This is a genomic window from Actinopolyspora sabaoui (assembly GCF_051225635.1).
In the GTDB taxonomy this organism is placed as follows: domain Bacteria; phylum Actinomycetota; class Actinomycetes; order Mycobacteriales; family Pseudonocardiaceae; genus Actinopolyspora.
In genome coordinates this window covers 1-230,686 of record NZ_JBMIHH010000006.1, presented here as the reverse complement: position 1 = coordinate 230,686, position 230,686 = coordinate 1, and the positions used below count along the sequence as shown (strand labels likewise).

At 67.8% G+C, this 230,686-nt stretch carries 209 protein-coding genes, 5 tRNA genes, 1 other RNA gene and 4 pseudogenes (1 of these 219 cut by a window edge); 144 read left to right on the top strand and 75 right to left on the bottom strand.

The features are described 5' to 3' along the window. From ACOQFL_RS13465 to ACOQFL_RS13455, 3 genes are all read left to right on the top strand, one after another. Window positions 1–1,090, top strand: the 3' portion of a protein-coding gene (locus tag ACOQFL_RS13465) for a sensor histidine kinase (RefSeq protein ID WP_435544480.1). It extends 224 nt beyond the left edge of the window; only the last 1,090 of its 1,314 coding nucleotides appear in the window; the start codon falls outside the window, past its left edge; it ends in the stop codon at window positions 1,088–1,090. A gap of 107 nt (window positions 1,091–1,197) precedes the next feature. Continuing rightward, the gene (locus ACOQFL_RS13460) at window positions 1,198–2,046 is read left to right on the top strand and encodes a (deoxy)nucleoside triphosphate pyrophosphohydrolase (protein WP_435544479.1); all 849 of its coding nucleotides are present in this window, start codon (window positions 1,198–1,200) and stop codon (window positions 2,044–2,046) included. Window positions 2,047–2,166: 120 nt separating this feature from the next. After that, complete coding sequence (locus tag ACOQFL_RS13455) at window positions 2,167–2,472, top strand: YciI family protein (RefSeq protein ID WP_435544478.1); 306 nt, start codon at window positions 2,167–2,169, stop codon at window positions 2,470–2,472. Window positions 2,473–2,669: 197 nt separating this feature from the next. Here ACOQFL_RS13455 and ACOQFL_RS13450 read toward each other — a convergent pair whose 3' ends face one another. Beyond that, window positions 2,670–2,858, bottom strand: coding sequence for a hypothetical protein (locus ACOQFL_RS13450; protein WP_435544477.1), 189 nt, complete (start codon window positions 2,856–2,858; stop codon window positions 2,670–2,672). A 286-nt stretch (window positions 2,859–3,144) separates the two neighbouring features. On the opposite strand from ACOQFL_RS13450, the gene typA reads away from it, so the two are divergent. The 8 genes from typA (at window position 3,145) to dapC (ending at window position 12,317) form a co-directional block, all read left to right on the top strand. Then, window positions 3,145–5,052, top strand: coding sequence for a translational GTPase TypA (gene typA / locus ACOQFL_RS13445; protein ID WP_435544476.1), 1,908 nt, complete (start codon window positions 3,145–3,147; stop codon window positions 5,050–5,052). A gap of 237 nt (window positions 5,053–5,289) precedes the next feature. Continuing rightward, window positions 5,290–7,038 carry an ABC transporter family substrate-binding protein gene (locus tag ACOQFL_RS13440; RefSeq protein ID WP_435544475.1) on the top strand — a complete coding sequence of 583 codons (1,749 nt, stop codon included), beginning with the start codon at window positions 5,290–5,292 and terminating at the stop codon, window positions 7,036–7,038. 153 nt (window positions 7,039–7,191) lie between these two features. Then, the gene (locus ACOQFL_RS13435; RefSeq protein ID WP_435544689.1) at window positions 7,192–8,412 is read left to right on the top strand and encodes a threonine synthase; all 1,221 of its coding nucleotides are present in this window, start codon (window positions 7,192–7,194) and stop codon (window positions 8,410–8,412) included. A 71-nt stretch (window positions 8,413–8,483) separates the two neighbouring features. Continuing rightward, complete coding sequence (gene mshB, locus ACOQFL_RS13430) at window positions 8,484–9,416, top strand: N-acetyl-1-D-myo-inositol-2-amino-2-deoxy-alpha-D-glucopyranoside deacetylase (protein WP_435544474.1); 933 nt, start codon at window positions 8,484–8,486, stop codon at window positions 9,414–9,416. Next, window positions 9,406–9,792 (top strand): hypothetical protein, encoded by a 387-nt coding sequence (locus ACOQFL_RS13425; protein WP_435544473.1) that lies wholly within the window; start codon window positions 9,406–9,408, stop codon window positions 9,790–9,792. The genes mshB and ACOQFL_RS13425 overlap by 11 nt, the downstream gene beginning before the upstream one ends. A 6-nt stretch (window positions 9,793–9,798) precedes the next feature. After that, window positions 9,799–10,674 (top strand): hypothetical protein, encoded by an 876-nt coding sequence (locus tag ACOQFL_RS13420; protein WP_435544472.1) that lies wholly within the window; start codon window positions 9,799–9,801, stop codon window positions 10,672–10,674. Between the two features lie 180 nt (window positions 10,675–10,854). Continuing rightward, the gene (gene fdxA, locus ACOQFL_RS13415; RefSeq protein WP_092625686.1) at window positions 10,855–11,175 is read left to right on the top strand and encodes a ferredoxin; all 321 of its coding nucleotides are present in this window, start codon (window positions 10,855–10,857) and stop codon (window positions 11,173–11,175) included. Then, window positions 11,172–12,317, top strand: a complete 1,146-nt coding sequence (gene dapC, locus ACOQFL_RS13410; RefSeq protein WP_435544471.1) for a succinyldiaminopimelate transaminase — start codon at window positions 11,172–11,174, stop codon at window positions 12,315–12,317. The genes fdxA and dapC overlap by 4 nt, the downstream gene beginning before the upstream one ends. Before the next feature lie 201 nt (window positions 12,318–12,518). Here dapC and ACOQFL_RS13405 read toward each other — a convergent pair whose 3' ends face one another. Then, window positions 12,519–13,505: a CHAD domain-containing protein gene (locus tag ACOQFL_RS13405; RefSeq protein ID WP_435544470.1), complete on the bottom strand. Its 987-nt coding sequence runs from the start codon at window positions 13,503–13,505 to the stop codon at window positions 12,519–12,521. 114 nt (window positions 13,506–13,619) lie between these two features. Next, window positions 13,620–14,609 (bottom strand): 2,3,4,5-tetrahydropyridine-2,6-dicarboxylate N-succinyltransferase, encoded by a 990-nt coding sequence (gene dapD, locus ACOQFL_RS13400; protein WP_435544469.1) that lies wholly within the window; start codon window positions 14,607–14,609, stop codon window positions 13,620–13,622. Between the two features lie 138 nt (window positions 14,610–14,747). Here dapD and dapE point away from each other — a divergent pair, with 138 nt between their 5' ends. Continuing rightward, on the top strand, window positions 14,748–15,839 hold the full coding sequence (gene dapE, locus ACOQFL_RS13395) for a succinyl-diaminopimelate desuccinylase (protein ID WP_435544468.1): 1,092 nt from the start codon (window positions 14,748–14,750) through the stop codon (window positions 15,837–15,839). An 89-nt stretch (window positions 15,840–15,928) separates the two neighbouring features. On the opposite strand, the gene ACOQFL_RS13390 is transcribed toward dapE, so the two are convergent. Next, window positions 15,929–16,933 (bottom strand): slipin family protein, encoded by a 1,005-nt coding sequence (locus tag ACOQFL_RS13390; RefSeq protein WP_435544467.1) that lies wholly within the window; start codon window positions 16,931–16,933, stop codon window positions 15,929–15,931. 254 nt (window positions 16,934–17,187) lie between these two features. Here ACOQFL_RS13390 and ACOQFL_RS13385 point away from each other — a divergent pair, with 254 nt between their 5' ends. Next, complete coding sequence (locus ACOQFL_RS13385; protein WP_435544466.1) at window positions 17,188–18,057, top strand: LOG family protein; 870 nt, start codon at window positions 17,188–17,190, stop codon at window positions 18,055–18,057. 28 nt (window positions 18,058–18,085) lie between these two features. Next, entirely contained in the window at window positions 18,086–18,661 is a 576-nt protein-coding gene (locus ACOQFL_RS13380) for an LOG family protein (RefSeq protein WP_435544465.1), read from the top strand. 128 nt (window positions 18,662–18,789) lie between these two features. Here the strand turns inward: ACOQFL_RS13380 and ACOQFL_RS13375 are convergent, their stop codons facing one another. After that, on the bottom strand, window positions 18,790–19,146 hold the full coding sequence (locus ACOQFL_RS13375; RefSeq protein WP_435544464.1) for a hypothetical protein: 357 nt from the start codon (window positions 19,144–19,146) through the stop codon (window positions 18,790–18,792). A gap of 205 nt (window positions 19,147–19,351) precedes the next feature. After that, window positions 19,352–21,103: an AbeC-like domain-containing protein gene (locus ACOQFL_RS13370; RefSeq protein WP_435544463.1), complete on the bottom strand. Its 1,752-nt coding sequence runs from the start codon at window positions 21,101–21,103 to the stop codon at window positions 19,352–19,354. A gap of 243 nt (window positions 21,104–21,346) precedes the next feature. Between ACOQFL_RS13370 and ACOQFL_RS13365 the strand changes: the two genes are divergently transcribed. From ACOQFL_RS13365 to ACOQFL_RS13350, 4 genes and pseudogenes are all read left to right on the top strand, one after another. Then, entirely contained in the window at window positions 21,347–21,682 is a 336-nt protein-coding gene (locus ACOQFL_RS13365; protein ID WP_435544462.1) for a PadR family transcriptional regulator, read from the top strand. 35 nt (window positions 21,683–21,717) lie between these two features. Beyond that, window positions 21,718–22,005 (top strand): annotated as a pseudogene (locus tag ACOQFL_RS13360) (DivIVA domain-containing protein); the annotation flags it as partial. A 310-nt stretch (window positions 22,006–22,315) separates the two neighbouring features. Continuing rightward, window positions 22,316–22,777, top strand: coding sequence for an SRPBCC family protein (locus tag ACOQFL_RS13355; protein WP_435544461.1), 462 nt, complete (start codon window positions 22,316–22,318; stop codon window positions 22,775–22,777). Then, the gene (locus ACOQFL_RS13350) at window positions 22,774–23,343 is read left to right on the top strand and encodes a DNA-3-methyladenine glycosylase I (protein WP_435544460.1); all 570 of its coding nucleotides are present in this window, start codon (window positions 22,774–22,776) and stop codon (window positions 23,341–23,343) included. The genes ACOQFL_RS13355 and ACOQFL_RS13350 overlap by 4 nt, the downstream gene beginning before the upstream one ends. 87 nt (window positions 23,344–23,430) lie before the next feature. Here ACOQFL_RS13350 and ACOQFL_RS13345 read toward each other — a convergent pair whose 3' ends face one another. Beyond that, a complete protein-coding gene (locus ACOQFL_RS13345; RefSeq protein WP_435544459.1) occupies window positions 23,431–24,219 on the bottom strand; it encodes an enoyl-CoA hydratase-related protein in 789 nt (262 codons plus the stop codon). A 450-nt stretch (window positions 24,220–24,669) separates the two neighbouring features. Between ACOQFL_RS13345 and ACOQFL_RS13340 the strand changes: the two genes are divergently transcribed. Beyond that, window positions 24,670–24,837, top strand: coding sequence for a DUF3117 domain-containing protein (locus ACOQFL_RS13340; RefSeq protein WP_019853228.1), 168 nt, complete (start codon window positions 24,670–24,672; stop codon window positions 24,835–24,837). A gap of 195 nt (window positions 24,838–25,032) precedes the next feature. Next, the gene (locus ACOQFL_RS13335) at window positions 25,033–26,607 is read left to right on the top strand and encodes a leucyl aminopeptidase (protein ID WP_435544458.1); all 1,575 of its coding nucleotides are present in this window, start codon (window positions 25,033–25,035) and stop codon (window positions 26,605–26,607) included. 385 nt (window positions 26,608–26,992) lie between these two features. Here the strand turns inward: ACOQFL_RS13335 and tatB are convergent, their stop codons facing one another. The 4 genes from tatB to sigE form a co-directional block, all read right to left on the bottom strand. After that, entirely contained in the window at window positions 26,993–27,403 is a 411-nt protein-coding gene (gene tatB, locus ACOQFL_RS13330; protein ID WP_435544457.1) for a Sec-independent protein translocase protein TatB, read from the bottom strand. Between the two features lie 90 nt (window positions 27,404–27,493). Next, complete coding sequence (locus ACOQFL_RS13325) at window positions 27,494–28,846, bottom strand: S1C family serine protease (protein ID WP_435544456.1); 1,353 nt, start codon at window positions 28,844–28,846, stop codon at window positions 27,494–27,496. A gap of 462 nt (window positions 28,847–29,308) precedes the next feature. Then, entirely contained in the window at window positions 29,309–30,046 is a 738-nt protein-coding gene (locus ACOQFL_RS13320) for an anti-sigma factor family protein (RefSeq protein ID WP_435544455.1), read from the bottom strand. Further along, a complete protein-coding gene (gene sigE / locus ACOQFL_RS13315) occupies window positions 30,043–30,717 on the bottom strand; it encodes an RNA polymerase sigma factor SigE (RefSeq protein ID WP_435544454.1) in 675 nt (224 codons plus the stop codon). Before sigE ends, ACOQFL_RS13320 begins: the two co-directional genes overlap by 4 nt. Before the next feature lie 600 nt (window positions 30,718–31,317). On the opposite strand from sigE, the gene ACOQFL_RS13310 reads away from it, so the two are divergent. Further along, on the top strand, window positions 31,318–31,863 hold the full coding sequence (locus tag ACOQFL_RS13310) for an O-methyltransferase (protein ID WP_435544453.1): 546 nt from the start codon (window positions 31,318–31,320) through the stop codon (window positions 31,861–31,863). A gap of 368 nt (window positions 31,864–32,231) precedes the next feature. Here the strand turns inward: ACOQFL_RS13310 and ACOQFL_RS13305 are convergent, their stop codons facing one another. The 3 genes from ACOQFL_RS13305 to ACOQFL_RS13295 all read right to left on the bottom strand — a co-directional run bounded on the left by ACOQFL_RS13305 (window position 32,232) and on the right by ACOQFL_RS13295 (window position 35,307). After that, window positions 32,232–33,371 carry an Mrp/NBP35 family ATP-binding protein gene (locus ACOQFL_RS13305; protein ID WP_435544452.1) on the bottom strand — a complete coding sequence of 380 codons (1,140 nt, stop codon included), beginning with the start codon at window positions 33,369–33,371 and terminating at the stop codon, window positions 32,232–32,234. 96 nt (window positions 33,372–33,467) lie between these two features. Further along, window positions 33,468–34,016 (bottom strand): DUF1003 domain-containing protein, encoded by a 549-nt coding sequence (locus tag ACOQFL_RS13300; protein WP_435544451.1) that lies wholly within the window; start codon window positions 34,014–34,016, stop codon window positions 33,468–33,470. Continuing rightward, window positions 34,009–35,307 (bottom strand): magnesium transporter MgtE N-terminal domain-containing protein, encoded by a 1,299-nt coding sequence (locus tag ACOQFL_RS13295; RefSeq protein ID WP_435544450.1) that lies wholly within the window; start codon window positions 35,305–35,307, stop codon window positions 34,009–34,011. Before ACOQFL_RS13295 ends, ACOQFL_RS13300 begins: the two co-directional genes overlap by 8 nt. A gap of 242 nt (window positions 35,308–35,549) precedes the next feature. Here ACOQFL_RS13295 and ACOQFL_RS13290 point away from each other — a divergent pair, with 242 nt between their 5' ends. The 6 genes from ACOQFL_RS13290 to pstB all read left to right on the top strand — a co-directional run bounded on the left by ACOQFL_RS13290 (window position 35,550) and on the right by pstB (window position 41,905). Beyond that, a complete protein-coding gene (locus ACOQFL_RS13290; protein ID WP_435544449.1) occupies window positions 35,550–36,512 on the top strand; it encodes an HpcH/HpaI aldolase/citrate lyase family protein in 963 nt (320 codons plus the stop codon). A gap of 372 nt (window positions 36,513–36,884) precedes the next feature. Then, on the top strand, window positions 36,885–37,364 hold the full coding sequence (locus ACOQFL_RS13285; protein WP_435544448.1) for an HAD family hydrolase: 480 nt from the start codon (window positions 36,885–36,887) through the stop codon (window positions 37,362–37,364). A 425-nt stretch (window positions 37,365–37,789) separates the two neighbouring features. Beyond that, window positions 37,790–38,884 carry a phosphate ABC transporter substrate-binding protein PstS gene (locus ACOQFL_RS13280; protein WP_435544447.1) on the top strand — a complete coding sequence of 365 codons (1,095 nt, stop codon included), beginning with the start codon at window positions 37,790–37,792 and terminating at the stop codon, window positions 38,882–38,884. A gap of 116 nt (window positions 38,885–39,000) precedes the next feature. Then, entirely contained in the window at window positions 39,001–39,948 is a 948-nt protein-coding gene (pstC, locus tag ACOQFL_RS13275; protein ID WP_435544446.1) for a phosphate ABC transporter permease subunit PstC, read from the top strand. After that, window positions 39,948–41,036: a phosphate ABC transporter permease PstA gene (pstA, locus tag ACOQFL_RS13270; protein ID WP_435544445.1), complete on the top strand. Its 1,089-nt coding sequence runs from the start codon at window positions 39,948–39,950 to the stop codon at window positions 41,034–41,036. The genes pstC and pstA overlap by 1 nt, the downstream gene beginning before the upstream one ends. Before the next feature lie 89 nt (window positions 41,037–41,125). Continuing rightward, a complete protein-coding gene (gene pstB, locus ACOQFL_RS13265) occupies window positions 41,126–41,905 on the top strand; it encodes a phosphate ABC transporter ATP-binding protein PstB (RefSeq protein WP_435544444.1) in 780 nt (259 codons plus the stop codon). 224 nt (window positions 41,906–42,129) lie between these two features. Here pstB and ACOQFL_RS13260 read toward each other — a convergent pair whose 3' ends face one another. Continuing rightward, the gene (locus ACOQFL_RS13260; RefSeq protein ID WP_435544443.1) at window positions 42,130–43,605 is read right to left on the bottom strand and encodes an MFS transporter; all 1,476 of its coding nucleotides are present in this window, start codon (window positions 43,603–43,605) and stop codon (window positions 42,130–42,132) included. A 125-nt stretch (window positions 43,606–43,730) separates the two neighbouring features. Here ACOQFL_RS13260 and ACOQFL_RS13255 point away from each other — a divergent pair, with 125 nt between their 5' ends. The 9 genes from ACOQFL_RS13255 to ACOQFL_RS13215 all read left to right on the top strand — a co-directional run bounded on the left by ACOQFL_RS13255 (window position 43,731) and on the right by ACOQFL_RS13215 (window position 54,596). After that, complete coding sequence (locus tag ACOQFL_RS13255) at window positions 43,731–44,951, top strand: cytochrome P450 (RefSeq protein ID WP_435544442.1); 1,221 nt, start codon at window positions 43,731–43,733, stop codon at window positions 44,949–44,951. Window positions 44,952–44,956: 5 nt separating this feature from the next. Beyond that, entirely contained in the window at window positions 44,957–45,604 is a 648-nt protein-coding gene (locus ACOQFL_RS13250) for a TetR/AcrR family transcriptional regulator (RefSeq protein WP_435544441.1), read from the top strand. A gap of 63 nt (window positions 45,605–45,667) precedes the next feature. Beyond that, a complete protein-coding gene (locus ACOQFL_RS13245; protein ID WP_435544440.1) occupies window positions 45,668–45,868 on the top strand; it encodes a ferredoxin in 201 nt (66 codons plus the stop codon). Beyond that, window positions 45,865–47,052, top strand: coding sequence for an NAD(P)/FAD-dependent oxidoreductase (locus tag ACOQFL_RS13240; protein WP_435544439.1), 1,188 nt, complete (start codon window positions 45,865–45,867; stop codon window positions 47,050–47,052). The genes ACOQFL_RS13245 and ACOQFL_RS13240 overlap by 4 nt, the downstream gene beginning before the upstream one ends. 96 nt (window positions 47,053–47,148) lie before the next feature. Next, a complete protein-coding gene (locus ACOQFL_RS13235; RefSeq protein WP_435544438.1) occupies window positions 47,149–48,390 on the top strand; it encodes a cytochrome P450 in 1,242 nt (413 codons plus the stop codon). A 158-nt stretch (window positions 48,391–48,548) separates the two neighbouring features. Beyond that, a complete protein-coding gene (locus tag ACOQFL_RS13230; protein ID WP_435544437.1) occupies window positions 48,549–48,743 on the top strand; it encodes a ferredoxin in 195 nt (64 codons plus the stop codon). 322 nt (window positions 48,744–49,065) lie between these two features. Further along, the gene (locus ACOQFL_RS13225) at window positions 49,066–52,629 is read left to right on the top strand and encodes a patatin-like protein (protein ID WP_435544436.1); all 3,564 of its coding nucleotides are present in this window, start codon (window positions 49,066–49,068) and stop codon (window positions 52,627–52,629) included. Between the two features lie 61 nt (window positions 52,630–52,690). Further along, window positions 52,691–53,734 carry a CPBP family intramembrane glutamic endopeptidase gene (locus ACOQFL_RS13220; protein WP_435544435.1) on the top strand — a complete coding sequence of 348 codons (1,044 nt, stop codon included), beginning with the start codon at window positions 52,691–52,693 and terminating at the stop codon, window positions 53,732–53,734. 337 nt (window positions 53,735–54,071) lie between these two features. After that, entirely contained in the window at window positions 54,072–54,596 is a 525-nt protein-coding gene (locus tag ACOQFL_RS13215; RefSeq protein WP_092625778.1) for a YflT domain-containing protein, read from the top strand. 295 nt (window positions 54,597–54,891) lie between these two features. Here the strand turns inward: ACOQFL_RS13215 and ACOQFL_RS13210 are convergent, their stop codons facing one another. The 3 genes from ACOQFL_RS13210 to ACOQFL_RS13200 form a co-directional block, all read right to left on the bottom strand. Next, entirely contained in the window at window positions 54,892–55,710 is an 819-nt protein-coding gene (locus ACOQFL_RS13210; RefSeq protein WP_435544434.1) for a CAP domain-containing protein, read from the bottom strand. A gap of 916 nt (window positions 55,711–56,626) precedes the next feature. Beyond that, window positions 56,627–57,712 carry a magnesium/cobalt transporter CorA gene (corA, locus tag ACOQFL_RS13205; protein ID WP_435544433.1) on the bottom strand — a complete coding sequence of 362 codons (1,086 nt, stop codon included), beginning with the start codon at window positions 57,710–57,712 and terminating at the stop codon, window positions 56,627–56,629. Between the two features lie 571 nt (window positions 57,713–58,283). Continuing rightward, window positions 58,284–58,712: an NUDIX domain-containing protein gene (locus ACOQFL_RS13200; RefSeq protein WP_435544432.1), complete on the bottom strand. Its 429-nt coding sequence runs from the start codon at window positions 58,710–58,712 to the stop codon at window positions 58,284–58,286. A 145-nt stretch (window positions 58,713–58,857) separates the two neighbouring features. Here ACOQFL_RS13200 and ACOQFL_RS13195 point away from each other — a divergent pair, with 145 nt between their 5' ends. The 5 genes from ACOQFL_RS13195 to ACOQFL_RS13175 all read left to right on the top strand — a co-directional run bounded on the left by ACOQFL_RS13195 (window position 58,858) and on the right by ACOQFL_RS13175 (window position 62,201). Continuing rightward, a complete protein-coding gene (locus tag ACOQFL_RS13195) occupies window positions 58,858–59,019 on the top strand; it encodes a hypothetical protein (protein WP_175530102.1) in 162 nt (53 codons plus the stop codon). Between the two features lie 159 nt (window positions 59,020–59,178). Continuing rightward, window positions 59,179–59,751, top strand: a complete 573-nt coding sequence (locus tag ACOQFL_RS13190) for a PH domain-containing protein (protein ID WP_435544431.1) — start codon at window positions 59,179–59,181, stop codon at window positions 59,749–59,751. A gap of 194 nt (window positions 59,752–59,945) precedes the next feature. Then, a complete protein-coding gene (locus ACOQFL_RS13185; protein ID WP_435544688.1) occupies window positions 59,946–60,824 on the top strand; it encodes a PHP domain-containing protein in 879 nt (292 codons plus the stop codon). 81 nt (window positions 60,825–60,905) lie between these two features. Further along, window positions 60,906–61,739 (top strand): RecB family exonuclease, encoded by an 834-nt coding sequence (locus tag ACOQFL_RS13180; RefSeq protein ID WP_435544430.1) that lies wholly within the window; start codon window positions 60,906–60,908, stop codon window positions 61,737–61,739. Window positions 61,740–61,742: 3 nt separating this feature from the next. Next, window positions 61,743–62,201 (top strand): hypothetical protein, encoded by a 459-nt coding sequence (locus ACOQFL_RS13175; protein WP_435544429.1) that lies wholly within the window; start codon window positions 61,743–61,745, stop codon window positions 62,199–62,201. A 300-nt stretch (window positions 62,202–62,501) separates the two neighbouring features. On the opposite strand, the gene ACOQFL_RS13170 is transcribed toward ACOQFL_RS13175, so the two are convergent. After that, window positions 62,502–63,710, bottom strand: coding sequence for an Rv3212 family protein (locus ACOQFL_RS13170; RefSeq protein ID WP_435544428.1), 1,209 nt, complete (start codon window positions 63,708–63,710; stop codon window positions 62,502–62,504). A gap of 204 nt (window positions 63,711–63,914) precedes the next feature. After that, window positions 63,915–65,543, bottom strand: coding sequence for a DEAD/DEAH box helicase (locus tag ACOQFL_RS13165; RefSeq protein ID WP_435544427.1), 1,629 nt, complete (start codon window positions 65,541–65,543; stop codon window positions 63,915–63,917). Between the two features lie 746 nt (window positions 65,544–66,289). On the opposite strand from ACOQFL_RS13165, the gene ACOQFL_RS13160 reads away from it, so the two are divergent. Both ACOQFL_RS13160 and ACOQFL_RS13155 read left to right on the top strand, forming a co-directional pair. Beyond that, entirely contained in the window at window positions 66,290–67,009 is a 720-nt protein-coding gene (locus ACOQFL_RS13160; protein WP_435544426.1) for a ferritin-like fold-containing protein, read from the top strand. A gap of 246 nt (window positions 67,010–67,255) precedes the next feature. Continuing rightward, the gene (locus ACOQFL_RS13155; RefSeq protein ID WP_092625792.1) at window positions 67,256–67,480 is read left to right on the top strand and encodes a DUF3107 domain-containing protein; all 225 of its coding nucleotides are present in this window, start codon (window positions 67,256–67,258) and stop codon (window positions 67,478–67,480) included. Window positions 67,481–67,626: 146 nt separating this feature from the next. Here ACOQFL_RS13155 and ACOQFL_RS13150 read toward each other — a convergent pair whose 3' ends face one another. Continuing rightward, on the bottom strand, window positions 67,627–67,977 hold the full coding sequence (locus tag ACOQFL_RS13150) for a DUF4873 domain-containing protein (protein WP_435544425.1): 351 nt from the start codon (window positions 67,975–67,977) through the stop codon (window positions 67,627–67,629). A 209-nt stretch (window positions 67,978–68,186) separates the two neighbouring features. Then, window positions 68,187–68,918 carry a TetR/AcrR family transcriptional regulator gene (locus ACOQFL_RS13145; RefSeq protein ID WP_435544424.1) on the bottom strand — a complete coding sequence of 244 codons (732 nt, stop codon included), beginning with the start codon at window positions 68,916–68,918 and terminating at the stop codon, window positions 68,187–68,189. A gap of 76 nt (window positions 68,919–68,994) precedes the next feature. Between ACOQFL_RS13145 and ACOQFL_RS13140 the strand changes: the two genes are divergently transcribed. From ACOQFL_RS13140 to ACOQFL_RS13130, 3 genes are all read left to right on the top strand, one after another. Continuing rightward, a complete protein-coding gene (locus ACOQFL_RS13140; RefSeq protein ID WP_435544423.1) occupies window positions 68,995–69,894 on the top strand; it encodes an AurF N-oxygenase family protein in 900 nt (299 codons plus the stop codon). Further along, window positions 69,891–70,802: an alpha/beta fold hydrolase gene (locus tag ACOQFL_RS13135; RefSeq protein ID WP_435544422.1), complete on the top strand. Its 912-nt coding sequence runs from the start codon at window positions 69,891–69,893 to the stop codon at window positions 70,800–70,802. Before ACOQFL_RS13140 ends, ACOQFL_RS13135 begins: the two co-directional genes overlap by 4 nt. 214 nt (window positions 70,803–71,016) lie before the next feature. Beyond that, on the top strand, window positions 71,017–71,376 hold the full coding sequence (locus ACOQFL_RS13130; RefSeq protein WP_435544421.1) for a hypothetical protein: 360 nt from the start codon (window positions 71,017–71,019) through the stop codon (window positions 71,374–71,376). A gap of 123 nt (window positions 71,377–71,499) precedes the next feature. Here ACOQFL_RS13130 and ACOQFL_RS13125 read toward each other — a convergent pair whose 3' ends face one another. After that, complete coding sequence (locus ACOQFL_RS13125; RefSeq protein ID WP_092625802.1) at window positions 71,500–72,135, bottom strand: TetR/AcrR family transcriptional regulator; 636 nt, start codon at window positions 72,133–72,135, stop codon at window positions 71,500–71,502. A gap of 440 nt (window positions 72,136–72,575) precedes the next feature. Here ACOQFL_RS13125 and ACOQFL_RS13120 point away from each other — a divergent pair, with 440 nt between their 5' ends. The 4 genes from ACOQFL_RS13120 (at window position 72,576) to ACOQFL_RS13105 (ending at window position 77,200) form a co-directional block, all read left to right on the top strand. Then, window positions 72,576–73,556, top strand: coding sequence for a DUF3152 domain-containing protein (locus tag ACOQFL_RS13120; protein WP_435544420.1), 981 nt, complete (start codon window positions 72,576–72,578; stop codon window positions 73,554–73,556). Window positions 73,557–73,848: 292 nt separating this feature from the next. Next, window positions 73,849–75,051, top strand: coding sequence for an adenylyltransferase/sulfurtransferase MoeZ (moeZ, locus tag ACOQFL_RS13115; RefSeq protein ID WP_435544419.1), 1,203 nt, complete (start codon window positions 73,849–73,851; stop codon window positions 75,049–75,051). A gap of 470 nt (window positions 75,052–75,521) precedes the next feature. Then, window positions 75,522–76,328, top strand: a complete 807-nt coding sequence (locus ACOQFL_RS13110; RefSeq protein WP_435544418.1) for a TIGR02569 family protein — start codon at window positions 75,522–75,524, stop codon at window positions 76,326–76,328. Between the two features lie 44 nt (window positions 76,329–76,372). Continuing rightward, the gene (locus ACOQFL_RS13105; RefSeq protein WP_435544417.1) at window positions 76,373–77,200 is read left to right on the top strand and encodes a uroporphyrinogen-III synthase; all 828 of its coding nucleotides are present in this window, start codon (window positions 76,373–76,375) and stop codon (window positions 77,198–77,200) included. Window positions 77,201–77,295: 95 nt separating this feature from the next. Here ACOQFL_RS13105 and ACOQFL_RS13100 read toward each other — a convergent pair whose 3' ends face one another. Beyond that, window positions 77,296–77,595: an MGMT family protein gene (locus ACOQFL_RS13100; protein WP_435544416.1), complete on the bottom strand. Its 300-nt coding sequence runs from the start codon at window positions 77,593–77,595 to the stop codon at window positions 77,296–77,298. 91 nt (window positions 77,596–77,686) lie between these two features. Here ACOQFL_RS13100 and ACOQFL_RS13095 point away from each other — a divergent pair, with 91 nt between their 5' ends. The 3 genes from ACOQFL_RS13095 to ACOQFL_RS13085 all read left to right on the top strand — a co-directional run bounded on the left by ACOQFL_RS13095 (window position 77,687) and on the right by ACOQFL_RS13085 (window position 85,267). Continuing rightward, window positions 77,687–80,947 carry an ATP-dependent helicase gene (locus tag ACOQFL_RS13095; protein ID WP_435544415.1) on the top strand — a complete coding sequence of 1,087 codons (3,261 nt, stop codon included), beginning with the start codon at window positions 77,687–77,689 and terminating at the stop codon, window positions 80,945–80,947. Continuing rightward, the gene (locus ACOQFL_RS13090; protein ID WP_435544414.1) at window positions 80,944–84,432 is read left to right on the top strand and encodes an ATP-dependent helicase; all 3,489 of its coding nucleotides are present in this window, start codon (window positions 80,944–80,946) and stop codon (window positions 84,430–84,432) included. The genes ACOQFL_RS13095 and ACOQFL_RS13090 overlap by 4 nt, the downstream gene beginning before the upstream one ends. Before the next feature lie 220 nt (window positions 84,433–84,652). Then, the gene (locus ACOQFL_RS13085; protein ID WP_435544413.1) at window positions 84,653–85,267 is read left to right on the top strand and encodes a hypothetical protein; all 615 of its coding nucleotides are present in this window, start codon (window positions 84,653–84,655) and stop codon (window positions 85,265–85,267) included. A gap of 16 nt (window positions 85,268–85,283) precedes the next feature. Here the strand turns inward: ACOQFL_RS13085 and ACOQFL_RS13080 are convergent, their stop codons facing one another. From ACOQFL_RS13080 to ACOQFL_RS13070, 3 genes and pseudogenes are all read right to left on the bottom strand, one after another. After that, the gene (locus ACOQFL_RS13080; protein ID WP_435544412.1) at window positions 85,284–85,850 is read right to left on the bottom strand and encodes a hypothetical protein; all 567 of its coding nucleotides are present in this window, start codon (window positions 85,848–85,850) and stop codon (window positions 85,284–85,286) included. A gap of 64 nt (window positions 85,851–85,914) precedes the next feature. Next, window positions 85,915–86,286 carry a DoxX family protein gene (locus ACOQFL_RS13075; RefSeq protein ID WP_435544411.1) on the bottom strand — a complete coding sequence of 124 codons (372 nt, stop codon included), beginning with the start codon at window positions 86,284–86,286 and terminating at the stop codon, window positions 85,915–85,917. Window positions 86,287–86,502: 216 nt separating this feature from the next. Continuing rightward, window positions 86,503–87,507: pseudogene (locus ACOQFL_RS13070) on the bottom strand (glycoside hydrolase family 43 protein); the annotation flags it as partial. A gap of 602 nt (window positions 87,508–88,109) precedes the next feature. On the opposite strand from ACOQFL_RS13070, the gene ACOQFL_RS13065 reads away from it, so the two are divergent. Together ACOQFL_RS13065 and ACOQFL_RS13060 are read left to right on the top strand one after the other, a co-directional pair. Next, window positions 88,110–89,096 (top strand): potassium channel family protein, encoded by a 987-nt coding sequence (locus ACOQFL_RS13065; protein ID WP_435544687.1) that lies wholly within the window; start codon window positions 88,110–88,112, stop codon window positions 89,094–89,096. Window positions 89,097–89,487: 391 nt separating this feature from the next. Continuing rightward, on the top strand, window positions 89,488–89,721 hold the full coding sequence (locus ACOQFL_RS13060) for a hypothetical protein (protein WP_435544409.1): 234 nt from the start codon (window positions 89,488–89,490) through the stop codon (window positions 89,719–89,721). 34 nt (window positions 89,722–89,755) lie between these two features. Here ACOQFL_RS13060 and ACOQFL_RS13055 read toward each other — a convergent pair whose 3' ends face one another. Next, window positions 89,756–90,895: a neutral zinc metallopeptidase gene (locus ACOQFL_RS13055; protein WP_435544408.1), complete on the bottom strand. Its 1,140-nt coding sequence runs from the start codon at window positions 90,893–90,895 to the stop codon at window positions 89,756–89,758. 273 nt (window positions 90,896–91,168) lie between these two features. Between ACOQFL_RS13055 and ACOQFL_RS13050 the strand changes: the two genes are divergently transcribed. The 10 genes from ACOQFL_RS13050 to ACOQFL_RS13005 all read left to right on the top strand — a co-directional run bounded on the left by ACOQFL_RS13050 (window position 91,169) and on the right by ACOQFL_RS13005 (window position 100,931). Further along, complete coding sequence (locus tag ACOQFL_RS13050; protein ID WP_435544407.1) at window positions 91,169–91,426, top strand: type II toxin-antitoxin system Phd/YefM family antitoxin; 258 nt, start codon at window positions 91,169–91,171, stop codon at window positions 91,424–91,426. After that, window positions 91,414–91,818, top strand: a complete 405-nt coding sequence (locus ACOQFL_RS13045; RefSeq protein ID WP_435544406.1) for a PIN domain-containing protein — start codon at window positions 91,414–91,416, stop codon at window positions 91,816–91,818. The genes ACOQFL_RS13050 and ACOQFL_RS13045 overlap by 13 nt, the downstream gene beginning before the upstream one ends. 116 nt (window positions 91,819–91,934) lie before the next feature. Further along, on the top strand, window positions 91,935–92,387 hold the full coding sequence (locus tag ACOQFL_RS13040) for a hypothetical protein (protein ID WP_435544405.1): 453 nt from the start codon (window positions 91,935–91,937) through the stop codon (window positions 92,385–92,387). Window positions 92,388–92,615: 228 nt separating this feature from the next. Further along, window positions 92,616–93,938: a M16 family metallopeptidase gene (locus ACOQFL_RS13035; protein ID WP_435544404.1), complete on the top strand. Its 1,323-nt coding sequence runs from the start codon at window positions 92,616–92,618 to the stop codon at window positions 93,936–93,938. Continuing rightward, window positions 93,935–95,302, top strand: a complete 1,368-nt coding sequence (locus tag ACOQFL_RS13030; RefSeq protein ID WP_435544403.1) for a M16 family metallopeptidase — start codon at window positions 93,935–93,937, stop codon at window positions 95,300–95,302. Before ACOQFL_RS13035 ends, ACOQFL_RS13030 begins: the two co-directional genes overlap by 4 nt. Continuing rightward, window positions 95,299–96,243, top strand: a complete 945-nt coding sequence (gene nudC, locus ACOQFL_RS13025) for an NAD(+) diphosphatase (protein ID WP_435544402.1) — start codon at window positions 95,299–95,301, stop codon at window positions 96,241–96,243. Before ACOQFL_RS13030 ends, nudC begins: the two co-directional genes overlap by 4 nt. Before the next feature lie 108 nt (window positions 96,244–96,351). Beyond that, window positions 96,352–98,487, top strand: a complete 2,136-nt coding sequence (locus tag ACOQFL_RS13020; protein WP_435544401.1) for an ATP-dependent DNA helicase UvrD2 — start codon at window positions 96,352–96,354, stop codon at window positions 98,485–98,487. 341 nt (window positions 98,488–98,828) lie between these two features. Continuing rightward, a complete protein-coding gene (locus tag ACOQFL_RS13015) occupies window positions 98,829–99,008 on the top strand; it encodes a hypothetical protein (protein ID WP_435544400.1) in 180 nt (59 codons plus the stop codon). Window positions 99,009–99,165: 157 nt separating this feature from the next. After that, window positions 99,166–99,537, top strand: a complete 372-nt coding sequence (locus tag ACOQFL_RS13010) for a WhiB family transcriptional regulator (RefSeq protein WP_435544399.1) — start codon at window positions 99,166–99,168, stop codon at window positions 99,535–99,537. Window positions 99,538–100,064: 527 nt separating this feature from the next. Beyond that, window positions 100,065–100,931, top strand: coding sequence for a class I SAM-dependent methyltransferase (locus tag ACOQFL_RS13005; RefSeq protein ID WP_435544398.1), 867 nt, complete (start codon window positions 100,065–100,067; stop codon window positions 100,929–100,931). Window positions 100,932–101,176: 245 nt separating this feature from the next. Here the strand turns inward: ACOQFL_RS13005 and ACOQFL_RS13000 are convergent, their stop codons facing one another. Both ACOQFL_RS13000 and ACOQFL_RS12995 read right to left on the bottom strand, forming a co-directional pair. Then, the gene (locus ACOQFL_RS13000) at window positions 101,177–102,487 is read right to left on the bottom strand and encodes an ABC1 kinase family protein (protein WP_435544397.1); all 1,311 of its coding nucleotides are present in this window, start codon (window positions 102,485–102,487) and stop codon (window positions 101,177–101,179) included. Between the two features lie 255 nt (window positions 102,488–102,742). Next, window positions 102,743–102,907, bottom strand: coding sequence for a DUF5679 domain-containing protein (locus ACOQFL_RS12995; protein WP_170837521.1), 165 nt, complete (start codon window positions 102,905–102,907; stop codon window positions 102,743–102,745). Window positions 102,908–103,202: 295 nt separating this feature from the next. On the opposite strand from ACOQFL_RS12995, the gene ACOQFL_RS12990 reads away from it, so the two are divergent. Continuing rightward, window positions 103,203–103,757, top strand: a complete 555-nt coding sequence (locus ACOQFL_RS12990) for a M48 metallopeptidase family protein (RefSeq protein ID WP_435544396.1) — start codon at window positions 103,203–103,205, stop codon at window positions 103,755–103,757. 289 nt (window positions 103,758–104,046) lie between these two features. On the opposite strand, the gene ACOQFL_RS12985 is transcribed toward ACOQFL_RS12990, so the two are convergent. Further along, on the bottom strand, window positions 104,047–105,504 hold the full coding sequence (locus tag ACOQFL_RS12985; RefSeq protein ID WP_435544395.1) for a zinc-dependent metalloprotease: 1,458 nt from the start codon (window positions 105,502–105,504) through the stop codon (window positions 104,047–104,049). A 184-nt stretch (window positions 105,505–105,688) separates the two neighbouring features. Between ACOQFL_RS12985 and ACOQFL_RS12980 the strand changes: the two genes are divergently transcribed. Continuing rightward, window positions 105,689–106,714 carry a YlbL family protein gene (locus tag ACOQFL_RS12980; RefSeq protein ID WP_435544394.1) on the top strand — a complete coding sequence of 342 codons (1,026 nt, stop codon included), beginning with the start codon at window positions 105,689–105,691 and terminating at the stop codon, window positions 106,712–106,714. Window positions 106,715–106,821: 107 nt separating this feature from the next. On the opposite strand, the gene ACOQFL_RS12975 is transcribed toward ACOQFL_RS12980, so the two are convergent. Beyond that, the gene (locus ACOQFL_RS12975; protein WP_435544393.1) at window positions 106,822–107,385 is read right to left on the bottom strand and encodes a PPA1309 family protein; all 564 of its coding nucleotides are present in this window, start codon (window positions 107,383–107,385) and stop codon (window positions 106,822–106,824) included. A gap of 238 nt (window positions 107,386–107,623) precedes the next feature. On the opposite strand from ACOQFL_RS12975, the gene ACOQFL_RS12970 reads away from it, so the two are divergent. The 3 genes from ACOQFL_RS12970 (at window position 107,624) to ACOQFL_RS12960 (ending at window position 111,296) form a co-directional block, all read left to right on the top strand. Further along, a complete protein-coding gene (locus ACOQFL_RS12970; RefSeq protein ID WP_435544392.1) occupies window positions 107,624–110,689 on the top strand; it encodes a UPF0182 family protein in 3,066 nt (1,021 codons plus the stop codon). Window positions 110,690–110,830: 141 nt separating this feature from the next. Beyond that, window positions 110,831–110,907 (top strand) — tRNA-Met (locus tag ACOQFL_RS12965). A 315-nt stretch (window positions 110,908–111,222) separates the two neighbouring features. After that, a tRNA-Met gene (locus ACOQFL_RS12960) sits at window positions 111,223–111,296 on the top strand. Between the two features lie 280 nt (window positions 111,297–111,576). Here the strand turns inward: ACOQFL_RS12960 and ACOQFL_RS12955 are convergent. After that, window positions 111,577–111,789: a hypothetical protein gene (locus ACOQFL_RS12955; RefSeq protein ID WP_092625856.1), complete on the bottom strand. Its 213-nt coding sequence runs from the start codon at window positions 111,787–111,789 to the stop codon at window positions 111,577–111,579. Window positions 111,790–112,203: 414 nt separating this feature from the next. Here ACOQFL_RS12955 and ACOQFL_RS12950 point away from each other — a divergent pair, with 414 nt between their 5' ends. From ACOQFL_RS12950 to ACOQFL_RS12905, 10 genes are all read left to right on the top strand, one after another. Further along, window positions 112,204–112,644, top strand: coding sequence for a PadR family transcriptional regulator (locus tag ACOQFL_RS12950; RefSeq protein WP_435544686.1), 441 nt, complete (start codon window positions 112,204–112,206; stop codon window positions 112,642–112,644). 81 nt (window positions 112,645–112,725) lie between these two features. Then, complete coding sequence (gene prfB, locus ACOQFL_RS12945) at window positions 112,726–113,844, top strand: peptide chain release factor 2 (protein WP_435544391.1); 1,119 nt, start codon at window positions 112,726–112,728, stop codon at window positions 113,842–113,844. 288 nt (window positions 113,845–114,132) lie between these two features. After that, complete coding sequence (ftsE, locus tag ACOQFL_RS12940; protein WP_043578170.1) at window positions 114,133–114,822, top strand: cell division ATP-binding protein FtsE; 690 nt, start codon at window positions 114,133–114,135, stop codon at window positions 114,820–114,822. Window positions 114,823–114,891: 69 nt separating this feature from the next. Further along, window positions 114,892–115,794: a permease-like cell division protein FtsX gene (ftsX, locus tag ACOQFL_RS12935; RefSeq protein ID WP_435544390.1), complete on the top strand. Its 903-nt coding sequence runs from the start codon at window positions 114,892–114,894 to the stop codon at window positions 115,792–115,794. 111 nt (window positions 115,795–115,905) lie between these two features. Then, window positions 115,906–116,382 (top strand): SsrA-binding protein SmpB, encoded by a 477-nt coding sequence (smpB, locus tag ACOQFL_RS12930; RefSeq protein WP_435544389.1) that lies wholly within the window; start codon window positions 115,906–115,908, stop codon window positions 116,380–116,382. Between the two features lie 79 nt (window positions 116,383–116,461). Beyond that, complete coding sequence (locus ACOQFL_RS12925) at window positions 116,462–117,370, top strand: amidohydrolase family protein (protein ID WP_435544388.1); 909 nt, start codon at window positions 116,462–116,464, stop codon at window positions 117,368–117,370. A 198-nt stretch (window positions 117,371–117,568) separates the two neighbouring features. Beyond that, window positions 117,569–117,941: a transfer-messenger RNA gene (ssrA, locus tag ACOQFL_RS12920) on the top strand. A 779-nt stretch (window positions 117,942–118,720) separates the two neighbouring features. Then, a complete protein-coding gene (locus ACOQFL_RS12915; protein ID WP_435544387.1) occupies window positions 118,721–120,067 on the top strand; it encodes an MFS transporter in 1,347 nt (448 codons plus the stop codon). Between the two features lie 108 nt (window positions 120,068–120,175). Beyond that, window positions 120,176–121,459: an enolase C-terminal domain-like protein gene (locus tag ACOQFL_RS12910; RefSeq protein ID WP_435544685.1), complete on the top strand. Its 1,284-nt coding sequence runs from the start codon at window positions 120,176–120,178 to the stop codon at window positions 121,457–121,459. A gap of 57 nt (window positions 121,460–121,516) precedes the next feature. After that, complete coding sequence (locus ACOQFL_RS12905; protein WP_435544386.1) at window positions 121,517–122,695, top strand: L-talarate/galactarate dehydratase; 1,179 nt, start codon at window positions 121,517–121,519, stop codon at window positions 122,693–122,695. A 138-nt stretch (window positions 122,696–122,833) separates the two neighbouring features. Here ACOQFL_RS12905 and ACOQFL_RS12900 read toward each other — a convergent pair whose 3' ends face one another. Further along, window positions 122,834–123,040, bottom strand: a complete 207-nt coding sequence (locus ACOQFL_RS12900; protein ID WP_435544385.1) for a hypothetical protein — start codon at window positions 123,038–123,040, stop codon at window positions 122,834–122,836. Here ACOQFL_RS12900 and ACOQFL_RS12895 point away from each other — a divergent pair. The 3 genes from ACOQFL_RS12895 to ACOQFL_RS12885 all read left to right on the top strand — a co-directional run bounded on the left by ACOQFL_RS12895 (window position 123,029) and on the right by ACOQFL_RS12885 (window position 126,743). Further along, window positions 123,029–123,955 carry a cation diffusion facilitator family transporter gene (locus tag ACOQFL_RS12895; protein WP_435544384.1) on the top strand — a complete coding sequence of 309 codons (927 nt, stop codon included), beginning with the start codon at window positions 123,029–123,031 and terminating at the stop codon, window positions 123,953–123,955. The genes ACOQFL_RS12900 and ACOQFL_RS12895 overlap by 12 nt on opposite strands. 377 nt (window positions 123,956–124,332) lie before the next feature. Further along, window positions 124,333–125,553 carry a Na+/H+ antiporter NhaA gene (gene nhaA, locus ACOQFL_RS12890; RefSeq protein WP_435544684.1) on the top strand — a complete coding sequence of 407 codons (1,221 nt, stop codon included), beginning with the start codon at window positions 124,333–124,335 and terminating at the stop codon, window positions 125,551–125,553. 89 nt (window positions 125,554–125,642) lie between these two features. Beyond that, a complete protein-coding gene (locus ACOQFL_RS12885; protein WP_435544383.1) occupies window positions 125,643–126,743 on the top strand; it encodes an acyltransferase family protein in 1,101 nt (366 codons plus the stop codon). Here ACOQFL_RS12885 and ACOQFL_RS12880 read toward each other — a convergent pair. Beyond that, window positions 126,695–127,816 carry an ArsO family NAD(P)H-dependent flavin-containing monooxygenase gene (locus ACOQFL_RS12880; RefSeq protein WP_435544382.1) on the bottom strand — a complete coding sequence of 374 codons (1,122 nt, stop codon included), beginning with the start codon at window positions 127,814–127,816 and terminating at the stop codon, window positions 126,695–126,697. The genes ACOQFL_RS12885 and ACOQFL_RS12880 overlap by 49 nt on opposite strands. A 278-nt stretch (window positions 127,817–128,094) precedes the next feature. On the opposite strand from ACOQFL_RS12880, the gene ACOQFL_RS12875 reads away from it, so the two are divergent. The 6 genes from ACOQFL_RS12875 to ACOQFL_RS12850 all read left to right on the top strand — a co-directional run bounded on the left by ACOQFL_RS12875 (window position 128,095) and on the right by ACOQFL_RS12850 (window position 131,838). Next, window positions 128,095–128,379: a Scr1 family TA system antitoxin-like transcriptional regulator gene (locus tag ACOQFL_RS12875; protein ID WP_435544683.1), complete on the top strand. Its 285-nt coding sequence runs from the start codon at window positions 128,095–128,097 to the stop codon at window positions 128,377–128,379. 29 nt (window positions 128,380–128,408) lie between these two features. Beyond that, window positions 128,409–128,570 carry a DUF397 domain-containing protein gene (locus ACOQFL_RS12870; protein ID WP_435544381.1) on the top strand — a complete coding sequence of 54 codons (162 nt, stop codon included), beginning with the start codon at window positions 128,409–128,411 and terminating at the stop codon, window positions 128,568–128,570. A gap of 130 nt (window positions 128,571–128,700) precedes the next feature. Next, the gene (locus tag ACOQFL_RS12865; protein WP_435544380.1) at window positions 128,701–129,546 is read left to right on the top strand and encodes a GNAT family N-acetyltransferase; all 846 of its coding nucleotides are present in this window, start codon (window positions 128,701–128,703) and stop codon (window positions 129,544–129,546) included. Window positions 129,547–129,808: 262 nt separating this feature from the next. Beyond that, window positions 129,809–131,101 carry an MFS transporter gene (locus ACOQFL_RS12860; RefSeq protein ID WP_435544379.1) on the top strand — a complete coding sequence of 431 codons (1,293 nt, stop codon included), beginning with the start codon at window positions 129,809–129,811 and terminating at the stop codon, window positions 131,099–131,101. 146 nt (window positions 131,102–131,247) lie between these two features. Beyond that, complete coding sequence (locus ACOQFL_RS12855) at window positions 131,248–131,475, top strand: DUF6158 family protein (RefSeq protein ID WP_092603058.1); 228 nt, start codon at window positions 131,248–131,250, stop codon at window positions 131,473–131,475. A 290-nt stretch (window positions 131,476–131,765) separates the two neighbouring features. Beyond that, window positions 131,766–131,838 (top strand) — tRNA-Ala (locus tag ACOQFL_RS12850). A gap of 134 nt (window positions 131,839–131,972) precedes the next feature. Here ACOQFL_RS12850 and ACOQFL_RS12845 read toward each other — a convergent pair. After that, complete coding sequence (locus tag ACOQFL_RS12845; protein ID WP_435544378.1) at window positions 131,973–132,863, bottom strand: helix-turn-helix transcriptional regulator; 891 nt, start codon at window positions 132,861–132,863, stop codon at window positions 131,973–131,975. Window positions 132,864–133,017: 154 nt separating this feature from the next. Beyond that, entirely contained in the window at window positions 133,018–133,899 is an 882-nt protein-coding gene (locus ACOQFL_RS12840) for an aldo/keto reductase (protein WP_435544377.1), read from the bottom strand. A 492-nt stretch (window positions 133,900–134,391) separates the two neighbouring features. On the opposite strand from ACOQFL_RS12840, the gene gdhA reads away from it, so the two are divergent. From gdhA to ACOQFL_RS12810, 6 genes are all read left to right on the top strand, one after another. After that, the gene (gdhA, locus tag ACOQFL_RS12835) at window positions 134,392–135,738 is read left to right on the top strand and encodes an NADP-specific glutamate dehydrogenase (protein ID WP_435544376.1); all 1,347 of its coding nucleotides are present in this window, start codon (window positions 134,392–134,394) and stop codon (window positions 135,736–135,738) included. A 718-nt stretch (window positions 135,739–136,456) separates the two neighbouring features. Further along, entirely contained in the window at window positions 136,457–137,518 is a 1,062-nt protein-coding gene (locus ACOQFL_RS12830; RefSeq protein WP_435544375.1) for a glycoside hydrolase family 62 protein, read from the top strand. Between the two features lie 233 nt (window positions 137,519–137,751). Then, window positions 137,752–139,389 (top strand): glycoside hydrolase family 43 protein, encoded by a 1,638-nt coding sequence (locus tag ACOQFL_RS12825; RefSeq protein ID WP_435544374.1) that lies wholly within the window; start codon window positions 137,752–137,754, stop codon window positions 139,387–139,389. Between the two features lie 327 nt (window positions 139,390–139,716). Further along, a complete protein-coding gene (locus ACOQFL_RS12820) occupies window positions 139,717–141,099 on the top strand; it encodes an LVIVD repeat-containing protein (protein ID WP_435544373.1) in 1,383 nt (460 codons plus the stop codon). A gap of 63 nt (window positions 141,100–141,162) precedes the next feature. Next, window positions 141,163–141,729 carry a DUF305 domain-containing protein gene (locus ACOQFL_RS12815; RefSeq protein ID WP_435544372.1) on the top strand — a complete coding sequence of 189 codons (567 nt, stop codon included), beginning with the start codon at window positions 141,163–141,165 and terminating at the stop codon, window positions 141,727–141,729. A gap of 143 nt (window positions 141,730–141,872) precedes the next feature. Next, a tRNA-Ala gene (locus ACOQFL_RS12810) sits at window positions 141,873–141,945 on the top strand. A 68-nt stretch (window positions 141,946–142,013) separates the two neighbouring features. Here the strand turns inward: ACOQFL_RS12810 and ACOQFL_RS12805 are convergent. Both ACOQFL_RS12805 and ACOQFL_RS12800 read right to left on the bottom strand, forming a co-directional pair. After that, window positions 142,014–142,916 (bottom strand): pentapeptide repeat-containing protein, encoded by a 903-nt coding sequence (locus ACOQFL_RS12805; RefSeq protein WP_435544371.1) that lies wholly within the window; start codon window positions 142,914–142,916, stop codon window positions 142,014–142,016. A 161-nt stretch (window positions 142,917–143,077) separates the two neighbouring features. After that, window positions 143,078–143,971, bottom strand: coding sequence for a TolB family protein (locus ACOQFL_RS12800; RefSeq protein ID WP_435544370.1), 894 nt, complete (start codon window positions 143,969–143,971; stop codon window positions 143,078–143,080). 560 nt (window positions 143,972–144,531) lie between these two features. Here ACOQFL_RS12800 and ACOQFL_RS12795 point away from each other — a divergent pair. The 9 genes and pseudogenes from ACOQFL_RS12795 to ACOQFL_RS12755 all read left to right on the top strand — a co-directional run bounded on the left by ACOQFL_RS12795 (window position 144,532) and on the right by ACOQFL_RS12755 (window position 160,751). Continuing rightward, entirely contained in the window at window positions 144,532–155,277 is a 10,746-nt protein-coding gene (locus tag ACOQFL_RS12795) for a LamG-like jellyroll fold domain-containing protein (RefSeq protein ID WP_435544369.1), read from the top strand. Further along, window positions 155,274–155,648 (top strand): hypothetical protein, encoded by a 375-nt coding sequence (locus ACOQFL_RS12790; RefSeq protein ID WP_435544368.1) that lies wholly within the window; start codon window positions 155,274–155,276, stop codon window positions 155,646–155,648. Before ACOQFL_RS12795 ends, ACOQFL_RS12790 begins: the two co-directional genes overlap by 4 nt. A 45-nt stretch (window positions 155,649–155,693) precedes the next feature. Further along, window positions 155,694–156,515, top strand: a pseudogene (locus tag ACOQFL_RS12785) (IS5 family transposase). Between the two features lie 90 nt (window positions 156,516–156,605). After that, entirely contained in the window at window positions 156,606–157,151 is a 546-nt protein-coding gene (locus tag ACOQFL_RS12780) for a hypothetical protein (RefSeq protein WP_435544367.1), read from the top strand. A 101-nt stretch (window positions 157,152–157,252) separates the two neighbouring features. Beyond that, on the top strand, window positions 157,253–157,723 hold the full coding sequence (locus ACOQFL_RS12775; RefSeq protein WP_435544366.1) for an SMI1/KNR4 family protein: 471 nt from the start codon (window positions 157,253–157,255) through the stop codon (window positions 157,721–157,723). A gap of 171 nt (window positions 157,724–157,894) precedes the next feature. Then, window positions 157,895–158,470 carry an SMI1/KNR4 family protein gene (locus tag ACOQFL_RS12770; protein WP_435544365.1) on the top strand — a complete coding sequence of 192 codons (576 nt, stop codon included), beginning with the start codon at window positions 157,895–157,897 and terminating at the stop codon, window positions 158,468–158,470. Window positions 158,471–158,692: 222 nt separating this feature from the next. Beyond that, window positions 158,693–158,911: a hypothetical protein gene (locus ACOQFL_RS12765; protein ID WP_435544364.1), complete on the top strand. Its 219-nt coding sequence runs from the start codon at window positions 158,693–158,695 to the stop codon at window positions 158,909–158,911. A gap of 122 nt (window positions 158,912–159,033) precedes the next feature. Further along, a complete protein-coding gene (locus ACOQFL_RS12760) occupies window positions 159,034–159,522 on the top strand; it encodes a hypothetical protein (RefSeq protein ID WP_435544363.1) in 489 nt (162 codons plus the stop codon). Window positions 159,523–159,830: 308 nt separating this feature from the next. Next, window positions 159,831–160,751: a glycoside hydrolase family 16 protein gene (locus tag ACOQFL_RS12755; RefSeq protein ID WP_435544362.1), complete on the top strand. Its 921-nt coding sequence runs from the start codon at window positions 159,831–159,833 to the stop codon at window positions 160,749–160,751. Window positions 160,752–161,049: 298 nt separating this feature from the next. On the opposite strand, the gene ACOQFL_RS12750 is transcribed toward ACOQFL_RS12755, so the two are convergent. The 4 genes from ACOQFL_RS12750 to ACOQFL_RS12735 all read right to left on the bottom strand — a co-directional run bounded on the left by ACOQFL_RS12750 (window position 161,050) and on the right by ACOQFL_RS12735 (window position 166,714). Next, a complete protein-coding gene (locus ACOQFL_RS12750; RefSeq protein WP_435544361.1) occupies window positions 161,050–162,447 on the bottom strand; it encodes a GntP family permease in 1,398 nt (465 codons plus the stop codon). 147 nt (window positions 162,448–162,594) lie between these two features. Further along, entirely contained in the window at window positions 162,595–164,316 is a 1,722-nt protein-coding gene (locus ACOQFL_RS12745; protein WP_435544360.1) for an IlvD/Edd family dehydratase, read from the bottom strand. After that, window positions 164,313–165,809: an aldehyde dehydrogenase (NADP(+)) gene (locus ACOQFL_RS12740; RefSeq protein ID WP_435544359.1), complete on the bottom strand. Its 1,497-nt coding sequence runs from the start codon at window positions 165,807–165,809 to the stop codon at window positions 164,313–164,315. Before ACOQFL_RS12740 ends, ACOQFL_RS12745 begins: the two co-directional genes overlap by 4 nt. Beyond that, a complete protein-coding gene (locus tag ACOQFL_RS12735) occupies window positions 165,809–166,714 on the bottom strand; it encodes a fumarylacetoacetate hydrolase family protein (protein ID WP_435544358.1) in 906 nt (301 codons plus the stop codon). The genes ACOQFL_RS12740 and ACOQFL_RS12735 overlap by 1 nt, the downstream gene beginning before the upstream one ends. A 160-nt stretch (window positions 166,715–166,874) precedes the next feature. On the opposite strand from ACOQFL_RS12735, the gene ACOQFL_RS12730 reads away from it, so the two are divergent. Further along, complete coding sequence (locus ACOQFL_RS12730; protein ID WP_435544357.1) at window positions 166,875–167,672, top strand: IclR family transcriptional regulator; 798 nt, start codon at window positions 166,875–166,877, stop codon at window positions 167,670–167,672. 233 nt (window positions 167,673–167,905) lie between these two features. Continuing rightward, window positions 167,906–168,958 (top strand): nitronate monooxygenase, encoded by a 1,053-nt coding sequence (locus tag ACOQFL_RS12725; protein ID WP_435544356.1) that lies wholly within the window; start codon window positions 167,906–167,908, stop codon window positions 168,956–168,958. A 189-nt stretch (window positions 168,959–169,147) separates the two neighbouring features. On the opposite strand, the gene ACOQFL_RS12720 is transcribed toward ACOQFL_RS12725, so the two are convergent. From ACOQFL_RS12720 to ACOQFL_RS12700, 5 genes are all read right to left on the bottom strand, one after another. Further along, window positions 169,148–169,690, bottom strand: coding sequence for an Imm1 family immunity protein (locus ACOQFL_RS12720; protein WP_165400674.1), 543 nt, complete (start codon window positions 169,688–169,690; stop codon window positions 169,148–169,150). Next, on the bottom strand, window positions 169,690–170,685 hold the full coding sequence (locus tag ACOQFL_RS12715) for a DddA-like double-stranded DNA deaminase toxin (RefSeq protein ID WP_435544355.1): 996 nt from the start codon (window positions 170,683–170,685) through the stop codon (window positions 169,690–169,692). Before ACOQFL_RS12715 ends, ACOQFL_RS12720 begins: the two co-directional genes overlap by 1 nt. Before the next feature lie 369 nt (window positions 170,686–171,054). Further along, window positions 171,055–171,243, bottom strand: coding sequence for a DUF397 domain-containing protein (locus ACOQFL_RS12710; protein WP_435544354.1), 189 nt, complete (start codon window positions 171,241–171,243; stop codon window positions 171,055–171,057). Window positions 171,244–171,379: 136 nt separating this feature from the next. Beyond that, on the bottom strand, window positions 171,380–171,568 hold the full coding sequence (locus ACOQFL_RS12705; RefSeq protein ID WP_435544353.1) for a DUF397 domain-containing protein: 189 nt from the start codon (window positions 171,566–171,568) through the stop codon (window positions 171,380–171,382). Beyond that, window positions 171,565–172,407 carry a helix-turn-helix domain-containing protein gene (locus tag ACOQFL_RS12700; protein WP_435544352.1) on the bottom strand — a complete coding sequence of 281 codons (843 nt, stop codon included), beginning with the start codon at window positions 172,405–172,407 and terminating at the stop codon, window positions 171,565–171,567. The genes ACOQFL_RS12705 and ACOQFL_RS12700 overlap by 4 nt, the downstream gene beginning before the upstream one ends. A gap of 135 nt (window positions 172,408–172,542) precedes the next feature. On the opposite strand from ACOQFL_RS12700, the gene ACOQFL_RS12695 reads away from it, so the two are divergent. The 3 genes from ACOQFL_RS12695 to ACOQFL_RS12685 all read left to right on the top strand — a co-directional run bounded on the left by ACOQFL_RS12695 (window position 172,543) and on the right by ACOQFL_RS12685 (window position 173,473). Beyond that, window positions 172,543–172,701: a hypothetical protein gene (locus ACOQFL_RS12695; protein WP_435544351.1), complete on the top strand. Its 159-nt coding sequence runs from the start codon at window positions 172,543–172,545 to the stop codon at window positions 172,699–172,701. A 95-nt stretch (window positions 172,702–172,796) separates the two neighbouring features. After that, complete coding sequence (locus tag ACOQFL_RS12690) at window positions 172,797–173,039, top strand: hypothetical protein (RefSeq protein ID WP_435544350.1); 243 nt, start codon at window positions 172,797–172,799, stop codon at window positions 173,037–173,039. Next, a complete protein-coding gene (locus ACOQFL_RS12685; protein ID WP_435544349.1) occupies window positions 173,039–173,473 on the top strand; it encodes a hypothetical protein in 435 nt (144 codons plus the stop codon). Before ACOQFL_RS12690 ends, ACOQFL_RS12685 begins: the two co-directional genes overlap by 1 nt. A gap of 278 nt (window positions 173,474–173,751) precedes the next feature. Here the strand turns inward: ACOQFL_RS12685 and ACOQFL_RS12680 are convergent, their stop codons facing one another. Both ACOQFL_RS12680 and ACOQFL_RS12675 read right to left on the bottom strand, forming a co-directional pair. After that, entirely contained in the window at window positions 173,752–174,387 is a 636-nt protein-coding gene (locus ACOQFL_RS12680) for a class I SAM-dependent DNA methyltransferase (protein ID WP_435544348.1), read from the bottom strand. A gap of 246 nt (window positions 174,388–174,633) precedes the next feature. After that, window positions 174,634–175,920 (bottom strand): MFS transporter, encoded by a 1,287-nt coding sequence (locus tag ACOQFL_RS12675; protein WP_435544347.1) that lies wholly within the window; start codon window positions 175,918–175,920, stop codon window positions 174,634–174,636. A gap of 227 nt (window positions 175,921–176,147) precedes the next feature. On the opposite strand from ACOQFL_RS12675, the gene ACOQFL_RS12670 reads away from it, so the two are divergent. Both ACOQFL_RS12670 and ACOQFL_RS12665 read left to right on the top strand, forming a co-directional pair. After that, on the top strand, window positions 176,148–177,062 hold the full coding sequence (locus tag ACOQFL_RS12670) for a LysR family transcriptional regulator (RefSeq protein ID WP_435544346.1): 915 nt from the start codon (window positions 176,148–176,150) through the stop codon (window positions 177,060–177,062). 203 nt (window positions 177,063–177,265) lie between these two features. Next, window positions 177,266–178,401: pseudogene (locus ACOQFL_RS12665) on the top strand (IS701 family transposase). Between the two features lie 8 nt (window positions 178,402–178,409). On the opposite strand, the gene ACOQFL_RS12660 reads toward ACOQFL_RS12665, so the two are convergent. Further along, window positions 178,410–179,846: an MFS transporter gene (locus ACOQFL_RS12660; protein WP_435544345.1), complete on the bottom strand. Its 1,437-nt coding sequence runs from the start codon at window positions 179,844–179,846 to the stop codon at window positions 178,410–178,412. 300 nt (window positions 179,847–180,146) lie between these two features. On the opposite strand from ACOQFL_RS12660, the gene ACOQFL_RS12655 reads away from it, so the two are divergent. After that, window positions 180,147–180,908: an SDR family NAD(P)-dependent oxidoreductase gene (locus tag ACOQFL_RS12655; RefSeq protein WP_435544344.1), complete on the top strand. Its 762-nt coding sequence runs from the start codon at window positions 180,147–180,149 to the stop codon at window positions 180,906–180,908. 132 nt (window positions 180,909–181,040) lie between these two features. Here the strand turns inward: ACOQFL_RS12655 and ACOQFL_RS12650 are convergent, their stop codons facing one another. After that, window positions 181,041–182,483 (bottom strand): GNAT family N-acetyltransferase, encoded by a 1,443-nt coding sequence (locus ACOQFL_RS12650; protein WP_435544343.1) that lies wholly within the window; start codon window positions 182,481–182,483, stop codon window positions 181,041–181,043. 183 nt (window positions 182,484–182,666) lie between these two features. After that, window positions 182,667–183,041 carry a VOC family protein gene (locus ACOQFL_RS12645; RefSeq protein WP_435544342.1) on the bottom strand — a complete coding sequence of 125 codons (375 nt, stop codon included), beginning with the start codon at window positions 183,039–183,041 and terminating at the stop codon, window positions 182,667–182,669. A gap of 267 nt (window positions 183,042–183,308) precedes the next feature. Here ACOQFL_RS12645 and ACOQFL_RS12640 point away from each other — a divergent pair, with 267 nt between their 5' ends. From ACOQFL_RS12640 to ACOQFL_RS12630, 3 genes are all read left to right on the top strand, one after another. Further along, the gene (locus ACOQFL_RS12640) at window positions 183,309–184,085 is read left to right on the top strand and encodes a LamB/YcsF family protein (protein ID WP_435544341.1); all 777 of its coding nucleotides are present in this window, start codon (window positions 183,309–183,311) and stop codon (window positions 184,083–184,085) included. Between the two features lie 139 nt (window positions 184,086–184,224). Continuing rightward, window positions 184,225–184,896 carry a 5-oxoprolinase subunit B family protein gene (locus ACOQFL_RS12635; RefSeq protein ID WP_435544340.1) on the top strand — a complete coding sequence of 224 codons (672 nt, stop codon included), beginning with the start codon at window positions 184,225–184,227 and terminating at the stop codon, window positions 184,894–184,896. After that, on the top strand, window positions 184,893–185,819 hold the full coding sequence (locus ACOQFL_RS12630) for a 5-oxoprolinase subunit C family protein (RefSeq protein ID WP_435544339.1): 927 nt from the start codon (window positions 184,893–184,895) through the stop codon (window positions 185,817–185,819). The genes ACOQFL_RS12635 and ACOQFL_RS12630 overlap by 4 nt, the downstream gene beginning before the upstream one ends. Before the next feature lie 167 nt (window positions 185,820–185,986). Here ACOQFL_RS12630 and ACOQFL_RS12625 read toward each other — a convergent pair whose 3' ends face one another. Then, on the bottom strand, window positions 185,987–186,196 hold the full coding sequence (locus tag ACOQFL_RS12625) for a DUF2188 domain-containing protein (protein ID WP_435544338.1): 210 nt from the start codon (window positions 186,194–186,196) through the stop codon (window positions 185,987–185,989). A gap of 226 nt (window positions 186,197–186,422) precedes the next feature. Then, window positions 186,423–187,415 (bottom strand): aldo/keto reductase, encoded by a 993-nt coding sequence (locus tag ACOQFL_RS12620; protein ID WP_435544337.1) that lies wholly within the window; start codon window positions 187,413–187,415, stop codon window positions 186,423–186,425. Between the two features lie 310 nt (window positions 187,416–187,725). On the opposite strand from ACOQFL_RS12620, the gene ACOQFL_RS12615 reads away from it, so the two are divergent. The 5 genes from ACOQFL_RS12615 (at window position 187,726) to ACOQFL_RS12595 (ending at window position 192,329) form a co-directional block, all read left to right on the top strand. Then, window positions 187,726–187,881, top strand: a complete 156-nt coding sequence (locus ACOQFL_RS12615) for a hypothetical protein (protein ID WP_435544336.1) — start codon at window positions 187,726–187,728, stop codon at window positions 187,879–187,881. A 134-nt stretch (window positions 187,882–188,015) separates the two neighbouring features. Then, the gene (locus ACOQFL_RS12610) at window positions 188,016–188,363 is read left to right on the top strand and encodes an Rv0250c family protein (protein ID WP_435544335.1); all 348 of its coding nucleotides are present in this window, start codon (window positions 188,016–188,018) and stop codon (window positions 188,361–188,363) included. Window positions 188,364–188,494: 131 nt separating this feature from the next. Beyond that, window positions 188,495–189,289 (top strand): succinate dehydrogenase subunit SdhC, encoded by a 795-nt coding sequence (sdhC, locus tag ACOQFL_RS12605; protein WP_435544334.1) that lies wholly within the window; start codon window positions 188,495–188,497, stop codon window positions 189,287–189,289. Window positions 189,290–189,372: 83 nt separating this feature from the next. Beyond that, the gene (locus tag ACOQFL_RS12600) at window positions 189,373–191,265 is read left to right on the top strand and encodes a fumarate reductase/succinate dehydrogenase flavoprotein subunit (protein ID WP_435544333.1); all 1,893 of its coding nucleotides are present in this window, start codon (window positions 189,373–189,375) and stop codon (window positions 191,263–191,265) included. A 305-nt stretch (window positions 191,266–191,570) separates the two neighbouring features. Further along, window positions 191,571–192,329 (top strand): succinate dehydrogenase/fumarate reductase iron-sulfur subunit, encoded by a 759-nt coding sequence (locus ACOQFL_RS12595; protein WP_435544332.1) that lies wholly within the window; start codon window positions 191,571–191,573, stop codon window positions 192,327–192,329. A 373-nt stretch (window positions 192,330–192,702) separates the two neighbouring features. Here ACOQFL_RS12595 and ACOQFL_RS12590 read toward each other — a convergent pair whose 3' ends face one another. Further along, the gene (locus ACOQFL_RS12590) at window positions 192,703–193,575 is read right to left on the bottom strand and encodes an SDR family oxidoreductase (protein ID WP_435544682.1); all 873 of its coding nucleotides are present in this window, start codon (window positions 193,573–193,575) and stop codon (window positions 192,703–192,705) included. 205 nt (window positions 193,576–193,780) lie between these two features. On the opposite strand from ACOQFL_RS12590, the gene ACOQFL_RS12585 reads away from it, so the two are divergent. Then, window positions 193,781–193,987, top strand: coding sequence for a hypothetical protein (locus ACOQFL_RS12585; RefSeq protein ID WP_435544331.1), 207 nt, complete (start codon window positions 193,781–193,783; stop codon window positions 193,985–193,987). A gap of 20 nt (window positions 193,988–194,007) precedes the next feature. Here the strand turns inward: ACOQFL_RS12585 and ACOQFL_RS12580 are convergent, their stop codons facing one another. Continuing rightward, a complete protein-coding gene (locus tag ACOQFL_RS12580; protein WP_435544330.1) occupies window positions 194,008–194,691 on the bottom strand; it encodes an HAD family hydrolase in 684 nt (227 codons plus the stop codon). A gap of 250 nt (window positions 194,692–194,941) precedes the next feature. Next, window positions 194,942–195,574, bottom strand: coding sequence for a DUF305 domain-containing protein (locus ACOQFL_RS12575; protein WP_435544329.1), 633 nt, complete (start codon window positions 195,572–195,574; stop codon window positions 194,942–194,944). Between the two features lie 354 nt (window positions 195,575–195,928). Between ACOQFL_RS12575 and ACOQFL_RS12570 the strand changes: the two genes are divergently transcribed. The 5 genes from ACOQFL_RS12570 (at window position 195,929) to ACOQFL_RS12550 (ending at window position 200,721) form a co-directional block, all read left to right on the top strand. Further along, a complete protein-coding gene (locus ACOQFL_RS12570; RefSeq protein ID WP_435544328.1) occupies window positions 195,929–196,075 on the top strand; it encodes a hypothetical protein in 147 nt (48 codons plus the stop codon). Beyond that, window positions 196,072–197,838 (top strand): aa3-type cytochrome oxidase subunit I, encoded by a 1,767-nt coding sequence (gene ctaD / locus ACOQFL_RS12565; RefSeq protein WP_435544327.1) that lies wholly within the window; start codon window positions 196,072–196,074, stop codon window positions 197,836–197,838. The genes ACOQFL_RS12570 and ctaD overlap by 4 nt, the downstream gene beginning before the upstream one ends. A gap of 168 nt (window positions 197,839–198,006) precedes the next feature. Then, complete coding sequence (gene serB / locus ACOQFL_RS12560) at window positions 198,007–199,242, top strand: phosphoserine phosphatase SerB (protein ID WP_435544326.1); 1,236 nt, start codon at window positions 198,007–198,009, stop codon at window positions 199,240–199,242. A 1-nt stretch (window position 199,243) separates the two neighbouring features. Further along, window positions 199,244–199,903 carry a Pr6Pr family membrane protein gene (locus ACOQFL_RS12555; RefSeq protein WP_435544325.1) on the top strand — a complete coding sequence of 220 codons (660 nt, stop codon included), beginning with the start codon at window positions 199,244–199,246 and terminating at the stop codon, window positions 199,901–199,903. Further along, complete coding sequence (locus tag ACOQFL_RS12550; RefSeq protein WP_435544324.1) at window positions 199,900–200,721, top strand: aminoacyl-tRNA hydrolase; 822 nt, start codon at window positions 199,900–199,902, stop codon at window positions 200,719–200,721. Before ACOQFL_RS12555 ends, ACOQFL_RS12550 begins: the two co-directional genes overlap by 4 nt. A gap of 90 nt (window positions 200,722–200,811) precedes the next feature. Here the strand turns inward: ACOQFL_RS12550 and ACOQFL_RS12545 are convergent, their stop codons facing one another. Genes ACOQFL_RS12545 through ACOQFL_RS12525 form a run of 5 tightly spaced genes read right to left on the bottom strand, consistent with a single transcriptional unit; the run spans window position 200,812 to window position 205,366 of the window. Continuing rightward, a complete protein-coding gene (locus ACOQFL_RS12545) occupies window positions 200,812–201,528 on the bottom strand; it encodes an energy-coupling factor transporter transmembrane component T family protein (protein ID WP_435544323.1) in 717 nt (238 codons plus the stop codon). Further along, window positions 201,525–202,199 (bottom strand): energy-coupling factor ABC transporter ATP-binding protein, encoded by a 675-nt coding sequence (locus ACOQFL_RS12540; protein WP_435544322.1) that lies wholly within the window; start codon window positions 202,197–202,199, stop codon window positions 201,525–201,527. Before ACOQFL_RS12540 ends, ACOQFL_RS12545 begins: the two co-directional genes overlap by 4 nt. Before the next feature lie 40 nt (window positions 202,200–202,239). After that, complete coding sequence (locus ACOQFL_RS12535; protein ID WP_435544321.1) at window positions 202,240–203,382, bottom strand: thiolase family protein; 1,143 nt, start codon at window positions 203,380–203,382, stop codon at window positions 202,240–202,242. Further along, window positions 203,379–204,830 carry a class I adenylate-forming enzyme family protein gene (locus ACOQFL_RS12530; protein WP_435544320.1) on the bottom strand — a complete coding sequence of 484 codons (1,452 nt, stop codon included), beginning with the start codon at window positions 204,828–204,830 and terminating at the stop codon, window positions 203,379–203,381. The genes ACOQFL_RS12535 and ACOQFL_RS12530 overlap by 4 nt, the downstream gene beginning before the upstream one ends. After that, window positions 204,827–205,366, bottom strand: a complete 540-nt coding sequence (locus tag ACOQFL_RS12525) for a biotin transporter BioY (RefSeq protein WP_503169960.1) — start codon at window positions 205,364–205,366, stop codon at window positions 204,827–204,829. The genes ACOQFL_RS12530 and ACOQFL_RS12525 overlap by 4 nt, the downstream gene beginning before the upstream one ends. Before the next feature lie 431 nt (window positions 205,367–205,797). Here ACOQFL_RS12525 and ACOQFL_RS12520 point away from each other — a divergent pair, with 431 nt between their 5' ends. Beyond that, complete coding sequence (locus ACOQFL_RS12520) at window positions 205,798–206,082, top strand: hypothetical protein (protein ID WP_435544319.1); 285 nt, start codon at window positions 205,798–205,800, stop codon at window positions 206,080–206,082. Window positions 206,083–206,203: 121 nt separating this feature from the next. Here ACOQFL_RS12520 and ACOQFL_RS12515 read toward each other — a convergent pair whose 3' ends face one another. From ACOQFL_RS12515 to ACOQFL_RS12505, 3 genes are all read right to left on the bottom strand, one after another. After that, a complete protein-coding gene (locus ACOQFL_RS12515; RefSeq protein ID WP_435544318.1) occupies window positions 206,204–208,486 on the bottom strand; it encodes an ATP-dependent DNA helicase in 2,283 nt (760 codons plus the stop codon). A 218-nt stretch (window positions 208,487–208,704) separates the two neighbouring features. Continuing rightward, window positions 208,705–209,265, bottom strand: coding sequence for a nicotinamidase (locus ACOQFL_RS12510; RefSeq protein WP_435544317.1), 561 nt, complete (start codon window positions 209,263–209,265; stop codon window positions 208,705–208,707). A gap of 120 nt (window positions 209,266–209,385) precedes the next feature. Next, window positions 209,386–210,687: a nicotinate phosphoribosyltransferase gene (locus ACOQFL_RS12505; RefSeq protein ID WP_435544316.1), complete on the bottom strand. Its 1,302-nt coding sequence runs from the start codon at window positions 210,685–210,687 to the stop codon at window positions 209,386–209,388. A gap of 73 nt (window positions 210,688–210,760) precedes the next feature. Between ACOQFL_RS12505 and clpS the strand changes: the two genes are divergently transcribed. The 13 genes from clpS to ACOQFL_RS12440 all read left to right on the top strand — a co-directional run bounded on the left by clpS (window position 210,761) and on the right by ACOQFL_RS12440 (window position 220,232). Next, entirely contained in the window at window positions 210,761–211,054 is a 294-nt protein-coding gene (clpS, locus tag ACOQFL_RS12500) for an ATP-dependent Clp protease adapter ClpS (RefSeq protein WP_092929481.1), read from the top strand. A gap of 16 nt (window positions 211,055–211,070) precedes the next feature. Continuing rightward, window positions 211,071–211,634, top strand: coding sequence for a DUF2017 domain-containing protein (locus ACOQFL_RS12495; RefSeq protein ID WP_435544315.1), 564 nt, complete (start codon window positions 211,071–211,073; stop codon window positions 211,632–211,634). Between the two features lie 197 nt (window positions 211,635–211,831). Continuing rightward, the gene (locus ACOQFL_RS12490) at window positions 211,832–212,887 is read left to right on the top strand and encodes a P1 family peptidase (protein ID WP_435544314.1); all 1,056 of its coding nucleotides are present in this window, start codon (window positions 211,832–211,834) and stop codon (window positions 212,885–212,887) included. Window positions 212,888–212,978: 91 nt separating this feature from the next. Then, a complete protein-coding gene (locus ACOQFL_RS12485) occupies window positions 212,979–213,434 on the top strand; it encodes a M67 family metallopeptidase (protein WP_092632748.1) in 456 nt (151 codons plus the stop codon). 76 nt (window positions 213,435–213,510) lie between these two features. After that, on the top strand, window positions 213,511–213,789 hold the full coding sequence (locus ACOQFL_RS12480) for a MoaD/ThiS family protein (protein ID WP_435544313.1): 279 nt from the start codon (window positions 213,511–213,513) through the stop codon (window positions 213,787–213,789). A 29-nt stretch (window positions 213,790–213,818) separates the two neighbouring features. Then, window positions 213,819–214,769, top strand: coding sequence for a PLP-dependent cysteine synthase family protein (locus ACOQFL_RS12475; protein WP_435544312.1), 951 nt, complete (start codon window positions 213,819–213,821; stop codon window positions 214,767–214,769). Between the two features lie 178 nt (window positions 214,770–214,947). After that, window positions 214,948–215,589, top strand: a complete 642-nt coding sequence (locus ACOQFL_RS12470; protein ID WP_435544680.1) for a rhomboid family intramembrane serine protease — start codon at window positions 214,948–214,950, stop codon at window positions 215,587–215,589. After that, window positions 215,586–216,410 carry a glutamate racemase gene (gene murI, locus ACOQFL_RS12465; protein WP_435544311.1) on the top strand — a complete coding sequence of 275 codons (825 nt, stop codon included), beginning with the start codon at window positions 215,586–215,588 and terminating at the stop codon, window positions 216,408–216,410. The genes ACOQFL_RS12470 and murI overlap by 4 nt, the downstream gene beginning before the upstream one ends. After that, window positions 216,407–217,177, top strand: a complete 771-nt coding sequence (locus ACOQFL_RS12460) for an MBL fold metallo-hydrolase (RefSeq protein WP_435544310.1) — start codon at window positions 216,407–216,409, stop codon at window positions 217,175–217,177. The genes murI and ACOQFL_RS12460 overlap by 4 nt, the downstream gene beginning before the upstream one ends. Window positions 217,178–217,397: 220 nt before the next feature. Continuing rightward, window positions 217,398–217,817 carry an Imm1 family immunity protein gene (locus tag ACOQFL_RS12455; RefSeq protein WP_435544309.1) on the top strand — a complete coding sequence of 140 codons (420 nt, stop codon included), beginning with the start codon at window positions 217,398–217,400 and terminating at the stop codon, window positions 217,815–217,817. Between the two features lie 116 nt (window positions 217,818–217,933). Continuing rightward, entirely contained in the window at window positions 217,934–218,689 is a 756-nt protein-coding gene (gene rph, locus ACOQFL_RS12450; RefSeq protein ID WP_435544308.1) for a ribonuclease PH, read from the top strand. Further along, window positions 218,686–219,291 carry an RdgB/HAM1 family non-canonical purine NTP pyrophosphatase gene (rdgB, locus tag ACOQFL_RS12445; protein ID WP_435544307.1) on the top strand — a complete coding sequence of 202 codons (606 nt, stop codon included), beginning with the start codon at window positions 218,686–218,688 and terminating at the stop codon, window positions 219,289–219,291. The genes rph and rdgB overlap by 4 nt, the downstream gene beginning before the upstream one ends. 182 nt (window positions 219,292–219,473) lie before the next feature. Then, window positions 219,474–220,232: a sulfite exporter TauE/SafE family protein gene (locus ACOQFL_RS12440; RefSeq protein WP_435544306.1), complete on the top strand. Its 759-nt coding sequence runs from the start codon at window positions 219,474–219,476 to the stop codon at window positions 220,230–220,232. Window positions 220,233–220,545: 313 nt separating this feature from the next. On the opposite strand, the gene bcp is transcribed toward ACOQFL_RS12440, so the two are convergent. Both bcp and ACOQFL_RS12430 read right to left on the bottom strand, forming a co-directional pair. Continuing rightward, window positions 220,546–221,013 (bottom strand): thioredoxin-dependent thiol peroxidase, encoded by a 468-nt coding sequence (gene bcp, locus ACOQFL_RS12435; protein WP_435544305.1) that lies wholly within the window; start codon window positions 221,011–221,013, stop codon window positions 220,546–220,548. A gap of 27 nt (window positions 221,014–221,040) precedes the next feature. Continuing rightward, window positions 221,041–221,208, bottom strand: coding sequence for a hypothetical protein (locus ACOQFL_RS12430; protein ID WP_435544304.1), 168 nt, complete (start codon window positions 221,206–221,208; stop codon window positions 221,041–221,043). A 241-nt stretch (window positions 221,209–221,449) separates the two neighbouring features. On the opposite strand from ACOQFL_RS12430, the gene ACOQFL_RS12425 reads away from it, so the two are divergent. The 3 genes from ACOQFL_RS12425 (at window position 221,450) to ACOQFL_RS12415 (ending at window position 224,361) form a co-directional block, all read left to right on the top strand. After that, window positions 221,450–223,183, top strand: coding sequence for a pyruvate dehydrogenase (locus ACOQFL_RS12425; protein WP_435544303.1), 1,734 nt, complete (start codon window positions 221,450–221,452; stop codon window positions 223,181–223,183). 137 nt (window positions 223,184–223,320) lie between these two features. Continuing rightward, window positions 223,321–224,169, top strand: coding sequence for a helix-turn-helix domain-containing protein (locus ACOQFL_RS12420; protein WP_435544302.1), 849 nt, complete (start codon window positions 223,321–223,323; stop codon window positions 224,167–224,169). Then, window positions 224,170–224,361 (top strand): DUF397 domain-containing protein, encoded by a 192-nt coding sequence (locus ACOQFL_RS12415; protein WP_435544301.1) that lies wholly within the window; start codon window positions 224,170–224,172, stop codon window positions 224,359–224,361. It abuts the gene before it with no gap. A 209-nt stretch (window positions 224,362–224,570) separates the two neighbouring features. On the opposite strand, the gene ACOQFL_RS12410 is transcribed toward ACOQFL_RS12415, so the two are convergent. The 3 genes from ACOQFL_RS12410 to ACOQFL_RS12400 all read right to left on the bottom strand — a co-directional run bounded on the left by ACOQFL_RS12410 (window position 224,571) and on the right by ACOQFL_RS12400 (window position 227,161). After that, a complete protein-coding gene (locus tag ACOQFL_RS12410) occupies window positions 224,571–226,298 on the bottom strand; it encodes a PH domain-containing protein (protein WP_435544300.1) in 1,728 nt (575 codons plus the stop codon). Beyond that, window positions 226,295–226,807 carry a PH domain-containing protein gene (locus tag ACOQFL_RS12405; RefSeq protein WP_435544679.1) on the bottom strand — a complete coding sequence of 171 codons (513 nt, stop codon included), beginning with the start codon at window positions 226,805–226,807 and terminating at the stop codon, window positions 226,295–226,297. The genes ACOQFL_RS12410 and ACOQFL_RS12405 overlap by 4 nt, the downstream gene beginning before the upstream one ends. Before the next feature lie 280 nt (window positions 226,808–227,087). Continuing rightward, window positions 227,088–227,161, bottom strand: a tRNA-Leu gene (locus ACOQFL_RS12400). Between the two features lie 206 nt (window positions 227,162–227,367). On the opposite strand from ACOQFL_RS12400, the gene ACOQFL_RS12395 reads away from it, so the two are divergent. After that, on the top strand, window positions 227,368–227,589 hold the full coding sequence (locus ACOQFL_RS12395) for a DUF3618 domain-containing protein (protein ID WP_435544299.1): 222 nt from the start codon (window positions 227,368–227,370) through the stop codon (window positions 227,587–227,589). Window positions 227,590–227,724: 135 nt separating this feature from the next. Here ACOQFL_RS12395 and ACOQFL_RS12390 read toward each other — a convergent pair whose 3' ends face one another. The 4 genes from ACOQFL_RS12390 to ACOQFL_RS12375 form a co-directional block, all read right to left on the bottom strand. Next, window positions 227,725–228,339 (bottom strand): TetR/AcrR family transcriptional regulator, encoded by a 615-nt coding sequence (locus ACOQFL_RS12390; RefSeq protein WP_435544678.1) that lies wholly within the window; start codon window positions 228,337–228,339, stop codon window positions 227,725–227,727. 151 nt (window positions 228,340–228,490) lie between these two features. Further along, the gene (locus ACOQFL_RS12385) at window positions 228,491–228,811 is read right to left on the bottom strand and encodes a hypothetical protein (RefSeq protein WP_435544298.1); all 321 of its coding nucleotides are present in this window, start codon (window positions 228,809–228,811) and stop codon (window positions 228,491–228,493) included. A 119-nt stretch (window positions 228,812–228,930) separates the two neighbouring features. Further along, window positions 228,931–229,518 carry a nucleotidyltransferase family protein gene (locus ACOQFL_RS12380; protein WP_435544297.1) on the bottom strand — a complete coding sequence of 196 codons (588 nt, stop codon included), beginning with the start codon at window positions 229,516–229,518 and terminating at the stop codon, window positions 228,931–228,933. After that, window positions 229,511–230,623 carry an XdhC family protein gene (locus tag ACOQFL_RS12375; protein ID WP_435544296.1) on the bottom strand — a complete coding sequence of 371 codons (1,113 nt, stop codon included), beginning with the start codon at window positions 230,621–230,623 and terminating at the stop codon, window positions 229,511–229,513. The genes ACOQFL_RS12380 and ACOQFL_RS12375 overlap by 8 nt, the downstream gene beginning before the upstream one ends. Between the last annotated feature and the right edge of the window lie 63 nt (window positions 230,624–230,686).

The window sequence follows — 230,686 nt, the reverse complement described above, 5'->3', positions numbered from 1 at the left end:
GGACGGCGGGGGAGCCACCGCGCTGCGACCGTGGGAGATCAACAGCCTGAAAGCGGGCAGGGGTGTCACCAGATCCGGCGGAACCGGTGATTCCGGTGCGGGAGTGCGCTGGGTGGGTCGCGTGGTGGCGGCTCCGAGCGGCAAACCCCTGCTGGTGCTGGCCCGGACGGACCTGTCCGCCTATCGAGACGTGCGCACCACCGCGAACCGGGTGCTCGGGCTCGGCTCGCTGGTGGTCGCGCTGTTGGTGGGTACGGCTACCTGGTTGGCGGTACGCGGAGCGCTTCGCCCGGTGCGTCGGATGCGGCTGGCCGCCGCGCGGCTGCCTGCGGGGGAGCGGCTACCGCTGCCCGAGGCCGACGACGAGCTGCGCTCGCTCGCGCGGGCGACCAACGACATGCTCGCCCGGCGTGACGCGGAGACCGAGCGAGTGAGCAGGTTCACCGGGGACGCGGCGCACGAACTGCGCAATCCGGTGGGCTCGATTCGGGCCCAGGCGGAGGTCGCGGTGGTTCACCCCGATCCGGAACTGGCTCAGGAGACGCTGCGGCAGATCGAGCAGGAGGCCCGGCGCCTCTCCGAACTGGTGGAGGGGCTGCTGGCGTTGGCGCGCTCGGACACCGCGACACCCCCCGAGGGGGGACCGGTCGAACTCGTGGCCGCGGCGCGCCTGGTGGTTGACCGGTCCAACACGGCGGGTACCGGGACCAGGGTGCGACTGGCCACACCGCTGTCCGCCGTGACCGTGTGGTCCACGCCCACCGAGGTCGCCACCGTGCTGGACAATCTCGTCGCGAACGCGCTGCGTTACGCGCGGGTGGTCGTGCGTGTCTCCGTACTGCCGACCTCGCGGGGCGCGCGGCTGCTCGTGGACGACGACGGGCCGGGCATAGCACCGGAGCACCGCCCTCACGTTTTCGAACGGTTCTACCGTGCCGAACCCGACCGCGCGCGCGACGGCGGTGGTTCGGGACTGGGGTTGGCGCTGGTCGCCGAAGTGGTACGACGGCGCGGCGGTTCGACACTGGTGGGAACTTCCCCGGAAGGGGGAGCGCGGTTCGAGGTTCGCCTGCCCGGGCGAAGGCGGTGACCGGAGACGGGTGCCGACCGGATTCGGATGCGGCGGATTGTCGGTGTTCCGACGGCGTTCTCGCCCCGGAGAGGCCGTCCCGCACCGGGGCGGGCAGGATTCCGGGCGTGCCGGAATCCGCTCTCACCCTCGACGCTCCCGTCCACGTGGTCGCCGCCGCGCTGCGGCACACCCGCACCGTCACCGGCTTTCTCGGCGCGACAGCGGAACGGGCGCCCGAGGCGGTGGGGGAGCTGTTGTTGGCCGGAGATCGGGTTCCCTTCGCCGTCGGCGCGGGTGACGCGGGTGACGCGGGCGGCGAAAGTGACGCGACGGGCACGGTGCTGCGTGCCGACGAGGCAGGTCTGCGGTTACGCCTCGACTCGCCCGAGGTCGGTGGTTCGGCTCTGCTGGAGTTCGCCCCGCAGGAGCGTGCGACGGGTAACCGCTCCCGTTGCGAGGTTCACCTGGCGGGGGAAAGCGTTCCGGAGTGGTTGTACGGGCGAGTGAGCGCCTATCTCGCCGCGGTGCGGGAACTCGTCGCGGAATGGGCGTCCGGACCGGTCGTGGTGGGTACCGCGCTCGTCGAGGACGGGATGCTGCTCGCGCAGCAGCGGCGTTATCCCGCTCACCACGCGGGCAGCTGGGAACTGCCCGGCGGCAGGGTCGAACCGGGTGAGGGCGAGCCGGAGGCGGTGGTGCGGGAGTGCCGCGAGGAGCTCGCCACCGAGGTGGTTCCGCTGGGGAGAGTGGGAACGGACATTCCGTTGTCGGCGGACTCCGGAATGCTGCTGCGGGTTTGGCGGGCACGGCTCGCGGTGGGGGCGCGTTCACCCGTTCCGGTGGAGCACCGGGCGCTGCGCTGGATCGAGCTCTCCCGGTTGGCGGAATTGGAGTGGCTGGAGGCCGATCGGCTACTGCTCGACTCGCTGTGGGCGATCATGGTTGCCGAAGGAGCGAAACATGATCCAAAATAACCCGAAAAGGATTTGCGATCAGAATTCGGATTTGTCTGGAATGTTCTTCCGGTTGGTCGAGAAGTGTGGCGTTTGGTGATGTTGCTCGCCTCGATCGTCGCTCGGCGTTATCGTGAAAGAATGTACGTAGTTCTGGTGCATTACACGGCCCCGTTGTCGGATGTGGACGCGCTGTTGCAGGATCATTCCGAATGGCTGTCCCATCATCAAGACTCCGGAGACTTCGTGGCTTCGGGAAGGCGGCATCCCCGAAGCGGCGGAGTGATCATCGCGCGGTCGATGTCGCGTGGGCAGCTGGACGCCATTCTGGCGACCGATCCGTTCGTCGTGCACAAGGTGGCCAGGCAGGAGGTGATCGAGTTCCAGGCGCTTCGGACCATCCCGGAGCTGGCCGATTACGCCGATCATCTGACTACGGCGGAGTAGTGGACGGGCCCCTCGGTTCGCGGCACCGTCAGCACGGTGTCGGGTTCCGGGGTGGTTACGGGGTGAGCGGCCCCGTTTCGCGTTCCGGACGTGATAAGTCCGCTCGTTGGAATACGGCTACCGGGATGCGGCTACCGGGATGCGGATGACGGAACCCGGGCGGGGTGCTCCGCGTCGGGACCGTCCCGAAGGGGAGATTATTGCTCGGTGGTTTCGATGGCAGCCGTCTTATCCTTCTTTTTCTTCTTCTTTCGGACTTTTTCGGTCTCCGCCGCCTTAGACTCCCGGAGCGCTTCGCGTAGCACCACGATCGGGCAGGTTTTGCACGCCGGTTTCGAGTGACAGCACTTTCGTTTCACCTTGACGGTGTCCTTCTTCTTCCCCACGTGGTCCTCCTGCGAAGGCGGCGGTCAAGGGTGAGGATAGGCGAACCTAACCCTGTTGGGTCAACCGTTGGCCGATGGTGTCGAGCCACACGACCGAATGACCGCTTCGGTGCACTATCCTGGGGGAGAAGAAGCAGGCCGCCGGAGGGGAGCACGCCGCTGGCGTGTGATCACGAATTCGAATCCCCGGTGGCCACACCCGCCGGTTCCGTCGCGGGCGAACCATCCGGGTGGTTTCCGAAACGAAACCGTTACCACGACCCGTACGACAGCCAGGAGTTCCTGCGTGTCCGCCACCAGTGTCGCCAGCCCGAACCAGCGCACCCGTACCGATCTGCGCAACATCGCGCTCGTCGCGCACGTCGACCACGGCAAGACCACCCTGGTGGATGCCATGCTCCGGCAGTCCGGCGCGTTCTCCGAGCGCACCGAGCCCGTTGACCGCGTGATGGACTCCAATGACCTGGAGCGCGAGAAGGGCATCACGATCCTGTCCAAGAACACCGCGATCCGGCGGGTCACCCCGGAGGGGTCGACGACCATCAACGTCATCGACACACCGGGCCACGCCGACTTCGGTGGTGAGGTGGAACGTGGCCTGTCGATGGTCGACGGCGTCATGCTGCTGGTCGACGCCAGCGAGGGGCCGCTGCCGCAGACCAGGTTCGTGCTGCGCAAAACCCTCGCGGCCGAGCTTCCGGTGATCCTGGTCGTCAACAAGGTGGACCGGCCGGACTCCAGGGTCGCCGAGGTGGTCGACGAGACCCACGAACTGCTGCTCGAACTGGCAGCCGAGGTGGGTGCCGACGAGTCGGTGCTGGACATCCCCGTTGTCTACGCCTCCGCGAAGGCGGGGCGCTCCGACATGACCGCCCCGGCGCTGGGTGAGGTCCCCGAGAACGACCTCACACCGCTGTTCAACACCCTGCTCGAGCACGTGCCCGCCCCGAAGGGGGATCCGCAGGCTCCGCTGCGCGCGTTGGTCACCAATCTCGACGCGTCCTCCTTCCTGGGCAGGATCGGCATGTGCCGGATCCACGCGGGCGAGCTGCGCAAGGGACAGACCGTCGGGCTGTGCCGCGAGGACGGCAGCGTGGAGAAGGTACGGCTGACCGAGCTGATGGTCACCGAGAACCTGGATCGGGTCAACGCCGACTACGCCTCGGCCGGAGACCTGGTCGCCATCGCGGGGATTCCCGACATCAACATCGGTGACACCCTCACGGACCCGGAGCAGCCGGATCCGCTGCCGCGCATCACGGTCGACGCCCCCGCCATCTCGTTGACCATCGGCACCAACACCTCGCCCACCGCCGGGCGCAACGGCGGTAGCAAGGTCACCGCCCGCCTGGTCAAGAACCGCCTGGACTCCGAGCTCGTCGGCAACGTCAGCCTGCGTGTCGTGGACACCGAACGCCCGGACACCTGGGAAGTGCAGGGACGTGGCGAGCTGGCCCTCGCCGTGCTGGTGGAGACCATGCGCCGGGAGGGCTTCGAACTCACCGTGGGCAAGCCCGAGGTGGTCACCAAGACCATCGACGGCAAACTGCACGAGCCCTTCGAACGCCTCTCCCTGGACATTCCGGAGGAACACCTGGGTGCGGTCACCCAGTTGCTGGCCAGCCGCAAGGGCAGGATGGAGACCATGGACGGGCACGGCACCGGCCGGATCAAGCTCGACTACGTGGTGCCCGCACGCGGACTGATCGGTTTCCGTACCGAGTTCCTCACCGAGACCAGGGGAGCGGGAATCGCCAACCACGTCTTCGAGGGCTACTACCCGTGGGCGGGTGAACTGCGCACCCGAAACAGCGGCTCGCTCGTGGCCGACCGCACCGGTCCGGTCACCAACTACGCCCTGATGCAGCTGTCGGACCGGGGGACCTTCTTCGTCGAGCCCGGTGACGAGGTCTACGAGGGAATGGTCGTCGGGGAGAACCCCAGGACCGAGGACCTGGACCTCAACGTCACCAAGGAGAAGAAGCTCACCAACATGCGCTCGGCCGGTTCCGAGGAGCTGGAACGGCTCGCCCGCCCGCGCAAGCTGGGCCTGGAGGAGGCGCTGGAGTTCTGCTCCGCCGACGAGTGCGTCGAGGTGGGCCCCAAGGCGCTGCGCATTCGCAAGGTCACCCTGGACGGCACCCAACGCGGCAGGGAACGCTCCCGGGCCAAGTCCAGGGACTCGCAGGGCTGAGACCGAACGCCGTTCCGGGCGCGAGCCCGGCGGTCCGAGGGTGGCCGGCAGGGGGCTCCGCGCCCGTGCCGGCCACGTCGCGGAGTCGCCCGGTGGAACCGGTTCGGAATGTGGCATGGTCGTGTCCGTTCGGAACCACGTGACGGCGGGGCGGCGGGCAGAGCGACGCCGTTCGACGCAGGGGGCGTCCATGAGGGTCGTGGTTCCGGCCGGATCCGCAACGGAGGTTCGTCCAGCGTGTACCGAACTCGGCGTCGTGTGCTTCCCGTCGTTTCACTGCTGTTGGTCTCGTTGACCGTGCTCGCGGGTTGCACGAATGCGCCGCCACCGCCGCTGGTCGAGTCGACCTCGCCCAGTCCCAGCTCCGAACCCCCGACCGAACCGCCCAAGCCCAAGGTCGTGGTGGCGAGCGTCGATGAACTGCGCGGCGGTTTCAACCCGCACGTGCTGGCCGACCAGTCACCGGTCACCGACGCTCTGGCCGAGCTCATGCTCCCCTCGGTTTTCGTTCCCGGCAAGAACGGCGAGCGGGTGCTCAACGAGACGTTGATGAAATCGGCCGAGGTGGTCGAGGACGCCGAGAACTTCACCGTGCGCTACCGGATTCGCACCGCGGCCGGCTGGTCGGACGGTGCGCCGATCGCGGCCGAGGACTTCGTCTACCTCTGGGAACAGCTCCGCAGTCAGCCCGGCGTGATCAACCCGGTGGGCTACCGGCTGATCTCGGACGTGGAGTCCCGCCAGGGCGGAAAAACCGTGCGCGTCACCTTCGACAAGCCTTATCCGGGCTGGAAGTCGCTGTTCGACCATCTGCTGCCCGCGCATCTGCTCAAGGACGCCCCCGGCGGATGGGCGGACACCCTGGACTACGGCTATCCCGCTTCCGGCGGACCGTTCGCCATACGCACGTTCGACCTCGACCGTGGCGAGGTCGTGCTGATGCGCAACGAGCGCTACTGGGGCGAGCCCGCCCAGTCCAACCGCATCGTGCTGCGCAAGGCGGCACGGGCCGAGAACATAACCGCATTGCGCAGTGGGAACGTGCAAGTGGGGATGTTCTCGGCCGACGCCGCCACGATGGAGGCGCTGCGCGGTCTCGGTGAGGACGTCCAGCTGACCACGATGCCCCGGCCGGTGACCAGCACGTTGTTACTGCGGCCGAACAGCCCACAGCTCGACGACGTCCGGGTGCGCCGAGCCGTGTTGGCCGCGTTGGACCGGCAGGAGCTGATCGACACCGGAACCGGCGGCGGCCCTGCCGCGAACCTTCCCGCGCATGCCCAGGTGCTGGCCCCCTCCCAACCCGGCTATGTTCCCACCGAACCCTCCGGTGAGTACACGGAAGGTCCCGCGCCGAAACGCGTCGAGCAGCTGCTCACCGAGGCGGGATACCAGCACAACGGTGGGAGCTGGGTGCGGGACGGCTCACCGCTGAACCTGGTCATCGCCGCCCAGTTCCGGGAGGACTCCCACGAGGCGATCGCCAACTCCGTCGCGGAACAGCTCAACGAGCAGGACATCCGGACCACCGTTGTCACTCCCAAAGGTGATGAGCTCTACCGCACCATGCTCACCACGGACCCCGATGTGCAGGACCCGCCGAGCTCAGCCGGTATCGACCTCTCGGTCGTCTCCCGGCCGGTGAACACCGATCCCGCCGCCACCATGGCCGCGCAATGGGGTTGTCCCGCGGTGGATCCCGACACCGGACGGACGAGCCGGTTCAACATGGTCGGTTTCTGCGACCAACTGCTGCAGCCGACGATCGAGGCGGCCACGAGCGGAGAGGTTCCCTTCCGGCGGGCCTCCGAGCGGGTCGAGCCCGCACTGTGGTCCGAGGCCGTCGCACTGCCGCTCTACCAGGAAGCGCAGGTGCTCGCCGTGCGCCGCGAGGTCAGCGGAGTGCACGACGGTCCCGGATTCGCCGGTCCGTTCAGCAGTGCGGGCGAATGGGTGGGAGCACCCGGTGAGAGCTACGACTGGTGATCCTTTGATCGAAGTTTTCCGGTCGGGTTGTCGGGTGCTCGCTCGGCGGAACCTCCCGCGGGCGTCGCCCGAAAACCCGGTGGTCCCGCACTGCCCGGCCGGATAGGTTGACCGGGAGCGTCAAGCCGAAGGGAGCGAACCGTCTTGGCCACAGTGATCGCGGATTCGGATCCGTACGAGCCCGCCGGGAATTCCTCCGGCGCTCCCGTACTTGTCGGGCTGCGCTGCGTCCGGTGCGGTGCGCGTGGCGAACCGCGCGAGGACACCGAGGGCTGTCCGGATTGCCGGAGCGAGGGCGTACCCGCCGCGATGCTGGCCGAGCACGATCTCACCGGGGTGGACGGCGTCGAACTGGCACGTCGTTGGGTGAGCAGGCGCGAAGGCATGTGGTCCTACCGCGAGTTGCTGCCGGTGGCGCGCGAACACGCGGTGAGCCTGCGGGAGGGCGGCACACCCCTCGTCCCGCTCGCGGCGGGAGCGCACGAGGGCGCCCACCGAATGCTGCTCAAGGACGAGCGCCGTAATCCCACCGGCAGTTTCAAGGACCGGTTCTACAGCGCAGCCGTTTCCCGCGCCGCACAACACGGGTACGGCACGGTGGCGTTGGCCTCCAGCGGCAACGCCGGGGTCTCGGCCGCCGCCTATGCCGCGTTGGCGGGACTGGACTGTGTCGTGGTCACCGCCCCCGGGATGCCCGACCTGTGGCGCGGTCTCATCGAGCTGCACGGCGGTCGAGTGCTCCCGGCCGCCGACGTCGACCAGCGGTGGGAGCTGCTTCGCGACAGAGCCGCGGCGGAGGGCTGGGCGGTACTCACCAACACCTCCACCGTCCCGGTCGCCAGTCACTGGGCGGGAATCGAAGGCTACAAGACGATGGCCTACGAGATCGTCGAGGAACTCGACGACTCCCCCGAGGCGGTGATCGTGCCCGTGTCCCGGGGAGACGGTTTCGCCGGACTGTGGCTGGGGTTCCGGGAGCTGCACGCACTCGGCATCGTCCGACGCGCGCCCCGCATGATCGCCGCGGAGCGCTACCCCTCGTTGTCCACCGCGTTGCGTGGGAATCTGGAACTGCCGCCCGAACAGTCGGTCGATCCCGACAGCCTCGCCTCGTCGATCGGCAACCCGCAGGGCACGGTCATGTCCCTGCGAGTGCTGCGCGAGTCCGGAGGTACGGCGGTAGCCTGTTCCGAGGCGGAGCTCCGCGCCGCCACCGATCGACTGGCGGCGGCAGGTGTCGCGGCCGAAATCAGTTCCTCGGCTCCGTTGGTGGCCGCCGACCGCCTGTGGCGCGAGGGCGAGTTCTCACCCGAGGACCGGGTGGTGAGCCTGATCACCTCGCACGCTTCGCACCAGCCCGCCACCCTGCCGTGAGCTGTCCCGCCGTGAGCGGCTCGGCGGCCGGTTGCCTCCGGTGGGGAGCAGGGGAGTCCTAACCTGGACCGGTGACATCGACGACTGAACCGAGTCTGCTGCTGGTACACGCGCACCCGGATGACGAGACCCTCTGGACCGGCGGCACCATCGCCCGTTACGCGGCCGCCGGAGTGCGGGTGACCCTGGTCACCTGCACGCTGGGTGAGGAGGGCGAGATCATTCCCGAAGAGCTGCGCGGGTTGGATTCCGACGGGGCCGATCAGCTCGGCGGTTACCGTATCGACGAACTGCGCCGGGCCTGCGCCTCGCTCGGCGTCACCGAGCAGCGTTTCCTCGGCGGGATCGGGCGCTGGCGCGATTCCGGGATGGTGTGGCAGGAACACGGCAAGACCGCCACCGCGGGGCCGCGAAGCCACCCCCGCTCACTGGTGGCGGGCGATCCCGCCGAGCAGGCCGCCCAGCTGGAAGCAGTGCTGCGCGAGGTCCGCCCCCAGGTGGTGGTCACCTACGCCTCGGACGGCGGCTACGGCCACCCGGACCACGTGCGGGCGCACGAGTTGACCGTGGCGGCCACCCGACGGGTGCCCGAGGTGCGCAGGCTGTTCTACGCCGTTCGGTCCGTGGCCGATCTCCGCGCGGGCCTGGAACGGCTCGGCGAGTCCGCCGAGGTGCCGTTCCCGTTGCCCGACGCCGCGGAACTCCCGGCCGTGGAGCCCGACGAGATCACCACCTCGCTCGATGTCGCGGAACAGCTACCCGCCAAACTCGCGGCGTTGCGGGCACACCGCACCCAGGTACGGGTCTGGACCGGTGATTCGTCCGAGAGCGGCGGCACGGCTGCCTACGCGTTGTCCAACGGGATCGGCCAGCCGGTGTCGACAACCGAGTACTACACACTGGGCAGCGGCGAGGCTGCGCCGAGCACGGATCTGTTCGCCGGGCTGGACACTCCCTCGGAGCGCCCCGCGATCTCTGAACAGGCGGGAAGCCATGACGAGTGAGCACACCACGAAACAGCCGGAGCACGGTCTGATCGCACTGCTGGCGCTGGACGCGCTGCTGCTCGCGATCATCGAACTGTTCTTCCTGCCCTCCTACCTGGGGCCCGTGCAGTTCCCGATAACCGCTGCCGTGGCGGCAGTGACCAATCCGCTGCTGGTGGCGGTGGCTGCCAAGAGCACCGCGAACGGGGCGGCCTGCTGGGCGCCGGTGCTGGTGTGGTTTCTCACCGTGTTCGTGCTGGGTGTGTTCGGGCCGGGTGGGGACGTGTTGTTGCCCGCGCAGGACTGGCGCACCTATCTGCTGATCGCGGCCGGGGTGCTGCCCGCCGCGGCCATGATCGGCATCGTGCGGAACGCTCCGCCGGGTGCGAGGTGAGTCGCCGTGACCGAGGTGATCACCGACGAACGGCTCGCCGAGGTGCTGCGGCCGTTCGTGCGTGCCTGCGGTCCGGTGCTGCGTGCGCTGCGGGAGTCCGACCCGTTCCGGCTGCGCGGCAGGTTCGCCCCGGAACCCACCGGGGAGGACCTCCGCGCCGGGGAGGAAGGAGCGGGCGGCCGGACGACCGGCGAGCTCGAACCGGTGGAGGACCACCGGACAGGTGCGGACGTGGCGGGCGGTTCCCGTCGGAAGAACACCGCGAGCCTGCTGCGCAGGCTCGACGGCATGCGGCTTCCCGGCAGCTCGGCCTGGGACGCGATGACCGTCTCGCAACGCTGCGACTGGTGGTCGCTGCGGGTGGGCAGATTCCTCGCCGCGATCGTCGGGCTGCCCCGCTTCGGCGGGGTGATCACTTCCAAACTGCCGTTGCGCAACGCGCTGGGAACGGTCGCGCAAGGACTCGTCCTCGTGGCCGTTGCCGGTGAACACGGCATGCACGACCGGACGGAGCAGGTCAGGATGATCGCGTACGTGATGCTCGGGCGTGATATATCCCGCGAAGTCGCGGCCGGCGGCGGTACCGAGCAGCAGCGGGCCGAGGAGCGGCGGGCGGCCGAGCTCACCGGTGAACTGACGAGCGGGCGGCGCTCCCGTCCCCGGGCGCTCGCACGGGCGGTGTGGCGAATGGCACGCGCGCTCTGGGAGGTGCACGCCGCGTTGGACGCACGCCCGCAGGGAAGGCTGCACCACGAGGTGCTCGGCTCGCTGCCCGTGGTCGGCGTCGTGGGCGGTTACCTGGGAGAACGAGCCGCGTTGCGTGGCATCGCGAGGAAGGCGAGCAAATGGATCAACAAGCACGGTAGGTTGTCAACCGACTGAGCACTCACGGGCTCGCTACGGCGCGTGGCCGTTTACCGGCGTATGCGAGGCCGAGTACCCTCGTCGTGGCTCCCGCGCTGTGGAACCACCTATGTGTACGGGGCGCTTCCGAGAGATACTGGCGTCAGCCGCGCGAGAACCGGCGCGGGACGAGAATACGTACCAAGCAGGAGAGCAATCGTGACCTACGTGATCGCCGAGCCCTGCGTCGACGTGCTCGACAAGGGATGCATCGAGGAATGCCCCGTCGACTGCATCTACGAGGGCGGGCGGATGCTCTACATCCATCCGGACGAGTGCGTCGACTGCGGTGCCTGTGAACCGGTCTGCCCGGTGGAGGCCATCTACTACGAGGACGACGTGCCCGACGAGTGGGCCGCCTACACGCAGGCCAACGTGGACTTCTTCGACGACCTGGGTTCACCGGGCGGCGCCGCCAAGGTGGGCAAGGTCAACAAGGACGTCGAGCCCGTTTCCAGCCTGCCCCCGCAGGGCGAATGAGTGTCGACGGTTTGTCCGGCGGTGTCGCGGTAACCGGGCAGTCATCGCCCGAGCCGCGGGGCCCCCGGCTGCCCGAGTTCCCGTGGGACTCGCTCGCCTCGGCCGGTGAGCTGGCGCGTTCGCATCCCGACGGCGTGGTCAACCTGTCGGTGGGCACCCCCGTCGACTCGGTGCCGCCCGTGCTGCGTGAAGCCCTCGCCGCCGGGGCGGACTCGCCCGGTTACCCGGCTACGCACGGCACGGCGGAGCTCCGTTCCAGCGCCGTCGAAGCCCTGCGGCGCAGGCACGGTGTGACCGGGCTCGACACGGAAGCCGTGCTGCCCACCGTCGGTTCCAAGGAGTTCGTCGCCTGGCTGCCCACCCTGCTGGGAGTCCGTCCCGGAGAAGTGGTGGCGATTCCCGAACTGGCCTATCCGACCTACGAGGTGGGAGCCCGCCTGGCAGGCGCCGAGATCGTTCGGCTGGCTCCCGGGCAGGCCCCGCCCGCCGGGACCGCCCTGGTGTGGCTGAACTCGCCGTCCAATCCCACCGGGCGGGTCGACAGTGCCGCGACGATGGCCGACTCGGTGCGCGCGGCACGCGATGTCGGTGCCGTGGTGGCCTCCGACGAGTGCTATCTGGACCTGGGGTGGCGGATCCGGCCCGTGTCCGTACTGGACCGGGCGGTTTCCGGGGAGTCCCCGGACGGGGTGCTGGCGGTGCACTCGTTGTCGAAGACCTCCAACTTCGCGGGATACCGTGCGGGCTTCGTCACCGGTGATCCGCGGCTGGTCGGCAACCTGCTGGAAGTGCGCAAGCACGCGGGCATGATCATGCCCCGACCCGTGCAGGAGGCCATGACCGCCGCGCTCGGCGAGGACGAGCACGTGCGGCAGCAGTACGAGCGCTATCGTGCGCGGCGTGAGCGGCTGTGGGCCGCGCTGGAGGGCGCCGGGTTCCGGATCGACCACTCCGAGGCCGGACTCTACCTGTGGGCGAGCGGTGGCACGGATGCCTGGAGCACTGTGGACTGGCTGGCTCGACGCGGAATCCTGGTGGCCCCGGGCACGTTCTACGGCCCCGCCGGGGAGCAGCACGTGCGGGTGGCACTGACAGCCTCCGACGAGCGGGTCGAAGCCGCGACGCGGCGTCTCGCCGACTAGCGGAGGCGACTCCGAGACCGGGTTCGACGCGGTGCCCGGTCAGCTCGATTGGCGGAAACTCTCGCGGGGCTCTCGCCGTGGGACCCCACGACATCAGCTGGGCGTCGACATCGACGGCCCGACATCGACGGGGCCCGACATCGACGGGGCGTCAATTTCGCGAGAAATTGACGCCATCCCATCGCCGTAAGTAAAGACCCGCTACAGCTCCAACCGCCGCAGAGCTCGCCAGGCGGGCCACCAGGCCTCGCGTTGCTCTACCCGCCGGGCCCGCGCTCGCTCGGCCAGTCGCCCCGCCACGAACACGGCCTCGGGATCGGTGGTCAGAGCGGTCGCCGGTTCCGTCCCCTGCCCGTCGCCGTGGGTCAACCACCACAGCCACTCCTCGGCCACCACCGCGTCCTGGTGCACACCGAGCACGTCCTGCAGTTTCTCCGCGGCGGCCAGCACTTCTCCGACCACCCCGTCGAACACCGGTACCGCCAGTTCCGCGCAGTAGCGGAGTCGTTTGGCCGCGATCCGCAGCGCGTGCAGTCGCTGGTCCGTCGGCGGATCCCCCAGTCGATCGACAGCGCGTTCGATGGTTCGTACGCCGTCACGCACCAGCTCGTAAAGCGCATCGGACTCGGCGGGCGGAGCCGAGGCGGTCGGCGGGCCGCCGTCCACCGCCTCGCCCAGTGACCGCAGCAAGCGCCGATAGCGTTCGGCACGCATCATTCTCAGCAGTTCCGTGCGGGCGGCCTCGCGCCGCGCGGCCAATTCGTCGATCAGTCGCGTCGCCGGTGCCCGCTCGGGCTCGTCCAACTCCTCGCGTTCTCCGCGAAGCCCGGCCAGCTGGACGTCCAGGTCCCGAACCGGCCCCAGGCCGCGCCCCAGCCAGCCGAGCTCGGCCCGCAGCGCTCGGCACCAGTCCCGTTCGAGCCAGCTCCGACCGGCCTTGAGCACGGCCCGCATCCGGCGAACCGACACTCGCATCCGATGCAGGTCCTCGGGGTCCGAGCCCGTACGCGTCCCCGGATCGTGTGCCAGCAGCGTCCTGGTCCTGGCGTCCAGCGCGGCGCGGATGTGCTCGACGACCGGCGCGCCGTGCGCGGCGCGCACCGGCTCGACGGGCAGACCGATATCGACCGGATCGATCTCCGTCGAGGTCCGGGCGCGCGCATCGCCCAGAGCATCGTCCGAGGCCATGCCGTCATGGTAGTGCCGACACGACCTTCCCTGCCCGGTCTTCCCCGCTCTGTCTTCCCCGCCCGGTTCGCGGGGCGTGTTGGCGGCGATTCCGAACCGGTGTCTCCCGGCGGCTCAGTCGTTGGCGTGCAGCGCGGCGTTGAGCTCCACCTTGCCGCCGGTACGCGCCATCACCTCGACGGTGCCGGTGTTCGAGTTGCGCCGGAACAGCAGCCCGTCCGCGCCGGACAGCTCCGCGGCCTTGGTCAGCTTGCCATCCTCCAGGGCGACCTTGGTGCCCGCCGTGAGGTACAGCCCCGCCTCCACGACGCAGTCGTCGCCCAGCGAGATGCCGCAGCCACCGTTCGCGCCGATCAGGCAGCGCTCGCCGACCGAGATCACCTCACGACCGCCACCGGACAGCGTGCCCATGATCGAGGCGCCGCCCCCGACGTCCGAGCCGTCGCCGACGACCACGCCCGCCGAGATACGTCCCTCCACCATGGAGGCACCCAGCGTGCCCGCGTTGAAGTTGACGAATCCCTCGTGCATCACGGTGGTGCCGCTGGCGAGATGGGCACCCAGCCGAACCCGGTCGGCATCGCCGATACGGACCCCCGACGGGATGACGTAGTCCACCATTCGGGGGAACTTGTCGACGCTGTAGACCGTCACCGGACCACGCGCGCTGAGTCGCAGCCTGGTGGCCTCGAAGCCCTCCACCGGGCAGGGGCCGTGGTTGGTCCAGACCGCGTTGGACAGCAGACCGAACATGCCCTCCAGGTTCTGCCCGTGCGGGCGCACCAACCGGTGCGAGAGCAGGTGCAGCCGCAAGTAGAGATCGTGGGTGTCGGCGGGGGCGTCGGCGAGCTTGCCGATGCCCGTGCGTACGGCCACCACCTCCACACCGCGCGCCTCGTCGCGGCCGAGCAGCTCCGCTCCGGCGTCCCCCAGCGACTCGGCCGCCTCGGCAGTGGTCAGTCGGCTGCTGCCGACCTGCTCGGGTTCACCGAGCCGGACGGTCGGGAACCAGGTATCGAGCACGGTTCCGTCGTCGGTGATCGTAGCGATTCCCACACCGTGGGCGCCGGTAACCTGCGGGTCCGGCGTGATCGGGCTGCTCATCGTTCTCCAATCGGCTTTGAACTCGGCATTCGAGCCGAGCGGAAGAGTCTTCCCGGGATTCGTGCGGCCACACCGGGGCCGTGAAAACGGTAATCGCCGCGCCGGTACCGCGTCGCAGTGGGCGGTAGGGTGCCAACCGTGACGCCGCGATTGGATCTCACCGCCGACCCGGTCGAACTCACCGCCGCGCTGGTCGACATACCGAGTGTCTCCGGTTCCGAGGAGGACCTGGCCGACGCCGTCGAGCGGGCGCTGCGTACGGACGCCCCCGGGCTGGAGGTGGTACGCAGTGGAAACGCCGTGCTGGCCCGCACGAACCTCGGTCTGGAGTCCCGCGTGGTCCTGGCCGGTCACCTGGACACCGTTCCCGTCAACGACAACCTGCCGCTGCGCCGTTCCGGCAGCGCGGACGAGGAGGTACTGCACGGCTGCGGAACGGTGGACATGAAGGGCGGCGACGCCGTGATGCTGCACCTCGCCGCGACGCTCGACCGGCCGAAGCACGACCTGACCTTCGTGTTCTACGACTGCGAGGAGGTCTCCGCCGACCGCAACGGGCTCAACCGGATCGAACGGGACCTGCCCGACTGGATGGACGGTGGGCTCGCGGTGGTGTGCGAGCCGTCCAACGCGGCCGTGGAGGCGGGCTGTCAGGGCACGCTGCGGGTCGAGGTGCGCACCCGTGGGGTCCGGGCGCACTCGGCACGCGCCTGGATGGGGGAGAACGCCATCCACGCGGCCGAACCGGTGCTGCGCAGGCTCGCCGAGTACACCCCGCGTGAGCCGGAGGTCGACGGGTTGCGCTTCCACGAGGGGCTGCAGGCGGTCGGGATCAGTGGTGGTGTAGCGGGCAACGTGGTGCCGGACGAGTGCGTGGTCACCGTGAACCACCGGTTCGCCCCGGACACCACGCTGGAAACGGCGGAACAGCGGGTCCGGGAGGTGTTCGAAGGGTTCGAGGTGACCGTGGTCGACGCCGCCAGGGCGGCGCACCCCGGACTGAGCGAGGCGGCGACCAGCGAGCTGGTAAGTGCTTCCGGATCCTCGCCGGTCGCCAAGCTCGGCTGGACCGATGTGGCACGGTTCGCCGCGCGCGGCATGCCCGCCGTGAACTTCGGCCCCGGTTCGCCGACCCTTGCCCACACGCAGCAGGAGAACGTCGCCGCGGCCGACGTCCGGCACTGTGCCGAGGTGTTGCGCCGGGCGCTGGGAGACGGCGTGCGGGACTGACTCGCGCCACGCGAGGTGCCCTTCCGTCGGAGCGAGGCGTCGAGTCACCCGACGGCCCCCGGCCACCCGAGCGGGTTCCGTGGTGATTCTTACCCGGTGGGGCCGGTGCGTGGGGTGTCCGGCTCCTCGGCCCGCTCGTGGGTGTCTCGTTGTCCCGGTACGTGCGGTGGTGACTCCGCTTCCCCCCTGCTGGTTCGAACGGACACGCCGCTTCCGGCGTCGTCCGGCAACTCGTACCATTCCTCGGCCGTGGAACGGCGCTGCTCGGTCTCTTCGCTGTCCTCGGCCCTGGAGTGGCCGTTGCCCGAGGTGTCCATCGCCTCGGAGACCGCTTCGGCGGTACCGTCCTGCGCGCGGTCCACGAAGCGCAGCAGTTCGACCGGGAACGGCAGTACGAGGGTGGAGTTCTTCTCGGCGGCCACCTCGACCACGGTTTCCAACAGTCGCAGCTGCAGGGCGGCCGGTGTCTGGCCCATCACCGCGGCGGCCTCCGAGAGCTTGCGGGAGGCCTGGAACTCGCCGTCGGCGGAGATGATCCGGGAACGGCGTTCCCGCTCCGCCTCGGCCTGTCGCGCGATCGAGCGCTTCATCGTCTCCGGCAGTGAGACGTCCTTGATCTCCACCCTGTCGATGTGCACACCCCAGTTCAGCGCCGGGCTGTCGATCATGACCTCCAGTCCCTGGTTGAGCTTCTCCCGGTCCGACAGCAGGTCATCGAGATCGCTCTTGCCGATGATCGAGCGGAGCGAGGCCTGGGCCACCTGGCCCATGGCGAACAGGTAGTCCTCCACGTTGATGACGGCCCTGGCGGGGTCGGTGACGTTGAAGTAGACCACCGCGTCCACCTTCACCGTCACGTTGTCCCTGGTTATTCCCTCCTGGCCCGGTACGGGCATCGTGATGATCTGCATGTTGACCTTGCGCAGCCGATCGACCCCGGGAACGATCGCCGTCAGTCCAGGAGGCCTGACGGTGCGCTGCAGTCGCCCGAAGCGCAGCACCACACCGCGCTCGTACTGCCTGATGATCCGCACACTGGAAGCCGCGACGAGCGCGAGAACCACCAGTACGCCGATGAGTACTTCGATGATCATTTCCGGCTCCTACAGCGGCGAGATTCCGTCTCGGCCCCTCCGCTGCTCGTCGGGACCGGGAGACCACGCCGACGACTCGTGTCCACCGCCGGCGTGCGGGGGCGCCACGGGTCGCTTGTCCAGGATGCTACTCCGCTCACGGCTTTCGGGGGATGTCGAACACCTCCGGAAGCGGCAGCGGGTTGAGCCGATCGCCCGTCCCCCGTTCCGGGGACATCATCTCGGGTTCACGCGGAGTGCATAAGCTCGGTGGCATGACGATCGACGGTCAGCGACACCACGGCCCGGAAGGCAACGGAGCACACCACCCGGAGAGCGAGGAACAGCAACCGGCAGGAGAGGTCCTCGGCGGTGACGGTGAGTATCCGAACGGGAACGAGCACCCGCACGAGAAGCAGCGTGGCCCGGTGGTGCTGCGCCGCTCCAGGATGGGTGAGCCGACGACCACCGACCAGCGGCTGCTCGATTCCAGAGGGCCCGCCGACTGGGTGCACACCGATCCCTGGCGCGTGATGCGGATCCAGGCCGAGTTCGTCGAGGGGTTCGGCGCGCTGGCGGAGGTTCCCCGTGCCACCACCGTGTTCGGCTCGGCCCGAACGCCTCGGGAGCACGAGGAGTACCAGGAGGGCGTGCGGCTGGGCTCGGCCCTGGCGCGTACCGGCTCCGCCGTAATCACCGGTGGCGGACCCGGCACCATGGAGGCGGTCAACCGGGGAGCCTCCGAAGCGGGCGGCCTCTCCATCGGGTTGGGAATCGAGCTCCCCTTCGAGCAGGGGCTGAACCCGTGGGTCGATCTCGGCGTGAACTTCCGGTACTTCTTCACGCGCAAGACGATGTTCGTCAAGTACGCCCAGGCGTTCGTGTGCCTGCCCGGTGGATTCGGGACCATGGACGAGCTGTTCGAGTCGTTGACCCTGGTGCAGACGAAGAAGGTCACCAAGTTCCCCGTGGTGATGTTCGGCCGTTCCTACTGGCGCGGGCTCTACGAGTGGATCCGAGACACCATGCACTCCAGCGGTAAGATCGGTGATCAAGAACTGGGGCTGCTCCACCTGACCGATGACGTCGACGACGCGGTGCGGGTGGTCGAGGAGGCGTACGCCGCCTGGGACGCGGCCCACTGACAGGCTTCGCTTCGCAGCCGGAGGCAGCATGACTCAGCACGTCGAGGAACAGGGGACGGCCGGGCAGGTCACCGTGTGCGTCTACTGCGCCTCGCGTCCCGTCCCGGAACGCTACGTACGCCTCGCGGGAGAGGTGGGGGCCGGGATCGCCGAACGTGGCTGGCGGCTGGTTTCCGGCGGAGGTCGAGTGTCCATGATGGGCGAAGTCGCCCGGGCCGCCCGGGTGGACGGGGCGCGTACCGTCGGTGTCATCCCCCGCGAACTGGTCGACCGCGAAGTCGCCGACACCGAGGCGGACGAGCTGCTGGTGGTCGACACGATGCGGGAACGCAAGGGACTCATGGACGCGCACGCCACGGCCTTTCTCGCGTTGCCGGGCGGTATCGGTACCTGCGAGGAACTTTTCGAGGTGTGGACCTCGCGCTACATCGGCATGCACACCAAACCCGTGGTGCTGCTGGATCCGGACGGGCACTATCGCGGTCTGCTGGACTGGACCCGTGAACTCGTGGAGTCCGGCTTCGCCTCGCGGAAGTCGCTGGACGCGCTGACGGTCGTCGAAGACGTGGAGACGGCACTGCGGGCGTGCGAGCGGGGCTGGTGAGGTGGGCTTCCGGAGTGCGTGAGCAGATCCCGCGGCAACACCACGGTTCCTCCGGTGTTCCGGCCACGGCTCGCGAACTCCGGAATCCCCACCCTCGGGTCGGGCCGGCCCGCCGCGACAGGCGCCCGTCAGAACAGGCTTTCGAGTACCCCCGCGATCGAGGCCACCGAGCCTGCCGTTCCCAGCCCTTTCAGTAGAGGGCGTAGCCTGGACCACTTCTTCCTGACCCGCTCCTCGTCCGGTGGGCTCTCTTCCAACAGTTCGGCCATCTCACTGGCCTGGTCATACGCGCGAGAGCTGTCGACGTCGCCTTCCGGGCGTTTCGACAGCGAGTCCACCAGCTCCGCGACGAGCCCGCGCAGCCGGTTGAGCTCCTCGTCGTTTCCCGCGCCCTGGTTGACGTAGGCGGTTCCGCCCTCTCCGAAGTTCTGTGCCCCGGAGAAGGAATTCCCCTGGAAATTGAATCTCGGTCCGCTTTCACTCATTCGCTCTCCTCGGAAGTCGTAACAGAACTCACGTGGGGCCGGTTGACTGTGGTGGGCAGGCCCGCGACTCGGCGTCCCGGGATCGTCGAGCCGCTCTCGAGTGGCGACCCGCGCGGCGATCGGTCCCGCCTCGCGAAGCCTCCGACTCCTACGCCGGAGCCACTCGGCCCGCGCGGCCCGAGCACCCGGGCGAAGCGAATTTTCGTCATGGGGACTTACCGGTTTCGCCGGACCTCGTGCCGCGCGAGGCCGCCACGAGAGCCGTGCCGTTCTCGCCGAAGTTCTGGGACCCGAGGAACCGCGAATTGCTGAAGTTGTTGCTGGTGTTGTTGATGATCTGCGTGCTGTGCTGCTCCAGCCCCTCGGTGTCGAAGCCGCGCTCGGACAAGTGATTGCGCACCGCGGAGAGGGTGCGTTCCTCCAACAGCGTTATGTGGCGTTGCCCGTCCAGGTCCTGGAACTCGTTGGCGCAGTGGTCGTCGGCGACCAGCTCCCGGATGCTCCGCACGCTCCGGTCCCCGGCGGTGTGGGAATCCCGGCCGAACGACCTGAACAGCGTGTTCCACCGCCACGGGAGGCTGCCCAACAGCTGGAAGAACTCCAGCAGCGTCGCCGAGAAGACCTTTTCGCCGGAGAGCCGCGCTGCGCCGCCCAGCCGGTACCGCTCCGCCATCGGGTACAGGCAGTAGGCGTTCCACTCCAGATAGAGCGTCCGGTTGTCGCACCCGATGTTGAACATGGTGGCGACCAGTTGCTCGGAGTTCCAGCTCGCCACCGAGCTGTGCTGGAAGTGCCGGACCCATTCGAGGTCCTCGTCGATCAGTCGGTTCATCGTCTCCGCGTCGGTCTGCTCCACCAGCAGGCCGGTCTCCTCGGACAGCAGCGCACCAGCCATGCTCGTATTCCGGTTCTCCCCCAGCGCCCCCACGTTGACGACCAGGAGCGGACTCACGGTCAGCCCGCGCAGCCTCCTGCCCGGTGCGAGCAGGTCGGAGTCCCACATCGACTGCAGTTCTTCGGTCACCGCGCTGTAGAGCTCTCGAGGGCGCAGCACCGGCGGATCCTCGTTTCGCGCCCTGCTACGCAGCACGAGCGGAAGCGTCCAGGCATTGACCCGCTCGCCGTAGCCGACGAAGGCGTCCCAGCCCGAGTACGCCAGCACCGTGCTCTCGTCACCGCGCCGGGAGACCGCCGCGAGCAGTTCGCCGTGCCGGTTGCGGACGCCGTTGAGCAACGAGTCCGCGATTCCGCCGATCAGCGAGTTGCTCTTCGCCCGGCTGCCGTCGTGCCCCGCCGCACAGCCGGCGATCAGGTGCCTGGTGACCCACTTGTCCAGCAGCAGCACCGTGAAGATCGCCGCGGCGCAGAGCAGGAACAGCAGTACGGGAATGAGCAGAACCGCGCCGCTCGAGTAACTCGATGTGCCCACGCTGCCGTAGTAGGACGTGCTTCTGGCGGAGGCTACGAAAGCGGAGAGCCACGAGGTGAAGAACAGCGCGAGGAAGGCTCCACCACAGAAGATTAACGTCACCAGCAGTCCGAATGGATGGACCTCGTCCTCATCGGTCCGTCCTTTTCGGAACGATCCGAGCCGCTGCCGGCGCGCTCCGAAGGTCAGTGACCAGAACAACCACAGCAGGGCCAAGCCCAACAGGAACATCATGGTGTAGGGAAGAATCGTCATCCCCGTCAGCGCCACCAACACCAGGAGCAGGGGATCGCGTAAGCGGCGTTTCCGGCGCGCCGCCAGGGCCTGGGTCAGCACGTTCACCGCGTCGACTCCCTGGGGTGGCGGCAACGCGTCAGCCGGGGCGCGCGTGTAGTTGTCGATGATGCGGGCAGCCAGCTCCGGTTTCAGGTGGACGGCGGTCACGAGATGGTCGTTCACTCCTGGGCGGGCCGTCCCCTCCGGCCGCTCCTCGGGGCTCGCGGGGGAGTCCGCTGGATTCGGTTGCATCGAACACCTCGTCGCACAGTGTCATCGGTCTCGAGGAGAGATCTTCCACAACAGGGCTCCCGGTGGGGTGGGATCGTGCGTAACTCACTCGAACGGAGTAGCCCCGGTTCGAATGCGCCAATGGTCGGGGTTCGGACGGCGGTCAGGACCGTGCGCCGGATCGGTAATCCGGGAGAACGGGACCTAAGTCTCTTGCGGGAAATGCTGTGACAGTGTCCACCCGGGAACGTAGAGTGGCTACCTGTGAAAGCTGATGCCCTCCGCGGTCACTTGGACGGACTGCTGCTGGCCACACTGGACGGCAAACGGCTGCACGGCTACGCGATCATCGAGGCACTGCAACACCGCAGTGGTGGCGCCGTGTCGTTGCCGACCGGGACCGTGTACCCGGCGCTGCGACGCCTCGAACGAGCGGGTTACGTGCGCAGTGAATGGAGTACCGTCGGTGGCAGGCAGCGGCGTACGTACAGCCTGACCCCGTCCGGGATGCGCACGCTCAACGACGAACGGCGCGCCTGGCGCGAGTTCACGGCGGCCATAGACGGTGTGCTGGGTTCGCCCGCCGCATCGGTCCGATAGCGCCACGCGGGAAGTCACGTGCCACGATCTGTGCCGTGGCAAGTGCACTCATCTACGTCGTGATCGTGCTCGCGGTGGCGGCGGTGGTCTATCTGCTGGCCGTGCTCGTGTTCGGACGCGGTGAGGAACTGGAACCGCTGCCGCCGGGGGCCACACCGACCCGGTTACCCCCACCGCCGGTGACGGGCCAGGACGTGAGGTCGCTTCGTTTCCAGCAGGTCTTCCGCGGCTACAAGGCTTCCGAGGTCGACTGGGCCCTGGAGCGGTTGGCCGACGAGCTCGACGACACCCGGCAGCGCGTCGCGGTACTCGAACAGTCACTTCGCGAGGTCGAGGCTCACGCGCCGTGCGAGGAAGGCCCCGAGCGGTCTCCCGGCTGCGCGGAGCGACCACACGAGGACGTGGATTCCTCACATGGGGGAGAGGACGCGTCGCAGCCGGCGGAGGAGCGGAGCGACGAACCCGAACGGCCGGGCCCCGAACGGGACGGGCGGTCGGAGAAGCCTGGCGAGGCCGATCGCTCGGACCTCGGCGACGACTCGTCCGAGCGGGATTGAGACCGGCGGACTCGGGGGACCCGACGCGGCACGCGACCAGCACACTCGGGCCTACTGGGCCGGGAAGGTGACAACCATGATCGAACGTGAGCTGCGGTCCGCGATATCGCTTCCCCACGCACCCGAACTCGTCTGGGCAGCGGTGAGCGACTGGTCCAGGCAGGGCGAGTGGATGCTGGGAACCCGCGTGTGGATCACGGAAGGCGGCGGGAACCGTCCCGGTTCGGAACTGGCGGCCTTCACCGGGCTCGGTTCGCTGGGAGTGCTCGACACGATGCGGATCGAGGTCTGGCAACCACCCGAGAAGTGCTCCGTTCGGCACACCGGGGCCCTGGTACGAGGCACCGGTGGTTTCGTGGTGGAACCCGACGGTGCGGGTGGCAGCCGGTTGCTCTGGTGGGAGCGTTTCGAGCTTCCCACGGTGTTCGCGCTCGGCTGGCCATTGGCCGCGCCCGCTGTCGAGTGGGGCCTGCGCCGCTCGCTGCGCGTCTTCGCCGCGTTCTGCCGGAACTACGGCACCGAGTGGCAGGAACAGTGAGCGCGATCGTCGGCGAGGACGGCAAACCGCGTTGTTCGTGGGGTGCGGACCCCCCGGACTACCGGGAGTACCACGACACCGAGTGGGGCAAGCCCGTGCACGGGCAGCACGCGTTGTTCGAGCGACTTTGTCTGGAGTCCTTCCAGTCCGGGCTTTCCTGGCTGACCATTCTGCGGAAGCGCCCGGCTTTTCGGTCGGCCTTCGCGGATTTCGATCCCCGGCAGGTCGCCGAGTTCGACGAGCGAGACCGGCAGCGACTGCTTTCCGACCGGAGGATCGTACGGAACCGGGCCAAGATCGACGCCGCCATCGGCAATGCCCGTGCCGTGCTCGAACTGGATCGACCGCTGGACGAGCTGCTCTGGTCCTTCGCCCCCGAACCGGCCGCTAGGGCCCGCCCGGCCACCACGGCGGAAGTGCCTGCCAGCACCCCGGAGTCCGCCGCGATGGCCACTCGCCTGCGCGGCCTCGGTTTTCGGTTTCTGGGTCCCGTCACCTGTTACGCGTTGATGCAGGCGACAGGAATGATCGACGATCACGTCGCCGGGTGCTGGCTCGCCCGGTGAGCACCATGTGGTTCCCGGTGCGTGCTCCCCGGACTCCGGGGCCGCGAGAGCGTTGCCACGCGGCCCCGCGGAGACGTCACTGGTCGCTCACTGACCGGTGAACTCGGGGGAGCGTTTCGCCACGAAGGCGTCAACGGCCTCCCGGTGGTCCCGGGTGCCGCCGCACTGGTTCTGCGCCCCCGCCTCCACGGCGAGAGTCTCGTCCAGTCCCTCGGCGGCTGCCGCCAGCATCGTCTCCTTGATCCGGGCATAGGCGCTGGTGGGCCCGGTGGCCATGCGTCCCGCCAGTTCCGTGGCGTTGTCCACCGCCTCATCGCGGGGCACCACGCGGTTGACCATGCCCATCCGCTCCGCCGCCTCGGCGGTCACGGCCTCTCCCAGCAGCAGCAGCTCCATCGCGCGTCCGTAACCGATGAGCCGGGGCAGGGTCCAGGAAGCACCCGAGTCGGTGGAGAGTCCCACGTCGGCGAACGACATCACGAACTTGGCGTTCTCCGCCGCGATGCGGAGATCGCAGGCGTAGGCGATCGAGGCGCCAGCTCCGGCCGCGACACCGTTCACCGCCGCGATCACCGGTTTGGGAAGTGTGGTTATCGCCCGGATCAGCGGGTTGTAGTGCTCCTCCACGGTGCGCATCGGCGTGCTGTCGCCGGAGTCCAGTTGGCTGATGTGTTCCTTGAGGTCCTGACCGGCGCAGAACGCCTTGCCCGCGCCGGTGAGCACCACCGCCCGGACCGAGTTGTCGGCCGCCGCCGAACGGAAGGCTTCGATCAACCGTTCCTTGAGTTCCACGGTGAGCGAGTTGTACGAGTCGGGCCGATTGAGTGTGATTCGGCGCACGCCATCGATGTTTTCGGTCAGCAGTACCTCGGTCACGCCACATCTCCCTCGTCGTCGGCGTGGACGGTGGCCCGTCCCCGGTTCGTTGTGATACTCACCACGGTCGAGTCGTTCGCCTCTCGCTCCACAGTAGACCTCGTTCCGTTCGGTGAGTAGCCGTGTGCGCCCGCTCCCCCTTGTCACCTGGGCGGTGTGCACCTCGGGAGCACGGGTAGTGATTCGTGGTTGTGGTGGGATGTCCGCTGTGGTGGCCCACCCGTCGTGAATGTGGCCGAGCGGCTCGGCGACGCGCCCGAAAGGTCTTCGACTCGCCGATCGGCGGGACAGGATGATGGAGTTCGCGGTCTGGACGCATTGTTCGAGCAGCGCAGCACGGACGGAAGTTGATCGGTTCGGTTTCGCGGGTGCGTCCGGATGGGGGAGAATGTAGGGCAAAGGCTGGTCCGGTGACCAGTCGGTGGGATGAGTTCACGGAGGGAGCACGCTATGGCGGCCATGAAGCCCCGGACCGGTGACGGTCCCCTCGAGGTGACCAAGGAGGGACGCGGAGTAGTGATGCGCATCCCGCTCGAGGGTGGTGGGCGTCTTGTCGTCGAAATGACGATGGAGGAGGCCACGAATCTGAGCGAGGCTCTAAACTCGGTCACCGGTTGAGGCCGCCGTGAGGTGACCGGCGAGCGTCCGCTCGCCCCGCCATGCGAGCGATCCCGGCGCCGGCGGGTGCCGGGGTCACTTTTCGGCACGCCGGTACGGACCGGCGCGATCACCGGCGATGGTCTCGACCGAATGATCGTTTTGGTCCTACGACAGTACGAACCAACCGAACAACCAGGTCAGGAAGGTGCCGCAGTGCCCGGTTCCGCTCCCGCGGCTTCGAACCCGGAAGCCGTTCTTCCCGTGATTCCGACCGCTTTGGTCGAGGTCGACGTCGTCGAACGATGGGGTGAGGGAATCCCGGCCGCGGTACCGGTGGCCGACGTCGACGGCGAGCCGGACCTGGACACCGCCGCCGAGAACCTCGGTGTCGACACCGCGACCCTGCGAGCGCTGGACGTCAGCGGCAAGGCGGGCGAAGTCCGCGCGGTTCCGCTCTCCGAAGGGCGACTCGGCTGGGCGGTGGGAGTCGGTGACGGCGAGCCGTTCCGCTGGCGCACCGCCGGTGGGGAACTGGCCAGGGCGATTCGCGCCCGGATCGGTGACTCCGGCGGTGAGGGAGCCGATCCCCGTGATCTGGGTGAGGCGCTGGACGTGGAGTACGTGCAGTTCCGGTTGCCCGCAGCCACTACTCCGGAGTTGGTCAGTGCTCTCACACTGGGCGTGGCACTGGGGGAGTACCACTTCCGGGTGAGTGCGCGTCCGACCCCGCCTCGCGTGCGCAAGGTCCTGCTGGTGGCTCAGCCGGGTGCGGACGTCGCCCGGCTGCGGGAGACCGCCCGGCGGGCCAGGGAGTGGGCCTCGGCGACCTCGGTCGCGCGTGATCTCGCCAACGCGCCTTCCAACATCAAGAGTCCGGCATGGTTGGCCGACACCGCCGCTGCCATGACCGGCTCCGTAACCGGACTCAACGCCACGGTGCGGGACGAGAAGTGGCTGGCAGGGCAGGGGTTCGGCGGCGTGCTCGCGGTCGGCGGTGGCTCTTCCAGGCCGCCACGGCTCCTCGAACTCACCTGGCAGGGCTCCGGTGCCGACGACTCCGAGGTCGGACACGTCGTGCTGGTGGGCAAAGGGATCACTTTCGACACCGGCGGGATCTCGCTGAAACCCGCCGAGGGCATGGAAATGATGCGCACCGACATGGCGGGTGGCGGCGCCGTGATCGGAGCCATGCTGGCCATGGCCAGGCTGGAACTTCCCGTCCGGGTGACCGCGTTGATCCCGATGGCCGAGAACCACATCTCCGGCTCCGCCTACCGCCCCGGTGATGTGGTGCGGCACTACGACGGGACCACCACCGAGGTGGCCAACACCGACGCCGAGGGGCGCATGGTGATGGCGGACGCGCTCGGCTACGCCGTTCGAAACCACGAGCCCGATCTGATCGTGGACGTCGCCACGCTGACCGGTGCGATGAAGGTCGCGCTCGGGCTGCGCACCGGCGGTGTGTTCAGCAGCGACGAGAAGCTCGGTGAGCGGGTGCGCGACGCCGGGCGGCGCGCCGGTGAGAACTGGTGGCCCATGCCGCTGTCCGAGGACCACGCCACCGACGTCCGCGGCACCACGGCCGACGTCAAGCAGGCCGCACAGGGGCCTGGTGCGCTGATGGCGGCACTGTTCCTCCGCGAGTTCACCGGCGAGTTGCCGTGGGCACACCTCGACATCGCCGGGCCCGCGCGCGCCGACAAGCCCTACGACGAGGTGGTGGCCGGGGCCACCGGGTTCGCCGCCCGTACCCTCGTCGAATTCGTCGCCGGCTTGAGTGACTAGGTCGGTCTCCCGGCTTTCGTCGCTGGGTTCTTGGCGGAACCTCTCGCACGGCTCTCGCTGCGGGAGGCCCGACATCGGGTAGCGACCTACACAACGTCGGGCCTTCCTCGCGAGAGCCGCACCGGAGAACCCGCGGCGGTGCGAGCTGCGGGGGTGGTTGGAGCTCGGCCTGCGTGAGTGGCCGGGGTTCGGCTTCGGGATTTCCCGCGCTTCTCAGCCGCATGGTCGTTTCTCGACGACGGTCTCGGGGGCGTCAATTTCGCGGGAAATTGACGCCCGCACCGCCGCACTGGCCCGGCGATTTCGCGAGAAATCGACGCCGCGAATCGACGCCTCGCCACGTCCGGTGCTCGTTCGGAGGGGGTGGGGCGGGACCGCTCCGGCTTCAGGTGGCATCGGAGTCGAACGGGGGGCGTTCGCCCGGATCCAGCGGCTGTTCCCGCCGGAACGACGGAGGCGGGGAATCCGATCTCGGTTTGTGTCCGTTCGTGCCCGAACCCCGGTCGTTGGTGACCCCGTCCAACGGATTCTCGTCGTCGAACAGGTGCTTGCTCACCGCCCGCTTGGGATCGAAATTGCGGATGCCGCGCAGATCCTCCAGCGGTTTGCGCAGATCGTCGAACTCCGGGCCCAGCTCGGAACGCAGTTGGTCCCGTGCTCCGGTGGCGTATTCGCGGACCTGACGAACCGTCTTTCCCAGCCAGGCCGCCGCGGAAGGCAGCCGTTCGGGTCCGAGGATGAACAGACCGGCGACGATGAGAACCAGGATCTCACCCCAGCCGATGCTATCGAACACCTCGACTCCTTCCGGGGGGTCGCGTCGGTGCCCGCACTGTGGGGTGAGCGGGAACCGCTGTCCGGACTCAGCCTATCCAAACTCGGCGCGCTATTGGAGGGTCACGTCCAGGACGAGTTCATTGCCGTCGCGAACCACGGTCACCGGAACGACCGCGCCCACGTCGTGCTCGTCCACCGCTACCTGCAACTCGTCGGCCCCGGTGATCTCACGGTCGGCCACCTCGATGATCACGTCCCCCTCGACGATTCCGGCCTGCTCGGCGGCGCTGCCCTGCTTCACGTTCTGGACCTGGGCGCCGTCGGCGAGGCCGTCGGTGACCGACTTGGTGTTCACACCGAGTTCGGCGTGCCGTACCTCACCGGTGCGGATGAGCTGTTGGGCTATCCGGCGGACCTTGTCGATCGGTATCGCGAACCCGAGACCGATGGATCCACTGCTGCCGCCCGTGCCCAACGTCCTGATGGCCGTGTTGATGCCCACCACCGCTCCGTTGCCCGACACCAAAGCTCCACCCGAGTTGCCCGGGTTCACGGCCGCGTCGGTCTGAATGGCGTCGATCACGGCGTTGGTGTCGGTGCCCTCACCGGCGAGTCGCATCGGCCGATCGAGCGAACTGACGATGCCACTGGTGACAGTATTGTCCAGCCCCAAGGGGGAACCGATGGCCAGCACCCGCTCCCCCACGCGCAGCTCCTCCGAAGACCCCAGCTGCGCGACAGTGGGATTGCTGACCTCCACCTTGAGCACGGCGAGGTCGGTCTGCGGATCGCGTCCGACGATTCGAGCCGATGTCCTGGTGCCGTCCGAGAAAACCGTGAATATCTTCGCGTTCGGGGTGTCCGCGGCCATAGAGACCACGTGATTGTTCGTCACGACGTAGCCGTTGCCGTCGATCACGACACCCGAGCCGGTTCCCCCTTCGGAACCTATTCGCACCTCGACCGAAACCACAGCGGGTACCACGCGAGAGGCGACTCCCGAGACCGAACCGGCGGGGCGGTCGCCGCCCGGCTCCACACTGGCCAGTGTCACATCCGGATTGGTGAGCGGATTGCCTTCCTCGGCGGTGATCCGTCCCACGAACCCACCGGCCGCTCCGAGCAGCAGCACCACGAGTCCGAGGGTGAGTAGGGAACGGGGACGCACCCTGCGTCCGAACAGTACTTCGCGGGCACTGAGCAGCGGACCTTCGCCGGGACTCGTGCCCGACTCCGTGCGGTTCTCCTCCAGGGCGGGCCCACCGAGCACCGCTCCGGAGGTGGGATCGCGCCAGGGATCCCGATCGCCCTGCTCGTTCCAGAAGACCGGTTCGTCGGCGCCGTTCTCACCCGACTGCCGAGGTCCGGTTTCCCACGGCGCGCGTTGTAAGGGTTCCGAGGCGCCCGCCGGACGACCGAACGCGTGCGCCAGTGACTCCGGGGTCGGTGGCGCATGATTCATCCGAGGAGTGCTGTCGAGCCCCCGGCGGTCGAAGCTACCCCGAACTCCCTCGGGCCTGCCGAAGACGGCGGCATCGGGCGGATGCTCGTCCGAGCCGTTTCCGGCGGAGGAGTGTCGCGAGGCTGTCTCCCGGTGTCCCGTCGGCTCATCGTGCTCCGCGCCCGCAGCGGGTCCATCCGTGCCCGAATGCTCCCCCGGACTCCCCTGATGCCCCGGATCCCCCTGATGCGCGGATGTCCTCGGCTGCTCGCTCATCGCTCCCCGGTTTTACGCACGTGTCGGTTCGGCCAGCTGCCCTGAGTGCATCACACGAAGGAGACATCGCGCTCACCGGAGAGGGATAGCCGTTCGGCGGATCCTCCGGCCGTCTCCCGCGCTCGACACTTCGGCGCACGTGCCATGTTGCCCGAGTGGGAGTGAAGTCCTCGTTGGTTTTTCCTGCCTGAGTTCGGTGCGTGGCGCTCACGAAGCCGGGTCGGGAGCGGAACTCCTGCTCGGCTCGTCCGGTCGCACGGAGACGCTGGTGGCCGGGGTTGTCGTCGCCTCGGCCGTGGGAATGATCGCCGCGGTGCTCGGCTCGCCCTCGCTCGGCGGGGCCGAGCTGCCCGCCTCCTCGACAGCTCCGCCTTGCGGCCTCGGATCGGGCACCGTGTTCACCGGGCTACGTGCTTCCTCCGTCGGGGTGTTCATGAATGCCAGTGCCCCCAGCACGAGCCCGGAGAACACCACCCCGGCACTCTGTTTGGCGCGACGTCCGCCGAGTCTCGACTGCTGCGTTCGCGTGCCGATCGGGAGCGAGCCGCCCTCGGAGACGGATCCGAATCGGCCCGAACCTTTTCCCAACGGGGTACTCGTCCCTAACGGTGCGGATTTCGAGTCACCCGGACGCCGGTTGAGCGTGACGAGTTGTCCGTCCTCGCTCAGTGCCAGGTTGTCCGGCTGTTCGGGTAGTTCGGCGGTCGCGGGAATGGACTGCAGTGACTGCAGCAGTTGCGGGGAGATCGAAGGTGTCGACGCGGTTCGTACGGCCGAACGCGCCTGCCGCTGTGCGTCCGCCTCCGTGGCACAACTCGGGCAGGTGGCCAGGTGCGCGGCGGCACGGTCGTGCGCTCCCGGGCTGAGCTCGCCGTCCACGAAAGCGACCAGCGCGTCCAGTGCCAGGTGCTGCTCAGGCAGTCCCCACCCTCGAAGACCGGTCATGCTGTTTCCTCCCGAGTGAGCTCACGGCGAGCTTCCAGGGCCGACTTCAGCAACTGCCGCCCACGGTGGATGCGGCTGCGTACGGTTCCCAGCTTGACGCCCAGCGTGGCACCGATCTCCTCGTAGGAGAGTCCTTCGACGTCGCACAGCACGATCGCCGCACGAAACTCCGGGGAGAGCTCCTCCAGCGCGGCCTGCAGATCCGGATCCAGATGGGTGTCCTGGAAAACCTGTTCCGGACTCGGGCCACGCCCCGGGATGCGATCGGTGTCCTCCGGCAGTCCCTCCATGCGCAGCCTGGAGCGCCTGCGCGCCATGTCCAGGAAGAGGTTGGTGGTGATGCGGTGCAGCCATCCCTCGAAAGTGCCGGGACGGTACGAGGCCAGCGACCGGAAGACCCGGATGAAGGTCTCCTGGGTGAGGTCCTCCGCATCGTGCTTGTTACCGGAGAGCCGGAATGCCAACCGGTACACGCGGTCCGCGTGTTCCCGGACCACTTCCTCCCACGAGGGAGGTGTCCAGTTGGCGGTGGTCTCCTGCGGGGAAACCACGGGTTGCTCGCCGTGTTCTTCCGAATCCACTGACCCGGGGGCCGGGGTTCCGTTGCCGGGACGTGTGGTTCCCGCGGTGTTCGGTGGAGTCGGGCTCGGTGCTGCCGTGTGGGTGGCCATGTGGCGAGAAGGCACCTCCTGCGGGCGGTTGCGCCCGGTAGAACGATCGCCTCGGCCGGTTTGTTCCCGACACCGCGGCTTCGTGGAGACGTAGCGGCGATGCGTCGCAAATCCTGCCGACTGTCACCCTTCGAGTGTGCTCCCCGGGCATTAGGTGACCGTGATAAGAGCCTGAGAAGCTCCTGAGAACTTGTTCCCACCCCTCGGTCCGCCTACCGGCGAGCCCCGAGGCTCGTCCGCAGCGGCTTCCGGTCCTCCGGGCTCGCGTTCGGTCCCCGCGCGTAACCGATCGCCTCCGAGCTCGTTTCGCTCTGTTGTGGGTCGGATTCGGGAATTCGTGGGGCGGGAGCTGCCGGAACGGTGCGTACACGGCGGATTGGAGTGTTTCATGACGGTGGGCAGAGGTTACGCGATCGTTGTACCCCACCTCGCCGGGTAGCCACTCCCACAACGATAACCTGTGCAATTGTGCAACCCGAGATTTCCTCCTCCGTGCCGATGGGTAGTGGCCCGCCGCCACCCCGCGACCGCGGCGGGGGTATGCCCGGCCGCACCCGGAACTCAGCTCGCGCCCCCGTGGAGCTGGTCGGGGATCCTCCGATGACCGACGGGGTCGTGGAGGAACGCTTCGGGTCGCCCGAAGCGATGTTGCGTTTCCTGGCATCGGCGTTGCGCGCCAGAGCGGTGGTTGAGGTCGGCGGTTCGTCGTCCACGGCGCTCGCCCTGTGCCAGGGGATGATCCCGGAAGGCACCCTGACGTGTATCACACTCGACACGGAGGCGCAGCGGGCGACCCGCCAGGCGGTCGCCGAAGCCGGCCTGTCCGGCAACAGGCTTCGAATGATCACCGGTGTGGGGGCCGAAGTGCTGCCAAGGCTGGCCGAGAACGCCTACGACCTGGTGCACGTCGTGGTCGGAAACTCATCCATGGCCGAGCTGTTGGAACTGGCCGCGCCGTTGCTGCGCCCCGGCGCGACGTTGCTACTCAACGGGGCTTTTCGGCACGCCGCTGGTGACAGGGTCTTCGCTTCCGACAGCGGTCCGCAGCTGCCCCGCGACATGCTGAACGCCATTCACGCGGATCCGAGACTGGTTCCGGTCGCCCTACCCATCGGCAGCGGTCTGCTGGCCATCGCCCGCACCTGAGCGGTACCTTGCTCCGCCCGGTCTGCGCAGCGGTGCCGGTGGCGGAACCTCTCGCACGGCTCTCGCTGCGGGAGGCCCGACATCGGGTAGCGACCTACACAACGTCGGGCCTTCCTCGCGAGAGCCGCACGGGAGAACCCGCGGCGGTGCCGAGCGCGGGCACGGTCGGAGTTCGGCCTGCGGAAGTGGTCGGAGTGCGGCTACTCCTCAGCGCTGGTGGCCCGTCAATTTCGTGGGAAATTGACGCCGCACTGGGGCGTACCGCCGTACCGCGCGGCGATTTCGTGGGAAATTGACACCCCTGTGCGGCAGTGTGTCCCCGGTTCCGCCGAACAACCGCTCAGGCAACCGGCCGGACTCCCGCTGTCTCATGCGGGGGAGACGGAGAGCAGTTGTCCTGCCAGTCCACGTGCTCTGGTCGACAGCTTCTTGGCGACGTCGGCCAGCACCTGGCTCGCGGGCGACTCGGGATCCTCCAGCACCAGTGGGGATCCGCTGTCCCCCGCCTCGCGGAGTCGGGTGTCCAGCGGTACCTGGCCGAGCAGCGGGACATCCGAACCGACGGAGCGGGTCAGCGAGTCCGAGACGATCTGGCCGCCGCCGGTGCCGAAGACCTCCACCCGCTGGCCGTCGGGCAGCTCCATCCACGACATGTTCTCCACGACACCGGCGATGCGCTGTCGGGTCTGCATCGCGATGGCGCCCGCACGCTCGGCCACCTCGGCCGCGGCCTGCTGCGGGGTGGTGACGACCAGAATCTCCGCGTTCGGGATCAACTGGGCCGTGGACAGCGCGACGTCACCGGTGCCGGGTGGCAGGTCCAGCAGCAGCACGTCCAGGTCCCCCCAGAAAACGTCCGAGAGGAACTGTTGCAACGCGCGGTGCAGCATCGGGCCACGCCAGACCACCGGCGTGTTACCCGGGGTGAACATGCCGATCGAGATCAGCTTCACCCCGTGCGCCTGCGGCGGCATGATCATGTTCTCGACCTGGGTGGGCTTGCTCTCGGTCCCCAGCATTCGCGGCACCGAGTGGCCGTAGATGTCGGCGTCGACGACACCGACGGACAGGCCGCGCTCGGCCATCGAGGCGGCGAGATTGACGGTCACGCTGGACTTGCCGACGCCGCCCTTGCCGGAGGCGACACAGTAAACCCGGGTGAGCGATCCCGGTTCGGCGAAGGGGATGCGGGGTTCCTCGGAGTCACCGCGCAGCTGCTTACGCAGTTCGGTGCGCTGCTCGTCACTCATCACGTCGAGTTCCACCTCGACGGAGCTGACCCCGGTGACCTCGGACACGGCTGAGTCGACCCGTTGGGTGATGGTCTCCCGCATCGGACAGCCCTGCACCGTCAGGTACACGCCGACCTTGACGTCACCCTCGGAGCCGATGGTCACGTCCTTGACCATGCCGAGCTCGGTGATCGGCTTGTGGATCTCCGGGTCCTCCACCTTGGTGAGGGCCTGCCGCACCGCTTCCTCGGTGGGATTGGGCTGCGTAGTGGTCACGGTTACGCGACACCGACCTTTCCTGAGCTGGTGTGCCGACACTTATGTTACGGACGAGTACCCGGGGATTCACAGCCCGACCGGCAATCGCTCCGTTCACCCCTGCTCCACGGCGCCGGAACTGTTGGCTTCCTCACCCCGTGCGCTGCTTCGTCGTCGCCTGCTTTCCGGACTCTCCGTCCCGGGGAGGTCGTCACGCAACCGATCCAGTTCGCCGCGCAGATAGTCCCGGGTGGCGACCTCGCCGACAGCCAGTCGAAGGGCGGCGAGCTCCCGAGCGAGGTACTCGGTATCGGCCTTGGTCCGTTCGGCCCGCGCGCGGTCCTCCTCGAGTGACACCCGGTCCCGGTCGTCCTGCCGGTTCTGCGCCAGCAGGATCAACGGTGCCGCGTAGGCGGCCTGGGTGGAGAACGCCAGGTTGAGCAGGATGAACGGGTAGGGGTCCCAGGCCAACCGTACCGCCACGAGGTTGACCGTGATCCAGCTGGAGACGAGCACGGTCTGCCAGAACAGGAACTTGCCGGTGCCGAGGAACCGCGCGATCCGTTCGGAGAACTTGCCGAACAGCTCAGGGTCGACTTCGAAGGCGGGGCGGTGGCGTCTGCGTGGCTGGTCGAGCCGTCTGCGCGGGAAGAGCTCAGGCATGCTCACCGTCCGTCTCGGGCTCGAAGTCGGGCGTTCCGGCGTCGGGAAGACCTCCCTCACGCCAGTTCTCCGGGAGCAGGTGGTCCACCACGTCGTCGACGGTGACGGCGCCGAGCAGATGTTCCTGGTCGTCCAGCACGGGGCCGCAGACGAGGTTGTAGGCGGCGAAGTATCGGGTGATCTCGGCCAGCTTGGCTCCGGTGGGCAGGCTGGCGAGATCGGTGTCCACCGCTCCCGCGACGAGGTTGGACGGGGGCTCGCGCAGCAGCCGCTGGATATGTACGCAACCGAGGTACGGGCCCGTGGGCGTCTCCGAGGGCGGGCGGCAGACGAAGACCATGCTCGCCAGCGCGACCGGCAGTTCCGCGTTGCGCACGCGGGCGAGGGCCTCCGCGACGGTGGCGTCCGGTGCCAGCACCACCGGGTCGGAGGTCATCAGACCGCCAGCGGTGTCGGCCGAGTACGCCAGCAGCCGTTTGACGGGTTCGGACTCCTCGGGGGCCATCAGGTTGAGCAGCCGTTCCTTGTCCGGTTCGGTCAGCTCGGCCAGCAGGTCGGCGGCGTCGTCAGGATTCATCGCCTCGAGCAGGTCGGCCACCCGGTCCTCGTCGAGGTGCGCCACCAGATCCTTCTGGTCCTCCTCGGGGAGTTCCTCGACCACATCGGCCAGCCGCTCGTCGTCCAGAGCCTCCGCCACCTCGTAACGCCGTTTTTCCGGCAGGTCGTGCAGCGCGCTGGCCACGTCGACCGCGCGCATCTCGTCGAGGACACCGAGCAGCTCGTTGACCTCCTGCGGTTGCTCCGTCAGCTGTGCCGTGGCCGGTCCGGCAACCTGGTCCCAAGCCAACACCTGTATCGGACCCTTCCGCCCCAGGGGCCCGCTGCGCACGTGCACGGCCACCTTGCCGAGCTGCCATTCCCGGTTGCGCTGCTGTTCCAACGCCGCGTCGACGAGCACGGCCGACCTGCCGGAGGGGAGCAGCGTCACCCGCGCATCCAGTAGCTGGCCGAGCACCAGTACCTCGTTCGGGCGCTGGTGGAACCGGCGCATGTTCACGCTGCCGGTGGAAAGCAGCACCGCGTTGGACTCGATGCCGGTGACCCGCAGCATCGGGACGAAGATACGGCGGTGGGTGGCGACCTCGACCACGATCCCCAGTACGCGTGGTGGGTGTCGGTCCTTGCGCAGCCCCGCCACCACGTCGCGCACCTTGCCGATGGACTGCCCGTCGGGTCCGAAGACGACAAGGCCGGACATGCGCGCCGCGAATACTCTGCTGCTGCCAGCCACGCCGATCAGGCTAGTTGCTCCGATCGGGCTGAGCAGCGGCGAAACGCGGGAGACAGCGTGCCGCTCACCTCGTGGTAGACAAAACCCGGTTCGCAGCGACCCGGGGTGACGCGTCGCCCCGGCGGCGTACCTACTCGAAGTCTCCGTCCGTCCACGTGGTGAGAGTGGCCCGCTTCCGTCCGGCGAACCCCGGCGGGGCGGAGGATCGGACAGGAGTGTTCCCGCGCGAAGGAGTGACCGACGTGGCCGATCCGCAACGTTCCCGCCGTAGTTGTCTGGCGGTTCCCGGCTCCAGCCGGAAGATGATCGACAAAGCCAGGAGGCTGGGCTCCGACCAGTTTTTCCTCGATCTGGAGGACGCGGTCGCCCCGCTGGCCAAGGCCCAGGCACGCGAGAACGTCGTCGCCGCGCTGAACGAGGGAGGCTGGGGCGACCGGATCCGTACCGTCCGGATCAACGATCCGGAGAGCCCCTGGGCCTACCGCGACGTGGTGGACGTGGTGGAGGGAGCGGGCCGGTCGCTGGACACCCTCATGCTCCCCAAGGTCACCGGGCCCGAGCAGGTGAGTTGGCTCGACCTCACGATCACCCAGATCGAGCGGGCGTTGGGGATCGTCGCGGGCTCGATCGGTATCGAGGCGCAGATCGAGGACGCGAAGGGGTTGACCTCGGTCGACTCGATAGCCGCCGCCTCAGGGCGATTGCGTGCCCTGGTGTTCGGCCCGGCCGACTTCATGGCCTCCATCAACATGCCCTCGCTCGTGGTCGGCGAGCAGCCTCCGGGCTACGACGTGGGCGACGCCTATCACCACGTGCTGATGCGGCTGCTCACCGCCGCCCGCGCCAACGGCCTGCAGGCCATCGACGGGCCGTACCTGCAGATCAAGGACATCGAGGGACTGCGCAGGGTGGCCGGTCGTTCCGCCGCGCTCGGGCTGGACGGCAAGTGGGTGTTGCACCCCGAGCAGGTCGATCCCGTCAACGAGGTGTTCTCACCGCGGCAGCAGGACTACGAGCGGGCGGAGAACATTCTCGACGCCTATTCCTGGTACACCTCGGAAGCCGGTGGCAGGCGTGGTGCCGCCATGCTGGGTGACGAGATGATCGATGAGGCTTCCCGCAAGATGGCGCTCGTGGTGGCGGCCAAGGGGCGTGCCGCCGGGCTCTCCAGACAAGAACCCTGGCAACCTCCGGTGGAGCGATGAGTCGGTCTCAACTGTCGTAGCTGCCTTCTTGGCGGAACCTCTCGCACGGCTCTCGCTGCGGGTGCCCCGACATCGGGTAGCGGCCTACACAACGTCGGGGCCGTCCTCGCGAGAGCCGCACGGGAGAACCCGCGGCGGTGCCGACTGCGTAGGTGGTGGGGGTTCGGCTTGCGGGGGCGGTCGAAGTTCGACCTGCGTTGTTCCGGCGCGGCGATTTCGTGGGAAATCGACGCTCGGCCGAGCCGCGCCGCGTCCTCCGTTCGGTGCGTGTAATCGAGTGTTGGGGATTCGTTAATCCGGTGTGGGTGGTTCTCGTTTCCGCTGGGGAAGCAGGCTGTGCGCATCTGCTCATCGGGACCGGGAGCCCTTGCCGTGTACGACGATCCGAATCGTGCCGTGGTGCTGGGTTGGAGCGGCACTCTCGTCCAGTACCACCGTGGCCGCGCCCGGCTCGTTCCCGGCGCCGATGCCGCGTTGGTGGGGGCCCGCCTCGCCTCGATCCCGGTCATCGTGCTCACCGAACAGCCGTTGCGGGAAGTGGCGGCCCAGGCACGCAGACTACGCGTAGCCGACCGGTTGTCCATAGTGATTCCGGGCAGTCGGGACAGGGTGGCCGAACTCGCGGGGCTGCGCGTGGAGTACCCTCGGCTGGCTTTCGTGGGAAGCACCGAGGAGGAGATCGTCGATGCCCGTCGTGCCGACGTGCTCGCGTTCGGCTTTTCCGGTGGGGGTTGCGCGGGCAGATTGCTGCGCGCTGCCGGCGCGGAATCGGTTATGTCCAAACTGGACCGATCCTTGGCGTTGCGGGTGACCGAGCAGCGGTTGTTCACCGCGTCGGGAGAGCTCGGATAGCCGTCGCCGCGCCTGAGCCTCCCGCCGGTGGGGCGAACCGGCCGTACGGATGACGTGTCCCGTTCTCGGGTCGCCGCGCCGGTTGTGGTTTCCCCGGCCCCGAATCCTTCCGGCTCTCCCTGGGATGCGCCTTTTCCGATCGTCGGTTACGCTTTGTGTCGCGTTGAAAACAGGGTGTTCCGAAAAAGGATTACCGGGATCTCCGGAGCGGGTTCCCGGGATGCCACGAGATGCGGCGTTACCGCCGTTTTCGATTCGTGGTTGTTTCGTGATTCATCCGTGATGAGTGATTTCTGTGGTTCGCTATTCCCCTGCTGTTCATCTGAGTTGATTCGGCACGTCACCTTTTCGCTTTAGTGTCACTCTCGCCAGTGCAGAAGACGGCCGGTGCCCATCGGCCGCAGCAGCGTGAAAAGGGGCTACCTGTGCAGCGCAGTATTGTCAGACGTGCTGCCGCCGGTGCGGCGGCAGCAGCGCTGACCGTGGTTCTCGGAGCGTGCGGCGCCGCCAACGAGTCCTCGGGCAACTCGGGCCAGGGCTCGGGACTTTCCGGAACGCTCGACGGGGCGGGAGCCAGCTCCCAGGAGGCCGCACAGCAAGCCTGGCGCGCGGCCTTCTCCGAACAGAATCCCGATGTGACGATCAACTACTCGCCGATCGGTTCCGGCGGTGGCCGGGAGCGTTTCGTCAACGGTGCGAGTGATTTCGGTGGCACCGACGCGGCACTCGAGGGTGAGGAACTCAGTGGGGCCAAGGAGCGTTGCGGCACCCTCGTCGAGGTACCGGTCTACGTTTCGCCGGTCGCCGTGGCGTTCAATCTCGACGGCGTCGACGAACTCAAACTGACTCCGCAGACGATCGCCAAAATCTTCAACCAGAAGATTACCAAGTGGAACGCCGACGCGATCCAGAAAACCAACCCGAACGCGGATCTCCCCGACCTGCCCATCACGCCGGTGAACCGCTCCGACGAGTCGGGCACGACGGAGAACTTCGTGGACTACCTGTCCACCGCCGCGCCGAACGCCTGGTCGCACGAGGTCAGCGGCAACTGGCCGGTTTCCGGCGGTGAGGCCGCCAAGGGCACCTCCGGGGTGAAGAGCGCCATCAACGCCGGGCAGGGAACCATCGGCTACCTCGACGCCAGTCAGGCCGGTGACCTGGGCAAGGTCGCGGTCGGTGTCGGCGAGGAGTTCGTCTCCTACTCGCCCGAGGCCGCCGCTAAGGTGCTGGAGGTCTCCGAGCGCAAGACCGGCCAGGGCGAGCACGTCTACGCCTACGACCTGGCCCGGGACACCACCGAATCCGGTACTTACCCGATCGTGCTGGTTTCCTACGGCATGGCCTGCGGCAGCTACGACGACGCGAACACCGGCGAGCTCGTCCGCAACTACTTCCAGTACGTCATCAGCGAGGAAGGGCAGCAGGCCGCGGCCGACGCTGCCGGCTCGGCCCCGATCTCGGCCGGACTGCGCGAGAAGCTGCAGCCCGCGATCGAGGCGATCGGCGCGAGCAGCTGACCCACACCAACCCACGGTTCCGGGGATCACCGCGAGGGTGACCCCGGAATCTTGGTCGTTGGCTGTCGAGGATTCTCACCTCCAAAACCACAGGTCAAACCCCGAAGGGATCGCTCGTGAGCAATACCGGGCAAGGTGCCGCGACCGCCCGTCGAGTACGTAAGCGGCCCGCCGACCAGGCGTTTCGTGGGATAACCACCGGTGCCGGTGTGCTGATCCTGGTGGTGCTGGCCGGGGTGGCGGCGTTCCTGCTGATCGAGGCCTGGCCTTCCTTCGTGGCGCCCGCCGAGGAGATCCCGGGCGAAGGGGGACTCGTCCTCTACATCTGGCCGCTGGTGTTCGGCACACTGCTGGCCTCCGTGCTGGCACTGGTGATAGCCGCCCCGCTCGCGGTGCTCATCGCCCTGTTCATCACGCACTACGCGCCGCGCAAGCTCGCGCAGTTCCTCGGCTACGTCGTGGATCTGCTCGCCGCGGTGCCGAGCATCATCTACGGCCTGTGGGGATTCACCGTGCTCGCACCCGCCACTCGGGGGCCGGCCGAATGGCTGCACGAGTACCTCGGTTTCATCCCGTTGTTCGCCGGGCCGCCCTCGACCACCGGCAGAACCATGTTCACCACGGCACTGGTGCTGGCGGTGATGATCCTTCCCATCATCACAGCCGTGATCCGCGAGGCGTTCCTGCAGACCCCCAAACTGCACGAGGAGGCTTCGCTGGCGCTGGGAGCCACCAGGCTGGAGATGATCCGCATGGCGGTACTGCCGTTCGGCAGCTCCAGCATCATCAGTGGCTCCATGCTCGGACTCGGGCGCGCGCTGGGGGAGACGATGGCGGTGGCGATCGTGCTCTCCGCCTCCGGCGGCGTGACGTTCAACCTGATCAGCTCCGGTAACCCGGCCACGATCGCCGCCAACATCGCCCTGGAGTTCCCCGAGTCCTCCGGTGTCGCCATCGACACCCTCATCGCGTCCGGCCTGGTGCTGTTCGCCATCACGCTGGTCGTGAACATGATCGCCCGCGCGGTCATCAACCGCCGCACCGACTTCTCCGGAGCCAGTTGATGAGCACCACCACTTCTCCGCCCACCCCAACGGAAAGCGTCGAACCGCCGAACGGGACGAAGTCGCTGGTCCGGGGCACCTTACCGAGATGGGCTTCCTGGGGCGCCCTCGGTACGGCGGCAGTGCTCGCTGCCCTGCTCGTCTGGCTGCTGGGTTTCGGCGTTCCCCCGTTCGTGCTGTTGACCGCGGTGTTCTACGCGCTCGGGATCTCCGGCTGGTCGCGTTGGGTCGAAGGCGGCAGAAAAGCAACCGACCGGGCGTTCACCGCCCTCGTCGCCTCGGCGTTCCTGCTGGCGCTCACCCCGCTGATCTCGGTGGTCGTCACCGTCATCTCGAAGGGACTGGACCGCTTCGACGGGCAGTTCTTCACCTACTCGATGCGGGGCGTGGTGGGTGATGGCGGTGGCGCGTATCACGCGATCATGGGAACGCTGATCACCAGTGGTCTCGCCACGCTGATGTCGGTGCCGATCGGGTTGGCCACCGCGATCTACCTGGTGGAGTACGGCCGGGGCAGGCTGGCCCGTGCGATCACCTTCTTCGTCGACGTCATGACCGGCATTCCCTCCATCGTCGCCGGGTTGTTCGCCTACGCGCTGTTCGCGCTGGTGTTCGGGCCGGGCACCGTCAACGGGTTCGCCGGTGCCGTCGCGCTGAGCGTGTTGATGATTCCGATCGTGGTGCGCTCCAGCGAGGAAATGCTCAAGATCGTTCCGGACGATCTGCGAGAGGCCGCCTTCGCGTTGGGTACTCCGAAGTGGAAGGTGATCCTGCGTGTCGTGCTCCCGACCGCCGTCGCCGGTATCAGCACCGGAGTCACGCTGGCCATCGCACGCGTGGTGGGGGAAACGGCGCCGCTGCTGATCGCGACGGGGGCCACCGGCAGCACCAACTTCAACCCGTTCTCGGGGCAGATGGCGACCCTTTCGGTGTTCTCCTACTACGAGTACGCCAGCCCGGGGGTGCCGTTCGAGCCGTCGTTGGACCGCGCGTGGACGGCCGCGCTGACACTCATGCTCATCGTGATGGTGCTCAATCTGGTCGCCCGATCGATATCGCTGTTGTTCGCACCGAAAGCGGGGCGCTGAGTCGCCACCGCCGCGCCGCGAGGGACAGCGGCGCGGCGACAGCCGCACCGACGCTTTCCCGCCGTGTTACTGATAGGAGCCGAGGGGCTATGGCTAAACGCATCGACGTCAAGGATCTGGACATCTACTATGGCTCCTTCCGCGCGGTGCGCAGCGTGTCCATGACGATTCAACCGCGCGCCGTGACCGCCCTGATCGGTCCTTCCGGCTGTGGTAAGTCGACCTATCTGCGGGCGTTGAACCGGATGCACGAGTTGATCCCGTCGGCCCGGGTGGAGGGAAAGGTCGTAATGGACGACCAGGATCTCTACGCCCCCGGGATGGACCCCGTGGATGTGCGCAAGCACGTCGGCATGGTGTTCCAGCGTCCCAACCCGTTTCCCACCATGTCGATCTACGACAACGTGGCGGCTGGGCTGCGGCTGAACAACAAGCGGATGCGCAAATCCGAAACGGACGACGTGGTCGAGGAGTCGCTGCGGGGCGCCAATCTCTGGGAGGAGGTCAAGGACCGGCTGCGCAAGCCCGGATCCGGCCTGTCCGGTGGGCAGCAGCAGCGGTTGTGCATCGCGCGTGCCATCGCGGTGCGGCCGGACGTGTTGCTGATGGACGAGCCCTGCTCCGCGCTGGACCCCATCTCCACGCACGCCGTGGAGGATCTGATGGCCCAGCTCAAGGAGAACTACACGATCGTCATCGTCACGCACAACATGCAGCAGGCCGCCCGGGTCAGCAACTACACCGGTTTCTTCAACATCGCGGGAACCGGTCAGCCCGGCGAGCTGGTGGAGATCGACGAGACCCCCACCATCTTCTCCACCCCGACGCACACGGCGACCGAGGAGTACATCTCCGGCCGGTTCGGCTGATCCGACCGTTCCGAGCACGTCCTCGGACGGCCGTTTCGGCCGAATCCGCCGCTGCTCCGGCCAGGTGAGGCGCTCCTTCGTGGTGGCACCGCTTTCCGGGCCGCGAACTCCTGAGGAGCACGTGCGGCGATACCGCGGTGGTGGCCCGAGGAATGGTTCTTCGGTCTCGTGCGTACCGAAGAACCGTCCGCCGGTCGGCCATCCTCCTGTTCGGCGAGCTCAACTCAGGCCGAGGCCTCGCCGACGGTTGTCCTCTCCTCGGTTCCCCGTGTTTCCGGTGCTTCGGAAGTGGAGCGCCGCTTCGGCAGGAAGGCCGCGATGAGCAGAGCGAGGAGGGCCGAGCCCGCGCCGATGCCCATCACCAGCCGGAATCCCTGCTGCGACGGGAAGCTCACCGGTCCGAACTCCACGGTCATCTGGGCGAGGATCACCCCCGCGATCGCACTGGCGCTCGAGGTGCCGATCGAACGCATCAGCGTGTTGAGGCTGTTGGCGGCTCCGGTCTCGGAGACCGGCACCGCGGCCATGATCAACGCGGGCATGGCGCCGTAGGCCAGTCCTACTCCGACGCCGATCACGCTGGAGATCAACACCAGGTGCCAGATGGCCGACATGAGCACGATGTTGAGTGCGTAGCCGATCGCGACCACGACCGCACCGACCATCAGGGTGACCTTCGGTCCGTACAGCTTCGAGATTCGTGCGGAAACCGGTGCCATGGCCATCATCACCAGACCGGAGGGGGCCATGACCAGCCCCACGACCACCATGCTCTGGCCCATGCCGTAGCCGGCCGCCTCGGGCAGCTGCAACAGCTGCGGGATCACCAGCGACATCGCGAACATGGCGAAACCGAACACCGTGGAAGCCAGGTTGGTCAGCAGCACCTGACGACGCGTGCTCACGCGCAGATCCACCAGTGGTCGCGTTGAGCGGGTCTCCCAGCGGCCCCAGAGCAGCAGCACGATCACCGCGGCCACGAACAGGCCGACGACGGGTCCGCTGCCCCAACCCCAGTCACCTCCCTTGGAGATCGGCAGCAGCAGGCAGATCAGCCCGGCCGAGAGTCCGAGCGCGCCCAGCAGGTCGAACCGTCCGCCGGTGCGGACCGAGGATTCGGGCACCACCGCGGCTACCACCAGAGCTGCCATGGCACCGAGGGCTCCGGATGCCCAGAACAGCACGTGCCAGTCGGTGTACTCGGCCAGGAACGCGGCCGCGGGCAGTCCGAGTGCGCCGCCTATTCCCAGCGAGGCGCTCATCAGGGCTATCGCGGAGCCTAGCCGTTCGGACGGCAGTTCGTCGCGCATGATGCTGATGCCCAGCGGGATGACGCCCGCGGACAGGCCCTGCAGCGCACGGCCGACGATCATGGGTGTCAGCGAGTCGCTCAGCGCGGCGATCACGGAGCCTGCGGTCAGCAACACCAGGCTGACCAGTAGTACTCGCCGCTTGCCGTACATGTCGCCCAGGCGTCCGGCGGAGGGGGTGGCCACGGCGGAGCCGAGCAGCGTAACGGTGACCACCCAGGCTGTTCCCGTGGCAGGGGCGTGCAGCAGCTGGGGGAGTTCGGGCACCAGCGGGATCACCACGGTCTGCATCAGCGAGACCACGATCCCGGCGAATGCCAGTGCCACCACGACGAGGTTCGTCGGTGGTGCGGCAGCGCCCCGTTCGGGGGCGGCATCGGCATGCGACACGGTTCGTCCTTTCGGTTTGTCGCGAATGGGGGTTACGAGAAATTCTAAATCAATCGATTGACTTAATTTAGTATCTGAGGTTGACTGGTCGGCAACGGAGACACGAATCACGTGGAGGGAGCGCGATGGTCCACAGCGAGGGTGAGCGGACGCTGAGCTACCCGATCCCGAATCCGGCTCCGCTGGATCCGCCGGAGGAGTGGGAGCGACTCCGCGGCGGATGCCCGGTGGCGGGCGTGCGGTTGCCCAGCGGGGACGAGGCCAAGCTGGTGACGCGTTACGAGGACGTCAAGCAGGTGCTGTCCGATCCCCGGTTCACGCGCCAGCTCGACGCCGAGGACGCGGCGCGGGTCGCCGACAACGAATCCGGCGGCGTGTTCAACACCTCGATGGCCTCCGCGCTGCCGCAGAGCGGTGAGGGGCATCTGCGCTGGCGCCGGATGGTCAGCAAATGGTTCACCGCCAAGCGCATGATGGCGTTGCGGCCGGGTATCGAGGAAATGGCCGAGCGGCTCATCGACGACATGGTCAAGCAGGGCCAGCCCGCGGATCTCAAGGCGAGCCTCGGCTTCCCGCTGCCGGTCTACGTGATCTGCGACCTGCTGGGCGTGCCCGCCTCCGACCGGGACAGGTTCTCCTACTGGTCGGACACGCTGCTGAACATGACCCGCTACGGCGAGAAGGAGATCGCCGCGGCGCAGCGCGAGTTCGTCGAGTACATGGCGGCTCACGTCGAGAGCAAACGCGCCGAACCCGGCGACGACCTGATCAGCTCACTGCTCGCCGAGACGGACTCCGAGGGTCGGGCGATGTCGAACGAGGAGTTGATCGCGACCGGTCAGGGGCTGCTGGTCGCCGGGCACGAGACCACGGCCAACATGATCGGCAAGATGGTGTCCATGCTGCTGTCCGACCGGCAGCGCTGGGAAAGCCTGCTGGCGGACCGATCGCTCGTTCGCAGCACCGTCGAGGAGGCGTTGCGGTTCGACGCCAACCCGGGTTTCGGGATGCCCCGCTACATCACCGAGGAATCCGAGATCGGCGAGACCTCCCTGCCCAAGGGGACGACCGTGGTGTGCAGCATGGCCTCGGCCAACCGCGACGAGTCCGTCTTCGAGGGCGCCGCTGACATGGCGCTGGACCGCAGCCCCAACCCGCACCTGGCCTTCGGCGCGGGAGCGCACTCCTGCCTGGGGCAGTCGCTGGCCCGCACCGAGCTGCAGGGAGTGCTGGAGGTGCTGCTGCGCGGACTCCCCTCGCTCGAACTCGCCGTTCCCGCCGAGGAACTGCGGCAGGTCGAAGGGCTGGTCGTCGGCGGGCTGCGCGAAGTACCGGTGCGATGGTGAGAGCCATGACTGGCAGAACCGTACGGGAAGAACGCATCAACGCCACGCGGCAGAGGATCCTGCTCGCGGCCGAACGGCTGTTCGCCGAGCACGGCGTGCTGGCCGTGTCCAACCGGCAGATCAGCGAGGCCGCCGAACAGGGCAACAACACGGCGGTCAGCTATCACTTCGGGACCAAGGCGGATCTGGTCCGGGCCATCGTGCGCAAGCGCAACGAGCCGGTCGAGGGACTACGCATCGAGCGGCTGAAGGAGATCGACGACAGCCCGCGGGTCCGGGACTGGGTTGCCTGCCTGGTGCGTCCCAGCGCCGACAACCTGGCCGAGCTGGACAGCCCCACCTGGTTCGCCAGGTTCAGCGCACAGGTGATGACCGAGCCCTCACTGCGGGACATCGCCGTCGAGGAGTCGCTGAGCTCGCCTGCCATGCACCGCATCCTCGACGGCCTGCACCGGTGTCTTCCCGACCTGCCGGACGAGGTGCGGGCCGAGCGAGCCGACATGGCCCGGCAACTGATCGTGCACACCTACGCCGAGCGGGAACGCGCTCTCGCGGAGGGAACACCCACCCCACGGGCCAGCTGGCAGGAGGCGGCCACCGGGCTGATCGACGCCATCACCGGGCTGTGGTTGGCACACGTCACCGAATCCTGAGCGCCCGCGCGGGCTCCACGGGCCCGCTACGGGCGAGACCGATACGACGAGAAGGGAGTGCCAGTGAAGGTCGCTGTCGACGAGGAGAAGTGCTGCGGTTCCGGGCAGTGTGTGCTGCTCGCTCCGGAGGTGTTCGACCAGCGCGACGAGGACGGGCTGGTGATCCTGCTGGACGAACAGCCCTCCGAGAACCTGCACGGGTCGGTTCGGGAGGCGGCCGATGTCTGCCCGGCCGCCGCCATCGAAGTGAGTGAAGGCGCATGAGCGAACCGAGCAGTGTGCTGGTGGTCGGTGCCTCGGCCGCCGGGCTCGCGACGGTGGAGTCCCTGCGACGCGGCGGGTACCGGGGGACGATCACCGTGGTGGGCGAAGAGGAACACGCACCCTACGACCGACCTCCGCTGTCCAAACAAGTCCTCTCCGGCAGCTGGGAGGCCGAGCGCAGCAGGTTGCGCACGGAAACCGCCCTTGCCGAGACCGACGCCGAGTTCGTCCTCGCCGACCCGGCGGTCCGACTGGACCCGGCCGACCGTACCGTCCACACCGCATCCGGCCGCACGCTGCGCGCCGAGGCGCTCGTACTCGCCACGGGACTTCGACCGAAACGGTTGCCCGCTCCGGACACGGCGGGGGTGCACGTGTTGCGCACCCTCGACGATTCGTTGCGGCTGCGGGCGGAGTTGCCGCGGGCGCGAAACGTAGTGGTCGTCGGCGACGGCGTGCTCGGATCGGAGATCGCCGCCACGGCCCTTGGCATGAAATCGGACGTCACCCTGGTGGGGCTGCAGGACGCACCCATGGCCGACCAGCTCGGTCCGCGGGTCGCCGGGATGCTGGGCGAGCTGCACACCGAACGGGGCGTTCGGCTCCGACCCCGTGCCGGTGTCGAGGCATTGGAGGCGGACCACGGTCGGGTGAGGGCGGTTCGGCTCGAAACCGGCGAGACGCTGCCCGCCGACGCCGTGGTGGTGGCGATCGGCGCCACTCCTGCCACGGACTGGCTCGCCGACAGCGGGCTCCGGCTCGAGGACGGGGTGGTGTGCGACTCACGCTGCCGAGCGGCTGAGGGAGTCTACGCGGTCGGTGACGTGGCGCGCTGGCACCACGAGGGGCTCGACCGGTCGGTGCGGCTGGAGAATCGGACCAACGCCACCGAACAGGCCCGCACCGTGGCCGCCAACCTGCTCGGTGCCGATCGTCCCTACGCACCGGTTCCGCACTTCTGGACCGACCAGTTCGACGCCAAGATCCAGGTGCACGGTGTGCCGCACCCCGATGCCGAGGTGACGATCCTGGAGGGCGACCCCGCCGAGCGCCGTTTCGTCGCGCGCTACACCAGACAGGGGGCACCGGTGGCCGTACTCGGCTGGAACAGGCCCAAACAGGTCCGCACGCATCGCCGGGAGATCCTCGACACCTTCAGCGTGCCCGCCCTCGCACCGAACTGACCGTTCTCACCTCGTTTTCGTAAGCCGGCGGCGGGGCAGCTCCCTGCGCCGCCCCGCCGCCGGGAATCCGTGTCCCGGATCTCATTGGAGGAGTTGATGACCAGCACGTTGGATTCGGCCGACGAGAACGCGGCCGAGGTTCCCGAATACCCGATGACCAGGGCCGAGGGATGTCCCTTCGATCCGCCACCCCAACTGCGGGCCATGCAGCGGGAGGCTCCGCTGAGTAGGGTCCGGCTTTGGGACGGCAGCACGCACTGGCTGGTGAACCGCTACGACGAGCAGCGGGCGCTGCTTGCCGACTCCAGGATCAGTTCCGACCCGAGCAACCCCGGCTATCCGGCTCCGGCACCGGTCAGCGACGAGCACAGCGAGGGGTCCCCCGTCAGCTTCATCCTGATGGACGACCCCGAGCACGCCCGGCTGCGTCGCATGGTCACGGCCCCCTTCACCATCAAACGGGTGGAGGCGATGCGCCCGTTCGTGCAGCGGATCGTCGACGAGAAGATCGACGAGATACTCGCTTCCGACGAGCCGGTGGATCTGGTGGAGGCCTTCGCGCTGCCGGTCCCGTCGCTGGTGATCTGCCAGTTGCTCGGCGTGCCCTACGCCGATCACGACTTCTTCCAGCGCAACAGCAAGGTCATCGTCCACCGGGACTCGACCACCGAGCAGCGTTCCGCCGCTCTCGGCACGCTGGCCGAATACCTGGACGGGTTGGTGGGGCAGAAACTCACCGATCCGGGGGAGGACCTGCTCTCCGATCTGGCGGCGCGTGTCGAGTCCGGCGAGCTGCCCAGGAAGGAAGCATCCCGCATGGGGGTGCTGCTACTGATCGCCGGACACGAGACCACCGCGAACATGATCGCGCTCGGCACGTTGGCCCTGTTGGAACACCCCCAGCAGCTGGCGGAACTGCGGGAGAACAGCGACGATTCCGAACTGGTCGCCTCGACGGTGGAAGAGTTGCTGCGCTACCTGCACATCACCCACAACGGTCGGCGCCGGGTGGCGTTGGAGGACATCGAGATCGCCGGTGAGGTAATTCGAGCGGGCGAAGGGGTGATCGTGCCCAACGACATCGGCAACCGCGATCCGGACGCCTTCGCCGAGCCCGACCAGCTCGACCTCCGGCGCGACGCCCGACACCACGTGGCCTTCGGGTTCGGGGTCCACCAGTGCCTGGGGCAGCCACTGGCCCGGCTGGAGCTGCGGGTCGTCTACAGCACGCTCTACCGGCGCATCCCAACCCTGCGGTTGGCCACCGACCGGGAGAACATCTCGTTCAAACACGACGGTTCCGTCTACGGGGTGTACGAGCTGCCGGTCACCTGGTGACCCACTCGGCTCGCCGTCCCCGGCCGTACCCCGACCCCGTCGTTGTCCCGGCCGGGGCGGCCACCCTGCGATGGCGTCGATTTCTCGCGAAATCGCCGCTCTCGGGCGGTGCGGAACCACGAAGAACCGGGACGAGCGGAACGGGAGAGGAGAGAACAGTGAAGGTTACCGTCGACCAGCAGAGCTGCGTGGCCTCCGGCCAGTGCGTGATGACCGCCGACGACGTGTTCGACCAGCGCGACGAGGACGGCATCGTGGAGCTCTTGGAGGCCGAGCCCACCGATGATCGGACCGAGGACGTGCGGCAGGCCGCCGCGCTGTGCCCCGCCCGTGCCATTCACGTCGAGCGGTAGAGCGGCCGGGTACTTCGGTTCGGGGCGCGGCACAGGCGCCACCCGATATCGGGCCTCGTCATCGCGAGGCCCTTCGGGCATCCCGCCCCTGACCTCGGGGCGGCGTCAATTTCTCGCGAAATCGCCGCGCCGCTGATACGCAGTGCCGAACTCCCACCACTCACGCTGGACAGGTGCTCGGCACGTTCCGAGGAAGTCACCGTGATTGGCGAAAACGGCGGAACACGCCATGGTCGGATCGGCAGTTCCCGGTGGCGTCTTCCGGGGGTAGATTTCGGAAAGTGCCAATCAATCGGCCGGTCGATCGAGAGGCGAGTCCGAAGTGTCCAGTGGTGAACCCAACTCGCATTCCTCACGGCAGCTGCGGCTCGCGTTGGCGTTGCGTGGTGGCGCCAGTATGGCGGTCTGGATCGGGGGAGCGGTAGCCGAGATCGACCGGTTGCGTCGTTGGGCCCCGGTGGAAAGCGCCGGATCGAAGCGGTCGGAGAAGCGTCACCCCTGGGCCGAGCTGGCCGAGCTGGCCGGTTACGAGTCCGTCGAGGTGGACGTGCTCGCCGGTACTTCGGCGGGTGGTCTCAACGCGACACTGCTCTCGGCATCGCTGGTCTACGGCATGCCGTTCACAGCCACACGCCGTGCCTGGATCCGGCTGGCCGACCTGGAGGCGATGGCCCGCACGGTTCCCCGGCCCTGGCAGCCCAAGCCGGAATCGTTGCTGGAGGGCGACGAGTACTTCCGGGCGGAACTGACCGAGCTGCTCACCGAGCAGATCGGCCGCGAACGGCGAACAGAACCGGTCGAACGCGTCGAACTCCTACTGACCGCCACCCTGTTGGATCCCGTGGCCGAGCGGCATTTCGACGCGGTGGGCAGTGAGTTCGGCAAAGCCCGCAGGCGGGCGATGTTCCGGTTCCGGCACCGCGGGAGGCCGGGTGAACCACTCAGCGACTTCGGTCCGGCCGAGCAGGCCCGAACCACCGCGCGACTGCTCGCACAGGCCGCCAGAGCCACCTCCTCGTTCCCGATGGCCTTCGAACCGGCCGTGTTCCGCGCCGACGATTCCGGTGACACCTCGGGCCACCGAAACAGTGACTCGCTGCCCGGTTCGGTGCCCAATCTGTACGGGCGGTTCTCCGAGATCGCCTACTCCCCCGAGCAGCGCTTCCGGGTGATCGACGGTGGAGTGCTGGACAACATCCCCGTCACCGCGGCGGTCGACGCCATTCGGCGGGTCGAGGCCGATGCGCCTACCGAACGCTGGTTGCTCTACCTCAACCCGGAGCCGGACTCGCCCAGTGCCGAGACCCGTGGCGAACGGTTCGCCCGAGCCGTCACCGCGACGGCACTGCGGGCGAAACTCGGCCAGGAGAGTCTGCTGACCGACATCGACAGCATCGGCAGGCACAACGGCTCGGTACGCCGAGCCGCCGGACGCAGGGACGCCGTGCTCACCGAGCTCGCCGTGACACCGCGCTCCCGTCGCGCTCGTTTGCTCGGTGATCGGGTACGGGCGGTTTCCGGCGATTACGCCTCGCGGCTCGCCGAGACCCGGGCCCTCCGGGTCCACGAGCTACTCACCGCCCCCGAGGACACCACCGGTACCCCGTTGCTGGACCCGATTCCGAAACAGCCGCTGCGGGAGTGGCCCACGACCGCGTGTACCGGGTTGCGCGATCGACTGACCGAGCAGTACCGCTCGCATGCCCAGCGGCGTCCCGGCGAAGTCTTCGACGACGTGCGCACGCTGCTGTCCGCCGTGGACGAATGTCTGCGCTGGGTCCGCGAGCTGGAGGCCCATCGGCGCTCCGCGCGGTTCGCTCTCGTGAAGGCCTCGCTGTACCGACTGCGCACCGTCGCCGAGACCCTGTGCGGCCACACCGATCGTTGCTGGATCCACGCGGCCGGGACCGAACCCGTTTTCGTGCGTGCCGAACTGGCCGGCTGGATCGAGTGCGTGCTCGACAGGCAGCACAGGTTGCAGCACGCGTTGCCCTCCCCGGTCGGGGCGTTGCTCGCGCCGTTGCTGGACAGCGTCCTCGACGAAGGGTCGCTCGACGAGCGGAACCCCGATGGCGGGACCGCCGAGGCAGGTGAGCACGGGGAGGGGAACCTCGACACCGACTCGTTCGACACCGGGGCCGAGCTCGGGTCGCGGTTTCGGCGGCGTCTGGCGGAGTTCAACGCGGAACTGTCCGCCATAGTGAGCTCCTCGGGCGCGGAAGCCGCCGAGAACGACGTCGGGGTGGATGCGGTCGCCGAGAGTTGGGCCATCCTGGAGCGCCTGGTGGGGGACCTGGTGGCGGCCCTCTCACCGGGCGATCTCGTCGAGATCGACAGGGTGACGCGTTCGCTGCTCGAACTCGCCGCCGACGTCGACCCGATGCGGCTGCTCCGCGAACTGGTCGTACTCACCACGCCCATGCGGGGCGACACCGGAGCGGATTCGCACATCCTGTTGCACCGCCTGGCCGGTGACAACTCGAGCCCGTTGCCGTTCACCGCGTTACGCGACTCGGCCGGCGAGATCCCGCTGGCGGACAAGGTGCGCGGGTCCGGCCTGGGCAACTTCGGTGCTTTCCTATCCGCCAAATGGCGCGCCAACGACTGGATGTGGGGCAGGCTGGACGCGGTGGCCGGGCTGGTCCCCATGCTGATCGAACCGGACCGGTTGGTTCGGCACAGCGGGCACCTGGGAGCCGACGGTTTGGGTGACGCGCTGCAGCGAATCCTCAGCCGGCCAACCGAGGCGGAACTGGGGGAACTCGACGAAACCAGCGCGAGACAGTGGCACGAGTTCCTCGCCGAACGCTGGGCGGAGCACTCCGGCGCGGTGCGGGCCGAGCTCGAGGCCCTGTTCGCCAACCCCCCCGACGAGCATCCACTGACCGTGACCCGCCGTGCCGTGGTGGAACGGTTGCAGTGGACGGTTGCCGCCGAGGAGCTTCCGCTCGTGGCCGCCGTCGATCCCGGGGCCGACCCGAACGCGAGCGACGCCCGGCCGGTGCGGGATCCCCGACTGCTGGATCAGCAGGTACGTGCCTACGCCGTGGGCAAACAACGCCCGAGTGACCTGGCGGAACGGCGGATGGCTTCCCTGGCCACCCGTTGCGCGTTGCTCGCCCATCGGGCGCTGCTGCCCGGCTGGCGGGGGTTCCGCCGTTCCCTCGCCACCGTGAGCATGATCGTGCTCAAACCGCTCTCGATGCTGCTCGCCTTCGCGCTCGCAGCACCCCGCCGCGCCGCGCTCGGCACGGCGCTGAGCGGCACGGCCGTCGCGCTGACCGAGTTCATGCGTTCCCCGACGATCGATTTCTCGTCCGAGGCCGAGTCCTCGTCTTCCGCCGCGAAGGAGCTCGCGTTCATCACGATGCGCGAGGCACAACGGGTCGAGGAACTCCAGGCCTGGCGCTGGCTGCACGTGGTGGAGATGTCCGACTCGTGGCCCGGTGCGGTGGGCTGGATCGCCGCGTTACTGGCAGTGGTCGCCGCGCTGCGCTGGGGATGGCTGATGACCTCCGGGGCAGGCTCAGCTCTCACCCGAGCGTTGGCCGGGCTGGCGGCAGCCGGTCTGCTGGCCGCGGTCGGGTTCTGGCTGTTCGGTCTCGGAATGCGGTTGGGGCCCTTGGGCCTGACGCTGGCCGGGGCCGGGATCACCTGGTACGCCACCTTCGCGCTGCGCACTGGTGGCAGAGTGGTCGCCACTGTGCTCAGTGCGGTGCTCCCCGGCCTGTTGCTGCTTCCCGCGGTGCTGCAGAGCTGGTCGGTTTCATTCTGGTTCCTGACGGCGCTGCTCCTCACTGCCTGGGGGCAGACGATACTGCTGAGTGTCGCCGACGTGCTCGAACCGCGACCGCGTGGTTCGCTGGACACACCCTCGCGCGCCTGACCGGCGGTGTCCGCCGCGCGCACCGTGACGCCCCCGAATCGAGCTCTCCTAGGATGCTGTTGTGTCCGATCCCGCTGCTTACCCGTCCCGGAGCGGTGGGGGCGCCCGAGCGGCGCCCCCACCGCTTCCCCCACCGCCGAAACCCGGCTTCCCGGCTTCGGTGCCGGAGGGAACACCCTTCCACCTGCTCGCGCGCAACTCGGCCCATCGCTGGTGGCGTCCCGCCGTGGCGCTGCTGGTGCTGCTCGGGCTGACCCTGCTTGCCTTGGTCCTGGCAGCCGTGCTGTTGGTCGGGATGATCGTTTTCGCGGGCCCGTGGGGAGCGCTGAGCATCGCGCTGCCTCCGGGGCATCTCTTGGAAGTGCTCTCCTCACCACTGTCGACCCTGTTCCTGAGTTTCGCGGCGCTGATCGCGCTCATCCCTCCGGTGGCGCTGACCGCACGATGGGTGCAGCGACGTGGCTTCGGCAGCGTGGTCGGGGTTCTCGGGATGCCCCGGATTCGCTGGCTCGGCGAAACGATGCTCTGGGCGCTGCTGGTGTTCGGCGTGCTGCTCGCCGTGATTCTCACGCTGCAGCTGATGTCCGGTGCCCCGATGCCCGCTTTCCCCGGCTGGCGACGCTATCTGGTGGTGGCACTGTTGGCCGTGCTAGTGGTGCCCGCGCAGAGCGCGGCGGAGGAACTCTTCTTTCGCGGTCTGCTGCTGCAGACGCTGACGGCCTGGTTCCGGATTCCCTGGCCGGGGATTCTGTTGACCTCGCTGGTGTTTCTGCTGGGGCACGGCTACACCGACCCGCTCGTTTGGGTCGAACTCTTCCTGATGGCCACGAGCATGTGTTGGCTGAGTATCCGAACCGGAGGTCTGGAGGCGGCTGTCGCCATGCACACCGCCAACAACGCTCTGAGTCTGCTCGTCGCCGGACTGAGCGGGGTTCCCAGTACCCAGCAGGCGGGGGACTACCCGGTGATCCAGGTGATTCCGATGATCGTCGCTGTGCTGCTCTTCACCTGGGTGGTCGATCGTCGAGCGGTGCGTCGCGGAGTCGGAACCGTTGTAGGTGGACGAGTCCGGATCAATCCGCTCACCCTCATGCCGCGTCACTGACCGTTGGGGCCCTCGCGGTCCGCACCGTGCCGCTCACATCAGAAGCGGGGCACCTCGAAAGCCGACCATCGCGGCCTCGATTACATCAAGAGCGGCCGATTCGTCACGGACCGACCGGAGCGGCGGGGAGATCATCACGGGCGCTGCCCGCCGCAGCGGGCGAGGTAGACTGGCGGTGAAGGGACATTCGGCAGGTTTCGGGCCGTGTCGCGGTGAGAACCGGGCCGTACGAGCCGGGATCAACGTGGTTCGGCCATCGGAGCAACCGGTTGTGCCCCGGTGAACAACACTGACGACGCTCCTGCGCAGGACGTCGGTCTCTACGGAGGTGTCTACGGTGAGCAGCCTGTTTCCCGGCTCCGCCCGGTCGGCTCCGGGGCTTCCCAGCTTGCCCACCCCGCCGACTGGCTGGCCGATCGGCTCCTACGGCACGTACGAGGAGGCGCAGCGTGCCGTCGACCACCTCGCCGACAACGATTTTCCGGTGCAGGAAGTAACGATCGTCGGGGTCGACCTCATGCTGGTCGAACGTGTCACGGGACGGTTGAACTGGGCAAGGGTGCTCGGTAGCGGAGCGCTCTCCGGAGGTTGGTTCGGACTGTTCATCGGGCTGGTGATCAGTATTCTGACGGTGCAGAATCCCTGGTTCGGTCCGGTGCTGGTGGTGCTGGCGGCGGGGATCGTTTTCGGTATGGTCTCGGCCGCGATCACGTACGCCTCCATGCGCGGCCGCCGTGATTTCTCCTCCTCCAGCCAGGTCGTGGCCGGACGCTACGACGTACTGAGCCAACCCAGCCACGCCGAACAGGCCCGGGACATGCTGGCTCGGCTCGCCATGGGTGGTCAGGCTTCGCAGCAGTGACCTACCCACTCGATGGCGTTCCTGGCCGCGGCGAGAGCAGGCGAGAGGTTCCGCCACGGGAACGGCCGTGAGAACCGGGTCGACGAGTTCCTACCGTCGGCCGTCCGCGTGTGCCACACAGGTACCGGGGAGACGGGAGGTGTCGGCGCGGCAGTGCCGACACCTCCCGCCGGGACGACGCTCGGCTGTCCGCCGTCTTTCGGTTCCCGTGAGCCGACCCACGCTCGCGCCGTACCGCGTCTCGCTGTGACGCCGGCTCGCAGGGGAACCGGCCCGATGTCATTCCGGTCCGATGTCATTTCGTCGAGTCGGTTTTACCGAACATCTGGGTCCAGTAGTGGGTCCACCGGCTGTCCCGGTCGCTGGCGTATCCCACACCGAGCTCGGTGAACGAGCAGTTCAGGATGTTCTGCCGGTGTTCCGGACTGTTCATCCACTGCCGGAACGTCTTCGCCGCGTCGGCGTTGCCCGCCGCCACGTTCTCTCCCACGTATACCGAGGGATAGCCCGCTCGTTTGGCACGATTAATGTGATCGGCACCGTCGGTGCCCCGGTGACCGAGATAGTCCTGCCGGGCCATCTGCGCGCTGTGTCGCCGCGCGGCATCGTTCAGCGTCTCGTTCAGCCGCAGATCCGGGCAATCGGCCCGGCCGCGCGCCTCGTTGGTCAACCGGAGTATCCGTTCGGCCTTGTCGAGACCGTCCGCCTCGTCGGGCTCGGCAGTGTTCCCGGGGCGCTGAGCCTCACCGGAAGGCTGAGTCTCTCCGGAAGGCTGGGCCTCACCGGGCCTGTCGATCTCATTCGGATCGTAGGTGTCCCCGGGCTTGTCGGGCCGTTCGTTCCCGCTCGTGTTCTCGGTTGTTCCGGGAACAGCGGAGTCACCGTTCCCGTTCGGTGGTTCGAGCTGGTCGATCTCGTGGGGGTCGTAGAGCTCGTCGTTGCCGTCGATCCTGTCGCTACGCTCCGGCTGGGGGGCCTCCTCGGTGTAGGCGATTCCCTCGGCTGGCTTGGTTGTTTCGGCATTGTGTTGCTCGGCCGGGGCCAACTGCCACCCACCGAGCAGCAGTGTCAGTGGTGCGGCGGCGAGCAACAACCGTGGCGGTGTCCTGACCATATACAACTTCCGTCGTTCACCTGTGCTGACAACGAAAGTTGTACCGCATCTACGTGCACATACGGACCGAAGCGGCTCCGCCGGGGGATAACCGGCGCCGTATTTTCACCCGGAGGGGGAATGGTTGCATTCCCGGCAGGCATACTCGTGAGACGTGTTCGCACAGCTCGACGAGCACCCGGACCGACGGCTCGGAGGCTCTCTCGAAGGGTGCGTTCCCGTGGAATTCTTCGGCTGAGTGGTTGCGGTTTCCCCGGAACTCGTCTCCGAGGAAGTTTCAGAGTTGACTCGCGATGATCACGAACAGCGTGAGAATCCAGCCGTTGATCAGTGTGAACAACAGGGCGAGCTTGTTGGTGACCAGACGGGGCATGACGGTACTCCCATTGTGCAGATCGAAACGATTTCCGTGCCCGGTACGAACCGCCGGGCGAACGGGATTCGCCGCACGATGTGGCCCGTGGTGCCTCCCGGATGAATCAGTACGCCGCGGCCTCACCGCGCGCGAGTGTGGGAGTCACGTGCCACATCGCGCCGGGTTTTCGTTCGTGCCGGACGTTTCGCCCCTCTCGTGGCGCGGACGACGTCGCTGCCCGCGCGGTTGCCGGCCGTGTCGGTTCCGAGATCCGTCCGCACCGAATGTGTCGCACGATTCCCTCCCAACCACGATCTTCGAGTCCGTGGAACTCACGGAACGGTTTTTACGGGTTCGGCAGCGATCCCCTCGACTCGCCGCACGAGGTACCGTCGGTCCGGAGCCGGCGGCACCACCATTCGTCCGATACGAGCGGTCCGGTGGCTCTCCAATGGAGTACCCGACGGAGGGCGCTCGTGGTGGCTTTCTTTTTCGTCGGCAGGGCGCAACTGGCCCTGCCCGATGTGTCGTTGTCGATTCGCGGTTCGTTACCGCTGTGGGTCACAGCCAGTTGTTCTTACGGAATATCTTGAACAGCACCACGCAGCACGCCATCATCACCAGCAGGGTCACGGGATAGCCGAACGCCCAGTCCGTCTCCGGCATTCTGTCGAAGTTCATCCCGTATATGCCCGCGATCATGGTGGGGGTGGAGATGATCGCCACCCACGCGGAGATCTTGCGCATGTCGGTGTTCTGCTGCAGCGTGATCTTGGCCAGTGTCGCGTCGACCAGGGTCGTCAGCAGCTCGTCGAAGGAAGCCACCCGTTCAGAGACGGTGGCGAGGTGGTCCTCCACGTCGCGGAAGTAGGACCGAACCTGCTCGGCGACGTGCGGGGTGTAGCCGCCCGCGAGCCGTTGCAGTGGCTGCGAGAGCGGCATGACCGCACGACGTAGCTGCATGACCTCGCGCTTCATCAGGTAGATCTGTTCCGCGTCGATACTCGTGCGCGGCGCGAAGACCTCGGTCTCGATCGAGTCGATGTCGTCCTGGATCGACTCGGTGACCTCGAGGTAGCTGTCCACCACGTGGTCCGCGATCCCGTGCACCACAGCCGACGGTCCGAGGGCCAACTGCTCGGGGAACTCTTCGAGCTCCGTCCGCACGCGGGTGAGCGCTGCCTGGCTGCCGTGCCGCACGGTGATCACGAAGTCCCGGCCGAGGAAGATCATGAGCTCACCGCTCTTGACGATCTCGCTGTTGGTGGCCCTGGCTCGGTCCGGTACGTACCGCACCGTTTTGAGCACCATGAACAATGTCTCGTCGTAGCGTTCCAGCTTGGGGCGCTGGTGCGCGTGCACCGCGTCCTCGACGGCGAGCTCGTGCAGCCCGAAGGTGTCGGCGACCCCGTTGATCCGGTCCTGATCCGGCTCGTGCAGTCCGATCCAGACGAAGCCGTTCCGCCTGTTGCGGACCTCGGCCATCGCGTCCTCGTAGGACCATTCACCGGGCAATCGCTTGCCCTCGACATAAACGGCGCAGTCCACGACCGAGGCGGAACGAGCCGTGACGGCCGAGACTTTTCGGGAACCGCGTTCACCGCGGCTGATGCGGTTACGCAGCCCCAGATTGGGCAGACTTGGCACGGTGGGACCTCCGGGCGGGATTTCGTGGCTGTTCCGTGACACCCGGATTCGGTGTCAGGTGTGCGCATCCCCACCCGTTCCGGTAAATCACCGGATATCGGTCCGGTTGATCATCCGTGAACCGCGGCACGCTCCGAGCCGTGCCGACCGAATCGCTCGGTGGGGATGCGGCCGATACTGCACGGCAGTGCACTGTCCGCACTGCTTGAGCCGCCGGCAGTGTCTGGCACTTATCCTCACCTCCGTTCGGTTCGACTGCGGGTCCGAGGTCGGTGACCGACCACCCGTGCATCCTACTCGTCGGTCAGCGTGGTGTCCGAAGCGGTGTGGGCCGCGGGCCATTCGATTATCAAGCGCACAACCGCTTCGGGCGGTTCGACGGTTCGGCAGCGGTTCTCGCGACGCCCGCCCCGGATTGCATAGTGCGGCAACCCGTCGTTTCGAGTGAAATTTGGAGGTTTCTTGGCGGAGTGTCGATCAATGTGGTTACCCCCGTTGTTGGGGTGTTGTCGACAACATGTGTGCGCCACGATCGCCACGTCCCCCGATAAGGGGTTTCTCGGGCTTCGGATCAGACTTCGCGAGGCAAGCAGTTCCACTGCGCCAGCAGCTCCGCCAGTCCCTCGGTGAGCGCTTCGGACCGGTGCAGTGTGGCGAATGTCGCATGATCGGTCCACATTGCATCAGTAGCGTCGTCACCTGGAACGATGTCCGACTCTGTCACACGGCAGGAGTAGTCGACTATGTCGTAGGTGTAGTGTGATCCCGATCGCGTCAGCCGCCCCACCACCGGACCGATCGTCGCCGGCAGCCCCGTCTCCTCCGCGATCTCACGCCGCAGCGCCGCCTCGTCGTTCTCGCTCTCCTCGACCTTGCCTCCCGGAAGCGACCACTTGCCCTGACCAGGATCGTTGGCTCGCTTGATCAACAACAACCGGCCGTATCGGTCGTGTATCACCGCCCCCACGCAGCGGATCACCATGTTCCCGAAGTCCGTCATGGACACACAGGGTAGTGAATTCGATGCCGGTTCCCATCCACTGACCCAAGTGCGCTAAAAACCTGCCGTACAGGCGATGAGTGCGGTACAACGGATCAGCAGGTGCCAGCACTAATACAGGTCAGATCAGACGGGGTGCGTGACAGTGAACATCAAGAAGATCCTCACCTGGGCCGGGATCGCGTTCCTGCTGTTTTTCCTCATCTCCGCGCCGAACGAGGCCAGTGATGTCGTCGACGGCATCCTCGACAGCCTGCGTCAGTCCGCGGAGGCGGTGATCACGTTCATGCGCAATCTGTTCCGTTGAGTGAGACGTTCTTCTCCGGGCGGGGCATCGGCCGAACGGCCAACGCGCGACCGGTGAAGAGCCGCACAAGCGCACAGCCCGGCTCGGGGCCGTGACTGGCACTGTGAACACCGTGATCGGTCCCGGTCGGGAAAGTCGAACCACGCGAGGGTGGTGGCTATGTTCGCACCACGGGATCCGGACGAGTACCTGCTGGAGACCGAGCGACGGGTTATCAGAGTGCGCAGGCACTGGGCCTGTCTCGTGTGGGACATCTTCGAGGCCGCCGGTTTGCTCGCGGGCTTCATGATGATCTCCTACCTGTTCCCCGGAGGGAGCTGGCTGCTGCAGAATCTCCTGTGGTATGCGGGTCTCTTCGTGCTGCTGCGATTCGTCTACCAGGTGCTGGACTGGTACGTGGAGCGCATCGTGGTAACGGACAAACGATTCATGATCACCGAGGGCATCCTGATGACGTCGGTGCAGATGATGCCCGTGACCAAGGTCACCGACCTGACCTATTCCCGTAGCGTTCCCGGTCGGGTGTTCGGATACGGCACGCTGATCGTGGAGTCCGCCGGACAGATTCAGGCCCTCAATCGCATCGAGTACCTGCCCAACCCGGAAGAGGTGTTCGACGCGATCTCCTCGCTCGTGTTCGGCGAGAAGAAGGCGCAGCAGGATCGTTTCTCGATGCTCAAGGCCCGGCGTGCCGCCGTCGGCCGAGGAAGGACCAAGGTCAAAACCGAGTAGCGCGAACCGGAAGGTCGGCCATCCGGGAGTTCGTTGAGCCGTTTTCCGGAAGGCGACGGAACGTCTCGTCCCCACGGGCGATGGTTCGATCGTTCGGCCGGTGCTCCGCAACCGGCCGAGCTGTTCCGGTTCACGCGTTCGAGCCGGGAAAGTGATCGGACGGCCCGTGTCGAACGGAGCCCGTATCGGTCACACTGGTGGACGTGCGAATCGATATGCACGTCCACTCCAATGAATCCGACGGCACCGACACGCCCGCCGGTGTCGTGCGAACGGCGGTGGCGGCGGGGCTGGATGTCGTGGCCCTGACCGATCACGACACCTCGGCGGGTTGGGCGGAAGCCGAGCAAGCGGTGCGCGAGTCCGCCCCTCCGGCGCTGCGGCTGGTGCCCGGAGCGGAACTGTCGTGCGAAAGCTCCGACGGTCGGGGTGGCACCGTCACCGTTCATCTGCTGGCATATCTGTTCGACCCCGATTCACCCGCCTTGCGGGACGAGCAGTTGCGGTTGCGGGCCGAGCGGCGTGGACGCCTCGAACAGATGGCCCGGCGAATGGCCGAGGACGGATTCCCGGTCGAGCCCGAGACACTGATGGCGGGGCTACCGCCGGACTCGCCGGGGGGACGTCCCCATCTGGCGCGGGCGCTCGTCGAGGCGGGCACCGTGAGTACCGTCACCGAGGCCTTCGACAGATATCTGGGTACCCACGCGCCCTACTACATGCCGCGCACCGACACGCCGGTTGAACGCGCTATTCGCATGATCGCCGATGCGGGCGGTACCACCGTGCTGGCGCACCCCTTCGCGGTCAGCAGGGGACAGACGGTTACCGCCGAAGTGATCACCGAACTCGCGAGTCACGGCCTGCGTGGTGTGGAGGTAGAGCACCCCGACCACGACGAATCGGCGCGGCAGCGGTTGCGTGAGCTCGTCGCCGAACTCGGTCTGGTCCCCACCGGTGGCAGCGATTACCACGGTACGAACAAGAGTATCCGCATAGGCAGCGAGAACACCCCGCCCGAGTCGCTGGATCGGCTGCTCGGCGACTGCACCGGAAGCAAGATCATCGGTTAGTGGGATCCCACCGCTCCACTTTCCGGCGACACGCAACCCGCCCGGATCGTGGCAGCGAGGCGGCTGCGTAGTGTGGAACTCGTGCAGGGGCAACTCGCTTTCGACGGGATTCCGGAACGGCTCGTGCGGGTCACGCCGGCCAAGCTGACCACTTGGTCGTCCTGCCCCCGGCGATACCGGTTCAACTACGTGGACCGTCCCCAACCGGCGCGGGGGCCCGCGATGGCGCACACCACATTGGGAGCGGTGCTGCACAACGCGCTGCGCGCCTACTACGAACTGCCCTCCGAACAACGTACGGCTGCCCGCCTGCGCGAACTGGTCAGCCGGTACTGGAAATCCGACGGGTTCGCGGGAGCGGAGCAGTCGGCGGACTACCTGGCACGAGCCCTGGACTGGCTGACCGAGTACGTCGAGCGGGACCGCGCCCGGGGGGAGCCCGTCGGAGTCGAGAAGTGGGTCAGCGCTACGGTCGGTACGATCATCGTGCAGGGGCGAGTGGATCGCATCGACGAGCGCGGCGGTGAATTGGCGATCGTCGACTACAAGGCAGGCAGGAAACCTCCCGATGTCGACGCCGCGCGGAATTCGTTACCGCTCGCGCTGTATGCCCTGGCCACTCAGCGCATGCTGCACACCCGATGCCTGCTGGTCGAGTTGCACCACCTCCGAACCTCGGAGATCGTGACATGGCGACACACCGCCGACTCGCTGGCCGAGCACCGGCAACGAGCCGAAAAGTCGGCCCGCGAGTCCCGCGACGCGGCTACGGCGGTCGCGGAAGGGGCCGATCCGGACCGGGTCTTTCCGGCGCGCCCCGGTGCGCAGTGCGCGGGGTGTGAGTTCCGGCGGCATTGTCCGGAGGGAACGCGTGCCGTGCCCGAAATAGAGCCCTGGGCCCTGCTGGGGGAGTGAATCGTGCGACCGACCGGAGCCGACGAGAACGGAGCGATGCGGGCATCAGCTGACCGAGGTGCCGACGAAGTGACCACACGCCCGCGAATCGCCGCCGGAAAGTATCGGGAAAGCACCGAAGAGTACCGGGAAAACGCGAACCAGGCGACGGACGCTTTCCACATCGGCGATGACGCCACCCGACTCGGAGCTGTCGGCAGGGCGTTCCGCGGTTTGACGGGAGCGCTGACCGCGGGGCTGCTGGTGCTCACGGTCGTGCTCGTCGGGGTGCAGCTCTGGGGTAGTGGTTTGGGAGGAGTCGGTCCCGGCTGGCAGATGCTGTTGGGGCACGGCCTGGCCTCCGCCGCCGCGTTGTTGCTGCAGCTCGTGGCGGACCGGGGGAGGAGAGCGGTGGCCTTGTGGGGCTCCCTCGCGGCCATGCTGGTCGTGATCGGAACTCTCACCTACTGGTGGTGGCTTTAGCCTTACTCCGTGCGGCTCGTTCTTCGGGGCGGTGCGGGTGGCGGAACCTCTCGCACGGCTCTCGCTGCGGGGCCGGCGACATCGGGTAGCGACCTACACAACGTCTCCGGCGTCCTCGCGAGAGCCGCACGGGAGAACCCGCGGCGGTGCCGACTGCGGGAGTGGTGGGAGCTCGGTCCGCGAGCGTGGCCGGGGTTCGCCCTGCGGGAGTGGTGGGGGTTCGGCTCCGCGTCACAGCAGGGCGGCGATTTCGCGGGAAATCGAGGAGATGCTGCCGCGCCGTAGAGCATCAATTCCTCGTCATCGGTAGGCGAAGACGGTGTCCCCACGCTGCTCCAGCACCACGCTTCCCACGGCTGCGACCCTGACCGGTTCCGTTGTGCTCTCCCGCTCGATCGGGATCTCGTCGAGCTTCTCGCCCGTCGCGGAGTCGTGCACCGCCAGGCCACCCTCCACTGGCACCAGCCGGCTGTCGGCCATCGCCGCGGGCGTGCCCAGGGTGTCCCGCACGGTCCAGCGCGGGCGCAGCGTGCTTTCGTCGAGCGCTATCGTGTCTCGACCGGTGTACCAGTAGGTTCCCGCCGAGTCCGAGGTCGCTTCCACCGGAACGGATGAACCCCGATCCGGGGTGAGACCGAGACGGACGTCGTAACTCGCACGGCGTTTTCCGGACATGTCGTAGATCACGAGCTTCGCACTGTCCCGCAGCACCACTGCGATCCGTTCCCGGCTTACCGCCACCACGCCTGCTCGCTCGCCCCCGAGCAGGGTCGTCATCACTTCCTCGGGTTGTTCGCCGTCCTCGGGATTCGCTTTGAGTACGGTCAACCGGTCCCTGGCCGAGCCCGCGCACTCGGCGATGACCGCGACCCTCCGACCACCGACAGCCGTTCCGGAGTAATCACAGTTCGGACGGGTCAGGTTGTTGTCAGGGTTCTTGATGTCGGTGGGGATGCCGTACTGCTGGGTACGAACCATGTCCGAGCGCCACGTCTCGAACAGTTGCTTTCCGGTGGCTGTCACGTAGTTTCCGTCGGACAGCAGCCGAGTTCCGAAGCCCACGTCGGAGTTACGTTGCGGACCGCGTGCACCGTCGGAGCCTCGCAGTGTGGTAACCGCGCTGCAGTTGTGTGCCGTGCGGTACACCGCGATCGCGTTACCCCATTCGGAGCCCACCGTGCACAGCTCCCGCTCCCGGCTGTAACGCCAACGGATCTCACCGCTAGTGGGGTCACGGCCCACCACCGCACCGTCGTTCCCCGTCACCACTGCCGGCCCCGCGACGACGGGGTGAGGGGTCGCCGAGCTCGGGGCCCGCCATATCGGGTTCAGTTCCTTCGGCACGGTTCTCGCGCTCGGCGCAGGCTCGATCGGGCGGTCGGCGGTGTGCAGCTCGGTCGCACGGGCCGAGCTGAACCACCAGAGCGTTCCGGCGCCACTCAGCACCGCGAAGGTGAGCAACAGTGTCACGGCGATGTCGCTCTTCGTGCGCCGTTCAGGCCGTACCACGTCGCTCCCGATCGCTCGTTGCTACGACAGTTCCGTCCCGTCGAGACTAGTAGGACGTCGTCGGCTCGGTTCTCGCGGTGCACGAGCGCGCGTACCCAGCGGCGCCGTGTGTCCGGAGGGCGGCCGGTGGGGGCGCACCCGCCGCAGAGATGGGGCGCGGCTGTGGGAGTCCGGGAGCCCCCGCGGCGGGTTCGTGGTGCGGGCTCACTGACCGGAGGAGCCCGCCACCTCCTCGGTGCGGCTCTTCGTCGGGGAACCGCGTCGCGTCCGGTTGCGCCTGCGCGCCGGTCGCTGCGAGTTCTGCTGCCCACTGTCCGCCTCGGAGGAGGACTCGGACTGGTTCACCGTCTCGTCGACCGGCTTGCCTCCCCGGGTACGACGCCGCTTCCGCCGTGCGGGCCTGCTTCCGGCATCCTCGTTGTTCTCGGCGCGGCCCGCTTGCTTCTCCGGCCGTCCCGAGCCACGGTTCCTGCGCCTGCCCCGGTTGCTTTTACCGCCGTCGTTTTCCTCCGCCTCGGACGCCAGACCGGTCCGGGTGCGCATCGACAGCGGTAGCCTGCCGCCGGCGTCGGAGGGAATGTCGAGATCCTCGAACAGGTGGGCCGAGGTGGAGTAGGTCTCCACAGGCTGGGGCATGTTCAACCCGAGTTCGGTGTTGATCAGTTGCCAGCGACTCTCCTCGTCCCAGTCCACCAGCGTTACGGCCACCCCGGTGCGCCCGGCACGGCCGGTTCGCCCGATCCGGTGCACGTAGGTCTTCTCGTCCTCGGGACACTGCAGGTTGATCACGTGGGTCACGCCCGCCACGTCGATGCCGCGCGCGGCGACGTCGGTCGCCACCAAAATGTCGATCTTTCCGCTCCGGAACGCGCGCAGCGCCTTCTCCCTGGCGGTCTGCCCGAGATCACCGTGCACCGAACCCGCGGCGAAGCCCCGTTCGACGAGTTCGTCCGTCAGTTTTTGGGCCGAGCGCTTGGTGCGGCTGAAGATCATTGTCAGCCCGCGGTCGCGCGCCTGCAACGTACGAGCCAGCAGCTCCGGTTTGTCCATGGCGTGCGCTCGGTAGACGAACTGGTGGGTCCGTTCGTGTACCGCACTCTCATCGGCCTGCTCGGCCCGGATCTGGGTCGGCTGGTGCAGGAAGTCGCGAGCGAGTTTGATGATCGCGTCGGGCATGGTCGCGGAGAACAGCATCGTCTGACGCTGTTCGGGAACCATGCCCAGAATCCGTTCGATGTCGGGCAGAAAGCCCAGGTCGAGCATCTCGTCGGCCTCGTCGAGCACCAGGGTCTCGACCTTGCCGAGAACGAGGTGTTGCTGCTCGGCGAGGTCCAGCAGTCTGCCGGGAGTGCCGATGACCACGTCCACGCCCGAACGTAGTCCTTCGATCTGCGGTTCGTAGGGCCTGCCGCCGTAGACCGCGAGACTGCGCACCCCGAGGTAGCGCGCTGCCGCTTCCAGATCACGCGTTACCTGCATGCACAGTTCCCGGGTGGGCACCACGACCAGTGCCTGCGGGGTCCCGTCGCCGGGCAGCCGCATTCGTTGCAGCAGGGGGACGCCGAACCCGAGAGTCTTGCCCATCCCCGTTCGGGCCTGCCCGATCAGGTCCGCTCCACGCAGCGCCAGCGGCAGGGTCATCTCCTGGATCGTGAAGGTGCGTTCGATACCCGCTTCGCGCAGCGCACGCGTGATCTCTTCGTTCGCGCCCAACTCGGCGAAAGTGGGGCTGTTCGCGTTGACCGCCGTTTCCGGTTGCGTCGCGTCCCGCTGTTCGGGGGAGTCCTGCTGCTCAGCTGTGGCCCCCGCACCGGAGTGATCGGGCTCGGTCACCTCGTCGCCGTTCGTCAGAATAATCGCCTCTCTCGTGCTCGCCCACACCGTGTTTCCGCAGGCTGTCGCTTCGATGCCTCGGCCTACCGACGGGTGGCGATATCGGTTTGTGACCACACTCGGACTCGGGGGTCGGGACGAGGGCCGTTTTCGGCCGCCCGATTCCCGGCTCCTGCCCTGCCGAGGTGGCGAACTGTCTCGGCGCCCGGTCCGCCTCGGCCCGTGGACCCGTACGCGCCGCGCGTGTCACGGAGTGCGAGCGAGGGCCGCTCGTTCTCACGTGGCCGCGTTCGCCGAGCCGTGATCGGGCCGTGTGCCCGGTGTTCAACCGGCACATCGGGCGGTGGCTGCCCACTTCGGTCCTGCAGCGAGGTGGTGGTGTCCGTACGCGGAGTGTTCCGCCGGTCGGGCCGATAACCTCGGGCCCCTGCCACCGGTGTACTGCCAACCGGGGCGGTCCACCGACGAGCGCCGTCCTCGGCCACTCGCGGGATCGGCTGCCGCCGTCACGGTCTCCGCCTGACGCCAATAAACCTCCCTTCACGGAAGCCTACCCGTTTTCCCATACCCTGCGGGCTCCGGATGGCGAACGCCACCTCTTGCATAACCGGCGCGGATGCGTTAATGAACGTGGGATTCCTCTCGTTGTCCGAGGTGAGGAGGGGTTCGGGATCGGCGTTGCTCCCGACACGGCGGAAACCGTTCCGTGATCCCGCATCTCGTGCGGGAAGCGGTACGCTCGCGGCATGAGCGAGGCTGAGCACAGCGTTGTGGCTTCCGGAGTGGCGGACTCCGAGGGTGCGGCGGAGTCCGAGGAGCCGCATGCCGAGTACAACGAAGGGGTGAAGGATCTGCTCGGCGCGTTGGCTTACGGTGAGCTCTCCGCGTTCGACAGGCTGGCCGAGGACTCCAGGGAAGCCCCCACCCTGACAGGTCGAGCGGCCCTGGCGAGCATGGCCGCCGCCGAGATGGGGCACTTCCGGTTGTTGGAGGAACGGCTCGCGGTCCGGGGGGTCGCGGTCGAGGACGCGATGCGTCCGTTCGCGAGTTCCTTCGACGCGTTCAACGCCTCGACCGCGCCGCACTCCTGGTTGGAGTCGTTGGTGAAGGCCTATGTCGGGGACGGGCTGGCAGCCGATTTCTATCGCGAGGTCGCCAACTGGCTCGACGAGGAGACCCGCGATCTTGTGCTGACGGTGTTGTCGGACACCGGCCACTCGGCCTTCGCGGAGCGGGAGGTCTCGGCCGCCTGCGCCGAGGACGAGACGCTGCGGGACAAACTGACACTCTGGGGGCGCAGGCTGCTGGGGGAAGCGGTGACGAACGCGCAGTGGGTCGTGGCCGAACGGGACGCGCTCGCCGAACTCATCATCAGGGGCTCCGGGGACCTCGCGGGGATCGGCTCGTTGTTCCGCAGGTTGCAGAACAACCACAACAAGCGAATGTCCCGGCTCGGGTTGGGCTGATCGTCGAACCGGGTGCGGGTGCCGCGGCGGCGGTCTTCGGTGGGGGCCCGTGCCGTGTCCCTCCCGAATCTCGGTCGGGGACGGTGCCGGTGTTTCGTGCCGCGCCGCTGCGCCTCCGAGGTGATCCGTGCCGGGGATCGTTCCGCCTGGTGCCCGGTGGAGCAGATAGTCTGTGGTCAACGCGGTAGACAGCTACGAGTGCACAGCTACGGCAAAAGTGCACAGCTACGACAGGGAGGCAGTGACGTGGAGGTCAAGGTCGGCGTCGAGGGCTCGCGCGAGCTCACGCTGAACAGCGGTCAGTCTCAGGAGGAAGTCGAGAAGCTGGTTTCCGAGGCGCTGGGTAGCGGCGAGGGGCACCTGCGGATCGACGACGAGAAGGGTACGCGCTACATCGTGCCCAGTGCCAAGATCACTTACGTCGAGATCGGCGCTTCGGAGACCCACCGCGTCGGTTTCGGAGTGGGTTGATCCGACCCGTCCGGGTGTGATCGTCGACACTCCGGTGCGTCGCGATGGCGACACACCGGAGTGCTCGAATGCTTTCCCGGTTTCCCGAGGGGCCGTGCGGTCCGGGTCGAGCCGTTTTCCGAGGGAGCGTGGGGCTCCGGCGCCGCTCAGTCCGTCTCGTCGAGTTCGACCAGCTCCGAGTCGATCGGGAACGGAGGCCGCCCCACCCCGGTGACGCGGTAGCGGTTCCACGGGTCGGGCTCGGAAAGGGTGGCCACGGCATCGCCGTGCGGGGTGCGCAGCACCACCTCTGCCCTACGGCCGTCCACGAACTCGTCCAGTTCGCCGCCCGCCGCCCGGCCGTACCAGCGGAACCTTCCGTCGATGGGCTGGAAGTTGCCCCGCAGCACCACCTCCACCTCGGCCTGTCGTTCGGCGGTGAAGACCACGGCGGAGCCGTTGTAGTCGTCGTCGCCGTGCTCCTCGTCCCGTGGTGGTTCCTCGACCCGTTGTGCCATCCGATCGCCCTTCGTTCCGTTGGCTCGAACCGGTGATTCGACCTGTCCGATTCCCGTGTTGCTCTCTGGCGGGGACCTCGCTCTCACCGCGCGGTGGCCGCTCGATCTCGCGGTGGCCGCGGCGACGCTCGGTGGAAGCTCCCCCGCTGGAGTTCCGCCGCTGGAGTTCCGCCGGTGCGTATTCCGCGAGTACGAGCGGAAGATCCCGTTCAGTCCGCGTCGTCCTCGACGAGCCGCAGCTGCGGGACGATCTCCAGCGGTTCGTCCGGGTCGATGACGATGCCCCCCGCGCGCAGCACCCCGTCGATGGCGAACCAGATGATCTTCGTCAGGTAATCGGTGAGGTCGTCCCGGCTCATCGAGTGCCGGTCCAGCCACCAGTCGCCGCTGGCCTGCACCATTCCGACGAGACCGTGACTCCAGGCCTCCACCCCGCCCGAATCCAGTTCCAGGCTGCGCATGTACTCGCCCAGCAGGCGGGACAGCGAGTTGGCTATCACCGTCTTCTCGGTGGTGACGGGATCGGTCTGCACCGGCCTGTCGGCGAAGTTGCGCCGCACCACGAAGCGGTACAGCTCCGGGTACTCCTCGATGACCCCCAGATAGGTGCCGATGATTCGGCGAATCCGTTCGCGGGCGCTGCCCTCCTGCTGCAGGGTCGGGCTGATCCGCTCCATGAGCAGATTCGTTCCCCATTCGCCGACGGCGAGATACAGATCGCTCTTGTCGCTGAAATGTCGGTACAGCACGGGTTTGCTCACCCCCGCCTCGGCGGCGATGTCGTCCATACCGACTTCCGCGCCGCAGTCGCCGATGGCCCGAACGGCGGCCTCGACGAACTCGGCTCGTCTGGCCTGCCGGTGTCCGCGCCAGCGTTCCCTGCGGGCGTCGCCGTGGCCCGTTGATTGCTTGGCCTTGACAGGCCGGGAGATCTGGCTCACGCTACCCAAGGTAGCTGTTACTTGCCGTAACACGCAATTGTCCGCAGGGTTTCCCTCCGAAAGGTGACCAGCGATCATGACCAAGGTTCTCCAGGTCAACGACAGGGAAAAAACGGCTTCCCGATTACTCAAGTCATCGGCCAAGAACAGCTACGACCCCGAGGTCGACATCGACTGGGACGCGCCGCTGGCGCAGGATCAGCCCTACATTCCCTTCCACCGCAGTACGCTCTACGGCACTCGAATCTGGGATCGGCTCACCGAGCAGCAGCGCGTCGAACTCACCAAGCACGAATTCGCCAGCATCGCCTCGAACGGTCTCTGGTTCGAAGTGCTGCTGATGCAGATGCTGCTCAAGGACTTCTACAACCGGGATCCGCGCAGCAACCACGCCCAGTACGCGTTGACCGAGGTGGCCGACGAGTGCAGGCACTCCACCATGTTCGCCAAGGCGTGCGACCGCATCGGCGCCCCCGCCTACGGGCCGGTCCGGATCCTGCACGCCGGTGGCAGGGTGTTGCCCGCGATCCTGAAAGGCCCCTCGGCCTATGCCTCCATTCTGGTCGCGGAGGAGATCCTGGACCGGGTGCAGCGCGACCAGATGTACGACGAGCGGGTGCAGCCGCTGGTGCGGATGGTCAACCGGATCCACGTGATGGAGGAGGCGCGGCACGTCACCTTCGCCCGCGAAGAGGTCACTCGCGGGATGCGGGAGTGCAACGCCGCCCAGCGCGCCTACCACCAGTTCATGACGGCGCTGGTCGGGTTCTGCATCGTCAAGGCACTGATCAATCCCAGGATCTACAAGTCGGTCGGGCTGCGTCCCAGAGACGCCTACGCGGCGGCCATGACCAACCCGAACTGGCTGGAGACCGTGCGCTGGAGCGGTGAGAAAATCATGGCGTTTCTGGACGAGGTCGGCCTGATCGGCAAACCCGGGATGGCCCTGTGGCGAAAGGCTGGACTGATCCGGTGACAGCGCAACGGCTCGAACAGCGCACACAACCGCTGCGCACTTCCGACGGTACGCGGCTCGCGGTGGACGAGAGCGGCGACCCGGACGCGCCGGTCACGGTGGTGCTGATCCACGGCTGGACACTCACCCGACACACCTGGGATCGGGTGACCGACCGGTTGCCCGCGGCTGCCGGGAGGCCGGTCCGGATCGTGCGGTTCGACCACCGTGGGCACGGTGACTCGGATCCCTCGCCCGCGGGAACGGCGACCATCGCGCAATGCGCCGACGATCTCGCCGAGGTGATAGCGGACCGGGTTCCGGAGGGACCGATCGTGCTGGCCGGTCACTCCATGGGAGGCATGACCATCATGGCGCTCGCGGAGCGGCACCCACGGCTGTTGGCGGAGCGGGTCAGCGGTGTGGCGCTGGTTGCCACTTCCAGCGGTGGGCTCTCGGCCCCCGGGCTGCGGCTGCCGGACCCGCTCGCCAAGGTGTTCAACGCGGGGGAGCGAAAGCTGCGAGCCGTGCTGGCCCGTTCGTCCGCGCGCAGGGTCAGTCCACGTTCGGCGTGGATGCGCCCCGGCCTGCGCTGGCTGCTGTTCGGCAGCCGTCCCGCCGCGGCCGATGTCGCCGAGAGCGCGGACTGGGTGGCCGGTTGCCATCCGGCCAGCTTCGCCGGTTTCCGGCAGTCCCTGGCCGAACACGAACGGGGAGCCGCGCTGGCGGGACTGCCCGCTGTGCCGACCGTGATACTGGCCGGGCTGTCCGACAGGCTGTGTCCGCTGCCGCACGCGCGCCGCATGTCGGAGGAACTGCCCGAAGCGGGGTTCTACCTCTACGGCGGTGCCGGGCACATGCTCCCGATGGAACGGGCCGACGAGGTCACCGACCGCATCGCCGACGTCACGAGAGCAGTGCCGGTCTGATCCACGGCGGACGGTTCCCACGGTTCACCGGAGCCCGCGAGCACCGGGACGCGCGGCGGGGCACCACCCCGCCGCGCTCGTGATCGGGTGATTCCGGTCCGACATTCGGTACGGTGGCCAACGGCGGTACCCGTCGGTGGGGCCACTCGTCGCTCGGTTCGAGTCACGAGCGGCCCCGCCGTTCGGACTGAACCAACCGGTTGAAAGGACTTCCGTGGGACAGCACACCAGCGGTACTCATCATCACGGTTACGTCGAGGACGCGCCGTTGAACCAGGCGATGTCCGCCCACGAGCGGTTGTCCCGGCTCGACGCCGTGGAGATCCTGCACACCCCGGACGAGGTGGCGCAGTGGTTGGCCAGCACGCTACGTGCCGCGATGGGTAAATCCGAGGCAGAGGTCGCGTTCGAGGACGAGTGGGACCAGTGGGTCAAATACGCTCATTCGGGCGAGACCATCACCACCGGCCTGCTGCGGGGCCCCACCATAAGCGCCGTGTCCGTTCCCGAGGCCGAGTGCCGTTGCGCCTCCACCCCGTTGGTGCCCGTCGGAGGCAAGAAGCGCAGTCGGTGACACCGGCACTCGGTGCTATCGGCCGTGGCGGGTGCGGGGAAGCGCCGGGCGCTGTTCCGCCGACCCGGCATCCCACCACAGCCGACCCGGCACCCCACCACACGAGTCCCGCGGGGACCTCGGTCAGCCCTGTTGCAGCGGGAAGCCCGCCAGTCCCTTCCAGGCCAGGGTGGACATCAGGTGCACGGCCTCGTCCCTGGAGATGGAGCTGTTCGAGTCCAGCCAGTCGCGTGCTGTCACCTGGCTGAGGCCCACCAGGCCGACGGCCAGCAGCCGCGCCCGTTCGTTGTCCAGCCCCGCGTCCGCGGTGACCGCCTCGGCCACCGCGTCTATGCACCCGGAGGAGGCCTTCTCGACCGCCCGTTCCACCGCGGGTTCGCCGCGCAGGTCCGATTCGAAGACCAGTCTGAAAGCCTGGTCGTCCCGGTCGACGAACTCGTAGAGAGCCGCTACCGAGGCACGCACCCGCTGCTTGTTCTCGGAGTTGGACTCGATGGCTTCCCTGACCCGGTTGACCAGCTCGGCGCCGTGGGTCTCCAGCAGCGCGAGGTAGAGCTCCAGTTTGCCGGGGAAGTGCTGGTACAACACCGGTTTGCTCACGCCCGCGCGTTCGGCGATGTCGTCCATCGCCGCGGCGTGGTAGCCGTTGTTGACGAACACTTCCTGAGCCGCGGAGAGCAGCTGTGCCCGCCGCGCGTCGCGCGGAAGCCGTACCCCCCGAGCGGGCTGATCGGTGCTCTGCTGCGCGGTCTCGGTCATTTGAAAGCCTCCACCGAAGGATGTCGACCCGGCGGTCGTGTGCGTGTCGGGCTCCCCAACTTTACTTGTCGGTAGAGCGGTTGTGCCGGTTACCTGATCGGCTTATCAGTACTACCCGCGCCTCGAATCCACGAGGGGGACCGCCGGGTTCCCGCTATTGATCAGTGAATCACCTTCGGCAACCGCGTCACCGCGCCATCGGTTCGTCCCTGTACGGATCCCGAACACGCCGAGACTCGCCGAATGTCCCGGCGTCGCAGGTCAACTCGCATAGTGTGGCAACCTGAACGGGGTAAGTGCGAGGCCGGGACCGGTGGTGATCCCGCCACGCCGAAACGGGTGATCGTGGCTGTTCGATGCCCGCTCCCGCGGCGAGGGCCGAAGGGGTCACCGAGTGATCACCTCGACGAACGAGGTAACGAAGTTCTACTAGGAGTCCAGTGAGATCCGGGAAAGGTGGGCGGCACAGGGGGGAGCCCCTGACGGCGTCCTGGCAACCGCGGCCGGAAGAGGACACCGCGGGCGATGGGTCCCGCCGCAGGGGCGGCAGCCGCCGCGCTCGTCGCGGATGGTCGCGCTACGGCTGGGGCATCTACGCGATTCCCGTGTTGTTGGTGCTGACCGTTTTCGCGGTGTTGCGGGTTCCCGGAGGCGATTCGGGTCAGGACCGGCGAGCGGAGTCGACGGGGAACTCCTCCTCCGACGACAGAGCCGCCGTCGTCACCGAGGGGAACAAGGGCCGTAAGTTTCCCGACGACATCCACTCCGCGAAGTTGCCGCCGGGAGCGCCGATCCCCAAACAGGGAAGTGGCACGTTCCGGGTCGTACCGGGCAGCACCGGTCCGGCCGGTTCGGGCGAGTTGTATCGCTACGCCGTCGAGATCGAGGAGGGAGTTCGACTCACCGAGGGCAACGATTCCTTCGGACGACTGGTGCAGCAGACCCTGTCCGATCCGCGCAGTTGGACCAACCCTCGTGGCGGCAACATCTCGGTGCAGCGGGTGGGGCCGGACGGTCCCGAACCCGATTTCCGGGTGACCCTGGTCAGCCAGAACACCGCACGCGAGGTGTGCGGCTACGGGAACGGGCTCCCCTACGACTCCTCCTGCCACATTGAGGGGCGGGCCTATATCAGCACCGCACGCTGGGTGCGTGGTGCGATCGCCTTCGACGGCGACATCGGCACTTACCGGCGCTACGTCATCAACCACGAGGTCGGCCATTTCTTCGGCAACGATCACGTACCCTGCGGTGCGGACGGCGAACTCGCACCGGTGATGATGCAGCAGACCTTCAGCCTCTCCAACGACGTGCTGCACCGGCTCAACGAGCGAGTCTCACAGGGCACCAAAATTCCCGCCAACGGGTTCGTGTGTAAGCCGAACGCGTGGCCCTTCCCACTGGGGAACAAACCGAACTGAGCCCGCGTTGGACCGCCGGGCGGGAACTCGTCCGCGAGTGGCGCCGTGGTTCACCGCGGTGCGTGAATCCCGACGCGGCCCGGGTTTCGGTTCCGGCGTCGCCCGCCCTCGAACCGAGGCGTCCCATTTCCTGGGAACGGTTTGGGGGCGGGAAGACCATCGGCCAGGCTTGCGTTACACGGAGCGAGAGCGCGGTTGGCACCGGCCGGGAGCATCCGGGACGAGACACAACCGCCGAACGGAAACGGCCGTACATCGCCGTACATCCAGGCAACGGAGGAGGAGCTGGGAGATGACCGGCAACACATCCCCACAGGGCTCCGATGGCGGCGGGACCACGCTCCCGCCGCTGGTGGAGCCCGCCGCGGAACTGACGAAGGACGAGGTGGCGCGCTACAGCCGTCACCTGATCATCCCGGACGTCGGGATGGTGGGTCAGAAGCGGCTCAAGAACGCCAAGGTGCTGGTTATCGGAGCGGGCGGTCTCGGCAGCCCCGCCTTGCTGTACCTCGCCGCCGCCGGGGTGGGCACGCTCGGTGTCGTGGAGTTCGACGAGGTCGACGAGTCGAACCTGCACCGCCAGATCATCCACGGCCAGTCCGACCTCGGCCGTTCCAAGGCCGAGTCGGCACGTGACTCCATCGCCGAGGTCAACCCGTTCGTCAAGGTCAACCTGCACCAGACCAACCTGACCTCCGACAACGCGCTCGAGATCTTCGCCGACTACGACCTGATCCTGGACGGCACCGACAACTTCGCGACGCGTTATCTGGTCAACGACGCGGCGGTGCTGCAGGGCAAGCCCTACGTCTGGGGCTCGATCTTCCGCTTCGAGGGCCAGGCCAGCGTGTTCTGGGACGCCTACGGCCCGAACTACCGTGACCTCTACCCCGAGCCGCCGCCGCCCGGGATGGTGCCCTCCTGCGCCGAGGGCGGTGTGCTGGGCGTGCTGTGCGCCTCCATCGGGTCGATCATGGTCAACGAGGCCATCAAGCTCATCACCGGTATCGGTGAAACCCTGCTCGGCAGGTTGATGATCTACGACGCGCTGGAGATGAGCTACCGCACGGTCAAGATCCGCAAGGACCCGAACGCGGACAAGGTCACCGAGCTGATCGACTACGAGACCTTCTGCGGAGTGGTTTCCGACGACGCGCAGCAGGCCGCCGCGGACAGCACGATCACGCCCCAGGAGCTCAAGGACAAGTTCGACTCCGAGCAGAAGTTCGAGTTGATCGACGTCCGGGAGCCGCACGAGTACGACATCGTGCACATCGACGGGTCCAAGCTGATCCCGAAGGACCGGATCCTCTCCGGTGAAGCACTGGCCGAGCTGCCGCAGGATCGCCAGATCGTGTTGCACTGCAAGTCCGGGGGCCGCTCCGCCGAGGCGCTGTCGGCACTGCACAAGGCGGGCTTCTCCGACGCGGTGCATGTCGGTGGTGGTGTGCTCGGGTGGGCCAATCAGGTGGATCAGAGCCTGCCGACATACTGATCGAAGGTTTTCTTCTCGCCTTGCCGAGGTGTTTCCGTGGCGGAACCTCTCGCACGGCTCTCGCTGCGGGTGCCCCGACATCGGGTAGCGACCTACACAACGTCGGGGCCGTCCTCGCGAGAGCCGCACGGGAGAACCCGCGGCGGTGCCGGCCGCGAGGGTGGTCCGAGTTCGGCTTGCGAAGGGTGGTCGGGGCTCGGCCTGGGTCGTTCGGGCGCGGCGATTTCGTGGGAAATTGACAGTCACGGGGCCGCACCACCCCGGTGGCACGGCGATTTCGTGGGAAATTGACACCGGCCCGTCCCCCGGGCCGCCCCGGGACTCAGGACGGAGCCGGGTCGGCACCGGGACAGCGGCGCCGCGTGGAGGTCGCGGAGCTCTCCCGGTGGCTCGGCTGGATCGTGTCGAATCGTGCTGTTGATCGGAGCGTCTGCGACTGTGCGAACTCGAGTACGGGTAGCGTTTGGCGCGTGAGTGCTACGGCCGAGCCCCCTCCCACGCACGTGCGTGCCGCCTTCGGCGCGCCGGGGGAGGACGTCGAACTGCTCGAGGGTGGTCTCGCCTGGCGTTGCGGCGCCGACGGGGATGTGCTGATCAAGCCAGCCACGGACACCGCCGAGGCAGCCTGGGTGGCGCACGCACTGGACACGCTCGATCCGGAGGAGACGCGGGTCGCGCGGCCGCTGCGGTCCACCGACGGCAGGTGGGTCGTTTCCGGCTGGTCGGCGCGCCGCGACATGGCGGGACGCCCGGAGCCGCGCCACGACGAGGTCATCGCCATGTCGCTGCGGCTGCACACCGCGAGCAGCGTGCTCGACAGACCCAGGCTGGTGGAATCCAGGCAGGACATTTACGCCATCGCCGACCGAATGGCCTGGGGCGAGACCTACGTGTCGCTGTCGCCGGAGAAGGGCGGGCGACTGTTCGACGTGCTGGCCGCCTCCCGTAGGGGCGTTTCGCTGCGGCCGCAGGTGGTGCACGGCGACCTTTTCGGGAACGTGTTGTTCTCCGGCAACGCGCCGCCGGGGCTGATCGACTTCGTGCCCTACTGGCGTCCCCCGGAGTGGGCGGCCGCCGTGGTGGTGATCGACGCGATGGCCTGGGGAGGATCCGATCCGGCCATAGTGGAGCGTTGGTCCCATCTGTCCGAGTGGCCGCAGATGCTACTGCGGGCGTTGCTGTTCCGGCTGGCGCTGCACGCGCTGCATCCGCGGGCGACGACGACTTCACTCGGAGGCCTGGAAACCGCCTCGCAGACCGTGTTGGAACTGCTCTAGGAGAGCACGGGAATCCACCGGCAGCCACGTGGGAGAATACGGGTGTGGACTCGACCGCACCGGAGCCGTTGCGCGGCTTTACCGTGGGTATAACCGCGGAACGCAAGGCTGACGAACTGGCGTCGCTGCTGACCAGGCGGGGTGCGCGAGTGGTGCACGCTCCGGCGATGCACACCGTGCCGCTGCCACAGGACGGCGAACTGGCCGCTTCCACCCGCGAAGTGCTGGCAGGCGACGTGGATTTCGTGGTCGCCTCCACCGGGATGGGTTTCCGGGGGTGGATGGAGGCCGCCGACGAGACGGGCGACGGCGAGGCGCTCCGTCGGCACCTGGCCACCGCGACGCTGCTGGCACGAGGCTCGAAGGCGACCGGAGCCATCCACGGTGCCGGGCTGCGGACCGAGTGGAGTGCGCCCTCGGAGGAATCCGGCGAAGTGCTGCGGTACCTGCTGGACCACGAGCTGAGCGGCAGACGCGTGGTGGTGCAGGTGCACGGGGACCCCATGCTTTCGTTCCGGCAACGTCTCACCGAGGCGGGCGCCGAGGTGATTCCGGTGATGGTCTACCGCTGGACCGACCCGCTCGAACCGCACAAGCTGGACGAGCTGATCGATAGCACCGTCGCCGGTGAAGTGCACGCCCTGACGTTCACCAGTGCCCCGGCCGCCGCCAACCTGTTGGGCAGAGCCGAGCGCGACGGGCGTTTCGAACCGCTGCGAAACGCCGTGCTCGACGGTGTGCTGCTCGGATGTGTCGGCCCCGTCACGGCCGCCCCGGTGGAGAAGGCCGGTTTGCCCTACGTGACGCCGGAACGTTCCAGGACGAGTTCGTTGGTGAAGCTGCTGACCGAACGGCTCTCCGGCGGTTCCTGACCGTTTCCTCGGGTGCGGCGGGATCTTCGGTCGTGGCAGCTCCTTCGCGCGTGGCAGGCCCTTCGGTCGTGACGGACGGCGCGATCACGACCGGTCTACCGCTCCGACTCGGGTTCCCAGCGATAGCGGCGCATGTCGACCCTGCCGTTGTCGGCGAGAACCCCCTCGGTCCGCAGTTCCGCGAGCTGCCGGTGCCGCAGCTGCTCGGCCACCGTTCCGTTCGAGCGTAGTACGCGGTGCCAGGGAAGATCGGCACCGTCCTCGGCCAGGATTCGTCCCACCAGCCGCGCCGAACGTATCCCGGCGTGGCGGGCCACGTCGCCGTAACCGAGGACTCTTCCGGCGGGAATCCCGGCGACCACCTCCCGCACCCGTTCCCAGGTTCGCTCGTCCATCCAGCCAGTCTCGCACGGGAACAGGTGATGCCCGCGACACGCTCGTGACCAGGTTCGCGGGACGGTAGCTCCCACATGGTTACATCGAAGAGTGGCGACATTCTCCGCACCGACTCTCGTACGCTCGACCGCCCCGGCGGTCGAGCAGTGTGACTGGTCCGAGGCGGGACGTCGTGCGTTGCGGCACGAGGGCGGTTTCCTGCGCGTTCTCGGCGGCCCCGGAACGGGGAAGACGACCCTACTGGCCGAAGTGGTCGTCGATCGGTTGGTGAGCGGCCGGGCCGACGCCGACAACACCCTCGTACTGGCATCGAACCGCACCAACGCGGCGTTGCTGCGCAGTGCGATCAACAGCAGGTTGCTGTCCGCCGGGGCAGACATCAGCACCGGTGGGGGCCAGTTGGTACGCACCGTGCACTCCTATGCGTTCGGTGTGCTGCGCCTGTTGGCGGCCCGCGACGGGAAGCCGCAGCCGAAACTGCTCAACGGTCCCGAGCAGGACCTGTGGATTCGTGAACTCCTCGCCGGGGACATCGAGGACCAGGTCGACTACTGGCCGGATTCGTTACGCGCCGCGCTGGGAACCGAGGGTTTCGTCGGTGAGCTCAGGGATCTGCTGCTGCGTGCCGCCGAACGCGGTGTCGGGCCGGATCGGCTGGTTCGGCTCGGCAGACAGCACGAACGCCCCGAGTGGGTGGCCGCCGGTGTTTTCGGTGCGCAGTACGAACGTGTGCGACAACTCGCCGGTGCTTCCGGTGAGACCGCCGCTCCGCTGGACGCCGCGGAACTGGTCTCCACCGCGCTGCTCGCGCTCGACAACGACCCCGAGCTGCTGCGTGCCGAACGGGCCAGGGTGCGGCATCTGCTGGTCGACGACGCGCAGAATCTGGATCCCCAGCAGTACCGGCTCTGCCGCCGTGTCGGTGACACCGCCGCGGAGTTCCTGCTGTTCGGCGACCCGGATCAGGCGGTGTTCTCCTTCCGCGGCGCCGATCCGCGCTGTCTGTCCGAAGCCGACCCCGAAGGCGACCGGACCAGCGTCCTCACCGCCGGGCACCGCATGGCGCGACGCGTTCGCACCGCTGTTCGGAGGCTCTCCGCGAGGTTGCCGGGCGCGGGCGAGCAGCGCGGACTGACCGGACCCGAGCCCGCCGAAACCACCGAGCCCGCCGAAACCACCGAGGGTGCCGAAACCACCGAGGGCGAGGAATCACCCAGGACCGAGTCCGACTCCGGAGGGGCGGTGCGGGTACGCCTGCTGGCGTCCCAGGCCCAGCAGGCGTCCTGGGTGGCGGACCAGCTCCGCCGTGCCCACCTGCTGCGGGGAGTCGCGTGGTCGGACATGGCCGTCATCGTCAAGTCCACGGGTCTGTCGCTGCCGGTACTGCGCAGAGCGTTGCTGGCCGCCGGAGTGCCGCTGGTGCTCGACGACGAGGAGCTGCCGCTCGCCCAGCGTCCCACCGTGCGGCCGTTGCTGACCCTGCTGCGGTGTGCCGCCCGACCGTCCGATCTGGACTCGGAAACCGCGGAGTACCTGCTGGGTTCGATACTGGGTGGGGCCGATTCGTTGGCGTTGCGTCGGTTGCGCCGGGGGCTGCGCCGATTGGACCAGGCGGCGGGCAACGACCGTCCCAGCGGGGAGCTGTTGATCGAGGCGCTGTGGCAGCGGGACGTGCTCACCGCGCTGCAGGACGTCGCCGCCGAGCCCGCCCGTCGAGTGGCAGCGCTGCTGGCATCGGCGAGCCGCTCCTGCCAGGAGCGACGCAGCGTCGAGGAAACACTCTGGGAGGTGTGGCGCGAGAGCGGAGTGGAACGGACCCTGTTGTCCCGTTCCGAACGCGGCGGGGTGCACGGCGCGCGGGCCGACCGCGATCTCGACGCCGTGGTCGCCCTGTTCGAGGAGGCCGCCCGCTACGTCGACAGGCTACCCGGCGCGGACGCCGCCTCCTTCGCGGATCACCTGGCCGGACAGCGCATCTCCGGCGACTCGCTGGCGCCGCGCTCGCCGAACGGGGACGGCGTGGCGGTGCTGACCGCGCACGCCTCGGTCGGCAGGGAGTGGGAAGTGGTCGCCGTCCCCGACGTTCAGGAGGGCATCTGGCCGGACCTGCGGCTGCGCGGCTCGCTGCTGGGGACGGAACGGCTCGTCGACGTGCTGTCCGGGCTGGACTCCGACGAGGTGGTTTCCGCCTCCGCGCCACTGCTGGCCGAGGAACGGAGACTGCTGCTCGTGGCCGCCAGCCGCGCCCGCGGGGGTCTGCTGGTCAGCGCGGTACGCGGCGAGGACGAGCAGCCCTCCCGGTTCCTGGACGAGCTGGACGGCCTCGCCGACGAGCCGGAAGCGCCCGAGCGTCCCGTGTCCACTCCGGAACGGGGACTGAGCCTGCCCGAGCTGGTGGGGGAACTGCGCAGGGTGGTCACCGACGACGGCGCGGAATCGACGCGACGCGAGCGGGCCGCCGGCCAGCTGGCAAGGCTCGCGCGGGCCGGTGTGCCCGGTGCCGATCCCGACACCTGGTACGGCCTGCCCGATCCCTCCAGCACGACCCCGCTCGTCGAGGGCGCCGAACCTGTTCGGGTGACACCGTCCACGGTCGACGTGCTCGCGACCTGCCCGCTACGCTGGATGATCGAGCGCCACGGCGGTAGGGACGCGGCCGAACTGGCCTCGGTGGCAGGCACCGTGGTGCACGCCCTGGTGCAGGCGGCCGCCGAGGGGGCGGACCGCGAGCGCCTGGAGCAGGCACTGGACCAGGCGTGGGAATCGGTCGACGCGGGAGCCCCCTGGTACTCCCGCCGCGAACGCGAACGGGTCAGGTCCATGTTGGACTCCTTCCTGAACTGGCTGCGGCAGTCCCGTGCCGAACTCACCCAGCTCGGGGTGGAACACGACCTGGATCTGAAGATCCCGGCTCGGGAGGACGGTCCGTGGCTGCGCCTGCGCGGCAGGGTCGACCGGCTCGAGACCGACGAGCAGGGCAGACCCGTGGTCGTCGACGTCAAAACCTCCAAGACCCCGGTCAGTAAGGACAACGCCGAACAGCACACCCAGCTCGCGGTGTACCAGCTCGCGGCGGCGCTGGGCGCCTTCGGATCCGACGGGGAGACGCAGCCGGGCGGGGCACGGTTGTTGTACGTGGCCAAACCCGACTCCCGTGACGGCGCGGCCACCGAGCGCGGGCAGAGTGGGCTCGGTGAGGAGGGAATTCGGGTCTGGCTGGACGTGGTCCACGACGCCGCGGCCGCCAGCACCGGTCCCGGCTTCCTCGCGGTGGAGAACTCCGACTGCGCCCGGTGCCCGGTGCGCACCAGCTGCCCGGTTCGTTCCGAGGGAAGGCAGGTCGGACAGTGATCACGCCGCAGCGCATCGCCCAGGCGCTCGGGATGCCCACCCCCACCGAGGAACAGGCCGCAGTGGTCGGAGCGCCCGCCGGGCCCGCGCTCGTCGTTGCCGGAGCGGGAGCGGGTAAGACCGAGACGATGGCGGCCAGGGTGCTCTGGCTCGTCGCCAACCGGATCGTGACTCCCGAACGGGTGCTGGGGCTGACGTTCACCCGCAAGGCGGCACGGCAGCTCTCCGACCGGGTACGGGCCAGACTGCGCAGGTTGGCGGGCTCCGGACTCCTGGAGGAGGTCGATCCCTCGGGCACGCTGCGTTCGGTGGTGTTGGCAGAGGAACCCACTGTGCTCACCTACCACTCCTACGCGGGCAGAATCGTCTCCGAACACGGGCTGCGCGTTCCCGTGGAACCGGGGGCCAGGCTGCTTCCCGGCACCGCTTCCTGGCAGCTGGCGCACAGTGTGGTCTCGAACTGGACCGAGGACCTCGACACCGACCGGGTTCCGTCCACCGTGACCGCGGACGTGCTCTCATTGGCGGGGGAACTGGCCGAGCATCTGGTCGAACCGGAGCAGGTACGCGACCACGCGGAGCTGCTCACGGGAATACTGGACAACGCGCCCCGCGAGAAGGGACAGCGGGCCGATCCGCCGCAGGAACTGCAACGGATCCGCTCAGCCCAGCAGCTGCGGGCCGCGCTGTTGCCGCTGGTCGAGGCTTATACCAAGCGAAAACGCGCCGACGGTGCCATGGATTTCTCCGACCAGATGTCGCTGGCGGCCCTGTTGGCGCGGCGCCATCCGGAAGTGGCGCTCGGCGAGCGCGAGCGGTTCGCGGCCGTGCTGCTGGATGAGTACCAGGACACCGGGCACTCGCAGCGTGTGATGCTGCGTTCGCTGTTCGGTGACTCAGCGGGCACGCCGTCGCTGCCGGTCACCGCGGTGGGGGACCCCGCGCAGGCCATCTACGGTTGGCGCGGCGCCAGTGCGGCCAACCTGCCCAGATTCACCACCGATTTCCCCGACAGGGCCCACGAGGGGAATCACGGGGGGAACCACGAGGGGGAACCACAGGAGGCCGCGGACTCAGCCGTGACACCGTCCCAGCCGCCTCCCGCCGCGCGTTACGGCCTGTTGACGAGCTTCCGCAACCCGGCCGGGATACTGCGGTTGGCCAACGTCGCGGCGGAGCCGTTGCGTGAGTCGGGATTGGACGTCGAACGACTGCGTGCCAGGGACGACGCGCCCCCCGCCGATGTCCGTGCCGCCTTGCTCGGCGACGTCCGCGCGGAGCGTCGCTGGGTGGCGGAGCGTCTGGCGGGGCGTTGGCACGAGGCCGTGGCGCGGGAGGGCGAGCCACCGACCGCCGCCGTGCTGGTGCGGCGCCGAGCCGACATGGCGGACATGGCCGACGCGTTGCGTGCCGAGGGGCTGCCGGTCGAGGTGGTCGGGCTCGGCGGTCTGCTGGACGAGCCGGAGGTGCGGGACCTGGTCAGTGCGCTGCGGGCCCTGGTGGACCCGCTGGCCGGAACCGCGGCCGTGCGGTTGCTGACCGGTTCCCGGTGGCGCATCGGTGCCGCGGATCTGGCCGCGCTGTCGACGCGGGCGAGTGAACTGGGCGCGCGTGCCACTTCGGGAGAGGAGGACGGTGGCGTCGACGAAGCGCTCGCCGCCGCTCTCCCCGGCGAGCAGTCCGAACAGGCCGGACTGGTGGACGCGCTCGACGATCCGGGTGAGCACACGCGCTACTCGCCCGAGGGGTATCGCCGTATCACCAGACTCGGCAGCGAGCTCGCCTCGCTGCGGCAGCGGCTGGAACAGCCCCTTCCGGAGCTGGTGGCTGACGTGGAGCGCACCCTGCTGCTCGACATCGAGAGCATGTCCCGAACCGACGGGGTCGGCAGGGCACACCTGGACGCCTTCTCGCGGGTGGTGACCGAGTTCGCCACCTCCAGTCCAACGGCGACGCTTCCGGCGCTGCTGGACTATCTCATCACGGCCGAGCACGCCGAGGACGGCTTGGAGCCGGGCGAGGTCGAGGTGGCGGAAGGTCGTGTGCAGTTGCTGACCGTGCACGCGGCCAAGGGACTGGAGTGGCAGGTGGTGGCCCTGCCACACCTGGTTGCCGAGGTGTTTCCCGGCAAACGCAAGTCCTCCTGCTGGTTGCGTTCGGTCCCCGAACTTCCCCCCGAACTGCGCGGCGACGGGGCCGATCTGCCCAAGCTGGACGCCCAGCGGCTCGCCGGTATGACCCGCAAGGAACTGCAGCGGGAGTTGCGCGAGCACGACGAGGAGTTCGAGCAGCGGCGGCTGACCGAGGAGCGCCGGTTGTTCTACGTGGCGCTGACCCGTTCGGAGCGGACGCTGCTGCTGTCCGGGCACTGGTGGGCCGAGAGCGGACGCAAACCCAAGGGGCCTTCCACCTTCCTCACCGAGGCGGCACGGCAGCTCGACGGCTCCCCGGCGGAGCTCGAGGACCGCGAGCTGGAGCACAGCGGGCTGGAACACTGGGAGCCCGAGCCGGACGAAGCGGCGGAGAACCCGCTCGCCGAGACCGAGCGCAGTGTGCGGTGGCCGGTCGACCCGCTCGGGACACGGCGAGGCGAGGTCGCAGAGGGGGCGGACCTGGTTCGTCGCGCGATGGCGGAAACAGCTGCAGGAAGCGTTGCCTCCGGTGCCACGGCGGGAGAAAGCGGACGGCTCACCGAAGCCGAACCGGACGGCGAGGAGTCGCTGGGTGAAGAACCGGTACATGAGGAACCGGTGGACGAGGAACCGGTGGAGGAGGAGCCGGTGGACGAGCGGCGGGTTGACGACGAGGAAACCGCACGGTGGCGGCGCGACGTCGATGTGCTGCTCGCGGAACGTGACCGCACCGGTCGGGGTGAACGGGTTCGGCTGCCGGAACAGCTCTCGGTGAGTCAGTTGGTGGAGCTCGCCGACTCCCCGGAAGGGTTCGCACGGAAACTCCGTCGCCCGTTGCCCACCCGTCCCAATCCGGTCACGCGGCGCGGCACGGCTTTCCACACGTGGCTGGAACGGCGTTTCACCTCCGACGCGTTGCTCGAGGTGGACGAACTACCCGGCGCGGAAGACGACTCGGTGTCGGGGGAGGAGGACCTGGAACGGCTGCGCGCGGCTTTCCTCGACTGCGAGTGGGCCGCGCGTACTCCTTACCGGATCGAGGTCCCGTTCGAGACGCGCCTGGCAGGGGTGGTCGTACGCGGGCGGATGGACGCCGTGTTCGCCGACGAGGACGGGGGGTGGACCGTGGTCGACTGGAAAACCGGTGCGGTGCCGGACGAGTACCGGATGCCCGCGGCGGCGGTGCAGCTGGCGGCTTACCGACTGGCCTGGTCGGAGATGATTGGTGTGCCCCTGGAGCGGGTCCGCGCGGCCATGCACTACGTGCGCCATGACCGCACATTGCATCCCGCCGACCTGCACGACGCTGAAGGACTTCGGAAACTGATCCTGACGGTGCCCTCCGAGGACTGACCGGAGCTCGCCTCGGTGGCGTGAAAGACACCCGATCGGTGCGGGCGGAAAACCCGGGTGTGGTGAAAGCTCCCGGACGCCGAGCCCTGCTCGACGAGTCCCGGGCAAGGAATCCCCACCGATGACTCCCCATCGATGAGCCCCGGTCGACGCTCCGAAAACCACACTTTCGAGTGGCTCGGCTTGTCTCGGGTCTCGATCACGCAGGAATATGCCCGCGATGGCGCAGAACACGGAGAACAGGCTGGACACCTCCATGCAGCAAGAGGTGTCCGTGGACGAGGACGTCCTCGCGTTGCGCGCACCCCTGGTGCTGGTGCGGCGGAACGATCAGGGGGAATGGATCTTCGAGGGCCCGGGCGAGTCCCCCCGCCCCACAGTGCGAACCGTGCTCGGCGCCGTGGTCAACGCATGGCCGCACGTCTCGGCCCTGGCCGAGCTGGAACCGGGGTCCGCCGCGGTGTGGTCCTGGGACAACCACGGTTGGACGAGCGAGTTCGAGTGCACCTGCGGCGAGTGCGAGCAGCCGGTGGCCGCGGATCTGGATCGCCGTACCTGGCCCGGCGAGCTGGATCCCGAGGATCTCGTAAGCGTGGAGGAGACGGCGCTCTCGGGGCAGGAGGTGCTCACCAACATCCTCTACACCTCGGGCAGGATCGCGATGCTCGGTCCTGGCGAGCAGCACCGCACGAGTGATCAGCTGGCCTCGGTGGCGATGGCCAACGTTATTCGCCGTTGGCCTCACACCATGCGTGCGTTGTGCTCGGTGCGCTCCGGCTACCTGTTGCGGTGGAACGCGGAGAGTCTCAACTGGCACGAGTACGAGGCGGTCTGATCATCGGGCGTCGATTTCAGGAGAAATCGACGCCTCCGCCCTCCGTGGTGTTGGAGGTGCTCTCGGTGCTGTGGAACTCCTGTTGCAGCACACGTTGGTACAGCAGTTCCAACAGCCACCTCTCGAACAGCGAGGTGCCGAACTCGGCTCTGCGGTCCTCCGGGGTCAGCACGAGTTCGGCGGGGCCCTCGCGGTAGGTGGTGACGGCGCCGATGCCGTAGTAGTCCAGCTCGGTGAGCGCCCAGGGGCGGTAGGGGTGATCGCCCGGAAGCACGGCCGCGCACGGAGCGATCGTGAGCAGCGTTCCGCACGCTCTGGTGGCTCGCCGGGCCTTCGAGACACGCACCATCACACCGATCAGGTCGACGGCGGGAACCGGGACCTGTTCGGGACCGTCGGGTTCAGCCCAGGCGTGCACTCCGGAGGGCTCCACCTGTGGTGACCAGTCGTGCGCGGTGCGCCACTGGTGCACGTCGAGGCGAAGCCGCGTGACGGCTGTGAAACGGGAGCCGAGAACCTCCACATTCGACACGAGATGACCGTGCCAGCCCAGTACGCGGGCCGCGTGCTCGAACTGCTGCACCTATGAATGGTAAGCAGGAAGGCTCAGCATTCAACAACTCCGCACGTGCGAGATTACGAAAGTGTTACCGACCGGTGTTCCTGCGTACGCGTAGCGACCACTGGATCAGGGGCAGCTGCAGGGGGAGCCTGGCATAGGCCACGAAGCGTAGTGGGATGCTCCGATCGCGATAGTCCAGTGCCATCTTGATGTTGGCGGGGAAAACGGCCACGAACAGGGCGGTGGTGACAGTGGCGCCCACCCGCCGGCTCCGGGGGTGTGTCACGGCGGCGGCGCATCCCAGTTCCGCGGCTCCCGACAAATAGGTCCAGGTGCGGGACGAGCCCGGTAGGCGGCGCGGCACGATCGAGTCGAACGGGCGCGGCAGCAGGAAGTGCAGCACCCCGGTGAGCGTGAGTGAACCCGCCAACAACAATGCAGAACTCGAGCGTTTCATAACGGCTACCGTGGCACGGAATCGCATCGTCGGCAATGAACCGTGTGCGGCGATCCGGTTTCGGGTGCCGTGCACCGTGCGGCCGCCCCTCTCCGGCCGCACGGGATCGGTTCCGTGGTGGCGGCCCACTCGAACTCGATTTCAGGGCGGATCCGATGGGAGGTTCGCGCGTACGACGGCTCCACGGAACCGGGTCAACGGGTGCTACCGATTTCCGTACTCCGCGCGCAACCGTCGCAACTCGTCGGCGGTGATCGGAAGCACGGTGCCGTGGCGCGGGCTGTCCGGCAGGTCGTAGTTCTCGGAGAGGGACCACTCGCCGGAGTCCAGGTCGGTGGTTTCGAACGGAACGTAGCCGCGACCACCGAACTCGTCGATGAACATGTACCACTTGTCCTCGGTGTTGGACTCGAACACGGTCGGTCCCTCGCCGCGGCTGATCCCCGGCTCGGAACCCGACGGCTTGCCGATGCAGTCCGCGACGAGTTCGTAGTCGGTGCTGCGCAGATTCGGTGACTTCGCCGCGGTGATGTACTTGCCGCACGGAGCCGAGTCGGAGTTGGTTCGCTCGTCCTTGGTGAACCGGTAGTAGGTGCCGTCCCGCGAGACGACGGTGGAATCGATCACCGAGTGGCCGGGGTCCTGCCACACCCTCGGTTCGCTGAAGGTGTGGAAGTCGCGGGTGGTCGCGTACATCATGCGGTTGTAGCTGTCGCCGGTGTGGTTCGGGTCGTCAGCGTCGTACAGCTTGGACGCCCAGAACACCACGTAGGCGTCGATCGACTCGTCGTAGTAGGCCTCCGGAGCCCAGGTGTTGCCCGCGTTGTCGGGTGCCACCCGCACGTGACGCTGTTCGGACCAGTGGATCAGGTCGGTCGATTCCCAGACCTCGATGTGCTTGCTGCCGTGCCGCTGCGCCTCGTCCCAGTTCCCGTCGCCGTGCATCCTCAGGTCGGTGGCGATGAGGTAGAACTTGTCACCCTCGGGAGAGCGAATTATGAACGGATCCCGGACCCCGTTCTCGCCCTTGGTGGAAGTCAGCACGGGTTCACCGTTGTTGAGCTCGTCCCAGCGCAGTGCGTCGTTGCCCCGGCTGACGGCGAAATGCACCTGCTCGCCGTCGGCGGTTCCCGAACCGGTGAAGTAGGTGAACAGGTAGCCCTTTCTCGGTTTCCGTTCCGGCGTGGGAGGCGCCGGCTTGTCCCCGTGTCCGGATGGCACGTGGCCCGGCGGCCCGGGTGCCGTAGCTCCCTCGGCCACGTCGGTGCCGAGCGGAGCGAGTGACGCTCCACCGAGCAGCAGCGACAACACCAGAGCGGTGTACGTGGACGTCGCTCGAATTCCGGTGCGAAACGAATTTCCTGGCATGCGCGAAATTTCCCTCACCTGAGCCGGTTCGACGGGTGTTGTTGTCGTGCGGTGCGCTGTCCGAGAACGCCGTGCCGATCGGGGCATTTTCGGTTCGGGTTTCCCGTGTTTCACCCGGGAAATAGTGTTCGGAATCCCGAACGCTGTTCGAAAAATAATGCGCGGACCGCGTACGAGTCAACGGCGGAACGTGTCGATATCGATCAAGCCCGCGAGATCCACGAGAGGGTGTGTTCCTTCCGGGGAGGCCGGATGCGACACCGGCGAAAACGCTCCCAGGAGGGAGCGCGAGTATCCCCTTCCCCGTCGGGGCGTTACCGTTTCCGCCCGTGGACAAGCACATGGGCCGAACCGCGCGACTCGGACGTCGTTCGCTACCAGGACGTCGCTCCGAGGCGGCGCTGACCGACCGCCTGACGGACCGTCCGGACCACGCGCTGGTCGGGGTGGTCCGGATGCCCGCCACCGCGGTCGGTCCGGTCAAATCGATCGTACGCAGGGTGATCGGCGCCAGTCTGGCGCTCGCCGTCACCGTGCTGCTGGTCTACCTCGACCGGGGTGGTTACAGCGACACCGACGGGACCCCGCTGAGCCTGTTGGACGCGTTGTACTACGCGACGGTCTCGCTCTCCACCACCGGCTACGGGGACATCGCCCCGGTGAGCCCTTCGGCACGCCTGGTCAACGTGCTGGTCATCACGCCGTTGCGGGTGCTGTTCCTGATCGTGCTGGTCGGAACCACACTGGAAGTGCTCACCGAACGTTCCCGCCAAGCGTTCAAGATTCAACACTGGAGGTCCAGGGTGCGCGACCACGTTGTCGTGATCGGTTATGGCACCAAGGGCAGGTCCGCGGTCACGGCCCTGCTGGGAGAAGGTGCCGAAGCGGGCAACATCGTCGTGGTGGACACCGAGCCCACCGCGCTGGAGGCCGCGTCCTCGCTGGGCCTGGTGACCGTCAACGGCTCCGGAACCAGATCGGACGTGCTGCGGGTGGCCGGTATCCCGCGGGCGCGTGCCGTGGTGGTGGCCCCACCGCGGGACGACACGGCGGTGCTGGTGACGCTCACCGCCAGGGAACTGGCTCCCAAGGCGCAGATCGTGGCCGCGGTGCGCGAGGCGGAGAACGTTCACCTGCTGCGGCAGTCCGGTGCCGACTCCGTGGTCATCTCCAGTGAGACCTCGGGCAGGTTGCTGGGGATAGCGACTTCCACGCCCTCGGTCGTGGAGATGTTCGAGGACCTGCTCAGTCCGGACCTCGGGCTGGCCATCGCGGAGCGCGAGGTGGAACGCACCGAAGTGGGAGGCTCGCCGCGCCATCTCTCCGACATCGTGCTCGGGTTGGTCCGCGAGGGGCAGCTCTACCGGGTGGACGCTCCGGAGGCCGACGCGATCGAGGAGGGCGACCGGTTGCTCTACGTCAAGAAGGTCGCCACTGCCTGAAGCTCTCCCAATCTCCGCGCGAGCCGTGCCGAGCGCTTCGCTTCGTCGGGACGGAGCTCGCTCGCGCGAATGACCGGCCGGTCGGTTGACATTCCGGTCGAGTGACAGGTGTTCGGGGCCCCGTCCCGGTGCGGAACGACGGCTCAATCGGACGGCTAACAAGATGCCCACTGTCGTGGTCTAGTCACGTTTCGTCGATCTGCCGATACTCATGGTGATATGTGGAACAAGGAGACATCACCAGGTTCGTTCCGTGTACGCCGTGGTGGAACGTGTCGGGAGGTGGAACGGTGAGCGAGTACTCGACGGAACGCCCCGGGATCTATTGGGTGAAACCGGAGGGCGACCCGAAGCTGCCCACCGCACAGCCCAGTTGGAAGCGCTGATCCGGATGGACACACACCACTACTGGCTGCCCGTGAGCAGTCGTGGCTGCACGCGCCTGGTCCGGCACGCGTTTCGTGGTAAGCGTTGGGAGGGCAGAGCTTCGGACATCTCGGTCTGCGGCGTGCAGTGCGCCATGGCCGAGCCCAGTGAGCTCGACTGGTTCCAGACGCCGACGTGCTGGGACTGCACGAACATTCTGATCGAGGAGCAGGAGCAAGCCGACGCCGCTCTCGAATGAGGAGGGCCGGGAATGTGGGGAGCCGGTTGTCGGCTCAGGACACTTCGGAATCCGCTGCCGACCACGTGTTGCACTCGGTTATCCGGTTCGTGCGGAATCCCCGGTGTGCCCAGAGCCTGTTGTGTGCGGTGCTGCCGTGGTTGCGGACCTCACCCGCCTGGTCTCCTCGATTGCTCGCGTCGCGCAGGGCGGACATGATGTGGTCGTTGTCCACGCCGCCGTGCTGCAACGCCGCGAGCGCCTGCCCGCCGTAACAGGTGGCCTGTAGCTCGTTCCTGCGCGACAGTTCGAGCCCCTCGGCGGTCTCGGTGCCGCCAGCTTCCTCCACCGCTGTGCCGTACGCCTCGCTGATCCCGGTCATCCCCTGGAGCGAGTGGCCGAACTCGTGCGCGAACTGCCCCAGATAGGGGCCGGCGGTTTCGCGTCCCTCTATCCGGTAGTAGTGCCTGGCGGTCCAGTAGATCGTGTGGTTACCGCCGCAGTACATGGCGGTCCGCCGCCAACTCCGGTCGCCGCAGGGACTGTGCACGTCGCCGCGGGTCACGACCACGTCCGGAGTCTCCACCGGGAGGTTCGCCTCGCGCAGTGCCGGGGTCCACATTGCCATCAGGCACGGCGTCAGCGAGCGAAGGAAAGCCCGCTGTGCGGCCGTGTCCGTATCGAAGTCGGGCAGATCGCACTCGGTGTCGATCGCGCCGTTGCCCGGGATGTTGAAGGGATGTGCACCGAGCGAGGTGACCGGACGCGGGCTCTTTCCCGATGTGTCGCGTTCGGACTCTCCGCTTTTCGTGGTGCCGTGCGGCCGGCCGGATTCCTCCAGTGCGTGCTCGGGAGCCGGATAGCCGTCGGTCGTCGGTTCCGCGATGGTGACCGGGGAGGAGGTGACCGAGCCGGTCCCGAACCCGCCGTCGCCGTGCCGCTCGTTCTCGTGCTCGACGACGCCCGTTCCGAAGCTCGGAAGCAGCCCGGACGAAGAGAGGAGCAGCACCACCACACCACTCAGGACCGCAACCAGGACGGCGACAGCACCGACTCCGTCACCAGCGCCGTAGGCGGAACGCGAATCCGAGCGGCGCCGGTCGATTCCGTAGTGGTTCACCGGCACATCGGGGTCGTGCGGCGACTGTGGGCGTTGTGGTGGCGTCATGGAAGCGTGGTCGACCTGCTCCGTCACTGTCGGCTTTGGACCGGTTCGCGCTCGGTGTCTCGGTCCGCTGCTGTATTTCCGACGAGCCTAACTCCCGATCGGTGCCGTTCGGTGTCCTGCTGCCGAATCGACTACGTCGGATTCACCCGCGGACGGGGTGGTTCCCCAGCGAGCGGTGATCCCGCCGCGCGGAGCCCGCGTCGATCCAGTGCGGCGCCGCTTTCCCTCGGTGAGTCGTTTATCCGCTGGTAGAGGATGGTGTGCAACCATCCGATCAGATAATCTGATAACATGCGGGAAGTGACAGCCAGCGAAGCGAGTAGAAATTTCAGTGCGTTATTGGATGCCGTCGAGCAGGGCGAAAGCGTGTTCGTCACTCGGAGTGGGCATCGCGTCGCGACGATGACCCCGGCGCCACGCTCCAACGGGGCAGCGGTGCGGGACGTACTGGCCCGATGGCAGGGACACGCTCACGGCGATACCGACCTCGCCGAGCGGGTCGCGTCGGCACGCGCCGGTGTCGACGCGGAGTTGGACAGCGATCCATGGCACGACTGATTCTCGACACCGGTGTGCTCATCACGGGCCAACAGGGTCGGTTGGATCTGGCCGTGCTGGCGGGGGACGACGATGTGGTGGTACCCACCGTGGCCGTGGCCGAATACCTCGCGGGAGTGGCGCTCGGGGGCGATCCGGCTCGTCGCGCCGCCGAGACGACGTTCCTCGACGAACTGCTGGCCGTCACCCCCACGGTCGACTACACCGTCCCGGTGGCTCGTGCCCATGCCGAACTGCTCGCGCACGTCCGTCGGGCCGGGCAACCGCGCGGAGCGCACGATCTCGTCATCGCGGCCTGTGCCGTGGCGGCGGATCGCATCCTGGTCACCACCGACGCCAAGGCCCGCTTCGAGGAACTTCCCGGCGTGCGAGCGCGCCTGCTGGATCCCTGACGAAGGACCGCTGGATCCCTGAACGGGAGCGGAGCCACGGGGGCACCTCCCGCCCCGCGCGGCGCCGTTACCGAGTTGCGAGTCGGGGAGCGTGGTTCCTCTGCGAGGATCGCGTCGTGGCGCGAGGGCGTGGTTCTACATCGGTGGTGCTGATCCTGGTGGTGCTGTTATCGGTCGGGATCGGTGCGGTGGCGATCGCGTGGTGGCCGTTGACCGACGCGTTCGGCGGTGACACCACGGTCCGCACGCGCCGCACCACCGCTACGGTGGTCCGATCGGCCTCCTGCGCGGAACATGGGGCACACGACCTCGTGGAGCTCACGGCGGACGGGAGTATGAGCCGAGTCCCGTTCGACGGCTGCGGTCATTCCGAGGGGACGCGATTACGGGTCCGGGTGCCCGAACCGTTGGGAGACGAGGCGCTCGCGCGTCCCGTCGACGCCGACTCCGGAACCGGCGGCCCCGGACCGAGCGGACGGCTCGGGCGGGTGCTGCTGGTGCTCGCGGCCCTGTCCGGCGCGGGGTACGTACTGCTGCTGCGTTCCGCCCGCACCCGGGAACCGGGGTAGAACTCCCCGCTCCGTTCTCCGCCTCCCCTGCCACGGATCGCCGCCACCGCTGACCTTCGCCTCGCTGGTCCTCTTGCCGTATTCTCTTGCCCGCCCGCCGGGGGAATCTCCGCGTGGATTCCGCCCATAGATCACGCGGCCGAGTGGACGATTCGTTCGATCTCCGACACGAAGTGTGTTCAGCAGGGTGCTCACCGCTAGGGCTTCCCGCGCACGTAGGCTGAGGGCATGGTCGAACCGCAACCGCATCGCGTCACCCTGCCCAACGGGCTGCGCGTGGTGCTCGCACCGGATGCCGAACCGGGCTCCGCCGCACCCGGTGGGCCCCCGGTGGTCGGAGTCAGCGTGCACTACGACGTGGGCTTCCGTTCCGAGCCGGAAGGCCGAACCGGCTTCGCGCACCTGTTCGAACACCTGATGTTCCAGGGCAGCGAGAGTCTTGAGAAACTCGCGCACTTCCGGCACGTGCAGGGCTCCGGCGGAATCTTCAACGGTTCGACGCATCAGGACTACACGGACTACTTCCAGGTGCTGCCCTCCAACGCGCTGGAGCGCGCGCTGTTCCTGGAAGCCGATCGGATGCGGGCTCCCCGGCTCACCGAGGAGAACCTCCGCAACCAGGTGGACGTGGTCAAGGAGGAGATTCGCCTCAACGTCCTCAACCGTCCCTACGGCGGGTTCCCGTGGATCCTGCTGCCGCCGGTGCTCTACTCCACGTTCGCCAACGCCCACAACGGCTACGGTGACTTCACCGATCTCGAACGAGCCACCGTCGACGACTGCGCCGCGTTCTTCGACACCTACTACGCCCCCGGGAACGCGGTACTGACCATCACCGGAGACATCGACGTCGACCACGCCACCGACCTGGTGCACAAGCACTTCGGGGACGTGCCCGCACGTTCGGTGCCACAACGTCCCTCCTTCGCGGAGCCGGCCCCCTCGGGTGAGCTGCGGGATCGGCACCAGGATCCGCACGCCCCGCTGCCCGCGGTGGCGCTGGGCTACCGCCTGCCCGATCCGGTCGGCGAGCTGGACGAGTACCTCGCCAACGTCGTGCTCGCCGCCGTGCTCAGCGACGGTGACGCCTCCCGGCTGCAGCAGCGGCTCGTCTACCGCGACTCGCTGGTGGTGGACGTGCACGCGGGCGCGGGGTTGATGGGAGCTCCTCTCGACGCACGTGACCCGGACACCTTCACCATCACAGCCATCCACAGCCCGGAAGTGACCACCGACCGCGTCGTCGACGCCGTCGACTCCGAGCTGGAGCGGTTGGCCACCGAAGGTCCCACGGCGGAGGAGCTCTCCAGGGTGACCGCGCGGTGGTCCGCCGGGCTGCATCGTGATCACGACCGGCTGGTTTCGCGCACTCTGGACCTCGGCAGCACCGAACTGCTGCACGGGCGCGCGGAACTCGTCGGGGAACTTCCCGCCCGGGTCGGCGCGGTCACCGCCGAGGAGGTGGCCTCCGCGGCCAAGGCACTCCGGCCGGAAGCCCGCGCCGTCCTGGAAATCGAACCCACCAGCGAGGCCGACGGAGGTGCCGCATGACCAGCGCGACCCATCGCAGTGCCGAGCGGATCGGACACACCGAGCAGGGGCCGCGGCCGCTGCCGCCGTTGGCCGAACCGCGTGCGGGCAGGCAGCCAGAGACCGTGGACACCATGCTGGAGAACGGGCTGCGGGTGATCGTGGCGCGCCACGGTGCGGTGCCGATGGTCGAGCTGCGGCTGCGTATCCCCTTCGCCGGTGAGGACGCCACTCACCCGGCCAGGGCCGAAGTGCTCGCCGAGACCCTGCTCACCGGAACCCCGCGTCGGGACCGGGTGCGCATGGACACCGATCTCGCGGCGGTCGGCGGCACGTTGCAGGCCGTGGTCGACCCCGAACGGCTCAGCATCACCGGGGACGCGCTCGCCAGTGGGATGGAAACCCTGCTCGACGTGCTCACCGACGCGCTGACCGAGGCTTCCTACCCGGAGCACGAGGTCTCGGGCGAGCGGGAGCGGCTGGTCGAGCGGATCACGGTCGCCCGTTCCCAACCCCGCACCATCGCCCGCGAGGAGCTGCAGTACCACCGCTACGGGGACCATCCGTTCGCCAGGGAGGTGCCGCAGGCCGCCGATGTGGCCGAGGTGACCCCTGAACAGGTGAGGCAGTTGCACCGGGACGCGGTCCTGCCGCGTGGCTCCACGCTGGTGCTGGTCGGCGACATCGATCCCGAGGCGACGGTGGAGACGGTGCGCCGCATGACTTCCGGCTGGCAGTCCGAAGGTGCGGCTCGTGAGATACCGGCGCTGCCCGAGGTGGTGGGCGGCGACGTCCGTTTGGTGCACCGGGAGGGAGCGGTGCAGTCGCAGCTGCGGTTCTCCGCCCAGGCCGTTCCCAGGACCGACGAACGCTATCCGGCGCTGCAGATCGCCAACCTGGTCTTCGGCGGCTACTTCTCCTCGCGTCTGGTGGAAAACATCCGCGAGGACAAGGGCTACACCTACGGCGCGCACTCCACGTTCGAGTTCACCCCGGACAACGGCACGATCCTGGTGGACGCCGACACCGCCAGCGAGGTCACCGCCGCGGCGCTGCTGGAGATTCGTTACGAACTCGGCAAGCTCGCCCTGGTCCCGCCGAGCGAGGCCGAGGTCGAATCCGCGCGGCAGTACGCCATCGGCGGGTTGCTGACCTCGACCTCCTCGCAGTCGGGTCTTGCCTCGATGCTGATGAACGTCGCGGCTCTCGGGTTGGGGCAGGACTGGTTGTCCGAACATCCCGAGCGGTTGCGTGCGGTCACTCACCAGCAGGTGGCCGAGGCCGCGCGCTGGTACGTGCCGACCGCGTTCACCGGGGTCGTGGTGGGAGACGCGGAACAGCTCGGGGACCAGCTGCGTGGTCTCGGTGGTGTGACGCTGCCGTGACGACCTGTTCGGAGTTCGGTTCGGCACCGGAACGTGCCGCCGCCGAGGCGTTCCAGCTCGACAGCACACCGCTGCTTTCCCGCTCGCCCGTGACGCTGTCCGACCAGCAACGGGACGATCCGGCATACGCGGCGAGCCTCTGGTCCGGCGGGCGGGTACTGCCCGTCGACCAGCGCGGCCGCGTTCCGCTGGCCTCCGGTGGGCTACTCGCCTGGCACCTCCCGGAGGAGTTCTCCGACTACGGTGACCACGCCGTGCTGCTGGGCACCCACGAGGGAGTCGCCTACTGGGGTGTACGGGTTCGCCCGCGCGATTCCGGAGCCGACTGGCAGGGGCTGCGCTCGGCGGGCGAGTGGTTGGGCGACGTGGAGGCAGCCCTGCTCACCACCGCCGTGGGGCTGCTCGCCTGGCACGATCGTGCCCGGTACTGCGCGCTGTGCGGTGCCGGAACCGAACGCATCCGCAGCGGCTGGGCCAGACGCTGCACCGGATGCGGGCACGAGGAGTACCCGCGCACCGATCCCTCCATGATCTGTCTGGTGCACGACGGTGCCGATCACGTGCTCCTCGCCCGCCAGGTCGTCTGGCCCCCCGAGCGGTTCTCGGTGCTGGCCGGATTCGTGGAGATGGGTGAGTCCCTGGAAGGGTGCGTGAGCCGCGAGGTCCACGAGGAGGTCGGGGTGCCGGTCTCCGACATCAGATACCTGGGCAGCCAGCCCTGGCCCTTCCCGCGATCGCTGATGATGGGGTTCTCGGCCGTCGCAGATCCCCACGAGCCGTTACGACCCGCACCCGGCGAGATCGCCGAGGCGCACTGGGTCTCGCGGGAGCACGTGCGTGCGGCGTTGGGTCACGACGAACCGGTCGACGGTCTGTGGCTGCCTCCCGGGATATCCATCGCGCACCGGATGCTGCGCGGCTGGGCCGACGTTGCCGACTGAATCCGTGTTGCCTTCCCGGGTGGGCGCTCAGCCGGCGGCAAGGAGCGTACGTCGCTCGCGACGGGTGTGTCGGTCGCCACTCGTCGTGTTTCTGCGAGGATTTTCGGCATGACCGATCAACCGCGCCTGCTGGAAGGTCTCGATCCGCAACAGCGTGCCGCGGTGACGGCTCCGCGCGGTCCGGTCTGCGTGCTGGCGGGCGCGGGGACGGGCAAGACCCGTACGATCACTCACCGCATCGCCTGGCTGGTGCAGCGCGGCCTGGTCGTGCCGCAGCAGGTGCTGGCCGTGACCTTCACCGCGCGCGCGGCGGGCGAGATGCGTACCAGGTTGCGTGGTCTCGGCGCCACCGGAGTTCAGGCGCAGACTTTCCACGCGGCCGCGTTCCGGCAACTGCGGTACTTCTGGCCGAGAGTGATCGGTGACGAACTGTGGCCGTTGACCGAGCAGAAGTTCCGGCTGGTCACCCAGGCAGCGGGAAGGCTGCGGCTGGCCACCGACCAGGACTCGGTGCGCGATCTGGCCACCGAGATCGAGTGGGCCAAGGCGACGCTGCTCACCCCCGAACACTATCCGGCGGCCGCCGCCGAGCGAGGACGCGAGTGCCCGGTTCCGCCGGAACACTTCACCAAGGTCTTCGAGGGCTACGAGAAGCTCAAGAACTCGGCGAAGGTGCTGGACTTCGACGATCTGCTGCTGCACATCGCGGCCATCCTGGAGGAGAACACCGAGGTGGCCGAGCAGTTCCGCGCGCAGTACCGCAGCTTCGTGGTGGACGAGTACCAGGACGTCACCCCGCTGCAGCAGCGAGTGCTCGATGCCTGGCTCGGGCAGCGCGACGATCTCACCGTGGTGGGTGATGCCAATCAGACGATCTACTCGTTCGCAGGTGCCTCACCCCGTTGGCTGGTCGAGTTTCCGCGCCGCTATCCGAACGCCGAGGTGGTAAAGCTGGAACGTGACTACCGTTCCACACCGCAGGTGGTCACTCTGGCGAACCGGGTCATCGGCGCCGCGAGGCCGGACAGGGGAGCCGAGGACGACGAAGGGGAGGACACCGGTTCGTCGGGGACCGATCTCACCCTGGTCGGGCAGCTTCCCGACGGTCCCGACCCGGAGTTCGCCGCGCACGACGACGAGGCCGAGGAGGCGCGTGCGGTCTCCCGCAGGATCGCCCGGCTGGCGGGCAACGGGGTGCCGTTCTCCGAGATGGTCGTGCTGTACCGCGTGAACGCGCAGTCGGAACTGTACGAGCAGACCCTGTCGGAGGCCGGGATTCCCTACCAGGTTCGCGGTGGCGAGCGGTTCTTCGCGCGTACCGAGGTGCGCCAGGCCATCACCGCGCTGCGCACCGCGGCGAACCGGGGGAACACCGGGCCGGGGGAGCTTCCCAAGATGGTGCGTGAGGTCCTTGCCGAGGTGGGGCTGACCGAACGGGCTCCCTCCGGCGGTGCCGCGCTGGAGCGGTGGCAGTCGTTGAACGCGCTGGCCGAACTCGCCGACGAACTCGCGGGGCAGGTGGAGCATGCCGATCTGACGCACTACGTGGCCGAGCTCGACACCCGTGCCTCCGCGCAGCATCCCCCCACGGTCGAAGGGGTCACGCTCGCCTCGCTGCACGCCGCCAAAGGGTTGGAATGGGACACGGTGTTCCTCGTCGGGCTCGTGGAGAAAACGCTGCCGATCCAGTACGCCGACGGGGACGAGGACGCCGTCGAGGAGGAGCGGCGGTTGTTCTACGTGGGGGTCACACGTGCTCGGCAGCGGGTGCGACTGTCCTGGTCGACCTACCGGGGGGAGGGCGGTGGTCGCAAACGCCGCCGCAGTCGGTTCCTGCGTGAGCTCGATCCCGCCGAGGACTCCGCCCCGGCCTCGAAGTCGAAACGGCGGGAGAAGTCGGCCGGTTCCCGGCGAACTCGCGAGGTTCACTGCCGGATCTGCTCGACACCGCTGACCGCGACCGCCGATGTGAAGCTGGGGCGCTGCTCCGGTTGCCCCTCGGACGCGGACGATGAACTGCTCACGAAACTGCGCAGCTGGCGCACCGAGCGGGCACAGCAGCTGCGGGTACCCGCCTACGTGGTGTTCAGCGACGCCACGCTGCTGGCCATAGCCGAGCAGCGACCGGACGATTCCGAGGCGCTGAGCAGGATTTCGGGCGTGGGCGCGACCAAACTGGAGCGGTTCGGGTCCGATGTGCTCGAACTCGTCAACGAAAGCGGTCACAGCGGCGGCCAGGAGTAGCTGTGGGCGGGACCCGCGACCTCGGTCAGCCGGGACGCCCGCTCGACCGATCCTGTCGGTTCCCGGCCGTGGCAGTTCCGACACCGGGTGGGTAGCTCACGTCCCACCCACCCCCGCGCGGGAGAGCGCGGTGCGGTGGCTTCCGCGCCGGTTGTTTCGGGGGTGTCCGATCGGGACACCGATCGGTCGGTGAAATCACTCGGTGCGGGGAGATTCAACCGCTGGGCACAACGCTGTGAAAAACCACTTGCGCTGTGTGTGTCCCCCCGAATAATCTTCCTGTCGGCAGGCCGGAGAGGACATGCTCGTCCGGCCGGGGTCACGAGAAGGCGGTGTGCGCGATGCGTAAGAACGACTGGTTGTCGGCGGTGGACCAGCACGCGATCGCGCTGATGAGCACCGGTATGTCGATGTTCGCGAAGCGAGCCGCGAATATCGGCCCCGCGCGTCTGTGCACGCATCGTGATGTTGAGCCGAGCAAAACCTATCCGGGTCGGGTCGTGCCGGAGCGAAGTACCTGAGTTACTCGTCGAGTGACTGTCGCTCTTTCGGCCGCGGACCCGGCATCGGGTCCGCGGCCTTTTTAATGTGTCCCCGTTCTCGACTCTTCCGTCCAAATTGGATCAAGTTATAGCGCCGAACAGCGTAGAAGAATTCATCTCATCAGGAGGAGAACGCATGTCGACCGGCAGTGCCCCTGCGGCAACCTGGGGCGAGACCGGCAATCACGGCGGAGCCGTTTCCGCTCTGCTGCACACCGCGCCCGACACGGACGAGCGAGTTCCGTGCCGTCGGGATCCGGACCTGTGGTTCGCCGAGAACCCGTCCGAACTCGAACGCGCCAAGCAGCTGTGCGCCGAGTGCCCGATCAGGTCCGAGTGCCTGGCGGGAGCTCTGGCGCGGGCGGAGCCCTGGGGGGTCTGGGGCGGCGAGATCGTCGAACACGGCTCCGTGATCGCTCGCAAACGGCCGAGGGGGCGGCCACGCAAGCACCGGTCGGCCGACACGGCCGGTGCGGGGGTTTCGGCGGTCCGCGGCCGTGCCGCGTGATCACCACGAGACCGCTCCGACCAATAACCACACAGATATGTTCACAGGAGTGAGAGCAGCAAATGTTTCCCGAGGAAACAACGCGATTACGCTGTAGACAGTTCCGCGGTGAGGCCGAGCGTGCCAGGCTGCCGCACCGGCTCGCCGCCGTGCGGTTCTGGCGTCGCTTGGCGTGTTTCGCGTCCCGACGGGCCGAACGCCATGAGCGGCGTATCTGAGCCGGATCCCGAGCGGGGTGCCCGAGGGGGCGCGGTTCGCGCGCCCCGGCGCCCCTCACTCGCGGAAAACAATCTCCGCCGGTCGACAACACGACCGGAGAAGATCCGTCCGGCCGAAGCGTGAGTTCGGGCGAGCTCGTGAACTGTGGTGGCCCGGCGAGTGCGCGCTGTTCGCGTACGAGCCGGCCACCGGTATTCGCCCGAATCGGGCGAGCGGGGACTTCCCCCGACCATTCGCAGCCCGGATACGGAGCGGGTGCCGTTGTGCGGAGCGGTATTCGATTGCCCTGCGGGCTAAGCTTGACGATCATGCACCATCATTCGCACGACAACATCGACTGGGACACCCGGTTGCGGCAACTGCGGGACGAGGACGGCCTCACCGCGCCCCAGACACGGCGGATCGCGGAGACACTGGTATCGGGGCCGGACGCCTGCCACTCGGTGATCGATGTCGGCTCAGGGGCGGGCGGCGCGGCAGCGGCGTTCGCCGCCGCTCTGCCGGGCGGCACGGTTACCCTCGTCGACTCCGCCCCGGAGTTGCTCGCCGAAGCCGAGCGCCACGCCACCGAACACGCCGCCCCGGGGGTCGAGGTTCGCGGTGTTCGGGCCGATGCCGCCGACGAAGAACTCGGGGGCGCTGTGGGCAGTGCCGATCTGGTTTTCTCCTCGCTGGTAGTGCATCACCTGCCCGACCAACTGGCAGGCCTGCGCCGGTTGGCGGAGCTGGTGCGCCCGGGAGGCAAACTGGTGATCGTCGAGTCCGGGCTCTGGGCACACGTGCTGCCCTGGGACGTCGGGGTCGGTGAACCCGGGTTGGAGGAACGCCTGCTGGCAGCGCGGCACTCCTGGTTCCGCCGGATGCGCGCCGAGATGACGGGTACGGTGCGGTTGCCCGTCGGTTGGTCGACGGCACTGCGGCAGGCAGGGCTGGAAGACGTCGAGTCGTGGAGCTACCTGGTGGACTGGCCCGCCCCGGTCACCGGTTCGGTGCGCGACATCGTGCTGCGCAGGCTGGAGTGGCTGCGCGAGGCCGCCGTGGAGGAGTGCTCCGCCGACGACCTGGCCGCGCTCGAGCAGCTGCTCGACGAGCAGGGGCCGCACTACGCCGGGCGGCGGGACGATCTCTACTACCTCGCCGCGCACAGCGTTTTCGTCGGCCGCAAACCCACGTGACGGGGTGCGTCACCCCGGTTTTCGTAGGGGTGCGTGTGGCGGAACCTCTGGCACGGCTCTCGCTGCGGGTGCCCCGACATCGGGTAGTTACTACACAACGTCGGGGCCGTCCTCGCGAGAGCCGCACCGGAGAACCCGCGGCGGTGCGAACTGCCTAGGTGGTAGGAGCTCGGCTTGCGGGAGTGGCGGGAGTGCGGCACCGCGTCGCCCCACAGCCCGGCGATTTCTCGCGAAATCGACGCCCCTCAGTCCGCGAAGCCGGGCTGCCAGTTCGAGATGATCTCCCTGGCAGCCACTTCCGCGTCCAGTTGGCACAGGATGCCGGTAGCTCCCAGTGTCACCCGGTGTATCAGCAGGTAGTCCGGGGGCAGATTCAGCGACCGGCCGGTGCGGAAGTCGGGACTGCGCAGGTCGCCCACCCGGTCGGCCTGCCGCTGCAGCCACGAGCGGGTGAAGTGGAAGGTTTCGGTTCGCGCCGGGTCCACGAACGGCCCCAGGTACGCCTGTACGTCCTCGGCGCGGAGTTCGGAGTCCGTCTGCACGAACCGGTCGCTGCGCAGCAGCTCCATGAGCTCCTCGGCCCGGTCCTCAAGCGCCAGCCGCAGCATGCGTCCCAGCGTCCTCGGCAGTCCTTCCGGAAGCCTGGCGACCGCACCGAAATCGATCACGGTCAGCCTGCCGTCGGGAAGCAGCTGGAAGTTGCCGGGATGGGGGTCGGCGTGTAGCAGGCCGACCCGGGCGGGAGACGAGAAGTGGAACTCGCCGAGCAGCTCGCCCGCCCGGTCGCGCTGTTCCCGTGTCCCGTTGTTGATGATCTCGGCGAACGGTGTGCCCGAGACCCATTCGGTGACCATGACCTTGGGTGAGCTCGCCACCACCCGGGGGACGTGCACCAGCTCGTCGCCCTCGAACGCCGTGGCGAACGAGCGCTGATTGTCCGCCTCGGTGCGGTAGTCCAGCTCCTCCACCATCCTGTCCTGCAGCTCGCGCAGCAGCGGTTTGACCTCCGCGCCGGGCAGCATCGACTGGAAGAGTCGGGAGAAGCGCATCAACTGGCGCAGATCGGAACGCAGTGCCTCGTCCGCGCCGGGGTACTGGATCTTGACGGCGACCTCTCTGCCGTCGTGCCAGACCGCGCGATGCACCTGGCCGATGCTCGCGGCCGCGGTGGGCGACTCGTCGAACTCGGCGAAGCGCGAGTGCCAGCCGCTTCCCAGCTGTTCGTCCAGGGTGCGCCGCACGCTGGACTCCGACATCGGCTCTGAGGTCGTCTGCAGCTTGGACAGAGCGTCCCGGTAGGGCTCGGCGAGTTCGTCGGGTACAGCGGCCTCGAACACACTCAGCGCCTGCCCGAACTTCATCGCCCCGCCCTTGAGCTGACCGAGTACGGCGAACAGCTGTTCGGCCGTACGAGCGGAGAAATCGGCGCTGACGGTGTCGGCATCCTGCCCGGTGAGCCGCTTGCCCCAGCCCGCGGCCATTCTGCCCGCGGCGCCGAGCGGCAGACTGGCGAGTTTGACGGTGCGCTGTGCTGCTCGGCGGGGGACGTCGCTCACGGGAACTCCCTTCCAGTCGGCAGGGCGCCGGGACGACGAGCCGTCTCGGAGCACACGCCTACGGGCTCACCGACATGCTAGAGGTTTTCGCATAGTCGTGTGCAAGATCGTCCTCGACGGATCGTTCCGCCGAACCGGTGAAAGGGGGTCGGAAACGAACGAATCACCCTCCCAGGAGCCGTCGACGCGGTTGTGAGCGGCATTGTCACCGCCAGGTCCCGCTTCCTCGACGGCGGGAGTCGGCCCTGGGGTGCGCTAGCCCTGGGGGTTGTGCGCCTTGCCGAGAATGCGGGTCATCTTGGTGCCGCAAACCGGGCAGGTCCCTTTGGCCATCCGTCTACCGTTCGTCTCCGATATCTCACCGGTGAAGTCCCGCTTCTCCCGGCACTTTACGCAGTAACCGTTGTATGTCTCGGCCACGGCTGCCTCCATCGGGTAACTGTTCTTCCGAAGCGTTCAAGCGCGTCCTCGCGTGCCTCGGAACTGTGCTGGGCAAAAGGTACCCGCGCCCGGAGCAGCGCGCAGGAGCTCGGCATATCGCGATTTCGGATGAATGTCTTAACCCGTTCGGGGGTGGCAGCGCGTGTTCGATTCGTGTCGATCAGTCATATTCGCAGCGCTCGTCGGATTCCTCGATGCGGAATGACTAGTTGATCTGCGCTTCGGATCACAGCGGAACCCGCGAGCACGATCGACCTCGCTAGGCTCCCCGATCGTGACCGAACCGCAAGTGGAGGTGCGCCGCAGCAAGCGGAGAAAACAGACGGTCAGTGCCTACCGGGACGGTGGCAAGGTGGTCGTACTGTTACCCGCGCGGATGAGCCGTGCCGAGGAGCGACACTGGGTCGACGAGATGCTCAGCAGGCTGCGTCGTAGCGAGACCCGCCGCAAGTCGCCCGCCAGGGCCTCCGACGAAGCGCTGATGAACCGATGTGCCGAACTCTCCCAGCGCTACCTGGACGGGCTCGCCGTGGCGGCCGGAGTCCGATGGGTGGCCCCGATGCGCACCAGGTGGGCTTCCTGCACGCCCGCCGAGGGCACCATCCGCGTCAGCCGCAGGCTTCGGGAGGTCCCGAGCTGGGTGCTCGACTACGTGCTGGTACACGAACTCGCACACCTGCTGGTTCCGGGCCACGGAGCTGACTTCTGGGAGTGGGTGAACCGCTATCCCAGGACGGAACGAGCCATCGGCTACCTCGAAGGGTTGACCGCGGCCGCCGATCTCGGAACGGGAGGCGGGGACCCGGTGTCAGACGACGAGGTCGACTGAGCGGAATCCGCGCATGCTGGCTCCTAGGGGGCCGAGAACCGGGCGGTCCCGGTGCGAGCGGTGAGGAGCAGCGTCCCGCCTCTCCCGGGGGACCGTGCCGCACTCGCGGGGAGGACCGCACACGGGGAGGAGACCCGATGGCGCCCGAGCGCTCGTTCGGAGTCGGGCCGTCCCTCGTGCCGGATCGCCCGGGATCGGTTCGGTCGGAGCGAAGACCCGGACGGCTCCGGCACCAGGGGCTCCGGCATCCGGGTAGCCCGGTCACCCCGACAGCGAAGCCGAACCCCCGTCAGCGATCGTCGTCCTCGCCGCGTTCCTCGCCGGTGGAATCCTCCGAACCGGACTGGCCCGCCTGCTCGGCGGCCTCGGCACGCCGGATCGCCGCGATCGGGTCGTCCAGATCCTCGTTGCTCTGTCCCCAGCGATCGGCGAAGTCCAGTGGCTCGTCCAGATCAGAACCGTCCGGCAACAGATCCGGGTGGTCCCAGACCTGGTCACGGCTCGTGATCCCGTGCCGCTCCGTGAGCAACCGCCACAGCGATGCGGCCGCCCGCAGCCGACGGGGACGCAGCTGCAGTCCCACGAGGGTCGCGAAGGTCTGTTCGGCCGGTCCGCCGGTGGCCCGCCTGCGTCGGACCGTCTCGCTGAGCGCGTCGGCGCCGGGCAGTCGTTCCCCGACCGCGTCGGCGACCACCACGTCGACCCAGCCCTCGACCAGGGCCAGCAGTGTCTCCAACCGGGTCAGCGCGGCCTGCTGCTCCTCGGTGGTTTGTGGCTCCAGCATGCCGGAGTTCATCAACTCCTGCATCGAGTTCGGGTCGCTCGGATCCACCTTGCTCGCCAAGTCCTCCAGCGCGGAGGTGTCGACGTGAATACCGCGTGCGTACTCCTCGACGGTCGCCAGCAACCGTTGCCGCAGCCAGGGCACGTGACTGAACAGCCGGTGGTGCGCGGCCTCCCGCGCCGCCAGGAAGACGGTCACCTCACTGGCGGGCCGGTCCAGGCCCTCTCCGAAACGCTCGATGTTGGCGGGCAGCAGCGCGGCCGTCCCGTCCGGGCCGAGCGGAAGCCCCACATCGGTGGAGGTGAGCACTTCACCGCCGAGCTGGGCCAACCCGTTGCCCAGCTGGGAGCCGAAGGTCAGCCCGCCCATCTGGCCGAGCATGGACACGATCGGTCCCGCCGCCTGCTTGGCCTCGTCCGGCAGCGCTTCCAGCCACGCCTCGGAGACGCGTTCGGCCACCGGATCGCACAGGCGTTTCCAGGTGGGCAGCGTGTTGTCCACCCAGTCGCGTGCCGACCAGGACCGCACCACGTGCGTGCCGGTCGGGAAGGCGGTCGTGGGGTCCAACCAGAGCTCGGCGAGCTGGATGCCGTCCTCGATGGCCTTGGTCTGCTGCTGGGTCGGGCGCTCGGTGTGCTTGTTGGTCTGCAGCTGCTGGTGGGCCAGCTGCTTGGCCAGGTCATAGTTGACCGGCCCCGACTCACCACTGGAGGAGTGGCTGAGGGCCTGCCCGAGCTGGGTCAGCATCTGACCGAGCGCGCTGATGTCGAAATTCGGCATACCGCCGGAACCGGGCATGCCCCCGGGACCCGGCATCCCGCCGAAGCCGGGGAATGAACCCGCTCCTCCGGAAAAGCCGGCGCCGCCCCCGGAGCCACCGTCCGATGAGTCGCCCCTGTTGCGATCATCGGGTTCCTCGTTGTCGGGATCGTGGGGGCCGAACCCGAAGGGCACATCACTCATGGTTCCACCGTACGCGGAAGAGGCGGACGGGGAGTAGGTGAGCTGTCGGCCGCTCGCCGAGGGCGAACGTAATGGCGGAATCGCCTCCGCCCCACTCCGAGATCCTCGCTGCCGAACTCCACATCTCGGGCGCCACGCAAGTCGCCCACCGGCCGCTCACGTTCGGCACGTAGGGTGTCGTGCTGTGAGTCGCCGTACCTGGACCCTGCTTACGAGTGTCGTTCTGGTCATGGTCTTCGGGCTGCTGGGAGTGTTCGTTCCGGTGCCCTACGTGGCACTGGGTCCCGGTCCGACCCATGACACGCTCGGTTCTTCCCAGGGCAGGCCGGTGGTCCGGATCGAGGGTACCAAGACCTTCCCGACGAGTGGTCACCTCAACATGACCACCGTCTCGGTCACCGATGAGCTGTCGATCTTCAGCGCGCTGACCTTCTGGGTCAGCGGTGACTACGCTCTCGCCCCTCGCGAGCTCTACTTCCCGCCGGACAAGACCGAGCAACAGGTCCAGCGGACCAACACGCGTGCTTTCCGCAATTCGCAGACCTCCGCCGAGACCGCGGCGCTGCGTCATCTCGGTTATCCCACCGAACTCGTCGCCGAGGAGATAGTCGCCGACAGCCCGGCCGAAGGGGTGATCCAGCCGGGAGACGAGCTGCTCGCGGCGAACGGCACCCAGCTGAGTGACCCGCAGTCGCTGATAGACGCCCTGTCGGGCATCAAGGCAGGCCAGCGGGTCACGATCCGCTTCAGGCACGAGCAGCAGCAGCCGCAGCGCACCACCATCCGGCTCGCACAACCACCGGACGACCGTTCCCAGGGGTTCCTGGGTGTGCAACCCGGGCTACGGCCACAGGTCGACTTCGAGGTCGACATCAGGCTGCCCGACATCGGTGGACCTTCCGCCGGGTTGATGTTCTCGCTGGCCGTGGTGGACAAACTCACGCCGGGAGAACTCACGGACGGCAAGTTCATCGCGGGAACCGGTGAGATCGATTCGCAGGGCAACGTGGGCCGCATCGGCGGTATCGGTTTCAAGATGACCAACGCCCACCAGGCGGGCGCTCAGATCTTCCTGGTTCCGGAGGGCAACTGCGCCGCTGCCAAGTCCCAGGCCCCCGAAGGCATGCGGCTGATCGAGGTGGGAACCCTCGGTGAGGCGGTCGATGCGCTCAACTCGGTCCGGGCGGGGGAGACACCTCCACGCTGCTGATTCGGCGTGGCACCCGGTGAGGCCCGGGTGCCGACAGCCGGGCGGGCGGGGTCCGCGGCGGCGCTCCCGAGCCCGGAGTCCGACATCCCGGAGCCCCCGCCGGAACGTCACTCCTCGAAGGTGGCGTGCATCGCGTTGAGCAGATTCGGCGCCAGGGCACTGTCCTCGACGAGCTCGCCCTCCTCCTGCTCCGGATCACCGTCGAAGCCGTCGTCGACCTCGGGATCCTTGTTGCGCAACCGCAGCACACAGGTCTGCGTCCCACCGCGCAGTACGGCGGCCACCAACCGCGCTTCCCGGCGTTCCGGGTGCTGCGCGGCGGCGTTCCGTGCGGCGTCGTCCTCGGGTGGGAGCTCCTGTTCGGCCTCCGGGGGAAGCACCACGATCTCCTGGACCAGCGCGCAGCCCAGTACCCGCTCCGGCCAGGCGATCCCCGCCAAAGCCTCACCGATGTCGTTGCCGGGCAACTCTTCCTGCTCCACCGGCGTCAGTGGTGAACTCGTGTTGAGCTGTTCGGCCAGCCCGGGCTCGGCCTCCAGTAACTCCGCGGTGTCGACCAGCGCGAACATTCTGGCCGGTCGTTCCCAGCCCTCCGAAGCCACGAACTGCTCGATCTCGCGTGTCACCGCGGGCAACCCCGCGGTCATTTCCTCGGTGATAGCGGACGACATTCACCCATCCTCGCACCGACGAGACCTCCTGGTTCGGGCCCCGTGGCAGCCCTCGCGTCCGATGATCGGCACACCTTTCCAGCTGATGATTCCCCGTAGGTCGGGATGTCCGTTTGATGCGAATTCGCGGGCACGTCCCACTATCTCGTGAAGGGGTCGTAGAGTTGACCGCACGGGAGCCCGGGTCGCACCGGTGGCCCGGCCCCGCTGCCCGCGGATCGTCACCAGGGAGTGCGCTGTGGCCACGAGGCCGGTAGGAGTACCCAAACTGTCCCGGCGAAGCCGGATTCTTCTGATCCTGGGCGCGGTCGTGTTGGTAGGACTGATAGTCGGATCACGCCTGATCGGGACGTACGTCAATTGGCTGTGGTTCGGCAGTATCGACTACCGGGGAATCTTCACGACGATCGTGCTCACCCGGATCGTGTTGTTCGTCTGTGCCGCCGTGTTCCTCGCCGGGGTGCTGGCGTTGAACCTCTGGCTGGCCTATCGCACCAGACCAGTTTTCGTGCCGCTCGGAAGTGGGCAGGACGACCCGTTGATGCGGTACCGCACCGTCATCACGCAGCGATCCAAGTGGTTCGGCATCGGAATCCCGGCGATCGTCGGCGCGATCGGTGGTTTGGCGGCCACCGGTGACTGGCGCATGGTGCAGCTGTTCCTGAACCGCACCCCGTTCGGCACCCAGGACCCGGTCTTCGGCAACGACATCAGTCTCTACATCTTCCAGCTGCCGTTCTTCCGCTGGCTGCTGGCCTGGGGATTCATCGCGGTCACGCTGTCGTTCTTCGGTGCGCTCGCCGTGCACTACATCTTCGGTGGCATCAAGCTCGCGGGCAGGTCCGGGCAGATTTCGCAGCCCGCCCGGATCCAGCTCGCCCTGTTGGCCGGGATCTTCGTGCTGTTCAAGGCGGTCGACTTCTTCTTCGACCGCTGGGATCTGCTGCTGTCACAGCGTAGTGACCTCTTCACAGGTGCCAGTTACACCGATCTCAACGCGGTGATGCCGGCCAAGGTGATCCTGCTGTGCATCTCCATCATCTGCGCGCTGGCCTTCTTCGCCGCCGTTTTCCTGCGCAACTTGCAGATCCCGGCGCTGGCGACGGTGCTGCTGGTGCTGTCCAGTCTGGTCATCGGCGCGCTGTGGCCCGCGCTGCTGCAGCAGTTCTCGGTCGAACCCAACGCCAACCAGCGCGAGGCGACCTCGATCGAGCGCAACATAGCCGCCACGAGGCAGGCCTTCGGTATAACCCAGGAAGACGTGACGGTTCGCGAGAACTACACGCAGGGCGGTGGTTCGGACTCTGGTGGTTCGGACTCCGGTGGCTCCGACTCCGGTGGCTCCGACTCCGGATCGAGCGATTCCGATGTCACTCCGGAGGAGGTCGCTCAGGACACCGGCACCGTCTCCAACGTGCGGTTGCTCGACCCGAGCCTGCTCTCCGAGACGTTCACCCAGCTGCAGCAGCAGTTCAACTTCTACGGCTTCCCGGACGAGCTCGACATCGACCGGTACCGGGACGAGAACGGCGATCTGCAGGACTACCTGGTCGCGGTGCGCGGAATCAACACCGACGGCCTGGCCGAGAACCAGCAGTCCTGGATCAACCGGCACATGGTCTACACCCACGGCAACGGTTTCGTGAGCGCACCCGCCGACCGCGTCAGCTCGGTGCCCGGTGAAGGAGGCGACACCGGTGCCTACCCGGTGTTCTCGATGAGCGACGTCGCCAACGACGGTCAGGGCAATATCCCGGTCGAGCAGCCCAGGGTCTACTACGGCGAGCTCAACCAGGACTACGCCATCGTCGGTGCGCAGCAGGGCGAGGAGCCGCAGGAGTACGACACGCAGAACTCGCGCTACACCTACCAGGGCGAGGGTGGCGTCGGCATCGGGAACTGGTTCAACCGTGCCGTGTTCGCGGCCAACTACGGCGAGCGCAACATCCTGTTCAACCAGGAGATCGGTTCGCAGTCGCAGATCATGTTCAACCGCAATCCGCGGGAGCGGGTGCAGAAGGTAGCACCGTGGCTCAAGCTGGACGGTGATCCCTATCCCGCGGTGATCGACGGACGCATCAAGTGGATCGTCGACGGCTACACCACGCTGAACAACTACCCCTACTCCAAGTTGACCTCGTTCGGGCAGGCAGCCAGCGACTCCACCAGTGATGTCGCCCAGCCCAACCAGCAGATCAATTACATCCGCAACTCGGTGAAGGCCACCGTCGACGCCTACAGCGGCAAGGTGACGCTCTACGAGTTCGGGGAGAAGGATCCGGTACTGGAGGCCTGGAAGGGCGTCTTCCCGGGGGTGGTCAAGCCGAAGAGCGAGATCAGCGACGAGCTGCGGCAGCACTTCCGCTATCCGGCCGACATGTTCAAGGTGCAGCGGCAGCTGCTCGCCCGCTACCACGTGGACAACCCGGGCGACTTCTACGCCACCCGCGGTTTCTGGGAGGTCCCCAACGATCCCAACCAGGATCAGCGCAGCGGTTCCGGTGAGAAGCAGCCACCGTTTTACGTGATCGCGCAGGCGCCCACGCAGAACCGGCCGACCTTCCAGCTGACCAGTGCCATGACCGCGCTGGAACGCCCGAACCTGTCCGCGTGGATCTCGGCATCCTCGGATCCCGAGACCTACGGTCAGATCACCATGCTGGAGCTGCCCACGGACAACCAGACGCCGGGTCCGGTGCAGGTGCAGCGGCAGATGGAGTCCACACCGAAGGTCACCGAGGACCGGACACTGTTCGACAACCCCGGGGTCCGGGCGATGTTCGGTAACCTGCTGACCCTGCCGGTCGAGGGCGGGATGCTCTACGTGGAGCCGATCTACATCCGGCCGAACAGCGAGGACTCCTACCCGCAGTTGGCCAGGGTGCTGACTTCCTACGGTGACAGCGTCGGCTATGCCGATACGCTGCAGGGCTCGTTGGAGCAGGTGTTCGGTCCCGGTGCGGGACAGAACACCGAGACCGCCGAGAACGAGGACCAGCAGCAGGGCGACCAAGGACAACAACAGGGCGACCAGGACCAGCAGGGCGGTCAGGACCAGCAGGGCGGTCAGGACCAGCAGGGCGACGGTCAGGGGCAGCAGGGCGACGGTCAGGGGCAGCAGGGCGACGGTCAGGGGCAGCAGAACAGCTCCGAGGTGAACCAGGCCGTGCAGGAGGTGCAGGCCGCGATGGAAGAGGTCCGTTCCGCGCAGAACTCCGGTGACCTCGGCCAGCTGGGTCAGGCCTTCCAGCGACTGGAGGAAGCCATGAACCGTTACGAGGAGGTCACCGGCAACGGTGGCTGATCCGTAGCGGGGAACCGGGTGGTCGAGCGGCCACCCGGTTCCGGTCCAACCGCTCCGTGACAAGCGAAAACGCGATAACACCCACCCCCTGCGCGGAGATGGGTGGCCACGGTGTAGAGTTGCAATTACAACGAAACACGGCGCGGGGTGGAGCAGTTCGGTAGCTCGCTGGGCTCATAACCCAGAGGTCACAGGTTCGAATCCTGTCCCCGCTACCAAATACGCCCCCCTTCCGGATCTCCGGAAGGGGGGCGATTTTTCGTCCGCCCGGGGTTTCCCGGGCGGTGCTCCTTCGGTCCCGCTGTGGAAATGACACGTGCCGGACCACGTCCGGAGCCGGGTGCCCGTCCCGGGGTCACACGAAGCCGCGCGCTTGCCGGGGGCCTCGTCCCGCCAGGCCGTCCGGTAGGAGGTGCTTCCGCTGCCCGGCGGAGGGAGAATCCGCTGCTGAGCGGAGGCGATCATTGGTTGAGCACCCCCCTGTGTGGCGGCCGCGGGCCGCGGTGTAGAGTTGCAACTACAACGAAACACGGCGCGGGGTGGAGCAGTTCGGTAGCTCGCTGGGCTCATAACCCAGAGGTCACAGGTTCGAATCCTGTCCCCGCTACTGCGATCGGCCCTCGGAGCACATGCTCCGGGGGCCGAACTGTGTTCGTGGGCACCGGTCCTTCGTGTGGCGTTTTGTGGGTGCTCCTTGTTGGGCTCTGGTAGGAGGTCCCCTCACGGGGAGTCCGAGTGGTGTCGGTAACCGCTGTCGGAGTCGGTACCGGGCACGGTGGGGCGACACCGTCCCGATGACACAGGATGGATCGGCACGAGATGGGCACGTGGTTCCACGGTTTCCGGGCTCGTGCATCGCCGAGCCCGGATTTTCGTGCCCGGCGGCCTCAGCCGTCGGCCCACTTGCGGGCGCAGTTGGGCGAGCAAACCCGCCCCTCGCTGCTCCCGCTGCGGAAGGCACGCATCTTGCGGCCGCAAACTATGCAGTTGTGCGGACTGTCCACCTGGATCGGCATCATCGACCTCGCCCGTTCCGAAACCTTGCTCGCCATCCTGGTCCTGCCCTGGGCGAGCTTGGTCCGCAGCAGACTCCGATGCACGGTGTTACCTCCCTAGCTCGGCGGGTCCTTCCCTTACGGCCCCGTCGCACTGACCGGCCCCGTTACTATGCCGGCCAAGGTGAAGGGTGCCCTTAACAACGGGCCTTGCGCAGCATCTCAACCAGAATTACCCATTTCGGGTTAAAAATCGTCCCCGGCCGGCCGACAGTGAGTGTACGAATTGGTTGCTCCCCGCGGATGAGACCGCAATGGAAGTGAATCCGGGTCGTAGCAGCGGCTTCGCGAGCTGAATTGAATGCGTTGCGTGTCCAGCTACCCCCCTGGTTGCGCTGCTGTTTCGGACACGGCTTACGGCCATTGTGGACAGCCTGTCAGTGCCGTGGCACCGTAGGAGCCGTGACCGACCTGAATGCGACATCCGCAGCCTTGCTGGGACTTCTCCACGAGGGGCCGATGACCGGGGGACAGTTGGTGGCCGCGGCCACCGACCGGTTCAGCGGGTTCTTCAGCGTCACCCGCAGCCAGGTTTACCGGGAACTTCCCGCCCTCGCCGAGGACGGCATGTTGCGTCTCGGCAAGCAGGGGCCCCGATCCAGCCAGCAGTACATCATCACGGCGGCGGGCAAACGTGCCTTCAAGTCGTGGCTGAACACCGAACCCGGTCCGGACAACGTGCGCAGCCCGCTGCTGTTGCGATTGCGCTACGCGGGCATGCTCACCTCGAAACAGCGTGACCACCTGGTTACCTCGGCTCGTGAGCAGTACGTCGAGAAGCTCAACGAGGCCAAGAACGCCGCCAAGGTGGCCGAGGACCCCTACGAGAAGGCCGCGGCGGACTTCTCGGTGGCCCACAACCGTGCGGTCATCAAGATGCTCGACGCGATACCCGAATGACCTTCGCGTGAGGTCCGAGCTCGGAAAAGGACCGCCGGTCCACGTCCGGGGCCGTGAAGCTGTGAAGTAGGCTGGGGAACCGTGAACCCCGACGTCGCCGCCGAGCTCAAGGACATGTCCGAAACCCTCGAGGGCATCGAGCGAGTCATGGATCTCGATGCGTTGCGGGCCCGGATCGCGGAGCTGGAGGAGGAAGCGGCTCGCCCGGACCTGTGGGACGACGTCGAATACGCCCAGCGGATCAACAGTCAGCTCGTGCACAAGCAGAGCGACCTGCGCAAGATCACCGGGCTTCGACAGCGTCTCGAAGACCTCGAAGTGCTCTACGAACTCGGTGAGAACGAGGACGACAGCGCCAGTGTCGCCGAGGCCGAGCAGGAGCGTGGCCAGCTCAAGAGGGATCTCGCCGATCTGGAGATCCGAACCCTGCTCTCCGGCGAGTACGACGAGCGTTCCGCCATGGTCACCATCCGGGCGGAAGCCGGTGGGGTGGATGCCGCCGACTTCGCCGAGATGCTGCTGCGGATGTATCTGCGGTGGGCGGAGCGCCACGAGTACGGGACCGAGGTGTACGACACGTCCTATGCGGAGGAGGCGGGCGTCAAGTCCGCGACCTTCCGGGTGGACACGCCCTTCGCCTACGGCACACTCTCGGTGGAACAGGGGACCCACCGGCTGGTGCGAATCTCGCCGTTCGACAACCAGGGGCGCAGGCAGACCTCGTTCGCGGGGGTGGAGGTGCTCCCGGTGGTCGAGGAGACCGACCACGTGGAGATTCCGGAGAAGGACATCCGGGTGGACGTGTTCCGCTCCTCAGGGCCCGGCGGTCAGAGCGTGAACACCACCGACTCGGCGGTTCGACTGACCCACCACCCCACGGGGATCGTGGTTTCCTGCCAGAACGAGAAGTCCCAGCTGCAGAACAAGGCAGCGGCCATGCGGGTGTTGCAGTCCAAGCTGCTGGCGCGCAAGCGCGAGGAGGAACGGGCTCAGCTCGACGCGCTGCGGGACAGCAGCGGTTCCGGGTGGGGCAATCAGATCCGCTCCTACGTGCTGCATCCGTACCAGATGGTCAAGGACCTCCGCAGTGGCTACGAGGTGGGCAACCCCGAGTCAGTGCTCGAGGGGCAGATCGACGGGCTGTTGGAGTCCGGCATCCGGTGGCGCAAGCAGCAGCACGACCAGGAGCAGCAGAGCTGATCGGAGCTCGCCGTGTCCCTCGGTGAGCCGCCGTCCGCAAGCTTCCGCTCGAAGTGTGTGAACAGCCCGCGCGCCCCGGCGACGCGCGCTTCTCGTTGCCTTCGTGCTTCCCAACGGGGGCTTTCCCGCCGTGACTGGTCGCGCGGCGCCGGTTCGGCTCCGTGCCCGTGTTCGGGGCCGCTCGCGTCGTCTCTCGGGCCCGGAAGCGCGCATGGTAATTGGTCGAGTGCAACCAATGGTACGGGTGAGTGAAGGACCCCCGGATGGTCGCAGGTAAGCTCACTGCCCGTGATCCGGCTCGAACACGTGTCAAAGACGTACAAGACGTTGGCGCGCCCCGCTCTCGACGACGTCTCGGTGTCCGTGGACAAGGGCGAGTTCGTATTCCTCATCGGCCCCTCCGGGTCGGGCAAGTCCACGTTCCTGCAGCTGCTACTGCGGGAGGAAGTCCCCACTCGAGGTAGGGTGATCGTCGCCGACTGGAACGTCGCCAAGCTGCCGAGGCGGCGCGTTCCCAAGCTGCGGCAGCGGGTCGGCTGTGTGTTCCAGGACTTCCGCCTGCTCAACAACAAGACCGTCTTCGGCAACGTCGCCTTCGCTCTCGAAGTGATCGGAAAACCCCGACACACCATCCGCAAGGTGGTTCCCGAGGTGCTGCAGCTCGTCGGCCTGGACGGCAAGGCGGACCGGATGCCCGTCGAGCTGTCCGGCGGCGAACAGCAGCGGGTCGCCATAGCCAGGGCGTTCGTCAACCGTCCGCTGGTGCTGATGTGCGACGAGCCCACCGGAAACCTCGACCCGGACACCAGCCAGGACATCATGCTGCTGCTGGAGCGCATCAACCGCACCGGAACCACGCTGGTCATGGCCACGCACGACCACTCGATCGTCGACTCCATGCGTAGGAGGGTCGTCGAGCTCAGTCACGGCCAGGTCATCCGTGACGACGCCCGTGGTGTGTACGGCGTGGGCCGCTGAGCCCGCTGCACGCAAGGGCAGTGCAGCCCCGAACCCCAAGTCGCAGACCGCACCGAAAGCTGACTCAAGATGCGCGCGAGCTTCGTATCCAGCGAGGTCGTCAACGGCCTTCGTCGTAATGTGTCGATGACGATCGCGATGATCCTGACCACCGCCGTTTCGCTCACGCTGCTCGGTGGTGGTCTCATCGTTGTCCGTAAGGTGGAGCAGGCCCAGGAATCGCTGCGCAACGCGGCAGACGTCGTCGTCTACATGAACGAGAACGTCAGTGCCAACGATCCCGAGTGCGCCAACGAACCCTGTGCCGCACTCCGTTCCGAGCTGGAGCAGGCCTCCGGCGTGCAGTCGGTGCAGTATCTGAACCGCCAGGCCATCTTCGAGCGGGCGACCGAGGAGTTCTCGAACCAGCCGCAGCTGCAGGAGCTGGTGCGGCCCAAGGCGCTGCCCGCGGCCCTGTGGGTCGAACTGGGCGACAACGTCACACCGCAGGCCATCAAGAAGCAGTTCGAGGGACGCGCGGGCATCGGTTCGATCAACGACCAGTCCCAGTTCGTGCGAAACATGGTCAACAAGCTCAACGACGTACGTGACGGGACGTTCCTGATCGCGGCGTTGCAGGCCTTCGCCGCACTGCTGTTGATTTCGAACACCATTCAGCTCTCTGCGTTCAACCGCCGCACCGAGACCGGCATCATGCGGTTGGTGGGTGCCTCCCGCTGGTACACCCAGCTGCCCTTCCTGCTGGAGGCCATGGTCTCCGGAATCATCGGTTCCGTAGCGGCGACCGGGCTGCTCATGGTTCTCAAGGAGGCGTTCCTCGACGGGTTGATGAAGCCGTTGACCAACGCCAACCTGTTGACCGCGGTCAGCTACGCCGACGTGGCCTTCGTGGCACCGATCCTGGTGCTGGTCGCCTCGGCGATCTCCGGCCTGACCGGGTATCTCACCCTCCGGCTGTACGTGCGGATCTGAGGATCGCTCGTTTCGCGGCCCGGCGTCTCGGTGTTCGGTTCCGAGGCCGGGCCGCGCCGCGTGCGAAAACCACGTGGTCCACTCGCAGGAGGCAGCGCTATGCTCGCCGGTATGGCAAAGGAACGTGGCCACAACCTGATCGCGCGCAACCGCAGGGCGCGGCACGACTGGACGGTGCTGGACACCTACGAGGGCGGCATGGTGCTGACCGGAACAGAGGTGAAGAGTCTCCGCCAGGGGCGCGCTTCGCTGGTCGACTCCTTCGCGACGATCGACCGGGGCGAAGTGTGGCTGCGCAACGTGCACATCCCCGAGTACACCGAGGGAACGTGGACCAACCACGCCCCGCGTCGCTCGCGCAAGCTGCTGCTGCACCGCGACGAGATCGAACGGTTGCTGGGCAAGACCAAGGAGAGCGGGCTGAGTCTGGTGCCGCTCTCGCTGTACTTCTCCGACGGCAAGGCCAAGGTCGAGTTGGCACTGGCCCGGGGTAAGCGCATCCACGACAAGCGCAGGGACATGGCCAAGCGCGATGCAGAGCGTGAGATGGCTCGGGCCATCGGCCAGCACCGCAAGGGCATGCGCTGAGGATGCCGTTACGCGGACGACTCTCGTGTGATCCGCCGCGCTCGGATGAGACGGTGCACCCGGCGTTCGGCTGCCCGTGGTGAACGGGTTCGAGGGGCCGCCGTCCGACGAGGACGTCCCGGACTGGATCGCGGCCCTCGGCCTGCCGGGGCTGGTGGATCTGCACACGCACTTCCTGCCCGAGCGGGTGCTGCGCAAGGTCTGGGACTACTTCGATCTGGCCGGCACCCATTACGGGATCGAGTGGCCGATCCGCTACCGCTTCGACGAGCCGACCCGACTCGGTGTGCTGGACCGCCTGGGGGTTCGCGCGTTCGCGCCCCTGGTGTATCCGCACAAACCGGGTATGGCCGAGTGGCTCAACCGCTGGGCGCTCGAGTTCGGGCGTACCACGGCCGGGGCCGTGCCCACCGCCACGATGTATCCGGAACCCGAAGCCGCCGACTACGTGGCGGCGGCCCTCGACGGCGGGGCCCGCTGCTTCAAAGTGCACGTGCAGGTGGGCGAGTTCGATCCGCGTGACCCGCTGTTGGAGCGGCCGTGGCGCTTGCTGGCCGAGTCCGGGGTGCCGGTGGTGGTGCACTGCGGACACGGTCCGCTGCGCGGGGAGTTCACCGGGCTGGACGTGTTCGCCGAGGTACTCGAACGCCACCCCGGCCTGGTGGCGGTGCTGGCGCACGCCGGGATGCCCGAGTACGGGCGCGCGCTGGAGCTGGCGCGGGAGCACCCCGGGGTTTACCTGGACACGACGATGGTCGGTGTCGCCTTCAGCGAGCGGTTCGCGCCGTTGCCGTCCGACTGGGCCGCCAGGCTGCCCCCCGTCGCGGACCGGGTGGTGCTCGGCTCCGACTTCCCGAACATTCCCTATTCCTACGCCGAGCAGCTCGCAGCCGTGGCAGGTTGGGCCGGTGCCGAAGAGCGGCTGGGAATACCGTTCCTGCGTGCGGTGTTGCACGACACGCCCGCACGGTTGCTCGGATGCGGCTGACCGGCTCGTGATGGCTGGTCCTCGTGGCGGCCACTCGGTGGACCGAGGGGCCGGCCGCGGAACTTCTCGCGAACTGGTTCCCGGCCCGGGAGTGATCGTGCGGGAGCGGTACGTTATGATGTTGGGTACGGAGCCGTCCGGGTGGCTCACCCGGTGGGGCCGGACTGTTGAACAACAGGTTGTTGAGTAACTGAACACGGGGGTGAACGGTTTCGACTCTGGCCGTTGAGCCAAGGGAAGCGTGCCGGTGCAGGCGGAAGACCACCGTAAAGCGTCGCCGTAAATTAACAAGCGCCGACAACAAGAGTCAGCGCGAGTTCGCACTCGCCGCCTGAGCGAGTAGCGACTCTGTCGGACCGGGTAAGTCTCCGACCCGGACCCCGGCATCGTGCAGGGGACTCACCGTTTAGTTCGGTCGCGGGACTGAACGGGACATCGCACAGCGACTGGGCTTGTCACACCGGCTTGTTCGCGTGACCGGTGAAGCCGAGTAGAGACAGAGCGAACTGCGCACGGAGAAGCCTTGGTGAGGCGACAGAGGACCCGGGTTCGAATCCCGGCACCTCCACTGCGGTCCCGGTGACCGCGCGAATTTCGAAGTGATACCCCGCTCGGCGAGCTCCGCCGGGCGGGGTTTTTCGTCGTCTTACCCGAGCCGTACCCCCGTGTCGTGCCCGCGTCCCTTGCCGTACTCCTGGGGCCTCTCCGGTCTCGCGGCGCGGCGATTTCGCGAGAAATTGACGCCACGTGGGTGGTGAGTCTCCGACGGCTGAATCCGACAGCTGAATCGTCGAAGTAGTCGAATTCGGCGTTGTTTCGGAATGTGATTCCGGTTGTCGCCGCGAAACACCGCGCTCGTCAGTGAGCAACCGCGATGCTCTTTCAGTATTTCCCGATACTGCTTCGGTGTTAGACGTGCATCGACCCACATGCTTAAGATCACTCCCAACCGGAAGACGGTGACCCCGGACACAACGGAGGCGGAAGAGGTGGCCGCAACGATGCACACCGTGCCGGATGTGGCTCACGGGAGCTCCGCGAGTCCGCTCACCCCGAGAAAGCCCAGTTCATGACCGATAGTCCGTCGAGAGGGGACGTCGACATCCCGGCACAGGGCTCGCCGTTCGTCCGGCGAGTCGTGAGTCGCCGCTGACCATTCCGACGGCGATTGAGCGGTCCTCCGTGATCCGGTGCCCTTTCCGGATCGCTCGCACCGGGAAATCGTCTCATTCCGCAACTTCGTTTCTGCTGATCTTTTCCTGCCCGGGAAGGATTCCACGTTGGTGGACAAGAGCGGTTCCGTGCCCTCGTCGGAATCATGTTCGCGGGAAGGAATCCGAGGAGGGCTCGATGGTCGAACAAGTCACCGAGAAGAGAACTGAGAGGAATGGGAAGTCTCCACGGCGCACCAATGTGCGGTGGTTGATCGCCGGGCTGCTCGGTATCGGTCTGATCATCGCGTTCGTGGATCGCGCCAACCTCTCCGTGGCGATGCCCACGATCAGCGAGGAGTTCGGCATCAGCACCACGATGCAAGGAGTCATCCTCGGCGCCTGGACCTGGACCTACGCGGCCTTCCAGCTGCCCGCCGGTTGGTTGACCGACAAGCTCGGACCTCGGACCGTGTACGCGGCCGCGGTGGTGTGGTGGTCGCTGTGCACGGCGGCGGTGGCGCTGGCACGCGGTACCGCCTCGCTGTTCGGGCTGCGGCTGCTGCTGGGGATCGGCGAGGCGCCCGTAATGCCCAGCAGTGCCAAGGTCGTCTCGGAGTGGTTCCCCAGGAAGGAACGTGCGCTGGCCTCCGGGCTCTACGGCGCGGGCAGCGAGGCCGGTGCGGCGGTAGCGATTCCGCTGGCCTCCCTGCTGCTGTTGGCCTTCAGCTGGCACGGCGTGTTCCTGGTCACGGGTGCCCTGGGGCTGCTATGGGCGGTGGTGTGGTTGTGGATTTACCGGACTCCTCGCAAGCAGCGCTGGACCTCGCGGGCGGAGGCGGACTACATCGCCGACGGTGACGATGAGGAAGCCGATCCGGAGGAGCGGGACACCTCCATCGCGTGGGGCAGGCTGTTCCGCTACAGCACCACGTGGGGATTGTTCTCCGCCTACATCTGCCGGAACTTCCTAAACTACTTCTTCATCACCTGGTACCCGACCTATCTCGTCAATTCCCAGGGCTTTTCCGCGATGGACCTGGCCAAGTACGGCGCGATTCCCGGTCTCGTGGCCATATTCGGGAACTTCGCGGGCGGTTGGTTCTCCGACCGTCTCGTTCGACGTGGTGTTTCGTTGGCGCTCGCCCGTAAACTCCCGATCATCATCGGAACCCTCGGTTCCGGAACCGTGGCCTTCGCGGTCTTCGCTCCCAACGCGGTCGTCGCCCTGACACTGCTCAGCGTCTCGTTCGCCAGTTCCTCCTTCGCCTCGGCCGCGATCTTCAGCCTGCCCATCGACGTCGCACCCGGCAAGGGCAACGTTTCGTCCATCTTCGCGATCCAGAACACCGGCTCCCAGATCGGCGGTCTGCTCAGCCCCATCGTCATCGCGTTCCTGCTGTCGTTGACCGGCTCCTTCGTGGTTCCGCTGCTGTTCACGGGAGCGCTGTGCCTGGTCGGTGCTGCCGTGTACGGATTCGTGGTCAAGGTGCGACCGCTCGACGCCGACGAACGGCCCACCGTCTCCGCCGACGCGGCGAGCTGAACCCCACGCCCGAGCGTCCCGCGAGCCACCGCCGTGATTCGTGTGGTGGCTCGGCGGTGCCGGTCACGCGATTGGAATCGAAGGGAGTTTCCGGTGAACGAACGATCGATGCTGGTCTCGGAGGTGCGCGTCACCCCGATCCTGATAGCCGACGCCCCGCTGCTGAATCGCCACGGCGTGCACCAGCCCTACGCCACCCGCTGCGTCGTCGAGGTCGTCACGGAAGCGGGAGTGGTGGGGCTCGGCGAGAGCTACGGCGATCAGGAGTACCTGGCGGCGATACGGCTGCTCGCCGAGCACCTGCCCGGGCACCCCGTCACCGCTGCCAATCGGTTGTGGGACCTGGCCGCCGAGGTGCTGCGTCCGGACACGGTGGATCCGCGGCTCATCGACGAGCAGTCGGCCGGTTGGTTGTTCGGTCGGGCGAACCTGAGCAGGCTGCACGGGATCGTGGTCGCCGCCTTCGAGGTGGCCATGCTCGACGCGCTCGGCCGTACTGTCGGGCTGCCGGTGCACGCGCTCCTCGGCGGAAAGGTCCGCGACCGGGTGGACTACGCGGCCTACCTGTTCTACCGGTGGGACGAGCACCCCACGCCGCACGCCCCGACCGATGACTGGGGTGCGGCCCTGGATCCGGCGGGGGTGGTTCGCCAGGCCGAGCGCATGGTCGGCGAGCACGGGTTCCGCTCGTTGAAGCTCAAAGGAGGGGTGTTTCCGCCGGAGGAGGAGATCGCCGCCGTCGAGGCCCTCCGAGATGCGTTCCCGGACCTGCCGGTCCGGCTCGACCCGAACGGGATCTGGTCCACCGAGACCGGTGTGCGGGTCGCCGACAAGCTGCGCGGGGTGGTGGAGTACCTGGAGGATCCCTGCGTCGGCACTCCGGAGATGGCTGAGGTGCACCGCCGCACGGGGGTGCCACTGGCCACCAACATGTGCGTGACCACGCCGGAGGACATACCCGAGGCCTTCGCCGCCGACGCCGTGCAGATCCTGCTCTGCGACCACCATTTCTGGGGTGGACTGCTCGCGACCCAGCGACTGGCCGCGATCTGCGGCACCTACGGGGTCGGTCTGTCGATGCACTCCAACACGCACCTCGGCATCAGCCTGGCCGCCATGACCCATGCCGCCGCCTGCGTGCGAGGCGAACTGCACGCCTGCGACACCCACCGTCCGTGGCAGACCGAGGACGTCGTAACCCGACCGCACCGGTTCGCCGGAGGTGCCGTCACCGTCCTGGACGAACCCGGACTGGGGGTGGAACTCGACCGCGATGCGCTGGGCAGCCTGCACGAACGCTGGATCAACAGTGACGTGCGCGGGCGTGACGACGTCGCTGCCATGCGGGTCGCGGATCCGGAGTGGACCATGCCGCCCGCGCCGCGTTGGTGACACCCGCCGACAACCGGTGGACCCACCGCCGGTCCGACCATTCGAAAGGTAGTTCACATGACCACCAGCGTGTCCACCGAGAACACCGCGGCACGGTCCACCGCGGTCACCGACCGCATCAGCCGGGTCGAGCTTTCCCTGGTCCGCTTACCGTTGCACGCGCCGATCAGCGACGCCAAGGTGCTCACCGGCAGGCAGAAACCACTCACCGAGGTCGCTTTCCTCTTCGTCGAGATCAGCACCGAGGACGGCCGGGAGGGACTCGGGTTCGCCTACTCCAAACGCGCGGGCGGTGACGGGCTCTACGCCCACGCCAACGAGATCGCGCCCGAGCTGATCGGCGAGGATCCCAACGACATCCAGCGCCTCTGGAGCAAGCTGGTCTGGGCAGGGGCCTCGGTCGGGCGGGGCGGTCTGGCCGCACAGGCCATCGCGGCGTTCGACATCGCGCTGTGGGACATGAAGGCACGGCGTGCCGAGTTGCCGCTGGCCAAACTGCTCGGGGCGCACCGCGACTCGGTGGCCTGCTACAACACCTCGGGTGGTTTTCTGTCCTCACCCATCGAGCGGATCCTGGACAACATCACCGGTGCGTTGGACCGGGGGATCGGCGGCATCAAGGTCAAGGTGGGCCAGCCCGACACGACCACCGACATCAGGCGGGTGGAGACCGTCCGCGAGCATCTCGGGGACTCCGTGCCACTCATGGTCGACGCCAACCAGCAGTGGGACCGCGCCACCGCGCAGCGGATCGGCAGGGCGCTGGAACGCTTCGACCTGACCTGGATCGAGGAGCCCCTCGACGCCCACGACACGGCGGGGCACGCCGCCCTGACGAGCAAGCTCGACACGCCGGTGGCCACCGGGGAGATGCTCACCAGTGTCGGTGAGCACCGGGAGCTGCTCCGCAACGGTGCCTGCGACTTCATCCAGCCCGACGCGCCGCGTGTCGGGGGGATCACGCCGTTCACCCGTATCGCCGCGCTCGCGGAGGAGAACCACCTCGGCATGGCACCGCACTTCGCCATGGAGATCCACCTGCACCTGGCGGCGGCCTATCCCGACACCACTTGGGTCGAGCACTTCGACTGGCTGGAGCCGCTGTTCGACGAACGCCTGGAGTGCCGGGAGGGCCGCATGCTCGTGCCCTCCCGGCCGGGGCTCGGGCTCTCGCTCAGTGAGCAGTGTCGTGCCTGGACCGTCGAGCGGGCCGTGGTCGAGCGCGGTAACCCCTGAGCGGCGTTCTCCGTACCGCCTCACCTTTCCTACTCGCGGGTGCCGTGGCGCGGCGATTTCGCGAGAAATTGACGCCGGCCCACGCCGCTGTTGCCACATTCCTGCTGCTGCGCCGTCGTCGCGTGCGGGGTTGTGCGGCTACGATTCCGCCGTGCTCACCGCGACGGCGACTATCGGAGGCAGGCGATGAGCGGCGAACATCCTCACGGCCACGGCCACGGCCACGGCCACGGCCACGGCCACGGCCACGGCGGGCGTAACGATTCCTCGCTCGAACCGCGCGCCACGCGTCCGGCGCTCGGGTGGGGTCTGCTCCACCGGCTCGGACACTTCTTGCTGCCGCACGAGCACGACCCCGCCGAACAGGTGGACACCGAGCTGGAGGGCAGTCGCGCGGGAATGCGTGCCCTCTGGCTCTCGCTACTGGTGCTCACAGCCACCGCCGTGCTGCAAGCCGGAGTGCTGTGGTTCTCCGGTTCGGTGGCCCTGCTGTCCGACACGCTGCACAACATCGCCGACGCTCTCACCGCCGTCCCGCTCGCGGCGGCGTTCCTGCTGGCACGCAGACCCGCCAACCGTCGCTTCCCCTACGGTTACGGTCGCGCCGAGGACGTTGCCGGGGTGCTCGTGGTGCTGGTGATCGCGGGCTCGGCGGTGGCGGCGCTGGTCGAGTCCGCCCACCGGTTGTTCGATCCATCCGGCATCGGTGACCCACTGATCGTGGCGCTGGCCGGTGGCGTGGGATTCTGCGGCAACGAGCTCGCCGCTCGGATACGCATCCGCACCGGTCACCGGATCGGTTCGGCGGCGCTCGTGGCGGACGGGCTGCACGCCAGGACGGACTCGTTCACCTCGCTCGGCGTGGTGCTCGCCGCCGGTGGGGCCGCCCTGGGGTGGCCGTTGCTGGATCCGCTGGTCGGCCTGTTGATCGGTCTGGCCATCGCGATGGTCACCTGGTCGGCGGCCCACCGGATACTGGCGCGACTGATGGACTCGGTGGCGCCGGAACTCACCGACATCGCCTACCGCGCGCTGGGGACCCATCCGGAGGTGCGTTCGGTGGAAGCGGTGCGGTTGCGCTGGATCGGACACGCCCTGCACGCCGAAGTGAAACTCGGCGTCGCCGCGGAACTCACGCTGCACCGGGCGCACGAGATCGCCCACGAGGCCGAACGTGACCTGTATCGGGAGCTGCCCCGGCTGTCCGGCGCCACCGTGCACGCTCATCCGGCCGAACTCACATCGGCCGCATCGAAGTGACAACGATCACTGTTGACGTGGCGCTCCCTGCCTTCGCCCGTGTGCTGCCGACGCCCCGCCACGTTCCGCTCCGGCATTGTTCCCTGGTCACGGATCCGATTCCGCGGCGTCTCGTTCGGATCTTCGCGTATCGCTGTCGGGTGTGAACGCAGCGTCAGCACGTAAAATCGGGCAAATGGTGTGCCGGGAAGACTGGTCGGCGGGAAGTTGACGGACGAGCCGAACAGGACGTGTTGATGGCGACCGACCCCCAGCGCGACGGAGAACAGCCCGCGGAATCCCAGCACGGGAGTTCCCCGGCCAGGAGTTCCCAGCACGAGCATTCCCGCCCGCAGGAGTCGCGGGCCGAGGAGCCGCAGCGCAATCCGGTGCGACGTTTGTTCGCACCCACGTCCGATGCCGAGAGGCTCACCCTCGCCGACATCCTGCGCACGGAGACCGTCGGTGGCGTACTGGTGCTCCTCGCCGCTGTGCTGGCGCTGCTCTGGGCCAACTCGCCGTGGGGCGAGACCTACAAGACGGCCGCCGAGTTCGTCCCCTGGCCGGGTGGGGAGTTCCTCGGGTTGGACCTGAACCTGAAGCACTGGGCCTCGGACGGGCTACTGGCGATCTTCTTCTTCGTGGTCGGTCTGGAGCTCAAGCGCGAGTTCGTGGTCGGTGAGCTGCGCAATCCCCGAAGAGCCGTGCTCCCGGTGGTCGCCGCCGTGGCGGGAATGGTCGTCCCCGCCCTGTTCTTCTTCGCCATCGCCTCCACGGCGGGCGGGGAGGCGCTGCGTGGCTGGGCGATCCCCACGGCCACCGACATCGCTTTCGCGCTGGCCGTGCTCGCGATCGTCGGCAAGTACCTGCCAAGCGCGCTGCGGGCCTTCCTGCTGACGCTGGCGGTGGTCGACGACCTGCTGGCGATCACGGTCATCGCCGTGTTCTACACCGACGACTTCCATCCGCTGCCGCTGGTGGGGGCGGTGCTGCCGATAGTGGCCTTCGCGTTGCTGGTGCGGCTGCGCGGCCCGTGGTGGCCGGTGCTGCTGGTGCTCGGTGTGCTGGCCTGGGGACTGGTGCACGAGTCCGGAGTGCACGCCACCATCGCCGGTGTGCTGCTGGGCTTCACGGTTCCGGTGCTGGGCCGGGGTGGCAGCGAACCAGGACCGGCCGAGCACCTGGAACACCGCTGGCGTCCGATCTCGGCCGGGGTGGCGGTGCCGCTGTTCGCGCTGTTCGCGGCAGGGGTGTCGCTCGGCGGGGGCGGGATCACCGCCGCTTTCTCGGATGCGGTGGTACCCGCGGTGATGGCGGGGCTGGTGCTCGGCAAGCTGGTCGGCATCTTCGGGGCGACGTTCCTGATGGCCAAGTTCACCGGGGCACAGCTCGACTCGAACCTGTCCTGGTGGGACCTGGTCGGCCTGTCGCTGCTCGCGGGGATCGGTTTCACCGTCTCGCTGCTGATCGGCGAGCTCGCCTTCGGCGCCGGGGAACGTGGTGAGAACGTCAAGGTGGCCGTGCTGCTGGGCTCGGTACTGGCCGCGCTGCTGGCCTCGGTCGTGCTCGGTATCCGCAACCGCGCCTACCGCGGAGCCGATACCACGGGCAACGAGTGAACCGGTGTCGAGTAATACTCACGTGTCCGCGTGCGATGTAGGATCAGCACGTTTTGGCGCAGGGCGGACGACGGGGGCGGATATTCGTGGTGACCCCCGGTAAGGGGAGCCGTCGCAAGATCAGTTGGGATGTGGTTCGGGCAGGCTGCGTCACGTTGGTGATGCTGTACCACTCGACCACGGTCAGCGTGGAGTTCCACCCCGAGATCGAACCGCGAACGTTCACCTTCCCCTGGCAGCTCGGTGCCAGCATGCTGCTGGTCATATCGGCCTACTTCACCTGTGTGACCATCGGGCGCGGGACCGTGCTGCGTTACTGGTGGGGCAGGCTCGCCCGGCTGCTGCCCGCTTTCGTGGCGGGCTCGGTGCTCATCTTCCTGCTCACCCGCGCCTTCCACGTCGCGGGGTGGTACCTGCCCGACGTTCGGGACCTGCTTGAGCACCTGCTGATGCTGTGGCACTGGAAGCCGCGGGAGTTCGAGTTCCTCGACGTCGCGCACTGGACGGTGCCGTTGCAGCTCATGGGCTTCTCGGCAGCGGCGTTGCTCTACCGCTCCCGGTTCGGCCACGGTGACCGGATCGTCGGCGTCCTGTGGTTCGCGATGCTGCTGCCCATCGTGCAGTGGCCCCTCCGCGCCTCGGACCCGCCGGAGTTCTACCGGATGCTGGCCGACGGGCTCGGGTTCCACCGCTGGCACCTGTTCGTGGCCGGAGTGGTGATCTGGCTCTGGTCGGTCGGCAGGCTCCGAACTCCCCACTTCGCCGCTTTCCTGGGCACCGCGATGTTCGCGCAGTGGTTGCACAGCTTCGAGGTCGGCCCCTCGGGGACGCTGAGCCCGGATGTCGGGTCCTCGGTGTGCGTGGCGATCGGGCTCTGCGTGATCGCGCTGGTGGCGCGCGGTCCCGACTGGGACGCCGTGATCCCCACGGCGGCGCGCCGCCCCGTCCAGTGGTACGCGGGGATCTCCTACGGGGTCTACCTGACGCACCAGTCGCTCGGTCACATGGTGGTGCGCGGGTTGCGGGACCTGGGCATGCCGACCTTCCTGCAGACCGTGGGGATGCTGGCCACCGGGGTGCTGCTGGGGTGGGGGCTGACCAGGGTGGTCGAGCAACCGGCCCACCGGTACCTGATGCGCGCCTACGATCGGTTCGCCATCGAGCGTCGAACCGTGTCCAGCGGGGTCTGAGTTCTTCCGCCGGAGTGCTCCGGTCCCTCCCGGCCGAGTTCGGCAATCAGCTCCGCGACCGCGGTCCGCGCGGTGCGGCCCACGCCGATCAGGGTGGCCGAGGCGGCGCCGGTCCAGTCGCCGTAGCCCACCAGGTGCATTCGTGGCTGTTCGAGACTGCGGGTTCCCTCGGTGGGGATGCGGCCCTGTCGCCTGCTCAGCCGCAGCGGACGCAGCTGTCGCAGCGCTGGTCTGAATCCGGTGCACCACACGACGCTGTCGAACTCGCGCTCGGTCCCGTCCGCCCATGCCGCGCCGTGCCGGGTCAGCCCGTCGAACATGGGAAGCGCCCGCAGCACCCCGCGCTCGCGGGCTTTTCGCACGCTGTCGACCATCACGATGTCGCCGAGTTCGGAGACACCGTTCGTCGCCCCCGAGAGCCTTCGGGTGGCCACGTCGAACAGTACCCGGCCGTCCACCTCGTCGGGCATGAATCGGGGATGTCGGCGCGTCACCCAGGTGGTTTCGGCCACGGTGGACAGTTCCGCCAGGATCTGGGCCGCCGAGTTGCCACCGCCCACCACCATCACCCGTTGGCCCCGGAACGGCTCGGGGCCCGGATAGGAGGCGGTGTGCCACTGCGGGCCGGTGAAGTCGGCCATCCCCGGATACGCGGGTACGTAAGGTGCGCGCCAGGTTCCGGTGGCGCTTATCACTCCCCTGGAAGTCCAGGTCCCCACGTCCGTGGTCACGACGAATTCTCCGTTGGTTCGCCGAATCCCGTCGACCCGTACCGGTCGTCGCACGGGCAGCTCGTAGCGATGTTCGTAGGCCCGCAGGTATTCGACCGCATGGTCTACCGTGGGGAACTCCGCGCCGGGCTGTGGCGGCATCCCCCAGCCGGGCAGCGAGTTGTGCTGGGCGGGGGAAAACAGCCGCAGCGATGGCCACATGTGCTGCCAGGAGCCGCCGCCCCGCTGCCGCTCGTCCAGTATCATGAAGTCCACGCCCGCTCTGCGCAGGAAGTATCCCGCCGCGAGTCCCGCCTGGCCACCACCGATGACGATCACCTCGTGGCGCGGTGTTTCCGACATCCTGCTCTCGCGTTCCTCGGGGCCGTGGGGGTTCGCGGCTTCCGAAACGCTTTCACGCTCCCGCACTATTCCGCGATTTCGCGAGAAATCGACGCCAGGACGCGACATAGCGTGGTGTCAATTTCTCGCGAAATCGCCACGCCATGGGGCCGGAACGTGGGAGGTGGTGCCCGGCCGGGTCGGGAGCGGGGAGGGAACCCGGCCGGGCGGGACGGCCCGGCCCCCGGTCGTCGGGGTTTCGCGGTGGTCGTGCCGTGCTCGTCGAGTAGCTTCGGCACATCGTCGAGGTGGCAAGCCGGGAAAGGGTGCCCGGGCGGGTCATCCCAGCGGGAATCGAAAGATGGCACCCCGCGCACGCGGGAACTTTCATCCTGTTCGAACTCCCGAAGTCGAAGCCGAGCGTACACAGAGAGCAGTACAGTTCCTCCACCTTCCTGCACGAGCCAGAGGATGGTCGGGCCTATCGGGAAGCGACGGGTGCGCTCCGGCAGTTGGTGATGAGCCCTGAGGATTCCACGGAGCTCATCGCCCGTATCGCCAATGAAACGGAGAACTCGCAGTGACAACACATCACCCCGAAGGATGGCGGAAGTTGAGTCGTTCGCAGCATCAAACGGCGTGCGTCGAGGTCGGTCGGATCGCCGATGGTGCGGCGGTGCGGGACAGCAAGGATTGTGCGGCCGGGTTCGTCGCGAGCACGGGTTCGCAGTGGCGGGCTTTCGTGACGGCGGTCAAGACCGACCGCTTCGGCTGAGCTCGCGCGGACACCACCGAAACGGTCTCCCGAGGCGATTCGGAGCGGTCCGGGTCGATTGGGGGGCCGTTTCCGCGTATTCCCCGTGACGGTAACCCGCGGCCGTTGGTCCGAACGGCAGAATGTTGGCGTGGACCCGCTACACGACCCGGACGACGAAGAACTGCTCGCCCCGGAGCAGGCCCGTGATCTCGCCGCGCTGGTGGAACGCGCCCAGCTGGCCTCCGGCGCGGTGCGCGAGGGGCGAGTCGGCAAGGTCGGCGTCGCCGACGTCGTGCTCAACGCGGGCAATCCTTTGGCCCTCGGCAACCGCGCCTGCGGGCTGTGGGGCACCTCGGCCGAGGTCGCCACCACGCTGTTCCGGCTGGAGAGCGTGTTCGCCGAGTCGGGCAGGCCCGAGGCCGTGGTGCACGCCTCCCCGACCACGGTGGCCGACATCGAGGGCATCGCCGACGACTCGGGCTGGCACGCGGTCGCCGAGAACGTCGCGCTGCTGTACCGCCCCGATCCGGCCAGGCGCGAGACCGAGTCCATCGGCACCCACCCGGTGCGCGAAGCGGCCCAGGACGACCTGCCCTCGGTGGCCGAATTGCTGGCGGACGAGCTGGACCTTTCCTCCGGAGCCGAACGGCGCCTGCCGCGTCACCTCGGCCAGCGGCTGGACGACCCACGGTGTTTCCTGCACGTGTTGGACGATGATGAACTCGAACGGGTGGCCGGGTTCGTGCTCGGCTTCGCCGAGAGCGGCATGGGGCTGATCGAGCACATCGTGGTACGCCCCGGCCGCCGCAACAGGGGCAGGGGGCGCGAGCTGCTGCGCGTGGGCGTGGACGCGGCCGTGGAGCGCGGGGCGCTGCTGGTCGCCACCCACGCCGAGGACGGCGGATCCGCGCAGCGCTTCGCGGAGTCCTGCGGGTTCGAGACCGCCTACGCCGTCACCGCCTACACCCGCGGGGTCGACGAGCTGTTCGAGTAGCACCAGCACCTCGACGAACAACTCGCTCCTCTCCTCGGCCCCGGGCCCCCGGTTCGACAACAGCACTCCGGAACGATCTCGTGGCCGGAACCGATGACGGGTTCTCCCCGGTGACGCGGTTCCTCCCGCGTGCTCGGCTGACTCGGGCGCGACGGCCGGTGGGCGCCGCGTCACGCGTGGCGAAATCCCGCAAGGCATGGCGAGATCGGGAATATTTCACGGCTGGGCGAACTTGTCTCCTGCTGGACGACAAGGAGGCACAGTGCCGGAGACCTCGCCGACCGCGACCGAGAACCAGCCGAACGAATCGCCACGCAAGTCGAGCACGCTGTCCGAGTTACCCAGCGAGATCTGGGTTCTGATCAGCGGCGGTTTCATCGTCGCCATCGGGATGGGCATCGTCTCGCCCGCGCTGCCGACCTTCGCGACCAGCTTCAACGTCGGCGTGACCGCGGCGGCCTTCATCGTCAGTGCCTTCGCGCTGATGCGGCTGGTCTTCGCTCCGGCCAGTGGGCGGCTGGTTTCGATGTTCGGTGAGCGCCCGAACTACGTGCTCGGCATCGTCATCGTCGGCATCAGCTCCACCGCTTGCGCCTTCGCGCAGTCCTACTGGCAGCTGCTGGTGTTCCGCGGCCTCGGCGGCATCGGTTCCACCATGTTCACCGTCTCGGCGCTGGCGCTGTTGGTGCGGCTCGCCCCGGCGCACCTGCGGGCGAGGGCCTCGGGACTCTGGGCGACCAGCTTCCTGCTGGGCAGTATCTCCGGTCCGGTTCTGGGCGGGCTGCTGATCGGGTTCTCGCTGCGGCTGCCTTTCCTGATCTACGGCATCGCGCTGTACCTGGCCGCCTTCGTCGGCTGGTTCCTGCTGCGCAACTCCACGCTGGCCGATCCGCAGCAGCACTCCGACGCCCCCGACCTCAAGGTGCTCACCGCGCTGCGCGACTCCAGCTACCGCGCCTCGCTGCTGGCCAACTTCAGCAAGGGCTGGACCGCGCAGGGCGTGCGGATCGCCCTGATTCCGCTGTTCATCGTCGAGGCGATGCGGCTGCCCGACGCCATGACCGGTGTCGCCCTGTCTGTGTTCGCCGCGGGCAACGCGGCAGTGCTGCTTCCGGCGGGCAGGCTGGCCGACTCGCACGGGCGCAAACCGATGCTGCTGAGCGGGTTGGCCATCGCCGCTGTGGGAAGCGCCGCGATCGGGTTCAGCGAGTCGGTTCCCTGGTTGCTGGGGGCCTCGCTGGTGGGCGGAATCGGCATGGGGCTGTGCACCCCGGCGCAGAGCGCGGCCGTGGCCGACATAGTCGGGCCGAAGGCCAAGGGAGGACCGGTACTGGCCGCCTTCCAGATGTCGGCCGACGTCGGCACGATCATCGGGCCGCCGCTGGCCGGTGCGCTGGCGGGTGCGCTCTCCTACCGTGCCGCGTTCCTGCTCACCGGGGCTGTCGCGCTGGTCGCGATGGTGACGTGGCTGTTCTCGCCCGAGACGCTCGGCCGCGGTTCCCGCAGCGGACGGACCGACTCCGAGCGCTCCGCCGAGTCGGCCGAGCCCGTGTAGTCGATCGGACCCCCGCGTAGTCGATCGGACCGCGGTCGGTCGAACCGTAGTTGATCGAGATATGCGTCGGACCTGATTCTCCGAGATGGGTGTCACATCGCGGCCGACCGGGTACCCCCGCGGAAAACCCGGTGGGAGGGGAGTGCGTGTCCATGGAAACCGGAGTGGAAGCAACCGAGTTGTCCGAGGTCGACCTGCGGCGGGAACTGCGCCACCTGCACGAGACGCGCAACGAGACGTTTCTGCACGGTTCCTCGGACGCGCTGGAGGAGCACACCCGCAGGACGTTCGAGCTGGAGCAGGAGTATCTGCGCAGGCACCCCGAGCGGGAGGTCGATCCGAGGCGCACCCGTGAGGGTGCCCGGGCGGGCTGAACGCCGACCCGTGGGTGCGGGGGCCGACTCACGGGCGCGATCCGTGGTGCGGGTCACTTCGGGCGCTTTCGTCGGACTCGGTCGGTCGACTCGTCCACCGTGCGGCGTGCTGCCGGGGCCGAAGGGGTGAGCCGGTGGTGAACCCGCTGGGTACAGGACCAACGGCGGCTGTGATCGAAAATGGGGGACCCCCTGTACGGAAGAGGGCTCACCTTGTTGTAAAGTAGTGGCACAACGGAAGGCGGGGACGGAAACAAAGAACCAAACCGGCCGACCGGGAAAAATGAAGAGGGGCTGTGGCGCAGTTGGTAGCGCACCTGACTGGCAGTCAGGGGGTCACGGGTTCGAGTCCCGTCAGCTCCACCGATAGTGTGCCCCTCACAGGACTTGTGAGGGGCACTTTTCTGTATCACCGCGTATTTGACCGCCGGTCTGCCTCTCGTTGTTCAGGGGCGTTCCTCGGAACTGTCGCCGTGGGCCCGACGCCTCGCCTCGGATCAGCTTTCCTCGTCGACCGGTTGGTGTGTCTCGTCGGTTTCCTGGGTGGCTGCCCAGCTGGCGAGCATCTTGAGTCCGTCGGCGGTGGGGCTGCCCGTCGCGGCGGTGTAGACGTTGAGGGTCAGCTCGGGCTCGGAGGGCAGCTGCATGGACTCGTAGTTGAGGTCGAGTTGGCCGATCACGGGGTGGTTCAGGCGTTTCTGTCCGCTGCGGTGGAACAGCACATCGTGCGAGGCCCAGCGTTGCCGGAAGACCTCGCTGCGGGTCGAGAGCTCGCCGATCAGTTCGATCAGTGCCTGGTCGTGCGGGTTGCGGCCCGCTTCCAGCCGCAGCATGGCGGCCGCGTCGTTGGCGATGCGATCCCAGTCCACGAAGAAGTCGGGGGCGGCCGGATCGAGGTAGACGAACCGGGTGGTGTTCGCCGGTCGACGTGGCTCGGCCAGTACGGGGGAGTAGAGGGCGCGGCCGAGTCGGTTCGTGGCCAGGATGTCGTGCCGCGCGTTGCGCACCCACGCCGGGGCGTCGCTGATGGCGTCGAGCACCTGCTGCACCTGGGGCCGCACCGTGCTCGGGGTCGCGCCACGCCTGCTCCGGTCCGGTCCAGCGGCACGGGCCAGCGAGAAGAGGTGCTCACGCTCCGCCTCGTCCAGTTGCAGGGCTGTTACCAGGGAACTCAGTACGGTATCCGAGGCTCCGGAGAGGTTGCCCCGCTCCATGCGCACGTAGTAGTCCACCGAGACGCCCGCGAGCATGGCGACCTCCTCCCGCCGCAGCCCCTTCACCCTCCGGGTGCCGCCGTAGGCGGGTAGCCCGGCCTGCTCGGGGGTGATGCGCGCCCGCCGCGAGCTGAGGAACTCGCGAACCTCGGTCCGGTCGTTGCTCTTGGCCATAACCCCAGGTTAAGGCGTGAGCGGGGAGTCAGGGAGGTTCTGGTGGTACCCGTGACGACCATGACTCCCCCTTCGACCGGGCTGTCTCGGCTGGCCGTAGCGACTGGGCCGTAGCGACTGGGCCGTACCGAACTCGGCCGTCATCGCCCCGCGATCATGCCTCGGCGATCTCCCAGCCGAAGTCCGCCAGGGTGACCTCCTCGGGATCCGGTCCGCCGCGCACGCCCGTGTCCAGCGCGTCGATGGCGATGAGTTCCTCGTCGGTGAGCTCGAAGTCGAACACCGCGAAGTTCTCGTCGATCCGCTCGGCGCGGGTGGACTTCGGGATCACGGAACGCCCCCGTTGCAGGCCCCAGCGCAGCATGACCTGCGCCGGTGTCCTGCCGTGCGCCTGGGCGCTCCGCGCGATCGTCGGGTCCTCGAGCGTGCTGGTGTGCCCGCTGTCGCGGTAGAAGGTGATACCGCCGATCGGCGACCACGCCTGCGAGACGATCCCGTGCTCGGCGTCGGCCGCGAGCACGTCGGGCTGCTGGAAGTAGGGGTGCACCTCGATCTGGTTGACCGCGGGCACCACCGACGTCTCCGCGAGCAGCCTGTCCAGGTGTTCGCGCATGAAGTTGCTGACGCCGATGGCGCGTACCCGTCCGTCCGCCAGCAGCTTCTCCAGCGCGCGGTAGGCACCCAACGTCAGGTCGAAGCGCTCGGGCAGCGCCTGGTGCAGGATCAGCAGGTCGATTCGGTCGACACCCAGCTTGCCCGCGCTCTTTTCGAAGGCGTGCAGGGTCTCCTCGTAGCCGAAGTCGGTGATCCAGATCTTGGTCTCGATGAACACCTCGGACCGGTCCAGACCCGAGTCGCGAATCGCCCGTCCCACCTCGCGCTCGTTGCCGTAGGCGGCCGCGGTGTCGATGTGCCGGTAACCCGTGCGCAGCGCGGCACGAACCGCGTCGACGGTCTCCTCGGGTGGTGTCTGGAACACGCCGAACCCGACGGCGGGCATCTCCACCCCGTTGTTGAGAGTCAAACTCGTGGTCATACCGCCACGCTAGGAGCGGGTAAATCCGCAGGGGAGGGTCTGTCATTACCCCGCTGTAGTCACGATCGTCGCTGCTCAGGTCGAGGAGGGGGTTACGGGACCGCGCGGGGTCGGACTCGATCGGGCCGAGCGGTGATGTAAGGTCCCGCGGGGTTTCCGGCGGGTTCGTGCGGCGTCTCGGCGCGACTCTCCGCGGCCGCAGCGGGTGATCAGAACTTCGAAGCGGCTCGGTGTTCGCCGTTCCGAATTCCCTCACCACCTATGGCAGCACGCTGTCCGGCATGCAGCGGTACAAGAGCGGAAACAGTCAACACACCGGTTCGCTCGCGTTTCGAGCAAGCGGCCGAGCGCGTTCCGCCGAAGGGCACGGTGTGGCACAGGCAACCCTGTACCGGGCCTGGACACTCCGCCGTTCTACCTATAGACCGGGGAGGGGCACGCGTCCGGTGACCGGTCCCAGCGAGTCCGAGCACGAAGGGAAAGGTCGGTGTAATGGACGTCACCGAACACGTCGAAAGCGTCTACGCGGAGCTCCGTCGACGCGATCCCGGTGAGAGCGAGTTCCACCAGGCGGCCGCCGAGGTGCTGCACGACCTCGAACCGGCCCTGCGAAAGCATCCGGAGTACGTGGACGCGCGGATCGTCGAGCGACTCTGCGAACCCGAACGGCAGCTCGTCTTCCGGGTCCCCTGGACCGACGATCGTGGTGATGTCCGGGTCAACCGCGGGTTCCGCGTGGAGTTCAGCAGTGCCTTGGGTCCGTACAAGGGTGGACTGCGGTTCCACCCGAGTGTGGACCTCGGCACCGTCAAGTTCCTCGGCTTCGAGCAGATCTTCAAGAACGCGTTGACCGGTATGTCGCTCGGAGGGGGTAAGGGCGGAGCCGACTTCGACCCCAAGGGCAAGTCCGACGGCGAGATCATGCGGTTCTGCCAGTCGTTCATGACCGAGCTCCACCGAAGCCTGGGCGAGCACACCGATGTTCCGGCCGGGGACATCGGGGTGGGCTCTCGCGAGATCGGCTATCTCTTCGGTCAGTACAAGCGGATCACGAACCGCCACGAGGCGGGCACGCTCACCGGTAAGTCGGTCGCGTGGGGCGGCTCGCACGTTCGCACCGAGGCCACGGGCTACGGCGTGGTGTACTTCCTGCAGGAGATGCTCGCCACCCGAGGTCGCTCCCTGGAGGGCCAGCGCGTGGTGGTTTCCGGTTCGGGCAACGTCGCCATTTATGCCGTCGAGAAGGCCAGCGCCCTGGGAGCAACGGTATTGGCCTGCTCCGACTCGCTCGGTTACCTCGTCGATGAGGACGGGATCGATCCAGAGCTGCTGAAGGAGATCAGGGAGGTGCGCGGCCAGCGCCTGCCCGCCTACGCCGAAGCCAGGCCGAACGCTCGGTTCGTCGAGAGCGGCTCGGTGTTCGACGTGCCGTGCGACGTCGCGCTGCCGTGCGCCACTCAGAACGAGCTGAACCGGGAACACGCCCTGACACTGGTCAAGAACGAGGTGTTCGCGGTCGCCGAGGGCGCGAACATGCCGTGCACGGCCGAAGCGATCGAGGCGTTCCGGGAGGCGGGGGTGCTTTTCGGGCCCGGCAAGGCCGCCAACGCCGGAGGAGTGGCCACCTCGGCGCTGGAGATGCAGCAGAACGCCTCTCGGGAGACCTGGAGCTTCGAGCGGGCCGAGGACAGGCTGGCCACCATCATGCGCGATGTCCACTCGCGGTGCCGTGCCACCGCCGAGTCCTACGGCGGTGCCTCTCACGATTACGTCTTCGGCGCCAACATCGCGGGTTTCCTCCGTACCGCGGATGCCATGCTCGCTCAGGGACTCGTCTGAGCAACCCTCGCGCGTCGAGTCGCGCCGAGGATGGTGCTTCCGACTGAGCCCCGTGATTCCCGTGCCCTTGCCGAGCCGGTCGGCTCCGCGACGGAGTTCCGACCGGCTCGGCACGGCGTGGGGCCGGACGGGCGTCGTGCTCCAGGGGCGAGTCTCGAAACGGTTTTCGACGGAATTCGCCCGCCGAGCGGTTGACGGTTGGTGCTTCCGCGGCAATTCGGGAGGTCGTTTTCGCGGGACCGTTGACAGCGAGCGGAACTTCGTGGAACTTCTGTCCCCGATAGATTCGAACCTTGTTCGGCATTACGAACAAGGCTTTCGGGGTTGCTGCGGCAGCTCCGTGGGCGAAAGTCACGAGGAGGGATCCATCTGAGCGGAGTTCCGGCCTTCCGATGACACGTGCTTTCCGGTGCTTCACGACCGGAGGGCGCGGAAGAGGATCGCCTGGCCACTCCAGGCTGTCCCGGCCGATTCCGGGATCGGCGTCCACTTTTCTTCGCGGTGCCCAATTGGCCGTGCCTACGGTGCACGGCAACTATTGGAGCGCTCCCATGAAACGGAGAGATTGGCCGGTTCCAGCGGACGGGATGCCACGGCGAGGTGTCATCTCCCTGCGTGGGCACGGAGATGGGCCAGGGGGCGGGAATCCGGTTAGGACTCTTCCGAGAGATCCGCCCACTCGGTTTCGGGAAACTGTTTCGGTTAGGAGGAGATCCCAGTGCGATACTCACGCTGGTTCGCGGTGCTGGCCGCCGCGATGCTCGCGGTGGGCGGCGTGTCCGCCGGTTACACGGACACGACAGCGAGCGCGAACACCACGGCCGAGCTACCGTCGAGCTTCCAGTGGACCTCGACCGGTCCGTTGATCGGCCCCAAGCCCGACGCGACCCACGACGCCGTCTCCTTCAAGGATCCATCGGTGGTGCGCTACAACGGCGAGTGGCTGGTCTACGGCACGACCGCGAGCGAATCGGGTGGTTGGAATCTGGTCTACACCCACTTCAGCGACTGGTCGCAAGCGTCCTCGGCGCCGCACTACTACCTCGACCAGTCCGCCATCGGTTCCGGATACCGTGCCGCGCCGCAGGTGTTCTACTTCGAACCCCAGGACAAGTGGTATCTGGTCTACCAGACCGGGGTGCCCTCGTACTCCACCACGGACGATCCGAGCGATCCGAGCTCCTGGTCCGAACCGAAGAACCTCATGAACAGCATGCCCGACATAGTCTCCGACAACATCGGTGACGGGCACTGGGTGGACTTCTGGGTCACCTGTGACTCGGCCATGTGCTATCTGTTCTCCTCCGACGACAACGGCCACCTCTACCGTGCGGAAACCACGATCGGACAGTTCCCCTACGGCTTCGGCAACACTCAGATCGCCGTGTGGGACACCCCCGAGGACCTGTTCGAGGCGAGCAACGTCTACAAGGTGGCGGGAACCGGCAAGTACTTGCTGCTGGTGGAGGCCATCGGCAGCGACGGCCATCGCTGGTTCCGTTCCTGGACCGCCAACAGCATCGACGGCTTCTGGAACCGGCTGGCCGACACCGAGCGGAATCCGTTCGCCAGGTCCAACAACGTCACGTTCCCCGGTGGACAGTGGACGGCCGACATCAGCCACGGCGAGCTGATCCGCTCCGGTGTCGACCAGACCATGACGATCGACCCCTGCCGGCTCCAGTTCCTCTACCAGGGCAAGGATCCGAACGCGGGCGGTGAGTACTCCCAGCTCCCGTACGAGCTCGGACTGCTGACCCAGACCAACTCGTCCTGCTAGTACGCCGACACCAGGACGAGGGGAGCGTCCGCCCCGGTACCGCTCGGCCTTCCGTTCGTCCCGGGTGGGATCGGTGGCCGAGCGGCACGATCGGGCCGGAGCGGGTCGGGCACCTGGATCCGCCGGATCCAGGTGCCCGCACGGCCCGGAACTTCCGTCCCGGCGGGGCAGGGCTTCGATCCCGCCGGAATTCCGTCCAGCTCGTTCGTCCGAGAAGTGGAGAGTGTTCCGACATGTCCCGCAGCGACAACACTTACGGCCGCCGCGGAATTCTCGCGGCAGGTGCCGGCCTGCTCGCCGCCGCTGTGCCGACCCTCGGTGCCCGACCCCCGGAGGCTCTCGGTTCGGTGCCGAGCTCCACCGCGAGCACACTCGCCTCGAGTGGTTACTCGAACCCCGTCATCTGGCAGGACTTCGCCGATGTCGACATCCTTCGGGTCGGGGACACCTACTATTACTCGGCCTCGACGATGCACTACTCGCCGGGCGCACCCGTACTTCGGTCGTACGATCTGGTCAACTGGGAGTTCGCCGGGCACTCCGTTCCGGTGCTGGACTTCGGATCCGAGTACGACCTCGACGGTGGCAATGCCTACGTGGGCGGCATCTGGGCGTCTTCGCTCAACTACCGTCCCGCCGACGAGTCTTTCTACTGGCTGGGTCAGATCGACTTCGCGAAGACCTACGTCTACACGGCCCCGGCCGCCGAAGGACCGTGGAACAGGCACGCCACGATCGACAACGTCTACTACGACGCCGGGCTGCTCATAGATGACGACGACACCCTCTACGTGGCCTACGGCCAGACCGATATCAGTGTCGCCCAGCTGTCCCGGGACGCGAGCGGTGAGGTCAGATCCGAGCTGGTCTTCAGCACGCCCCCGGAGGTCGGCACGCTGGAGGGGGCACGGTTCTACAGGATCGGCGGTAACTACTACATCTTCCTGACCCGCCCGGCCAACGGCCAGTACATCCTGAAGTCGTCGAACGGTCCGTTCGGGCCCTACGAGATGCGCGAGGTGCTGCTCGATCTGGACGGTCCGGTTCCCGGTGGCGGTGTACCGCACCAGGGTGGTCTCGTGGACACACCTGACGGCGACTGGTATTACATGGCCTTCGTCGACGCTTATCCGGGCGGCAGGGTTCCGGCATTGGCCCCGATCACGTGGACCTGGGACGGCTGGCCGGTGGTGCGGCTCGTCGACGGTGCCTGGGGCGAGAGCTATCCGCTCCCGGAACCGGTACACGAGGTCGAACCGCTCATCGGGGTCGACACCTTCGAGGGGAGCACCCTCGGCCCCGCGTGGGAGTGGAACCACAACCCGGACAACAGTGTGTGGTGGGCCGGTGGTGGGCTGTCGTTGTTGACCGCCACGGTGACCGACGATCTCTACGCCGCCCGCAACACCGTGACTCGCCGGATCCAGGGCCCCACGTCCACCGCGACGATCGTGCTCGACGGCTCCGCGATGCTGGAAGGCGACAGGGCGGGACTGGCCCTGTTGCGCGATTCCTCGGCGTGGATCGGTGTCGATCCGGACGGAGGCACGAACACGGTGGCGATGGTCGACGGTCTCACGATGGACGGTGACTGGAACACCGTCTCGACTGGTACTCGGCGAGCAGAGGCCGAGGTGTCCGGCAGCCGTGTCTGGTTGCGCGTCCACGCCGACATCCGTCCGAACGGTGAGCACCGGGCCAGGTTCTCCTACAGCACCGACGGTGTCGACTTCGAGTTCCTCGGACCGGACTTCACCATGAATACCGACTGGCACTTCTTCCTGGGCTACCGGTTCGCGATCTTCAACCACGCCACTCGGGCACTTGGCGGTCTGGTCCACGTTGAACGATTCGAACTGAGCACGCCGTAGCACGGAGGTGCGGCCGTAGCGGGAAGTCGAGCTGCTTACTTCCGCCGGCAGCCGCCCTGCCTGCGGCAACCGAGGCTACACCCCCTGGCGGCTGTTCCACTGGGAAATACGTCAGGGACAGGTTTCCCCTTTCGGTCGAGTAGGTACTCCGTTCAGCGCAGCGCGTGTTACGGCTTATGGCTGTAATGTCTGCTGTGCGAGGCGTAAATACCCGATAGGACCCTGTCTGGAGCCATTCCGGCGTGTGACGATCCTCGCCGGAAAACTCGGGATTTTCCGACTCGAGCGGCGAGTCCTGAGTGGTGGATTTTCAGGGAGGTTGACCGAATGCTGGAGTTTCGGGGCCGACGGCGATCCCGGAGGCCGCTCGCGCTCGGCTTGGCCGCTGCAGTCACCGGACTGGCACTGATCGTGCCGTCCGTCGCCGCCCAGCCGCCGGGTGACGACGTGCAGCACAGCAACAACGTTCACCCGGTGGCCAACGTGCCACGGCAGGGTCCGCTGCAGGACTCGACCCACAGCGATCTGGCGTTCTACCAGAACTACGCCTTCCAGGGCAGTTACGACGGCTTCACCGTCTACGACATCTCCAAGCCGCACAAGCCGAAGACGGTCACCCAGGTGCACTGCCCGGGTGGGCAGGGCGACGTGTCGGTGAGCCCGGACGGCAGCCTGCTGTTCCTGTCGGTGGACTACGCGCGCAGCGACTCCACCTGCCAGAGCGAACGGGGTTCCTACGAGGATCCGAGTTCCTGGGAGGGAATGCGGGTCTTCGACATCAGCGACAAGGCGAACCCGCGCTACATCAAGGGCATCAAGACCAACTGCGGCTCGCACACCCACACCATGGTTCCGGGCAAGAACACCGACGACCTGTTCCTCTACGTCTCGTCGTACAACCCGGACCCGGCGTTCCCGAACTGCCAGCCGCCGCACGACTCGATCTCGGTCGTCAACGTCCCGGCCGGTAGCCCGAGCGACGCGAAAGTGATCGCCGAGCCGGTGCTGTTCCCCGACGGTGGCGCGGCGGGCACCGCCGGCTGCCACGACATCACGGTCTACCCGGAGTACGATCTCGCCGGTGGCGCCTGCATGGGCGATGGCGCGCTGCTGGACATCTCCGACCGCGCCGAGCCGCGGGTGATCACCACGGTGGAGGACCCGAACTTCGCGTTCTATCACTCGGCCACGTTCACCAACGACGGCAAGAGCGTCCTGTTCACCGATGAGCTCGGTGGCGGTGGTGCGCCGACGTGCAACGAGGACGTCGGTCCCAAGAAGGGCGCGAACGCGATCTACAACATCACCGGCAGCGGGGACAACCGCGAGCTCGAATTCCAGAGCTACTACAAGATTCCGCGTCACCAGACCGACACCGAGAACTGCGTGGCGCACAACGGGAACCTGATCCCGGTTCCGGGCCGCAACGTCTACGTGCAGTCCTGGTACCAGGGCGGTGTGTCGATCTTCGACTTCACCGACACCACCGCGCCGAAGGAGATCGGCTACTTCGACCGCGGTCCGGTCAACGAGGAGTACCTGACCCTCGGCGGTTCCTGGTCGGCGTACTACTACAACGGTTACGTCTACTCCAGCGACATCACGCGTGGTCTGGACGTCATGAAGGTGACCGGCTCCGGAATGGGCCATGCCAAGCAGGTCCAACTGGACGTGCTCAACCCCCAGACCCAGTACTCGTACCCCGAGTGATCCGTCCTGTCGCCGGGCCCGGTCGCACCGGGCCCGGCGGCGGGAGTTCGGAAGGGAGCAGGCATGTTCCTGCGGAAACTTTCCTTACTGGTGGTGCTGCTGATGACGGGTCTACTCGGTGCCGGGACCGCGAGTGCGGCCACCCAGGCGTACAACGATGCCGACGCCGAGTTCACCAGCATGATGATCCCGCACCACTACCAGGCGATCGTCATGTCCGAACTGGCTCCGGACCGCGCGGCGGATCCCGAGCTGAAGTCGCTGGCGGACCGCATCCTTACCGAACAGAGCCTGGAAATCCAGATGATGCGGGGCTGGCAGGGCCGCAACGGCCTGCCGGTGACCGATCCGGAAACCGCCTACCAGGATGTGCTGGACAATCCCGAAATGCTCGAGCGGATGGGAATGGCCACCCGGGAGGAGATGGACCGGCTCGCGACGCTTTCCGGGGCCGAGTTCGACCGGATGTTTCTGGACCTGATGATCCCGCACCACGACGGTGCGGTCGCGATGTTGCGGGACGTGATCCTCAACGGCAGCGATCGGGAGCTGAACCAAATGGCCCAGGACATGATGTCCACGCAGAAGGCCCAGCTCGCGATCATGCGCGACATGCGCGCGTCCGTGTGACGTGAGCGCGCCGTGCCCGGGTCGTGACCGGCGGCCCGGGCATTCGCGTGGGTGGGGCCGGAACGGCTCTCGCGCGGGACGTGTATCGTGTCCGAGCGCGGGATGAACAGTACGACGAACTGAACATCCGTGCCGAGACGAACGGGGCTGTGGCGCAGTTGGTAGCGCACCTGACTGGCAGTCAGGGGGTCACGGGTTCGAGTCCCGTCAGCTCCACAGTGAATACTTCGACCCACTCCGCGTCCGAGCCGGCCGATGCGGGTGGGACGCCGGGCTTTTCCGGATCACCAGTGCGCGGGGCGGGAAACCGTTTCGGGCAAGCCGGTTCGCGCGTCCCCAAGAGCGCTGTTGACCTGCGGCTGGGTCAGGAACAGGCTGCCGCGCAGGTCAGCCCCGGCGAGATCGGCCCCTCGGAAGTCTGCCCCGATCACGTCGGCGGTGCGCAGATCAGCGTCGGTGAGCCTCGCACCGATCAGGCAGGCCCCGCGCAGGCCGGCGCCCCGCAACTCGGCCCCGCTCAGATCGGCGCCCAACAGGTCGGCCCCGCGATGGTTCACCCCGTAAGCCGGGAGTCCCTCGCGCGCCAGCTCGCTGGTGCGCAGCAGCAGTGGGTTGATCTCCTCGCGGAGCGCGTTCGGATCCAGTGCCACTAGCGCTTCGGCGTTGAGTTCGGTGAGGCCCTCGACGCGGTCGAATGCGGCCCGCAGTCCCTCCCGCAACTCGCGGGGCCGCGCCAGTTCCACTGCCTCGGTGAGGTACCAGAGCAGTTCGTGCAGCTGGCGCATCATCCCGAACGAGTCGAACATCGCCCGTGCGGTGTGCGGCGCCTCTCGCCAGTCGGTTCCCGCGAAAGTGCGTTGCGATATGCGCTGCCCGGCGCCGAAGCAGTCGAAGGTGACGCAACCGGCGAAACCCTCCTCCCGCAGCCGGGAGTGAATGCCGCAGCCGAAGTCCGCCAGCAGATTCCCGCAGGGAGTTCCGGCTTCCTTGTCGACGGGGAAGTCGGCGGAGACGGCGAAGGGCAGCGCGACGCAGCACAACCCGAAGCAGTTCGAGCAGTCGGCTCGCAGCTCGCTACGGTCCTGCTTGCCGGAGGTCGGTGCGGTGTGGTCGGACACGCTGCTCGGGCTCCTGCCTGGGAAAACTGATCTGTCCGGGCCACTCTGTGCGGACCGGGGTAGCCACATAGCCCCGCAACTGGGACGCCGCCATCATCCCGCGCTCACCTGCCGTCGCTCGTGCCGGTCCCGGTACGCTCGGACGTGGTGTTCCGCCGGTACTCCCAGTGCGGCGACGGTGTGAATTTCTCCGCGAAATTGTCGGGCCGTCCGCGCGGACCGAGCCGAACTCAGTAGGAGACGAACGCGAACCGACCGCTGTCGGGAGCCCAGTTGCCCACGTTGCTGGTGCCCTGCCCGCCGAACAGCGGGAAGGTGCGGATCGGGGTCTGCCAGTCCGCGGTGGAGACCACGTGGATCGCGACCTCGGTGTCGGGCGGGTGCCCGAGGGTTCCGGCCGGATAGGACAGGTAGTTCGCGTACCTGCCGTCGGGGGAGACGTGCGGGAACCAGTCCACGGTGGCCGAGCTGACCAGCCGGCGAGGTGTTCCCCCTTCGGCGGGGATACGTGCCAGCTGCGCGTGGCCGGGCTGCTCGCCGAACGACTCGTCGTTGAACACGATCCAATCGCCGTCGGGCGAGTACTCCGGCCCGTCGAGGTGTCCCGGCCCGGTTTCCAGCAGCCGCACCGGGCCACCCGCGGCGGGCAGCACCGCCAGCTCCCCGGCCGTGCCGTCTCCGCTGCTCGGCAGCAGCACGCACGCGAGGCTCTCCCCGTCCGGACTGACTCCGTGCAGGTAGTGCCGCCACCCGTCGTTCTCGGTCAGCCGGGTGGCCGCGCCTCCGGTGAGCGGGGCGGCGTAGATGTGCCCGTCCTTGGCCGTGACGTAAACGGTCCGACCGTCCGGCGAGGGCACGTGATCGTTGTTGATGTCCGGCACCCCGGTCAGCGGGATCCGTTCCACGTCGTCGGGGCGCTCGACGTCCAGCCGCCACAGCGCTCCGTTCCCGTTGAGCAGCAGCGCGCTGTCGTCCGGGGTCCAGTTGGGTGCTTCGAGCAGGATCTCGGCGGTCTCGAACAGTTTCCGAGGTTCCGGGGAGTCCGGGGCGGCGAGCCACACCACGGTGCGTTGGCCCGGCGCCAGTCGCCGGTAGTTCCCGCCCTCGCGCGTGCTGTCGGTCATGTGTCCATCCTCCGGGGCGGGCCACGGCCCTCGACGTCGGGGCGGTTCGTCATTCGGCGACAGACGTCGTCCCCCGGAACGAACGGAGAGCACGCCGTTTTCCCGACGGATTCTTTTTCGCGCTCGGTGATGCAACCGAACATTCATGAATCACGTCTTCGAAACGAAGAGTGTTTTCACGGTGAGTGATCGAACCCGCTGCGCGTGTATTTTAATTGTCAAACGATTTTTTGTCCATTTCGAAAATTGTGAAAACGAACACCGCGCGAACCGGTTGATCCGCACGAAAAGATCACGAAGAGATATACCCTCTTCAATTCACGTCAGTTTCACGGCTAAGTTCCGCCGGGCGTTTCGACGGCCGGGGCCGGATTGCCGGTTCCGCCGCGTGACGCCGGTACGTGCAGTTCGGAATCGAACGGGTACGGGTCCGGTGTGGTCACACCGCGTTCCGTCGCTCCGGCGTGGTCGGTGCTCCGCTCGGTTCCACTCGGGTCGTGGTCGGCTCTCCGCTGTCGCGGTGAGGCGGGTCGCGGCTCACGGCTGGTGAGGAACTTCTGATGAGCTACGACGCGCGCCGTGGCAACACGCTGCGTCCCGCGAGACCCGGATCGCTGCTGCTCGCGTTGGCAGTGGTCATGGGTCTGATCAACGCCCCGCAGTTGCAGGCGCAGGCCGCCACGCAGGGCGAGATCCCGCAACAGGAGCAGGGCAGTGCGGCAGGCCGCTCCCACGAGGCGTCCACGGAGGACACCTCGGCCGAGGACGACTCCGGGGGGAAGCCGCACAACGCGCCGCCCGCCGATGGGCTGCCCTCCGACGAACGGCCGCCCGCACCGGAGCTACCGCAGCAGTTACCGGAGAAGGCGAAGGTAAGCATCGGCTCCGAACCGGACGCCACCACTCAAGGGTTCGACCCCAGCAGCAGCCGTGAGCTCAAGAGTGAGCGCTCCAGCCAGAGCCAGACCTTCGCCAACGCCGACGGCACCAGGACGCTGCGCGTCTACCAGAGCCAGAAGTTCGCTGAGACCGCCGACGGCGGTCTCCAGCCGGTCGACCTGACCCTGGAACAGGACGGCGGCGTCTGGAAGACCACCACCGACTCGCGGACCAAGAACTTCGCCGACGCGGCGAACACCTCCGAGATCGCCTCGATCGAACTCGCCGACGGCAGATCACTGGGCTTCCGGGTCGCCGACGCCGCCGACGTCACCGCGAAGGTCTCCGGCAGCTCGGTCACCTACCCGGGAATCCGGCCGCAGGCCGACCTCAACCTGCAGGCCACCGCGGTCGGCATCAAGGAGACCATCCGGCTGAAGTCGGCCGACGCGCCGACCGTGTGGGACTTCCCGATGAACATCGGTGACCTCACGCCGGAGCTGCACGAGGGCTCGGTGCTGCTCAAGGACTCCGAGGGTGGTGAGGTCCGCCACGTCATCCCACCGGGCTACATGGTGGACTCCAACGTCCACCCCCGCTCCGGTGAGGGCGTGCGTTCCGACGGTGTGAAGTACGAGATCGTCGGTGACGCCGAGCAGCCCGTGCTGCGGGTCTCGGTGGACGAGGAGTGGCTCGCGGACCCGGAGCGGGTCTTCCCGGTCAAGGTCGACCCGAGCGTGGTCGGCAAGGACACCGACGGCACCACCTACGTGCAGTCGCCCTACGACAGCGACTACTCGGGCGAGCCCAACATGAGCGTGGGCACCTACAACGGCGGTGGCAACAAGGCCGCGGCCTTCCTGAAGTTCGACTCGATCAGCTCCGAGCTGGCGGGCAACTACGTCCTCGGTGCCAGGTTGCGGATGTTCGAGACCTGGTCCTACTCCTGCGATCCCAGGCCGGTGCGGGTGCACGAGGTCACCCAGCCCTGGTCGGTGCAGGGCAGCAAGAGCTATCCCGGCCCGGCCACCGGCGCGGAGATCGCCCGCAAGAGCTTCGCCCACGGCTACAACGACAGCTGCGGGTCGCAGTGGGTGGACATCCCGCTGGGCAACGCCGGGCGCGATCTGGTGCACGGCTGGACCCACGGCGAGCCCAACCACGGCCTGGCGCTGCGGGCGTCGGAGACCGACTCCAAGGGCTGGAAGAAGTTCGCCAGCGCGGCCTCGGCCAACCCGCCCTACCTGGAGGTCACCTACACGCCGTACTGGGCCGACTACGAGCTCGGCGGCATGAGCCCGGTCGTCACCACCAGCGACGACGGCCGCATGAGCGTCACGGTGACCAACCGCGGGCGCGACACCTGGACCCCGGACAACGACTACAAGCTGGGTTACCGGCTCTGGGACGCCGAGGGCAACGAGCTGCCGCGCACCTCCACGGCGTGGACGGACATGCCGCACGACGTCGCTCCCGGACAGACGGTCACCCTCGACGCCCGCGTCGAGAAACTGCCGCCGGGTGAGTACTCGCTGCGCTGGGACATGGACCACTACGGCACCAGCCGGTTCTCCTCGACCGGGGCGCCGATGTCGGCGTCGGTGGCGTTCACCGTGCCCAACCAGCCGCCCGCCGTGGACTCCATGTCGCCGCCCAGTGACTACAACGCCTCGGTGCTGACCCCCACGCTCGCGCTGACCGGCCACGATCAGGACGCCTACCCGGGCGAGGGCATCAACTACCGCTTCAAGGTCTGCTCCGCGCCGGGTGAGGACTGCTTCAACTCCGGCTGGGTGGACTCCCCGGTCTGGTCGGTGCCGGAAGGCGAGCTCACCTGGGGCGAGAACTACGTCTGGTACGGCCAGATCGGCGATATGCGGATCGCCAGCCCCTGGACGCAGGGCTCCCACCTGACCACCAAGGTGCCGCAGCCGCCGGTGACCAGCCACCTCTCCTCCGGTGACGAGGTCGGCGGGCGCGTCGACCCCGGGGTAGGCAACTTCGCCGAGGTCGAGACCGACGCCGAGATCGCCGCCGTGGGGCCGGAACTGTCAGTGGCGCGCTCCTACAACAGCCTCGACCCCAGGCGGAACCCGGTCTTCGGCTCCGGCTGGTCGACCAAGTGGGACGCGCGGGTGGTGCCCGACGACGACGGTTCCGGCAACGTCGTGGTCACCTACGCCAGCGGGCAGCAGGCCCGCTACGGGCGGAATCCCGACGGCAGCTACGCCACCCCCTCCGGCCGCACCGCCACGCTGGTGCGCACCGAATCGGACGGTTGGACGCTGCGCACCCAGGGCGGCCAACGCTACGAATTCGACTCCGGTGGGCGGCTGACCAGGATCGTCGACGCGCAGGGGCGCGAGCAGCACCTCTCCTACGACGGCTCGGGCAACCTCGCCACGGTCACCGACGCCACCTCGGGTCGTTCGCTGCACCTGACCTTCTCCGACGGGCACGTCACCGAGATCAGCACCGCCCCGGATCCCGTGCTGACCTGGTACTACCACTACGACGGCGACCGGCTCACCAGGGTCTGCGACCCCACCGGGGCCTGTGACAACTACACCTACACCGACAGCTCGCACTACCGCGCGGTCACGCTCGACGCCAACCCGCGCGCCTACTGGCGACTGTCCGAACAGTCCGGCACCGCCGTGACCAGCGAGGTGCCCGGCTACTGGGAGTCCAAGGAAGCCACCTCCCACAACCTCACCCACGGCAGGCCCGGCCCGATCGCGGGCAGCTCCACCACCGCGGCCGGTTTCGACGGCTCGTCCAGCTACGTCCAGCTGCCCGACGACATGGTGCGCAACTCGCAGTACCTCGCCGTGGAGATGTGGTTCAAGACCAGCAGTTCCAGCGGTGAGATGCTGTTCTCCACCGGCTACGACCGGCCGGGCACCGCGAACCCGAGCGACGCCGCCATGCCCGCGCTCTACGTGGGCACCGACGGCAAGCTGCACGGCCACTTCTGGAACAACAAGACGGCCGGCATCGCCAGCGGTTCCGCCGTCAACGACGGCGAGTGGCACCACGTGGTGCTCTCCGGTGCCCGCGACACCCAGACGTTGTTCCTCGACGGGCAGACCGTGGGCAGTCAGAGCGGCGAGATCGACAATGTCGACCCGCTCAACCACGTCGGCGCGGGCTGGTTCAACTCCCGCGACTGGCCCGCCGCCCCGAATGCGACGTGGGACTACTTCGACGGCGACATCGCCGAGGTAGCGATGTATCACCAGCCGCTGGGCCGGACCGTCGCCGCCGAGCACTACGCGGCCCGCACCGCCACCGAGCAGCTGACCTCCATCAAACGCGCGGGTGGGGCGTACGCGGCCGAGATCTCCTACGACCCGGCGACCGCCAGGGTGACCAGTTACACCGACTCGGACGGCGGCACCTGGCAGGTCGGCGAGTCAACCACCGAGGGCGACGGGTTCCGCTACGGCGAGGCCGTGAGCGGCTCGCGCCCGAACGCCCACTGGCCACTGCGGGAGAACGAGGGCACCACCGCGCGCAGCGATCCAGCACTGCGGCGTGCCGAGTACCACTCGGTCTCGCGCACCTCCGGCCCGTTCCCGGACACCGCGGCGCGTTCCTTCGACGGGCAGAGCTCCTACGTTCAGCTGCCGGACGACACGCTGACCGGCAGGAAACGGCTGGCGGTCGAACTGTGGTTCAAGACCTCCAGCACCGACGGCGGTGTGCTGTACTCCACGGCCAACAATCGCCCGGACGACGAGAACCCCACCGGCGGCGCCATGCCGGTGCTCTACGTGGGCACCGACGGCAAGCTGCACGGCCACTTCTGGAACGCCAAGACTGAGGGTGCGGTCTCGGCGAACCAGGTCAACGACGGCCAGTGGCACCACGTGATGTTGTCCGGCAAGCCCGAGCAGCAGACGCTGTACCTGGACGGCAGTGCCGTGCAGACCCTGCAGGGCGAACTGCAGAACGTCGACCCCTACGGCTACGTCGGAACCGGGCTGCTCAACGGCCTGAACTGGCCCGCCAAACCCGAGGGCACCTGGGGCTACTTCGAGGGTTCGATCGGTCAGGTCGCGCTGTATCCCTACGGGGTCTCGGCCTCCGACGCCCAGGAGCACTACGCGGCGCGCGGCGACGCGGCCGACTACCGGGCGGCCGTGCGCGAGGAGAACGTCCACACCCTCTGGACGCTGGGTGATCCGGCGGGCAGCACGCACGCCGAATCGGTGCACGCGTTGACCGACGCCACCTACCACGGTGTGGACAAGGGCGTCTCCCCGCCGATGCGCGGCGCGGGAGCCGTCGGTTTCGACGGGCAGAGCTCGTACGTGCGGCTGCCCAACAGCCAGGCGCGCGGCCGCAGCCGCCTGTCCGTGGAGATGTGGTTCAAGACCTCCAGCTCGGCCGGTGGGGTGCTCTACGCCACCGGTAACCAAGCACCGAGTGTCACCGACCCTCCGGGCGGTGCGATGCCGGTGCTCTACGTGGGCACCGACGGCAAGCTGCACGGCCACTTCTGGAACAACGAGGTTTCCGGGATCGTCACCGACTCGGCCGTCAACGACGACGAGTGGCACCACGTGGCGCTGTCGGCCGCCGGCGATTCGCAGCGGCTCTACCTGGACGGCGACATGGTGGGATCGCAATCGGGGGAGGTCGACAACCGGGACCGCTACGACTTCATCGGTGTGGGCCAGCTCGACTCCAACGACTGGCCCGCGCTGCCCGACCAGGTGTGGAACCACTTCGAGGGCTCCATCGGCGAGGTGGCGCTCTACCACCGGCCGCTGGACAGCGCCAGCGTGGCCGACCACTACTCGGCCAGGAACGCGGCCACGGCCGTGGACATCACCGGCCCGGACGGCGGGGTCCGCACCTACACCTACGACCCCAACGCCGGTGGCCGGACCATCTCGGTGACCAATTCGGACGGCGCCACCAAGGTGTACGGCTACGACACCGGCGGGTTCGTCAACCGGATCACCGACGCCAACGGGAACACCACCAGGATCTCCAACGACGAACGCGGCAACCAGCTGTCCCGCACCCGGTGCCGCACCGACGGCACCGAGAAGTGCTACACCAGCTACCGCTCCTACTACCACAACCCCGACGACCCGCTGGACCCACGCAACGGCAAGGTCACCGAGTTCCGGGACGCCCGTTCGGGCTCCGAAACCGACGACACCTACCTGACCACCTACTCCTACAACGCCGCGGGCAAGCTCACCAGCACCTCGGAGCCGGGGGAGACCGGCGGTGCCCAGCGCACCACCACCAACACCTACACCACCGGCGACGAAACCGCACCGGACGGCGGCACCCAGCCACCCGGGCTACTCGCCTCCGAGACCGACCCGGCGGGCAACACCACCAGCTACACCTACACCAGCGCCGGTGACCTGGCCAGTGTCACCGACCCGGCCGGGCTGGTCACCGAGTACGACTACGACGGTCTCGGCCGCAAGACCACCGAGACCCAGATCTCCGACAGCGAGCCGGACGGGCTGACCACCACCTTCGACTACGACCAGGCCTCCAGGTTGGTCGAGAAGGTCGGGCCCGAGACCGAGAACGCCGTCACGGGCGAGCTTCACCAGCGTCGGGTGCGCAACACCTACAACGGTGACGGCAGCATCGCCGAGACCACGGTGGACGACGCGCTGGGCAACGACCCGGCCCGCACCACCTCCTACACCTACGACAACCGGGGCCGCCGCCTGGAGGTCACCGGCCCCGAGGGCGGAGTCACCCGCACCGAGTACGACGAGTTCGGCGAGGTCGTGCGCCGGGTGACTCCCGCCGGGACCGAGTACACCTACAGCTACACCGCCGCCCGGCACCAGCTGGCCACCATGACGGTGACCGGGTTCAGCGGTGACGGTTCCGAACCGCACGACGTGGTGCTGGAGTCCCGCGCCTACGACCCGGCGGGTCGGCTGGCCAGCGTCACCGACGCGATGGGCCGCACCACCACCCGCACCTACTACGACGACGGGCAGCTCGCGGCCGAGCGGCTGCTGGACTATCAGGACCCGGAAACCGGGAAAACCCGTGACCTGCTGCTGCGCAGTTACGAGTACCTGGGCAACGGCTCCGAGTCGCTGGTGGTCCGCGGCGACGGGCAGTACAGCACCAGCACCGAGTACGACCCCGCCGGGCGCCCGGTGCGCAGCACCGACCACGAGGGCGAGCAGGTGCTGCGCTCCACCGAGACCAGCTACGACGCGGTCGGCAACCCGATCGAGGTCATCGACCGGAACCCCCAGGGCGAGATCGTCCGGCACGCCGAGAGCAGCTACGACCCGATGGGGCGGCGTCTCTCGAACACCGTCCACACCGGCGGGAAAACGCTGGTGTCGAGGAGCAACCGCGACCAGCGCGGGCTCGTGACGTCCACCGTGGACCCCAGGGGAACCACGCAGGGCGCCGACGCGGCCGAGTTCACCACCGAGTACGGTTACGACGCACTCGGCAGGCGCGTCACCGTGACGCAACCCCAGGTGCGGGCCGAATCCGGCGGAAACCCGGCCGAACCCGTCTCGCCGGTGGTCACCAACGGCTACAACACCTTCGGCGAAACGGTGGCGCAGCGCGGCCCGAACGGCAACGTGACCACCAGCGCCTACGACAAGGCCGGGCGGCAGGTGAGCACCACCAAGCCCGACTACACCCCACCGGGCGCGAGTGAGCCGATCACCGCCACCAGCACCACGAGCTACGACGCCGCCGGACGCGTGGTCAAGAGCACCGACGCGCTGGGCAACACCACCACGTTCGGCTACGACGAACTGGGCAACCTGGTGCGGCGTACCAATCCCGCACGCGAGGGCGAGCAATCCGGCGGCGTGTGGCGCGCCACCTACGACCCGCTGGGCGAGCGGCTCTCGGTCACCGATGTGACCGGCGCCGAACAGCACTACACCTACGACAAGCTCGGCAGGAAGATCACCTCCACCGTGGTGGAGCGCGTGCCGGAACCGACCAGGAACCTGACCACCCGCTACACCTACGACGCACTGGGCAACCCGGCCTCGGTCAGTACGCCCACCGGGTTGACCACCACCTACGAGCACGACGACCTCGGCAATCCGGTGAGCATGACCGACCCGGCGGGCAACACCACCACGTCGGTCTACAACGCGCAGGGCAAGCCGGTCTCGATCACCGAACCGTCCGGGGTGACCACCACCTACGAGTACGACCTCGCGGGCAGGCTGCTGCGCACGGCCGATCTGGACGCCGCCGGTAACGAGGTGCGCAGCCGCGGCTTCGGCTACGACCGGGCGGGCAACCAGGTCAGCAGCACCGACGCGCACGGGGTGACCACCACCCGCTCGTTCGACCCGCTGAACCGGCTGCGCTCGATCACCCGCCCGGTCGCCGACGGCGAGGAGATCACCACCAGCTACGGCTACGACGCGGCGGGCAACGTCACCAGGGCCACCGACGGCAACGGCAACGACACCGTCTACACCGTCAACTCGTGGAACACGACCGAGTCCACGATCGAGCCCGCCACCCAACAGCACCCGGACACCGCCGACCGCACCTACACCACCGCCTACGACGCGCTGGGACGGGTGAAGCGGGAGATCCAACCGGGCGGGGTTACCGTCAGCAAGTCCTACGACGCGCTGGGCAACCTCGTCGGCGAGAGCGGCTCCGGCGCGGAGGCGTCCACCCCGGACCGGAGCTTCGGCTACGACAAGGCCGGGCGGATGACCTCGGCCACGGTGTCCGGCAAGACCAACACCTTCGGCTACGACGACCGCGGCAACCTGGTCTCGGCCAGCGGCCCCTCCGGTGACTCCACCTTCGGCTACGACGACGAGGGCAGGATCAGCGCCACCACCACGGCGGCGGGTGAGGCGTCGTTCGGCTACGACGCGGCCGGACGACTGGCCACGGCGGTGGACCCGCTCACCGGCATAACCGCCACGTACGGCTACGACGACGCCGGGCGCCGCGCCCGCGTGGAGTACGGCAGTCAGGGGACCTACCGCGAATACGGCTACGACGAGCTCAGCAGGCTCTCCTCCGACACGGTGCACCGGGCCGACGATTCGGTCAGCACGGAGCTCTCCTACGACTACGACGTCGCCGACCGGCTGATCAGCAAGCAGAACTCGACGGCCTCGGCCACCACGACCTCGAACTACACCTACGACAAGGCGGGCAGGCTCACCTCCTGGGACAACGGTGACCAGGTCACCCAGTACTCCTGGGACGCGGCGGGCAACCTCGTCGGCTCCGGCGGCGAGACGGCCACCTACGACGAACGCAACCGGCTGCTCTCGCGGGGCGGCACCGAGTTCGAGTACTCGGCGCGCGGCACCGTGACCGCCCGGAGCGCGGGCGGAACCACCACCGACGTGCGGTTCAACGCCTACGGCGAGATGACCGAGGACGGCGGCAAGTCCTACGGCTACGACGCGCTGAACCGGCTGGTCTCGTCCGGGTCGCGTTCACTGTCCTATGCGGGCGATTCGCTGAAGGTGACCTCGGACGGGCAGAGCCAGTACTCCTACACGCCGGAGGGGGCGGCTCTCGGGGTCTCCAGTGGTGGTTCGGCCGGGATCGCGGTGACCAATCAGCACACCGACCTGGTGGGCACGGTCTCGCCGGGTGACGGTTCGGTGTCGGGGTGGCGCTCGTACTCGCCGTTCGGGCAGGTGAGCCGGCAGGAGGGTTCACAGCCCTCGCTGGGGTATCAGGGGCAGTTCACCGATTCCGACAGCGGCAAGGTGAACATGGGGTCGCGCTGGTACCGGCCCGGCACGGGCACGTTCACCTCGCGCGACTCGGCGAATTTGGATCCGACCAGCACGACCGACGCCAACCGGTACGCCTATGCGGGTGGTAATCCGCTGACGCGGGTTGATCCGCGGGGTTACTTCTGGGGTGCTGTGGTCGATGTGGTCAAGGAGGTGTCGGGCTACAACGACGCCAAGCGGTGTTTTCAGGGCTCTTGGGCGGGGTGTGCCTGGACGGCGGCGAACTTCACGCCGTTCGGCAAGATCGCCAAGGGGGTCAAGACCGCCTACAAGGGCTACAAGACCTGGCGCAAGAGTCGGAAGGCCGGTAAGGCCGTTGACGACGTGCCGTCCAGCGGTAGGAAGTTCAAGCGTGGGGGCGGTAAGGCCAAGAGCAAGGCGAAGAGTCGGGGTCGCGGTAGGGGACGCGGCAGGTTCGGTAAGACCGTGGGGCACGTCGGTGGGCGTGTGACTGTTTCCGCTGGTGGTTCGGCGGGTGTGGAGGTTTCGTCGCGGGCGGCGATCGCTCAGGCCAGGGCGGCGGCGCGTGAGGCGGCCCGGTTGGCGGCGCGGCGTAAGCGGGTGCGTGAGGATGCGATGACGCATCACGCCAAGCCCGAGCCGTCGAACATGGTCTCCGACCAGGTGCAGAACAGGTTGGATCGACTGGATAGCCAGGATCCGCTCGAGCTGGGTGTGCTGGCCGCGGATGCCGCCTCGGCGGGGTCTGGGGAGGATGCCGGTGGGTTCGTGCCGGATGCGTTGGGGGCTGTGGGTGGTCTCCGGCGTGGTGGCGGCATGTCCCTTCCGGGGTCGACGCCGGATGTGCCCGGTGGTGGTTCGGCACGGTCGTCGGGCTCTGGCGGTTCGTCGGGTGCTGGTGGGTGTAGCCCGAATAGTTTCGTGCCGGGCACTGAGGTGGTGTTGGCCGACGGGTCGCGGAAGGCGATCGAGGAGGTCGAGCTCGGTGATCGGGTGTTGGCCACCGACCCGGAGACGGGGGAGACCGAGCCGGAGCGGGTGACGGCCACCATCACCGGCCAGGGCCAGAAGGACTTGGTGGAGGTCACCGTCGACACCGATGGTGACCGAGGCTCCGCGACGGAGTCGGTGACGGCCACGGGTGAGCACCCGTTCTGGGTGCCCAACCGGGACGAGTGGGTCGACGCGGCCGATCTCCAGGCTGGGGATCGGGTGCGTACCGCTGAGGGTGAGCAGCGGCTGGTCACCAGCATCCGCACCTGGACCGCGCTGCAGCGCGTCCACAACCTCACCATCAACAACACCCACACCTACTACGCCGCCCTCAACGGCCACGACGAAACACTCGTCCACAACAGCGACTGCGGTTTTGTTTCCGGAGCACTTCAAGGGGAGAAACTTGCGCGAGACTTGCGGTGGGAGTCGGCCAGATCTCCTTTTGCTGACGATGGTCGATTAAATTCCGATGCGATTGCAGAGTCGCGGCAGGTTATACCTGGGCAGAAGATCGGAAATAAAGCGCTCCAGGGTCGGTTTGAGGATAGAGGTGGAGCTTCGCAGTGGGGGAAGTATACTACTGGTACTCATCAAAGTCCGTACGGCGACTACCAAGTGCACTACTATATGAATCATGTTACACGTGAGGTTATGTACGACTATGACTTCAAGGCTGTCATGAATCGCAGAGGAAGCTCGAAATGAAGGTAATATTTATTGGGCAGGAAGGGCAGGAGCCGTGTGCTCTCTGGGGTGCAAGCGCACTTCGTGAAGGGCGAGAATATGTAGTTTTGGAGGCTGAATTTTTGACAGGAGGGGCTAATAAATTTAGAATTGAGGTTAATTGTGGGGAATTTCCTCCATTGTTTGATTCAAGGCTGTTCAAGGTAGTTGACTCCACGTTGTCTTCGGCGTGGACGGTCTCTATCAATTGGGATGGTTCAGTCACTATGGCCCCGCCGGATTGGCAAGATACGGGATTTTGGGAAAATTTTTCTGAATATTTCGATGCGGCGATCGAATCTTACGAATATTGGCGAAATTTTTTGTTTTCGGAATCTCGTTTTGGTGTTTAGATCACGTCTCACGTGGCGTTGTCGTGGGTGGCATGATCGTGGGTGATGGTGGATCGGTTCTCGCAGCGGTTGGTGCCGGATGAGTGGTCGGGGAGTTGATCCGTCCGTTGATTCCGGGGTTCGTGCCGCGGCCGCAGGGTGGTGGGACGGCGCGGAACGGATGATCGGGCGGTGTTGACCGCGATTGTCTACGTGCTGACCAGTGGATGTGCCTGGCGCGACCTGCCGCCGTCGTTCGGTGTCACGGTGCCCACGGCACACCGCCGGTTTCAGCAGTGGACTCCAGGCCGGACTGTGGCGCTGGGTGCACCAAGCGGTGCTGGACGAACTCGGTACTCAGGGCGAGATCGAGTGGGCTCACGCGGTGGTTGATGCGGCCACGATTCGCGCGAAAAAGGGGGATTGATGACCGGAACCAGCTCCGTTGACCGGCGTAGAGCTGGTTCGACAATCCACCTGTTAGCTGATCAGAGCGGCCTTCCGTTAGCGGTGGCGGTCTCGGCAGCCAACACCTATGACAGCAACGGGATGAAATCTCTGGCCGACGCGATCCCGAAGATCCGCTCTCGACGAGGACCCCGTCGAGGCAAACCCGTCAAGCTCCACGCCGACAGAGTCTACGACGACGAGCTGCGCGCCTGGCTTCGGCAGCGAGGAATCACACCACGCATCGCCCGCACCGGCATCGAACCCAGCCACACGCTCGGCCGCCACCGATGGGTCGTCGAACGCAGCCTGGCCTGGCTGTCCGGCTACCGACGACTGACCACCCGCTACGAACGCAAAGCCAACCACTTCGTCGCCTTTCTCACCCTCGCCGCAGCCTTCACCTACTACAAAAACACGCCACGTGAGACACGGTTTTAGCCATGCTTGGCCGCTTGACGGCGGAGCTGTGTTTAGAGCCGGGGTGGTCGAAATAGGCGAGATCCGGTACTGATAGTACCAAGTCCCTTCATGTTCGGGCTCTTGGTTGCCGAGATCGTAGGGTATAACGAGAGGAGTTGGTGTGGGGTGTCTGTGGACTGGAAGGTTGAGCTCGTCGAGTGCGGTGAGATCGTCCAGGATGAGGATGAGACCGTTCCGCAGGATGAAGCCGAGCGTCGCTGGAATCGCTACGTGGAGCTGGCCGACTCCGTGACCGGTGATGAAGGTCCGGAGGCGGTTGTTGCGATCGTTTCTTCGTTGAAGGTCCAAGATGACTACGACGCTTATGAAGGCGCGTATGCTGCTCTACAGCGTTTTCCTCTCGCGGACTTTGGGAAGGGTGTCGCTTGGGCGGCCGAGGAGCTCACTCGGATCCCGTATGATCGTAGCGGAATCGTTCTTGTGATTGTGGCCAGATTGCCTGCCGAGGCGGCGGAGGCGTTCAACGAGGCGGTCAAGTCCGTTCCTGGGGAGGTTCGGAACAGGCTTCGCGATGTTGTCGATTTTCACGAGTCGAACGAGTGGCTCGCCGAGGACGAGGACAGAGGCATCATCAAGGTGCCGCGCGAACAGTGAATGTTTTGATTAATTAGGGCATTTTTACTGGAGGGGTTCCATTGAATTGTATAGAGCAGTTGAAGAGGTTCGTGTCTCCGTCAAATGTCCATCTTCCTGATGTGGACTGGGACAGGGTCGAGAGCTCTTTGGGGTTCCCTCTTCCCAGGGGCTACAAAAGGTTTATAGAAGTTTATGGCCCAGGCGATTTCGATAATTATATCCTTGTGGCGTCTCCTTGCGAAGCGGAATACAGTGACGGGATCAGTGAGTTCTGGAAAGAAAAAAGAGAGTCTTTCATTGAGCTGAGAGATGTGGTTTCGTTGCCGTCGTGGGTTTCTGCTCCGGAGGACACCTTATTGCCTTGGGCTGGAACTCCTGATGGCGATGCTTACTTCTGGCGGATCGATAGACAGTTGTCTCCCGATTACTGGGATGTTGTGTTGTGCGACGGCGAACTGAATAAATGGTATAAATACAAAGGTGGTATGACGCGACTGTTGCTGTCTGTTTTTTCTGGTGAATCAGATTTAGATTTCTTTTCGGGATTGCCCCCTGTGGGGCACTCTTGTTTTACTTCGATATACGAGTAGGGGATCGTAGCGTTTTGCCGGTGTCTCCCGGCCGCAGGTGTCGAAATCCCTGAACTATGTAGCGTATTGCACTGAGTGCTGCTGCCGACGGCTGGTGGGGAATTCACTACAAACCAAGTTGCAGCCATCGATCATAATCAAGATAAAATAGAGTCGCGGACAAAGCTTCCAGTGAGCAGTACGGAGAATACGATGTCACCGGATGTTGATCTTCTCAAACGGCTGCTTCCACCGCCGGAGGTGGAACCCGCGCCGCGGCCTTGGGAAGATGTCGAGCGTCGACTCGGTGTGGCGCTGCCGAACGACTACAAGGAGTTCATGGAGGTTTACGGTGACGGGACACTCGAAGATTACCTATTGCTGGAGCAGCTGATTACTCCGGAGGAGGAGTCTTCGGAGTGGTGGGAAGAGCAGTTGGATGATTTGCGTTCCGCTGCGGAGAGGGTTCCTGAGCGTTACACACTCGAACCCGGTCGGGTCGATCTGCTGCCTTGGGCCTTCACCATCGATGTGGATGTCTGTTACTGGTGGATGGAGCCGAGAGAGGAGCCGGATCGATGGTGGATAGTGTCTCGTGATCGAGATGTGTCGCGGTGGAGCGTCTTCGAGGGGTCGATGGTGGAGTTCTTGGTGGAAGTCGTCTCGGGACGGCGTAGGGAGCCGTGGATGCCGCGTAATTTTCCAGGGGATTCGCCGTGGTTCAAGACGACCGCACGGTATCTTGCCGATACGGATCCGTACAGATGATTTTTCGGAAGGGTCGTTGGTGGTTGGATGACGTGGAGTTCTGGCAGCTTTCGTGATGCCTTCATCGGGGTTGTCCGAGACTCTGGGCAATGGCGGGATCTAGAGCCGGATGCCTTGCTGGGGCGATGGGACCGTTTCGTTGCGGACTGCGATAAGGGGTATCCCTACGATAGGGAGGACTACTTTAACGATCGAACATTAAGAGATAGTATTGAGGTTGCTTTGAACACCCCTGAGCTGCAGGAGTTCTCGGGAATGGTGGTGTTTCGTACCAGGGTGGAGATCATCGACGCCCGCTTTCGGCCACTGCTGATTCCGGATGTATTTCCCAAGTTCGACGAGGGAAGGTGGTGGGCGCGCGGCTTGGTGCGCTACGCGCGATGGAAACTGGTTTCCGAGCTATGGGAAAGTTTTGGGGTCGAGATCACCGAAGTCGGTTGAACCGGACCCGCTGTCGGGTTCGCCCGGCTTCGTGGGGGTGACCCCGGTGGATGTGCGCCTGTCTTGGATCCACCCGGTAATGTTTTCTTTTCTCGTGTTCCTGATTTTCCGGAGGGGTTTCGATGTATCTGGACAGGCCGCAAATCAAAGAATGGATACAAGAGCACGAAGTGATCGCCCTGGACGAAAGAGTTTCGGGGCGCTTCGAGAGTTACCTCAATTCCTTTTCGTGGGCCGGAAGTCATGTCGACTGGCGGGTGGTCGAGAATGAAAAGCTGTGTCATCCCGATGACGTGGACGACCGTTTCCTGGAAAAATGCCGCGGTACGCCTTGGGGATCTTTTGGTCACGTCTTGGTCGTGTATACCGGCGATGAGCCTTCCCTGCTGTGCAAGATGGAAGACGTGGCCGAGGACATAGACCTCCTGTACTGCGTTTCCCCGGGTGACAGGTTTTCCTGTGCCGCTTCGTTCGACGGGGATGTCGTGAGAGCGTATTTCTCCGGCTTCCTGGAGTACGACGGACACGTCAGAATGCTCGCGGCGAAGAACAACAAGGAGTACTTCGAGGAGTTCAACCTGCGAGAGCACAGGATCGAACTGGATCGTTGATCTTTCTGTCCACGTGCCGACAGTGGACGAGCTTTGGCGTGACGGTTGGAACACGGCGCATGTTCACCGGAGGGGAATACCGGCCCGAACCGACCATCCCGTACCGGCATCGCTTCGGGGAAAGAACGTCAAGTTCTCACACTCGCTCGTTCTCGACCCCGTGAACACGCCCGATCGTCCCCTCCTGATCGGCCTTCCGGCGCAACTTCGTGTTACTTGATCGATACCGTCTTTACCGTTCAACCTCTCCCCACCAGCATCGTTGTTCGGGTGCACCCGCTCCGTCACCCCAAGCGAGGAGAGTTTCGATGCGTGGACGAAGGAAGCAACTCGTCGGCGGCGCCGCCCTGGCGCTGACCGCCCTGCTGTCGGCATCCGCCACCAGCGCCACCGGCGCCGCCAGCCCGGCCGACTCCGCGGGCACGTCTGCGGTGACCTTCTTCGACGACTTCTCGGGCAGTAACCTCGACCGTTCCAAGTGGAAGGTCCTCAAAACCGGCGAGAACTTCGGCACGGTCAACAACGAGCAGCAGGCCTACGTCGACTCCCCGGAGACCATCTACATCGACCAGAACGTCGCCGGTGCGAGCGGCGGTACGCTCGCGCTGCACCCCCGCTATCGGCCCGGCCACCAGGCCCCCGACGGCCGCAGCTACGACTTCATCTCCGGCCGGGTGAGCACGCAGGACCGCTTCGAGTTCACCTACGGCAGGTACGAGGCCCGCATCAAACTGCCGGAGAACGCCAACGCGTCCGGGCTGTGGCCCGCCTGGTGGTCGTTGGGCGCGAAGATCGACGAGGGCGAGCCCTGGCCCACCAACGGTGAGGTCGACGTGATGGAGAACGTCGGCGAGCCGTGGACCAGCGTCGCGCTGCACGGCCCCGAGTACCACGGCGACACCCCGGTCAACGCCAGCCAGTCCTTCCCCAACGGCGATCCGGGCGGCTGGCACACTTACCGCGCCGACTGGTGGAACGGCGGGTTCACCTTCTTCGTCGACGGCAGGCAGATCTACCGCATCACCAAGGCCGAGATCGAGCAGAACGGCTGGACCTGGGTCTACGACGACCCGCAGTACATGATCCTCAACTTCGCGCTCGGCGGCTCCTACCCGCAGGGCGTCAACGGGGTCACCCAGCCCTACCCGGGCCTCCCGCAGTCCACCGTGGACAAGGTCGCCTCGGGCAGTGCCCGCTACCTGATCGACTGGGTGCGGGTCTCCCAGTGAGCCACCCCGCCGCGCGGTCGGGAGCCACCTCCCGGCCGCGCGGGCCGCTCTTCGCGTACCGGCCCCGATCGTCCGAGTGCTCGGATCGGTGAACCTCCCGGGGCTCCCGCCCCGGGAGGAACGACTTCGGGCAGGAACTACACCACGTCGGTCCTTCCCGACGAGCCGTTTCTTTCCCACGAGAACCGGCTCCGACCCTGGTTCGTCCGATGCACGCCCGGTGCGTCGTGGTGCACCGATCCCGGTGCATCACGCCCCCGACTCACCGGCCACGCGCCTCGACGAGTCGCGGAGGAGATCAGGCGAACGCGCTGATGAGCAGCACGAGCAGGAAACCCGTTCCGCCGACCAGCGTGGCCATCACGGTCCACGTCTTGAGCGTGGTGCTCACATCGAGGCCGAGGAATCGTCCCACCAGCCAGAATCCGGAATCGTTGACGTGCGACAGCACCATGGAGCCGCACGCGATCGCCAGCACGAGCAGCGCCAGGTACAGCGAGGAGAGCCCGTCGACGGCGGCGACCGTCGGCGCGAGAAGTCCGCCCGTGGTGGTCAGCGCCACCGTGGCCGAACCCTGTGCCACGCGCAACCCGGTCGCGATCACGAACGCGGCCACTATCAGGGGGAATCCGGCCGCGTTGAGCGTTTCAGCGAGTGCGTCGCCGATTCCGCTGGCCTGGAGCACGCTTCCGAACATCCCACCGGCGCCGGTGATGAGGATGATCGCGCACACCGGGCCGAGCGCTCCGTTGACGATCTGCTCCACGTTCGTCCGGGATCGTCCGCGTCCGAACACGACGACGCTGACGATCGCGGTGGCCAGTAGTGCGATCGGTGTCTCCCCGAGCAGCAGCAGCGGACGCACCCACGTGGCGTCCGAGTCGACCGCTCCCACCGTTCCAAGTGTTTCCAGCCCTGTGTGCAGGAAGATCATCGCCAGTGGCAGCAGCAGCACCGCGAGGACGGTGCCGAACCGGGGGAGCGGAGCGGTCTCCTCCGAACCCGCCGTGTCCTGGTCCACTTCGGATGAAGCGCCCAGCACCGGTACCGGCACGTTGATACGGGGACCGATGAACTTGGAGAAGACGTACGAGCCCACGTACCAGGAGGGCACGGCCACGAGCACACCGAGCAGCAGCACGAGGCCGACATCGGCTCCGAGGAGCTCGGAGGCCGCCACCGGACCGGGGTGCGGTGGCACCAGGGCGTGCATCGCGAGGAAACCCCCGGCCGTGGGGAGGGCGTACAGCAGCAACGAGCCGCCGAACCGTCGTGCCACGCTGAAAACGATCGGGAGGAGTACCACGAAGGCGGCGTCGAAGAAGATGGGGAAGCCGAACAGTATGGCGGCCAGTCCCAGGGCGAGCGGAGCCCGCCGCGGGCCGAACCGATTGATCAACGTGTCGGCGAGGACCCGTGCACCGCCGCTGATCTCCAGCAGTCGCCCGATCATGGCTCCCAGGCCGACCAGCAGTCCCACGTTCGCCAGCGTGTCGCCGAACCCGGTGAGCAGCGTGTCCACCAGTTCGTCGAAAGGTATCCGGGTCGCCAGTCCGACGAGCAGACTGACCAGCACCAGCGAGATGAAGGCGTGCAGTTTGAACCGCACGATCAGTAACAGCAGCAGGGCCACCGCGGCGACCGCTATCGCCAGCAGCGGGATGACTCCGTAGACGGGCTCCGTCGTCGTTTCCACGGGAAGCTCCTCGGTGCGGGTTTCCTCGAAACCGGTGGCGGCGCGCGGTGCCGGAAGCGGTTTCGAACGGGATGAGGGGGATGCGGCGCGCGAGCCGCCGAGGGGGATCGCGCGCCGTCGCGCGGGACGATGTGCGTCCCAGGGTCGTCAGTGGGACTGCCGCGCCACCGTCGAGCCGCTGGATCCGACCAGGAAGTCGAGATCACAGCCCTGATCGGCCTGCAGGACGTGCTCGGTGTAGAGCTTCACCCAGCCGCGCTCCTCCTGCCGCGGGGTGGGGTGCCACTCGGAACGCCGACGAGTGAGTTCCTCGTCGGGTACGTCGAGGTGCAGTCGCCGGGATGCCACGTCGAGTTCGATCCAGTCACCGGTTCGCACCAGCGCGAGCGGTCCGCCCACGGCGGACTCGGGGCAGACGTGCAGTATCACGGTTCCGTAGGCGGTTCCGCTCATGCGCGCGTCGGAGATGCGCACCATGTCGTCCACGCCCTGCTCGGCGAGTTTGCGGGGGATGGTGAGGTTGCCGACCTCGGGCATTCCGGGGTAGCCGCGTGGCCCGGAGTTCTGCAGCACGAGCACCGTGTCCGCGTCCACGTCCAGTTCGGGGTCGTCGACGGCGGCGTCGTACTCCTCGATGCTGCTGAACACCAGTGCCCTGCCTCGGTGCTTCGCCAGCGCGGGGGAGACCGCGGACTGCTTGACGACCGCCCCGTTCGGGGCGAGGTTGCCGTGCAGCACCGCGGTCCCCGCGCCGAGGCCGAGCGGCTCCTCGCGGGGGTGGATGACTTCGGTGCCGGGCACCCGCTCCCCGCCGGAGGCCGCCTCGACGAGCCCGCGTCCGGTGACCGTGATCGCCCGCTCGTCCAGCAGATCGGTCAGCTCGGCCAGGACCGCGGGGAGCCCACCCGCGTAGTAGAAGTCCTCCATCAGGTACTCGCCCGAGGGCTGCAGGTTCGCCAACCACGGCACGTCGCGGCTGATCGCGTCCAGGTCGTCGAGTGTCAGTGGGAGTCCCACCCTGCCCGCGATGGCGAGCAGGTGGACCACGGCGTTGGTGGATCCGCCCAGCGCCGCGTTGGCGACCACCGCGTTGCGCATCGCGGGTTCGGTCACGACTCGGCTGAGCCGGAGGTCCTCACCGACCATCTCGACGATCCGCTGCCCGGCGCGTTGCGCGGTGGCGTAACGGCGGGAGTCCACGGCCGGAATCGCGGCGGAACCGGGAAGCGAGAGGCCCATCGCCTCGGTCAGGCAGGCCATTGTGGAGGCGGTGCCCATCGTCATGCAGTGCCCGTTGCTCCGGGACATGCCCGACTCGGCGGCCAGGTAGTCCTGCTGGCTCATCCTGCCCGCGTTGACGTCCTGCGTGAACTGCCACACGGCCGTTCCCGAGCCGATGTCGCAGCCGCGGAACTTGCCGTTGAGCATGGGGCCGCCCGTGACCACCAGGCTGGGCAGATCCACGCTGGCCGCTCCCATGATCGAACCGGGGGTCGTCTTGTCGCACCCGGTCAGCAGCACCGTCCCGTCCACGGGGTTGCCGCGCAGCGACTCCTCCACGTCCATCGACAGCAGGTTGCGGAAGAGCATGGCCGTGGGGCGCAGCAGCGTTTCGCCGAGCGACATCGTCGGGAACTCGACGGGAAATCCGCCCGCCTGCCAGACTCCCTGCTTGACGCTCTCGGCCAGCCTTCGCAGGTGCGCGTTGCACGGGGTGAACTCCGAGAAGGTGTTGCAGATCCCGATGACCGGACGTCCGTCGAAGACCTCGTCGGTGAACCCCTGGGCCCGCATCCAGGAGCGGTGGAGGAAACCGCCCCTGCCGCTCTCGCCGAACCAGTTCCTGCTGCGGTTGTTCTCGTAGTTCATAACGGCCTCCTGACCGGGGACGTGCTCCGCTCACCGTTGACCAGGCGGGGAAGTCCGAGCGGGTTGTGGTCCGCCAGTTCTTCCGGAAGCAGCGGTTGGGGAGTGGACTGGAAGCACACCGGGCGCAGGAATCGCCGCAGCGCCGTGGTGCCGACGGAGGTGTGCACCGACCCGGTGGTGGCGGGGTGGGGACCCCCGTGGTGCATGGCCGCCGTGACCGCGACCCCGGTCGGCCAGCCGTTGAACACCACCCGGCCGACCCGTTCGCGCAGCACCTCCAGCAGCGGAGGAACCACCTCGTTGTCCGGATCGGACGGTTGTTCGGCCTCGCAGTGGAGGGTGGCGGTGAGGTTCCCCGTGAACGCCTCGGCGGCCTCCCGCAGTTCCGCGAGGTTCTCGTAGGTCACCACGATCGAGGTGGGGCCGAAGCATTCGGTGAGCGCGGCGTCGGAACTGGCCAGCAGTTCCGGCACGGTGGTTTCGAGCAGCGTGGCGGGTACCCGCTCGTCCGCCGGCTCGCCGGTGGCCAGCACCCGCATTCCGGGGACGGTGGTCAACCGGTCGCGTTCGGCGGCGTGCGCGTCCCTGATCCGCTCGTTGAGCATCGCGGCGGGAGCCGACCGCTGCACCGCGTCGACGATGCGCTGCCGTTCGCCGTGTCCCGAGGGCAGGAACAGCAGACCGGGTTTGGTGCAGAACTGTCCCGCGCCGAGCGTGAAGGCCGCCACGTACCCGTCGACGATCTCGGGGCCGCGTGCGCGCAGCGCGGCGGGGGTGACGAACGCAGGGTTGAGGCTGCCCAGCTCGCCGTAGAAGGGGATGGGGTCGGGCCTGGAGTTCGCCGCGTCCAGCAGTGCTTTTCCGCCCTTTTCCGACCCGGTGAACGTGGCCGCTTTGACGCGCGGATCGGTCAACGCGCGCAGGCCGGCGTCTTGCCCGTGCACCACCGCGAGGGTGCCTTCGGGGGCGCCGGAGGCGCGGAGGGCTCCGGCGAGGAGCTCACCGACCCGTTCGGACAGCCGCGGGTGTCCGGGGTGCGCTTTGACCACTACCGGACATCCCACCGCCAGCGCCGAGGCGGTGTCGCCGCCCGGAACGCTGAAGGCGAACGGGAAGTTGCTCGCGCCGAACACCAGGACCGGTCCAAGCGGAACGAGCATCCGCCGCAGGTCGGGCCTGCCGTTCTCGGTCGCCGTGTCGATGACGGGTTCCAGGTACCCGCCGTCCTCGAGTTCCGCGGCGAACATCCTGAGCTGGCCGCTGGACCTTCCCACCTCACCGGTCAGGCGGGGGCGCGGCAGCGCCGTCTCGCTCTCGGCCAGCGTGACGAGCTCCTCGGTCGCGGCGTCCAGCGCGTCCGCCGCTGCCCGGAGCAGCTCGGCTCTTTCGGAGGGGCGCAGCGCGGCGAGCGGTCCGGCCGCCTCGCGCGCGGCGTCGAGCGTTCGTTCGAGTTCGGGGAGGTCGGTTTCCTCCGGGATGGTGACCGTGGTCATCACGCCCTCGCTTTCGGCTGGTCGGGGGACTCGGTGAACCAGGAGATGGTTTCCCGGCCCCGCACGACGTGGTTCGACAACCTCGCCACCTCGTCGATCTCGATCTCGATCAGATCGTCCGGGGCCAGGGTGAAGTCGAGTTCCGGGATGATTCCGGTGCCGGTGGCCAGCACGGCGCCGTCGGGGAAGTCGGTTTCGGCGAACAGCGCGTCCACCAGTTCCCGCGGGGTCCGGTGCAGCTTCGCGGTGGAGGTCTCACCGCGCCACACCTCGCTTCCGTCCCGTCGCACGGTCATGCGGATGCGCAGGTCGGTGGGGTCGTCCACCTGCCAGATCGGTCGGATTCCGGAGCCGAGCCCGCAGCTGCCGTTGTAGACCTTGGCCTGCGGCAGGTAGAGCGGGTTCTCCCCTTCCAGCGAGCGGGAGCTCATGTCGTTGCACGCGGTCAGGCCGACGATCTCGCCGTGGCTGTTGATGACCAGCGCCAGTTCCGGCTCGGGCACGTTGAGGGGTGAGTCCGCGCGGATGGCGACGGGATCGCCGTCGGTGACCACGCGCCACGCCGGTGCCTTGAAGAACAGCTCGGGCCGTGGCGCGTCGTAGACGTGCAGGTAGACGGTGCCCGCGTCGCTCTCCTCGACGCGGGCACCTCGGGACCGTTCGTAGGTCACGCCGCTGGCCCAGACCTCGGTGCGGCCGTCGACGGGGGGAAGCAGCCGAGCGCCCGATTCGGGCGTGGAGTCGGCGGAGCTGTTCCGCTCCAGGAACTCGCGGAATTCGGTCGCGGGCAGGCGTAACAGCTCCGCGAAGCTTTCCACCGAGGGCAGGGGGGTGACGCGGTCTCCTTCGTGGCGGCCGACGCGGGCCGTGCCCGTCCCGGGATCCACGTAACGAACCAGGTGCACTGCGTCTCTCCTTGGCTTGTTTCGGGCGACCATCACTCGTAATGGTCAGTATGCTGAACGGTAGACAGCATGCTGAACGATATGGACCGCTGTGATCTGTGTCAATCCGATCGGGGAAATAGGATGTCGCGCAGGGACCGGCTGAGGAGGAGCACGGATCGTGGAGAACGAAACGGGTCAGGGAGACGGCGACCGCTCTCTCGCGCCCGCGGTTACGCGTGCGGTGGCGGTTCTGGACATGCTCGCCGCGAACCGGGAGGAGTCGTTCGGGCCGAGCGAGCTCGGCCGGAGGCTGGGGATCGCGAAGTCCTCCGTGTCCAACGTGTGCCACGCCCTGGCGCAGGGAGGGCTGTTGCGTCAGGTGGACGGGGAGTACTGCCTCGGTCAGCGGCTGGTGGAGTACGGCGAGGCGTATCTGGCGGGTGTCGACCTCGTCCAGCAGTTCCACTCCGCCTGCCTCGCGTTGGCCGAGGACGAGGAGGAGACGCTCCAGCTGGCCGTGCTGGACGGTTCCGACGTGGTCTACCTGGCGCGCAGGGGCGGAGGTCACCCGATCAGGCTGGTCTCCGAGGTCGGTCGTCACCTGCCCGCGACCTGCACGGCGGTGGGCAAAGCGATGCTCGCCACGCTGAGCGAGCACGAGCTGTCGGAACGGCTCGGTACGGGCCAGGAGCTACGCAGGCTGACCGCCAACAGCGTGCGTACGCGAGACGAACTGGATCGGCAGCTTTCCGAGATCCGCACCAGGGGATACGCGGTCGACGACGAGGAAGCGGGCGAGGGCATATTCTGCCTGGCCAGCACGGTGCCGACCCGGAGCGGTACGACCGCCGCGGTCAGCGTCACCCTCCTCAAGGCCCGGCACAGCCGGGAACGCGAGCAGCGACTCGTCGAACTGCTGCGAACGATCGTGCGGGACCTGGCGGGGCGGCTCGGTTCGACCGGGGTGCGGGGTTAGCGGTATTCGTCACCCCCAAGCGTCACCCCTGAGATCGTTCGACGACCGATCGGTTCGGAGGCCTGTGCCGGATCTCATCCGTGACGCTGTTGCGCGGCCGGTGCGGCTTTGTGACCGTGGATCTTGCCGGACCGCACGGTTGTCGTCTCGCTTCACCGGGTAGCCCGTGGCTCGGCACGGTTCGTCGCGGACGGGCCGGAACACGACTTCCTCAAGAACCAGGAGCGCACGCGGTGTTCGATTTCTCCGAGCTGCGGCTCCCCGTGATCGCCGCCCCGATGGCGGGCGGACCGTCCACACCGGAACTGGTCGCCGCAGTGGCAGCGGCGGGCGGCACCGGTTTCCTGGCGGCGGGCTACAAGACCCCGGAAACCCTGCGGGAGCAGATCGAACGGCTACGCGGCGAGGTCTCCGTCTTCGGCGTCAACCTGTTCGTGCCGGGACCACCGTCCGACCGAGCCGAGGAAGTGGCCGCCTACCTGGCCGAACTGCGCGGCGAGGCCGAGCGCTACGCCGCGAAACTGCCGCAGCCCGACCCGGCCGACCGCGACCGGTTCGAGGAGAAGCTCGACCTGCTGGAACGCGAACCGGTGCCGATCGTCTCCTTCACGTTCGGCCCGCCGCCCGAGGAGGTGGTGCGGCGGTTGCACCGGGTGGGCACGCACGTGGTGGCCAGTGTGACCACGGTTGACGAGGCGCTGCACGCCGAGCGCAACGGGGCCGACACCCTCACGGTGCAGGGCACCGAGGCGGGCGGTCACCGCGCGACGTTCCACGTGGACACTCCCGACGACGAGGTGAGCACCCTCGAACTGCTCGTGCGGGTGCGCGCGGCCACCGAGCTGCCGCTGCTCGCGGCCGGTGGGATCTCCGACGGCATCGACATCGCCAACGCGCTGCGGGCCGGGGCCACGGCGGTGCAGCTGGGCACCGCCTTCCTACGTTGCCCCGAGGCCGGGACGAACGGGCCGCACAAGGACGCGCTGATCGATCCGCGCTTCGCCGAGACCACCGTGACCAGGGCGTTCTCGGGCAGGAACGCTCGCGGGCTGCGCAACCGGTTCATCGCCGAGCACGACGCCACCGCCCCGGCCGCGTACCCGGAGGTCAACCAGCTCACCAAACCGCTGCGCGCCGCAGCTGTGGCCCAGGCCGACCAGGACGGGCTGGCGCTGTGGGCGGGGACCGGCTACCGCGAAGTCTCCGACGACTCCGCCACCCGAATCGCCACTCGGCTGTGGGAGGAGGCCGGGAGCCCGGTCCCCGGCGATTTCGCGAGAAATTGACGGCGCCCCGGAGTCCTGGTGGGGACCGGGGACGCCGTCGTGGACTTCGCGTGGTCAGTGGAAGCGGTCGGTTTTGAGGGCGGTGCGGTTCTTGGTGGCGCGGAGTGCCGCGCCGTGGGCTAGGTGAAGTCGGCGCACGCGCCGATCCAGGTAGGAAGCAGCTGATCACCGCCGCCAAGCTCATCGGGGCTATGCGGCGTTGCGCAGCATGGCTCGGTATTGATGTGCGTCTACGTACAACCGGCCGAGATCGTCGCCGTCCGAGGACCACAGGATGCATTCGGGCCGCTCACCTGTTCCACGGCGGCAGAACTCGCGGATCGCGGCTTCCACGTGGTCGAGTGGGATGGTGTAGGCGGGGTGGAACCAGCGTGGGTATCCTGGGTCACCGATGACTGCGGGGTCCCGGGGAGGACGCGGGTTGACCGAGACCCATCGGTGGCCGTAAAGGGAGTCGGCCACTTGGCGCTCTTCGGTGTGTGTCCAGGTCAGCGCGCCGAAGCCGGTGCGTGGATTCGTCGCGATCTGCAGGTAGTTGTCCGGCCACCAGTCGAAGGTATCCGCATCGTGACGAGCGGTGGCGAAGCTGAAGTAGGCATCTTCGCCGGGGGCCATCGCTTCCCACGGGGTGCCCGGGTCCAGGTCGTACAGGACCTTGTTGATCAGCGCTTCGACCTGCTGTGGGGACTCACCGTAGTGATAGGTCCCGTGGATCACCGCGTTCAAGATCATTATGGGGCCACTCCCTTCAAGGGCCATTCTCGCTGAGAGACGGCGGAGACGACAGTCATGGTGACCTCTCGGGGCAGCAGCGCCCGCACGGCACGCTGGCATCCCAGCGGTGGCCCGCAGACGTAGGGATGATTGATGACGACGGTCATGTGCGTGATGGTGCTTCCGCGTTCTCGCTGCTGACGCAGCCACATGGCCAGCTTCGTCTCGGCATGATCGGTGCTGTCGATCTTGCTGCCCGGCGGAGAAACCGGAGGGAACTGCTTGGACTTGGTCAAGAAGTCCTGGGCAGCGTAACCGAGTTCCTGCTCGGTAGAGCTTGATAGCGACATGATTTCGTTGCCGTGATCATCGAAGGCGATGGCCCGGGTCGGACTGTAGTTGTTCGAGGGCGGGATGCGCCTACCGACAGCAGCGAGCCATTCGGGGCTGCCGAACTCGGGGGAGGCCTCGTGCGGCTGGTCGGGCTGCGCTGTGTTCTCCGACGATGGTGTGGCGACCATCGGAGGGCTCGCCTCGTCATCGCTGGGGACTCCGGCGGTCTCGGCGCCGGGGGCGCCGATGCTGGTCATGTAGGTGCGGATGGTCTTGTCGACCGAAACGAGTGTTTTGCTGGCCTCGGTCGTGGTGGACCAGGCTTCGCGGTAGGCCGGGATGCCAGCCGACAGGTCGGGGTGGGTGTGCTCGTCGACGACGGCGGCCAGGGTCTGGCCGCTTTCGCCGATCCGGTGGCGGGCTCGGGCGAGAGCGGTCTGGCTTTCGGCGAGTTTGGCCAGCACCAGGGCCAGCTGCTCTCCGAGCTTTTCGAGGCTGCTCACGGTGCCTGCCTGTGTTTCCGTCTCGGCGCGAGTGAAGGGTGTGGCTTGCCTGCCTGTGGCGCGCTCGTCCGCGACGCTCGCGGTGGTGATCGCGGGCAGAGGCAGCCCGGCGACCGGCGGTTGTGCGGCACATCTGGCACCGAACTCGCTGTGGGACTCGATGTCCACGTCTCGCACGTCTCCGGTGGCATGCCGCTAGGAAGGACTGTCACCGCGCGGCCTCCTGCGGTGTGGCTGGCCGCTTCGGAGAGCGCGCGCTGTGCGCGGTGGAGTGCCTCATCCTGCTCCGGGGCGAACTCGGGATCCTCGTCCCCCTCGTTGCGGGCCACGTCCTGGGTGCGGCTGACGGCTTGTTCGGCCTGCGCGCGGATCGTGGGGAGAGTGGGGAGCTGTTGCATGGCGCGACAGTAGCGCCGCCGACCGACAGCGAGTGCTCTTCAGCGGACGAACCCGTCGCGGAAGACCTTCTTCCCGGTCAAAACGCGGCCGACCGAAAAGACCGTCCCGGTGCACGCGCACTCACCGGGACGGTCTGAACGGCTGAACTCAGTCGAAGCGGTCGGTTTTGAGGGCGGCAATGAAGGCCGTCCACTGTGTTCGGCTGGTGGTGAGGTGTCCGACGGTTCGGTTCTTGGTGTCGCGGACGGCCGCGCCGTCGGCTAACCGGCCGACCTCGACGCAGGCGTTGCCGGTGGAGCTGCGGGTGGGTTTGCGCCAGGTGTGTGGCGTGGTCACTGCGTGCTCTCCGTTTCGTTGATGGCCTCGTCGGTGAGCTCCACGATTGCGGCCGGGTTCCCGGCGATTTCGCGAGAATTTGACGATGCCCCGGAGCCGTGGTGGCTACCGGGGAGCCGTCGTGGACCTCGCGTGGTCAGTGGAAGCGGTTGGTTTTGAGTGCGGTGATGAAGGCCGTCCACTGTGCTCGGCTGGTGGTGAGGTGTCCGGCTGCGCGGTTTTTGGTGTCGCGGATGGCCGCGCCGTTGGTTAACTGGCCGACTTCGACGCAGTTGGTTTGGTTGCCGCTGTAGCTGGACTTGTGCCACTGGATTGCTGGGCTCATGTTACTCCCTTCAGTTCTTCGATGATCTTGGTTATGAGTCGTGTGGTGGTATCGGGGCTCATGGTGGCTTGTCGGAGGCTATCGGCTGCTGCTTTGTAGTCGGCTACGTCTTTGGCGTCGGTGATGGTGGTGCTGGAACGGTAGTGTTCGAGATGGACGACTGGTTTGGCTCGCTCGAATTCGAGGAGGACGAAGGGGCCTTCGAGTGCGGGTGTGTAGCGCTGTTCCAGTGGAATGGCACCAAGGGAGACATTGGGTAGCTCTGCCCAGCTGAGCAGGTGGCGTAGTTGTTCCAGCATCACGTTTGGTTCGCAGGGTGGGTAGCGGAGTGCGTGTTCGCCGATGATGGCGACGAGTTCGACCGGATCGCGTTGGGTGAGGACGTCTCGGCGTCCGAGTCGGAAGGTGACTCGCTGATCTGCTTCGCCACGCGTGGCGCCTGCGCCGATCATGATGGATCTGGCGTACTCGGCGGTTTGGAGCAGTCCGGGGATCAGTAGCGGTTGTACATCGACGATGGTGTGTGCTGTTCGTTCGTACTCGGTCAGCGCCGCCAGTTGCCGATCGACGCCGGGAGCGACCCAGTTCGGATCTCCCGCGTCGCGTGCCAGTTTGAGTAGTCGGTCGCGTTCCTCGCCGGTGACGCCGAGGATGCCCAGCACCGCGCTCGTGTCCGCTTCGCTCGGTGTGAGCTTGCCGGTTTCCCACCGTGACACGTGGGTGTGGGAGCGGTCGAGTTGCCGTCCTAGCTGGTGAGTGGTCATACCGGAAGCTTTGCGTGCTTGCCGCAGCTCGGCACCGAGTTGGCGGGAGCGTGGGGTGTCTGCGGTGCTGGCCATGCACCGATCCTAGTCAGTCGTCGCGTTGTTCCTGAGTGTCACTCGATCGAAGCATTGCGGATTGGTGCATGCACTGAAAATCTGTGCATGCACTAAATGGAAGTTGGTGCACTATTCGATAAGGAGTGATCGCTCGTGTCGCATCCGTTCGTGTGGGTGCCGGGTGGTGGTGCTCGGCACGCGAGTGGGGATGTGGTGCCGCTGCCGGGGGTGGAGTTTCCGGAAGGGGTGGCGGTGTCGACGTTGTGCGGGGCCGAGGTGTCGGCGGAGACGGGTGAGGTGGCGTGGTTGTAGGGCACGTGTCGCGCCTGCGACGAGCGGACTCGGGAGCTCGTCGGGTTGGAGCCGTTGGCCGAGCTCGAGCGGCGCGCCGGAAGGGTGGTGCGGTCGTGACCGGTGAGCGGGCGAAGTTGGCGATCGCGCTGAAGCACGAGGAGTGGGTGCTGGATCAGGGGGCCTACGACCTGGCCGGTGGTCGGGCCACGGCGCGGCAGTGCGCGGAGACGGCGGTGGTGCTGGAGCGAGTGGCGCGGCAGCTGCGGGAGCACGCGGCGGCGGTCTCGTTCGGTGGTGGGGCCGTGGACGGTGTGGTCGATGCGGGTGTGCTGGGTGATGAGGGTGGTGCCCGGTGATGCCGGGTCCGGTGGGGCCGGTGGGTGCCGCGTTGGTGTTGGCCGGGGCAGTGGTGGTGTTGCGGTGCTGGTCGCGGCGGGGCGCCTGGCGTCCGCGTCATGCCGGGGATGGTGGTCCGGCGGCACGCGGGGTGGCGGCGCTGCGGCTGAAATCCTACTTCCGGGAGGAGCGGCCCACGGTGGAGTTGATCGGGTGGCCGCTGGTTGATCCGGATGAGCGGCCGCAGCTGTTCGCCCCGGCGGTGCCGTCACCGGTGATGTCTGCGCCGCTTCCCGCGGCTGCCGAGGCTGGTACCGCGCCCGGTACCGGGATTGCCGCCGGGGACGGGGATCCCGGGAATGTCGAGCCGGGTCCCGGGAGTGCGGCCGAGCAGCCGGACTTGGTCGTCATGAGCCGGGTGCTGGCCGGGCTGCGGCGGCTCCCGAGCTCCTGAGCCCTGCCCGCCGACTCCCCGCCTCGTCGCCCCTTGGCGCGGCCCACAGTCATGGTCCGGGTGTCCCGACCAGCCCCCGACACAGTGGCGGGACACCCGGGCCACCCGGCCCAAACTCCGTCAATTTCCCACGAAATCGTCGCCAGGGATGCCGGGTCGCCTGGCTTCGGCGGGCGTCAATTTCCCACGAAATTGCCGGGAAGATGCCAGGGAGAGCGGCGCTGGAAGAGGGGCAGGGCTTCTGGAGGAGGACCGGGATCTCGGAAGAGGACTGGGCTCTAGGGCTTGCGGGCGAGCAGCAGCTGGTGTTGTTCGGTCTCGGCGCTGCTCCGTCCGGTGGGGACGAATGGCTCCGAGCTGTCCCGTAGCACCTCCAGTCCCGCTCGTTCCAGCAACCGTGGCCACTCCTCGGCGGCGAAGCTGGTGGCCCGGATCGGATATCCCAGAAAGCGGACCACCCGCCGCTCGATATCGCCGGGCACCGTCAGCAGCGCGAACACACCGCCCGGCACCAGCCAGTCCCGCACCCGCTCCAGCATGGTGCGGATCTCCGCGCGCGAGAGCGTCAGGAACGAGAAGAACGCCACCACCGCGTGCAACGACTCCGGCGGGAAGTCCCGGTCGCGGATGTCGGTGAGCTCGAACCGAGCCCCTGGCACCCGCTGCCGGGCAAGCTCGATCATGGTGGCCGAGACGTCCAGGCCGGTCACCTCGAACCCGGCGCCGGACAGCCGCTCCGACACGGGGTGGCCGGTGCCACTGCCGAGATCCAGCACCTCGTCACCGGGCCGCAACCGCGCCAGCAGCTCGTGCAGTCCCTGCCACACCAGCGGCGCCTCGTGGAACGCCGCCTCGTAGTCGGTGCCGAGCTCGTCGAACACCTCGGCCGGGTCCAGCACACCGTCCGAATCCATGTCGACTCCAAGGTGTAGGCAGCGGTTACCGGTCCCGATACTGCGGCGCGATCATCGCCCGGTCCAGCGGAAACGCCGGGACGGACGAAAAACGTGTCGGTAACTCGTTTCCGCGAAAGTTCGCGGGGAGCCGCCGGTGAAAACCGGCGACTCCCCGATTCCGAATCAGCTCGGCGGGTCGAACCCGCTCGGCGGGCCGGAACCGCCCGACAGGTTGCATCGCGCTCCGCGACGGTTCCGCGTTCGTCAGCCCGTGACTACGGACTCGTTCGATTCCGCCCGCTCCGAGCTCACCCCGGCCGACTCCTCGGCGTGCGAGGCGGGCCGCGCCGCGATCGCCACCGCGACCGCGCCCAGCGCGCCGATGGCCGCGAAGGCGTAGAAGCCCCACGGGTAGGCGATACCGGCCGTGAGCAGCGCACCACCGAGCAGCGGGCCGCTGATGGCGCCGATGCGCCCCACACCGGTGGTCCAGCCCAGCCCGGTGGCCCTGCTGTCCACCGGGTAGCTGCGCCCCACGAACGCGTAGACCAGCACCTGGGCGCTGAACACGAAGAACCCGGCGAAGAACACCGCCGCGTAGAGCCCGAACGCGGGCAGCCGGATGCTGAGCAGCGCCAGCATCACCGCGGCCGCGCCGAACCAGGCGACCGTGGAGCCCTTCACGCCCGCCTTGTCGGCCACGCGACCGGCCACGACCAGGCCGACCACGGCACCGGCGTTGAGCGTCAGCAGCAGTCCCAGCGAGGTTCCCAGCGGGTAACCGGCGGTGCGCATGATCTCCGGCAGCCAGGTGTTGAGCCCGTAGACCAGGATCAGCCCCAGGAACGAGGTGATCCAGAAGGCCAGCGTGGAGCGGGCCATGCCGTTGCGGAACAGCAGCGTGATGCTCTGCCGCGCCGAGGCGCCGTGCGACTCGGTGGAGTTCGCGGCCTTGGCGCGGAAGACCTCGGACTCGGGGAGGTAGCGCCACATCAGCGGCACCAGCACCACGGCGGGCAGTGCCCCCGCCACGAACATGGCGTGCCACCCGAAATTCGGGATCAGCGCGATCCCCAGCAGCGCGGTCAGCACCGCGCCCACGTGGTAGCCCGTCATGATCGTGGTGGTGGCGCTGCTGCGCCACGAGCCCCGCGCGTACTCGGTGGTCAGCGTGATCGCGGTCGGTAGGCAACCGCCCAGGCCCAGCCCGGCCAGGAACCGCAGCAGCCCGAACACGAACACCGAGGGCGCCACCGCGCACAGCAGCGTGAACAGCGAGAAGGTGGTCACCGCCACCAGCAGCACCTTGCGGCGCCCGATCAGGTCCGTGACCGTCCCGATCGTCAGCGCGCCGACCATCATGCCGATCAGCCCGACCGTGGAAGCCACCGAGGCGCTGGCCGGGGTCAGCCCCCACACGTCGTTCTCGAGCATCACGGGCAGCACCGATCCGAGCACCACCAGATCGAAGCCGTCCAGCAGCACCGCCGCCCAACACAGCGGCAGCACCCAAGCCGCGCCCGCGCGGCTCGTCGTCTCAACACCCGACACAGCACTCTCCTAGCTGGGTTGGACGTGGTTGGAAATTTCGACCGGTCACACCGTCTCCCCGCCCGGTCGGCGTTACGTGGCTGTGACCTCACGCGGCGTGTCATCGGGTCCGAGTGGAGTGGTGACCATCGGGTAGCAGCCTGACTTTGATGTAAGTCATATGTCCAATACCATCTCGTGACGGTAGTCATACGATCAAAATATGCGGCACAGCTGTGCTGCGACGGATGGCGGAAGTGGAACTAAGACACCTGCGGTATTTCGTGACCATCGCGGAGGAACAGAGCCTCACCCGCGCGGCAGCGCGATTGCACATCGCACAGCCTCCGTTGAGTGCGCAACTGCGCAAGCTCGAAACGGAACTGGGAACCACCCTCGTACACCGCACCGCGCGCGGTGCACAGCTGACCGAGGCGGGCAAGGTGCTGCTGGAAGAGGCGCGGCGCATCCTGCACGAGGTGGAACAGGCGGGCCGGATGACCCGGGAGGTGGGCAGCGGACTGGTGGGAAGGCTCGCGCTCGGATTCATCCCCTCCGCGTCCAACGCGGTGCTGCCGCCCATGCTGCGCCGGTTCAAGGCCGAGTACCCGGACGTGACGCTGCACCTGCAGGAGATGCGCCCCGACGAGATCGTGGACCGACTGCACGACCGACGGATCGACGCCGGGCTGTTCTACCTCCCGTTCGAAGACCCCTCGCTGCACGTGCGGCCGGTGGCCGAGGAGTCGCTGGTGCTCGCGCTGCCCGCCACCCACCGGCTGGCCGACCGGGAGCGGGTGCGGCTCGACGAGGTCTCCGACGAGCCGTTCATCCTGCCCGCCCGCCACGGCAGCATGCCGGGGCTTTACGCGATCGTGGTCGAGGCATGCGAACGCGCGGGTTTCACCCCTCGGGTGGTGCAGCGCGACGTCTGGCTGATGCAGACCATCGTCGGGCTCGTGGCAGGTGGCATGGGGGTGGCGGTGGTGCCCGCCTCGATGCGCAGCCTGCAGCGCGCCGGGGCCGTCTTCCTGACGCTGAGCGACGTCGGCGAGCGGGCCCAGACCGCGATCTCGTGGCGGCGCGGCAGCACCCCGCCGGTGCTGCGGTCCTTCCTGGACATCGTCACCGGATCATCCACTCGGGGCGGCCTCGACGAGTAGCTCCAGCCGTGTCGATCGGCGGGTTTCCGGTTTCCGGAGCGAACACTCCCCGCCCCGGCACGAGTTCCGACGCCGTGCTCGACTGGTGTCCCGGCCACACGGGACAAGGGTGAATGGTGCCCATCGACACGTGGTCGATCTCCGTTTCGACCGGCATCGTGGCAGAAGGTGTACGCGGTGTATCGGAGAAGGTGTGAACGAGTATGACCGTTCCGACCAGCCCCACCTCCGTCGAGGACGAGGTCGTCGAGGAACTCTGCTCCGCCGTTTTCACGGCGTTACGCAGAAGGGACCAACGGCGCCGTGGCGAGCAGTACGTCCGTGGTCTGTTGTCCATCACCGGTCGTCGTTCCATCCGCAACATCGCGACGAGCGTCGGTGGCGCGGCCGCGGCGCAGAATCTGCACCACTTCGTGCACAGCTCCACGTGGGATTGGAACGCGGTGCGCGAGCTGCTCCTCACCCACCTCCGGGAGCGCTTCACCCCGGCAGCCTGGGTGGTGAGTCCCCTGTCCATACCGAAGAACGGTGCTCATTCGGTCGGTGTGCTCTCGTGTGCCGACAAACAACAGGCGTTCGGGCTGTGGTTGACCAACGAGCGTTCCGCCTTCCCGGTCGATTGGCGGTTGTACCTGACCACGGAGTGGCTTGCGGATCGGAGCCGACGCAGCAAGGCAGCCATCCCCGACGGAGCCGGTGGGGAGACGCTGGGGCAGTCCCTGGCCAACTTGGCTTTCGAGGCGGCCCGACGCCGGGGACCGCTCGGCGCGCCCGTGGTTTTCGACAACGACTCCGTCGACCTCGACCTGTTCGGCACGGGGCTAGCCACCGCTCCGTTCCCCTTCCTGCTGCGGGTGCGTGTGGACAGCCGGTTCGTGGTCACCGATCCCACGCTGCCCGGCTACGGTTCGGGGCCCACGGCTGCACGGCGACTGCTCGAGGCCGTGCGGGGACTGCGCTCCCCCGTGGAGTGGGCCGATCCCGTAACCCGAAGTCGACACACCAGTGCGGCGGTGACGGTTCCGGTGGAGCCAATACCGCGACGATCGGACGGCGGCCTCGCCCCCGAGCAGCGGATGCTGCGTCTCGTCGGGGAGTGGTCGGACCAGGGACACCTCTCGGAGCGGATTTGGCTTACGAACGCGCGCACGCCTCCCTGCTGCGGAGTAGCAAGCTCCCGCGGCGGGTCGCCAGTGACAGCGAAGAGGTCGGCGAGCCCGTCGGCATTCGCGACTTCGAAGGGCGTAGCTATCCCGGTTGGCACCGCCACATCACGCTGGCCTCGCTGGCACACACGGCTCGCGTGCTGTCGCGGGACACGACAGTGGCCTACCATTGATCGCGACCTCAGGGCGCGCGAAGTGTCCACAGTGCCAGCACCGTCGTGCCCAGCAGGACCACCGCCGAGGTGTCGAACGCGAGTGAGTACCCGGACGTCTCGGCGATACGCGGTGCGGTCCCCGCGACGAGCAGCGATTCGGTGTGCGCGGTGGCCAGCGAGACCAACAGTGCCAACCCGGCCGTCGGACCGGTCTCCATGGCGGTGTTGACCAGGCTGCCCGCGAGACCCGCCCGCTCGTCGGCCCGCGTCGAGAAGATCCGCACCGTCGCCCCGGAGAACATCATGCTGATCCCGATCGGCAGGATCAGCAGTCCGGCCAGCAGTGCCCCCACGTACGGGCCGTCCGCCGTCGTGCTGCCGAGCAGTGCCGCTCCTCCGCAGGCGAGCAGCGAGCCGATGACCGCGACAGCACGCGGCCCGAACCAGCGGACCAACCGCGTCACGGTGAGTCCCGTGAGCAACAGCAGCAGGCTGAACGGCAGGAACGCGGCAGCTGTGCCGAGCGGAGACATGCCCTTCACCTGTTGGAAGTACAACGACAGCAGCATGAAAACGGTCGAGATCGTGGTAGCGCCGATCAGGATCACCCACAGGGCGCCGAGTCGGTGGGCGAGTCGCAGGAAGCGCAGCGGCAACAACGGGTCCGCCGCTTTCCGCTCCACGAGCACGAACGCCGCCAACAGCACCACACCCGCCGTGAGTGGACCGACCACCGGCGTCGAGAGCCAAGATCGTTCGGCCGCGTGGACCAGGCCGTAGCTGAGCGCGGTCAGTCCGCTGGTCGCCAGCACAGCGCCCTTGACGTCGAGCCCGCCCCGTACGGTCGTCCTCTCGGTGGGAAGTAACGAGCTCGTCAGCGCCAACACCAGCACGGCGGCTACCGCGGGTACCGCGAACACCCAGCGCCAGGACACCCAGCTGGAGATCACTCCGGAGGACAACATGCCCGCCGCCGCTCCGAGCGGGGAGAGTCCACCCCACACAGCCATGGCACGAGCGTGCCGAGCCGGTTCGGGGAACACGAGCCCTACCAGCGCCATAGCCGCCGGTGCCGCCAGCGCCGCCCCAGCCCCCTGCAGGAATCTGCTGATCGTCAGCGTCCAGAACCCGGGTGCGACACCGGCCGCGAGCGAGGCGGCACCGAACAGCACGAGTCCTGTACTGAAAAGTCGCCGACGACCGTAGAGATCCGCGGCCCGACCCCCCAACAGCAACAGACCGCTGAAGGACAACCCGTAGGCGGCGTTGACCAGGGTCAGGCGAGCCGCCGAAAGCCCCAGCTCCGTCTCGATTCGCGGCAACACCACCGCGAGCATGGTGATCGCCATGATGAGCACGAGCTGCGTGGCGGCCAGTAGTGAAAAGGCCGTTCGGGAACCCGGTGAACGGCGTTGCGTTCGGCTGCTCGCGGGCGCGTCCCCGTGCTCGGATCCGAGGGTCATCGAAAACTCCGAAAAATCGGAAGGTCGTTTCCGTGCGGATTGTGTGCACCTTTCCGAGGGGTTACAACCGAGCTTTCGTACTTTGTCATGTTCCGAAGGTTCCTGCTCGACATGACGAAGTGTGTAATGCGGGTTGCCGCTGATATCCGCTGTTTCGGAGGATGTGTGGCGGCTCCTCGGCGGATGCGTCAAACCGGATTTCGGGTTTTCGAGGGGCAGTTCCATCCGATTTCCGGAGAACGAGATGTCAGGTTTTCCGGTAGAGCGGGAAACAGCAGGTCGGAATCAGAGGAACGAATCATGACTTCGCGTTTCGAGGGCAAAGTGGTTTTCATCACCGGAGCCGGATCCGGTCTCGGCAGGAAGAGCGCTCTTTCTTTCGCCGCGGAAGGGGCGACGGTGGTCGCCGCCGGTCGTGACGGCGAGAAGATCGAGCGGACGGTGGACATGATCGAGGGGAACGGGGGAAAGGCCAGTGCGGTCGAGGTCGACGTCACCGATTCGGCATCGGTGAGCGACGGCGTGGAAACCACTGTGCTGCGCTACGGTTCACTGGACATCGCGCACAACAACGCGGGTGTTTTCCCGGTCCCGGGAGCCTTCGCCGACACGGCGGAAAGCACCTGGCACGCCGCGATCGCCGTCAACCTCACCGGTGTGGCGCTGTGCATGAAGCACGAGATCAACCACATGAGAGAGCACGGCGGCGGTGCCATCGTCAACGTCGGGTCGAACATCGGTGACCACGCCAGGTTCGGTGGGGTCGGTCCCTACGTGGCCTCCAAGGCCGGAGTCAGCAACATGAGCCGCTCCGCCGCGCGGGACCACATTCGGGAGGGTGTCCGGATCAACGTCGTCAGTCCCGGTGCTTCCGACACCGACATGACATTCCTGCCCGGTGAGTCGGAAGCGGACCGTTCGGCCAGGCTCACCGGTGGTATCCCGGCGGGCAGGTTGGCGGATCCCGACGAGATCGTATCGGCGGTGCTGTGGTTGGCCTCGGACGAGGCGAGTTTCGTGGTCGGTCACGACCTGGTCGTCGACGGTGGGGCCAGCGCCTGATCGAGCTGCTCCGGCAGGGCTGAGCCCGGGGTCTCCCGTCGCGCCGTGGGCGGGGGCCCCGACCCGCGTGGGGCTTCTTCACCGGGTGTCGCGGCGAGAGCGCACCACGCCAGGGGCAGCCGCTTCCGCGCGTCAGTGCGGGCTGGTCTCGGCAAGCGTGCGCCCGGCGGGGACCGTCGTGTTCGCTGCCCGGGCCGTGGTGCGTGTCCGCTCCGAGCTGTCCCGCAGCTCCAGCATCCAGGACCACTCGCCGGGTTCGTCCGCGCCGACGTGCTTGAACCCGGCCGAACGCAGCGTGCGCGCCATCGCGGTGTTGTCCAGCTGGGTCAGCGCGCTCACCCTGGCGAGGCCGAGCTCGCGGGCACGCGCCAGCAGTGCGTCCCGCAGCGTCGATCCCACACCCAGCCCCTGCCAGTCGTCGCGCACCAGCAGCGCCAACTCCCCGGTGGTGCCGTCGTGACCCAGATTGCCCATCGCCACCACCTCGCCGTCGGGCGAAGTGGCCAGCAGCGAGCTCCCCAACCGGGAACTACCGGACCGGGAATTCCCCGGCCCCGGAGCCAGCAACAGCTCCAGCTGCCGATCGGTGGGAATGCCCGCGACGAAGTAGCGCCGGTGCCTGCTCGCGTTCGAGCACCGCTCGTGCAACTCGCGCACCAGCGGCAGGTCGGTGCGATCGGTGTCGCGCACTGTGAACTCGGAGCCGTCGCGCGCCGTGTGCCGCGCCGTGGACTCACCCAGCCGCGCCATCCAGCTCGCCGCGAGCGCCGTCATCGCGCGGGCCCTGGCGAACTCGGCCGGAGTGAACTCCCCGGCCCTTCGACGCAGCAGCAGCACGCCACCACCGGGGTGCTCCAGGCAGATCGACTGCCCTCGCAGCTCGTCGGGGGCCATGCCGAGGCCCTCGGTCGAGGCCAGCCGGCGCACCTCGACATCACCCAGCAGCGGCCGCAGTGCACCGCGCGGGTCGGCGGTGCCCTCCACCAGTTCGGTGGCCAGCCGCAGCGCCCTGGTCGGTACGTCGTCCAGCTCGCGCGGGCCGGTGCGTTCGACGGTGACCTCGCGGCCCCCGGCGCTGGTCACCGCCTCGACGAGTTCGGCGTGCCCCAACTCGCCGGGCAGGTGCAGCAGGAACTCGTCCACCGCCGCGTCGGCGACCGGGTGCACCTGCATGGTCCGGATGTCACCGTCCAACCGGGCCAGTCGGCCGGCCAGTGCGGCCAGACCGCCGGGTTCGTCGCTGACCGAGGCGCGTACCCGCCACAGCTCCCGGTCCTCTCGCTCGCCGAGTTCCACTGTGGTGGGTTCGCCCGCGAACCGCCGATGCTCCGTTCTCCGGCCGCCGCGCCGGGCGAGCGCGGGCAGCATCCGGCCGATCGCACTCGCGCACAGCCACAACACACCCACGGCCACCAGGGGCCACGCGGCGAGCCGTTCCGCCCCCAGCTGGAACAGCACGAGCTGTATGACGCCGATCGCCACCGTGGCGGGGGCGAGCCACGCCGACGGACGCGCGGTGGTCCAGCGCTGGGGCACGGTTCCGTGGTCGATTGCCGCGGAGTCTCGCTCGGTCATGTTCGCCATGCTGGTCCAGGGGTGTTACCTCGGAGCCCGGCAGTGATGACGTGCGGGTTAAATCCGCCGTTCCCGCCTGTCGGACAGTCGAGCAGTGCCGGGACTCTCGGTTCTCGAAGGCATCTGATCTTTTCCGAGGCGTCGGATCGTGCCCCGGCGCCGGTGCGCTCGGGGCTCGGCGCCTCAGGAACCGGGGTTGACCACGCCGATCACGTGACCCTCCGGATCGGCGAACAGGCCGATCTCCAGCTGGTCCATCACCTTCTCCGGGCCCATTACCCGGCTTCCGCCGAGGTTCTCGGCCTGCGAGAGTGCCTGCTCGACGTCGTCCACCCCGACGTAGAACGTCACCATTCCCTCGTAGCCCTCCGGAACCGCCGCGATGCCGCCGCCGATGCCCACGGCCTCACCGTTGTCGTCGACCGTCTCGCGCTCGACGATGCCGTAGTCCATCTGGTTGTCCGCGTCGATCTTCCAGCCGAACAGCCGGGAGTAGTAGTCGCGGAGCTTCGCCGCGTCCTTGCCGAGCACCTCGAAGTGCACCACCGGGTTGCCCATGATTCGCTCCCTCCCCAGCGCACCGCGGGAATCCACTCGCACGGTGCGTGCCGAAAAGCACTCCTGTCCCGAGTAAAGAACCGTCCGGCACAGAGCCGCAAGCTCTCGGCGACATCGGTGACTTCGGTCCTTTCGTGCCAGGGCAGGAGGTCACTACGGCAGGTGGTGGTTCCCCACGACAGTTGTGTACGTGGTGTCGTGGCGAGCGAGCCCGGCGCGAGCTGACCCCCGTGATCACGCGCACCATCCCGTGAGAGGTTTCCCACCATGGACGTCAACGCGGATCTGGCCGAAGGGTTCGGGCGCTGGGAGCTGGGTGACGACACCGCGCTGCTGGACATCGTCAGCAGTGCCAACGTCGCCTGTGGCTTCCACGCGGGTGATCCGAGGACGCTGCGCACGGCCTGTTCCGGAGCCGCGATGCGCGGGGTCGCCGTGGGGGCTCAGGTCGGCTACCGGGATCTGGCCGGATTCGGCCGCCGGTTCATCGACATGGACCCCGCCGAGCTGGTCGACGAGGTGATCTACCAGATCGGCGCGCTCGACGCGCTGGCGAGGGTGGCGGGCACAGCGGTCACCTACGTCAAGCCGCACGGCGCGCTGTACAACACCATCGTCTCCCACACCGGCCAGGCCGAGGCCGTCGTGGAAGCGGTGCGCCGGTTCCGACCCGGTATGGCCGTGCTCGGGCTGCCCGGCTCGGAGTGGCTGCGGCTGGCCGCCGAGGCCGGGCTGAACACCCACCGGGAGGCCTTCGCCGATCGCGCCTACACCCCGGAGGGAACCCTCGTGCCACGTGGTCGTCCCGGCGCGGTGCTGCACGACCCCGAGTCGATAGCCGACCGCTGTCTGCGGATCGTCCGGGGACAGCCGATCGAGGCGGTGGACGGGAGCCCGCTGTCGCTGTCGCCCGACTCGATCTGCGTGCACGGTGACACCCCCGACGCGGTGGGCATCGCCCGCACTGTGCGGCGGAAACTGGCCGAGCAGGGGACGCCGATCGAGCCGTTCGCACCGCCGCCCCGATCGCTCGTGGCCGACTGAGAACTGTTTTCCGGTTCCGACAGCGCGGGGTGCTCGATGCGGGCTCACCAGAGTGGCTTGATGCTTTCGGCGTTCCCGGCGCCGAAACGAGCACCCGTGCACCTGGCCGAGTCCGGAACGAAGAATCAATGGAGGTGCGGTGCGGATCCTGCCTTGTGCGGACGCGGGCCTGCTGGTGGAACTGGACGAGCTGGAACAGGTGCTGGCGCTGCACGCCGCGCTGTCCGAACGAAGCCTGCCCGGAGTCCTCGACCTGGTTCCCGCGGCACGGACACTGCTCGTCTCGCTGGATCCCGAGTGCGCCGACCGGCGCGCGCTCGCCGAGGAGATCCGTCGAGTGCCACTGAGCGGAGCTCGGTCGACTGGAACCGGTTCGGCCGGAACTGGCTCGTCCGGAACTGGCTCGGCCAGGGGAGAACTCGCCGACCGCGGGCTGCTCACGGTGCCGGTGATCTACGACGGCGCCGACCTCGACGCGGTTGCCGAGCTGACCGGTCTCTCGCCCCGCGAAGTGGTGGACGCGCACACCGGAACCGAGTGGCTGGTGGCTTTCGGCGGATTCGCACCGGGGTTCGGCTATCTGGTGGGAGGTGACCCTCGGCTGGAAGTCCCGCGCCGTGCGGAGTCACGCACCGGGGTGCCCGCCGGTTCGGTCGGATTGGCGGGCAGGTTCAGCGGTGTCTACCCGAGAACGTCGCCGGGCGGTTGGCAACTGATCGGCCGCACCGAGCTGGAGATGTGGCGAACCGACCGTGATCCGCCCGCGCTGCTGCGTCCCGGCGTACGGGTGCGGTTCGAGGAGGTGTCATGAGCGAGCCGGACACCGGTACCGCCGGGATCGGTAAGGGGTCCCCGGGCGTCCGGCGAATGGAGGTGCTGCACCCGGGACCGCTGTCGACCGTGCAGGATCTCGGCCGCACCGGGCTCGCCGGGATGGGGGTCGGGGTCTCCGGGGCCGCCGACCGGAGTTCGCTGCGACTGGCGAACCGCCTCGTCGGCAACGCGGAGTCGGAAGCGGCCGTGGAGATCACGCTGGGCGGGCTGTGGCTACGCGCCCACGGCGTGCTCACCGTCGCGCTGACCGGCACCTCGTTTCCGGTCACGGTGGACGGCCGGGCGGCGGCGAGCAACACGGTGCTCACACTGCCGAACGGCTCGGTGCTGCGTATCGGGCAGTGCCGAACCGGGATGCGGGGGTATCTGGCGGTGCGCGGCGGTATCGACGTCCCGGCCGTGCTGGGGGCACGCGCCACCGACACGCTCGCCGGGCTGGGGCCGGAGCCGCTCGCGGCGGGCGCCGTGCTACCCGTCGGAAGAGCGTACGGCGAATTCCCGCGCGTGGACGCCGCGCCGGTCACCCCGCCGTCCGGCGGGGAACTGACACTGCCCGTGCTGCCCGGCCCGAGACGGGACTGGTTCACCGATTCGGCGTTGCGCGCTCTGCTCGGTGAGCCGTTCGAGGTCACCCGGGACAGCGACCGTGTCGGTATGCGGCTGTCCGGACCTCCGCTACCCCGGTACGAGACCGGCGAGCTCCCCAGCGAGGGGATGGTCAGCGGGGCGCTGCAGGTACCGCCCGCGGGGCAACCCACCCTGTTCCTGGCGGATCACCCGGTGACCGGGGGATACCCCGTGATCGCGGTCGTGCTGTCGGCGTACGTGGCCGTGGCGGCGCAGGCACGACCCGGCCAGCGGCTGCGTTTCCGTGCCGTGCGGGAGCCGTCGGAGTACTGATCGCGCGACGAGGTGGACCCGAAGCGGGGCCGAAGAGTGCCGAGCCGCTGCGGCTCGCCGGGTTCGCCGTGACCGGGTTCGCTGCGACCGCGTTGGTCGGGTTCGGACGACTTCGCGCGGCGGCCCGGCGATTCGCACCGGACCGCCGCGAGAGTCGTCGGGTTCGGTCAGCTCGACTGCACGGTTCGCCGGTCGCGGATCGATCCGTCGATGCCGTGGATGAGGATCTCGCCTCCGTCGGAGTTCTCCAGCTGCCTGCGTGCCTCGTCGATCGCGTCCGCCTGAGAGTTGGTGCTCGACTCGGTGGATCCGGTGGCCGCGCCGACCACCTTCCAGCCGCCGCCACCGCCTCCGGGAACGACGTGTCGCTGGCCCATGGTTACCTTTCCGGAAGGGGGGACGTCCTGTTCCGGCGTACCCGTGTCGGAACGCGCTCACACCACTCGGGTGATCCCTCCGAGCGGATCAACTCCGCCTCCGGTTCGTCAATGCCGCCATGCCGGAATGCCGTCACGCCGGTTCCCGGAACGGGAAGGAGGGGCTCCCCCGGTCGTTGGGGAAGGCCCACTCGTTGGGGAAGGCCTCTCTTCGGGGGAAACCTCGTCAGAGGTGCACCTTGTCCATCGCTCCCTCGCCGTAGCGTTCGCCCGCTGCCACGCCGCGCGGCGCCACCCGTTCGAGCGCCGCCAGGTCCTCGGCGGTGAGGGTGACGTCCACGGCGCCCACGTTCTCCTCGAGATACTTGCGCTTCTTGGTGCCGGGGATGGCCACGATGTCCTCACCCTGGGCCGTTACCCACGCCAGAGCCAACTGGGAGGCCGATACGCCCTTCCGCTGTGCCAGCTCGTGAACCCGATCGACCACGTCCAGGTTGCGCTGGAAGTTCTCTCCCTGGAAGCGCGGGGCGGTCCGCCGGTAGTCGTCGGCGGGAAGATCCTCGAACGAGCGGATCGCGCCGGAGAGGAACCCGCGCCCGAGCGGTGAGTAGGCCACGAAACCGATGCCCAGCTCGCGGCAGGTCGCCAGCACCCCGTTGTCCTCCGGATCGCGACTGAACAGCGAGTACTCGGTCTGCACCGCGCTGACCGGGTGGGTGGCGTGGGCCTTCCGGATCGTTTCCGGCGCGGCCTCCGAGATCCCCAGGTGGCGCACCTTGCCCTGCTGCACCAGCTCGGACAGCGCGCCCCAGGTCTCGGCGATCGGCACGTTCGGGTCCACGCGGTGCTGGTAGTACAGGTCGACGTGGTCGATCCCCAGCCGCCGCAGTGAGCCGTCGATGGCGGCACGCAGGTATTCCGGTCTGCCGTTGACCTCGCCCGTGAGTTCGCCGTTCTCGTCCACCTCGTTGCCGAACTTGGTGGCGAGCACCACCTCGTCCCGGCGGCCCGCCAGTGTTCGCCCCAGTAGCCGCTCGTTGCTCCAGGGCCCGTACATGTCGGCCGTGTCCAGGAAGTTCACCCCGAGCTCCAGTCCTCGCCGGATCGTGGCGGCCGATTCCTCGTCGTCCCGCCCCGAGTACCCGAAGGTCATTCCCATGCAGCCCAGGCCCTGTTCACTGACCCGCAGCCCCTGACTGCCGAGAGCGCGTTCCCGCATTCGCTCACTCCGTGTCGGTGAGTTGGATCGATTCCGCCCTCGAGTATGCCTCCGTGATCAGCGACCGGCAGTCTCGTGCCGGATATTCCCGCGTTCGCGTGGCGAGGAAATGGCAAGGGGAAGCGGCCTCCGGGAGTGGACAGGGGCTTCCCGGTTCCCCGGCGTGGGGTTTCCCGAGGGTGTTACACGAAGCGGTGATCTCCCGGCGTTGCGGCCTCCGCTGTCGGGCACCGCGTGCGAGGGTGGTCGCGATTCGCGGTCGTTCGAGACACGGAGGTCGGGAGTGGACCGGAGGAGCGTGCTCGTTCTGGTGACATTCGCGGCGATCGCGGTCGGCTATCTGGTGGTTCGCGACCCCGTCGGGGCCGCCGGCGCCGTACGGCAGGGATCGCTGGTGCTCTTCGACAGTGTCGCTTTCGTGTTCCGGTCGCTGGTCATCTTCGTACGGCACCTTTTCGGGGGTTAGTTGGCAGCCGACATCCCGAAGGAGGGAAATTCACGTCCATCGAATGCGTTTCGGATCACATGTGTCTCTTGTCACGTAGGCTTGGGTCGTGCAGAGTCTTCCGGTGACCGGATCGGGAACGCGAGGTGGTGCGAATGTCCTCGACAGCTGAACTGGGTGACGTGCTTCGTGCGCTGGCCCAGCTGCGTACCGGGGTCGACGAGCTCTACACCAGATACGGCGACGTCGCCGTGGTGCGGCGTATCGAGAACGACCTTCAGCGGCTGGAGATCGACGTCTCCGAGCTGTCGACCGCCGCCCCGGGACCACCGCGGCAGCGTTCCGGTGGTGCCGCCGCGAGCGCGCGCACCGGTGGCACGACCGCACACCGCGAGGTAGGGGAACACGACATCGTCGAGGTTCCCGACACCCCGTACGACCCCTCCTGGTGGCAGGGCGTGGACGACGAGGGAGTGGGAGGCCGGTCATCGCGCGAGGACTGATTCCGCCCACCCCCGGTCGGCACCGAACCCCTCCGGGGTCGCCCTCGAACCGGTGGGAACCGGACGGGACCCCCTGACTACCGGGCGAGCACCGCGACAACCATGATTCTCGCTACCACCAGAGGTCGAGCATGTCAGCTCCCACAACTTCATCGTCCCTCCGGCGCAGGCGCACGCTGCGAACCGATCGATGGTGGTTGCCGCCGCTGGGTACCGCGCTCGGCCTCGGGGCCTTCGTCGTCTACGGCCTGATACGGACCTTCATGAACCAGTGGTACTGGGTTCCCGAGTACCACTACCTCGCCCCGTTCTTCTCGCCCTGCCTCAGCGACGCCTGCGTGGCCGGGGCGAGCCACTTCGGAACGCCCTTCCCGGATCTGGCGCCGTGGATCCCCCCACCGGTGTTCGTGCTGCCGTTCGTGCTCGGCTTCCGACTGACCTGCTACTACTACCGGAAGGCCTACTACCGCTCCTTCTGGGCCGCGCCGCCCGCCTGCGCGGTGCCCGAACCCCACCGCCGCTACACCGGTGAGACTCGGTTCCCGTTGATCATGCAGAACGTGCACCGCTACTTCTTCTACGCCGCGTTGCTGGTGGCAGCGGTGCTGACCTACGACACCGTGATCGCCTTCCGCGGTCCCGACGGCGGCTTCGGTGTCGGGCTGGGAACGCTGCTCATGGTGGTCAACGTCGTGCTGCTGTGGGCCTACACGTTGTCCTGCCACTCCTGCAGGCACCTGATCGGCGGGCGCCTCAACCATTTCTCCCGCCACCCGGTGCGTTATCGGATGTGGACGCTGGTGAGCAGGATGAACGGCCACCACATGGGGCTCGCCTGGGCATCGCTGGTGTCGGTGGCACTGGTGGACCTCTACGTGATGCTCGTGGCCGCGGGCGCCTTCCCGGATCCGCGGCTGTTCAACTGACCCCGGCGCGCCGTGGCCGTGTGCGCACGCGGTTGTGCGGCAGCGCCGCGAAACCTTTTCGGACGAGAAATCGGAAACGTCACATGGCCGAGATCGAGAGTCACGACTACGACGTGATCGTCATCGGGGCGGGCGGTGCCGGCCTGCGTGCCGCCATCGAGGCCCGCTCGCGCGGGCTACGTACGGCGGTGCTGTGCAAGTCGCTGTTCGGCAAGGCACACACCGTCATGGCCGAGGGCGGCATCGCCGCCGCGATGGGCAACGTCAACTCGGGCGACAACTGGCAGGTGCACTTCCGCGACACCATGCGTGGCGGCAAGTTCCTGAACAACTGGCGCATGGCGGAACTGCACGCCACCGAGGCACCGCAGCGCGTCTGGGAGCTGGAGACCTACGGAGCCCTGTTCGACCGCACCGCCGACGGCCGGATCAGTCAGCGCAACTTCGGCGGGCACGAGTACCCCAGGCTCGCGCACGTGGGCGACCGCACCGGGCTGGAGCTGATCCGCACCCTGCAGCAGCAGGTGGTCTCGCTGCAGCAGTCCGATCACGCCGAACACGGCGACTACGAGGCCGGACTGCGGGTCTTCGCCGAATTCACGGTGACCGACCTGCTGCTGGACGGCGATCGCATCGCCGGGACGCTGGGGTACTGGCGGGAGAACGGTCGGTTCGTGCGGCTGCGGGCACCAGCGGTGGTACTGGCGACCGGCGGAATCGGCAAGTCCTTCAAAGTGACCTCCAATTCCTGGGAGTACACCGGCGACGGGCACGCCCTCGCGCTACGGGCGGGCGCCCGGCTGATCAACATGGAGTTCGTGCAGTTCCACCCCACCGGGATGGTCTGGCCGCCCAGCGTGAAGGGACTCCTGGTCACCGAGTCCGTGCGTGGCGACGGTGGTGTGCTGCGCGACGCCTCTGGAAGACGCTTCATGTTCGACTACATCCCCGAGGTCTTCAAGGACTCCTACGCCGACAGTCCGGAGGAGGCCGACCGGTGGTACTCCGACCCGGACAACAACCGCAGACCACCGGAACTGCTGCCGCGCGACGAAGTGGCGCGCGCGATCAACAGCGAGGTCAAGGAGGGCAGGGGAACCCCGCACGGTGGGGTCTACCTCGACGTGGCCAGCAGGCTCTCCGCGGAGGAGATCATGCGCAGGCTGCCCTCGATGCACCACCAGTTCAAGGAACTGGCCGATGTGGACATCACGAGTGAGCGCATGGAGGTCGGCCCCACCTGCCACTACGTGATGGGTGGCGTGGAGGTCGATCCCGACACCGCGGCTTCCTCGGTGCCCGGGCTGTTCGCCGCGGGAGAGGTGGCAGGCGGTATGCACGGTTCCAACCGGCTCGGGGGTAACTCGCTCTCCGACCTGCTGGTTTTCGGCAAGCGGGCCGGAGCGGGCGCCGCCGAGTACGTCGCCGCCGCGCGGCACGCTCGGCCCGACGTCTCGGAGGACGTGGTCAGCGAGGCGGTGAACTCGGCGCTCGCCCCGTTCGAGGTCACCGACGCGCGGGGTCAGGAGAACCCCTACGCGCTGCAGGCGGAGCTGCAGCAGGTGATGAACCGGCTGGTCGGCATCATCCGGGACGGGGGCGAGATGTGTGCCGCGCTGGAACAGCTCGCCGAGATCAAGCAGCGTGCCGCCCGGCTCGCCGTTCCGGAGGGCAACCGGCACTTCAATCCCGGCTGGCACCTGGCGCTGGACCTGCGCAACATGCTGGCCGTCAGCGAGTGCGTGGCCGCGGCGGCGCTGCGTCGTACCGAGAGCAGGGGCGGGCACACCCGCGACGACCACCCGGGCATGAACCCGAAGTGGCGCGGCACGCTGCTCGGCTGCGAGCTGCGGGAGGGTTCGATCGAGATCACCGAGCACGAGCAGCCGCCGATGCGCGAGGACCTGCTGCGGCTGTTCTCCCTCGAAGAGCTCGGCAAGTACTTCACCGAGGAGGAGCTGGCCGTTGTGTCCTAGCGGGAGTGTCGGCTCGGCTGTCGTGCGTGGTCGCTCGGCGGAACCTCCGGCAAGGCTCTCGCTCCGAGGAGGCCCGACATCGGGTAGCGACGTACACAACGTCGGGCCTTCCGCACGAGAGCCGCACCGGAGAACCCGCGGCTGTGCCGACGGCATGCACGGGTGTACGGCGCTATCGCGCCGTACAGGAACGACCGGATACCGCATTGACCGCGTATTCGGTTTCGACGAGCACTCCGCTGCTCGCGCCGGTTCGAGCGTGATGCGAGTGCGTGTCGGCGAGTGTCGTGGAAAGGACTGTGCTGATGGGATACCGGGCGCGACTGCGCGTGTGGCGCGGTGAGGCCGATTCCGGCGAGCTGCGGGACTACGAGGTCGATGCGGAGGAAGGCGAGGTGGTGCTCGACCTGCTGCACCGACTACAGGCCACCCAGTGTCCGGACCTGGCGGTGCGCTGGAACTGCAAGGCGGGCAAGTGCGGTTCCTGCTCGGCCGAGGTCAACGGCAGACCGCGGTTGACCTGCATGACCAGGCTGTCGTTGTTCGACACCGACGAGACCATCACGGTCACCCCGATGCGGGCCTTTCCGGTGATCAAGGATCTTGTCTGCGACGTCTCGTACAACTACGTCAAGGCACGCGAGGTGCCCGCCTTCAGCCCACCCGAGGGGCTGGAGCCGGGCGAGTACCGGATGCAGCAGCGGGACGTGGAGCGTTCCCAGGAGTTCCGCAAGTGCATCGAGTGCTTCCTGTGCCAGGACACCTGCCACGTGATCCGTGATCACTCGGAGAACAAGGAGGCGTTCTCCGGGCCGAGGTTCCTGATGCGGGTGGCCGAGCTGGAGATGCACCCGTTGGACTCCCACGAGGAAAAGGGTGGGGACCGACCGGAGGAGGCCAGGGGAGACCACGGACTCGGCTTCTGCAACATCACCAAGTGCTGCACCGAGGTCTGCCCGGAGCACATCGAGATCACCGACAACGCGCTCATCCCGCTCAAGGAACGCCTGGCCGACCGCCGGTACGACCCCCTCACCATGCTGTTCCGGCGTAAGCGTTCGTAGCACGCTTCGCGCCGCACGGTATCGGCTCGGTCGCCGTAGCTGGTCGCTTGGCGGAACCTCTCGCGGCGGTGCCGACTGCCGGGGTGGTCGGAGTGCGACTACTCCTCGGTGCTGATGGCCCGGCGATTTCGTGGGAAATTGACGCGCCTTCGGCGCTCCCGGTGTCAATTTCTCGCGAAATCGCCGGGCCGCTTCGGCGCAAGGCGAACTCCCACCACCCTCGTAGCCGGCACCGCTGCGGGTTCTCCGGCGAGTGCCTCGCGAGGACGGCCCCGACGTTGTGTAGGTCGCTACCCGATGTCGGGGCACCCGCAGCGAGGCGCCGCCGGAGGTTCCGCCACGAAACCGGCTACGAAAGCCGCACCGCGAGTTCTCATTTCCGCTGGAGTTTGTCGTTGCGGGCACTGAAACCCCGCCCCAGCTCGGCCACCTCGGCCTCCATTCGCGGCATCAGCTTCCGTACGGTCGGCCGCATCAGCCGTTCCACCAGCCGCGAGGCGGGCAGGTTCCGCAACCAGTGCATCAGCATGACCGACCTGGGAACGTAGACGCGCCTGGCTCGGCGCTCCATTCCCGCCACGAATGCCCGGGAACAGTCGACCACGTTGGTGGTCGAGTGCATCGGCCAGGGAAGTTTCGCCCGCATCGCGCGGAAACTGGGCAGATCAGCCGAGACGTCGCGAACCAGGTCCGTGTCCACCCAGGAGGGATGCGCGCTTCCCACGGCCACCCCCAGGTGGCCGACCTCGGAGCTCAGGGCACTGGCCAGCGCCTCGGAACCGGCCTTGCTCGCGGTGTAGGCGGCCATGCCGCCGATCGGGGCGAACGCCGACAGCGAGGAGACCACCAGCAGGTAACCCCGTCGTTCCACCAGGTGGGGTAGGGCAGCACGAGCGGTGTGGAACACCCCGTTGAGATTCACATCCACCGTCTTGGTGAACGTCCGTGGGTCGTGGTCGCGCACGGTCCCGTAGGGAGCCACGCCCGCGTTGGCCATGACCACGTCGAGGCCGCCCAGTTGGCGTGCGCTCTCGTCGATCGCCGCCTTGATCGACTCGGGGTCGGTGACGTCGGCCTCGAACCACGGGTGGCCGGTGCCGAGCTCTGCGGCCACCGAAGCCAGCTCGTCGGGTTCCAGCCCGATCAGGGCCACTCGCGCCCCCTTGCGGACCAGATCCCGGGCGGTCTGGGCACCGATGCCACGTGCGGCACCAGTGATGGCGACTACTTTGCCCGACATCGACATGGGCATGGGGCCTCCCTGCTCTCGAACCGGCCTGCTGGTCGTGGGTCACAAGCCCACGCCTGGGTTACCCATAGTAGGTTACTCGTTCGTAAAGTAAAGGGGGACGAGTTCGCGAGATCACATTCACCGTGACCGATCGTTGACTCCCACGGCCACGAATCACCCGAGAAACCAACAATCGCCCCCTCGCTTCCGGAGGTCCTCGTTGCGCGCTTCACTTTCGTTGCTCGTGGGAACGCTGCTGCTCGCGCTCGGTGTGATCTGGACGCTGCAGGGCGTGGGAGTGCCCGGTGGCAGCCCGATGACCGGGGTGACCCTGTGGGCCGTGCTCGGGCCGATCGCCGCGCTCATCGGATTGGCCTCGCTCGTGCTAGGTGGCGTCCGGATACGGCGAGGAAAACGGACCGGATGAACGAGGGGGAGTCGGCTCCGCTAGAAGTGCTCGTTGAGACGGGAGAACGGATCGACCGTGTGGAAGCCGGGGTGCTGTTCCGGCAGCTCACGCATTTCCAGTCCCCAGGTCATGGGGTGCGGCACCAGTACGGCGTTCAACCCCGCGTGCAGCGCGGGCCAGACGTCCGAACGGGGGGAGTTGCCGATCATCCAGCTCCGCGAGGCATCCAAGCCGCGCTCGGTGACGAACCGTTCGTAGGTGCCGGTGTTCTTCTCCGGCACCACCATGGTCTCGGAGAACAGCCCGCCCAGCCCGGAAGCCTTGATCTTGCCGGTCTGTTCCTCGGCCTCGCCCTTGGTGAGCAGGTAGAGGTCGTGCCGTAGGGACAGTTCCCGCAGGGTCTCCTCGACACCGTCGATCAGTTCGACCCGCTGTTCCCGGATCGGCGCGCAGGCCCTGCGCAGCTCGGCGTGGTCGGCTTCGGAGGCCTCCTCCTCGCGCAGGTGCCGCAGGCAGTCCAGCAGGCTGCGCTCGAAACCGGCCACGCCGTAACCGTGGATACGGCAGTTGATCCGTTCGATCTCGTCCAGCCGCTCCCGCACCTGCTCCCGTGAGAGCTCGGGGTGCGCCAGGTGGTCGATGAACGCTTCCACCGCGCGTTCGAACAGCACGTTGTTCTCCCACAACGTGTCGTCAGCGTCGAAGATCAGGTTCTCGGCCAACGTTGTCCTCCGTGTGACGACGGTGAACCGGTCCGTGCTCCTCGGTCCGGTTTCGACTCGTACCGGAGGCTAACGTCTGGTACGGCCGTACCAGTACCGCCACGTGCAGCAGCGCGATCAGTGGGAGACCCGCGACGCTCCGCGAGGGCTCGGCCGCCTTGGGGGGCATCGGCCCGGTGACCGGGCGGGCCCCGGGCGTGGGAGCCGCACGGTCACCGGGCCGCTGGAAGGGTGGGTGAGCCGATTCGGATCAGAGGTTCTGTTGCAGCTGCCGCAGCTCGTCGAGCTCGGTGGTGCGCGAGTCCCTGATCTCCGTGGCGATCGACTTCATCTCCGCGTTCGAGCCCTCCTCGAGCTCGGTGCGGGTCATCTCGATCACGGCTTCGTGGTGGTCGATCATCGACTGGAGCCACAGCGAGTCGAACCGGGCCTGCTGGGCCTCCTCCAGCTTGGGGAGCTCACTGGCGACCTCGCTTCCCGGCATCTGCGTGTCCTCGCCGGTGCCGACGTCCTCGGGCGTGACTTCGCTCTCGCCGCGCTCCCGCAGCCAGGCCCTGATCTCCTCGATCTGCGGACCGTGTTCCTGTTCGAGCTGCTCGGCGAACTCCACGACCCGTTCGTCGGGGGCGTTCTTGATCGCCACCTCCAGCAGCTGCGTCTCCGTCTCGTGATGGGTGACCATCTGCTGGGCGAACTCCAGGTCGGTGTTGACCTGCGCCGTCTCGTCGCCGTTGCCGGAGTCCTCGGCGGGCATGATCGCGCTCGGTGGCGGCGGTGTGCCCGCGCCCGGCTTCATGTCGCTCGGATCTTCGTAGTTCGGCGAGCAGCCGGTCAGTGCCAGGACCGCGGCCCCAAGGACGCCGATGATCGTGCTCTTGCGCACCGTTTCCTCGCCTCCGGAAATACCGATCCTTCCCCGGGCGGGCCGGTGCTGGGCACGACCGACACGCCTGCGGAGCCTTCAACCCGCTGGGTCCAGCGGACCGCCTGCCGAACAGGCGACCACGTGCCAGCTTAAGGGGTGCCTTCAGGGTGATCCGTACAGGTGGTCCCCGCCGGGTGCTGCGCTCCGCCGGAGGCTTCCCCGTCGGAGGCCTCCCGCGGGCGCGTGCGCCGCTCCGGCGGTCATTCGTCGCTGTCGCGTGGATCTCATCCTCGGTGTCCTCGGCGAAGGGGATGAATAGAGTGACTACAGCCCGGACGTAGCGGAGTTGAGCGCCGGGACTAATATCCGCAGATGGCAGTCATCGAATCGATCATCGGGGAGCGAGTCGAACCGACATCGGTTGCGACGCTGTCATCAGGGTTAGCCGGCCCGGACGGGCCGGGCGGTCCCGTGGTCGGGGCCGACAACGTCTTCGAGGCAGTGCAGGAGGCACCGTGACGGCCGTCGCGCCAGAGCCGATCACTTCGCGCCCCTATCCGGTGCGCAACACGTCCAAGGGATCCACACTGCTGGGACTGCTGCGTACCACCGATCCCAAGCAGATCGGCATCCTCTATCTGACCACCTCGATGGGATTCTTCCTGGTCGGTGGGCTGATGGCCATGCTGATCCGTGGGGAGCTCGCGGTCCCGGGGATGCAGTTCGTGTCGCAGGAGCAGTACAACCAGCTGTTCACCATGCACGGCACGATCATGCTGCTGTTGTACGCCACCCCGATCCTGTTCGGGTTCGCCAACTACATCCTGCCGCTGCAGATCGGTGCGCCGGATGTGGCCTTCCCCAGGCTGAACTCGTTCTCCTACTGGCTCTACCTGTTCGGCGGGTTGACCGTGATCAGCGGTTTCCTCGCGCCGGGCGGTGCCGCCGACTTCGGGTGGTTCGCCTACACCCCGTTGTCCGACGCCGTGCACTCCCCCGGTATCGGTGCCGACCTGTGGATCACCGGCCTGCTCGTCTCCGGCCTGGGGACGATCCTCGGTGGCGTCAACATGGTGACCTCGGTGGTCTGCATGCGCGCGCCCGGCATGACCATGTGGCGGATGCCGATCTTCACGTGGAACATCCTGGTCACCAGCGTGCTGATCCTGATGGCGTTCCCGATCCTGACCGCCGCGCTGTTCGGCCTGCTGGCCGACCGGCACCTCGGCGCCCACGTGTTCGACCCGGCCAACGGCGGGGTGATCCTCTGGCAGCACCTCTTCTGGTTCTTCGGCCACCCCGAGGTCTACATCGTCGCGCTGCCCTTCTTCGGCATCGTCACCGAGATCTTCCCGGTGTTCTCCCGCAAGCCGCTGTTCGGCTACACCGGCCTGATCTACGCGACGCTGGGTATCGCCGCGCTCTCGGTGGTCGTCTGGGCCCACCACATGTACGCGACCGGCGCGGTGCTGCTGCCGTTCTTCGCCTTCACCACGTTCCTGATCGCGGTGCCCACCGGGATGAAGTTCTTCAACTGGATCGGCACCATGTGGCGCGGGCAGATCACCTTCGAGACACCGATGATCTTCTCGATCGGCTTCCTGGTGACCTTCCTGTTCGGCGGGCTGACCGGTGTGCTGCTGGCCGCACCGCCGATCGACTTCCACGTCTCGGACACCTACTTCGTGGTCGCGCACTTCCACTACGTGCTCTACGGCACGATCGTGTTCGCCACGTTCGCGGGCATCTACTTCTGGTTCCCCAAGATGACCGGCCGGATGATGGACGAGCGGCTGGGCAAGGTGCACTTCTGGCTGACCTTCATCGGCTTCCACGCCACGTTCCTGGTGCAGCACTGGCTGGGTAACGAGGGGATGCCCAGGCGCTACGCCGACTACCTGCCCACCGACGGGTTCACCACGCTCAACACCATCTCCACGGCGGGCGCGTTCCTGCTGGGAGCCTCGATGCTGCCGTTCCTGTGGAACGTGTTCAAGAGCTACCGCTACGGCGAACTCGCCAACGTCGACGACCCGTGGGGCTACGGGAACTCGCTGGAGTGGGCGACCTCCTGCCCGCCGCCGCGGCACAACTTCACCGAGCTGCCCCGGATCCGTTCCGAGCGTCCCGCCTTCGAGCTGCACTACCCGCACATGGCCGAGCGGATGCGGGTGGAGAGCCACGTGGGTCTCTCCGGCAAGCCGCTGGCCCACGCCGGTGCCTCCGGTGAATCGGGGCACGGGGGCGACTCGGGCGAGGCCCGCAAGCTCGACGAAAAGTGATATTCGACCTAACGACACCCGGTGCGGGTGTGGCACGGTAATCCCGCTCGACGGGGAGCCCCGGCCGGTCGGCCTACCGATCGGTCCGGGGCTCTTGTTGTTCGGAACGGGTTTCCGAACCCCGTAGGGTGGTTCCCGGAGTCGAATATCGAGGGAGTGCCGTCAGTCGTGACCACGTCAAATCCCACCACCGTGCTGATGACCGTGACAGGCCGCGACAAGCCCGGGGTCACCTCGGTGTTGTTCGCCGCGCTGACCAGGCACGGAGTGGATGTGCTCGATGTCGAGCAGGTCGTGATCCGCGGGCGACTGGTTCTCGGTGTGCTCGTGGCGACCGAACACGACCCCGAGCAGTTGCAGGAATCCGTCGAACAGGCCATGGCCACCGTCGGCATGACCGTCGAGGTCGAGATCGACGCCGAGGACGGGGAGGCCGACAAGCTCGGCTCCACCCACGTCGTCACCGTGCTCGGCCAGCCGGTCTCGGCACGCAGCTTCTCCGAGGTGGCCCGCAAGCTCGCCGAGGTCGACGTCAACATCGATTCCATCCAGCGGGTGGCCGACTATCCGGTGACCGGGCTGCAGCTGCACGTCACCGCCGCCGAGACCGGTGAACACACCGACGAGATGCTCACCTCCGAGATGACCGACCTCTCCGCGGGGATCGGTGTGGACGTCGCGGTGGAACGCACCGGGCTGGCCCGCCGCGCCAAGCGACTCGTGGTCTTCGATGTGGATTCCACGCTGGTGCAGGGTGAGGTCATCGAGATGCTCGCCGCCAAGGCAGGCCGCGAGGAGGAGGTACGCAGGGTCACCGAGCAGGCCATGCGCGGCGAGGTGGACTTCTCCGAGTCGCTGCGCCGCCGGGTGGCGGTGCTGGAGGGGCTGCCCGCCTCGGTGCTCGATGAGGTCGGCAAGGAACTGCAACTGACCCCCGGGGCCCGCACCACCGTGCGCACCCTGCGGCGGCTCGGCTACCACACCGGAGTCGTCTCCGGCGGTTTCACCAGGATCATCGACCACTTGGTCGACGATCTGGGGCTGGACTTCAGTGCTGCCAACGACCTGGAAGTGGTGGACGGTAAACTCACCGGACGTGTCGTCGGCGAAATCGTCGACCGGGGCGGCAAGGCCAGCGCGCTGAAGCGATTCGCGGAGTCCTACGACGTTCCGCTGTCGCAGTGCGTGGCGGTCGGGGACGGCGCCAACGACATGGACATGCTCGCCACGGCGGGGCTGGGCGTGGCGTTCAACGCCAAGCCCGCGCTGCGGGAGGTCGCCGACACCGCGTTGTCGCACCCGTTCCTCGACGCCGTGCTGTTCGTGCTCGGCGTCACCAGGGCCGAGGTCGAGGCCGCCGATGCCGAGGACGGATTCGTCGCGCGGGTTCCGTTGGAAACGTGAGGTGTACGACTCGATGCTGTCCAGCCGGGCGTGGCCCGTGCGGCTGCTGCGGATTCTGCTCGGCGCGCTGGCGGTGATCGCCGTCGGCAGACAGTTCGTCGCGGACCTGGCGCTGCCGGACTTCTCGCCGGTGAACTTCTTCAGCTACTTCACGATCCTCAGCAACATCGCCGCGGGCACACTGCTGATTCGCCTCGGGGTGGCTCCCGGCCGCGACGACCGCGCCGTTCTCGAGTGGTTACGCGGGGGCATGACCGTCTACATGGCCACGACGGGAACCGTCTTCGCGTTGCTGCTCGACGGCGGCGACTCGCTGCCCTGGGTGAACACGGTTATGCACCACGTCATGCCGGTGGTGATGTTCGTGGACTGGCTGCTGGTCCGGCCCCGCGCGCGGATCCGCTACGCGAGCGCGTTCGCCTGGCTGAGCGTTCCACTGGTCTACGTCGTCTACGCGCTGGTGCGCGGTGCGGTCACGGGATGGTTCCCCTATCCCTTCCTGCGCCCCGGCACGGCCGGAGGCGTCGACGGAGTCGCGCTGTACCTGGTGGTCATGACGCTCTGCATCGCCCTCGCCGCGATGCTGGTCGCCTGGCTGGGCAACATTCGGGTGCGGGAGCGGGAGCCGGTCGAACTCCTGGAGGGACAATCCGTTCCGTGAGTGAGTACGCCGCGGTGCTTCGGCCGTTGACCGACCGCTACGCCTCCTGGCTGTCGCTGCCCGCTCGTTCCACGGCCGACACCTCCGAGGAGGATCCCGACAACGTCGTGCTGATGCCGGTGGTGCTGCGCATCGAGCGCGACACGCCCCCCGCTCGCACCGCGCTGCTCGAGGCCTCGGCCGCGGCCGCCGTGGCGGTGTGCCTCGATCAGCGCAGCGAACCGGGCGGCCCGTGGCACGAGGCCGTCTCCGGCTGGGTCGACGGGCGGATTCGCAAGGTCACCCGCCGCGCCCGCGGTTCCCACTGGCGAGCCGTGGCGGAACTACCCGGCATCACGGTGGACGTCGCCGGAGCCGAGGCACGTGCGCTGTTGCCCGCCCGGGTGGCCGACATGCCGCGGGAACTGACCCGGTTGCAGATCTCCGGCAGCGACCTCCCCACCGACGATCCGGGACCCACACCCGCCGATACACCCGTGCTGTGGCTGAACCCGCACGTCGGCATGACGGCGGGGAAGGCGGCCGCACAGGTCGGCCACGCCACCATGATCCTCGCCGCGTTGCTGCACGGGGACGCGGACCGGACCGATGCCGTCGGCGAGCACGCCGCGAGCGAACTGCTCCGCTGGCACGAAGCCGGTTTCAACTGCGCCGTCCGCACCCCGGACACCGACACCTGGCGGAGGCTGTTGCCCGGCGACGACCCCGCCGCGGCTTGGCGTGACCGTGGGGTGGCCGCCGTACGGGACGCCGGATTCACCGAGATCGATCCGGGAACCGTGACCGTGCTGGCCCAGTGGCCCCGAGCGGCCCAGTAGGCCCCGAGCGGCCCTGCGCTCGAGCTGAGAGCTCCCGGAACGCGCGTGCGACAGGGGCCCACCGAGCGGGCCGGGCCTACGGGGGCGGGACTACTCGTGCCGTGAGACGTCGGCGCGTTCCGCGTCCCCGTCGGAACGTGCCTCCGCGGAACGCTCGTCGCTGGTGTCGACCTCCTGCTGCTCCGCGTCCCGCGCTCCGGACTCGTCACCGACCCCGCGTGCCGCCAGCGCCTCGCCGAGCTCGTCGGCGTGCCGCAGCGTGCGGATCAGGAAGGGGACGGCGAACGCCGCGACCGAGCGACTCGCGTCGCGTGCCCGCTGGGCCTCACGGGTCTGCTGCGCGAGCACCGACAGTGCGCTCACCGCCTGGATGGTCAGTCCCACCAGCAGCCCCAGCAGCTCCGGGCGCACTCCCACCCGGCGAAGCGGCGAGGCGCCGCGCTCGATCGCGGCCACCAGGTCGTCGACCCTGGTGGTGAGCGTGAACAGGTTGGCCGCCCCGATGGCCGCCAGCAGCCGCAGGCACACCACCACCGCGCTCTCCACCCCCAGCAGCCACCACTGCAACGCGAAAACGAGCCCCAGCAGCACCAGCACCGTTCGCATGGTGCGCAGCACCAGCCCGGGACGGAGCCGTGCCACGGCGAACCCGGCGCAGACCACCCCGGCGAACACACCGAGCTGCCACGGGCGGTCGAACACCACCACCAGCGCCGCGAACACCAGCAATCCGAGGAACTTCCAGCCCGCGGGCAACCGGTGCAGCGAGCTCCGTCCGGGCTGGTAAAGGCCGATCACATGGCTCATGCCACCAGCTCCCGGTAGTACCGCAGCGCGGCCCGGGGCTCGTCGTCGGCGACCACACGTCCGCCGTCGAGTACCACGACCCGGTCGAAATCCTCCAGCAGGTCAAGATCGTGGGTCACCAGCACGATCTGCTGCTCGAGCCCGCGCAGCCGTTCGGCGAACCGCCGTTTGTTGCGCAGGTCCAGCAGCGTGGTGGGTTCGTCACAGACCAGCACGTCGGGCTCCAGGACCAGCATCGCGCACAGCGCGAGCAGTTGCTTCTGCCCACCGGAGAGCTGCTGTGCCGGATGGTCGGCATAACCGGCCAGACCGTGCTCGGCCAGCGCCTCGGCGGCCCTGCGCTCCCGCTCCGGCTTGGAGAGCCCCTTCTTGCGCAGCGAGAAGGCCACGTCCTCACCAGCCGTGGGCATGACTATCTGCGAATCCGGGTTGGTGAACACGAACCCCACCCGGTTGCGTACGCGCTTGCCCGCTTTCGCGGGATCCGCCCCGTCCACCAGTACCCGGCCGCTGCTCGGCAGCACCAGTCCGTTGATCATCCGGGCGAGGGTGGACTTGCCGGAGCCGTTGGCCCCCACGAAGGCCACCCTGCGCTCGTCCAGCCGTAACCGGACGTCGTCGAGCACCGTGTGCTCGCCGTAGGAGTGACCCACCCCGTCGAACTCGATCAACCGTTCCTCCGCATCCCCGGACCGCCCCGCGATCCGCTACTCAACGAACCAGTTCCCACATCGTGGCGATCCCCAGGCCGCCACCGGAGGACAACGCGGCCATACCCACCGATTCTCCGTGTTGCCGCATCCGGTGGAACAGCCGCACCAGCAGCACCGCCCCGGAGGCGGCCCAGGGATGCCCGAGCGCGATCACACCGCCCTCCGGACTCACCAGCCGCTCGTCCAGCCCCACGGCGTCCAGGCAGGCCAGCACCTGACCCGCGAACGCCTCGGTGAACTCCACCACCTCCGGGCGGTGCCGCTGCCGCCGCAACACGGCGCGCATCGCGGGAACCGCCGCGGTGCCCAGGCGGTTCGGATCGGCGCCCACGATCTCCGCGTCCAGCAACCGCAGCCCCGGCAGCCCGCGCTCCCGCCGCAGGCGCTCACTGGTCACCGCCACCATCGCGGCTCCGTCGGCGATGCCGCAGGAGTTCGCGGCCGTAACAGTGCCGTCGGCGGTGAAGGCGGGTGGGAAGCGGGCCAGTCGTCCGACGTCGAACCCGGCACGCGGTCGTTCGTCGTGCCGCACGCCGTTCACCCCGACCAGCTCGGCGTCGAACCGCCCGGCTTCGCGCGCCGCCGAGGCACGCCGGTGGCTGCGCGCGGCGAACTCGTCCTGCCGCTGCCGTGTTATACCCGCCTCGGCTGCCACCAGATCGGCCGCGGGCCCCATCTCGGGATCGCCGACCTCCGGCGGCGCGAACGGCGCCCGGCTGTAGAACCGGGGCGGTTCGGTGGCGTCGCGCGGCCGCCAGGCACGCCAGGGTGCGGTCGAGGCGCTCTCCGCGCCGCCCGCCAGGTAGTGCTCTCCGACTCCGGCGGAAACCAGCCGAGCCGCGGTCACGATCGTGCTCAACCCGGAGGCGCACTGCCGATCCACCGTCATCCCGGGGGTCTCCGGACCGAGACCGGCGCGCAGCGCGGCCACACGAGCCGGGTTGCCGCCGGGCCCGCGGGTGTTTCCCAGCAGCACCTCGTCGGCCCGCTCGAACCCGGCGTCGTCGAACACCGCCGAGGTGGTCGCTCCCGCCAGTCGGTCGAGTTCGACATCGCGCAGTGAGCCACCAGCGGTGCCGATCGGGCTGCGGCGAGCGGCGACCACCACCGGTGTCAGCGGGCCGGGAGTATCCGTGCTCATCCAACTATCTCCGGGCCCGGCTCTCCGGTGGCCAACCACTCGCGCACCGTGCCGCGCGCGGGTTTTCCGTTGGGAGTGCGCGGCAGTTCGACCACCGAGAGCCAGCGCCGGGGCCGCTGCGCGCTGCCGAGTGAGTCCCGCGCCAGTCGGCGCAGCCGCGCCAGATCGACGCCGTGCTCGGACTCGGGTTCGAGCACGGCGGTGACCAGCGCACCGAATCGGGGATGCGGGGTGGGAGCCACCACCACGTCGAACACACCCGGTGCGGTGCGCAGCACGTTCTCCACTTCCTCGGCGGCGACGAGCCTGCCGCCGGTTTCGATCGTCGCCGAACCCCTGCCAAACACCCGGAAACCGACCTGGTGCGAGCCCGTCGCGAGATCACCCACGCTGTGGAAACCCGGTTCCACAGCTCGCAGCACGCCCGATTCCAGGTAGCCGCTGAAGCTCAACGGGGAGCGCACCCACAGTGTGCCGGGCTCGGGACTGTCGCTCGTGGTCCAGGTCGGCTCGTCGATCCGGACATCGACGTGCTCGGCCGGGTGCAGTAGTTCGTCCGCGCCGCGCAGCGCCACCACGGAGTGCTCGGCCGAGCCGTAGTACTCCACGAGCTCGCAGTCGGGCAGCAGCTTGCCCAGCCGTTGCCGGAGTCCCTCGTCGGGCTCCGCCCCGCCGCAAACGAACCTCCGCACCCGGCACGCGGCCAGCAGCCGCGGCTCGCGTTCCAGCACCGCCAGCAGCGCGGCCAGCATCGAGGGCACCAGGTGCACGGCGGTGGCCCTGGTGCAGGCTTCGGCGGCCTCTTCGACCGACCAGCGTCGCAGCAGCTCCACCTCACAGCCGAGGTGCATCGCGTGCAGCGCGCCGAACAGGAACAGCGAGGAACTCGGCGGGCCGGGGATCAGCACCGTGTCCCGTGCGGTGACCCCCGCGTCGAAGGCCTCGAAGCTGTACCACCAGGAACGCCGGGTGCGGGCCAGCACCCGCGGGCGGCCGGTGCTGCCCGAGGTGGTGGGCAGGTAGAACAGGCTCGCGCCGTCACGGTCCGGCAGGAGCGGATCGGCCGCCTCGTGGCGGAGGGGCCCGCTCGCGAACACGTCCGGTGCGGCCTCGCGCAGCACACGGCCCCGTTCGATGTCGCTCCACTCCGGCACCGCCAGGAGGGTGGCCGCTCCCAACAGATCGGCGCCCAGCAGCCGGATCAGTCCGACCGTCGGATCCCGCTCGGCCTCGACGAACACGCGGCTGTTCGGCCCGGCACCTGCCGCCGCCAGTTCGGAGGCCGCGGTGTGGGCCCGGTGCACCAGTTCCGCTCCCGTGAGCTCGCCGTCCGGGGAACGAACGGTGCGCGGTGTGCCACCCGCCAGGATCGGCGGCAGGGCCGGGGCGGAACTCGACTTCGAGCTGTCGGGGCCGTGCGGTGGCAGGGAGGCTATCGGGGACGTCATCGGGCCGCGCGCTCCCGGCTCGGTGTGGCGTTCGGGAACGCGCGGTGTACCGCGACGGCCACCAGCGAAACCAGCACGACCTTGGCGAGATCACCCGGCACGTAACCGATCATGGCGATTCCGGCCACGCGGAAGTCGCCCATGACCGCACCCATGACCGGCAGACCGACCAGGTAATCCACGGCGATGCCCGCCAGGTTGGCCAGCAGTAGCACCGGCAGGGTGGGTTTGCGCGCGAGGAACACGATCAACCCCACCACGAGCGCCGAGAGGATCCAGCCGAGCAGGAAGCCCGCGCTCTGGCCGAAGAAGGGGGCGATTCCGCCGCGTCCACCGGACAGCAGCGGCAGTCCGAGTGCCACCAGCGCCAGGAAGAGCGCCACCGATGCGGTGCCGCGGCGAGGGCCCAACAGGCTGCCGCACAGCAACGGCCCCATGTTCTGCAGCACGATCGGCACGGCCGATCCCGCCAGGTAGATACCCGGGAAGATGCCCAGCACGGCGGTGAACGCGGCGAACACCACGATCCGGGCCAGATCGGCCGCGGGTTGGCTGCGTTGTTCGGAGCGGGGGCTCGGGGAGGCGGACCGTGAGGGGGCGGAGTCGGACACGCTGCGCTCCTGTGCGAACGATGAGAACGGCTCACCCGAACCGGGGCGGTGGGCCCTGTCCTGATGAGGCTTCCGCCGATCGGCCGACGGAAGCGGCGCAAACCTAACCGGCTCCGGCCCGATTACAGAAAAGATCGCCTCGCGTTGTGGGGTTCCCACAACCGGGGTGTCGATTTCGCGCGGAATCGACACCCCTGACCGTGAAGCAGCACACATGCCGCTCCGGTGTGGCGGTCCCGGCGGGTTTACGAAAGCTCAAACCGGAAATCCGGGGGGTGGCCCGAAAAGTGCCCGGCTCCCCAGGTATCGGCTGTCCCCAGCCGTGGCGGAGCGGGCGTGATCCGAAAGGTGGCGCCATGCTTTCGATGCTGCGTAAGTACGGAGTGGACTCGGACAAGATGTTCGTGGCGGGGGTGGCCTCGATACTCTTCTCGATCACCTCCTGGGGTGCTTCCCGGGGGCTGCAAGGGGAGCACCTGGCGCGAGCGGACAGGTGGGGAATTTTCATCGGGGAGTGGGCCCCCACGTTCTTCGCGCTCGGCGCGGCGATGCGCGTGGAGGAGTACGCCCATCCGGAGGTGCCCGAGCAGTCCGAACGTCAGCACGAACGTGGCACGACTTTTTCCGAGGCCGGCAGGTGAACCGCCCCCGTAGCGGAGTTCGGGAATCGGACTCCGCTACGGGAAAGCGCCGAGCCGGGTTCGCCGCCCGGCGCCCGCCCCAGCCCGAGGACCCCAGCCCGAGGACCCCGCTCTTTTCCGGCTATCTCGCGGCCTCGTCCAGGCGCCGTAGCGCGCCGCGCACCACATCCGGGCTCTCGGTGTTCCAGAACGGCGGCAGCGAGGCACGCAGGAATCCGCCGTAGCGTGCCGTGCTCAACCGGGGATCCAGTATCGCGATGACCCCTCGGTCGCCCGCCGAGCGCAGCAGCCTGCCCGCACCCTGCGCCAGCAGTAGCGCGGCGTGCGTTCCCGCCACTGTGATGAAACCGTTGCCCCCGCGTGCCGATATCGCCTGTTGCCGAGCCGAGGCGAGCGGATCGTCCGGTCGGGGGAACGGGATGCGGTCCATCACCACCAACTGCAACGACTGCCCGGGAACGTCCACGCCCTGCCACAGCGACAACGTGCCGAACAGGCTGGTGGCCGGATCCTTGGCGAACGAGCCGACCAGCTGCGAGGTGCTGTCCTCCCCCTGGCACAGCACCGGAGTGGACAGTCGTTCCCGCAGCTGTTCACTGGCCTGCCGCGCGGCGCGCATCGACGAGAACAGGCCCAGGGTCCGCCCGCCCGCCGCTGTCACCAGTTCGGTGAGCTCGTCCAGATAGGCATCCGGGAGACCGTCCCGCCCGGGTTTCGGCAGGTGTCGCGCCACGTAGAGGATGCCGCTGCGCGGGTAGTCGAACGGTGATCCCACGTCGAGCCCCACCCAGCTCGGTTCCGACTCGTCCGAGGGCGGCTCCTGCGCGGTCGCGGTGTCGGTGGCCGGTCTCGCCTCCCGCTGCGGCGGCAACCCCCACTGCGAGGCCAACGTGTCGAACGAACCCCCCAATGCCAGCGTGGCCGAGGTCAGCACCGTGGTGCGCTGCCCGAACAGCCGCTCCCGCAGCAGCCCACCGACTCCCAGCGGCGCCACCTGCAACGAGGGAGGCCGGTTGTTCTCCGCACTGATCCAGATCACGTCCCGTCGGTCCTGCTCCGGTTCCTCGAACGCGTCCAGCAGCCGGATCGCCGTGTCCTGGATCTCCTGGGTGGGCGCCAGCGCCAGTTTGCGTGCGCTGCCCGACTCCACGTCCTCGCGCTGTTCGGGCCCCAGCGCGTTCACGCAGGCTGCCGCCGCGTCGCGTATCCCGGACAGTGCGGCGGACAGTTGGCGGGACGGCTCGCCCAGCCGACCTGGCTCGGCCTCGCCCAACACGAATTCGAGTCCCTCACCGGCCTCGTTGAGCCGATCCGCGATCTCCTCCTCCACGGCGCGCCCGCACTTGCGGGCCGCCTGCTTGATCGCGTTGCCCGACAGCTCGCCCCCGGCGGCCGTGGTGACCCGGTCGACCAGGTCGTGCGCCTCGTCCACGACCACCATGTCGTGCTCCGGCAGCACAGGTCGGTCGTCGAGCGCGTCGATGGCCAGCAGCGCGTGATTGGTCACCACGATGTCGGCGCGTCCGGCCTCGTTGCGGGCCTGCTCGGCGAAGCAGTCCGAGCCCACCGGGCAGCGGTGCGCGCCGAGACATTCGTTGCCGGTGACCGACACCTGCCGCCAGGCCCGTTCCGAGACGCCGGGCACGAGTTCGTCGCGATCCCCGGTCTCGGTGTCCGAGGCCCAGTCGTGCACCCGTCGTACCTCGCGCTCCAGCGAGGACGCGGCGAAAGCGTCGAAAAGTGCCCCTTCGTCCGGCTCGTCGGGGGCGTTGCCGTGTATCCGGTTCAGGCACAGGTAGTTGCGCCTGCCCTTGAGGATCGCGAACGTGGGCCTTCGCCCCAGTGACTCCGCGAGCGCGTCCGCCAGCCGTGGCAGGTCGCGGTCCACCAGTTGACGCTGCAGCGCGATCGTCGCGGTGGAAACCACCACGGTGGTGTGGGCGGTGACCGCGTGGCGGATGGCTGGGACCAGATAGGCGAGTGACTTGCCCGTGCCGGTGCCCGCCTGTACCGCGAGGTGTTCGCCGGAGGCGATCGCGTTGTCGACGGCCTGGGCCATCGCGGTCTGGCCGTCCCGTTCGCTGCCGCCGACGGCCTCCACCGCGACGGAGAGCAATGTGGACAGATCAGCGGGTTCGACGTCGGTCCGGTTCCCGGCGGCCGCCGTCCCCGTGCTTCGCGTCGCGCTGCTTTTCGCCGCCCCGGAACCCTTATCGGCCCGTTGCCCCGACCTGCCCGTGGTCGTCCCGTTCGTGAGGTCACGCTGCTTCATCTCACCGGGTGATTCCACGGTGAGGGCCTCGGGACTCGAATCCGCGTTCGACGTCAGCTCCGGAGGCAGCTCTTCGGTACCATCGGGCTCGAAAACGTCGGGAACGGACCAGTTCGGAACGGATGCCGGCACGTTCACCGACGTTACCGCAGCGCGTCACGGGCATCGCAGCCGTCCGCCCGGGGGACGTTCGACGTCCGTTCCGGACGCTCGTGACCGGTGTCCGCGAGTCGACGGATCCCGTGAGGCTGCCGCCGTGGGCCCGGGGCCTCGACCCACACGCCGTGGGCCGAGCGTTCGAGTGGCCGCTGCCCGAAGGCCGAGTCCCCCCGTGAGTCCTGCTGGGCGTCTTACTGGCCACGAACCACTGGTTCACCCGTCAGCTCGACCCCGGCCTCGCGAAGCTGCCGCAGCGCCTCGTGCACGGTCCCCGCCGAGACGCCGGCGGTCAGTCCCAGCAGCACCCGGGTGTCGAATCCGGCGTCGGCCGAGTCCAGCGCGGTGGCACGCACACAGTGGTCGGTGGCCAGCCCGACCACGTTGACCTTCCGCACACCCCGCGCGGCCAGCCAGTCCGCCAGACCGTTGCCCTCGAAACCGGAGTATCCGTGGCTGTACTGCCCCTTGGAGAACACCGCGTCGATCGGGGCCACGTCCAGTTCGGGGTGGAAGGCGGCCCCGGAAGATCCCGCCACGCAGTGCACCGGCCAGGAGGTCACGAAGTCGGGCTCGTCCGAGAAGTGTTCCCCCGGGTCGATGTGGTAGTCACGAGTCGCCACCACGTGCTCGTGGTCCGACTCCGCCAGCAGCCGGGAGATCGCGGCCGCCGTTTCCGAGCCACCCTCGACCGCCAGCGCGCCGCCCTCGCAGAAGTCGTTCTGCACGTCGACGACGATCAACGCCTTGGCCATCCCGTACCTCCAACAGCCTCGTCCCATGAACAGCCCCGTCACACGAACAGCCCAGTCCCATGAACAGCCCCGCCGCAGCAAAGCTGTGCCGCGCCGCTCGTTCGCCCCCCGTCGGGCGGGTCAGAAGTTCTCGAACACCGTGGGAATCGCTGGTTCGCCCGCCGAGAGCTTGAGCCCCTCCCAGGGCAGACTCACCAGCGCGTGCCGTAGGCGTTGCCTATTGTCCTCCAGCCCCGGGAGGTTCTCGACCCGTTCGCCACCGCGGACCAACGGCAGCTGCACGAACCTGTCGTACGGGCCCGCCTCCGGTGGCTCGGTGCCGGGGCTGTTGCGGTGAACCACTTCCTCCAGCGCGGTTCCGGTGGGTTTGTGTCTGCGCAGCGCGTTCTTGCTGCCGCCGCGTGACTCCTTGTGCGAGCTGCGCTTGACCACCGGACGACCGTCCACCTCGGCCAGTTTGTAGACCATCCCGCAGGTGGGGTAGCCGGAACCGGTCACCAGCGAGGTGCCGACGCCGTAGACGTCCACCGGTTCGGCGCGCAGCGAAGCGATGGCGAACTCGTCGAGGTCACCGGACACCACGATCCGCGTCCCGGTTGCCCCCAGCGAATCGAGTTGTTCCCTGGCCTGCCTGGCCAGCACCCCCACGTCCCCGGAGTCGATGCGTACCGCGCCGAGGTCCGTACCGGCCACCTCCACCGCGGTACGGATCCCCTCGGTGATGTCGTAGGTGTCCACCAGCAGGGTGGTGTCCGCCCCCAGGGCGGCGACCTGCGACTCGAACGCCTCGCGCTCGCTGTCGTGCAGCATCGTGAACGCGTGCGCCGAGGTGCCCGCGGTGGGAATCCCGTACCTGGCTCCGGCCAGCAGGTTCGACGTGGCGGTGAACCCGGCCAGATAGGCGGCACGCGCCGAGGCGACCGCCGACTCCTCGTGAGTGCGCCGGGAACCCATCTCGATGATGCGTCTGCCGTTGGCGGCCGAGGCCATGCGCGTGGCCGCCGCCACGATCGCACTGTCGTGGTTGAGGATCGAAAGGACCACCGTCTCCAACAGCACCGCCTCGGCGAAGGTCCCGCTGACCGTCAACAGCGGCGACCCGGGGAAATAAAGCTCCCCCTCCGGGTAGCCGTCGATGTCACCGGTGAACCGGAAGTTCGCCAGCCACTCCAGGGTGCGCCGGTCACAGACCCGGTCGCGTTCCAGGACCTCCAGTACTCGCTCGTCGAACCGGAAGTTCTCCACCGCTTCGATCAGCCGCTCCACCCCGCCGACCACCCCGTAGCGGCGGCCGTCCGGCAGGCGCCTGGTGAACACCTCGAACACGCAGTTCCGGTGTGCGGTGCCGTCGCGCAGGGCGCTGCTGAGCATGGTCAGTTCGTAGTGGTCGGTGCGCAGCGCTGTACTGGCTGGATCGGTCATGCCCGCGAGATTACGTGTCGGCCGGAGCCGCGTGGGCGGCCGTCGCCCGCGGCCATCGTGTGAGAATGGACGTATGACCACGCCCGCCGAAGTCGAAAGTGCGCAGGCCGAACCGGAGGAGGCCGCGAGCGAGGAACGTCCCTGGGTGGCCGTCGTGTGGAACGATCCGGTCAACCTCATGTCCTACGTGACCTACGTACTCCAGAAGATCTTCGGCTACAGCAAGGAGCACGCCACCAAGCTCATGCTGGATGTGCACAACAAGGGCCGGGCCGTGGTCTCCTCCGGCTCCAAGGAAAAGGTGGAGGGCGACGTGGCGAAACTGCACGCCGCGGGGCTCTGGGCCACCATGCAGCACGACTCGTGAACGGGCAGCGAATCCAGTGCAGGATTGGACACGTGACAACGGCAGGCTGGTGACCGAGCTCGAACCGAACGAGGCCGCGGTGATCCGGGGACTCGTCGGTGAGATCAGGGACATGCTCACCGCCCGAGCCGACCAGGCGCCGCAGGACGAACTCGCCGAGCTGACCGGGATGCGCGCCGGGCCGAGCACACCCCCGGAGGAAAGCGTCCTCGCCAGGCTGCTGCCCGACTTCATCCGGCCGGAACGGGACAGCTTCGAACCGGAGGCCGAAAGCTCCGACACAGCCGGTGCGCTGCGCTCACTGCACGAGCCCGAGCTGATCGAGCACAAGAGCGGGGTGGCCGCCACCGTGCTCGACACCTGTCCCGAGCGAGGCGGCGGGGTCTCGTTGACCGAGGACCAGGCCGACAGCTGGCTCTCGGCGCTCAACGACGTGCGGTTGGCGCTCGGTACCGCGCTCGGGGTCTCCGAGGAGGTTCCCGAGGATCCCCCCGAGGACCAGCTGCAACGCGAGCACTACTACGTCTACCAGTGGTTGACCTGGGTACAGGAGAGCCTGATCCAGGCGCTCGCTTCCTGAGTGGTCGAGCTGACCGACCCCCTCCGGCTCGGTTGCCGCGGGTCGAGTCGGCGCCTCGCGGCGTTGTGGCGAGTCGAGGAAGTGAGCACGGTCCGAAACGACGGATCTCGTGCGGTGCCGCGTGTCGGGAGGCGTAGGGACCCGCCGTTCGCGGGGATGCTCGCGTTCGATCCCTCCGGTCGTCGAGGATGACGCACATGGTCGATTCGCTTCCCGGCGCGGGACCCAACAACGCGATCACCGACATCGCAGGTGTCACGGTCGGTCACCAGCGACGGTTGGACGAACGGTGGGCCACCGGGAGCACAGCGGTGCTCACGCCTGCCGGGGCCGCCGGTGCCGTGGACGTTCGCGGCGCCGGTCCGGGCACCAGGGAGACCGACGTGCTGGCCCCCGAGAACCTGGTGCGACGGGTGCACGGGATCGTGCTCGGCGGCGGCAGCGCCTACGGGCTCTCGGCCGCCGACGGCGTGATGCGTTGGCTGGCCGAACGCGGTCACGGCGTGTCCGTAGGCCCCACCCCGCACGAGGTCGTGCCCGTGGTGCCCGCCGCGGTGCTGTTCGATCTGCCCATGAGCGACTGGGGCAGACGTCCCGACGCCACCTTCGGCTACGCCGCGTGCGAAGCGCGGACCGCGGGCCATCCGGGCTCCGGGAACGTCGGCGCGGGTACGGGGGCAGTGGCGGGGGCGATCAAAGGTGGCCTCGGCACCGCGAGTTCGGTACTGGCCGACGGGACCAGGGTCGGCGCGCTGATGGCGGTCAACCCCTCGGGAACCGTGATCGACCCGGAAAGCGGTCTGCCGTGGGCCCTCGACAGCGGCCTCGAAGGTGAGTTCGACCTGCCGCGCCCCTCCCCGGAAACCGTCGGTTCAGCGGCGCGGCGCACCGCACGCCCCGACCGCGCGGGCAACGAGATCACCCCGCTCAACACCACGATCGGGGTCGTGGCCACCGACGCCGATTTCGGCAAGTCGGAGTGCCGCAGGATCGCGGTCGCGGCCCACGACGGACTGGCCAGGGCGATACGCCCGGCTCACGGCATGACCGACGGGGACACGGTTTTCGCGCTGGCCACAGGTGAACGCGCCACCCCCTCGGCGGGTGAACCCCCTTGGTTGGCGGCGTTGGACGAGGTGTGCACGGCGGCGGCGCGGGTGACCGCCCGGGCGATCGTGCACGCCGTGCTCGCGGCGGAATCGGTGGGTGCTGTGCCCTGTTACACGCGTCTTTACCATCCCGAACGGGAATGAATCATGGTCGAATGTCGTTTCGACCGATGAACGACCGGTCACCGGGTTCACATTGTGGGACCACGGTGAATCACCCCGTAGGATGGTGGCTGTGCTGGTGATCCGACGCGACCTCGTGGATGCGATGGTTGCGCATGCTCGACGGGACCACCCGGATGAGGCGTGTGGTGTTGTGGCGGGACCCGAGGGGTCGGACCGCCCGGAGCGAATGATCGAGATGATCAACGCCGAACGTTCGCCGACGTTCTACAGGTTCGACTCCACCGAGCAACTGCAGGTCTGGCGAGCCATGGATGCCGCCGACGAGGAGCCGGTGGTCATCTACCACTCGCACACCGCGACCGAGGCGTATCCCTCGCGGACCGATGTCTCGTACGCCTCGGAACCCAACGCGCACTACGTGCTCGTGTCCACCAGGGACCCGCACGAATACGAGCTGCGCTCCTACCGCATCGTCGACGGCGTCGTCACCGAGGAGCCGGTGGAGGTCGTCGAGTCCTACATGTTCGCCCACACCGGCGGCGACGACATCCCCGACCTAGGCTGAGCCCCGCGTCGTGCGATCACGCACGAGGCGGCTGTCGGGTGGATTTGCGAAATTTCGTGTAGTAGGAGGTTGCGTCATGGCAGTCAACGTTTCGATCCCGACGATCCTGCGTAGTCACACCGACGGGCAGAAGTCGGTGCAGGCCGACGGAGGCACGGTCGCGGAGGTCATCAACGATCTGGACTCGCGGCACAGCGGCCTGAAGGATCGGCTGGTCAAGGACGGTGGACTGCACCGCTTCGTCAACGTTTACGTCAACGACGAGGACGTCCGGTTCGTGGGTGGTCTGGAAGCCACCGTCACCGACGGTGACAGCCTGACGATCCTGCCTGCCGTCGCCGGTGGCATGCGCTGAAGCATTCACCTCTCGGGGAGGAGGTAGACGTGGCTCGCTACGACTCGTTGCTCGACACCCTGGGCGACACGCCGCTGGTGGGGCTTCCCGCCCTCTCACCCGCACGCGACGTGCGGCTGTGGGCGAAGCTGGAGGACCGCAACCCGACGGGATCGGTCAAGGACAGGCCCGCACTGGCGATGATCGAGGCCGCCGAGAAGGAAGGGACCCTCACCCAGGGCTGCACCATTCTCGAGCCCACATCCGGGAACACCGGCATCTCGCTGGCCATGGCCGCTTCGCTGAAGGGCTACGGGCTGGTGTGCGTCATGCCGGAGAACACCTCCGAGGAACGCAGGCAGATCCTGCAGGCGTACGGAGCCCGGATCGTCTCCTCCCCGGCCGAAGGTGGTTCCAACCAGGCCGTGGCCGTGGCGAAACAACTCGCGGAGCAGAACCCGGACTGGGTGATGCTCTACCAGTACGGCAACTCGGCCAACGCCGAGGCCCACTACCGGGGGACCGGTCCCGAGATTCTGCGCGACCTGCCCGGCGTGACCCACTTCGTGGCCGGGCTGGGCACCACGGGAACGCTGGTGGGCGTCGGCCGTTATCTGCACGAGCAGAACCCCGGCACCCAGATCGTCGCCGCCGAGCCGCGCTACGGTGAGCTGGTCTACGGACTTCGCAACCTGGACGAGGGATTCGTCCCCGAACTCTACGACGCCGACGTGCTCAACCGGCGGTTCTCCGTCGGCTCCTACGACGCGCTGCGCCGTACCCGGCAGCTGCTGGAGTCCGAGGGGATCTTCGCGGGAATCTCCACCGGGGCGGTGCTGCACGCGGCGCTGACCGTGGGCGAACGAGCCGCCGCGACGGGGGAGTCCGCCGAGATCGTCTTCCTGGTGGCCGACGCGGGGTGGAAGTACCTTTCCACCGGTGCCTACAGCGGCACCCTGGACGAGGCGGCACAGCGGCTGGACGGCCAGCTCTGGGCCTGATCGAAGTTTTCCGGTGGGGTTGTCGGGTCGCTCGGTCGGGCGGGACCTCCCGCGGGCTCTCGCCGCGGGTGACCCGACATCGGATGATTCCCGAGCTGGTGAGTCCGCTTCGGCTCGGCGTAGGCTCGGCGGTGTGAGTTCACCGCCCGGAGGACCGAGCCGAGCACCCAAACCACGCGTGATACCACGGCACCCCGCACGTGCGGCGCTGATCATGCTGGGCATCGTGGCCCTGCTCTACCTGCTGGAACTGATCGACCAGCTGTTCTTCCAGACCGGCGTCATGAGCCCGCGCGTCACCGGACTGGACGCGAACGGCATCCAGCCCCGGGAGCTCGACGGGTTGGACGGGATCGTCTGGTCGCCGTTCCTGCATCTCGGGTTCGAGCACCTGATGCTGAACACCGTTCCGCTGCTGGTGCTCGGCTGGCTGTGCATGGCGGGTGGGCTGCGCCAGTTCGTCGCGGTGACCCTGGTGGTGCTGCTGGTCGGCGGGTTGGGGACCTGGCTGACCGGGCAGGACGGAACCACCCACCTCGGCGCCTCCGGCATCGCCTTCGGCTGGCTGCTCTTCCTGCTCGTGCGGGGCTTTTTCAACCGCAGCGCGGGCCAGATCCTCGTCGCGGTGGTGCTGTTCGTCTACTGGGGCGGCATGTTGTGGGGTGTGCTCCCCGGCGGACAGGGGCACGTCTCCTGGCAGGCGCACCTGTTCGGCGCGCTGGGCGGTGTGCTGGCCGCCTGGCTGGTCCGCCGCGGTGACCGGACGCACACAGCGCGGTACGCGCGAGGTGACGACCTACCGGGCAGACTCGGATCGTGACCCAAGCACCGATCGGGATCTTCGACTCCGGCGTGGGCGGTCTGACCGTCGCCCGCGCGATCATGGACCGGCTGCCCGCCGAGCGGCTGCGTTACGTGGGCGACACCGCCAACGCCCCCTACGGCCCCCTGCCGCTCCGCAGCGTGCGGGAGCACGCGTTGTCGGTGGCCGACTCCCTCGTCGAAGAGGGCGTGAAAATGCTGGTCATCGCCTGCAACACCGCCTCCTCGGCCTGCCTGCGCGACGCGAGGGAGCGCTACGACATACCGGTCGTGGAGGTTGTACTGCCCGCCGCGCGACAGGCGGCCGCCACCACCCGCAACGGCAGGGTGGGGGTGATCGGCACCAGCGCCACCGTCAGGTCGCGCGCCTACGAGGACGCCTTAGCCGCCGTCCCGGACGTGACGCCGTATCCCGTGGCCTGCCCGCGGTTGGTGAACTTCGTGGAGCGGGGCACCGTCTCGGGACGCCAGATCCTGGGGCTGCTGCAGAGCTACCTGGAGCCGCTGCAGCGGGCCGACGTCGACACCCTCGTCCTCGGCTGCACGCACTATCCGTTGCTCAGCGGGGTGTTGCGGATCGTCATGGGGGAGCAGGTGACGCTGGTCTCCAGCGCCGAGGAGAGTGCCGGGGAGGTCGCCCGCGTGCTGACCGAGCGTGACTCGTTGGCGGAACCGCTCGATCCCGCCGCCACCCCCGACCACGAGTTCCGGGCGACCGGATCACCCGAGCCGTTCGCCAAACTCGCCAGGCGTTTTCTCGGGCCGTCCGTCACATCCGATGTTGTGTCGCCTCCGGACGTGTCACGCTCGACCGCGTGAAGCTGACGATTCTCGGATGTTCCGGCAGCATTCCCGGACCCGACGCGCCCGCCTCGGGGTATCTGGTGGAGTCCGGCGACACCAGGATTCTGCTCGACCTGGGTAATGGCACGCTCGGCACGTTGCAGCGCTTCGTCGACCCGTTCACGCCGGAGGCGTTGCTGCTGTCACACCTGCACCCGGACCACTGCGCCGACTTCGGTGCGCTGACCGTGCTGCGCCGCTACCACCCCGCGCCGCCGTACGACCCGGCCGAGCGGAAGCTGACCGTCCACGCCCCGGCGGAGGCCCCGGAACGACTCGCCGCGCTGTACGCGCCGAACGCCGCCGAACGGGCCGGTGCCGATCTCTCGGACGTGTTCGACTTCGCCCCGATGCCCGAGACGCCGCTGCGGTTGGGGCCCTTCGAGATCAGCGCCTTCCCCGTGCACCACGTGTGCCCCAGCTGGGGATTCCGGATCGCGGCCGAGGGGCGTGTGCTGGCCTACACCGCCGACACCGGGCCCTGCGAGGAGCTCACCGAGCTGGCGCGGGACGCCGACGTGCTGCTGGCGGAGGCGTCCTGGCCGGACTCGCCGGAACGACCCGAGGGGCTGCACCTGTCCGGCAAGCAGGCCGCGGAGCTGGCCAATAACGCCTCGGCGCGGCGGCTGCTGCTCACTCACCTGCAGCCCTGGTCCGACCACGCCGCGATCCTGGCCGAGGCGCGCGAGCACACCGCCGTTTCCACCGAGCTGGTCACCACCGCCGCCCAGTACGCGGTCTGAACGTCTGAACGCGGGCGGCGGGACTCCGCCGAGACGAGTCTCGGGGGTGCCCACCCGGCGGAATCGCGCGCGGGCCGACGAGCGGGAAGGAACGGTACCGGGCGGCGACACGGCTTCCTCGGACGGTCGGGACTCCTCCCAGGTGCCCGTCCTGGGGCCCTCGGGGGAGTGGAATACTGCGGACGTCAGTGTTCGTGACCGTTCGCAGTGGAGGATCTCCGTGACGATCACCGCCGTGTGGCCGATCGATTCGCCCGAGGACGCCAACAGCGGCGACGGGGTCACACTGACCGAGCCCGACGAGATCGACGGGCTGCTCACCAGGTTGGCGGAGCCGAACGCGGGGGTCGCCACGGTCTGGCACGAGTCCCGCGAACTCGCCGATGACGACGAGGGGATGCCCGACCACGATGTGTGCGTGGCGGTGCGGGATGGTTACGGCTACCTGAGCTACATCGACGTGGAGCACGACCTCGCCGTTCCGGAGGGTGAGCCCGCCGCGCCGGCACTGCACGGTGGTGACGTCGAGTTCCCCGAAGGTAGTGGGGTGCCGTTGGACACGCTGGCCGAGGCGTTGCGGGAGTTCCTGCGCACCGCGCAGCGCCCCGAGTCCGTGAGCTGGCGCACCGTCGCCGAGTGAGGGAACTCCTTCGAGCCGCGCACGCCGTCCGCGATCGCGGGGTGTGAATCTCCTGTTCCTCCGAGTGGAACCGCCGCCTTCCGGCAGGCACGGGAAGACGTTCTAGGGTGGGGCGCGTGGCAAGAGCTGATGGCAGGAGCGACGAAGCGCTCCGGGACGTACGTATCACCCGCGGGTATCAGGACTGGCCCGCCGGATCGGTGCTGGTCGAATTCGGACGTACGCGGGTGCTGTGTGCGGCCAGCGTGCAGGAGGGCGTGCCGCGCTGGCGTACCGGTTCGGGCCTGGGTTGGGTGACGGCCGAGTACGCGATGCTTCCCTCGGCCACCAACACGCGCGGCGTGCGCGAGTCGGTCAAGGGCAAGATCGGGGGACGTACCCACGAGATCAGCAGGCTCGTGGGGCGGTCGCTGCGCAGCTGCATAGACATGAGCGCGCTCGGCGAGAACACCATCACGCTGGACTGCGACGTGATCCAGGCCGACGGCGGTACCCGCACCGCCGCGATCACCGGCGCCTACGTCGCGCTGGCCGACTCCGTCACCTGGTTGCGCGCCGCCAAACGCCTCTCCGATCCCAAACCGCTCTCCTGCGCGGTCTCGGCGGTCAGCGTCGGTGTGGTCGACGGGAAGGTACGGCTGGACCTGCCCTACGAGGAGGACTCCCGCGCCGAGGTCGACATGAACGTCGTCGCCACCGACCACGGAACCTTCGTGGAGGTGCAGGGAACCGGCGAGGGCGCCACGTTCCCCAGGTCCACACTGGACAAGATGTTGGACATGGCTCTGGCGGGCTCGACACGGCTGTGCGAGCTGCAGTCCGAGGCGTTGGCCGAGCCGTATCCGGGCAAACTTCCGGGGAGCGCCGCATGAGCAAGCTGCTGCTCGCCACCCGCAACGCCGCGAAGCTGGCCGAACTGCGGCGGATTCTCGACGACGCGGGCGTGGCCGGTCTGCACGTGATCGGCCTCGACGACGTGCCCGAGTTCCCGGAGGCCCCCGAGACCGGGGCCACCTTCGAGGCCAACGCGGTGGCCAAGGCGGTCGACGCGGCGCGCGCCACCGGGCTTCCCGCCGTGGCCGACGACTCCGGGTTGGCGGTGGACGCGCTCAACGGGATGCCCGGAGTGCTCTCGGCACGTTGGGCAGGTGGGCACGGGGACGACCGGGCCAACCTGGACCTGGTGCTGGCCCAGCTCGGCGACGTGCCGGACGAGCGCCGTGGTGCGGCGTTCGTGGCGGCGGCCGCACTGGTGACGCCGGAGGGCTCCGAGACCGTGGTGCGCGGCACCTGGCCCGGTAGTCTGATCCGCGAACCGCGCGGTTCCAACGGTTTCGGCTACGACCCGATCTTCGTTCCGGAGGGGGAGACCCGCACCTCGGCCGAGCTCTCCGCCGCCGAGAAGGACGCGGACTCGCACCGGGGCAGGGCGCTGCGCGAGCTGCTGCCGCACCTGCGGAAGCTGGTCTCGTAGCGGTCGGCCTCCCGGTCGGACGTCCCGCACCCCTCGGTGTCTCGACAGGCGATCCCGCGGCGGTTCACTGCAGCCCGGTGGGGGCCGTTCGAGAGAGCCACCCGGCGAATCTTGCACGGCCCACGAGTGGCGAGTGTCTCCCCGGGCTGAGCTGAGCGGAGCGCGGCGGCTAGGTTTCCGGCGTGCTTCCCGAATGGCTCGAACTGTCGCTGCTGGTGCTCGTCGGATTCCTCTCTGGCGGTGTCAACGCCGTGGCGGGCGGGGGCTCCCTGCTGGTCTTTCCCGCCTTGCTCGGCACCGGGCTGTCCCCGCTGGCCGCCAACGTGACCAACGCGGTGGCGCAGGGGCCGGGCTTCATCGGCGCGGCGCTCGGTCAGCGGCGTGATCTGGTTCGTAACGGCGGCAGACTGCTGCCGACCTCGATCGCGGCGGTGCTCGGCTCGGTGGGCGGCTGCGCCCTGCTGCTCATCCTGCCCGGGTCGGTGTTCGACGCGGTGGTCCCGGCGCTGGTGGGGCTGTCGGCGGTATTGATGGCGTTCCAGAACCGCATCCGCTCCTGGCTGGGAAATCCCGATCAGCACGGCCCCGATCGGACGGTGCTGCTCACCGCCGGGATCCTGCTCGCCTCGGTCTACGGTGGTTACTTCGGCGGCGCTCGCAGCGTGATCCTGGTGGTCGTCCTGGTGCTTACGGCCAACGCCGAGCTCAGGATCCTCAACGCGGCCAAGAACTGGCTGAGCCTGCTCGGCAGCGCGGTCACGCTGGTGATCTACGCGCTGCTCGCACCGGTGGACTGGGCGGCTGTGCTGTCGCTGATCCCCAGCACGCTGCTGGGCGGCTATCTGGGAGGAAAGGTCGCGCGTCGCCTCCCGCCGATGGTGCTGCGCTGGTCGGTCGTGGTGATCGCCGCCGCCGTGGCGATCTACCTGGCGGTGGACTAGGAGCGGTTTCCGGTGGAGTGAGCTGTTGGGATGGTCGCTCGGGCCGCGTGAGTGGGTGTTTCGGCGCTCTCGCGCAGCAGGCGCGGCGATTTCGCGAGAAATTGACGCCGCCCCGGATCAAGGGGACGCTGCCCGGATCAAGGACGCCGACCGAACCGGGCGCGTGTCGGGCCCGCGCCGGGAACGGGCCCCACCTCGTCGGTTCGACCGAATAGCTTCCGACGGGATTCACGGTTCGACGCGGTCCTCGCCCAGCCCGACCGCCCGATGCGGCCCGTCGCGCGGGGATGGTCGTTTCACCGTGAGTTTCCCGTCAGACTCCGATCTCGCGCCGCAGCCGGTCGACGTGCCCGGTGGCCTTGACGTTGTACCACGCCTGCGCCACCTTGCCGTCCGGATCGACCACGAACGTCGAGCGGATAACGCCCTGCACGGTCTTGCCGTAGTTCTGCTTCTCGCCGTAGGCGCCCCACTCGGTCATGACCTCGTGGCCCGGGTCGGAGAGCAACGGGAAGGTCAGCCCCTCGGCCTCGCGGAACTCGGCCAGCTTGGCCGGTTTGTCGGGCGAGATCCCCAGCACCGCGAAACCGGCGCCCTCCAGCTCGGCGAGGCTGTCCCGGAAGTCGCAGGCCTCCTTGGTGCACCCCGGGGTACCGGCGGCCGGGTAGAAGTACACGACCACCGATTTCCCGCGGTAATCGGAGAGGGTCACGGAGTTGTCATCGGCATCGGACAGAGTGAAGTCGGGGGCGGTGTCGCCCGTCGAGAGTTTCGCTGTCATGCCCCGACGCTAGCCGATGCCGTTCGGCTACGGACGCGGTGTGGTTGTTGTGGAAACCATCGGCGACGTCGATTCCGCCGTCGGTTGTTCGGAGCGGAACACATCGGCATTGGCCATGATGGCGCCGAACCAGAGTCCGGCGACCGCCGAAGCGGTCACCGCGATAGCGGAGAGGGTGTAACCGCGGACGTTCACCACTTTCCTTTCCCGAGATCATCTTGCTGGGTCGCCGATGAGATCGCTCGAGAAGTGGACAACGTTACTCGTATCCCCCGAATGGGTGAGTGCGTTGGGTGAGAGCCGGGTCTCGGCTCTTTCGAGTTGCGTCCGGTCAACCGGGCGGTGAGGCTCGCTGACTGGAGCCCGTAGCGCGGTGCCACCGGTTGGGGAGTACCCGTCGGGCACGGTTATCCCCGTAGGTCTCGTTGGAGCAGCCATGTCGACAGTGGCCGATCAGTTCATCGAGGTGCTCGTCGAGGCCGGTGTCCGACGGATCTACGGCATCGTGGGAGACAGTCTCAACCCGATCGTCGACGCGGTCCGACGCACCGACGGCATCGAGTGGGTCCACGTACGCCACGAGGAGAGCGCCGCGTTCGCGGCGGCCGCCGAGGCGCAGCTCACCGGCGGGTTGGCAGTCTGCGCGGGCAGCTGCGGCCCCGGCAACCTGCATCTGATCAACGGGCTGTTCGACGCGCACCGCAGCGGTGCTCCCGTGCTGGCACTGGCCTCGCAGATCCCCTCGGCCCAGATCGGCACCGGCTTCTTCCAGGAAACCCACCCGGAACGGATGTTCAACGAGTGCAGCCATCTCTGCGAGGTGCTTTCCCAACCGGAACAGATGCCCAGGCTGCTGCGCAGCGCGTTGCAGACGGCGGCGGGAAGCCGAGGTGTCTCGGTGCTGGTGCTGCCCGGGGACGTGGCGCAGCGTACGGCGGTCAATCCGGTTCGCCAGGGAATGGTGCACTGTCAGCCGCCGACCGTGGTCCCACCCGAGTCCCAGCTGCGCGAGCTGGCCCGCGCGCTCAACTCGGCGGAGCGGGTCATGCTCTTCTGCGGTGTCGGAACCCGCCACGCGCACGACGAGGTGATGCGACTGGCCGAGACGGTCAAATCGCCGGTGGGGCACGCGCTGCGGGGCAAGGAGTGGATCCAGTACGACAATCCGTACGACGTCGGGATGAGCGGGTTGCTCGGCTACGGTGCCTGCCACGAGGCCATGCATCGGGCCGACCTCGTGGTGTTGCTCGGAACCGACTTCCCCTACGACGACTTCCTGCCGCAGGCCAACACCGTGCAGGTCGACATCGAACCCGCGCACCTCGCCCGCCGCACCGTGCTGGACGTCGCCGTCCAGGGCGACGTCGCCGAGACCATCCGGGCGGTGCTGCCGCATCTCGACACCAAGACCGACAGGTCCTTCCTGGACCAGATGCTGCGCGAACACGCCGAGACGCTGGAACGCGTGGTGGATGCCTACACCAAGGACGTCGACAAGCAGGTTCCCATCCACCCCGAATACGTCACCGACGTGCTCGACGACCTCGCGGACGAGGACGCGGTGTTCACAGTGGACACCGGAATGTGCAACGTCTGGTCGGCCCGGTACATCACCCCCAACGGCGAACGCAGGATGCTCGGTTCGTTCATCCACGGCTCGATGGCCAACGCGCTGCCGCACGCGATCGGGGCGCAACTGGCCGACGGGAACCGGCAGGTCGTCGCCATGGCCGGTGACGGCGGACTGGCCATGTTGCTCGGGGAACTGTTGACCCTGCGCACGCAGCAGCTGCCCGTGAAAGTGGTGCTGTTCAACAACGCCTCGCTGGGCATGGTGAAGCTGGAGATGCTCGTGGACGGCATGCCCGACTTCGGTACCGACCACGATCCGGTGGACTTCGCCGCGTTGGTCAGTGCGCTGGGGATGTACTCCGTGCGAGTGCAGCGGCCCGAGGAGGTCCGGGTCGCCCTGCGGGACGCGCTGTCGCATCCGGGACCCGCGGTGGTCGACGTGGTCACCGACCCCAACGCGCTTTCCATCCCGCCCCACATCACCGGCAGTCAGGTCAAAGGATTCGCGCTCGCCGTGAGCAGGACGGTGCTGGCCGGTGGTGTCGGAAAGATGGTCCGGCTGGCACGCAGCAATCTGCGCAACATCCCGAAACCGTGAACGGATGCCCTCCCGTTCGGCCGGTCGGCCACCCCACCGGATGACGCCGTCGGACTGCTTCGTTCGGAAGTGCGTCGCCGAGTCGTTCGTGCGCCAGTGTGGTGACGCTGCGAGATCGGACGGCGCAGACTGGGGACATGACAGTGAGCCCGACGGTGCGGCGCCGCAGATTGGCGGCCGAACTCCGCAGGCTGCGTGCCGTTCGTGAAGTCACTCAGCAGCAGGCCGCGCAGTATCTCGGCTGTACCCAGGCGAAAATAGGCCGTTTCGAAACCGCCAAGCGCACCCCCACGGTGCGGGACGTCACCGCGTTGCTGGATTTCTACGGTGTCGAGGGAGACGCGCGGCAGCAGTTGCTCGAACTGACCCGTGACGCCCGTGCGCGTGGCTGGTGGCAGGCCTACGGCGACGTGCTGCCCGAGTGGTACGAGAACTACATCGGGCTGGAGGCCGAGGCCGAGACGATCGAAACGTACGAGCCCGATGCCGTGCCCGGTCTGTTGCAGACCGAGGATTACGCCCACGCCATTACCGAGGCGACTCTTATCGACGCCGACGAGCACGACATCCGGCGCCGGGCCGAGCTGCGACTACGGCGACAGCAACGACTCACCGGCGACGAACCGCTCCGGCTCTGGGCGGTGATCGGTGAGGCCGCGCTGCGCAGGAGGGCGGGCGGCGCACGAGTACTGCGTGAACAGCTCGAACACCTGCTGCGCATGGCCGAGCACGAGCACATCACGTTGCAGGTCATGCCACTGGACACCGATGCGCATCCCGCGCAGGTGGGGCCGTTCGTGATGCTGCGCTACGCCAGTGCTGCCGATCCCGATGTGGTGTATGTGGAGACGCATGTGGGCGGATGGTCCCTCGAAAGGGAGAACGAACTGTCGAACTATCAAGCCATGATGGATCATTTACGTGCACACGCCGCCGATCCGGAGGAATCGTCGCGCGTGATTCAGGCACGAATAGGGGAGTTGTAGATGAGCGAACTCTTGTCATGGCGTAGTAGTAGCCGAACCCAGGGGCAGGGGCAATGTGTCGAGGTCGGTTTCGCGAAAACCGCTGTGTGGGTGCGTGACAGCAAGAATCCGCCCGCCGGGCAGCTCTCGGTAGGCATGCGGCAATGGGACTCGTTCCTGAGCATGCTCAAGGATGAGTCCCGCCGGAGCTGATCCCGTCCTGGTGAGGGAGAGGGTCCCCCGCCCGATGGGGCACGGTGCGGTGGTTTCCGCCCCGAGATCGTCGGTAAATGCGATTTCGTCTCGGGTTTCGTGTCGCGCGGGTGGGGTTCCGTGACGTTTTGAGCGAAGAATCGCGCGTCAACGGGTGCTGTGGCTTTTCGGGATTTTCGATGCGCCGCGCCATATGAAAAATTTTCGTACTACTGGGTGGTTTCGCTTCCACTTTCGTGGGGCACCTCGTTCGGCGGGCTCGTCGAACCCCGAGCGGATTCCGAATTCTTTTCCAGAAAGGGTTCGAGCAGGCCCGGCACACAGCGTTCGGCGAATGCCAGACCCTGCTCCGCTCCCGCGTCGCGAACGTAGTAACAGCCGTCCCCCGCCGCGGTGGTGGCACCCACGGTGAGCAGGCCGGTAAGTCGTTGTACCGGGGACTGGCTGATGCGCCAACCGATGATCCCCTCTCGTTGCAGCAGTACGGTGCGTTTGACTCCGGTGCCGTAGCGGCTGACCAGATACTCGTCGCGGTGGCCGTGTCCCAGATTGCGATAGGCGTCCCCGGCGAAAGCCGCTGCCGGGAACCCGGCCAACAGCGGCACCAGCCAACTCCACCACGGGATCACTTCGGTGCGTGCCGCGGCCACCGCGAACGCGACCGAGGCCGCGACCACCGGAAGCAGCGCTCGCGTCAGCCGCCGCCGCAGTGCGGCACGCGGGTGTGCACCCAGCGGGTTCCCGTGGTCGAGCGACTCGGAGCGCTGCAGCACCCGCGCGCCGATTCGAGCCGCGACACCGCGCGGTGCCGGAGGAAGTAGCGCCTTGTTGTCCGAGCGCCCCCCGGTCGCGCCCTCTCCGAGCCCGGTGGCCACGGCGGTGAGCCTGCTACCACCGGCCCACCGCAGCAGCAGCGGCTCGGCCAGTTCCACCCCGCGCAGCCTGCGCCGTTCCAGCGAGACGGCGCGGGTCGTGAGCAGTCCCCGCCTCGTTCGGAGCGTGGTGTCGCCTTCCCCGGTGAGGCGGAACCCCCACCACATTTCGACGGACAGTGCCAGCGCCCCCAGCAGGCCACCGAGCAGGACCGTCACCACGGCCGAGGCGATCACCAACCACACGGGGACCTGGGTCCACACCGACACCGCCTTGTCGGAGAGCCAATCGGTCGCGGTGTCGGAAACCCAGAGCGCGCGGAACACGTCGCCGAGGGTGCTCATCGCGGAACCGAGCGCTGCCCAGGTGACCAGCAGCAGGGAAGCGGTCAGCGTGCTGTAGAGGTACCAGCTCGGGCGCATCCGGGCCAATTCCGAGCCGGGCTCCCACTCGACGGTTCCGGAAGGGCTGGTTCCGGAGTCGTCGGTCCCGCTCGCCGGGCCGGTTCGAGGTCGCAGCAACAGTTCACGCAGGTGCTCCGCCCGGGCCGTGGGTAGCGCGTCCAGCTTGAGATCACCGTCGCTGCCGGACTGCCTGCCGGTGCCGATCTTCACCACCGAGATGCCGAGCAGCCGGTGCGCCACCGGAGCGGTCAGATCGACGCTGCGGATGCGTTCCCGAGGGATGGAACTGAAACTCCGCGAGATGTTGCCCTGACGCAGCTCGAACCGTTCGTCGGTAACCCGGAACCGGGTGAAGTACCAGTGCAGCCAGGAGCCCAGCGTGGTGAGCAGGACGATGAGCAGCCAGACGCCCGCCGTGCCCAACGCGCGTGAGGAGTTGTCGCGGGAAAGCGCCATCACCCCCACGACCGGAAACATCGGCGCGATGACCAGCACTGTCGAAGCGAGAATGGCTTTCGGATCGAGCCGTTGCCAGGTCTCCGACGACTCCGGTAATCCCGATGCGGTGCCGGTGGAGGATTCGGCAGCTGGGTGCTCGTCGGTTGGGTGCTCGTCGGTTGAGTGTTCGCCGGTCGGGTGCTCGTCGGATGGTTCGCTCATGTGGCATCACCCGGAGTGGCCTGCGTGGTTCTGGTGAGCCGTTCCGCGAGTTCCGCGGCCACATCCCGTTCCAACCCGTCGATGCTCAGCGGTCCCGCGGCGGATGCGGTGGTGACGGTGACGCTGGAGAGCCCGAGCGCGCGTTGCAACGGCCCCCTCGCGGTGTCCACGGTCTGGATCCGCGACATCGGGGCCACTCGCCATTCCCGACTCAACCAGCCCGCGGCCGTGTACACGGCCGAATCGGTGGTTTCCCAGCGGTGCACCCGGTAGCGCCACCATGGCATCACCGCGACATAGCCGATTCCGAGCACGCCGCACACGATCAGGGCGATCACCAGCCACTGGCGGGCAGCGGGCAGCCACCAGGCCGCCCCGCCCAGTGCCAGCAGCAGTACGGCCACTCGGGAGAGGGCCTGGCAGCTCCACCAGAGCACGGCCTTGCGGGCGACCCGGTGTCGCGGTGGCCGCAGCCGCACACCACCGGCGGTACCGCCGACGTCGATCATCGCCACCTCCGTGGAGCTCGTGGTCTCCCACATTCTGGCAGGGGAGTCATCAGCCGAAGTGGGGCGACCGTTCCCGTACGGAAACGGTGATCCGTGCGGAGGACGCTTCCCGACTCACCGTGTTCCCGGCCCGCTGCCGGTTTCGTTCTCCGGACAATCCGCGGGGCGACTTCCGTTGTGTGCACGTGTGGTGTGAGGGCCCACACGCCGGGGAAACCGTCGGGAAGTTCCACCGGAGCGGTCGCGAGTGGAGAAGGAGCACAGCGGAAGCGCGGGAGAGTGAGGCCGGCGGGACTCGAACCCGCACTGGCTAGGACCTAAACCTAGTGCCTCTGCCAATTGGGCTACGGCCTCTCGCGAGTCAGGATACCGATCCACGACGTCGCGTGACGGGCAGGTCCGGGTTCGGTCGTTCCGCGACACGGGCAGCTCCACCACCCGCTGGTGCTGTGGTGTGATCTACGGTGTGCACAGCCAGAGTGCCCGAGCCGGGAGTACGCTCCCCGGGCGCGCGTAGAGCTCACCCGAGGCCGAGACCCCGGCAAGTACGAGGAGGACAGGTGGCCCGCGATCCCGACGCCATCCAGCGCGACATCGAAAAGACTCGTGAGGCGCTCGCAGCTTCGCTGGACGAGCTGGAAACCAAGGCCAACCCCACACGCGCCGTCGAGGTGGGCAAAGCCACCGTGCGGGAGAAACTGGAGGATCCCCGGATCCGCTACGCACTGATCGGCGCGGGCGCGCTCACGGCGGTTCTGGTGCTGCGCAAGTTGCTGCGCTGAAGGTCCCTGCCGAGGCAAGCCGGCCGCCGTCCGACCGGCTTGCGGGCACGGCGGGGTAGGCGCTGCGAGTCCACGAGACGGTGACTCTCGTGCCAGTGGCCGAGGAGGGGGAGCAGGCCGTTTCCGCGCGGAGTACTAAGGATTCCGGTGCAGTAGCGGCAGCAGTGCCTCGCGCAACAGTCGATTCACGAAGGGCTGATCCAGCGGTTCCCCGGTCAACATCAGTCGGTGGATCAACGCGGCTCCGGCGAGTTCCACCACGGTGTCCACCGGGGCGTGCTCACTCGTCTCACCCCGTTCGACACCGCGGTCGATGATGTTGCGCAGCACGTCGCGCTGCGGCAGCAGGAAGGAGTCCCGGAAGGCAGCGGCCAGTTCCGGCTCGTGCGGCAGCTCGCCGACGAGTGCCTGCGCGCCCTTACCGACCGGGCCGCTGAGGAACTCCGCGAACGCGCTGAGGAACTCGCGCAGATCGCTTTCCATCGAGCCGTTGTCCGGCTGCGGGATGTTCCGCCGCGCCAGCTGGGTGCAGGTGTCGATGACCAGTTCGAGTTTGGACTCCCAGCGACGATAGATGGTGGCTTTGCCCGCCCGCGCCTGCGCCGCCACCGCGTCCATGGTCAACGCGCGGTAGCCGACCTCGGCCAGCACTTCGAGGGCGGCGTCGCGCAACGCGGCGTCGCGTGTGGCATCCCGCGGCCTGCCCCTCGCCGGCGCGGCCCCCGTGTCAGGGGAGCGGCTGCCGCCCACGGGATGCTCGGATTCCCAATCGTGGTCGATCGGTGTGTTCACGGGCAGTCATCCTAGTAGTAGGCCTTCGCCGACCCGGTTCGCCGCCGTGCTACACCGAGCACACCGGCCGGGTGACGCCGGTGGAGCTCGTTCGGTCCGCACCCGACGTTCAGACGGGATAGCCGCCGGGATTCTGCTGTGCCGCCGCGGCGGCCGCCTGCTGCGCGGCGGCCCGAGTGGCCTCATCGGACAGTCCGTGTCTGGCCTGCAAGTAGGCGATGCTGAAGGCGAAACCGTCGCCGTCCAGTAAGTGGATGACCACGCGTCCGGCCGAATTGGGCGCCAGCTGCTCGATCAGCTGGTCGGCCTGGACCCTTGCCGCGATCAGCCCCGGCGCACGCGCGCTGCGTGATTCCCAGTCGGAAGAGACGTGCACCACCCAATCGTCCCCGTCGGGCAGGTAATTGGCTGTGATGTGCCCTTGAGCCATGATGCCTCCGCGTCCAGCATGCTCAATCATCGCCGTGAACTCGCGCGTTCCGGCCGAAGGGCGGCCGCATTGGGCGTGGATCGGCACGGTCACTCACGCGTGGTCATTGACTCTACGGGTTATCCCCCGTTCAGGTCTTCCGGGCTGTCGATATCGAAAGCCTCGGCCACGTCCTCACAAGCCACGAGCGTTACTTCACGGGATCGCAGATAGTCCCGTGCTCCCCGGTCCCCCCGGGCGGCGTCGCGTACTCCGTCCCAGTGCATCCTGCCCAACAGCACCGGATGGCCGCGCTCGCCGTGGTAACCGGCGGCCGCGAGCGCGCCCGGAGCGGCGTATTCCGAGACTCGCCGTACCGCGAATTCCGAAATTCCCGGCATGTCCACCGGAAGAATGAGAGCACTCGTCACATCGGAAGAGCGTTCCGAATCGCGCAGTGTGGTCAACCCCGTCCGCAACGACGAACCCATTCCACTGCGCCAGTCCGGATTGGTCACCGGCATCGCCCCGGCGAGGTCGGCGGTTTCCCTGATCCGCTCCGCGGCGGCGCCGAGGATTACCAGCACCGGTTCACACCCCGCCGCGCGCAGCACGGACACGGCCCGCTCCACCAGCAGCGAGCCGTGATAGCGAACCAGCGCCTTGGGCATGCCGAACCTGCGGCCCTCACCCGCCGCCAGCACCACGCCCGCCACCCGCTCAGGCAACGTGGATCGGCCCGCTGGTGTGTGTCAACGGATGCGCACTGCCGTGGTTGTGCAGCGCCACGATCTCCGCCGCGATGGCGACCGCCGTCTCCTCGGGGGTCCGACCACCGAGGTCGAGCCCGATGGGGGCGCGGAGTCGTTCCAGTTCCGATGCGGTCACTCCCGCCGCACGCAACCGATCCACCCGATCGGCATGGGTGCGACGGGAACCGAGCGCACCGACGTAGCACGCCGGGCCGCGCAGCGCCTCCCGAAGCACCGGTACGTCGAACTTCGCGTCGTGGGTGAGCACGCAGACAACGCTACGTCGATCCGTGGTGATCTCGGCCAGGTACTCGTGCGGCCAGCGCACCACCACCTCGTCCGCCTCCGGGAAGCGCCGCCGCGTGGCGAACACCGGACGGGCGTCGCACACCGTCACGTGGTAACCGAGGAACTTGCCCATCCGTGCCAGCGCCGCGGCGTGGTCGATGGCACCGAACACCAGCATGCGCGGTGGGGTGTTCCACGACTCGACGAACATGGGGTGCTCGTGCCCACCGGAGACGCACAGCTGCCTGATTCCGGAAGTGTTCCGGCCGAGCATCGCCCTCACCTCGGCCACCACGGTCCCGTCCAGCTCGGCGTCCCCGGTGCCGCCCGCGTGCTCGTCGGTTCCCACCGACAGCGTCCGTCCGGAGTCGAGCAGCCGCGCCACCGCGACGGGAAGACCACGCTGGGCCGAGCGCAGCGCCCAGGCGAGTGCCGCGATCGTGCCGTCCGTTCCCGACGCCTCCGTGTCGGGCTCGCCGTCGGGGTCGACCGGATGCAGGTAGACGTCCAGCTGTCCGCCGCAGGTGAGACCCACCGCGAACGGATCGTCCGGATCCGGGTCGAACGAGGTCCGCACCGGCTCGCCGTCGGCCAGCGCTTCGAGGGCCAACGAGTGCACCGCCCCCTCCACGCAGCCGCCCGAGAGGCTGCCCAGCACCGTCCCGTCGGCGTGCACCGCGGCGGTCGCTCCCACATCACGGGGCGCGCTGCCGCGCACTCCCACGATCGAGGCGAGCACGAACCGTTCGCCCGCTTCCAGCCATCGCAGCAGTTCGTCGCCGATCTCGCGCATACCAGCCACCTCTCGAGCGGATCGAAAGCGGGCGAACCCGACGTCGGGCCGCGGGGCGGTGTG

Coding starts and splice junctions, on each gene's coding strand:
- ACOQFL_RS13455 (WP_435544478.1), top strand. CDS start 2,167: ATGTACGTAGTTCTGGTGCATTACACGGCCCCGTTGTCGGATGTGGAC.
- ACOQFL_RS13425 (WP_435544473.1), top strand. CDS start 9,406: ATGACGAGTGAGCACACCACGAAACAGCCGGAGCACGGTCTGATCGCA.
- dapC (WP_435544471.1), top strand. CDS start 11,172: ATGAGTGTCGACGGTTTGTCCGGCGGTGTCGCGGTAACCGGGCAGTCA.
- ACOQFL_RS13405 (WP_435544470.1), bottom strand. CDS start 13,505: ATGGCCTCGGACGATGCTCTGGGCGATGCGCGCGCCCGGACCTCGACG.
- dapD (WP_435544469.1), bottom strand. CDS start 14,609: ATGAGCAGCCCGATCACGCCGGACCCGCAGGTTACCGGCGCCCACGGT.
- ACOQFL_RS13390 (WP_435544467.1), bottom strand. CDS start 16,933: ATGATCATCGAAGTACTCATCGGCGTACTGGTGGTTCTCGCGCTCGTC.
- ACOQFL_RS13385 (WP_435544466.1), top strand. CDS start 17,188: ATGACGATCGACGGTCAGCGACACCACGGCCCGGAAGGCAACGGAGCA.
- ACOQFL_RS13380 (WP_435544465.1), top strand. CDS start 18,086: ATGACTCAGCACGTCGAGGAACAGGGGACGGCCGGGCAGGTCACCGTG.
- ACOQFL_RS13375 (WP_435544464.1), bottom strand. CDS start 19,146: ATGAGTGAAAGCGGACCGAGATTCAATTTCCAGGGGAATTCCTTCTCC.
- ACOQFL_RS13370 (WP_435544463.1), bottom strand. CDS start 21,103: ATGCAACCGAATCCAGCGGACTCCCCCGCGAGCCCCGAGGAGCGGCCG.
- ACOQFL_RS13355 (WP_435544461.1), top strand. CDS start 22,316: ATGATCGAACGTGAGCTGCGGTCCGCGATATCGCTTCCCCACGCACCC.
- ACOQFL_RS13340 (WP_019853228.1), top strand. CDS start 24,670: ATGGCGGCCATGAAGCCCCGGACCGGTGACGGTCCCCTCGAGGTGACC.
- ACOQFL_RS13325 (WP_435544456.1), bottom strand. CDS start 28,846: ATGAATCATGCGCCACCGACCCCGGAGTCACTGGCGCACGCGTTCGGT.
- ACOQFL_RS13320 (WP_435544455.1), bottom strand. CDS start 30,046: ATGACCGGTCTTCGAGGGTGGGGACTGCCTGAGCAGCACCTGGCACTG.
- sigE (WP_435544454.1), bottom strand. CDS start 30,717: ATGGCCACCCACACGGCAGCACCGAGCCCGACTCCACCGAACACCGCG.
- ACOQFL_RS13310 (WP_435544453.1), top strand. CDS start 31,318: ATGACCGACGGGGTCGTGGAGGAACGCTTCGGGTCGCCCGAAGCGATG.
- ACOQFL_RS13300 (WP_435544451.1), bottom strand. CDS start 34,016: ATGCCTGAGCTCTTCCCGCGCAGACGGCTCGACCAGCCACGCAGACGC.
- pstA (WP_435544445.1), top strand. CDS start 39,948: ATGAGCACCACCACTTCTCCGCCCACCCCAACGGAAAGCGTCGAACCG.
- pstB (WP_435544444.1), top strand. CDS start 41,126: ATGGCTAAACGCATCGACGTCAAGGATCTGGACATCTACTATGGCTCC.
- ACOQFL_RS13255 (WP_435544442.1), top strand. CDS start 43,731: ATGGTCCACAGCGAGGGTGAGCGGACGCTGAGCTACCCGATCCCGAAT.
- ACOQFL_RS13250 (WP_435544441.1), top strand. CDS start 44,957: ATGACTGGCAGAACCGTACGGGAAGAACGCATCAACGCCACGCGGCAG.
- ACOQFL_RS13240 (WP_435544439.1), top strand. CDS start 45,865: ATGAGCGAACCGAGCAGTGTGCTGGTGGTCGGTGCCTCGGCCGCCGGG.
- ACOQFL_RS13235 (WP_435544438.1), top strand. CDS start 47,149: ATGACCAGCACGTTGGATTCGGCCGACGAGAACGCGGCCGAGGTTCCC.
- ACOQFL_RS13210 (WP_435544434.1), bottom strand. CDS start 55,710: ATGGTCAGGACACCGCCACGGTTGTTGCTCGCCGCCGCACCACTGACA.
- ACOQFL_RS13200 (WP_435544432.1), bottom strand. CDS start 58,712: ATGACGGACTTCGGGAACATGGTGATCCGCTGCGTGGGGGCGGTGATA.
- ACOQFL_RS13190 (WP_435544431.1), top strand. CDS start 59,179: ATGTTCGCACCACGGGATCCGGACGAGTACCTGCTGGAGACCGAGCGA.
- ACOQFL_RS13160 (WP_435544426.1), top strand. CDS start 66,290: ATGAGCGAGGCTGAGCACAGCGTTGTGGCTTCCGGAGTGGCGGACTCC.
- ACOQFL_RS13150 (WP_435544425.1), bottom strand. CDS start 67,977: ATGGCACAACGGGTCGAGGAACCACCACGGGACGAGGAGCACGGCGAC.
- ACOQFL_RS13140 (WP_435544423.1), top strand. CDS start 68,995: ATGACCAAGGTTCTCCAGGTCAACGACAGGGAAAAAACGGCTTCCCGA.
- ACOQFL_RS13125 (WP_092625802.1), bottom strand. CDS start 72,135: ATGACCGAGACCGCGCAGCAGAGCACCGATCAGCCCGCTCGGGGGGTA.
- moeZ (WP_435544419.1), top strand. CDS start 73,849: ATGACCGGCAACACATCCCCACAGGGCTCCGATGGCGGCGGGACCACG.
- ACOQFL_RS13100 (WP_435544416.1), bottom strand. CDS start 77,595: ATGGACGAGCGAACCTGGGAACGGGTGCGGGAGGTGGTCGCCGGGATT.
- ACOQFL_RS13085 (WP_435544413.1), top strand. CDS start 84,653: ATGGCGCAGAACACGGAGAACAGGCTGGACACCTCCATGCAGCAAGAG.
- ACOQFL_RS13075 (WP_435544411.1), bottom strand. CDS start 86,286: ATGAAACGCTCGAGTTCTGCATTGTTGTTGGCGGGTTCACTCACGCTC.
- ACOQFL_RS13065 (WP_435544687.1), top strand. CDS start 88,110: ATGCCCGCCACCGCGGTCGGTCCGGTCAAATCGATCGTACGCAGGGTG.
- ACOQFL_RS13060 (WP_435544409.1), top strand. CDS start 89,488: ATGGACACACACCACTACTGGCTGCCCGTGAGCAGTCGTGGCTGCACG.
- ACOQFL_RS13045 (WP_435544406.1), top strand. CDS start 91,414: ATGGCACGACTGATTCTCGACACCGGTGTGCTCATCACGGGCCAACAG.
- ACOQFL_RS13035 (WP_435544404.1), top strand. CDS start 92,616: ATGGTCGAACCGCAACCGCATCGCGTCACCCTGCCCAACGGGCTGCGC.
- ACOQFL_RS13030 (WP_435544403.1), top strand. CDS start 93,935: ATGACCAGCGCGACCCATCGCAGTGCCGAGCGGATCGGACACACCGAG.
- ACOQFL_RS13020 (WP_435544401.1), top strand. CDS start 96,352: ATGACCGATCAACCGCGCCTGCTGGAAGGTCTCGATCCGCAACAGCGT.
- ACOQFL_RS13015 (WP_435544400.1), top strand. CDS start 98,829: ATGCGTAAGAACGACTGGTTGTCGGCGGTGGACCAGCACGCGATCGCG.
- ACOQFL_RS13010 (WP_435544399.1), top strand. CDS start 99,166: ATGTCGACCGGCAGTGCCCCTGCGGCAACCTGGGGCGAGACCGGCAAT.
- ACOQFL_RS13005 (WP_435544398.1), top strand. CDS start 100,065: ATGCACCATCATTCGCACGACAACATCGACTGGGACACCCGGTTGCGG.
- ACOQFL_RS12985 (WP_435544395.1), bottom strand. CDS start 105,504: ATGAGTGATGTGCCCTTCGGGTTCGGCCCCCACGATCCCGACAACGAG.
- ACOQFL_RS12975 (WP_435544393.1), bottom strand. CDS start 107,385: ATGTCGTCCGCTATCACCGAGGAAATGACCGCGGGGTTGCCCGCGGTG.
- ACOQFL_RS12950 (WP_435544686.1), top strand. CDS start 112,204: ATGACCGGGGGACAGTTGGTGGCCGCGGCCACCGACCGGTTCAGCGGG.
- ftsX (WP_435544390.1), top strand. CDS start 114,892: ATGCGCGCGAGCTTCGTATCCAGCGAGGTCGTCAACGGCCTTCGTCGT.
- smpB (WP_435544389.1), top strand. CDS start 115,906: ATGGCAAAGGAACGTGGCCACAACCTGATCGCGCGCAACCGCAGGGCG.
- ACOQFL_RS12915 (WP_435544387.1), top strand. CDS start 118,721: ATGGTCGAACAAGTCACCGAGAAGAGAACTGAGAGGAATGGGAAGTCT.
- ACOQFL_RS12910 (WP_435544685.1), top strand. CDS start 120,176: ATGCTGGTCTCGGAGGTGCGCGTCACCCCGATCCTGATAGCCGACGCC.
- ACOQFL_RS12905 (WP_435544386.1), top strand. CDS start 121,517: ATGACCACCAGCGTGTCCACCGAGAACACCGCGGCACGGTCCACCGCG.
- ACOQFL_RS12880 (WP_435544382.1), bottom strand. CDS start 127,816: ATGTCGGAAACACCGCGCCACGAGGTGATCGTCATCGGTGGTGGCCAG.
- ACOQFL_RS12845 (WP_435544378.1), bottom strand. CDS start 132,863: ATGGCCAAGAGCAACGACCGGACCGAGGTTCGCGAGTTCCTCAGCTCG.
- ACOQFL_RS12840 (WP_435544377.1), bottom strand. CDS start 133,899: ATGACCACGAGTTTGACTCTCAACAACGGGGTGGAGATGCCCGCCGTC.
- gdhA (WP_435544376.1), top strand. CDS start 134,392: ATGGACGTCACCGAACACGTCGAAAGCGTCTACGCGGAGCTCCGTCGA.
- ACOQFL_RS12825 (WP_435544374.1), top strand. CDS start 137,752: ATGTCCCGCAGCGACAACACTTACGGCCGCCGCGGAATTCTCGCGGCA.
- ACOQFL_RS12820 (WP_435544373.1), top strand. CDS start 139,717: ATGCTGGAGTTTCGGGGCCGACGGCGATCCCGGAGGCCGCTCGCGCTC.
- ACOQFL_RS12815 (WP_435544372.1), top strand. CDS start 141,163: ATGTTCCTGCGGAAACTTTCCTTACTGGTGGTGCTGCTGATGACGGGT.
- ACOQFL_RS12805 (WP_435544371.1), bottom strand. CDS start 142,916: ATGTGGCTACCCCGGTCCGCACAGAGTGGCCCGGACAGATCAGTTTTC.
- ACOQFL_RS12800 (WP_435544370.1), bottom strand. CDS start 143,971: ATGACCGACAGCACGCGCGAGGGCGGGAACTACCGGCGACTGGCGCCG.
- ACOQFL_RS12795 (WP_435544369.1), top strand. CDS start 144,532: ATGAGCTACGACGCGCGCCGTGGCAACACGCTGCGTCCCGCGAGACCC.
- ACOQFL_RS12790 (WP_435544368.1), top strand. CDS start 155,274: ATGAAGGTAATATTTATTGGGCAGGAAGGGCAGGAGCCGTGTGCTCTC.
- ACOQFL_RS12780 (WP_435544367.1), top strand. CDS start 156,606: ATGTTCGGGCTCTTGGTTGCCGAGATCGTAGGGTATAACGAGAGGAGT.
- ACOQFL_RS12760 (WP_435544363.1), top strand. CDS start 159,034: ATGTATCTGGACAGGCCGCAAATCAAAGAATGGATACAAGAGCACGAA.
- ACOQFL_RS12755 (WP_435544362.1), top strand. CDS start 159,831: ATGCGTGGACGAAGGAAGCAACTCGTCGGCGGCGCCGCCCTGGCGCTG.
- ACOQFL_RS12745 (WP_435544360.1), bottom strand. CDS start 164,316: ATGAACTACGAGAACAACCGCAGCAGGAACTGGTTCGGCGAGAGCGGC.
- ACOQFL_RS12740 (WP_435544359.1), bottom strand. CDS start 165,809: ATGACCACGGTCACCATCCCGGAGGAAACCGACCTCCCCGAACTCGAA.
- ACOQFL_RS12720 (WP_165400674.1), bottom strand. CDS start 169,690: ATGATCTTGAACGCGGTGATCCACGGGACCTATCACTACGGTGAGTCC.
- ACOQFL_RS12705 (WP_435544353.1), bottom strand. CDS start 171,568: ATGAGCCCAGCAATCCAGTGGCACAAGTCCAGCTACAGCGGCAACCAA.
- ACOQFL_RS12700 (WP_435544352.1), bottom strand. CDS start 172,407: ATGGCCAGCACCGCAGACACCCCACGCTCCCGCCAACTCGGTGCCGAG.
- ACOQFL_RS12685 (WP_435544349.1), top strand. CDS start 173,039: ATGCCGGGTCCGGTGGGGCCGGTGGGTGCCGCGTTGGTGTTGGCCGGG.
- ACOQFL_RS12680 (WP_435544348.1), bottom strand. CDS start 174,387: ATGGATTCGGACGGTGTGCTGGACCCGGCCGAGGTGTTCGACGAGCTC.
- ACOQFL_RS12670 (WP_435544346.1), top strand. CDS start 176,148: ATGGCGGAAGTGGAACTAAGACACCTGCGGTATTTCGTGACCATCGCG.
- ACOQFL_RS12660 (WP_435544345.1), bottom strand. CDS start 179,846: ATGACCCTCGGATCCGAGCACGGGGACGCGCCCGCGAGCAGCCGAACG.
- ACOQFL_RS12655 (WP_435544344.1), top strand. CDS start 180,147: ATGACTTCGCGTTTCGAGGGCAAAGTGGTTTTCATCACCGGAGCCGGA.
- ACOQFL_RS12650 (WP_435544343.1), bottom strand. CDS start 182,483: ATGACCGAGCGAGACTCCGCGGCAATCGACCACGGAACCGTGCCCCAG.
- ACOQFL_RS12645 (WP_435544342.1), bottom strand. CDS start 183,041: ATGGGCAACCCGGTGGTGCACTTCGAGGTGCTCGGCAAGGACGCGGCG.
- ACOQFL_RS12640 (WP_435544341.1), top strand. CDS start 183,309: ATGGACGTCAACGCGGATCTGGCCGAAGGGTTCGGGCGCTGGGAGCTG.
- ACOQFL_RS12630 (WP_435544339.1), top strand. CDS start 184,893: ATGAGCGAGCCGGACACCGGTACCGCCGGGATCGGTAAGGGGTCCCCG.
- ACOQFL_RS12625 (WP_435544338.1), bottom strand. CDS start 186,196: ATGGGCCAGCGACACGTCGTTCCCGGAGGCGGTGGCGGCGGCTGGAAG.
- ACOQFL_RS12620 (WP_435544337.1), bottom strand. CDS start 187,415: ATGCGGGAACGCGCTCTCGGCAGTCAGGGGCTGCGGGTCAGTGAACAG.
- ACOQFL_RS12610 (WP_435544335.1), top strand. CDS start 188,016: ATGTCCTCGACAGCTGAACTGGGTGACGTGCTTCGTGCGCTGGCCCAG.
- sdhC (WP_435544334.1), top strand. CDS start 188,495: ATGTCAGCTCCCACAACTTCATCGTCCCTCCGGCGCAGGCGCACGCTG.
- ACOQFL_RS12600 (WP_435544333.1), top strand. CDS start 189,373: ATGGCCGAGATCGAGAGTCACGACTACGACGTGATCGTCATCGGGGCG.
- ACOQFL_RS12595 (WP_435544332.1), top strand. CDS start 191,571: ATGGGATACCGGGCGCGACTGCGCGTGTGGCGCGGTGAGGCCGATTCC.
- ACOQFL_RS12590 (WP_435544682.1), bottom strand. CDS start 193,575: ATGTCGATGTCGGGCAAAGTAGTCGCCATCACTGGTGCCGCACGTGGC.
- ACOQFL_RS12570 (WP_435544328.1), top strand. CDS start 195,929: ATGGCAGTCATCGAATCGATCATCGGGGAGCGAGTCGAACCGACATCG.
- ACOQFL_RS12545 (WP_435544323.1), bottom strand. CDS start 201,528: ATGAGCCATGTGATCGGCCTTTACCAGCCCGGACGGAGCTCGCTGCAC.
- ACOQFL_RS12535 (WP_435544321.1), bottom strand. CDS start 203,382: ATGAGCACGGATACTCCCGGCCCGCTGACACCGGTGGTGGTCGCCGCT.
- ACOQFL_RS12530 (WP_435544320.1), bottom strand. CDS start 204,830: ATGACGTCCCCGATAGCCTCCCTGCCACCGCACGGCCCCGACAGCTCG.
- ACOQFL_RS12520 (WP_435544319.1), top strand. CDS start 205,798: ATGCTTTCGATGCTGCGTAAGTACGGAGTGGACTCGGACAAGATGTTC.
- ACOQFL_RS12510 (WP_435544317.1), bottom strand. CDS start 209,265: ATGGCCAAGGCGTTGATCGTCGTCGACGTGCAGAACGACTTCTGCGAG.
- ACOQFL_RS12505 (WP_435544316.1), bottom strand. CDS start 210,687: ATGACCGATCCAGCCAGTACAGCGCTGCGCACCGACCACTACGAACTG.
- clpS (WP_092929481.1), top strand. CDS start 210,761: ATGACCACGCCCGCCGAAGTCGAAAGTGCGCAGGCCGAACCGGAGGAG.
- ACOQFL_RS12490 (WP_435544314.1), top strand. CDS start 211,832: ATGGTCGATTCGCTTCCCGGCGCGGGACCCAACAACGCGATCACCGAC.
- ACOQFL_RS12480 (WP_435544313.1), top strand. CDS start 213,511: ATGGCAGTCAACGTTTCGATCCCGACGATCCTGCGTAGTCACACCGAC.
- rdgB (WP_435544307.1), top strand. CDS start 218,686: ATGAGCAAGCTGCTGCTCGCCACCCGCAACGCCGCGAAGCTGGCCGAA.
- bcp (WP_435544305.1), bottom strand. CDS start 221,013: ATGACAGCGAAACTCTCGACGGGCGACACCGCCCCCGACTTCACTCTG.
- ACOQFL_RS12425 (WP_435544303.1), top strand. CDS start 221,450: ATGTCGACAGTGGCCGATCAGTTCATCGAGGTGCTCGTCGAGGCCGGT.
- ACOQFL_RS12420 (WP_435544302.1), top strand. CDS start 223,321: ATGACAGTGAGCCCGACGGTGCGGCGCCGCAGATTGGCGGCCGAACTC.
- ACOQFL_RS12415 (WP_435544301.1), top strand. CDS start 224,170: ATGAGCGAACTCTTGTCATGGCGTAGTAGTAGCCGAACCCAGGGGCAG.
- ACOQFL_RS12410 (WP_435544300.1), bottom strand. CDS start 226,298: ATGAGCGAACCATCCGACGAGCACCCGACCGGCGAACACTCAACCGAC.
- ACOQFL_RS12405 (WP_435544679.1), bottom strand. CDS start 226,807: ATGATCGACGTCGGCGGTACCGCCGGTGGTGTGCGGCTGCGGCCACCG.
- ACOQFL_RS12385 (WP_435544298.1), bottom strand. CDS start 228,811: ATGGCTCAAGGGCACATCACAGCCAATTACCTGCCCGACGGGGACGAT.
- ACOQFL_RS12375 (WP_435544296.1), bottom strand. CDS start 230,623: ATGCGCGAGATCGGCGACGAACTGCTGCGATGGCTGGAAGCGGGCGAA.